The following is a 228,353-nucleotide window of genomic DNA, read 5'->3' on the forward strand; positions in this document are numbered from 1 at the left end:
CAGCGTGGCCTACATCCTTTTCACCCAAAAGATGTGCAATGTTTTGCCAGATATCATTGAGAGTCCGGAACCAATTTTGTGTGAGGTCTTGAAGGTTCGGTTCATGCGCAGCGTTGAGGGTGATCTCGCACCAGGCCAAGGTCACCGCCCTATGTCTGCCCAAGGCGTTGGACACCAGCTTCAGCGCAAACTCCCGAAAGCTCAAACGTTCGGATGTGGTGGCGTAGCGGCGTTCAAAACGTTGGAACGCATGAACATACTGATCCAGCAATTCCTGGGAAGCGTGCTTGATGATGTCGTTTTTCGTTTCATAATAATAGGTCGTCGCGGCGAGCGAGACGTGGGCCTGCTTCGCCACCCGCCGGTGAGTAAGAGCGGCAATGCCATGTTCGGAAATGGCGGAAATCGCGCCCAAAGCGATATTCTTCTGGCGAAGATATGAACGGGTTTGCTTGGTCTTTCTCCGTCGAATGCGGGCAGGCTGCATTTCCTGCAGGTCGTAGTGTCCGATCTCGCTCATAGGCTCTCATAGCCCCATGTTTGTCAGAACGGAAGTTGACGAGGGCCTTGCTGAGGCTTCCAAGAACAGGAATTCATCTGAGTCGATAGCGCTATAATCCATCATGTAATAGTGCCGATGCCGAGCTAAATCTGAAGAAATCGATCATCGCACGTAGCGGCGCGGACATGTGACGGCTCCCAGAATAATAAAGGTGAAAGCTTGAGCTAGGCTGGCACCATTCATCAAGCACTCGTACCAGACGGCCTGCAGCGATATGTTCCGCAACTACATCCTCAAGCATGTACGCGAAACCGGTTCCGTTCAGTGCAGCTCCAATGATGATATTCGTGTCATTAACTGTAATGGTGGACTCGACCCGAACCTCAAGAGCCTCGCCCGCGCGCTGGAACCGCCAACGATAGAGTGATCCATCATGCGTCCAGCGGTAGTTGATGCACCTGTGATCACGCAAATCGTGCGGTGTTTTAGGCGTGCCTCGCGCCGCCAGATAGGATGGGGAAGCGACTACTGCCACGCGCAGGTCTGGCGTCAACCGTACAGCTATCATGTCACCATGGACATGTGTGCCCGATCGGATTCCGGCGTCAAAGCCCTCCGCGATGATATCGGTCATGCTGTCATCAATCACCAGATCGAGCACAATGTCCGGGTAAAGGTGCGTAAACTGGCCTAATCTGGGAATAAGCACAGTCTCGGCCGCAAGCCGAGGCAAATTCAGACGCAATCGGCCGCGCGGGTGGTCGCTAAACGCCCCGACTTCTCTGACCGCATGCTCCATTTCCGTCATTGCGGGAACGAGTCGGCCGAGCAGCATGGTGCCTGCCTCTGTCGGCGCTACACTGCGCGTAGTCCTGTGCAGAAGTTTTGCCCCTAGGCGCTCCTCCAACGCTCGAATGATATGGCTGAGCGCGGATGGGGTAACACCTAGGCGAGCGGCTGCTTTGCGAAAGCTGCGCTCCTGCGCAACAGCGGCAAAGGCTCTCAATTCACCAAACTCAGATCCCCGCATCATTGCTGTGCTCTGCTCACTAGCCAGTAAAAATTATACTGCATTGTCTCAAGTAACGGCAAGAGCCAAGTGTGCTTGCTCGATAATCGCAGGAGGAATGAACGTGGCCGAAAATCAACTGAACGAAGCTGGATCGCTGGCAGGAAAAGTTGCATTGGTGACCGGCGGCGGTACAGGGATTGGGCGAGCAGCCGCGCTATCGTTTGCAAAGAAGGGTGCAACCGTTGTTGCTGCCGGAAGGCGACAGGCTGCACTCAATGCTGTTGTTGGAGAGATCGAAAGCGCAGGCGGCAAAGCGGCAGCGATAACTGCAGACATCTCGAAAGAAAATGAAGTGACGGCTCTGATAAAAGCTGTTGTTGAGCGGTTTGGCCGCCTTGATGCCGCTTTCAACAATGCCGCCACCACTGGCAATGGCCCAATTGAGACATTGACGACGGAGGTCTTTGACAGTGTGTTTGCCACTAATGTCCGCGGCGTCTGGATGCTGATCCAGCAAGAGATTATAGCGATGCGTACGCTTGGAAACGGAGGCGCAATCGTCAACACCTCTTCTATTGCAGCGACTGGCGGTAATGTCGGCCTATCCATCTACGGCGCGAGTAAGGGAGCGCTTGATGCGATGATCCGTCACATCGCGCTTGAGGTCGGGAGCGACGGCATCCGGATCAACAACGTCAGCCCCGGGCTTACCAGAACGCCAATGACCGCAGATTTCCCCGAAGAAGCATTCGCGGTCGTCGGCGGCCATGCGGCACTAAAGCGAGTAGCAGAAGCGGACGACGTAGGAGACGTCGCGGTTTGGCTATGCACAAACGAAGCCCGTTTCGTGACTGGCCAGAGTATACTCGCTGATGGCGGATACAATATCGCTGGTATGCGTTAATCCGCATCACATCAAAACGGCGCGGCGGCTGAGAATACTGCCGCGCCGACGACTGCCGATATTACAGGAAAAACCGCACAGTCCGATAGCGCGCTTGATCACAGCAGTTCGAATAAGCCAGTTGCCGCCATGCCACCACCGACACACATCATCACGACGACATATTCTGGGCCACGTCTCTTGCCATCGATATGAGCATAGCCGGTAATTTTCGCGCCAGACATGCCATGGGAACGGCAATCGAGATAGCTTGGGTGCCGGCCGAGGCAGGAGGCCAACTATGCGAACGCTTCGATCGGCATCTTTCGGACCAGGGTGCTATGCTGTGCCACGACCGAAAGCCAGCTTCGGGCTTGGGGCAAGTCGTTCTCGAAGAAATAGCGACATGCATGGTCAATCCCCATGTGAAATGGAGTTTCAGCCAGTTCAGCGGCAACCATTGCCTGATCGAGCCACAGCCAGGCAATCACGCCATGCCCGAACGCACGCAAGAACAAGGTTGCATCGTCGAATGTATTTGGCGCTTGCGCCTTCAATCCATCCAGAGTGTCAGCAACATTTTTCCAGAAGCTAAGCAACTCCCACGCGAATTTCTTGTAGCGACCAGCAGCTTGTGCGCGTTCAGACGTTTGCGTGATACGTGCTCTTAACAGTTCAATGGCTTTGCCGTCGGATAACAGCAGCTTGCGTCCAAGAAGATCGATGGCCTGAATACCCGTTGTTCCCTCGTGGATTGGGTTCAGGCGATTGTCACGCCACAACTGCTCCACATCGAAGTCGCGGGTGTAGCCATAGCCTCCGTGCACCTGAATAGCGAGATCGTTGGCAATTAGCCCGAACTCGGACGGCCAACTTTTCGCAACGGGCGTGAGCAGTGCAAGCAAAGCTTCAGCTTCATCGTCACTCTGGTCTACAAGGTTCGCACAATACAGGCAAAGCGCTAAGGCACCTTCGGCGTAAACCTTTTGCTGCAACAACATGCGGCGCACGTCTACATGTTCAATGATGGCAACCGGCGGACCAATCTTGTCACCTTGGGCGCGGCCCTGTGTCCGCTCCTGTGCGTAGCGGAGCGACTGTCGGTAGCCGCGATAGGCGAGTGCAGCAGCACCCATGCCAACAGAAATGCGTGCCTCGTTCATCATCGTGAACATTTGCCTCAGTCCCTGTCCCGGCTTGCCTATCAACCACCCGGTCGCACCTTCCTGCTCACCGAAGTTGAGGAGGCAGTTGGAAGTGCCGCGATTACCCATTTTGTGATTCAGCCCCGCCACCACTATGTCTGTTGATTGTCGCTGAGAGTTGACCCGGGAGGGTTATAAATTTCCACTGAGATTTGACCCATGTTGAACTCATCCCTGGCTTTGATGAGCGAGGGATCATGGAGTGTTGGACATGGCGTTATTGAGCATTATTCGGCGCTGGCATTTGCGCGATCATTTACCGATCCGGGAGATAGCGCGACGCACGGGACTATCCCGTAATACCATCCGTAAATATCTGCGTGCAGGGACTGTGGAGCCCCGGTTCAAGGTGCCGGAGCGGCCGAGCAAGCTGGATCCGTTTGCCGAACGATTATCGGCATGGCTGAAGCGGGAGATGGGACGCCCGCGCAAGCAGAAGCGCACGATGAAGCAGTTGCACGCCGATCTGGTCGCGCTGGGTTATGACGGTTCCTATGGCCGGGTTGCTGCCTTTGCACGAGCCTGGCGCGACGATTACCGGCAAGCGCAGCAGATGAGCGGTCGCGGCACCTATGTGCCGTTGGCGTTCGCGCCGGGAGAAGCGTTCCAGTTCGACTGGAGCGAGGACTGGGCGATCATCGACGGGGTACGCACCAAGTTGCAGGTGGCGCACTTCAAGCTCAGCCACAGCCGGGCCTTTCTGGTGCGGGCCTATTTGTTGCAGACGCACGAGATGCTCTTCGACGCCCATAATCACGCGTTCCGTGTGCTGGGTGGCGTTCCGCGCCGGGGCATTTACGACAATATGCGCACCGCCGTCGACAAGGTCGGGCGCGGCAAAGAGCGGACCGTCAATGCCCGCTTTCTGGCGATGGTCAGCCACTACCTGTTCGAGGCCGAGTTCTGCAACCCGGCAGCAGGATGGGAGAAAGGCCAGGTCGAGAAGAACGTTCAGGACGCCCGCCATCGCCTGTGGCAACCTGTCCCTCAGGCTGAGAGCCTTGATGCGCTCAACCTGTGGCTCGAACAGCGCTGCAGGGCCTTGTGGCAGGAGATACCGCACGGGATCGAGCCGGGTTCGGTCGCGGACGCGTGGGCCGACGAAGTGCAAAGCCTGATGCCGATGGGCAGGCTGTTCGATGGCTTTGTGGAACTGGGCAAGCGCGTCTCGCCGACCTGCCTCGTCCATCTGGACCGGAACCGCTACAGCGTACCGGCATCCTTCGCCAATCGGCCCGTGTCATTGCGGATTTACCCTGACCGTATTCTGGTCGCTGCCGAAGGTCAGGTGATATGCGAGCACCAGCGCATCATCGATCGGTCGCATCATCTGCCGGGCCATACTGTCTATGACTGGCGCCATTATCTCGCCGTCGTCCAGCGCAAGCCCGGAGCGTTGCGCAACGGTGCGCCGTTCCTCGAGATGCCCGATGCCTTCCGGCGGTTGCAGACGCATCTGCTGCGCACCCCTGGTGGCGACAGAGAGATGGTCGAGATCCTGTCACTGGTGCTCCATCATGACGAACAGGCCGTGCTGACTGCGGTCGAACGGGCACTGGAGGCTGGCGTCCCGACCAAGACCCATATCCTCAACCTGCTGCATCGGCTGCTCGACGGAAAGCCCACCGCTACGCCGCCGGTGACGGCACCGCAGGCATTGAGGCTGGTCAGTGAACCAATGGCCAATGTCGAACGCTATGATGCGCTGCGTCGGGAGACACGCCATGCGTCATGATCCTGCCAGTGGCGCTATCGTCGTGATGCTCCGAAGCCTTAAGATGCACGGTATGGCACAGGCCGTTACCGATCTCATGGCACAGGGATCGCCGGCGTTCGAAGCCGCCGTGCCCATGCTCTCACAGTTGCTCAAAGCCGAGACGGCCGAACGGGAGGTGCGCTCCGTCGCCTATCAACTCAAGGTCGCGCGGTTCCCGGCCTATCGCGATCTTGCCGGCTTCGACTTTGCCAGTAGCGAGATCAACGAGGCGCTGGTTCGTCAGCTCCATCGTTGCGATTTTATCGACGTTGCCGACAATGTCGTGCTGGTTGGCGGCCCGGGCACCGGAAAGACCCATGTCGCCACCGCGCTCGGTGTGCAGGCCATCGAACATCACAGGAAGCGGGTGCGGTTCTTCTCCACTGTCGAACTGGTCAACGCCCTCGAACAGGAAAAAGCGCAAGGCAGGGCCGGACAGATCGCTAATCGGCTCGTGCACTCCGATCTCGTGATCCTCGATGAGCTGGGCTATCTGCCGTTCAGTGCATCAGGCGGCGCATTGCTGTTCCACCTGCTCAGCAAACTCTATGAGCGCACCAGCGTCGTCATCACCACCAACCTCAGCTTCAGTGAATGGGCCAGCGTGTTCGGCGATGCCAAAATGACCACCGCTCTCCTCGATCGCCTCACCCATCACTGCCACATCCTCGAAACCGGAAACGACAGCTTCCGCTTCAAAAATAGCTCTGCCCAGCAGGCAAAACCAGAAAAGGAGAAAACATCATCTTGACCCACAGGACGTAACCGAAACATATATCCGAGACGGGTCACTTCTCAGTGAAAATCCCGGGTCAACTCTCAGCGACCATCAACAACCACTATGTCGTTTGGACGATCATCAGGAAGGCGCTTGGGGACTATGAAAAGGGAAATGCCTTTCGTCCCTTCGGGAAGGGTGCCGTCGTCCCTGACGATCTTGGCTAGCACAAGATGGACGATATTTTCGGTGGCGTTTTGGTCGCCGCCCGAAACCCACATTTTGTTGCCAGTCAGTCTATACCCAGCGCCGAGCGTATCTTCACCTTCCAGTATGGCCTTCGTGCGGATGTCGCCCAGACTCGAACCGGCCTGAGGTTCCGACAGGCACATAGTGCCGAGCCAGCGCCCCTCGATTTCGGGCAACGCGAACTGCCTGATCTGCTCCGATGTACCGAAGGTTGATATGAGCCGCGCATTGGCGGCCGTAAGCATCGCGTAATTGGCGGTCGCTATGTTTGCTGCTGAGAAGTTTGCTTGGATCGCGAGCGTTGCCGTGTAGGGAAGACCGAACCCGCCAAGTTCCTCGGGAAAGCTGCACCCGAACAACCCAAGCTCCGCGAAGCGTGCGAGTGCTTCTTTCACTGCGGGTAGGATGTGTACGCCGTCATCATGAAGTGCGGGTTCTTCAATATCGCTCTGTCGATAATGGGGAAGAAACGCATCAAGAGCGAGGCGTTGCGCGGTGGCGATAACCGCGAGCAAGGTCTCGCGTTCTTCTCCCCGGGCTATATTCAGCCAGTCGAAAAGATGGAATGCAAGTAAATCTGGTGAGGGCAGAATGTCGGAACCTATGCTCATGATGCTATTTCCGTATCTATGGAAGATCGGCGACAGACTTTGACGCACCGGGCTATAAACGCTGGTGGGTGGTCGGTGATCCACGCAGTCATATTGCTCGGGGCTGTTCTTGGACCACCACACATAGAATGTTGCTCCTGCTTTTTAGAGAAAAGGGATTAGGTGACTGCGTTCGAATAGGGGTGCGCTTGCTCGAACAATTTGTGGACTAGCAGATAGTGGGTGTCGCTTGGTATCGCTATGATTACCGGTCAGACACACCGCCCAAATATTGGGGGCCTTTTTTCTACAAATTCTGCAATCCCCTCGTGATGGTCGTCAGTGGCCATACAATGAATATGATGGTCGGCTTCCAGATTCATGCAATCTTCCAGCGGCGAAGTTACTGCGCGGTTCAGATTTTCCTTCATATACCCTAGCGCCGTCGCGGGACCCGCCGCCAGTCTGGCAGAGATGTCCGATGCCCGATCTGGTAGGTCTTCGGGCTCGCATGTCCAGTTGACCAAGCCAAGATCGAGTGCTTGGGCCGCCGGGATGCGATCCGACAAGAACATCAACTCGCGGGCCTTTGCGCTTCCGATCAGGCGTGTGAGAAAATAGGCAATCCCAAAATCTCCTGAGAGACCGACTGGCGCGAAGGCCGATAACAAGAAAGCGGAATTCACCATCAGTCGTAGATCGCAGGACAACGCCAGGGAAAGCCCGGCCCCGGCGGCGGGTCCGTTAACGACCGCCAATGTCGGTTTTGGCATTCGGTACAGGAGTCCAGCAGTATCCCGCTGCACGCGACACTGCCAACGGACACGCGTGTTGATGGCGTCCTCGTCGAGAGAAGCGCCCATCGCTTTCAAATCGCCGCCTGCACAAAACGCATTTTCCGCGCCCTGCAGAACGATGCATCGGACTTTGGAACTCGCCTCCGCGAAGCAAAGCTCGGCTTGTAGGGCTTCTGCCATCGCATCAGTTAACGCATTGCGCGCATGTGGCCGGTTCATCGTCAATATCAGAACCCCTTTATCGAGTTTGGAGGTTAGCTCAGCCGTTCCGGTGGACCGATAATCGTTCACATGCCCTGCCTTCAGATTCATTACTGGTACAATTAGTAGAAAATATTTGCGAGGTTTGTCAATTGTGCTAAGATGGTTGGCGGACGAGACAGGGCGGTGCAAAATGGGCAGAGCAGCAGGCATCGTTAAAATCGAAAAAGACCATGCGTCGGTTCAATCGAGCAATCTTTTTATGCGCAAAAGGACCACTGCAGTAAGGTCCTTGCCCTTCGGCTGGGCTGGCAAGTCTGCCGCCTTGGCTGCTGCCCGCGGCGCTCCCATTCTGGAACTGCTTAGGGCGGCGGGTGTTGGCGACTCCGAGCAATGCATTGCGGACGGAGACGCGCTGTCTGCCGCGCATTACATGTTGATGGGCGTTGGCACGATAAATCTGGTGGATGATGAGTTGCACGCGGTCTCACGCACCAAGATGCCGCGAGGTACCGTCTCCACAGGTCTCAGGATCATGGCGTCAGCACGAAGCCTGCGGACGGCAATAGAGTCCCTCACGAAATTTTATGCCTTGATCGGGCAGAACCAGAAGATCGAACTAGGCATATCCGGCTCAACGACACGGCTCGAACTCTCCGCAGATATATCTGACAGCCGGTACTCCGCCGCGATCGAAGAAATGATCATCATCTCCTTGCACTGCCAGTTCAGCTTCATTTTGGATCGTTTCCTGCCCGTGTGTGGAATCGTAACGCACGGCGATCACCCCGCCACCAATCTCACTCATCCCTATTTGGGATGCAAAGTCTTGCGCGGGCCGAAAACTGCTCTGATTTTTCCGACATCCTGTTTGGACCTTCAGCCTATCGCAAAGATAGGCGATACCCCCGTCACCGATGCTGTGCTGTACTGGCTCAAACAGATTGAGACACAAGGCTTCTCGCGCATTGGTTGTCAGACCTTGAAGCCCATCAGTGCCGCGGTATTCGAACGTTTGCGCGTGCGGGACGTATCCTACGGGGAATGTTGTCTAGAGCTTGGGTTCACCGGCGACGAATTGCGGCGAGCCCTGTGCGCGGAAGGAACCGGTTACCGGTCACTACGGCACAGTGCACTCCTGGAGCGACTGCGCCCGTATTTGGCGTCCAGAGCAAATATGGATGATGTCGCTCTGGATATGGGTTTTTCCGATGCTCGCAGTTTGCGCAGGAGCTTGCGGTCGGCATCAGGTATGTCACTGACAGAGCTGAAAGCGAGCATTGATTTGGTGACTTCCTGTCGCGATCCCTCCTTGATAGGCCATCTCAAGCATCAGCTGAATGCAATGGAATAAGGCCTGCTTGGACCGACAGAGCAGATCGCAGGATCGCGCATCGCCCGGGATTTGATTTTACCCCCAGAGCAAGAGTTTTATTTTGGAAAACCGCGCCGGTTGCTACCAGTTCTCTGAAAAGTGGGCTGAGCGCATTCCTGTCGCGGGTTGGCCATTTTCGTATGCGGCTTTAGGCAAAACCGTCCCCCCTCAAAAATAAACGGTCCTCGACTTGGATGTGAATGAACCTAAGCCAGTTCGCATCGTCGGACGCCGGCAAAGAGCGGCTAAATTGGAGGGGAGTTATGAAGCAGTTACCTATCGCGCTATCCGTATCGCGGTTCGCAATTAGTGCTGGCCTGATCGGGTCGTTGTTGGCAGCTGGCGCGCATGCGCAGACGGCAGGGAGCTCTACCCCGAAAGCGGTTGAGGATTCTGAGAACGGCATCGTCGATATTGTCGTGACGGCGACGCGTCGCGAAACTTCGCTGCAGAAGACGGGCCAAGCAATCTCTGTCGTTACAGGCCAGCAGCAACTGTTCACGGGCCGCCAAGGGTTGGACGACCTCCGGACATCGGTTCCGAACATAAACTTTGCGTCGACAAGCAATACCACGCAGCTTTTCGTTCGCGGCATCGGCAACACGTTCATCCAGGCGGGTGGCGATCCGGGTGTGGCGATCTATCAGGATTCGGCATATCTTTCGGATCAGACGACCTCGAGTGTCAGCTTCTTCGATGTTGAGCGGGTTGAGGTTCTGCGCGGGCCGCAGGGCGGTCTTTATGGCCGTAATGCTACGGGCGGCGCAATCAATGTCATCTCGGCCAAGCCCACGTCGAATACGACAGGGCGCATCTCTATGCTCGCTGGTAATTATGGTCGTCTGGAGAGTGAAGGCTTTGTGTCCGGACCGTTGGGATTTGCGAACACTGACTTCCGACTTTCTTATCAGATCCACCGCCTTGATGGATTTGTCCGCAATCTTTACAGGCCCAGCGTTGGTGATCCCGCGTACGGGGCGACTCCTGACCGCCTCGATGACATGAAATCCGATGCTGTTCGGTTCCAGACTGCGACGGAGCTTGGCTCCGGCGGCACGTTGCGCATCATCGTCAACCATTATCGCGAAGCGGACAATGGTCCCGCTCTCGCTGTCGTGCCGACACCCGGCTTTATCTATCCTGCCGAGGGGATCAATGGAGTTGTTCCGTCGAGCGATCCGCGGAATATCACCGTTGACGAGGGCAGCAACAAGATCCGCCTGACAAACGTCAATGTAAATCTTGACCAGCCGATTGCGGATGGCACGCTGACGGTTACCGGCAATTACCGTCGCTCGAAACAGGATTTCCTGAATGACTGCGATGGAACGGGCGTCAACAATTGCTCATTCCGGCGGGAAACATCGAGTAAGGACTATTTTGGTGATATTCACTTCGCCTCGTCGACCGCCGGCGCGTTCCGTTACCTCCTCGGCGCAACGTACACCAATCTGGACCAATATCAGCTGAGCAACGTGCATTGGGAGGTCCCAATGTTCTATCTTGGCGTTCCTGGAGATAACACTCCCTTTGATCTTCCGACGTTCGCCGGCGGTAAAATACGGTCGAAGTCCTGGGCGGTCTATGCCGATGTACGCTATGCCCTCTCCGACGTCTGGTCGCTGGTCGGTCAGGCCCGGTACACGAAGACCACTAAGAAGGCCGATGAGACTTTGCTCTTGCCGACCTTTGGACTTCTTTCTCCTCACTTTCCCAACGGTGTCAAAACCTCCGGTGTTCCTTTCAAGGTCGGCTTCGAAGGACAGCTGACGCCCGATATTTTGGTATATGGAAACTATTCAACCGGGTTGAAGGATGCCGCTATCAACCTCGGCGCCCAACAGGCGACGCCTGTCAAAAAAGAGCAGGTCAAGAGCTTCGAAGCCGGATTTAAATCAAGTTTTTTGGACCGGAAGCTGCAACTGAATGCTGCGGTCTTCAACAGTGATTACAAGAACCTTCAGATTTCCCAGCTAGTCGGTACTCTAATCGCGCTGACTAACGTTCCCAAATCTCGGATCAGGGGCGCCGAACTCGAGGTTGTCGCGCAGCCAATGTCGGGCCTGCGGTTTAATGCCAGTCTCGGTTATCTCGATGCCAAGCTCAAGCGTTTCTCTAACGCCCCGAACGTGCCCATCTATTTCCCTCCTTCGGTTTCCATTCCGCTGGCTGGCAAGCAACTGCCCTATGTTGCCAAATGGAACCTTACCTTGGGCGCAAGCTACCGTTTCGAGCCGACGGATAGCGTCGCGGTAGAACTGGGCGGCAACTATTATTATCAGAGCCGCATCTTCTTCAACGAGTTCAACACATCTGCCAACTCGCAAAAGGCGGTCGGCCGCGTTGACCTTACAGCCTCCATCGGCCCGTCGGACGACAAGTGGAAAGTCTATGGCTACATCCGCAACCTTACCAATGAGACGGTGCTGACGGGAACCACCATCTACGCAGGCCTTCTGGGAGCCGAGAAGGGCGTCAGCTATGCACCGCCGCGCAACTTCGGCGTCGGTTTCTCATACAATTTCTAGGTCGGATCCGGTGATGACTGCTGGAAGTGCGATACATATTCACGGTTTTTGCGATGATATTTTCAAGAATGTCCGTGAAGAATTTGCCGCAAACTTCGAGGAGCGCGGCGAACTTGGCGCAAGTCTGGCCATCTATCTCGATGGCAAACTGGTAGTCGATCTCTGGGGGGGCATCGCCGATACCTCCACAGGTTGCCCGTGGGAGGAGAGCACGATGGCCGTCGTGTTCTCCGCCACAAAGGGCATGGCTGCGATCTGCATGCATATGCTGGCGGACCAGGGGCTCCTCGAATTCGACAAGCCGGTCGCGGCCTACTGGCCGGAGTTCGCAGCCAACGGAAAAGAAAACATCACGGTCGCCATGGCGCTGAGCCATCAGGCCGGCGTCCCGGTCTGGCAGTTGCAGGATCTGCCGTCCGGTGCGTTTAATGACTTTGACTTCGTTTCGCGACTGCTGGCAGCCGAGACGCCGGTGTGGGAGCCGGGCACCGCGCACGGTTATCACGCCGTCTCCATCGGCGTGATCGAGGGCGAATTGGTCAAGCGCATTACCGGCCGCTCGATCGGTACCTTTCTGAGGGAGGAAGTGGCGCGTCCGCTCGGCGCGGATGTCTGGATCGGACTCCCGGAGGCAGAGGAGAGCCGGGTATCGACCAGCTATCTGAGTGATGGCAATCCGCAGTCACCGCTGACCCAAAAGTTGAACAGCGATCCAGGTTGGATTGGCTGGAAACTCATCACCAATGGCGGCGACGACCTCGCCTACACCAATTCGCGTGAGCGTCATGCAGCCGAGATACCTGCTTCTGGCGGGATCGCCTCCGCCAAGGGCCTCGCGCGCCTTTACGCCCCCCTGTCACTCGACGGATCAATCGATAACGTGCGGTTGGTGCAGCCCCAGTCGCTGCATGCGATGGGCGCCATCCGTTCGGCCTCGGATTGCGACCTGATCTTGCGAATCCCCACCACCTTCACGCTGGGTTTCTCCAAGTCATGGGGCGACAGACGGCTTGGCTCCGGCGAGTATATGATTCTCGGCCAAAATGCGTTCGGCACGCCAGGCATGGGCGGCAGCATGGGCTTTGCCGACACCGAAGCGCGTATGTCTTTCGGCTATGTGATGAACAAGCATGGCAGCGGTGTGGGGCTGAACGAGCGAGGCCAGAGTCTGATCGACGCAGCCTATCGAGCGCTGGGTTTCAGTTCGAGTGCACCGGGCTTCTGGGTTCGCTGATGCACGACACAAATTACAAGAGCTGCTGGGAAGGTAGATCGGTGAATGAGGCACAAAATGGTGTGCAGGGCATATGCGCGCCGGAATTCGCGCAAGTGGCCGCTGTCTTTGCCCGCAACTTCTCCGAGCATGGCGAGATCGGCGCGGCTGTCGCGATCCATGTGGATGGCAAGCCGGTCGTCGATCTCTGGGGCGGAATAGCGGATGCGGAAAGCGGGCGCCCCTGGAAGGAGGACACGATGGTCGTCGTGTTTTCCGCAACCAAAGGCATGGTCGCAACCTGCATGCATATGCTGGCGGAGCGCGGCCTGCTCGACTTCGACGAGGCAGTGGCCACTTACTGGCCCGAGTTCGCTGCCCATGGCAAGGAAAGCATTACGGTAGCCATGGCGCTCAGCCATCAGGCTGGCGTGCCCGTGTGGCGGAAACCCCTGCCGCCTTTCGCATTTCATGACTTCGATCTCCTTGCAGACCGACTCGTAGCTGAAACGCCGGCCTGGGAGCCAGGTACTGCCCAAGGTTATCACCCGGTCACACTCGGCGTAATCGAGGGTGAGCTGATCCGACGCATTACCGGGCGGACCGCCGGCACATTCCTGCGCGAGGAAGTGGCACGACCGTTGGGGGCCGATATCTGGATCGGCTTGCCGAAGGAGGAAGAGCCGCGGGTCGCGCCCCTTTATCTTGGGGAGCGTGATCCCAGCTCGCCAATGATGCAGAAGCTCTTAAGCGATCCGGATTGGTATGGCTGGAACTTCATCAACAATGTGGGCGGAGATCGCGAGAACGTCAATTCGAGGGAGCGTCGCGCCGCCGAGATACCTGCTGCGGGGGGTGTTGCGACGGCGCGAGGCCTTGCCCGGCTGTATGCCCCGCTCTCGCGGGATGGATCGGTCGACGATGTGCGGCTGGTGCGGCCCCAATCGCTGCACGCAATGCGCGCTATCCGCTCCGCCTCCGATTGTGATCACATGCTGCGCATTCCAACCACCTTCACACTCGGTTTTTCGAAGACGTGGGGCAGCCGACGGCTTGGCCCCGGCCAGTATGTAATCCTTGGACAGAACGCGTTTGGTACGCCGGGCATGGGCGGCAGTATCGGCTTCGCGGACACGGATGCACGCATGTCATTCGGTTATGTGATGAATCGTCATGGAAGCGGCGTAGGTTTGAATGAGCGGGGGCAGGGATTGATAGATGCCGCTTACAGATCACTGGGCTTCACCTCTGACCGGCCGGGTTTCTGGGTGCGCTGAGCGCCACCAGCTACAAATATCGACAGGGATGCGAATAAATGGATTTTTCCTTCACCGAGCGCGAAAGCCATTATCGGGACCGGGTCCGCGAATTCATGGACACCCAGGTGCGGCCGCAAAACCAAGCTCTTGAACAGGAGTTGGCCTCGGGAAATCGCTGGGAGCCGCTTCAGACCATTGAATCACTGAAGGTAAAGGCCAAGGCTGCGGGGCTTTGGAACCTCTTTATGCCGCCGACCAAAGATCATCAGGGAGCTGACGACGGCTTCGTTTTTACGGGTGAGCGGCTGAGCAATCTTGAATATGCGCTATGCGCCGAAGAGATGGGACGCCTTTATTGGGCACCGGAAGTGTTCAACTGCTCCGCTCCCGACACCGGCAACATGGAAGTGCTCTACCGCTATGGTACGCGCGCGCAAAAGGACGCCTGGCTGAAGCCGCTCATGGAGGGCGAAATTCGGTCAGCGTTTCTCATGACAGAACCGGACGTCGCGTCCTCCGACGCCACGAATATCCAGACGACGATCCGACGGGACGGCGATGAATATGTCATCAATGGCCGAAAGTGGTGGTCTTCGGGTGCTGGCGATCCACGCTGTCGGCTCGGTATCCTGATGGGCAAGACGGATCCTGGAGCGGACGTTCATCACCAGCAAGCCATGATCCTTGTCGATCTCAACACGCCCGGCGTCCAGATAAAGCGCCTCCTCTCGGTCTATGGATATGATCACGCGCCGCATGGTCATGCCGAGATAACATTGACCGATGTGCGCGTACCGGTCGAAAACCTCTTGCTCGGCGAAGGGCGCGGGTTCGAGATCGCGCAAGGGCGGCTCGGGCCGGGCCGAATCCATCATTGCATGCGCACCATCGGGGTCGCCGAGGAAGCGCTGGAGGCTATGACGAGGCGGCTCACCTCGCGCATGGCCTTCGGAAAACCGATCGGCGATCACTCGGTTTGGGAGGAACGGATTGCGCGTGCCCGCATCGATCTGGAAATGACGCGCCTCCTTTGTCTCAAGGCGGCCGATATGATGGACCGCGCAGGCAACAAGGCGGCTCGTGACGAAATCGCCATGATTAAGGTGCAGGCGCCCGAGATGGCTCTGCGAATTCTGGACGACGCGATACAGGCCCACGGCGGGGCAGGAGTGTCTGGCGATTTCCCCTTGGCAGCCGACTGGGCGGTAATCCGTACACTGCGCCTCGCCGACGGGCCGGATGAGGTTCACCGGCGCGCCATCGCTCGTGCCGAATTCAAACGGTATCGCAACGCTGGATCAAGGCAATGACCGCTGGCGACGCAGTTAGCGAACCAAATGGCCGGAACAATAGGGAATTTAGTGTTCAAGACCTCAACAGGTGGTTAGCCGACCATGCGCAGGGCGTCGCCCCCATAACGACTGTAACGAAGTTTGCGGGTGGTCAATCTAACCCGACCTATCGCGTCGATACGGAAGGTGCCACCGCCTATGTGCTACGCCGCAAGCCGTTCGGTGAGTTACTTCCATCCGCGCACGCGATCGAGCGCGAATATCGACTCATTGACGCGCTGCATCCCACCGGGTTCCCCGTCCCGCGCCCCCTTGCACTCTGTGAGGACAACAAGGTTATCGGCGCTGCGTTTTACCTCATGGAGATGGTCGAGGGGCGCACATTTTGGGATGGCACCTTGCCAGAGATAGCCTGCTCTGATCGCCGCCCGTTATACGAGGCGATGATCGATGCCCTGGCAGTGCTTCACAGCACCGATCATGTGGCCATCGGGCTGGAGGATTTCGCTGCTCCGGGAAACTATTTCGCGCGTCAGGTGGGGAGATGGACGAAGCAGTATCGCGCCGCACAGACGGACGATATCCCGGAGGTGGAACGACTGATTGAGTGGCTGCCGCGCAGCTTACCGGCCCAGGGACGTACCTCGATCATTCATGGTGACTATCGCATAGACAATCTGATTTACGCTTCCGACAGCCCGCGAATTGCCGCGGTGCTCGACTGGGAACTGGCGACCATCGGAGATCCTCTGGCAGATTTTGCTTACCTTGCCATGAACTGGATCATGCCTTGCGACGGACGTTCCGGACTTCTCGGCGTAGATTGTGAAAATGGGGGGCTTCCTACGCTTGATGATGCCGTCGCTCGTTACTGCACGGTGACAGATCGCGAAGGCTTACCGGACCTGCACTGGTATTTCGCCTATAATCTTTTTCGTCTGGTGGGGATCGTCCAGGGGATCAAGAGGCGGGTGGAAGCCGGCAACGCTTCCAGCGACCGAGCTGACGCAGCAGTGGCGGGTCTGATGCCTTTGGCGAAAGCCGCATGGAGCGAGGCTCGCAAGGCCGGGGCAACAGAATAAGGATACGCACTATGAAACTTTTCGAGCTGACCGGCAAGGTCGCGATTATCACCGGATCATCCAGAGGCATCGGTCGAGCCATCGCCGAGGTATATGCAGCTGCGGGCGCCAACATAGTGATCTCCAGCCGCAAGCAGCGCGCCTGCGAAGAAGTCGCTGCGGCTATCAATGCCCGTCATGGCGAAGGTCGGGCGGTGGCCATCGCTGCTTCTATATCGGACAAAAGCGCACTTGAAACGATGGTCGCCAAGACGCGCCAGACTTTCGGCAAGATCGATATCCTCGTCTGCAATGCCGCGTCCAATCCCTATTATGGACCCATGGCTGGTATCAGCGACGAACAATTCCGCAAGATCTTCGACAATAACGTGCTATCCAACCACTGGCTAATCACGATGGTGGCTCCGGAAATGATGGCGCGCAGAGATGGCGCCATCGTAGTTGTGTCATCGGTGGGTGGTCTGATCGGTTCGAACGTGATCGGAGCCTATCACATTTCCAAAGCAGCCGATCTTCAGCTCGTGCGCAATCTCGCAACCGAACTGGGACCGTTCAACGTGCGCGTCAATGCTATTGCGCCCGGCGTAATCCGGACGGACTTTGCCAAGGCGCTGTGGGGGGATGCAAAGGCGGAAGCCGAGCTTAGGCGCACCACGCCGCTAGGCCGCGTCGGCGAGCCGGTCGACATTGCGGGTCCCGCCCTGCTTCTCGCTTCGCAGGCTGGCGCATTCATCAATGGTCAAGCCATCGTTGTCGACGGGGGTAAAACCGTCAATGGCAATATATGATGGGCGCTTTCGAGAATAAGAGCATTCTTGTCACCGGAGCCGGATCCGGAATCGGCAGAGCTACGGCCCATCTCTTTGCGGCTGAAGGTGCTGGTGTATTGGCCGTCGACATTAGCTGCGACGTGGAAGAGACGGCTGCCGGTCACGAGAGGATCGTCGCCATGCGCGGCGACGCGGGCCATGAACCGGATGTCATTGCGATGATCGCCGCCACTGCCACGTTCAACGGCGGTGTTGATGTGATCTGTGCGAACGCTGGCGTGAGCGGGGGGCCAGAAGGTCTCTTCGACCAAGCCGCAGCAGATTGGGAAGCGCTGTTGCGGGTCAATCTCATTGGCCCTTTCCTCGCAATCAAACATGGTGCGAGAGCGATGATCGAGGCAGGCCGCATAGGGGCGATCGTCTGCACAGCATCGGTTGCTGGATTGCGCGCGGGAGCGGGCGGACCTGCCTATTCGGCATCCAAGGCAGGTGTTATCAATCTGGCGCAAACTGCGGCACAGCAGCTCGCAGGAACCGGAATACGCGTCAACGCAGTATGTCCTGGCCTGATCGAGACTGGCATGACCCAGCCGATATATGAGCGCGCCCGCGCCAAGCATCGCGAAGACCGGATCGGCCAACTCAACCCGCTGCGGCGCGGCGGTTCACCTGTGGAGATCGCCAGTGCCATCGCATTCCTTGCGTCCGATGCGGCCAGCTATGTCAATGGCCATGCCCTCGTAGTCGATGCTGGTCTTTCAACGTCTCACCCCTTCGCGAAGCCGCTAGACCGGAGTGAAACGACTTTCTGACAGGGACATTTTATGATCCAGACCAAGCTGCACGACGATGTCTTGGAGTTCGTCATTGCTCACCCCCCCTGTCAACGAAATAGGTAGCCAACAATCGCCGATGCACTTGAGACTGCGAGCAGCGACGATACCGTAAAGGCGATCGTCTTCCGGGGAGGCACCAGATTGTGCTCTGCCCTCACCTTGGCCACTCTGCGGCGAGACGATTGATCTATCTATCAGCCTATGCCCGGAAGGTCCGGTCACAATCGGCGGAAAACTCCTTCACCAATTTGCGCCGCACGATCTCGGCTCGGCTATACGGAGTGGTTCGGGCATTCTTGTGGATGTTCATCCGGTCGGTCCTCCAGTGCTGACGTCTCGCAGCCTCAGTCTGGTCCGGTCCGCCGGATGAACAACCTCCTGAAAGCTCACAGCTAGCCAAATTTACCCTAACCGGAGACCGGAGTTAGAACCGCAGTCACGCGGCGGTTCAAATCGACAGGTAAAGTGGGGGATAAAATCTGCTTAGCAGAGCCATGGAGCCGGAGGCGTGCGTAGCGCCGTTACTTCAAGGGGCTCCTATCAGCAGGTTCTGCCGAGAGCGCGCTGCGCTAAATCTGACGCAAGACGCGCGCTCTATCTTTTTGTTGTCGCATCCTTTTGGCGCAAAACCGGTTCCCACCCTTCGACAAGCTCAGGACAGGCTTTTGCGCACGATGCTTGTCTTATGACATTGTGGTCCGTTTGGGCCAGAATGATTTGCCCGATCCGGGGTGGCCACCCCGGATCGGGCGGAAGGGGACGGATCGCGCATCGATGCCGGTCAGCAGGACCGGGTTAGAGTTGGATCGCCCCTTTCTTTTCCATCAGGCCCGAACGGATACCGGGGCTTTCGGCCCGGATGACAAGCATGGGAGCGGAAAAGATGAACTCAGTTCTACCACAAAACATCGGCATCGACATCTCCAAAGCGAGCCTTGATTGCCATGCCCGCCCGGCTGGAATTGGCCGGCAGTTCGCCAATACGAAGAAGGGCTATGCTGCACTGATCAAATGGATCGCACAGTGGCACGTCGAACGCATCGCTTACGAGGCAACCGGCGTCTACCACCGTGCCTTCGAACAGGCTCTGGTGGGCTGTCCGCTCGTGCGGATCAACCCCGAACGCGCGCGGCGATTTGCTCAGGCAACAGGTACGCTTGCCAAGACCGACACGATCGACGCCGCCATGCTCGCGCTGATGGCCGAGGCACTCAAGCCCGCTCCCCGCCCAGAACGAGCACAAAACCTCAACCAGTTGGCCGAACTTGTGAACGCCCGTGATGGCTTGGTGCGCGATCGTACCGCGCTCAAGAACCGCGAAAAGAACCTCACCCTCCCCTTGTTGAAGCGTCAAGCCAAGCAAAGGCTCGAACAGATTGCCCGCCATATCGATGCAATCGATGCCATGGCTCAGAAAATCATCCAGGCCGATCCGGAACTCGTCCGCAAGCAGGAAATCATCGCCAGCATCAGCGGCGTCGGTATCCTCACTGCAGCGCAGCTCATCGCAACCATGCCCGAGCTCGGTAGCCTCGAAAACAAGCAGGCCGCATCGCTCGCCGGCCTCGCCCCCGTCGCAAGGCAGTCAGGGCAATGGAAAGGCAAGTGCTTCATCCGCGGAGGGCGCGCTAACGTCCGACAGGCGCTCTACATGCCGGCCCTCGTCGCCGCCCGCTTCAACCCAGACCTCAGCGCCAAATACAAACAGCTCATCGCCGCCGGAAAACCCGCAAAGGTCGCCATCACAACCGTCATGCGAAAACTCATCGTCACCGCTAACGCTCTCATCAAGGCAGACCGCGTATGGGTCAAATCCCTCCCTTGACCATCACGGATACTCTAGGGGCTGTTGAGATTCAGCGTGAGTTGATTACGGCTGAGCAGAGCTGGATCAGCGCGGAGAAGCTCTGATCGGTTTTACAGGCGCGCATGGCGATGCGCTTGAACTCTTTGAGCTTGCAGAAAAAGTTTTCGATGAGATGTCGCCACTTGTACATCTCCAGATCGATTTTAACGGGACTGGTCCGTTGCGGCATCTGTGAGATGACGACCTTCGCCCCGCGCTGGTTCAGTTCGTCGATGATCCAGTTGGAATCATAGGCCTTGTCACCAGCAGCGCGCCCAGTTCGATGCCTTCGATGAGTGGTGCGACGCCGTGAGTATCCCAGCGATTGCCGGGTAGCAGCACAAAGCGGACAAGGTTGCCAAGCGCATCGGTAAGCGCGACTATTTTGGTCGTCCAGCCGCCCTTCGACTTGCCTATAGCCTGGCTTTGAGTCCCCCTTTTGCGCCGTGGCCGTGCCGGTGAACCTTGACAATGGTGGCATCGACCATGGCGTATTCCATGTCGGGCTCCTCCGACAAGGCATCGAAAATCCGCTTGAAAACATCGGCTTCCCGCCAATCGCGAAACCGCCGGAACGCCGTGCTCCAGTTGCCGAACAGGGCTGGCAGGTCACGCCACGGACTACCCGTCCGGACAATCCATAGCACAGCCTCCATGAACAGCCGGTTGTCCCTTCCGCTACGCCCCGGGTCAGTCGGCTTGCCCAGACAGTGTGGTTCCATCTTTGCCCACTGGGCGTTGGTCAGTACAAAACGTTCCATCCGGAGTGTGAATCACATCTCACTCCAAATGGAAATCCTGAATCCCCACAAACCTTAGTGGGCAACAGCGGCTCAATCACGCGCCACTCGAAGTCGGTCAGGTTGTATCGACTCATGCCACTCCTGAATCAGAGTTTAGCGCGATGTCGAAGCTGCGATGGCATCACGTCATGGCAACATCAGCTTGAAAGTACGCCGCCGTCAGGATATCCGACACCTGCCGAAAATAGAGTGGCAGGTCGGTAGCTCCTGCGCCCGTCTCCCGGGTTCTTCTCAGCCGCGGCGTTTACCCAACTTGCGTGGGAAGACGCTGGCTGTGTTTTTCGCGTCTTCCCCGCTGATAGCGAGGCAAATACATGACGCTGCTACCAATCATCGCGCTGATCGCTGCTGCATTTTTTACCGGAGCAGCAGGATACATCACCTTCGTCGAACATCCCGCTCGGCTGCAGCTGGAAGATGGCCCGTTGCTCGCGCAGTGGCAGCCGAGTTACGCCAGAGCACTGCCGATCCAGTCGGGCCTAGCCATCGTTGGCGGCGTTTGCGGCCTGGGCGCATGGTATTTTTCACGCGATTGGCTCTGGATCGCGGGTAGCGTGGCGCTACTCGCCAATTGGCCGTTCACTGTGTTAGCGATCATGCCGACAAACAAACGGCTGAAAGCCATTCGACCTGACCAAACCGAACCGGAAATCCGGACATTGCTGCTCAGCTGGGGTAAGCTTCACAGCGTGCGAACCATGCTTGGGCTAGGATCGACATTACTGTTCGCATGGTGCTTCGCCGGGACAGCTTAATCCGCCTCAGGAGTTTTCCTCGATTCGGATTTGCGGCTCGTCGCGCTGACAATCGACGCCGATCCCTCAGGCGGGGGCGGACATTTTTTCCACGATGGAACGCAGGAAACTCAGGAGAGCGCGATTTACTGGCTGACCTGCCACGACCTGCCGGGTGATCGTATCGATGATCTCCAGCGCCCGCTCGACCTTTTCGCCATTGGCAGGGGAAACCGGAGCGGCTTCTTGCGCGGGCCGCGGAACATCCACAGCCAGCAGCTCTTCCGCGCGTTGCCTTCGAGAAATTTCGCGCTCCAGTTCGTTCTGCAGGTTGTCGATGGTCAAAACTCTGATCGCTTCCCGTTCGTCCGACGCCGTGCCGGCCTGGCGGATCTTCTTGCTGGCCTTCAGCCGGTTGAGCAACGAAGTGATACGGGCCTGCAGAATTTCGAAATCGATCGGCTTTGTGACGTAGTCGTCAGCACCGGCCTCCAGTGCCTCAACCTGCGCCGATGCCTCGGCACGGGCCGTCAGCATGATGACGGGCAACGTATCCATGTTCCAGTCACGCCGAAGAACGTGCAACACGTCGATACCGTTCATATTGGGCATCATATAATCCAGCAGCACGAGGTCTGTTGAATGTTCGCGGATATATTGCAGTGCGGCTTCGCCGGAGTCGGCCTGGTGTATCTCATATCCATGCTGCTCAAGCCTGCGGCAAACGACCGCGCGATTGCCCTCTACGTCATCGACGACAAGGATCCGCTTCCGGCTATTGGCATCGAGAGCAGCGCCGTTTTCAAAATTGGCCGGCTGTTCATGCACGGTCATGTTGTCTCTCCAGTAGGCCAGTAACGGTAGAGACGAGCTCGCGCGGAGTCAGGCCCGCCTTCAGGCACACCGCACTTGTGTTTTCTTTCAGAACGCGCTGTTCCGCCGTCGACAGGGCGCACCCTGTCACAACGACAATCCGGGGGCGGTCGGCAAAGGGGATCCGGGAAACCAGTTGGACCAAGGAAAAACCGTCGGACTTGGGCATCATCAGATCGGTGACGACAATACTGAATCGATCCTTCTCGAGCATGGCCGCTGCATCCTGACCGTCGCATGCCACATGTACCTCAAATCCCTTTTGACGCAGCCCATTGGCATAGAGGCGCACGGACGCCTCATCATCCTCGACCAGCAATATCTTGCCGCCCTGCTGCCTGTTGGCATAGAGCCCGAGGACGGCATCGAGATCATCCACATTGACCGGCTTTACGAAGTGATCGCTCGCGCCTTTCTTGATGGACAGTTCCTTGCGGTCGTCCACGCTGACGACCACGATCGGGATCGCGCTCAGCGCTTCCTCCTGTCCCAGCTTATCCATGACTTCCCAGCCATCAAGCTTGGGCAAGCCGATGTCGAGGAGAATGATGTCCGGCCTGTGCTGCCGGGCCATGGATATCCCTGTCTCCCCGTCGCTCGCTACCAGGATTTCGTAGCCGTTGCGATTGAGCATCCTGCGGAGCAGCTCTACGCTGCTCGGTTCGTCCTCTACAATAAGCGCCAGGGGTTTTTCGCCCGCAACGCGTTCCGGGGTGGAACCTTTAGGCTCCGGCAGGGCTTCGGCCGCGGCTTTGTTTGATGATACCGTTTCGTTCGGCAACAGGCTCAGGCGGATCGTGAAGACGGACCCCAACCCCGGCTCGCTGGTAACGGCAACGCTGCCGTCCAAAAGGGCGACGAAGCGATCCACCAGCGCCAGCCCGAGGCCGGTACCGCCAAAGCGCCTTGTGGTGGAAGAATCGCTCTGGACGAAGGGCTTGAATAGCCTGGAGATTTCCTCGGCGGTCATCCCGATGCCAGTGTCTGACACTTCGATGACCAGCTCTGTATCTTCTTTTCGAACGCCGATTTCAACGAAGCCATCATGCGTGAACTTGCAGGCATTGGCGCCCAGATTGAGGAGGCATTGCCGCAGTTTCGTGGAGTCGCTTTTGATCGTCCCTATTTCGGGGTCAATGGTCACGACAAGGGTATTGCGTTCCTTGGCCGCCAATGGCTGCAGCGTAGCTTCAACCTCGTGCAACAGCTTCCCGAGTTCGAACGCGTGGATATCCACAGTCATGCGGCCCGCTTCGATTTTCGAGAGATCGAGCAGGCTGTTGATCATCTCCAACAGCTGCTTCGACGAACTGTTTATCCAGCTCACGTCCTCGACGGACCGCTCAAGACCGGCCTGCTGAAGATCGCCCCGCAACACCTCCGCATATCCGATGATCGCATTCAACGGCGTACGCAACTCGTGGCTCATATTGGCCAGAAAGGCGCTCTTCGCGACATTCGCAGCCTCTGCCGCATCACGTGCAGTCGCCAGTTCGGCATTGCGGCCCTCAAGTTCGTCCAGCATCTTGTTATAGCTGCTGATCATCCCGTCGAAATCGGGATCGTTCGTCAAACTGACCCGGGCGTGCAGGTCGCCCGATGCTCGCACCTTCTGCATGGCGGAGGACAGCGTATCGAAAGGCCTGGACACCATTTTACGCAGAAAACCCGCAAGGGCTATTCCGATGGACATGCATACGACAAAGATGACAGTCGCGGTTGGGAGGATCTCCCAAAGGATCGTCGAGACGGAGCGATAGCCATAACCGATAGTCAGCCGCCCGACTTCGGTTTTCCCGCCAAATATCGGTGCTGATCGTGTGGCCTGGGTGACCAGCATCTGCTGCAGCCATCCGTCTTTTCCGGAATTGGCGGCTTTTCGCATAGTGTCGATCGACGCCTTGTCAACGTCGGGCGCCATATAGGTTGCGGCCACTTTGCCGTCCGACCTCCTGGCCTCGATCCATTGGATGTTTGGCACTGCGCGGGCCGAATCGAGGATGGCATTGGCCGCCGTCTGATCCTCAAAAACGATAGCAGCGCCAAGATTGCCGGCGAGGACGTCAACAAGCTGCGTATATTGCTGATCAGCGGCGTCGCGGTAATGGAAATACTGGACACCGATCAAGCCGAGTACCGAAAGAAAAACGGCGGTAGCGGTAGCCAATACGCCACCAAATGTCAGCTTTCTGCGGAAGGGCCATTTTTTCAATGCAGATCCAAAGCAGGTCAAATTTCTCATGAGATCACCTTCGCCGCGAGCTGCATCAACTGCGAACTGAACCGGACCCCGGAGCTTTGGGCTACCCGGGCGTTTATCGTGAACCTGACCTGGGGGCCGAAGCTTACCAGTCCGACGGTTCCGCCCTGATCAACGAAGGACGGATCCTCTCCAATCAGAATTTGTCCGCGTGCGGGCTTTTGAAGGGTCCGGGCGGAGGCGTAACCCACGTAAACGACATCGCATTCATTGGCCGCCTGATCGATCTTGTCATAGACCGCAACGGTAATCTTGCGGGTCGATACGGCACGACCCTCCAGGCTTTTCAGGCCTTCGACGAGCGAGTCCTGGCGCCGGGCGCATACAGTCAGCGTCGCGGTGTTGTTCGGGAAGGTGACAAACCTCAGAATATTATAGATGATCGCGACCTTGACGTCTCCCTTGCTCTGCGCGGCGGCATTGCCACCGGTCGCAGTCAGCATGAGCACGCCGCAAAGGACGGTCAGGCACCTCATTGTCTGGCTCTGTTGCGAACGACGATACAATGACTGTCTCCGTCAAAACCGTGTTCGTATTTCAAGCTGTCCGGTCCGCACCACATAGTTGGGAGGAAACGGAATGTTGAGCTGGTAATATTCAAGCCGCTTGTTCTTGAGCAGATTGCTTCCCGACAATGCAATCTGGATGTTGGGAGTGGCCTGGAACTCCGCGCGCAGCCCCAGATCGGTATAAGCGGGGCGCAGGCCGTCCAGCGACCGACTGACATAATGCAATGCACCGCTGACCTCGAACCGGTCGTCAAGGTCGACCGCAGTTTTCAACCGCAGCTGATGATGAGACGAAAGGCCACCGGTAATGACAGGCGAAGCCATGTTTTCGAAACCGGTCTTGGGCCGGATCTTGAGATCAAGATAGGAGTAGGACGCCTCCATCGACCAGTTGGGAGCGAGGTTGCCCGAAAGGAGAATCTCGGTTCCCCACGAACGTCCCTTTGCCTCATTTCCAAATGCCGCTGTTGTCTGAAGCCCGACGGGAAATGGAAAACCGGCAAGAAAAAGCGGGCTTATGGAAGACAGGTTAATGCTCGCCAGATCATCATAGCGATTATAAAACGCGGCGACGTCGAAGATCCATCCTCTGCCCAGCGAACTCCATAGCCCCGCCTCAATCGAATCAAGCACTTCGGGTTTCGACTCGGGGTTGCCTATCACGGTGGAAATTGCCGGAACCAAAGTGCCGGAACCGGGAAGCGGAAACGGTGTTTCAAGCGTCGCCTTCACTCCACGCTCCTGCAATAGAGGCGTGCGGACGGCACGAGAAATCGCAGCCCACATCGAAAGCTTGTCGTTGGCGCGATAAAAAATCCGGGCGTTGGGCTGGATATTGGAGCCGCTGAAATTGTTATGCTCGAACTTCGACCCGAGGGTGATCCTCAGTCGATCGGGAATAAGCGAGAACTCGTCTTCCAGATATCCGGTCGCGATGCGGTCGACATTGCTGTTGTTTTTCATGAGGGTGAAAAGATTGTTGCCACCAATACGGTCCCTCGAAATCCGGCCCGAGATGCCGAAGCCGATTTCATGCCGTGCACCGGCCTGCCAATGCCCTTCGAAGCTCGCATCATAGAGATCCCGCGCTACCAGCACGCCCAGCTCCTCCCGCTTCAGCTGGTTGAAATAGACCTGGCCGGCAAGAGTGAGTGACTGGGACGCGGTGTGCGACCAGCGGCTTAATATGTGCGTTGAGGAAAAATCGTTGTCGACATAGGAAATGGGAAAGGTCACTCCCGTGGGTCCCACGGCAAAGCCTTTGTACGGCTGCGTAAACCCGCCCCTGGAATATTCCGAGAGGAACACCACGCTGTCCTTGCTGGTCGGTGCATAGTCGAAACGGACCCCGCCCAGGCCACCTTCCCATGAAGCATGATCGTTGCTGCCGTCGCTGAACTTCATGCCTTGGGAACGGCGATACGTACCGTAGGCGCGGACGCCCAGCTCGTCCGAAAGACGCGTGCCATAGCCCAGTTCCGCCCTTGCGTCCCGCAGTCCGGCGAGCCCGGATGCCCTGAGGCCCTGCGTATCGACGCTCTGCTTGGTAATGACGTTGATGACGCCGTTGATCGAGTTGCTGCCCCACAGCGCTCCGCCCGGGCCACGAATGACCTCAATCCTTTCAATATCCTGGAGCGGCATGAGCGCCTGATCCCAGAACATTCCGGAAATGGAGGTGCTGTAAATGGCCGCCCCATCCACCATGACGAGCAGATTGGAGGCGAAACGCGACGAAAACCCTCGCGCTGACACCGACGTGCCGGAACTCGACAGGTCGAAAACCTCCAGCCCCGGCACCTGCCGCAGAAGGTCGGTCAGGGTCCGCGCAGCCGAACGCCGGATGTTGTCCTGATTTATGACGTAGATCGCGGAAGCGGAATCGCCGATCGGCCGCGCTTTTTTGGAAGCGGTTGTGACCTCCTGCGACAACAGGTCTTCGAGAGACATGTTAACCCGGCTTATTCATCGGGCTTGGTCAGAAGGGTTGGCGGGAGTGGTGTAAGCGATTGCTTTGATGTAGGAAAATGGGTGTCTAGACCAGTCCTGCAGCGAGGCAATTTATGCCACGGGCCACACCCGCCGGGAGCGATGATAGCGCGCCGGGATTTTCGTTTCCAGCGATCGGGCGCAAGAAGATCACAGCCGCGTTCGACGGAGGTCGGCTCACCTCGGATGGCGGTGTTCTGCTGCTGGCACAGGCCGAGCGCGCGATGGGGCTTTGCCGGCGGCTTGCGGCTTGCATTGCCGATCCGCGGGACCCTGTGCGGGTGATCCATCGCCTTGATGACATCCTGCGTGCCCGGGTGTTCGCGATCGCCTGCGGCTATGAAGACGCCGATGATCTCGACGCTCTGCGCGACGATCCGGGCTTCCGCCTGGCGCTGGGCAAGCTGCCGGGATCGGGCGCGGGGCTGGCCAGCCAACCGACGATGAGCCGGTGGGAAAATGCGCCGACCACACGCGAGCTGGCCAGGATGATGGCCGCGATGATCGACATCTACTGCACCAGCTACCCCGCCGCGCCGGCGGCGGTGACGCTGGATATCGATGACACCTGTGACGTTGTTCATGGCTATCAGCAGCTCTCCTTCTGGAACGGGCATCATGGCGAGCGCTGCTTCCTGCCGATCCATGTCTACGACACTGCCACCGGCCGACCGGTGGCGATGCTGCTGCGCACCGGCAAGACACCGTCGGGCGCCGAAGCTGCCGGCCACATCCGGCGCCTGGTGCGCCATCTGCGCCGGCACTGGCCCGAAACGCACATCACCATCCGCGGCGACGGGCACTATGGCCGGCCCGAGGTCATGGCCTTCTGCGAGGCGGCCGGCGTCGACTACGTGTTCGGCCTGCCGACCAACGCCGCGCTGCGTGCTGATCCCGAAATCGTCGCTGCCGCCGATGCCTGCGCGGTTAAGCGGGCTCAGCGCCAATATCCGGTCCTGCGCAACTATGCCGAGACCCGCTACGGCGCGAAGAGCTGGAAGTGCCAGCGCCGCGTCGTCGCCCGGATCGAGGCCAGCACGCTGGGCATGGACATCCGCTATGTCGTCACCTCGCTGGCCGAAGGTTCGGCTGAGCATATCTACGACACCCTCTACTGCGCGCGCGGCAACGCCGAGAACCTGATCAAGCGCCACAAGACCCAGCTTGCCAGCGATCGTACCTCGTGCCGCTCAGCCAATGCTAACCAGATGCGCCTCATCCTGCACACCGCCGCCTACTGGCTCGTGTGGCGCATCCAGCAGGAAATCCCGAAGGCTGCCGCGCTCGCCACCGCCGAGTTCGCAACGCTGCGCCTGCGGTTGCTCAAGGTCGCCGCCCGCATCATCGAAACCGCTACGCGCATCCGCGTCGCCTTCGCGTCAGCCTGTCCCGATGCCAGCCTGTTCAGAACCATTGCCACCGGCCTCCGGCCGGCACCCACATAACCAGCGCGGCAGTGCCGCCCAAAGCCCGAGCCCTCGTCCTTCAACCTCGAAAAGCCCATCGATCCTGACGCGGTGAAAAAACCGCCGGAGGAGCTTGCTCTGATCACCCGGCGACCGACAAACCATGCTCGCACGAACCCGGAGCGGAGGCCTCATGAATAGTGCGGGTTAAGCAGCTCGTCCTGCGCGGCGCCCTTTTGCTCGGCCGCGCCGTCCTCGGCCGGTTGCACCGATTCGCTCGCTGACCCCTGCGCCGTTTCAACCGATGTTGCGTGCGCTGGCACCACATCTATCGCAGCCATGCCAAAAATAACAGTCAACATCAATGGATTACGCATAAGGCGATGTTCCCTACATTTAGAACATCCCAAAGTATCGAGTTATAGTTAATATTTTGTTCGCTGACTTGTCATACTTGGTGACGACTGTCAGGTCCGCATGGGCAGACGATGCCATGTTCGCATCATCTGCTCAATCTGGCCGTCACAAGAGCGTGAATGAACTGGCTGGGAGACGTCAGAGTCACGCCCAACCCGATGCCAGTCGGGCGTGAGAGTCTGCGGAGTGCAATGCCAGATCGCGAATATAGGCGCCCTTACCGACAAAGGAGAGCATTTCCTGTTCCGGCAGCGGCCTTGAGAGGAAAAATCCCTGGATGAAATCACAACCGGCCTCGGCGAGCAGGTCGTACTGATCCCGCGTTTCGACTCCCTCGGCCACAACCAAAAAGCCCAACTCCTTGGCGAGGTTGATCATTCCGGACGCGATCACCCACTTTCTCTGATCCATGGAAATATCGTTGATCAGAGAGCGGTCCAGTTTCAGCCGGTCCATCGGCAACATCATCAGTTGCGAGATGTTCGAATATCCTGTCCCAAAGTCGTCCAGAGCGATCTTCACGCCATCCTTGCGCAAGCTTTCCAGCCGATCAAAAGAATGGCCTTCGTCGCGCATGATTGCCGCCTCGGTAATTTCGATCTCGATCTGCTCCGGGCTTACTCCATGGTAAGCGAGACTTGCCCGAATGAGGGGGATGAGTTCGACTCGCTGCAGCTGCTTGGGCGAAATATTGAGCGATATTTTGAAGTCGAAGCCCTGGTCCCGCCACCGCGCGGCGATCTTGGCTGCTTCGGTGATGACCCAGTCACCGATTTCGTCGATCAGACCGTGCGTCTCGGCGAAGCCAATGAAATCATTGGGCAGGACGAGTCCCTTTTCCGGATGGTTCCATCGGATCAGGGCTTCGACCGTGTCGATCCGCCCCGTGCGGAGATTGAGCTGCGGCTGGAAATATAGCTCGAACTCGTTCTTGGCTACCGCGCTCCGGATCTCGATCTCCTTTTCGAGAACGCGGTCCGCGTTACTCTTCATGTCTTCACTGAAGAATCTGTACGTGTTTCCGCCCACGCTCTTGGCGGCATACATTGCGCTGTCGGCGGCGGCCAGCAACCTGTCGAAACTATTGTCGTTGTCAGCGGCCGCCGCAATGCCGATGGAAACGCTGATGCGAAGGGTCTGGATGCCAACCGCGCAAGGCTCGTAAATGAGGCGCTGCAGCCGCTGGACGAATTTTTCGATCGCCGCGTGGCCGATGTCGCCGGGTACGAATACAACAAACTCGTCGCCTCCCAGGCGGGCGAGCTTCATGTCCAGAGCCTCACGGTCGCCGTCAGCCAGAACTTCCTGAAGCCTGCTTTCGGCGAACGTCATGGAAGCGATCCGCAGGCGATCAGCGATGGCGACCAGAACCTGATCTCCGGCGTGATGCCCCAGCGTGTCGTTTATCCGTTTGAAATGATTGACATCGAAATAGATCAGATACCCCCGCTGGGGCAGATCGGAACATGTTGTCAGCAGGTGTTCGGATTGCATCCGAAATGCGTTGGCATTCAACAGATTGGTCAGGCTGTCATGATCGGCCTGCCAGGCGAGTTGGCCGACCTTTTCCTCTATCGCCGGGCGGAGCTTATCGAGCGAGATCTTAACATCGTGCAGTTCCCGACCTTCCAGCTTGATATCCATTTCGTCGAAGTCGAGCGAACCGATCTTCTGTATCGCCGTGCAAATACGCTCACGGTCCCGCAGACGCTGATCACGACGGCGGATCGAGCGCTGCCGCCAGGACAAGAATGCCGCCGCGCCTATCATAGCTCCCAAAACTAATACTATTATCATTATCTTACCCTAAACCGCCCTCGAGATCCCGACGAAAATCGCAGTCACACGAACCGTTCTGGTATATTTCTAGCAGAAGACAGTAGATTTTTCCTTTTTGGTCATAGTTAACGCCGCTGGTGTTGGACGTGCATCAGCTGATCCCGATGATAGGCAACGATGCGCGATCCGATCCCTCCGCCCGGTTCGGGGCGGCCATCCCGAACCGGGCATCGCGTCACGACCCAGGGGACAGGTACATCTGAACGATAATGGCCTCGCGGACGGAGGCGGGGGAGGCGCTCCCGGCGGCTACAACACCGCCAAAAGCCGGTTTGACGAGGCGCCGGTGCGGCGCTCAGGACGTTATTGTCTCGGGCGGCTGTGGATAGTTGGGTGTGGAGATCGACTGCGGCACAATGTTAGGGCGGATCGACATTCAGCCCTGACGGCCTGCAAATATCGGTTCCCCGCGCTTCCGGTGCTCACGTACTTTTAAGTACGCTGCGCTCCGGGTCACGGAAAACCGACATTTTCGTCACGTCATCATCTGAATGTCGATCCGCCCCATTTCATTCTCAAAAACAATCAAGATCGAGCAACGTCAGCAGGGCGGAGCGCGCAGCCCTGATGTCTGCCCATAACACCGGGCTGTCGAGATCATGTGCCATGATCATTTGCGGCCAATGCCTGGCCACGATCGCTTCGATGCGGTCAAGCTTGTCCTCATCGACCATGAAGCGCGGATCGACAGTTGCGGGATCGGCCACCACGCGCAGGCGGAGGCACGCCGGTCCACCGCCATTCGCCATCGACTGGCGAACCTCGACCGGAACAAGCGAACGGATCGGCCCGTTGCGGGCCACCAGTTGCTCCAGCCATGACCACACGCGGGCATTTTGCCGAGCCTCTTCGGGCAGTATCAGCGCCATTCCACCGTCTGGCAGGCTAACAAGCTGAGCGTTGAACAGATAGGATGCTATGGCATCCTCCAGACTGACGGCGCTGGCTGGCACCTCAACGATCTCAATGTCCGGCAACAGCCTTTGCAGGCCCTCATAAAGTTTCGCGGGCTCGGCAAAAGCCAGCTCATGCGCGAACAGCACCATCTCATTCGCGACGGCGACTACATCATTATGAAAGGCGCCTGCGGCGATGGCTTCGGGAGACTGCTGGGCGAACAGCGTGCGAGCCGGGTCAAGGCCGTGCAGCCGGGCCACAGCCGCGCTGGCTTCCCGATGCTGGCGCGCGGGGAATGGACCACCACTCTCGCCATAGACGAACACCTCAATACCCTGTTCGCCATGGGCGCGGCAAAGACGCATATGATTGGCCGCGCCTTCATCGCCGAAGGGGGGAGGCACAGGTTCATGGATCACGAAATGGTTCGGGTCTGCAAAGGCCAGACGAAGCTGGGCGAGCGTTTGTGCCCACTCATGGCTGCGATGCGGCATGGTGACGAGATTGGCGACGGTGAGATGGCAGCGGCCGTCGGCAGTGTCGGGCGCAGGTGAGACCGTGGCGGCATTGGCCGCCCACATCGGCGAAGCAGAAAGCGCATTGGCGCGTAATGCCCTGTCTGCCCGCGCCATGTCCGTTCCGAGCTGGGCCAGCCAGCGGTCATCGGGCCTGTCATGCGGCAGGAAGATCCCTTGGGCCAGCCCCAGGCGGATATTGACGCGCATCTTGGCGAGGCCCTGCAGCGCGGCCTCGCGAGGGTAGGAGGTGGTGCCGGCATTGTGCGTGGCCGCGAGATTGCCGAAGCTCAGCCCGGCAAAATTGTGGCTCGGCCCAACGATCCCGTCAAAATTGATTTCCGTCAGCATATGCCCCTCACCGAGGTACGTGGGTCACGATATCGCCCACGTCACAGCCGATCAGCCGCGCGGTTGCCTCGTCGAGAATGATCCCTCCGGCCGCAGGCTCGGCATCGGCCAGCGTGACGCGGAACTGCGCCAGACGCCCATATGCGACAAGGCTTGAAACACCTCCCTGCGTGGGCCGGATGGCGACGACCCTGTCCACCCTGCTGTCGCGTATCGTCGCTATGGAATCGGTGTCTGCGGACATTGTCGGTCCGCCATCGAATATGTCGATGTAGTTGTCATAGACGAAGCCCTCTTTCTCCAGCATCCGCATCGCCGCCCGGCCGGACTCATGCGGTTTGCCTATCACGGCGAGGGCGCTCTCCGTGAGCATGGCGAGATAGAGTGGGTGCTTGGGCATCAAATCCGCGATGAACTGGTTGCCATGGATGGCGTTGAAATCATCGGCTTCGCGAAAACTCATGCCAAAAAAGCGTCCGGCCACGCCATCCCAAAAGGGTGAGCCGCCAGTGGTGTCATGCGCGCCGCGCAGTTCGGCAATCGTTCGGTCCGCGAAGCGGGGGCGATGCATTTGCATGAAAAGATACCGACTGCGCGCGAGCAGAGAGCCGGTCCCCGCAGATCTCTCGCCGGGGACCAGATAAAGCCCGCCAACCTCGCTCGCCCCTTCGAGGTCGGTCGTCAGCGTCAGCGTTTCGGCCCGGAAAGAGCGTCCGAGCTCTTTGCTATATTGGGTGAGCGCGCCGATGCGGTAACTATAGAAGGGCCAGCGGGCACCGATTTGGGAGAATATCTGGCATGTGCCGCAGATCTTGCCGGTCGCGCCGTCTTCCAGCATGAAAAAATAGAGATCGTCCTGTAGCTCATCCTCTTCCCGTGCAAAGCAGGAGGCCGCCCGTGCCAGCTTGGCCTTGAGTGTAGACCGGTCCGGCGGCAGATTGGTGAAGCCACCGCCGGTGCTTTTCGCAATCTGATAAACGCTGGCAAGATCGTCGGGCCGGGCGGGCCGCACAACATAACTCATGACAACGCCTCCAAAGCCTGCAAGCGATGCATCGTCAATGCCGTCAGCGCGGCACGCGGCACAAGCGAGTCGACCAGCAGATATTCGTCAGGAGAGTGAATGGCGCCGCCGAGCGCTCCCATCGTGTCGATGACCGGCACGTCGCAAGCCGCGATGTTGTTGCCGTCGCAGACACCGCCGGTGTCCTGCCAGTCCACCGGATGGCCGAGATCGCTCGCCGTTCGGGAAACCAGCTCAAACAGTCGCTGCGTAGCCGCAGAAATCGGCTTGGGCGGCCGACCGAAGCCGCCATGCAACGCGATTGAGACGTTATGCGCCACGGAAACTGCGGAGATGATTTCGTCCAGCTCGGTCTGCGCACTATGCATTGTCTCCGGCGTGTGCGGCCGCATGTTGAAATGGACTATGGCAAGGGCCGGGACGAGATTATTGGGGCCACCGCCCTCGATACGCGCGGGATTGACGCTCAATCCCGGCCGGGCGAGCGCCGCGAGGCGCTGGGCAAGGTCAGCCGCCGCAACGACTGCATTGCGCCCTTCCTCGGGGTTGCGCCCGGCATGGGCCGAACGGCCTGTCACCACCGCCGCAAAATTGCCGGACCCTGGCCGGGCGCGCGCGAAGTTTCCATTAGGAAGGGCGGGCTCATAGGTGAGCGCCGTGAACTTGTCTTGGGCCAGCTGTGCAATGAGCGCTCGGCTTGAGAGCGACCCGGTCTCTTCGTCGCTGTTGATCAGAATATCATAGCCCAGTGTCGGGCCGGATCGTTCGAAGGCGGTAAGGCCCGCCAGCATCAGCGCCAGCCCGCCCTTCATGTCCGCAGTGCCGGGGCCGTGCAGCGTCCGCTCGTCGATCCAGCCGCAGCTTTGGAAGCCGTGATCCGCCGCGTACACAGTGTCCATATGGCCCGTGAGCAGAACCCGGCGGTCGGCTTCGGGGCGCACGCGCACCACCAGGTGCCGCCCGCAGGCGACCTCTAGAACTTTTCCGTCCGCGCCGATTTTTTCGACCGGATCGGGCTCGACGAGGCTCAGCTCTCCGGGCAGCGCCGAAAATGCGTCCGCGAGCAGCCGCGCCATCCTGTCCAAACCGGCGAGGTTGGCGGTCCCGCTGTTGACCTCGGCCCATGCGATGGCCTGGTCAAGCATGGATTTTCCGTCCAGCCCTTCGATCAGCGACGCTTCGGGAGGAGAAAGCGGGCTCATGAGGTCAGCATCGCGGATATGGATTGCGCATTGCCGTCGGCGCTGGCGGCCTCGAAGCTCGCAACCGGGTAAGCGCAGTAATCGGCGGCGTAATAGGCGCTTGGGTGATGATTGCCCGATTCCCCGAGACCGCCAAAGGGCATCGAACCCGCCGCTCCGGTTGTCGGCCTGTTGCGGTTTACCACGCCCGCCCGGCTTTCCAGCAGAAAGCGCTGCCACAGCCTGTCGTCTTCGGTCACTAGGCCAGCAGACAAGCCATATCGGGTATCATTGGCTGCGGTGATGGCGGCATCGAAATTGGGGACGCGGATCACCTGCAGGATGGGCGCGAAGATCTCCTCATCCGGTGCGTCTATGCCGGTCATGTCGATCATGGCGGGCGCGACGAACGCGGGCGGGCGGCCTGCAACCGGCAGCAACGAGCGGATAACCCTGCCACCCATATCGGCAAGATGGCCGAAGCGCTTGCGCGCCGCTTCCGCCGCCGCATCCGAGATGAGCGGCCCCATGAACGGGGCGGGCTCATCGTTCCATGCGCCGATCCGCACCCTGTCTGCCAGCGCGGCTATAGCATCGATCATGGTCATGCCGCGCGCATCGTCCGGCACAATGAGCCGCCGCGCGCAGGAGCAGCGCTGGCCGGTCGTGATAAAGCCCGATTGCACGGCGATGGAGGCGGCTTCCGCTCCATCGCCATCCCACAGGATCAACGGATTGTTGCCGCCTAGCTCCAGCGCGGCAATGACATGCGGCCTGTCGGCAAGTACATGCCGAAAATGCGCGCCTGCCGCCGCGGAACCGGTGAACAGCAGCCCATCGATATCGGCTTCGACCAGTGCCGCACCGGTATCGCGCCCTCCCTGAATTACGGTGAAGACGTTTGGGGGTAGGCCAGCTTCCTTCCACAGCAGCGCCATCGCCTCGCCGACTGCAGGGGTGAGTTCGGACGGCTTGAAGACCACGGCATTGCCTGCGAGCAGGGCGGGCACGATATGGCCGTTGGGAAGGTGGCCGGGGAAATTATAGGGGCCGAGCACCGCCATCACCCCGTGCGGACGATGGCGCAGGACAGCCGCTCCAAAAGGCATCGCGCTGCGCTTCTCACCCGCTCTTTCCGCCTGCGCGGCGATGGAAATCTCGACCTTGCCGATCATCGAGGAAACTTCGGCAAGCCCCTCCCAGCGTGGCTTGCCGGTCTCGCGTGCGATGGTTTCGGCAAGGCTCTGCTTCGATGCCTCGAGCACCCGTTGGAAGGCGCGAACGTGGGCGATCCGGCTTTCGAGCGGCAAGCCCGCCCAGCCAGGCAACCCGGCCCTGCTGCGTGCTACCGCCGCACTCACTTCCTCCCTTGAGGCAGCTGCGCCTTCCCAAACTGTTTCGCCCGTTGCAGGATCGAGAGATCGGACAGCGGTCGTCATGCTAACCGCGTGACGGAAAAAATGCCGGTGGCGTTCCCGCTATCGAAGGTCAGGTCGAGTGCGCCTGTGGCGGGATCGATATCACGGCTGATAAATTCATGGAATGATCCGGGTACCTCTCGTTTTCCGATGGTGCCGTCAGCCAGCATGAACTCCCGCACGACCTTTGCCGCGAGGAACGCCGTCTGCCGCACTCTGCCATTAGCGGATATCTCAACACTGTCCTTGAGCGGCGCGCCCCGTGCTTTCAACGACGCCGCCAGCGCCTCGACATCGGTTACGCGCTCGGTTGCATGATTGAAGGCATTGCCTTCGGTTGCGATCCACGCGGCTTCGGCGGAATGGGCGAGCAGGGTTTCATAGTCCGCCAGGGAAGGCGTGTCATGACACCGCCCGAACGCGCGAACCAGCCCCGGCAGGCCGGCGAGCGCCAGCTCGGCTGGGCATTGCCCCGTCTTTCCCAGCGCATGGAGAAGCTCCCATTCGGCCTCCCCGATCGGATCGGTTGAATTGTCGAAAATTCGTTCCGCGGCCGCCTGAGCCGACACAGGCAGTTGATCGACATGCAGCTCGCTGACGAAGAACTGGGGTATATCCGAGGGCATATCCCGATAAACGAAGGCGCGGCCCGTCATGTGCAAGCGGGGCAGTGGATAAAGACCGCCGATTGTGTAACCAAGCGGCTCCAGTATCCGCGCGAATGCGGCATATCCGCGCGGCAGGGCGCCCGTGGGCCCGTCTATAGTGCGTAATGCGCCATGATCGAAGCACATCCGCTCGCCCTGCCTGACCAGATCCGCCACACGCTCACTGGCCGGGGGCACACGATCCAAAAGTTTCATGAACAGGACGATGTTGAGCGCCATCGCCAGCTGCGCCCTCGTAACCGAAATACTGCCCGCTAACAGCGCTTTGCTGATCCCGAGCGCGTTGCGGGCGAACTCGATCTGGCCGGGTGGCAAGGCGCTGGCTGCCAGACGGTAGATCATGTCATCATCTGCCATAGTCACTCGCCGGTCCACGGAGGAATGAGGACGGACCAGAATAGCGGAAGACGCCGCCTTCTTCCAGTGGGTGATCGAGCGCGACCCTGTCAACCGGAATGTCTTTGGCTGCATTGATGTGGCACCGCGTGTAATCACGGGAGCTCACAAGGCGATCGCGCTACGTTGAACAGGCCGGGCACAGTGACGCAAATACTTCGCTGTGCCTCCTCCTTAAGGCCCCCCGACTCAGATTTTACGCTCGACGCTCTGGCTTGATCAGGCCAGGCTCCGAGCGGCGCGATGCCCTTCTGCAATGGCCGTTTGCAGATCGCGAGGCGAAAGCGCGTCTCCCACGAGTATCGAGGATACGCCGCGCGCGCGCAGATCATCGTGCAACTGCCGCAAAGGAGCATTCTGCGTGACTAAGACGACTGTATCGGCCGGTATTGTCGTGGAACTATCGCCAACGGCATCGATCGGGCGGATGATGCAGGTGTCGCGACCGATCGCAACCAATTCGTGGCGCACCTTCAAGGCAAAGTCTCCGAGTGCGTGAAACCGCTCGAGCGCGGCAAGGTCGCGCCAGGAAAAGTGGGCGTGCGGGGTCATGCTCAATTCGCTCGTCACGAATGTAACAGAAAAGCCGCGCGTCATCAGATACTCCGTGACTGCCAGCGCCTGATATCTGCCGGTGGTATCGAACACCACTGCCGCCTTCCCGTGCGGCGCGGCATGTTCCGACAGCAAATCGACCGGTGAGAGAATATGAGACTGTCCCAGCCCATCCACACGCCTCGGCGGGTTCGCGTGCTGAAACCCGTCCATGCGGGGAACCGAACCAGTCGCTATAATGATCTCGTCGGCCCGCTCTGCGACAATGTCGTCGACTTCCATGTAACTGGAAAGGCGCACGTCCACCCCCAGGCGATACACTTCTTGTTCGAGCCAGAAGGCGATATCTCCGACTCCCTGCAGGTTGGGAGCCCTGCCGGCGATCGCCAGGGCTCCGCTCAGGCGTGGCTGGGCCTCGGCCAGAACGACGCTGTGGCCCATCATTGCGGTCACTCGCGCCGCCTCCAGCCCGGAGGGGCCGCCACCCACGATCAGCACCTTTTTCGGTACTGCGACAGGCGCGATCAATTCCTCGGCAAGGCTCGCTTCTCGACCTACGCTGGGGTTGACCGCACAACCCATCCGGTTAGCGCCAAACAGCCCGCCGACACACCCCTCATTGCAGCCGATGCATGGCCGCACCGCCTCTGCTCCGAGCTCGCGCGTCTTACGCACAAGGTCAGGGTCCGCAATCTGGGCCCTTACCATGGAAACGAGGTCGGCCTGTCCTTCGCGAATGACCTGATCCGCCTCCTGGAGCGTGCGAAATCGCCCGGCCACGATCCGCGGTACGCGAGCGGCCGACGCTATAGCGGCGGCCGTCGGCAGTTCATAGCCGGTCGGTTCATGCATGGCGCCAATCATCGTTCCGAACCGGTAATAATCTCCGGCCGATACATCGACGAAATCGATCAGCTTCTCCTCCTCGAGCTTGCGCACGATGTTACTGTTGGCCTCGACGTCGATGCCGTTGCCCATCTCGCTTACCCCGAGGCGCACGCCGACGGCGAAATCCTCATTTACCGCCGCCCGAATCTCACGCGCGACTTCAAACAAGAAGCGAGCCCTGTTCTCTGCGCTACCGCCATATTGGTCGCTGCGGTCGTTATAATAGGGGTTCAGAAACTGGTGAAAGATGTAGCCATGACAGGCATGGATCTCGACCCCGTCAAGCCCGCCGCTCTGGCATCGGAGCGCCGCGTCCACGAACGCCTGTTTCAGCTCGGCAATATCGTCGAGCGACATTGGCCGACCGACGAGGCCTGAAAATCCTGGCTTGTCCGACACGGCCCAAGGCGGACCGAGGTTCGTGTCGGGATAGATATTGCCCCCGTGCCAGAGCTGCTGGAACACCTTCATGCCATAAGGCCGGACCGCTTTCATGAGCGTCTCAAAGCCCGGCACGATGGAGTCGCGCCACAATGCGACATGGATTTGGCTTGAGGGATGTACGCTGGATGCTTCCAGGATACTGAGTCCACACCCGCCTTTGGCGCGCGCCAGATGATAGGCGATATAATCGTCAGAAATATCAAGATAGGCCAGACCGGTGTCATGAGCGGTACGCACGATGCGATTGGGTACTTCCACCCGTCCTATTTTGATTGGTTCGAACACCTTCAGCATCGCGCGCTCCTCCACTCTTTCCTCGCACCGATTGCGGTATGATTATCCAGTTGCCTGTGGGAATTTCTAATTCAGGTTAGTCTTTAGTTAATGCAACGGCAAGCGCCGGTTTCATGCGAAGGGTGAGGGTGATGCGCTTCTCCACCTCCGAAATGTGATCGATATTGAGTGGGGTCCGACGCGGAGGAGCGGGCCAATAATGCAAATCATCGAGGTTTCGAAGGTGGGGGGGCGGATTTGGCGATCTCCCCATTGTTCGTCATCCGGCTGGGCCAGGTACGATCATGGTCTTCGAAGCGTGGGACAGCGCAAAGTCCTATCATGACTGCATCGCCTGTCGGATGAGACGCGGCGAGATGGATGGAATGCATTCCATTCTGGTCGAACCGCGTCGGCTGGATTTCTGCCGGTTACTATTACCCTGGCCTGACAGCGGTCGACCCGAGTGCCTGTAACGCAATACAGGTGCCGGGATCTTTATCGCAAGAAACTAATTAGGTTCTAGACATATACGCCTGTCTTGGCTTAAGTTTCGCCTTCACCGCGGCAAGCTTTCCGGTCAAGTTCACACTTTGGCGCAAGAACCTGACCAACAAGGCCTATATGCCCAGCAACGTGATCTCCGTTCGGATCGATGACAGGCAGGTGACCCTAGGCCCGTGAGCATGAGCAAGACATAAAGGTTCAAAGGTTGGTAGGCGCCGCCTGAACCGCTCAATAGGCGATATCCCTATGGCAATATCGGGTACCCGTTACGTACCGTGCCAATCCATATGATTGACGTTACAAATGCCAGCGGAGCGAACAAGCCCGCCGCCATCAAGGGCAACTATGGTTCAGTGTCCTCGATGCAATGGCAGGGCCAGGCGCCAGTGAATCGCTGCTCCCCGAAGGGCAAAGCCAAAGATGAAGCCAATCGTTGATGGCCAAGGCGGTGCAAGATCTGCCGTTATCAGCATGACGAACAGGAAGGCTGAAAGTAAGGATGCAGTCACGTAGATCTCGTTCCTCATCAGGATCGAGGGTACGCCTGCGGTGATATCGCGGATCACGCCCCCGATGCAGCCGGTTATGACGCCTGCGGCGATAGCGGGGACCGGAGGCGCTCCATATTGCAGCGCCTTTCCGGCACCATACACCGAATAGGCTGCCAGCCCGGCGGCATCCATCCATTCAAGCGCGCGATCGGGCCACCAGCGCAGAGGTGCTATCCAAATGAGCGCGGCGACTATGACGCACAGGACTACAGGAGTGGAATCCTGCATCCAGAACACCGGTGCGCCGATCAGCAGATCGCGCAGCGTTCCGCCCCCCGTCGCCGTGATCAGAGCAAAAAACCAGGCCGCAATGAAATCCAGCCGTTTTCGTGCAGCAGCCAACGCTCCAGAAGCGGCAAACACGGACATCCCAGCTACATTGAGCCACGTGGCAATATTTTCGATCGGCATTTCCATGGCTCTTCTTATCCGTGTTACGGGATTGAGTCATATGTAGCATGCAATGGTCTGCCGATATGGAGTGAAAGCGGCCCGGCGGGGCCGTCACCAATGGTAATATAATGCCATAGCAGGTCCGGCGACGCGCTCAAATATGCACATGGATCGAAGAACGAGCGGTCAAAGCCCAATCGTTCTTCTGGTTGCCAACCTCTTGCTGTTGGCGGCGACGGCGGACTTGACCGGCTGGAGCGCCTCCGCGGGCAACAGGGCGAGCGTTGCCATGGCCGTCAAGGTTTTCTCCGTCGTTTCAAGCAGGTCAAAAAAGGTCACGGGCGTTCCGGTTTGCGCCTTATCCACGATCTTCCGCTGTTGATCGCTTGCAATCTCAAGATGCCGTCTGGCACGGTCCAATACGTGTGCAGACTGAGTGAAGGCGGCGCTCTTCTCCGACCACATCAGACCGATTTCCCGATAATCGGCCTGCATCGGGGAGAGAAACGCCTGCCATAGCGTCGGCATACGCGCGGCGATCACCTGCTGCGCGTCGGAGATCATCTCCAGCCAATCACCGCTGGTCCGCGCCTGCGTCCAGGGCCACATCATCAGCGTGTAGGCATTTGAAAAACTGTTCGGCATGAATGCGCCCTTTGATTGTATTGCCTCTAAGACCGGCCTGTCCGGCAGCTGTGCAGCATCCCCGAGTTCAGGGCAGCATCCGTACCTTAGGCTCCCGTGCCCAATATCGCTGCGCAGCGGCTTCGGCGAATTTGCTTGGGCTGACGATACCTTCGTCAGGTTCCACGCCTGCCTTGTCCAGCAAGGGTTTGGCGGCCTCGCTGTACCCAATCGCCTTCAAATGACCGAAAGCATCCATCACGAACTGGACAGCGGCCGCTTCTTTCATCAGCATCTGACATCCTTCGTCGGAAAGTAGCACAGCGACTGCATCGAACAGTACCGAGGGCGATCCCGCAAGCTGGCCATCCGCTTTGAGCTGTTTGCCGTTGGACAGGGTGACGCTGCCGATCTTGGGCGCAATGACGAGCGCGGAGCCACCCGCACTCTCGATAGCCGAGATGACGGCGTCCACTTCGTTCGCATCGGAACCGTCGGCTATCAGTACGCCGAATTTGCCGCCCTCGACTGTAGTGCGCTCGCGAGGGCCGCCGATGATACGGAGCGCCGGAGACGGCTCCATCTCCTGGACGTCGGCGGCTGTTTTCGATGCCTTGGGCAAATCCATCGCCAATCCATCGGCAACGCGCTTGGCAAGATCGGGATCGACATTGACGAGATTGGACAGCATCCGCTTGCGAATATGGTCAAGGGCCACCTTGGAAAGCTCGAACACCAGAGCCGAGGCGACGTGCGCCTGCTCCGCCGGATCGAGCGAGCGGAAGAAAAGCCGGGCCTGACTATAATGATCGGCAAAGCTATCCGGCCGAATGCGCAGCTTGTCGCCCTGTTCATCTTCAGCTGCGCGGCCGGGAGAGGTCGAGAAACCGGTCATCGGGCATTCGCGGGGGCCGCCTTCCTCACCTGCGTCGCTCAGGCTGTTGGGTTCATAGTTGGCGCGTCCCTTGGGCTGAAGCATCTGCATATGGCCGTCGCGCTGGAAATTCATCACCGGGCATTTGGGCGCGTTGATAGGGATCTGATGAAAGTTGGTCGAACCCAAGCGCTTCAACTGGGTGTCGAGATAGGAAAACAGCCGCCCCTGCAAGAGCGGGTCGTTGGAAAAGTCGATGCCCGGCACGATATTGGCCGGGCAATAAGCCACCTGCTCCGTCTCGGCGAAGAAATTGTCGGGATTGCGATCGAGCACCATGCGACCAATCATCCGTACCGGCAGCATCTCCTCCGGAATGATCTTGGTGGGATCGAGCACATCGAACGGCAGGCTGTCGGCGAATGTGTCATCGAATGCCTGGATGCCCAGTTCCCACTCCGGGAAGTCGCCGCGCTCAATCGCTTCGTAAAGATCGCGGCGCTGAAAATCAGGGTCGGCGCCCGCGATCTTCACCGTCTCGTCCCAGATCGTCGAGGCGAGGCCCTGCTTGGGCTTCCAGTGGAATTTGACAAAGGTCGATTTTCCTTGCCCGTTCACCAGCCGAAAGGTGTGGATGCCAAAACCCTCCATGGTGCGCAGGGTGCGCGGCAAGGTTCGGTCCGACATTGCCCACATGATCATGTGGGTCGATTCCGGCATCAGCGAGATGAAATCCCAGAATGTGTCGTGCGCGGTTGCCGCCTGCGGATAGCCGCGGTCCGCCTCCATCTTCGCCGCGTGGATGAGGTCGGGAAACTTGATCGCGTCCTGGATGAAGAACACCGGGATATTGTTGCCGACCAGATCCCAATTGCCTTCCTTGGTGTAGAATTTGACCGCGAAGCCGCGCACATCGCGTGGGGTATCGACGGAACCCGCGCCGCCCGCCACGGTGGAAAAGCGCGTGAACAAAGGCGTTTTCTCACCCGCGCGCTGGAAAATGTCCGCCTTGCTGATATCGGACAGGCTTTCATAGAGTTCGAAATAGCCATGCGCCGCCGATCCGCGCGCGTGGACGATCCGCTCCGGGATGCGCTCATGGTCGAAGTGAAAAATCTTTTCCCGCAGCACGAAATCTTCGAGGAGCACAGGACCGCGCGCGCCAGCCTTCAGCTGGTTCTGGTTGTCCGAAATCCTCACGCCCTGGTTGGTGGTCAGGTGGGCCTCGGCTTCTGTATGATCGCTCTGCTTGCTAACCTGCTGATGCGTTTCACCGCCGGTTCCTGTAAATGTATCGAATGGGTCGTTGGGCACCGGCTGTCTCCTGATATTGCTATCGGGATAACTCGGTGTTGGTCCGGAAGTTCAGCGCCGCTGGAATTAAGATTGCCGCTCATGAAGACCTGGATCAGAATTCTGTCGTTATTCCCTGGCGCCTTTGGCCCATAGTGGTGGACGGGCATCTGCTGGAGAACTGCCCGTGAAAGTGCAACGCGAACATCTCCGCACCGCTCTTCGCTGGATGTTGGCGATCGCTTTCGGTTTTGCGGGGATAGTCCACCTCCGGTCCCCCGAAAGCTTCCTTCCTATCATGCCCGATTGGGTGCCCTTTCCCAGGCAAACGATCCTGATAACGGGCGTATGTGAGATCGTAGGGTCAACTGCTCTGTTGACACGTCGACTGCGGAAGCTTGCCGGTGTCATGCTCGGCACGATGCTCTGGGTTTCACCCTCTGCGCCCCTCCGAGGCCATGGCCCCTCCGAGGCCATGGCTCAGAAGCGATAGCTGATGCTGGCACCCCCGGCGATGTCGGCGCTCTGGCTGTTGAGGCCGGTAATGCCATAAAGGGTGAGGCTGAGCTTCTTCGCGAGGCGCACATTAGGGGCTGTGGGGATTCAGTCCATATAGGCCTGCAAAGCGCTATTTTCTGCGCTTCGATGCTCACGTACCTTTAAGTACGCTGCGCTCCGATGCTCGAAAATCCCCCTTTTGCCCTGCGGTCGCCTGCGGCCCCGGCTCTATCTGAACTGAATCCCCACGGCCCCTAGCATTACAGTTGCATTTTTAATTTGATATGGGCGCGCCGTGCGGCAGCCTGATGCGCTCGTCTCCAGCATGACCAAGCGATGATGGTGGCGGGCTGGATACGACGCTGGGCCAGTTTGTTGGCGATCCGCCGGACTTCCTGGATCGACCAGCGGATCAGATCCTGATGGTTGGCATTCTCAGCCTTTTTGGGGGCGTCGTGTCGTTGGCGCGATACCGGATGACCGCCATCATGGCGAAGGCGAGCATCACGAGCGAGACGTGGCGATGCCAGCCATGCCATGATCGCGTTTCGTTGTGATCAAGGCCGAGTTCGTTCTTGGCGGTTTCGAAGCTGTCTTCGATCGCCCAGCGATGACCTTCGACGGAAACAAGCGTCTGGATGCCCGTCCCGGCCGGGCACCAGGTTGTGAAGAAAGCGAGATCGCCGTCGCTGATATTGCGGCGGATCAGAAGGCCCCGGGTCCAAAGCCCCGATTTCGTCTCATCATATTCATCAGCTTCGAGATCCGCGAGTTCGCAGTAAGCCCAGTCATGAAGCCGCGCGCCCTTGGTTCCCTCGCCAGCAGACAGACGCAGCCATGCATCGGGCGCAAGATCACGGGCGATTTCTTCCGCAGTGCCTGCAACCAGGGGCTTTCCTGCCCACGAGCCGAAATGGTGATCGGATTTAACCCCGAGAACATAGCCTTTGCAGGCTCGGCGCAGCGCGCCTTCAATGTCCCCAACACCGTACACCGCATCGGCCGCCACCCATGAAAAAGGCACATCCGCTGCCAGCGCGCGCCCTATCATATCGACCGCCAAAGCTGGCTTGGTGGCGAAGGCGACCGCCTCGGGAACATGCGCGGCAATCAGCCTTGCCGGGTCACCCGTCCAACTCTTGGGCAAATAGAGCGCCCGATCGATAAAGGCGTGACCCCGTGCCGACACATAGGCGGCGAACACACCAATCTGGCAGTTCGTGATCTTGCCAGCCGAACCGGTATATTGACGCGCAACACCGCAGGATGCCTTGCCTTGCTTGAGAAAACCGGTCTCATCGATGACCAGAACTGCATCTTGTGTGCCGAGGTTTTCGACAACATAATCCCGCACAATGTCGCGAAGCCCGCCCGCGTCCCAGCGCCCCCGGCCCAAAATGGCCTGCTGTCGCCAAGGACCCGGATCACCCGCCGCCTCAGCCCGCATCCAACCCGTCTTACGGCGCTCGTCGCCCAGCAAACCATCCAGAAAAAGGTTCGCTGACACTGCCACTCGTTCCTGCGTGAACAAGCCACGCATACGAGCCTTCACGTCGCGAAGCGACGATGCCCATAGCTCCAGCGTGGTCTCAATTGATGCGCCTGTCATCCACGGCCTCCTTACCATGGAGACCTATTGATTCAGAGTTTCAATCAATATGCAACTGTAATGCTAGTCCACCCGGTGATCTCGCTGCTCCCCTTCGTGCCGCGAAATGCCGACTGCTGCCAGTCATAATCCGCGCCGATATAGAACCCTTCAGCCGCTTTCAGGCTGGCGCCCGCACCCGCGCCCCATGTGGAGCGGATGGTGGACTCTGTGGACTTGCCAGCAAATTTGCGGCGGCCGTGTGCATATAGGCTGAAGTCGCCAATATCCTTCACCAAATCCGCCGACGCGGTGACATCGACCCTGCCAGTGCCCAGACGTTTTTTGCGGGAGGCCGTCGGGAGTTTCACTTTTACGCTTGGCTCAAGATAGAAATCACCGCCCAGGTCGACGTAGGTCATCGCGACGCTCACGTCGCCCAGCCCGCTGCGCTTGTCGTTGGTGAGCGCGGGTTGAGCGCTATTTATCACGTTGCTCCTGTCTTCAACCTGCGCGCTGCCGCTGCCTTCACCCTCACCGGCAACGCGCTGGCCAACACGATCACGGGTGGCGCGGGTAACGACACCATTTCCGGCCTTGATGGCAACGACATATTGATCGGTGGCCTCGGCAACGACCATCTCGATGGCGGCAACGGAAATGATCGGCTCGACGGCGGCGGCAGGGCTGACATTTTGACAGGCGGCGCGGGCAATGACATCTATTATGTCGACGATGCCGCTGACCAGGTGATAGAGCTGGCCGGCGGCGGCGCGGATACCGTGTTCACCACCTTGCTTGATTACACGCTGGCGGGAGAAGTCGAGAAGCTCACGTCGAGCGGGGTCGGAGATTTCACTCTCACCGGCAATGCTCTTGGCAACACCGTCACAGGCGGCGCTGGCAATGATGTGCTGACCGGCCTCGGCGGCAAGGATATCCTGATCGGTGGAGCGGGTGATGACGTCCTCAATGGCGGCGCGCTGGCCGATACGCTCACCGGAGGCACAGGGGCAGACAGCTTCGTGTTCGATACGCTGACGACCAGCGCGAACAAGGATACCATCAAGGATTTCGAGCTCGGTATCGATCATATCGCGCTTGATCGCGCGGCTTTCGGCGCATTTGCAGGCAATGCTACACGCGCCCTCATCGCAGCAGACCTGTTTTACGGAGCGGCCGCCACCGCCGCCAACCAACACTTCATCTACAACAGCACGACCGGCGCACTCTAGTATGACGCGGATGGTCTGGGTGGCGCCACGCAAGTGCAGATCGCCACTCTCACCAACCATGCGCTGATCCAGGGATCGGACATCGTACTGATATAGCTATATAATGACAGGCGCTCGTAGGGAGACTATCAGAGGCGAGCCCGAACCGGAAAACGTCTAACTCAAAGCCACTTGGTAGATGGAGAGGCAGCTTGCCTCCATTCTTCTCCATGACCTGGCGTTCCGGACTGTCTGGACAAATTGTCGTTTGCTCCGATCTGGCGTTCTTCCGCCGACCTCTCCGTATACACGGCGTATACACAGATTAGAGTCGGCAGGCCCCCACACCCATCCCACACCCCAAAAATGGCGTTTTTCCGCGGGTTTTGTGGTGGGCGATGACGGGCTCGAACCGCCGACATTCTCGGTGTAAACGAGACGCTCTACCAACTGAGCTAATCGCCCGCGCTTTCTTCCGCTGTGCGGGAGGCCGCTGCTATCTAGGGGAAAGAGCCGCTGGGTCAAGCCGTTTTCGCCCAGCAGGCACATAATCCTCCGGCGACGGCGCTCGATTGTCAGCCTTTGCTTCAGGTTCAGACACCCTTTCGGAACCCATCGTCTTCTCCCTCGCCGAGCGCCGTCAGCAGGAGCGCGCGGGTCTCGTGAAACCAGCGCACGACCGCATGCATGCCTGCGTCGGACAGGGTGATAAAAATCCGGCGGCCGTCGCTGGGGTCGGCCTGCCGCTCCAGCAGGCGGCGGTCCGTGAGCTGGCGGATCCAGCGCAAGGCAGTCGTGGGGGGTACGGCGGCGGCGATGCACAGGCTCGAAACGGAGACTTTTGTGTTTTCAAGCCGGGCCGCCAGCAGATCGAGCAGGATGTCCCATGCGGGGTCGGCGAACAGATCGGGCGCAACCAGATGATCGCGCAGGCGCCTGACGCGCAGGATCGCGCGGACCTGCTGCGCGCTGATCGGTTCCTGCCAACCCGGAGCCTCGAAAGGTCCGCCCCGATACACGCGCTTCGGCGACTTGAGGGCCATCTCCCCCGCCTCGCCCCAAGGGCGCAGATCAGCTTCCTCCGGCGCGCGATCCTGCACCAGAGCCTCGACCATCCGGTTGAGCCGGAGCAACTGATCGTTGAGACGCTGAAAATGATCCACTTCTGCTTCGGTCTCGGCCCCAACATCGTGCAGATAGTTGCCTGCCGCCTGATGTTGCACCAGCGCGGCGACGGCGGCGATCAGGTCTTCGCCGGATGGGTCGCACAGCAGAATAGGGCGGTCGCTGCCAAGATGGCCATGCACGATGTCCAGCCCGGCAAGTTTTGTAATGACGATAGCTGCGAGATGGCCAGCCTCCGCCTGTCGGCCGAGCTGGACGAGCAACTCGCCCACGCCCGCCTCCTCCCCCGTACAGCAGAGTATGAACGCATCGGGTGCCACCATATTCCTCAGCTGCTCGGCGGCGCTGGATATCGACACGGTGTCGAGTATGCGCAGCCCGGTGGCGCGGGCCAGCGCGGCAACGCGGCCCATTGCCTGGCCTGCCTCGCCTGCCATGCTGTCGCCCGTGCAGATCAGCACGGATGTTTGATGATCTGCCTTGGCAAAGCCAAAGCCCTCCATCGGATAATGCGGCGGTGTGGTCCACTGATGCTCGGCGGGTTCAATCGGCACGGTCGCTCCCATACAGTCCATTGTCAGCTCTCTTGGCTGGATGATGTCGTGCGAACCCGATTCTTTGCGCCATTATGGCGAGAAAACCGCATAATGCCCGGGCGTGTTGGTCCAGAATGAAGTGATATGCCCGACAGCGCCCTTCCTTGCCGCGCTGGCTCCCATCGTCTTTTCCCACTGCTTCTATGCTAAGCCCAAGATTTTCCTGCCACAGTCGAGAGAATATTCCCTCCGAAGCGGAGAGAATTGTGAGAAAGCATCCAGACGGAATTTCCTTTCCCGCTTCGCCGGGAAACCTTAAGGCGTGCCGCGATGCCGTCACCCCATTCTTCCAGCTCCGATCTCGAGTCTTCGCTCCGCCGGTTCGACGCGCAATTGCGCGCAAGCGACAGCGCCACACAGACGCTGGAGACCTGGCTGGCCACGCAGAGCGGCAATGCCGATGTGACGCTGTCCGCCCATGTGCGCGCCGTCGTTGCGCCCCGCGTCGACCTTGCCGTCCAGCGCCGCCTTGAGGTGGAGCGCTGGGCCGAGGTCAGCTACCGCCGCGTATGGCTCGTCTGGCAGGGGCGGGTGTTGTCTGTTGCCGAAAACTGGTTCGTGGCGGCGCGGCTAGGGGAAGGCATGGCGGCCGATCTGGCCGGCGGCGCCACGCCGTTCGGTGCGGTGATCGCGCCACTCGCGCCCACGCGCGAGACGCTGGCGGCCGAATGGCTGTGGGCGGGGAAGGGGGATCGTCTGCCTACCGCCCTGTTGAGCCACCACGCGCTGGTGCGCGCCAGTGATGGCGCGCCGCTGTGCGAGGTGCGCGAGGTCTATACCCGCAATATCCTCACCTAAACCCGCTTCACCGCGCGGGCGCAGACGATCAGCTCATAGTTCGGGTCGTTGTAATCGATCTGGTCCGGCCTGATCTCGCGCGCGCCCAGCCCATGCAGGTTGGCGACGCAGGAGAGCACGTTGCCATAAGTCTGCACCTTCAGGTTCTCGCGCCCGAACACGTCACCAAAGAGGCGTCGCTTGGATTGCGAGGTGAAATGCCAATATTCGCCCCAGTCGTCCACGCCCTCGCGCCGCGCCACGCGCGACATGCCGTGAGATGTGGCGAGCACCACGCCGCCCGGCTTCAAAATGCGATGCAGCTCCCTGATGCACTTCTCGATCTCGAAGATCATCTGCAGCGTCTGGGTGATGATGATGCAGTCGAACGTGTTGTCAGGGATGTGGGGCGCGTTGGTGAGGTCCGCGACGATGGTGGCCTTGGGGTTGCCCTCAACATAGTTCAGCACATCCGGCTGGGTCACGCGGTTCCCGCCGAACTTGATGGTGTAGGCGGGGTCGCCCATCTCCAGCGTGCGGCCTTTCACATCGGCGCTGTGTTCGCCCAGAAACTGCTCGATATAATAGCGCTCGATGGTCAGCAGATCGCGGTCCTTGCCGAAGATCGCACTGATCGGATCGAGCCGGTCGAGGCTGCCGAAATTGACGCTGCCCACCGGCACGGCCTGCAGCCCCAAGCGCCGCTGCTGTGCGCGGATCCAGTCCCGCGTGGAGGCGGGCAGCAGCGCCACCGCGACATCGCGCACCTTCTCACTGATTTTCGCTATGATCGGCACGTCAAAACCCCTTCACACCCAAATTTTTCACCGCCTCAACCCACCGCCGCCAGCCAGCACAGGCCCACCATCGCGCCATGCAGCCAGCTCACCCGGTCCTTGAGGGCAAACACCACCGGGTCGTCATGCAGTGCGCCTCGGTGCGCCTTCACCCACACGCGGATCAGCCATGACGCCAGCACCAGCGGTACGAAGAACAGCCGCTGCGGATGCTCGTACAGCCCTTTTGTCGCCACGTCGAACTGCATGTAGAACAGCATGACCAGCACCGACATTGCAGCGGTCGCGATGCCGAGCGAAACGGTGAGTGGCGTGTCTGTGGCGAGGTAGCCGCGCCCGGCCACCGTGCGCCCCTCCGCGCTTGCGCGGACCAGCTCCGCATGCCGCTTCGCAAGCGCCAGCGAGCCGAACAGGATCATCGCGAAGGATGTGAGCCACAGCGATTGCGGCTGATGTGCCAGCTCCACGCCCGCCTGAATGCGCAGCGTAAACAGCCCGCCGATCACCATCACATCGACCAGCGGCTGCGCCTTGAGCCACAGCGAATAGCCGAGCGTCAGCGCGAGATAAGAAAGCAGCACCAGCGCAAAGCCGGGATCGAGCGCGATGCTGCCCGCCAGCCCCGCGACCAGCATCGCCGCGCCGATACCTGCTCCCTTCAGAAGAGACAGCTTCCCGCTGGCGAGCGCGCGGTGGCGCTTGCCGAAATGCGCGCGGTCGGCGGAGAGGTCGTTCATGTCGTTGAACAAATAGGTGGCCGAGGCGACGAGACCGAAGCACAGAAAGCCCGCGATCACCCGCGCGATCATGGCGGGATCGTGAAACGCCTGCCCCAGCATCAGCGGCACGAACAGCATCAGGTTCTTCGACCACTGGTGCAGCCGCAACGCCTTCACCCAGTCGCGCAGCCGCATGGAGGGAGGCGTGAAGCTTTGGGCAGGGGCGATCCCCCGGCCCTTGAGCGCCCGCGCCACCGATGTGGAGCCGCCTGCGACATAGGCATGGCCCGCTTTCTCCCACACCGGCAGGTCGGCACGCGCATCGCCGATATAATCGAAGCCGTGCGGGAATCGCTCGGCAAGCGCGGCTGCCTTGTTCGCCCCCTTGAGGTTGTGCGCGCCATCGCTGGCGATAACGCCGTCGAACAGTGCGAGATGCTCGGCAACCCCGTGCGCGATGCGAGCATCGGCCGCCGTCACCAGCCACACCTGCCCGCCGCCCGCCTTGCGCTTTTCGATGAAGGCGAGGATATCCGCGTCATAGGGCAGGGTGGCGCAGTCGAGTTTCGCGGCGTCGGCCAGCGCCTGCTTGAACCCGGCACGGCCCTTCATCACGCGCGGCAACAGCGCGGCAAAGCGCAAAGGCGCGCGTGTCGCCACCCGCACCGCACACTCGACCAGCGTGTCGGTGCGCGCCAGCGTGCCGTCCAGATCGACGATGAGGGGAAGATGATGCGCGGTCATGGCGTGGACTCGCCTGTTGCCCGGGGCGCGATATGCCACACTGCCCTGCCCGGCAGGCGTGCGATGATCTCCGCATTCGCCGCCGGGCCGAGATCGCGCACGAAGACTGGGCCGGAGAGATCCGGCGTGTTGAGCGTGAAGGCGCTCCCGAACTCGCTCACATCATCGCTTTTCACGAAGATGAGCGCATTGTCCGTCGCGCCCGCCGCCGCCATCTCGCGATAGCCACTGTGGAAACCCCGGAATTCCCAATATTTTTCAACTGCGCGCCACGGCAGAAAGGCAAACAGGCCAAGCGCGCCCATCAGCGCCGCCACTACCGCCACGCGTTGCCTGCCCTCCGCCCACCCGGCGTGGTCCGTCATTGCCGCTGCCGTCTGCAATCCGCGCGCAGAGAGGTATAGCGCGGGCCATAAGGTCATGTACCAATAGCGCGGGCCGATATAGAAGCCGCCATTGAACCAGTAGAGGCTGTAGGCGAGGATGGTGGCGCCCATCACGGTGAGCATCGCCTTGTCCATGCGGTTGAGGCGTCCCCAGATCAGATGGACATAGACCAGCAGCAGCGAGCCCACCGCCCAGCCGAGCAGCTCCGTATTCATCGATTTTAGGTTGAACTGCTGCTCGATCAGCGCCTCCAGCGGGCCATGGCCGCGCCAGATGTCGACGCCGCCCCAGCTGTCCGGAGAGCCGATATCGGCGCCGAACCCCAGCCGGTTTGCGCCCTTGTGCCACAGATGGTCGAAATACTGGTCGATCGGCGTTGCCATCGCGTTGCCGGTCAGCATCCGGTTATAGGGGAAGACCAGCGCGCCGAGCGCAATGCATCCCGCGCCATAGGCGGCAACGCCGATCCAGCCGGATAGCGCCCGCAGGTCGGCCCGGCTCATCGCCCACAGGCCGGTCCCGGTGCCGATCAGCACACCTTCAAGCGGCCGGGTGAGGAACAGCGCGCCCATCAGCAACCCCGCCAGCAGCCATGCGGCCACGCTGAAGCGCCCCTCCACCAGCATCAGCCGCCATGCCCCCAGCACCAGCACGAGGGTGAGCGGATGGCTCATCAGCGAGGCGCCCATCGCCAGAAACCATGGCGAGATGCACAGCAATAGGGTCACCAGCGCCGCCAGCCGCGTCGAGGCGATACGCGCGACGAAACTGTGGCTCAGCAGAACGGCAAGCCCGGTCAACAGCGGATTGACGATGAAGGGCGCCCCCGCCGCTACGCCCAGCGCCAGCACGGCAGGCCAAGCGGGCGGGAAGATCGAGAACCACTTCCCGCTCTCGATGCTGATCCAGTCATAGGCGAGCGCGGCGTTGAGCGCGCCGCCCGGCGCGGCCAGATAGAGATGCCCCGCCGCATACATCTTGGCCTGAAACAGATAGGCCACCTCGTCGGGCAGGCGCGGCATACGGTCAAACGCGGTGAGGGCGAGCAACAGCGATACGCCAAACGCCCAGAGCGCCGCAACATAGGGCAGGCGCGGCGAAACTGCCACCCGCTCTCCCCATGCGCCCATCTGCCTCAGCACTTCCTCGGGCGCCATCATCGCCAGCGCGGCAAGGCAGACGCCGTGGATGGCGATCAGGTCCGCGCTCGCGAAAACCTGCTTGGCAAAGGTCGTATATTCATGCCGGAGCACGAACCCCATCGGCGAAACCGCGCAGATCAAGAGAAGTAGGCCGAGCAGGAGGATGCGCCTCATGCCGAGGCGTTGTGCTCCTTGCCACAACGCGGCCAGTCGCCCCCCGCTTAATAGCGCGATCCCGGCTGCGGCGGCCTCCAGCGCTATGAGCACATAGCAAAACTGGGCCAGCCCCTGCGGCTTCAGTTTCAACGCGCCAAACCAGAGCGGGTCCTCCAGCCCCAGATGTCCGGCATTGCCGGCGACAAACGCGGCCGCCAGCGCCCACATGCCCTCGCGCCTCAGCAACGCGATAAGGCCCAGCGCACCCGCCAGGCCCAGCATCGCCGCGAACCATAGTGGCACGCCAACCGCCATCATCTACGCCTTCCCCCCGGCGATGGCGCTTCAGGCCGCCGCGTCGTTCTTTCCGGAATCCGCCACCGGCGCGATTCCCATCGCCGCGCGCTGTTCGGCGATCACATCGTCGATGATCTGATCGAGCGAGGTGCGCGGGCGATAGCCGATGAACTTCTCCAGCTTGCGCACATCGGGAATGCGGCGCTGCATGTCTTCAAAGCCGAAGCCATAGACCTCGCTATAGGGCTTCTTGACGATCTCGGATTTCGAGCCGGTCTTCTTCTTGATCTTCTCGGCCAGCCCATAGATCGAGACTTCCTCGTCGTTGCCGACGTTGAAGACATGGCCGATCGCGTTGGGCGCGTTCAAGAGGCGGGTGAGCGACTCCACCGCGTCATAGACATGGCCGAAGCAGCGCGATTGGTCGCCGGTGCCGTGCACGGTGATCGGATCTCCCTTCAGTGCCTGGCTCACGAAATTGGGCAGCACCATGCCGTAATAGCCGGTCTGGCGGGGGCCGGTGGTGTTGAACAGGCGCACGATGATGCAGCGGATGCGCTTCTCGTAGGAGTAGGAAAGGGCGAGCGATTCATCCAGCATCTTGGCGACGGCGTAGGACCAGCGCAGGTTCGCGGTCGCGCCCAGCACCAGGTCGTCATCCTCGGAGAACGGCACCTTCTCGGCCTTGCCATATACTTCAGAGGTCGAGGCGATGATCACCAGCTTGTTGCCGTTGGCGGCGGCATGGAGAATATTCTCGGTGCCGTTGACATTGGTGTGGATCGAAAGGCTCGGCTTTTCGAGGATCAGCTTGACGCCGACGGCAGCGGCCAGATGGATCACCGCGTCGCATTTCTCGACCAGCTCCTGCACCAGCGCCTGATCGCGTACGGAGCCGATCACCATCTCGAAATTCTGGTGATCCTTCGAATTGGCGAGGTTCGCCATGTCGCCGGTGGAAAGGTTGTCGAGCACGACAACGCCATGTCCCATACTCAGCAGCCGCTCGGTCAGGTGCGATCCGATAAAGCCGGCGCCGCCAGTTACGAGGATTCTCATGCTCTATTCTCCAATACCGAAATGACGTGTTCGTTGCCCTTCGCGCGCGCAGCCTTACGCACGACATCCAAATATTCTGTTATGACGATGTCTTCTTTCCAATTTTTTTCATAGGCGATCCTCGCCTCGCGCGCCAGCGCGTCGCGCCGGGCGGGGTCGGTGCCCAGTTCCGCGATCGCCGCGCGCAGCTCCGCCTCGTTTTCGAACAGCAAACCGCCCCCCTTGGCGATGATCTCCGGAAAGGGGCCGAGGCGGCGCGCGATCACCGGCGTGCCGCCACGAAACGCCTCGATCAGGATGATGCCGAATGTCTCATAGCATAATGACGGTACGATGAGCGCACGGGCATTGCTGTACCAGGCGGGCAGCGCTTCGGGGTCGAGCCGCCCGGTGAAATGCACGCGGTCCATGCCTGCGCCTTGCGCGCGCAGCTCCGCCTCATAGTCGCCGCCACCCACAACCACGAGGTCGGGCCCGTCCGCCGCGCTGCCGGAAAAGGCGGGGATAATGTCCTGCACGCCCTTGATCTTTTCCAGCCGCCCGACGAACAGGAAATAGGGGCGCGGATGCGGCGCGGCCTGTCCCGTGATCGGCGGCATGTCCGGCAGGAAATAGGGCACCACCTCCATCTCCGGCGCAAAGCCGAAAGCGCGGTGTTTGTCGCGGCTGAACTGGCTCTTGGCGATGAAGGCGTCGATATGCCGCGCCTCGCGCCCCAGCTTGCCGGTCCAGCGCCACGGCTGCGGCGGGCGCCTGTAGCTCAGCTGGCAGCGCACGCACGCCCGCTGTTCGCAGACCTCGCGGTTTTCCTTCCACAGCACATGGGTGGGGCAGACGAGCCAATGCTCATGCGCCTCGTAAATCCGCACGGCATTCGGGTCGCCAAGGCCGAAGAGGCCCGGCCCGCCGACCAACGAGGCGTTGTGGTGCCAGATCACATCGAACCTGCCGGGGCCGAGCAGCTCCTCCAGCCGCGCCTTGTGGATGACCGGGCGGCCCAGCTGATGCACGAGCAGGTTGGAGAGCATGCCCATGCCGGAGGCGAGGCCGATCACCTCGATGCGCGGGTCCATCTCGATGCTCGCGGGTTCGCGTCCAGCCTGCGTGGTGTAGGCATCCCTGTCATGCACCACGGTGATGTGGTGCCCCCGGTCCGCCAGCGCGGTCGCCAGCCTGCGGATGCCGATGCCGTCCCCGCCGAAGTTATACGGCGGGTAGAAAGTCGTCAGCATGGCGATCTTCAGCGGAATAGTTAATGCTCCAGCCAGTGGGACAGGTCGCGGTCGACCATATCTTGCAACTGCGAAATGTCATCCCGCAATGCGTCCGTTAACCACGCTTTTGCTGAGGGAGAGAGCCGGTCGCGCGCAAGGTTGCGGCGCGATACCATATCGCGGATCGCCCGCCGCGCGCTCATCGGCACCACGAGGGCGGCGAGGCTCGCCACCGGGTTGGGCCGCATCACGAGGTTCTGCAGCCACGCGTGGCGCGGCTGGCCGCCCATGTTGGTCTCGTGGGTCACATCGGGCACGAAGGCGTGATCGACGCCGATAAATTCAAAAATCCGGGCGAGCATCGCCTTCGGATCGGTGCGATAATCCTCATAGAGGAAGATCTGCATCTGCTCGGGCGGAAACTCATCGCGAAAGCGGCGCAGCTGCTCGGCATAGCGCGGGAAGCTCGAATATTGGAACAATGGCTGCCAATGGTCGGCCAGCCGCTGCGGCTCGGCCTTCAGCGCCGCCTCGAAATCGTCCAATGGCTCGATCATCTGCGCGCGGGCATAGAGATAGTGTGAGAATGCCTGCTCGATGGGGTTCCTCAGCACCGCGATCAGCTTGACGTCCGGCAGGCGCGCCCTGATGCGCTTTGCCGCATCCGGCGCCCAGAGATAGAGCGGCGAGGCTTCCCCCCGCGCCGTGCCCTCGGGCGCATCGGCAAACAGGGCGGAATAGTCTTCCCAGCTATGCACGGAGTTATTCACGAACTCGTTGCCCGGCCCGCGCCAGTCCAGCGCCTCGCCCTCAAACGCGAAGTAATTCGGTTCCTTGATCGCGCTCATGAACACCTGGGGATGCTGGCGCACGAGATCATAGAGCGCGGTCGTGCCTGCGCGCGCCGCGCCGATAATCAGGAAGGTCGGCGTTTTAGCCATTGATCGAGATGCCCCTTTGATTAAGCCTTAACAACTAACAGCCTAAATATTCCGTTACAATTGCGGGGCAGGTATTTGAACGCGCAGGATATCATCGTCGGATCGGGGCCGAGCGGTTATGCGGCGGCGGTGGCCTTGACCGCGCGCGGGCGCGATGTGCTGGTCCTCGATGCAGGCGAAGTGATGGACGAGGCCGCGCAGGCCTTGCGCGCGCGCATGGGGTCCGCCGAGCCGGATCAATGGGCCGCCGAAGACCGCGACGCAATCGGCGCGCTGCGTCGCTCCGAAAAAAGCGACAGCATCCAGCCCTTCGGCTCCGATTTCCTGTTCCGCCTGCCCGCAGAAATGGCGGACTATGCCGAGGATAGCGGCGTCCACGGCCTAAAGCCCTCGTTCGCGCGCGGGGGCTTGTCCAACGGCTGGGGCGCGTCGGTGCTGCCCTATCACGCCAGCGATTTCGAGGGCTGGCCCATCGGGCTGGCGGACCTCGCCCCGCATTATGCCGCCATCGCTCCTCTCGTCGGGATGGCGGGGATGCGCGATGGGCTGGCCGACTTCTATGGCGGTGTGGCGATCGCCGAGGACCGCCCGCTGCCCCAGAGCACACAGGCACGCGCACTGCTGGATCGGATGGAGCACAAGCGAGATGCCCTCGCGCGCATGGGCGTGCATTTCGGCGCCTCGCGCCAAGCCATCTCCCCCGGCTGTCGCGCCTGCGCCATGTGCCTCTATGGCTGCCCCTATGGCCTCATCTTCAACGCGGGCGACGCGGTGGCGCGCTTGGCGCAAGAGCGCACGCTGCGCTATCAGGGCGGCGTGATCGTGCGCGGCTTTGCCGAGCATGCCGGCGGTGTCACGCTCCAGACCAGCGCGGGCAAGTTCGAGGCCGAGCGGCTGTTCGTCGCGGGCGGCGTGCTGCCCACCACAAAGCTGGTGCTCGGCGCGCTCGATCTGCATCATGAGGTGACAATCCTGGACAGCCAGCATTTCTATCTGCCAATGCTGCACCGCTGGAACGCAGGCGGTGACCCCGCCGCCGAGGCGCGGCACACGCTGGCGCAGGCGTTCTGGGCGATAGACGATCCCGCTGTCGAAAAACACGTCGTCCACGCCCAGCTCTACACCTATAACGACACCTATGCGCCGGATATGCGCGCGCGCTTCGGCCCGTTCGCCGATCTCGCACAGCCGCTGATCGAGGGGCTGAGCCGCCGCCTGATCGTGGCGCAGCCCTTCCTCCATTCGGACGCGTCGCCCGCCATCGGCGCGCGGATCGCGGGCGGCAGGCTGTTCACACGCCGCATCGACAATGCGCGCACCAAGGCCGCGATCCAGCGGGTGAAACGCAGGCTGGCGAAAGTCGCGTGGGCGGCGGGCCTCGTCCCGCTCACGCCGCTGCTGCGTCCCGGCAGCCTGGGCAGCAGCTTCCACTGCGGCGGTAGCTTGCCCATGCGGGATCGGCCGACCCACGGCGAAACGGACGCCCAAGGCCTGCTCCGCGGCCAGAAGCGCACCTACATCGTCGATGCGTCCGTGCTGCCCACCATCCCCGCGCCGACGATTACCTTCTCGGTGATGGCAAACGCCCATAGGATCGCAAGCGAGGCGTGATAATCTCATACACATCCTGATGTCATCCCCGCGAAAGCGGGGATCCAGGATGTCGAGGAGGCTGTGCTGTCAAACTGGATTCCCGCTTTCGCGGGAATGACAATGGTTGCTCCTAACGCACCCTTTTATATTTCTCGCTTAGCGCGGCGCAGGTACGCGCGATGCCCTCTTCCGCGCCCACCTGCGGCACGAAGAGGTGCGCGCGCATTGTGTCGGTGCGCGCCACCCCGGTGCCGAGGAACAGCTTCGGGTTCTCCGCCGCCGGGCGCCAGATGCGTGGGCCGGGCTTGCGCGCCATCGCCCAGCCGCGCAGCTTTTCCAGCCGCGCGGTGCCGATCAGGCTGGCGGCGATCGCGCTCGCCCGTTGCACCAGCGCGGAAAGAGCGGAGGGCTTTGCCGCCGGGCGCGGCACATAGGGCGCCGTCGGCTCATGGCGCACCGTCGCGCCGCATGCCTCCGCATAGGCGCCGAGCAGCCGGTTCCACGGGAAGGCTTCCGGCCCGGAGACGATGAACCGCTCCGCCCCGCCGTGTTTAAGCTCCGCCGCCGCGATGAATGCGCTCACCAGATCGTCGATATAGAGGCCGTTGCACAGGCCATCGTCACAATCGGGCAGGATCAGCGTGCCGCCAGTCATCTTCTCGGCCAGCGCATCCGCCCATTGCGGCGAGCCGGGGCCATAGACGATCGTGGGCTGCAAAATCACCGCGTCAAACTGCCCTTCGCCCACGCGGCGCGCAATGTCCCGCTCGATCGCGCGCTTGGCGTTCTTGTAATCATGCCCGGGCGCGTCGCACGGTGATGCCTCGGTCACGTCGCCAAGCGGCCAGTCGTCATAGACGGCGATGGAGCTGGCCTGCACCAGCATCGGTACTTGTGCCAAGGCGCATGCGTCGGCCGTCTTTACGTAAAGCGCGATGTTTTCTTCGGCCGAGCGGCGAAAATCATAAGCGAGGTTGAACAGCGCGCTCACGCCCGGCAGCGCTGCCGCCATATCCCGCGCGGCGATGTACCGTATCGCGCCACTGCCCTTGCCGATGCGGCTCTTGTCGCGCGTCGGCACGATCACCTGCGCGCCCAGCTCCGCCAGCCGGGCGGCAAGCGCCCCGCCGATAAATCCGGTGCCGCCGGTAATGCATACGCTGCGGCCCTGCCAGCTCATGTCCGGCCCAGCCGCTCAGCATAAAGCGCCTCGAACGCCGCCTGCACATGAGGCGGAGAGAAGCGCTCATCCTGCGAACGCTTGAGCGCCGCGTCGGACATGGCGGCTAAGCGTGCCGCGTCCGCCGTAAGCGTGATCAACTGTGCCACCATCGCGTCGACATCCCCCACCGGCACCACCGCGCCGACATCCGGGCTCACCAGCTCGGTCACGCCTGCCGTATCGGTGGCGAGCACTGGCGTCGCCTGCTGAAACGCCTCGACGATGGTGATTGGCAGCGATTCCCAGCGCGAGGGCAGGAAAAACAGGTCTGCCGCCGCCATATAGAGCGGCGCATTGTCGCTATGGCCGATGAAGCGCACGGCCTCGCCGACATCAGCCTCCGCCAGCCACGCCTGCGCCTGCTCGCGCTGCGGCCCGTCGCCCACCACCACGAAACGCAGCGCCGGGTTGATGCCAAGCGCCTTCTTGGCGGCGAGGATCAGATGATCGATCGCCTTCTGATGCGCCAACCGCGCGACGGTGACGATCAGTGTCTTTCCTTGCGCGCCCAGCAATTCCGCCTTGCGCGCAGCGACTTCCTCCACCGGCGGGCGCGGCTTTTGCTGCACGCCAAGGCCCATGACCCGCACCTTGTCCTCCGGCACGCCGCCTTGCGTCATCAGATCGCGCGCGCTGTTGTAGCTCGGCGTGATGATGAGGTCCGCGCACATCCGCGCGATACGGCCGAACTCCGCGATCCGCTCCGGCTCCGCGCCGTGAAAGGTCACGAATACGGGAATCCCAAGTCCCCGCGTCGCCACCCACGCCACCAGCGCGGGCGCGCTCTCATGCGCGTGGACCAGCTCGATCCCTTCGGCCTTCAGCACCTTGCGCAGCGCGAGCCCGCTTTTCAGCGCGGTCCACAGGCGGCGCGGGGTCGATCCGCCTTCGGCCGCGACATTATGCACATCGATGTGGCGAAAGCGCGCGTCCTTCTGCTCGTCCATCCACGCCCCGCGCGTGCCCGCGATCCACACCTGCTGCCCGCGCGCGCGCAGGCCCAGCGTCAGGTCGATCACATGACGCTGGATGCCGCCGGGCGGGAAGCGGGTGCAGAGCTGGAGGATGCGCAAATATTTACGCCTTCACAGCCTGCGCCGCGTTGATGCCCCGCTTGGCGAGCGCGTTGCGCGTATCGACGATCAGCTTCGCGTGGCTTGCCACCAGCGCATAATCGACCGCGGCATGGTCGGTCGAGATCAGCACCGCGTCATAGCCCGCGAGGCTCGCCGGATCGAGCGGGGCGGATGCCCGGCCCGCCAGCTCGGCATGTTCGCGCGTCATCGGCACGACGGGGATATGCGGATCATGGAAATCGACATGCGCGCCCTGCGCCTCGATCAGGTCGATCAGCGTGAGCGAGGGGCTTTCGCGCAGATCATCCACGTCAGACTTGTAGGCGAGGCCAAGGATCAGCACCTTCGCGCCCTTCAGGCCCTTGCCCGATTGCGCATTCAGCGCACGCGCCAGCTCGCCCACCACATAGCGCGGCATCGCGGTGTTGATCTGGCCGGCCAGCTCGATGAAGCGGCTCTCGATGCCGAATTCCCGTGCCTTCCAGGTGAGGTAGAACGGGTCGATCGGGATGCAGTGGCCGCCAAGGCCGGGGCCGGGATAGAATGCCTGATAGCCGAACGGCTTGGTCGCGGCGGCGGCGATCACTTCCCACACGTCGATGCCCATTTCGGCGTACACCAGCTTCAGCTCGTTCACGAGCGCGATGTTGACCGCGCGGAAGATGTTCTCGGTCAGCTTCGCCGCTTCCGCCACCGCCGCGCTGTTGACCGGCACGACCTTGGCGACCGTCTTGCCGTAGAATGTTTCGGCGAGCTTGCGCGATTGCGGGTCGTCCGCGCCGACCAGCTTGGGAATGGTCTTGGTGTTGAAGCTCTGGTTGCCGGGGTCTTCGCGCTCCGGAGAGAAGCCGAGGAAGAAGGTTTCACCCAAAATGCCGCCTGCCGCCTCCAGCACCGGCTGCACCACCTCGCGCGTGGTGCCGGGCCATGTGGTCGATTCGAGTACGACGAGCTGGCCGGGGCGCAGCGTCTTGGCGATCATCTCGGCCGTGTTGACGACATAGGAGAGGTCGGGGTCGCGGTTGCGCGTCAGCGGTGTCGGCACACAGATGGCGAGAGCGTCCGGCTCGCCCAGCCGGGCGAAATCCGCCGTCGCCTCAAACTTTCCTGCGGCCAGCGCCTCGCGCATCTCGGTCGGGTCCATGTACGAGATCACCTGCTCGCCCGCGTTGATAGCATCGACGCGGCCCTGGCTGATGTCGAAACCGATCACTCTGTATCCGGCCTTCACCCCCGCCAGCGCCAGCGGCAGGCCGACATAGCCCAGGCCGATGATGCCGATGGTGGCGGTGCCGTCCTCAAGGCGGGAGAGAGTTTGTTCGTAATGCGCAGAAGGCATGGAGGCTCCGTTCGGTTCAGTGCTGTGCGCCGTCGGGCGCGGGTTGATGGGGATGAGGGGCGGGGATGCGCGGCGCGTCGCCCTTGATGAGCTGGCGCACCTCGGCAATCAGGTGATGGTCGAAGGCAAAGGCGGCGGCGAGGAACAGGCCCATGCCGATGGAGGTCGCCGTCAAGGGATCGAGCGCCAGCTGCCGCGCGCCCAGCAGGATCAGACCGGCGGCGATCATCGCGGGCAGGGCAGGCAAGAACGGCACGTCATGGCCGCGCTTGTGCGTGTAATATTGCGATACGCCCCACACCACCGCGCAGGCGATGCTCATCGCCGCCGCCGCGCCGGTAGCGCCGAAGCCGAGCGGGCCGATTAGCAGATAAGCCATTGGAATCGCAGCGCAAACCCCCGCTATCTGCGAGACGAGCATGTCGTTCCCGCGCTTCGCCGCAATCAAGATCCACCGCGCATGCCCCGACAGCAGCGTCAGCGGAAAAGTCCATATCAACATGGAAAAAGGCATGGACGCCCGCTCGAATCCCGCGCCGAACAGCAGGCGCAACAGCGGCTCCGCCATCAGCGCCAGCGCCAGCGCCAGGCCAATCCCGCCCCACGCGCACGCGCGCACCGACATGCGGGTGAGGCCTGCCAGCGCCGCGCGGTCTCCCTCCACCCGGCGCGAGATGACGGGATAGAGGTTGAAGTGATAGAGCCAGCTGAAGGTGACGAGCGATACGCCGAGCCTGTGCGCCGCGCCGAAATAGGCGGTGTCGGTCATCCCCGCCATCGCCGCGAGGATCAGCAGCGGCGCGTATTGAAACAGCGCCCAGCATATCGCCCCCAGCCCGATCGCCGCGCCCTCGCGCAGCAGGTCGGCGAGCTTGTGCAGCGCGAACCGCAACCGCAGCGGCGCGACCTTCCGGTGCTGCACGCTCATGAGATAGCCGGTCGCCAGCAGCACGGAGAGTATCTCGGCAAAGCCCACGCGCACCACGTCCGCATCGCCCCGCACCAGCAGCACACAGCCCAGCATGAACGAGATCACCCGCACGCACTGCGCCAGCACCACCTGGCTCATCATCCCCTTGGCCTGAAACAGCCAGTCCTGCTTCCACGGCGGGATGAACAGGCTCAGCGCCACGAGGCAGGTGAGCTTCAGCGCATTCGCGTCCTCGGTGTAGAACCATGTGAACAGCACCATCGCCGGAGCGATGACGAGCGCGAGGCATAGTTGCGCGGCGGGGATCAGCGCCACCAGCTCGTCCGCGCTTTGATGCCCCTGCGTCAGCCGCCTTACGCCGACCGAGCCCAGCCCTCCGTCGATCGCCAGCGTGGCCAGTGTCGCCAGCCCCATCGCATATTCCACCGCGCCATATTCTTCAGGCAGCAGGCGCCGGGCCAGAATCGCAAATGCCAGAAAGGCGATGCCCTTGGTGCCGATCTGCCCGACCCAGAGCATGCCCAGGTCCCGCGCCAGCTTGAGGCGGGGATGCATCATTGCGCGGCCGATGAGGACGAAGCTGCGCGTCATGGCTTCGCCGCGCCCTTGTCGATCAGCGTCCAGACCTCGCCATCGCCCAGCGTGCCCTTGAAGGTGTCCATGTCGGTATAGTGGGCGACCAGCTCTGCCTTCACGTCAGGCCGCGCGTTCAGCGTCTGGTTCGGGAACGCGATCACCACCCACGAACGTCCCTTGGTGGCGCGGCGCAGGCGCTCCAGCTCCGCCCCGGTTTCCACCACCGTGAACTCCGGCGCATAATAATGGCCATAGGCATATCCCGCCAGGCCGATGGCGGCGATGCTGTCTCCCGGCTTGGCATAGCTGCGCAGGAAGTCGCGTGCGCCGGTGAAATCCTGCTTTGGGTGCAGGTAATTGGGTATCAGCAGGGCGATGGACACCAGCACCATCATCACCATGCCGAACCGCGCGATCCACGGCGCGTCGAACATGGACTTGCCCTGCCATCGCAGCCAGGGCGCGAGGATGCGGCTCCAGACATAGACGCCCTCGACAATCGCCATGAAGATGAAACCGATATCGACGAAGAAATAGCGCGGCCAGATGCGCACGCCGACGATATAGAGCAGCAGCATCGCAAGCGGCACATGCACGACATAGATGGTGACCAGCACCGGGCTGCGGCGATAAAGATCGATCACGCCCGCCGCCAGCACCAACAAAGCGCCGAGCACGATGACAGGCACCAGCGGCCCCGCGCTCGAGATCGAGCGCCCGATCTCCTGCACAGCGCGCAGGGGATTGCGCCATTCCGCCAGTGCCGCACCGCTGGGAGCGGCGGATGCCTTGGACACTTCGTTGATGGTGCTCAACGCCTGCTGGATTACCGGCGCATAGAGCGCGAGGGTTATGATGATGCTCAGCGTGATGCCGAATATCGGGCCCCAGCTCAGCAGCCCGGGCTCCCTATACTGCGCGCCCCGCCCGAGTAGCGCCCGCCCGGCCATCCATGCGTAGACCACACCGTGCGCCACGAAGAAAAAGCCTGCCGACATGTGCGTATACATCGCCGCCGCGACCAGCAGGCCATAGCTCGCCCAGATCCGCCAGCCCGGTTTCTCCAGCCCCTTGATGAACGCCAGAGTCGCCGCCGAGCAGAAAAACAATAGCCCGGTATACCCCCGCGCGTTCTGAGAGAACCACACATGATGATAGGATAGCGCGAGCAACAGCGCGACGACGAGGGCGCCCGGCGCCCCCATCATCCGCCGCGCGATCCGCCACTGCACAAAGATGCTCCCCACGCCGAACAGGATCGCGGGCAGCCGCAGCGCCGCCGGATTTTCTCCGAACAGGCCTACGCTGGCCTGCGCCAGCAGGCTGTAAAGCATATGATTGTTCAGCGAATCGAAGACGCCAATCAACTGCGAGGTCGGCAAGCGCACATAATTCACGACCGTGAATATCTCGTCGTACCAGAGCGAGGCGTCCGCCTTGAACAGCCGCAATGCCAGTGCAAGCGCGAGCACGAGCGCCAGCGCGCCCCACTCCCGCTTGCCGACATTCACCCCTTCGTTCATGCCCCTGCCCATGATGGAGCCTGCTCCCCGCTTCTGGTTGCGCTGCAACATGTATCGTTGAGCGGCGTCTTATGGCAATCGCGTAAAGGATGTTTTGCTAAAGCGCGCCAAAATCGCCAATAATTTATCTTCATTGAAGACAATTGCCGTATAAGAGGCGACCGGCGCACTATCTCGGGGGATCGGCCAAATGGTTTGGGGGGCAGGAAAAGCGGTGCCGACGGTCTCATTGAACCGTCTCTATCTGCTGCGGAGCATATTGCTCGCCTTGTTGCTGCTCTGGCCGCTGCTCATCTTCGGTCGCCCCGCCTATATGGATGACAGCGCAGCCTATCAGAATGGCGGCGAGCAGGCCGTCACTTTTGCGTTGCGCAAATTGCATATCACCGGGCCCGAGGCGAACAAGGCCTTGCCCGCCACTGGTGGCAAGACGCCCCCCCCCAAGGCGCAGCCCGGCGCGGACGGCGGCAAAAACACCAAGGTCGCGCGGTCGATCCCCTATAGCGTGCTGGGCTATGTTTTCGGCGGGCCGGGCATGACGATGACCTGGCTTGCGCTGTTCCAGGCGGGCACCACCGCGCTGGCGCTGGTTGCGCTGTTCGAGGCGGTTGCCGGGCCGGGTTGGCGCCCTTTTGCCGCAATGGCTGGATTTACGGCGTTCGCCAGCCCGCTCGCGCCGATCGTGACCTTCATCATGCCCGATTGCTATGCACCCGTCATTATCGCGGTGATGGCGATCCTGCCTTTTTACTCTAGGCGGTTCAGCGGGGTCATGCTGGTCCTGCTGCTCGGCATCGCGGCGCTGGGCGTGGCCCTGCACACCAGCCATCCGCCGATTGCCCTCGGCACTGCGCTTGCGATCAGTGCTCTGCTCGTCCTCTTCCGCCGTTCTGTACCGGTGGGTCTTGGGCAGGCACTTGCGATACTCTGGACTCCCGCGCTGCTCGGTGTGACTCTGGTCATGCTCTCCGGGCTGGTCGGCTTTGGAAAGGCCAGCATCTCGCCCAAACATTATCCGCTGGCGCTGGCTCGCGCGGTCGATAATGGCCCGGCGCGCTGGTATCTGGAGGAGGAATGCAAAAATCCGCGCCGCTACGCAATCTGCGAGATTTATGGCACGCGCATCCCCTTGACGGTCCAGGAAATGCTGTGGAGCAAGGACAGCCTTGTCACCCGCGCCACGCCGCAGCAGCTTGACAGGGTGCGCGCCGAAGAGCGCACCATCATCATCGAGACCACCAAGCGTTATCCGTTGCAGCAGCTCTACCTCGTCGCGCACGACGTGCCGGAGCAGCTGATCGTCTTCCGGCTCAACTATTTCCGTTACGATACAGAGATTGTGCGCAACGCGGCGGGCGATATCGTGCTGCACTCGCCGCCGGGGGACGCACCGCAACCCGCGCTTTACGATGGGCTCGAGCTTCTGAACAACACCCTTGTTGGGGCGGGCGTGATCGCGCTTCTTTGGCTGTGGCGCGGGCTGAACCGCGCCCAGCGCTGGATGGTGGTCATCATGCTCATGGGCTTGCTGGCGAACGCTGCGGTGTGCGCTATCTTCTCGGGCGTGGCGCCGCGCTATCAGGCGCGCGTCGTGTGGCTGATACCGTGGTTCGCGCTGGCACTGGGATGGGCGCGACATCGCTCAACCAAGGCAATGTGAAGCAAAAGGGGGGTATATGAATTTCTGGCGGCGCTGGCATCGCTGGCTTGGGATCGTGGCGGGCGTTTTGCTTATTCTCATGGCCGTTACCGGCGTCCTGCTTCAGGTCGATGAGGTAGGCGGCTTCAGCGAGAAGGCGCGGGAACAGGCGATTCAGCGTCGCGGAGCGGTGCAGCCGCTCGATCTGGTCACGGCCGCTCGTCAGGTCGAAACCCACTCTGGCGGGCGCGCTATCGAAATGCTGAAGCTCGAGGCGCGCAAAGGCGCGCCGGTTGCCATCGTCCGCTTTGCGGGAACAGACAGGCCGGTGCAGATCGACCTTCTCACCGGAGCGCAAAAGCCGGGCAGCGAAGCGCCCAGGCCGGGCGGCAGCATGGCCGAAAAGGTGCGCCTCCTGATCCTCAATCTGCACACGCTCGGTATCGTGGGCGGGGCGGGCCACATTGTGGGCGGCATTGCCGGGGTGGCGATGGCGGTGCTCGGCGGGAGCGGCCTGTGGATGTGGTGGGTCATGCGCCGGGAACGGGTTCGCCGCGGCAGTCGGCAGACCTGGTTCTGGAAATAATGCCATCCCAAGAGAAGGCGGGCCGGGCCAAAGGTTGCCGATCATGATAAACGAACTTGCGTCGGTGTTCATTTGCCCGATAGTTCAACCAGATGAAGTGATTCTCCACTTCGTCCGCATTTCAGATGTTTGGGCAAGCGTTAACCTTTCAACGATAGAAGGGCTGCGCCAAAATTGATCGCGGCTGGGCGTCAGGGCAAGTTGACAGGGGTGAAAGAGTGAAGATCATTGTCGCTGGCGGCGCGGGGTTTATTGGTTCGCATCTGTGCGACCGGCTGATCGCCGAAGGGCACCAGATCTGGTGCATAGACAATCTCCAGACCGGCGCGCTATCGAATCTGACTGATCTGTCTTCCCACCCGAATTTCCATTTTATTCAAGGCGATATCCGTGACGAGCTTCCGGATATCGAATGTGACCAATTCTATAACCTCGCCTGCCCGGCGGCGCCGATCCATTATCAGGCGGACCCGATCGGAACGCTGCGCACCTGCGTGATCGGCACGCTCAATGTGCTCGAATTCTGCCAGGCCAAGGGCGCGCGGATGCTTCAGGCGTCGACCAGCGAGGTCTATGGCGACCCCACCGTCCACCCTCAGCCGGAGAAATATGTCGGCGCGGTGAGCTGCACCGGCCCGCGCGCCTGCTATGACGAGGGAAAGCGCGCGGCCGAGACCGCCTGCTTCGATTTCAACCGCCAATATGGCGTCGAGATCCGCGTGGCGCGCATCTTCAACACCTACGGCCCGCGCATGAGCGTCGGCGACGGGCGCGTTGTCCCCAATTTCGTGACGCAGGCAATGACCGGCAAGGGCCTCACCGTCTACGGCTCCGGCTCGCAGACCCGTTCCTTCTGCTATGTCGATGATACCGTTGACGGCCTCATTCGCCTGATGAACTCCGAGGGTTCGGTCGTCGGACCGATCAACATCGGCAACGATGAGGAGTTTTCGGTACGCGAGCTGGCGGAAATCGTCACGACGATGACCAATTCCAAATCGCCCGTGGTGTACAAGGACCTGCCGCAGGACGATCCACATATCCGCCGGCCGGATATCAGCCGCGCGCGGGAAACGCTCAGTTGGGCGCCAACGCTCAAACTGCGTGAAGGGCTTGGCCCGACCATCGCCTGGTATCAGACACGCCTTGCGGCTACCTCGAAGGTGCGCACCAAGGACAGCACAGACGGCCGCCAGACGCTTGCCGTCATCGGCGGTGGTCCCGCCGGGCTATCCGCCGCCTACTGGATGCAAAAGCACAGCAACCTGCATCATGTCATCGTGGTGGAGGAAAGCGACAAGGTCGGCGGCATTTCGCGCACCGAGAACTACAAGAATTTCCGCTACGACATTGGCGGCCACCGTTTCGTAACCCGCGTCGCCCGCGTAGAGTCGCTGTGGAAAGAGGTGTTGCCAGAGCCGTTCCTGCGTCGCGCGCGCCAGACGCGCATCTTCTATCGCGGCAAATATTTCGATTATCCGCTGCGCCTGTTCAACGCGCTCAAGAATATGGGCCTGTACGAATCGGCGCTGATCCTTGCCAGCTATGCCAAATGGAACTTCATGCCTCACAAGGAGGAGGAGAATTTCCAGCAGTGGATCACCAACCGCTTCGGCGGGCGCCTGTTCTGGTATTTCTTCCGCCCCTATACCCAGAAGGTGTGGGGCAAGCAGTTCAAGGCGATCCGCGCGGACTGGGCGATCCAGCGCATCCGCAACATGTCGCTGCGCAAGGCGGTGGCGCGTTCGCTGTCCGGATCGCACGACACCGGCAACATCGTCGAGAATTTCGATTATCCGCGCCTCGGCCCCGGCATGATGTGGGAAGCCTTCCGTGACAGGATCGAGGAGAAGGGCGGGGAAATTTGGATGAAATCCACCGCCACGCGTATCCATCGCGAAGGCGACATGGTCACCGCGATCGAGGTGGAGAATGTGCAGGATGGCGAGACGGTGACGACCCGCCTCGAAGCCGATCATTTCATCTCGTCGATGCCGATATCGACCATGGTGCTCAACATGGTGCCGCCGGCCCCGCCCGCGATCCAGGCCGCGGCGAAGAAGCTGCGCTATCGGGCGTTCATCGTCGTCGCGCTGATTGTCGACGGGCCTGATCCGTTCCCGGATAACTGGATCTATATTCACGATCCCGAGGTGAAGGCAGCCCGCATCCAGAACTTCCGTTCCTGGTCGGCGGACCTTGTGCCCGATGCCGACAAAGCCAGCATCGGCATGGAATATTTCTGCGAAGAAGGCGACGAGATGTGGAACGCCGCAGACGCGGACCTCATCGCCCACGCCGCCAGGGAGATCGAGATGCTCGGCCTCGCAAAGGCCGCTGCGGTCAAGGACGGCACCGTCATTCGCCAGCACAAGGCCTATCCGGTCTATGACGACGAATATCGCGAGGCGCTGAACATGATTCGCGGCTGGCTGTCAGACATGCGCAACCTGCAGGTCGTCGGCCGCAACGGCATGCACAGCTATAACAACATGGATCATTCCGTGCTCACCGCCACGCTGGCGGTCGACAATATCCTCGGTGCGACGCATGACTTGTGGTCTGTCGATGTCGATCAGGACCACAATGAGGATGTCGAGGCTTCGGCCGAAATTGCGAGCGAGAGCAGCGCGCCTGACCCGGCCCGGATCCGCGAAGTCGCCTGATCGATCCTATGGCTGAAGCTTCGCGCCCGACCGTAGCCGTCATCATCCCCGCGTATAACGCGGTGGCAACGCTTCCCGGCTGTCTCGACGCGATCAACGCGATGAGCTGGAAGGCCGACGAGCTGATCCTGTTCAGCGATGGCTCCACCGACGAGACCGACGACATGGCCCGCGCCGCCGGTGCGCGCGTCATCCGCAACGATGGCAAGCCGAAAGGCCCCGGCCATGGCCGCAACGAGGCCGCCAAGGCCGCGACATCGGACCTGCTGCTGTTCGTCGACGCTGATGTGGTGATCTCTCCCACCGCGCTGGAGCAGCTGGTGGCAGACATGCAGGCCAATGGCGCGAAGGCGGCGTTCGGTTCCTATGACGACGCCCCATGGTCCCAGCGCGTGACCAGCCTTTATGCAAATTTGCGCCACCATTTCGTCCACCAGCAGGGCAAGCGCGAGGCCAAGACCTTCTGGTCCGGCCTTGGCCTGATCGACCGCAAGGTGTTCCTCGATGCGGGCGGCTTTGACGTGGAAATGTTCAAGCATCCCAGCATCGAGGATATCGAACTGGGCGCGCGCGTGGTCGCCGCCGGGCATCGCATCCGCCTCGTGCCGGAAGCCTTGTGCAAGCACTGGAAGGACTGGAGCCTGTGGCGCGTCTGGCATACCGATGTCGTGCGCCGCGCCCTGCCCTGGTCGCGCCTGATCGTCGATGGCAAGACCGGCGAGGCGGATTTGAACATCAGCCATGTCGAACGGTTCAAGTCCCTGCTCGCCCTGCTGATCGTGGCGGGCCTGTTCGGCATCGGGCTTGCGGCGCTAGTCGTGCCCGCGCTGGTGCAGCCGGTCGCAATCGCCTGCGCCCTGCTGGCGTTGCTCTATATGTGGCTCAACCGCGCGTTTTTCGGCTTTCTCGCCCGCCGTCTCGGCTTTTTCCGGTCGCTGGGCGCGATGGCGATGCACTTTTGCTACCATATCTACGCTCCGCTGACTTATGTCTGGGTGGTCGTTCAGACGCGGCTCGGTTTGCGGCGACCGGGATAAGGTCTTTTGACGCGCGCCCAAGACCTCGCTAGAGTTGGGGTGATGGGCCGGAGAGTGATACGATATTCTGTTCTTGCAGCCACTGTGCTTGCCCTATGCGGCTGCGACAGCCGCAAGCCCGCTAATGTCGGCCTTGTCCCCACAGAGACGTTCCAGACCATCGATGCCTGGGAAGCCAACGCTAAGATGTGGGAGTTCAACCGTCGTTCCAACCGCTTTGACGACAGCTGGATGCCCGCGCGTGACCGTATCCTGACGATGATGATCGCGGAGGGCGGCATCAACCGCCTGCGCGTCGAGCTGCGCAGCGGCGCGGAAAATCCGGTCGATTACTGGTCCCAATTCCGTAGTGGGGCGCTATCCTACACCGATTTCAAGCAACACGCCTACGAGAAGGTCAACGACAACGCCGACCCCAAGGTCGCGAACCCTAAAGGCTTCCAGTTTTCCGAGCTGGATTTCCGCATGGACAATTTCGTCGTTCCTTCCATGCGGATCGCCAAGGCGATGGGGCGGCCGATGCGGTTCTCGCTGGCCTATGTCGATTCGAAATGGAGCGATCAGCAAGGCCAGCTCTCGCATGCCGACAACCCGGAGGAATATGCCGAGCTGATCGCCGCTGCCTTCGCGCACCTCAAGCAGAAATACGGGCTGGTGCCCGACGCGCTGGAAATCGTGCTGGAGCCGGACAACAGCGATGGCTGGGCAGGCCGGCGCATCGGCTCGGCGATCGTTGCGGTGTCGCGGCGGCTGGAGGAACAGGGCGCTACGCCCCGCATCATAGCGCCGTCGACCTCGGTTGCCCGCCGCGCGCCACGCTATATGCAGGAGATCATGAGCATTCCCGGCGCGGCGGAGAAGGTCTCGGTGCTGGCTTACCACCGCTACGGCATCCAGCCGACGGAACAGGCTTACAGCCGCATCCGCGAAAGCGCGAAGGCGATCAAGGCGCAGACGGCGATGCTCGAATTCGGCCGCGCGGACGCGGGCATGCTGTTCGAAGAGCTGACTCAGGCGAACATCAGCAGCTTCCAGAAGCATGACATCGCCACGCCGGACCTCGGCCGTGTCGCCACCCTGCCGGGCAACATGCTGCGTGTGACCGAGCCGGGAACGGCGGAACCCGAGGTAGAGCCGCTGCCCGAGGCGACGGCGCTCGCCTCGCTGTTCCGCGTGGTTGACCCCGGCGCGGTGCGCATCGGCACGCGTAGCGACCGGCGCTGGCTCAGCGCGGTGGCATTTCGCAACCCGGATGGGCGGCTGGTGCTCGCCGTCAAGGCCGATCAGGGCCCGGTGATGAAGCTGCTGGACAAGGTGCACCGCCGCCTCAACACGCCGATGCCCCAGCCGCAGGGCGGCGCGTGGGCGCATGTCACTATGGGGCGGGCGGGTACCTATGTGGCCCAGCGGTCCAACACATTGGCCGGGCGCATTCAGCGGTGCGTGTTGAAGATAGAGTTTGCCAGTGGCCATGCGCGCGTATTGCTGCGCGGGGGCGACGTGGTGACGATCACGGAACAGCCCAAGGGCGCGGTGCCGCGCTATCCCGCCTGCCCGCGCGACGCTGCGGGCTGGGAATAGCCCTTATTCGATCACGATCAGGCGGGTCATCTGGGTGAGCAGGTCGACCCCGTCCCACAGGCTATCGAAATTGAGCGCGTGGCCCGGCTTGACAATGCGGGCAATGCCGCGCGGCTGATGCTGGCCAAGGAAGCCCGCCCAGTCCTCGCGCGTGATGCCGAAGCTGGTGACGGTCTGCCAGTTCTCCGCGATGTGGGGCAGCAGGTCGGCCAGCCCCTCGATGCGGTAATCCTCGAAAAACCCGGCCGAGGCCAAAGGCGCGCCGCCTAGTCTGCTCAGGGGCGGGCGGATGACGCGCACCTGATTGTCCGCCGATCCGCCGACAACTTCAGCGCCCACCTCGATCGCGGCTGTCTGTTCGGCGAGCAGTTTCGCCACCGCGTCCGCACCTTCGAGCGGGAAGTTCGCGGCCAGCGCCGCGCCGCGCACCTCGGCCCAGAAGCTCGCGCTTGCCGCATTCGCCGCGTCTTCGCCGCCGCGCCATATCACCGCGCGGGGAGAGGAGCATGCCGCCTGCCCGAACCACAGCGAGTCGTTGACGAAGTCCTTGGCCACCGCCGCCTTCTCGTCCGCGGCCAGCCATGCGGCGGCATCGAAGACCGATACGGAATATTTGTTGGGAAAAACCAGCTCTGTGCCAGTGGGCGCCAGCGGGCTTTGGCGGATGGTCGAAACGGTGGCGTCTCCGCCCCACACCACACGGATGTGGCAGCGCGCGCACAGCGCATCCGTCACCGCGCGGTCATGCGCATAGCGGATGATGGCGATGCGCGCCCGCACGCTGTCCTCCGCTTCCTCCAGCGCGCCGGAGAGGACGCGCATCAGCGCATCGGCCTGATCCCCGCCGCGCGAGGAGACGCGGATGATGTTGACGTTGCCCGCGAGCAGTGAAAGCAGCAACGAGTAGACGAAGATCGTGTCGACGTTGGACGGCGCGACATGAAAAGCGAGCCCGCGCGCCACGCGCACCGCCTCTGGATAGGCCTCGGCAAAGCGGACGTTGAGCCGCTTGATGCTCGCCGCCCGCGCCCAGAAACCCAGCGCCACCAGCTCCGGATATTGCCGCACCGCCGGGTCGCGCAGCAGGCGTCGGCTGAAGTTCTCCATAAAGCTCAGCGCATCGGGCGCGAAGGGCGGGGCGGGGGTGCGCGCGAACAGCTCGGCAAGGCTGGTGCCCTGGGGCAGGACAACGGAAACCGCGTCGAGCGGGCTGGCAGTAACGGCCTCGTGGTTCATGCGGCGGCGCCCTGCGGAATCGGCTGCGCAAAGGTATCGCTGCACCCGCGCACCTCGGCCTTGGGCAGGCGGCCCAGCACCTCGAACGTCTTGCCCATGCGCCCGCACGGGCAGTCATCCTCGCCCAACAGGCGGCCCCTGTCTTCGGTCAACAGTGAATGGCCGGGGTAGCTGCGCGGCAGCACCGAGAGCACCTGAATGACTCCGGCCTCGCCGATCGCGCACTCGCGCCAGTCCTGCGGGTCGCGGATGATGATGTCGGCAAACAGGGGCGCGTGCAGCCTGCCCGCCTCACACTCCATGAACACGGAGCCGGTCTGCTCGACCATGCCATAGAAATTGTGCACCCGCGCGAATCCGGCGACATCGCGCGCCACGCCCTTGAAAATGTCGTTCGAGACCTTCTCGGCCTCCAGCTTCTTCCAGCCGCCGCTGTGGATCAGGATCGCGTCGGCGAACGGCAGCTTGCGCCCCGCCGCCTTCAGCTGCTGGAGGAAATGCTGCCACACCATGAAGGTGAAGCCGAAGGCAAAGATCGGCGAGTCGGGATATTTCTGCACGAAATACTCGATCGACGCCCAGTCCAGCTCCATCGTCTCGTCTTTCAGCGCAAAACGATGGTCGCGCCCGAAGGTCATCAGACCCAAGATCCCTGCGCCGCGTGCGCTGAAGGTGCGGCGGTCCTTCACCACGCTGGGGTGGTCGATGATCAGCATTGGCAGGCGCTTCGGCCCGATGAAAGACGTGACGATGCGCGTGAGCGCGCGCGTTTGCAGCTGCGCGGTCTCTGCATCGAGGAAGATGCGCGAGGGCGCCTGCCCCGTGGTGCCGGAGGAGGTCATCGTCTTGAAGATCTGATCCTGCGGCACGGAGGACAGGCTGTGCATTTTGAACATGCTGACCGGCAGGAACGGCGCGACAGACCCGCCGGGCAGCGCATCGGGCGGATAGGCGGAGAGGATGCTGTGATAGGGCGCGCAGGCGGCGTCATGATGCCGCGTCAATTCGCCCAGTTCACTGCCCAGCAACGCCGCCTTCTCCGCCTTCGCGAGGCCATAAACCGGATGCTCGAAAAATTCCTCGATCATGCGGCGCTCCCTGCGGTGGCGGGTTGACCGGCAGCCTCCCACGCCTCATTCAGCGCGGTGGCCGTGATCTTGCCGGTGGCGGAGCGCGCAATGCCGGGGCAGCAGCGCACCTCAATGCCGCGCGGGGGGAGGGAGAACAGCTCCACCACCTTTTCGCGCACGCGCTGCGCGTCCGCCTCGCCCTCGATCAGGATGCGCAAACTATCGTCCGTACCGAAGGCGACGGCGCTGTGGCCAAGGTCGCCCAAACGGCGGTCGATCTCCTCCAGGTTGACGCGGAGGCCGTAAATCTTGAGCATCCGCGCAGCGCGCCCGGTGATGCGCAGCAGGCCGTCTTCGCCACGCTTGGCGAGGTCGCCGGTCTTGAGCACGCCGCCCAGATCATCACCACGCGCCAGATCCTCTGCCGCCAGCGCATAGCCCATCATCACCGAAGGCCCGCGCACGACCATCTCGCCCTCTTCGCCCGCGGCTACTGGCGCGCCGCTATCGTCGAGCAGGTCGATGGCTACGCCGTCAACCGGCACGCCGATCGCCTCGGGTGCGGCGGCGGCCTGGTCCGGCGGCAGATAGGCGATGCGCGGCCCGGCCTCGGTCTGGCCATACATGACGAAGAACCGGCGGCTCGTGCGCCCGGCCCAGTCCGCGAAGAAGCTGATGATCCTGGGGTCGAGCCTGCCGCCCGCCTGCGTCAGCGTCTTGAGGCTCGGGATGTCCAACCCCTTCTCGCCCAAGCGGCGGATCGCCATATAATGAAAAGGCACGCCCGCGATCGAGGTCGCCTCATGGCTGCGCAGTTCTTCCCAATAGCCCGGCTCCATCACGCTCTTTTGCGTGAGGCAGATGCTGGCGCCCGCCATCAGGTGCGAGTTGATGATCGACATGCCGTAGGAATAGCTCATCGGCAGGTGGAGCAGCGGGCGCTCGTTCGAGTCAAGGCCAAGATAGGCAGCAATCGCCAGCGCGTTTGCCGCCACGCCGCTGGTCTTCAGCCGCACCAGCTTGGGCGAGCCGGTGCTGCCCGACGTGGTGAGCAGCAGGCCGAGGTCGGAATGGAGCGCCACCGGCGCATCGGTGGAGACAGTGCGCTCGCCGCTCGCCGGATCGAGGATCACATCCGGCCGATACAGCTCCGCCAGCCCGTCGAGCAGCGGCTGCGCCAGCGCGCTTTCGAGCAACAGCGGCACATGCCCGTCCGCCAGCAGGGCCATATAGGCGGCGACCGAGGGGATGGTGAGCGAGCAGCGCAGCATGACGAGCGCACGCTCCCGCGGCAAGTCTCCGATAATTTCGCGCCCCAATTGAAGCGCCTCGGCATAGCTCAGGGTGCGGTCCCCATCGCGCAGGCAGGGGCGGCTGGCGTGGGCAGAAAAGGCGTCGGCGAAGCCTGTCAAATAACCAGGCCCCCGTCGACGCCGACCACCTGCCCCGTAACATAGCCCGCCATGTCGGAGGCGAGGAAGGTGATCAGCTTGGCCACATCCTCAGCGGTGCCGGGCCGGCCCATGCCTATGGCGGAGAGCAGCTTCTCGCGTTTTTCCTCGGGCAGATCGGCGATCATGTCCGTGTCGATCACGCCGGGCGCGACCGCGTTGACGCGGATCTGGCGTGCGGCCAGTTCCTTCGACAGCGAGAGCGTCGCGCCGATAACGCCTGCCTTGCTCGCGCCATAGACAGCCTGCCCGGTATTGCCGAACCGGCCGATATAGGACGCGACGTTGACGATGCTGCCACCGCCCGCCCGTGCCATCAATCGCGCGCCATATTGCGCGCACAACAGCACGCCGCGCAAATTGGTGCGCCAGATGTCGTCCATCAGCTCGACCGAGGCCATCTCGATCACCGCATCGCGCAGGATGCCTGCGTTGTTCACGAGGATGTCGAGCTTTTTGCATTCCTTCTGGATGGTGACGAAGCCCTCGCGCACGGCGGCGGGATCGGTCACATCGAAATAGACGGCACGTGCCCCGTTGCCGATCTCGGCGCAGGTCTGCTCCAGCGATCCTACCGTGCGGGCGTTGAGCCACACGGTCGCGCCCGCCTCGGCCAGCATCTTCGCGGTGGCAAGGCCGATGCCGCGTCCCGCCCCGGTAACGAGCGCGATGCGCCCTTCGAGTGCGTCAGGCCGCAGCATCATATTTGCTTAGGATTTCCCGGATTTTCGCGACCGAAGACATGCCGACGATATCGTCCGTCTCCAGCATGATGCCGTAGGCGTCTTCCAGCTCGGTCACCAGCGCCATATGGGCAACTGAATCCCACTCGGGGATCGAATTATACTTCAGGTCTTCCGTCACCTTGTCCGCCGGCAGCATCAGCGATTTGGCGATGAGGTCGATTAGCTTGTCCATTCTGGTCTCCGGTTAGTGCGCATGGCTGCGCGCCTCTTACTCAATATTCGGCAAACGTCCGGTTAACTCGCTGGTGCCGCTGGGGTTGCATCCGGCTCGGTCGATGCGCGTGATTTGATGATGCCCCATTTGCCGGTGACGATGCCGGTTTCCAGCACGCGCGCCGGATTGCCGAACACGATCACGCCCGGAGGTACATCGCGCAGCACCACGCTGCCCGCCGCGACCACGCTGCCGTCGCCGATCGTCACACCCGGCATGATGAGCGAATGCGCACCGATGTTGCACCGCTCGCCGATGCGGGTTTCCACATGTACGCCGCGCACGGTGTCGTGTGAGAGGATCGACGCGCCGAAAACCACCGCGCTGTCCTTGCCGATGACGATGCCCCTGGGGTTGGTCTTGTCCAGCTTGGCAGAGAAGGAGATGGCGCAGCCCTCGGCGATCTTCATGCCCCAGACCGTGTTGAAATAGACCCGTCGCACGTTCATCAGGGCATTACGCAGTTTGCGGCGAGCCACCGCCGCCATACCGAGCTGAACCATTTTTATTCCCTTGAGACGCTTTTCCCGTCGGATACGATGCAATAGGGTGCAGTGCAATATGAAACAGGCAAGTGAGGGCTGACCGGGGGTCACTCCCCGGCCCGCACCGGCACCGGCTGGGCGCTTATTTGATCGCGACAAAGCCCTCGAAGCAGATATATTTCATCACCGTGGTGACGTCCTTGAAGCCCGCGCGGGCGAACAGATCGAGGTTGCCCTGCGTCGAGAACGGCTCCAGCACGCCCTTGAGGCTGCGCGTCTTGGTGACGATTTCCTCGCAGTTGAAGCCCTGCGAGAGCTTGAACTCGTTGTACATGCCGACCGCCATGTCCTGAAAACGGGCGTCGGGCGCGCGCACCTTCTCGAACATGATGAGCGCGCCGCCCCAGTTGAGCGCGTTATAGAGCTTGTCGAACAGCTGCTGCCGGTCGCGCGGGGGGATGAACTGGATCGTGTAGTAAGAGATGATGAGGTCAGCCGGCTCAAAGTCGAAATGGCGGGCGTCGTCCTCGATGATGGTGACGGACGGCGTGTCTGCGCAATGCTGGCGCGCCTTCTCGACCATCGGCGCGACCGGATCGATACCCACGAAGCGCGCACCGTCGCGGTGGGCGTTGTGCCGCGCCACCTTGCGGATCAGCTCGCCGGTCGAGGTGCCGATCTCATAGACCGTGCTGGTCTTGTCGACGAAATAATCGGAAAGTTGGCAGACCAGATCGTGGCCTGCCTCGTAGAGAGGCACGGACTGGCGGACATGATCGACAAATGTGTCGGCCACCTTGCCGTCGAAGGTCCAGCCCGCATTTTGCGCTTCGATATTCTGGCCGACTTTGGCGAATTTCGTCATGAATAATTCCGATCAATCTCTAGGATTACAGCCGATTATGCGTATTCTGCACCGCACAATCAAGCGCGTTAAGCCATTAACCCTTTAACCCTTAACCACGCACGAGTGTACCCACCGAGCGCAGCAGCTTGCGCGCCCGGAAATACAGCCTTCCCCCTTCCAGAAAGTTACGCCAGGCAAGGGGTGAGCGAAAATAATGCATGTCTATGCGCGATATGTCGTGCCGGTCATCGGTGCGGCGCGCCTCGGCGAAGCGGGTGCCGAAGGCGATCGCGTAATGAGAGCCGATCTCGCGGATAACGTCGGCGTCCACTGCGCCATAGGGGGCGGCAAAGGAGGCCGGGGGCGTTCCCAGCCACGCGCCAAGATCCGCGCCGCTGCCCGCGATCTCATCCGTGCGCGCCTGGCCGGATACCGAGGGCAGGGGCACATGGGTGCGGCCATGCGCGCCGAATTCCATGCCTTGCGCGCTCAATGCCGTCAGCTGCTCGCGCGTCATCAGCGGCCGGTTGGTGGGCGGGGCGGTATACCAATCCTCCACCCCGCCGAGCTTGCGCGTCGGCACAAACATCAGCGCGCTGAGGCCATGCGAAGCAAGGATCGGCACGGCGGTCTCGGCAAAATCGGCGAATGCATCGTCAAAGGTGATGAGTACCTTGCGCGCCATGGTGCCCTTGCCCTGATGCCAGGCGAGAAATTCGTCCAGGCGGGCGCTCGTAAATCCGCACCGGCCCAGCATCTCCATCTGCATCGCGAAGGTGGCGGGCGCGATGTTGGTCGGCCCCGGCGCGTCCGAGATCGAGTGATAAGTGAGGACGAGTGCGCCTTCCGCCATCAGTCTTCCACGACGTGATGCTCGAATTCCTTGCGATGCTCGGCCCAGCGCGCGTGATCGAACCGACCCTGCGAGTCGATGCACTCGACTGCGGCGGCGGACATGGCGAGCGCATGGTGGGTGTTGTCATGCGCGAACAGGCCCTGCCGCCCGAAGGTCAGCAGCCCGTCGACAGAGCCGACATATTGGTCCAGCACCGCGAAGTGCGTCTCGAAATCGCGGTCATAGACCGGATAGGCGTGAGACAGGCGCCGCGTGAGCGAGGCCTTGAGCTTCGGCTTGGGCAGGCCAGTCGCCACCAGCCAGTCGCACAGCTTCTGGCCAAGCTGGTCGTCGCTCATCGCCCATAGGTCTTCGTGCGGATCGCACGGCAGCTCCGCGCACAGCACAGTCTGTCCCTTCGGCTCTGAGGATGCCGAATAGTTTTTGGGTTCCGACAGGCGCGAGATCGGCACATTCAATTCCGGGAAATAATGCGCGTCATATTCGGTGTACTGGTCCTGATCGAGCGTGATGTAGATCAGGATCATGCCGCGATAGCGCATCTTGTCCGCCGCAGAGAGAACATCGGCGGGCGCGGCCGGTTCCATCATGCGCACCAGCTGCGACAGCGGGATGGTCGACCAGACATGGTCGGTCTCGATCCGCTGCTCCCCTTGCGCAGTGGCATAGCGCACCGCGCGTACCTTGCCGTCCTCATGCTCGATCGCGCTCACGGAGGCGCCCATTTGCGCCTGCGCACCTTGTCTTTCCGCGCCAGCCTTCAGCGCCTCGCTGATCAGGCCGAAGCCGGTCTTGGGATAATAGAAAATGCCGGTCTGCGGCTTCTTGATGCCGGGGAGCTGGCCCAGAACCTTCTTGATGATCTTGGTGATGGAGCTGCCCGAAATGCGGCGGCGGGCGAGCGTCACCGCCAGCTGCTCCGGCGGCAAGGCCCACAGCTTCTTCATATAGGGATAGTAAAACCCCTCGCACATCGCGGGGCCGAGTTCCTTGTGCAGGATGGTGGCGAAGGTCTCCGCCTCCGGCGTCGCCGCGCCCTTGCGGAATGGCTTGGTCGCCATGTCCTTCAACAGCGAGAGCGCAAAGCCCTTGGGCATCTTCATCAGCAGGTCCGCAGGCTTCAGCGGAAAGTGAATCCAGCTCCCTTTGAGGCGGATGCGGCCGTGGCGTGGGCGGGTGAGCAGGTCATCGCCCAGCAGGCCACGGATCATGGCGAGGATTGCGGGGTCGCTCGCCGGGTGCAGGCGGTGGCTGCCATAATCGCAATGCACGCCGTCATGCAGAAAGCTGCCTGAATTGCCGCCTACGGTCGTGCCGCGCTCCAGAAGGATCGGCTTTGCCTTGCCGCTCTCGCTCAACATATAGGCCGCGCCGACGCCTGCCGGGCCGCCGCCCAAAATCGTCACGCGTGGGCCGGCGTCTGCGGGAAAGGAAGGGGAGGGAGCGGAGGTCATGAGGGATCAGCCTATATGGGGTTTGGGGTCTAACGGTGAGGTGCTCTTGCCCGGCAACGCGGCAAAACCCGCCTGCACGAGCAGGCCGAGGATGCCGCTGGCATAAAGGACGGTCTGCCAGATCAGGCCGATGGCGATCACCGCGCCCGTATTTACGCCGAAGGGCTGGAGCAGCGCCGCCATGCTCGCCTCGCGCAGGCCGAGGCCGCCGAGGCTGATGGGCAGGATCGCGATGATCTTCGCCCCCGCCCAGGCATAGAACCACGCGGCGGCGGGGATCATCACGCCCAGCGCCAGCGCGAACGCGATGTTGATCAACACGAACAGGCACTGCACGGCGAGCGAGAGGATAAAACAGCCGAGCAGCAGGCCCGGCTGGCGGCCCATCTCCGCGCTGGCGGCGATGATCTTGCCGAGAATGCGCCCTGCCTTGCCCTTGGTGCTGAGCCACGCGGCAAACGCGGCGATGCGTGCGGAAAGCAGGCGCAGCAGCGTCAGCTTTATAGCCACGACCACCACTATTCCGCCGACGACCAGCCCGGTCGTGCGCCCATCGGTGTTGAACGCGAACCACGCCCCCACCAGCGCCACCAGCGCCAGCGAGGCGGTGTCGATCAACCGGTCGACCAGCGAGCCGACCGCGAGGCGGCCCTTGTCCTTGGTCTCGCCCATCACAAGGGCGGCGCGCACCACGTCTCCACCCGCCACGCCGGGCAGCGCGAGGTTGGCACCCAGCCCTGCCAGATGCGCGCGAAAGGCGCGGGCAAAGCGCACCTCATGGCCGATCAGCATCCACCATTTCGCGGCGGTAAGCGCATGGCCGATCAGGAACAGCGCGAACCCCGCCAGCCAGAGCTGCGGAGACAGGCGCTTGGCCGCGCCCCATACCTGCGCCAGCGGAACGAAATGAAAGATGAAGGCCAGCAGCACCGCGCTGACCGCGATCTGCACCGCCCAGACAAGATATCGCTTGCGCGATGAGGCCATCAGCGCGTGCCGGGCGGGCGCAGCTGCATGCGCGCCATCATGTCGGCAATCAGCCCGAAGGACCAGATGACTATTGCGCCGAGCATGCCGAAGATCGCGGTCTCCGAAAGGTTGTCGATCCACACGTCATACACAGCCTTGCCGACCCCGATGAGAAACAGGAACGCGCCCAAGGGCATGAAGATGCGCAGCGGCTGGAAATAGACCGTCAGGCGGAACACCAGCATCATGAAGCGGAAGAAATCGACCGCCTTGATCTTCGATGTGCCCACGCGCTTGCCGTAGGTGATCGGCAGGTAGGACACGTTAAAGCCCGAGGCGAGCATGCACAGCGTGATCGTGGTGGTGAACGAAAAGGCGTTGGGCAGCAGGTGGATGAACCGCTCCAGCTCCGGCCGCTGGAACACGCGCAGGCCGGAATTCAGGTCGGTGATCTTGTGCCCGGCGAGATAGCTCGCAAGGTTGTTCAGCACCCATTTGGCGGGCTTGCGGATCATCGGCACGCCCTTCATCGCCGCGCCGCGGTCGCCCACCACCATCTGATTGTAGGCGGCCATCTCGATCATCTGGGGCAGCATTTCGGCGGGGTAGGTGCCATCCGCGTCGATGATCGCGACCAGCGGCGCCTTGGTGACGGCAATGCCAGCCTTCAATGCACGGCCATAACCGCCATTGTGCGGGAAATCGACAACATGCACGCCGGTCGATTTGGCGGCTGCGGCGGTGCCGTCCTTGGATCCGTCGTTAACGACCACCAGCTCGAACGGGATGCCGGCATCGTTCAATACCTCGCGTACCTTCTCGATTGTGGGGATGACGGCGTTTTCCTCATTATAGGCCGGTATCACCACCGATACCGCGGGCGCGGCCGATAATGCTCCCGTGCCGCTCGCCGTTGCCGGATCAACAGTCCGCATTCTACCCCCTGAAATGGATATGCCCAGTAAGTGCGCGCATGCCTTAACAGGCGCTTCTTAAAGGCCTATTACCGTTACCGGCCATTTCAACGCAACCGCGTTCACCTTTTTTGTTGCGGTTGCGAAACTCACGCCGCGCCCGAACTGGCCCGTAGCGGTCCGATTACCCCTATGCGCGCAGAAAAGGCAGCATGTGCGGGATATAGTCAGCCTTGCCGAGGTCTACCCCTTGGCTGCGTAAAATGGCGTAGGCCGACATGACATGAAAATAGAACTGCGCCAGTGCCCAGTCCCGCGCATATTGCTCCGCGCTCAGGTCGAATATCATGCCGTTGGGCAATGCATGAGCGATGGGCGCGCCATAGTCCATATCGAGCGCGTCTGGGGCAAGGTTGTTCAACAGCGCCAGGGTTTCGGCGATGCGCGCTTGTGCATCGCCGATTGAACCGGGCACTTCGCCGCCGTTGCGCCCCTCATCCAAAAGCGCCTGAATCGTGTCGGAAAAGGCCAGCCCCCGCAGGCGACAGCTTGCCTCATGGGGCTGAACGCAGGCAAAGCGAATTTGCGTGGATAGGGGAAACATGTCGGGCGCGAGCCGCGCCGACAGCAGCGCCTCCGCTTCCTGCCCCGCCATCTGTGCCTGTGCCTTGGCCAGCCAGCCTGACATCGCGCCGAGCATGTGCATGAAACTAGGAACGAGGAGGGATGTCAGCGACATGGGTGGTCTCGCTCTCTTGGGGGCGGAGTGATCAGTATCAATTCGGCTGACTGGTGACCGGATGCCGCACGGCTATCCCCGCCTCGCTGAGCGCCGCATGCGCCTCGGCAATCGTGTGCTGGCCGAAATGAAAGATCGACGCGGCCAGCACGGCGCTGGCATGGCCCTCGCGCACGCCCTCCACCAGATGATCGAGCGTACCCACCCCGCCGCTGGCGATGACGGGCACGGAAACCGCGTCGGCAATCGCGCGGGTCAGCGCAAGGTCATAGCCCTGTTTGGTGCCGTCGCCGTCCATCGAGGTGACCAGCAGCTCGCCCGCGCCCAGCTGCGCCAGCCGCGCCGCATGCTCGAGCGCGTCGATGCCGGTGGCGCGGCGGCCGCCGTGGGTGAAGATTTCCCAGCGCCCCTCTGCCACCCGCCGCGCGTCGACGCTGGCGACCACGCACTGGCTGCCGAAGCGGTCGGCAATGTCCGCCACCACTTCCGGCCGGGCGACGGCGGCGCTGTTCACCGCCACCTTGTCCGCGCCCGCGAGCAGCAGCGCGCGCGCATCCTCCGCGCTGCGCACCCCGCCGCCGACGGTGACGGGCATGAAGCACACCTCGGCGGTGCGCTTGACGATGTCGAGGATGGTGCCCCGATCCTCATGGCTCGCGGTAATGTCGAGAAAGCACAGCTCGTCCGCGCCCATGCTGTCATACAGCCGCGCCTGCTCTACCGGGTCGCCCGCATCGGCCAGATCGACAAAGTTCACGCCCTTGACCACGCGGCCATTGGCGACATCAAGGCAGGGGATGACGCGGACGCGGACGGTCATTGTTGGCCTCGCTCACGCTCGGTTACGGCACCAGCCCGCTCCCCCGCCCAACCACCCGATGTAATACCCTGTCGGGCGGTTGAGCGGGGGAGCGGGCCGGTGCTGCGCATTTCAATGCACATGACTCTCACTCCGCCGCCGCCACGGCCAGGGCGGCCTTCAAATCCAGCCGCCCGTCATAAAGCGCGCGGCCGGTTATGACGCCCTCGATCCCGTCCTGCGCGTGGAGCGCCAGCACGCGGATGTCGGCTATGCCCGCCACGCCGCCGCTGGCGATGACCGGGATCGAGCAGGCGCGTGCCAGATCGACCGTCGCCTGCACGTTACAGCCTTTCAGCATCCCGTCGCGGCCCACATCGGTGAACAGCAGGCTGGCCACCCCGGCGTCCTCGAACCGGCGGGCGAGGTCCAGCACCGGCATGTCGCTCTTTTCGGCCCACCCTTCGGTCGCGACAAAGCCATCACGCGCGTCCACCGCCACCACGATACCGCCGGGAAAGTCGCGCGCCGCCGCCTTCACGAACTCCGGATCCTTCAGCGCCGCCGTGCCGATGACGATGCGCGAGACGCCGAGGTCGAACCAGCGCTCCACCGCCTCCCGGTTGCGGATGCCGCCGCCCAGCTGCACATGGCCGGGGAAGGCGGAGACGATACTCTCCACCGCCGCGCCATTCACCGCGCGCCCGGCAAAGCTGCCGTCGAGGTCGACGACATGCAGATGCTGCGCCCCAGCCTGCGCAAACAACAGCGCCTGCGCGGCGGGATCGTCGCCATAGACGGTCGCGCGGTCCATATCGCCCTCGGCGAGGCGGACGACCTGCCCGCCTTTAAGGTCGATTGCGGGGAAAACGATAATGCTCACGGGCGCCATTCCAGAAAGCGGGAGAGGAAGGAAAGGCCATAGCTCTGGCTCTTTTCCGGGTGATACTGCACGCCAACAATCGTGTCGCGCCCCACGGCGGCGACGATCGGCCCGCCATGATCGGTGGTGGCGAGCACATGCGCGGGGTCAGTGGCGGCGAAATGATAGCTGTGCAGGAAATACGCCTCGCCCGGCACGATGAGCGGATGCGGCGTGGCGGGCGTCACATCGTTCCAGCCCATATGCGGCACCTTGATGTTCGCGTCGGCAGGCTCGATTCTGCAAACCGAGCCCGGCACCCAGCCCAGCCCGTCATGGCTGCCAAATTCTTCGCCTTCATCGGCCAGCAATTGCATGCCGACGCAGATGCCGAGGAATGGCACGCCGCGCGCCTGCACCGCTTCGCCCATCGCCTCCACAACGCCGGGCAGGGAATAGAGTCCATCCCGGCACGCGCGGAACGCCCCCACGCCGGGCAGCACGATGCGCTCCGCCCGGCGCACCACCTCGCCATCGGCGGCGAGCACAACATCCCGCGCCCCAGCCTTGATCAGCGCATTATGAACCGAATGAAGATTGCCCGCGCCGTAGTCGATCAGCGCAATGCTCATTCTGTCGAGGTTCCCTTGGCGCCCAGCGTCCCCTTGGTCGAGGGGATGGCGTCGCCCTTGCGCGGGTCGATCTCCACCGCGATGCGCAGCGCGCGCGCCAGCCCCTTGAACAGGCTCTCGATCACATGGTGGTTGTTCTCGCCATACAGGCACTCGGCATGCAGCGTTATGCCCGCCGCGCCCGCGAAGCTGTGGAACCAGTGCTGGAACAGCTCGGTATCCATCTCGCCCAGGCGCGGCGTCGTAAACTCCGCCTTCCACACGAGGTAGGGCCGCCCGGAGATATCCAGCGCCACGCGTGACAAAGTCTCGTCCATCGGCGAATAGGCGCTGCCATAGCGGGCGATGCCGCGCTTGTCGCCCAGAGCCTTTGCCACCGCCTCGCCGATGGCGATGCCCGTGTCCTCGGTAGTGTGATGCTGGTCGACATGCAGGTCGCCCTTGCATTCCACCTTCAGGTCGATCAGCGAATGGCGCGAGAGCTGCTCCAGCATATGGTCGAGAAAGCCGATGCCGGTCGAAACGGCATAGCTGCCCGTCCCGTCGAGGTTGACGGAGACGACAATCGCCGTTTCCGCCGTTGTCCTTTGTATTTCAGCCGTGCGCATGACGCCCCTATAGCGCCGTTTTGCGGGCGCGCAATGTTTTGCGGGCGTGTCGGTTCGGCTTGACCCGCCTTTCCCGCGCGTTAGGTAAGGGGCATGAGCGACGAACTGCCAGACAGCCTGATTCCCTATGACGAGATCGTGCAGGAGGCCCTGCGCGCCGTGGTCGGCCGGGTGCTGGGCCAGGTGGAAAGCTCGGGCGGCGATCTGCCCGGCACGCATCATTTCTACATCACGTTCAAGACGCAGGCGCCCGGCGTTTCGGTGCCCAAGCACCTGACCGAGCGCTTCCCGGACGAGATGACGATCGTGCTGCAGAACAAGTTCTGGGATCTCAAGGTGGAGCCGACCCTGTTCCGCGTCAGCCTCACCTTCAATCAGGTGCCGGCCCAGCTTGTCATCCCCTTCGGCGCGATCACCGCGTTCGTCGATCCGGCCGTGAACTTCGCGCTGCAGTTCCAGGCGCAAGAGGGCGATGAAGAGCCGGAGCCGCACGAGGAGGCGGAGAACGACGCCACGCCTTCGCCGGCCCCAGCGGGTGACGGATCGAACGTGGTTACGGTGGATTTCGGCAAGCGGAAATAGCGATCGGGACCGGCCCCGCCGGTGGAACCAAGCCGCGCACAGGAGGTTGGTATGGCGAAGTCGAAAAGGAGCCATATCAGAATGTTCGGAAAACTCTTGGGCGGCGTACTGGGCTCCAGCATCGCTGCGGAGTCCGGGAAATCGGGAACCATGGGCGCGGTTGCCGGCATGGTTGCCAGCACCGTCGTGCGCCGTTCGCCCTTTGCCGCGCTGATCATCGGCGGCGCATGGCTGGGTCACAAGCTCTACAAGCGCAACGAGGAGCGCAAGGAAGAACAGGCCGCCCTCGCCGCCAAGCCCGCGCGCGTTGCTCCGGTGGCGACAGCGCCTGTGGTGCCAGACAAGCCGGACGTGTAATAGCGCCTCAGACTTGACTGTGCGGCCCGCCCACGGCACTAGCGGGCATGGCCGAAGGCGACACGAACGACCCCTATAAATTCAAACGGCGCGGGCTGCTGTTCGTGCTTTCCTCCCCGTCAGGCGCGGGGAAATCGACCATCTCGCGCATGTTATTGGAAGCGGAGGACAATCTTCAGATGTCCGTCTCCGCCACCACGCGCCCGATCCGTCCGGGCGAGGTGGAAGGCAAGGACTATCACTTCGTCTCGCTCGATCAGTTTCGCGAGATGACGACGAAAAACGACTTCCTCGAATGGGCGCATGTGTTTGGCAACCGCTATGGCACGCCCAGGGCGCCGGTCGACGCGATGCTGGAGGCCGGGCGCGACGTGCTGTTCGATATCGACTGGCAGGGCGCGCAACAGCTGCATCAGATTGCGGGCGGGGATGTGGTCCGCGTGTTCATCCTGCCGCCCTCGATAGAGGAGCTGGAGCGCCGCCTGCGCGCGCGCGGCACGGATAGCAACGAGGTGATCGAAGGCCGCATGGCGCGCGCCGCCAACGAAATCGCGCACTGGGACGGCTATGACTATGTGCTGGTGAACGACGACGCCCAAAGCTGCTTCGAAAAAGTGCGCACAATCCTCCACGCCGAACGCCTGAAACGCAGCCGCCAGACCGGGCTGATCGGCTTTATCCGGGGGCTGGGGAAGCGGGGGGAGTAGGGGGCATAGGAGCTGAATGTCGCACTTGTCATGCTGAACTTGTTTCAGCATCCATTTAGCGGCAGTCTCACGGTCATCATGGACAAGCGGTCCGGCAGCTATTCCCTACCGCCGAGCTAACACAACGGCCGGAATGTTGGGGGAAGCGGACATGCCGACGGGTCTATTGCTCCTTTTCCGCTGTTGCTTTAGCAGCTTGCATGACGGTTAGAAGTGTTTGCGCTTCCGCTCGCTTGGCCTCCGAAACAGACCTAACTGCGACTTCCTGATACTGTATTGCTTCATTCAGGACCGTGACGTCGCCTCGTGGATGCGCTGACATCCAGCTGGTAAACAGCCATGTAGCTAAGTGGGCTGCAGCATCGACACGTCCGCCTCGGTAGGCTGCTTTCCAAAGCTCAGCCGCTTTACTTTGGTCGCGCGAAACTCCGTCGCCATTCCAGTAAATCTGACCAAGTACGAATGTAGCATTGGGCTGACCCTGAGCCGCCGCTAACTCGTACCAGTGGCGTGCCTGCACTATATCATGTGAGACGCCGACACCTTGAAGGTACAAATTCCCTAGATCAGTTTGCGCGTCAGGATCGCCTTTCTCCGCAGCTTGTCGGCAGAGCGCAGCCCCCTTTGCTTCGTCCTTCGGAACGCCACGACCCGCAACGTAGAGATTGCCGAGAGCGCACAGCGATTTGGGATAACCGCGTTCAGCGGCCTGCTGATAAAGTGCCGCAGCCCGCGCGAGATTGGGCGTCCCGTTTACCCCCTTTTCGGCACACAGGGCAGAATTATGCAGTGAGTCCGGACGGGAATAAGCTGCTGCTTTGGCAAACCACCCACATGCCGCAAGCTCATCGCGAAGCGCATGGGGACCGTTGGGTCCCATTAACTCCCCAAGCATTTCCTGGGCATCTAGTCGTCCCTCGGCTGCGAATGCCTCAAGCTCTGAGCGGCCTCCCAAATCACCTTTTATCCAACGACGCGCGGACGCAATCACATCATTTCCTACTTGCGTAGCCTTGTTAGGCTCCTCCGACGCTGAAGACGCTGGATCAGCAAGTCCTAAGGCAAAGCTAGGGGGCGAAGCGCAAATGAATGCCGCTGATGCCAAGAGTACTGCTGCACGATACATCATTTCACTGTTGTACCTGAACGAGCAATGTCCGCAATGTCGTCGTCAGTGATCCATCCACTTTGGCTCAATCGTTGGGGTTAGCGGACGTTAGGATGAGCCTTCGGTCCAGATACTGAACGTATCAACCTCAACTGTCTCGGTGCTTGCCAAGTGCACGATGGATCGAGCGTTCAATCCAAGCATCGTTACCAAGAACAAGTGTAGCTTCGGCATCCCAGTGCAGTCCGGTTGGATGCTGAGCGATGGATCGGCTTCCGAACATGCGACGATAACCCCCGCATCCGTGTTCACGATGAGCGGGGTCCTTTTAAGCGTGCGCTGATCGGTGAAAAACCGGTCGAAGATCGCAAACGTCTCAGCAGGGATTGGATCGGCCGCAAGCAGCTCGCTCGCGAGCCTAGCCTCCATAGCCGTGCCATCCGCCATCAGAGTGTTCGTGAAAACGGCGCGGAACTTGGCCGCATCGCGCTCCCACCACGCCTCGAAGAGCTTGCGAACCTGCTGGTTCGCCAACCCAGTCGAACGAGGAGACTTTAGCGCAACGCTGCACGCCTCGGCGGGTGTGGCAGCGATCGCGGGCAGTGAGGCGGCGAGCGCGAGCAAGGTTCGTCTATCCATCCTGAGAACATCGCCTGTCTGTCGAATGACCGCAAGGTTGTCGGGTCCGGAAAGGCGGCTTTTTTGCGAGAACTTTTGGCCGCCGCTCAGCGAACGTCTGCTCCCGGCGAAAAGACGTGGGCTTAAATCCCCCTGTCCTACACCCCACCCCCTCTGCTACCCCACACGCCAAGGCCCATATCCCCCGCCTCCGCGTGGTGAGCCCCATGCCGTTTCCCGCCGCCCGCGCCGTCCTGCGCAGGCCCGCCGTCGGCACGCTGGCTCCCCTCTCTGCTTGAGAGTTGCGCGCCGGGCACTGGCGATCCGGCCTGTGGTAAGCATTGCAAAGGCAATGCGACCATGAAGGCCCCTTTGCGGCGGGGCATGTGCCGCACAGAGGATTTTCGGGCGGCGGGAATGGCTGGCCCGGCCTTGATCGAATGTCGCGCGGAATGGCGAGTTGCACCGCCTGGCAGTCACGGAAAAGCATGGCGAACCGGCTCTTTTGACAGCGTGGAGAAACAGGCAGTGCCCATCCGGCGCACAGCCGAGGAAGTGCGCGATGCGCCCTTACAGGGCGTGACTTTCGTGACTTTTGGGATGACGCGCGGCTCGCTGGTTCAGCCCGCCGCCATCTCCGCAAAGCCTGCCGCCGTCATGAACGCCTCATGCCGCTGCGCGCGGCGGAGGAGGGCCTGATCGTCGTCGCCCCATTGCTCGGCCTGCCACAGCTCGTCCAGCTCCGCCGCCTGCCACAGCTGCGCGAGCGGGAAGGCGCGCTCCACCGCCGCCAGGCCGATGATGAGCGAGCCGCTCATGCTCACCAGCGTCGAGAGCGGCGCGAGCAGGAAGGGGTCGAGCGCGCGCACCGCCTCGCCTAGCCGTGTGAGCGTCTCCGGCGGCTGCGGCACATGGACGATGCCGCTCGTCACGCGGAAGCTGACCTCGTAGCGCGCCTGCGCCCAGTCGATCATCGGCTGCCACTGTTCCGCCTGTCGCGCCACCAGCGGCTCCGGCCCGTCGGCGCGATAGCAGGTCAGGTCGCTCTCCCCATAGGCGGCGATCGGCGCGGCGAAGGCGGCGGGGTTCGGCATCACATGGTCGATCGCGGCGTTGGCGATGCCGGTCAGGGTCATGGCGGCGGGGTCGATCTCCTCGCCCTGGCTCGCCCACTCCTGCGCCACCGCGTTGCCGAGCGCGGCGGTAGGCAGCACGAGCAATGCCCGCGCGGGCGTGCGCACCGGGCGGCCATCGAGCAGGATGCTCCATCCGCCGTCTGCCGCGACTGCCGTGGCTTCCTTGTAGAACCGCTTCATCGGGCCAAGGTCATTCCGGCGGCGTGCGCCATGCGCGGCCCAATATGCGCGGCACGATCAGCGCCTGAAACAGGCCGACCGTGGCGATGATCGCGCCCATGATCTTGGCCTTCTGCCCGGCAACGAACCCGAATTTCTGCGCCATGATCATGAAGCCGAACAGCACGATCGCCACGCCGGACAGGCGAAACATGTTGAGCGCGATGAAGCGGCCCTTGGCGGCGGCCTCGCGCGCGGCTTTCTGGTCTGCGGTCTCGGTCATGATGCGGTGATATGGCGCTCCAGCTCGGCCATGTCCACCGCCACGGCATGCGCGCCGGCTTGTCTGAGCTCGGATACGCTGTGATAGCCCCAGTTGACGCCCAGCGCGCGGATGCCCGCATTGTGCGCCATCTCCATGTCATAGCTTGTGTCGCCGATCATCACCGTGGTCTCCGGCGCCGCGCCCGCATCCGCCATCGCCTGCAGCGCCATCGACGGGTGCGGCTTGGAGGGGTGGCGGTCCGCCGTTTGCAGCGTGATGAAATGGTCGATGATGCCGTGAGTGGTGAGACAGAGGTTGAGGCCACGGTCGGACTTGCCGGTGGCGACGCCGAGCATCCAGCCAGCGTCTGCCAGCCTCCCGATCAAGTCCGCCACGCCGGGGTAGAGCGGCTCGGACACGCCATTGGTGCGGCGCATATGCTGGAAAGCGAGCTTGTATTGCTCCGCCAGATGATCGTGGAAATGCCTTTCCGCATCCGGCAACAGCCGCGCCATCGCCTGCGGCAAAGACAGGCCGATGACAGCGAGGGTCTGCAGCCGCGTCGGCGGGTCGAGCTTCGCCGCGTCGAAGCAGCGGTTCATCGCCTCGACGATATCGTGCTGGCTATCGACCAGCGTGCCATCGCAATCGAACAGGGCAAGGCGGTTGGCGGTGGTCATGGCTTGCGGGGGGATGCCTTGGGGCGGGGCTTTCGAGGGGCGGGCTTCTTTGCCTGCGTCTGCCCGCGTTCGCGCCGTTCGCCGCGCTTGTCCTTGCGCACCTGCTTGGCGTGCTGTTTTGCCACGCGCTTGAGGTCATCCTTGGTCGGGCCGGTGTCGATCTCGTCATCGAGCAGCAGCTCACCCTTTGCGAGGTCAAATCCCAGATCGTCGAGGCTCTCGGCGAAATGCGCGGGCAGCTCCGCTTTCACATCCACCCGCCCGCCATCGGGGCTGTCCACCCGGATGCGGCGCGCATGAAGGTGCATCTTGCGGCTGATCGTGCCGGAAAGGAAGGCATCCTTGCCGCCATATTTGCCGTCGCCCACGATCGGGAAGCCGATGGCGGCGAGGTGCACGCGGATCTGGTGGGTGCGGCCTGTATAGGGTTGCAGCTCCATCCAGCAGGCGCGGTTGCCCGCCCGCTCGATCACGCGATAGCGGGTGCGCGAGGGCAGGCCTTCCTCCTCGTCGACATGCATCTTCTCACCACCGGAGCCGGGCTGCTTGGCTATGGCCAAGTCGATCATGCCCTGCTCGATGCTGGGCACGCCGACGACGAGCGCCCAATAGACCTTGCGCGCGGTGCGGCTGGAGAAAGCCTTCGCGAAATAGGCGGCGGCTTTGGGCGTGCGCGCAAGCAGCAACGCGCCGGACGTATCCTTGTCGAGGCGGTGGACGAGCTTGGGCCGGTCATCCCGCTCAAACATCAGCGCGTCGAGCAGCCCATCGACATGGCTGTCCGTCTTTGTGCCGCCCTGCGTAGCGAGGCCGGGCGGCTTATTGATGACGATGGCGTGCTCGTCACGGTGGATGACGAGGCTCTGCGCGAACTCCGTCTCCTCCGGCGACAGGCGCGGACGGATTGGGCGGGAGGGGCGTGCGGGCTTGGCGGTTTTGGGCGCGGGGAGGGGAGGGATGCGCAGGGACTGGCCTTCCGCTACCCGGTCCCCCGGAGCAGCCCGCGCGCCATCGAGGCGAAGCTGCCCCGTGCGTGCCCACCGCGAGACGATGGCGAAGCTCACGTCCGGCATGTGTCGCTTGAACCAGCGGTCCAGCCGGATGCCGTCATCCTCCGCGCTGATAATAGCGGTGCGGGCGGTGCTGGTATCTGCGCCACTCTTGCTCATGCCAGCGCCCGCATCGTGAACAGGCCGCCAAACAGCGCACCGACGGATAGCAGTACGGACAATCCGGCATAGGCCGCAGCACCGCCCAACTGGCCGCGCTCGATCATCAACGCGGTTTCAAGGCTGAACGCGGAAAAGGTTGTGAAGCCGCCCAGCACGCCGACGCCAAGCAGCAACCGCGCCTGTTCCCCGCCACCGGAGCCGTGCCGCGCGAGCCAGCCCGCCAGCAGCCCCATTGCCAGTCCGCCGATGATGTTTACGCCCAGCGTCCCCCACGGCCAGCCGCTGCCCATCAGCCGCCCTGCCATATGGCCGAACTGATAGCGGGCTAGCGCACCCAGTGCGCCGCCGATCATGACAAGAAGGCTGTTCATAGGCTTCCCCCTATGCGGCAATGCGCGCAAGAGCAAGGGAATGGGCAGAATTGCGTGTGATCAGCGGCGCTGGCTGGCCACCAGATCAGCGTCGATGCCGCCACCCGGTGCTGAACGCAGTGCGAGATAGAAGGCTGCGCCATCCTTTGTGCGGGTACCTTTAAGGGCGTGGCCGCCGTCCTGCTCCACATGCTCGACCGAGAAGCCAGCGCGCCGCGCGAGTGTGTAGTAAAAGTCGAGCACCGGTCCAGCGTCCGTTCCAGTCGCGAAGGTCGCGGCGCGGATCGTACATTTCGGATCGTCCGCTCCTGCCGCATCTTTCAGAGCCGCGCCGGGATATAGCGGCAGGTGCGCGGGCAGGCGGTTGGCCCAGCCCATGTCATAATCGAGGCGCGGGTCTTCGCAGGCAGCGCTAAGGCCCTGCTCGCGCGCGATGCCGGCCAGGGTGATCGCACCGCCAGCTGTGGTGACAGTCTTTGTCGCTGGCGGCGTGGGGAGCAGCTTGCCCCCCGCCAGCCTGAGCGCGCGCGCCTGCGCATCGCGCAGCGACAGGCCGACAGGCACTGACCCGTCCAGCGGCTTGTCGGCGGGCCTCAAGCCGTCGCGGTTGCCCTCGCGTCGCAGGTCAGGGTCGGTCGCGATCGGTGTTTCCAGCGCATCGCGCAGTGCGGGGTCCACTGCATTGCGCGCAACCTTGGCTTCCAGCGAGGCGAGGTTTTGAGGCTCGTCCGCGCTGCCGCAGGCAGCCATCAGCATCAGCGGTGCGAGCGCTGCGAACCGGCGGCTATTCATTCACCGCTTCCTCGATCAGTGCGCGCATCTCTGCCCCCTCCCAATCCGGCGCGCCGATAATGCGCGCGATCTCGGTTCCTTGCGATGAGTATAGCACGCTCATCGGCAATACGCCGCCGCCATAGCCGAAGCCGAAGGCATTCTCCCGGTCAAGCCAGGTCTTCATGGTGCGAAACCCCTTGGCGTTGAAGAAGGCGACCACCTTCTCCGGCTCCATCGTGTCCTGCGAGATCGGGATGACCTGAAGCCCGCTTTTGGCGTAACTCGTGGCGATGCGATCCAGCTGCGGCATCTCCGCGACGCAGGGCGCACACCATGTTGCCCACAGGTTGACGAGGATCGGCTTGCCCTTGAAGCGCGCAAGCGTCAGTTCCTTGCCTGCAGCATCGAGGAAGGCGTGGTCTGGCAGTTCGCTGCCCGTCTTGCTGCGGTCAACCTGATAGCGCGCCGCCTTGTCCTGCGCGCTGCTGCCGCCCGTTACTTCGCCGGCGGTGACCGCATTGTCTTGCTCATGCGGCGCGGATTGCTTATCGCAGGCGCCGAGCGACACCCCGGTCAGGAACAAGGCAATCAGCGTGCGGGACGAAACAGACATGACGGCAGGCTCCAACAGCATGTGGGGCGGGCGCTTCGCCGAAGGGCCAGCCGCGGTCATGCGCGAGATAAACGCCTCGATACCGTTCGACAAGCGGCTGTGGAAGCAGGACATCGCCGGGTCGAAGGCGCATGTGGCCATGCTCGCGGTGCAGGGCATCGTTTCCGGCGAGGATGCACAGGCTATAACCGAGGGGCTGAGCCGGGTTGCTGCGGAATATGAGCGCGACGGCGTGCCGGTCAACATGGCGCTGGAAGACATCCATATGGTCACCGAGTCGCGCCTCGCAGAGCTGATTGGCCCGGCGGCCGGGCGGCTGCACACCGCGCGCAGCCGCAACGATCAGGTGGCAACCGACTTTCGCCTGTGGGTGCGCGACGCGATAGACGAGGTACTAGCGGGGCTGCAGGGCTTGCAGGCGGCGCTGGTGGCGCGGGCCGGGGAGCATGCCGACAGCGTCATGCCTGGCTTTACGCATCTGCAGAGCGCACAGCCGGTAACGATGGGCCATCACCTGATGGCCTATTACGAGATGCTGAAGCGGGATGTTTCGCGCTTTGCCGATGCGCGCGCGCGGCTCAACCAGTGCCCGCTCGGCGCCGCTGCGCTGGCGGGCACCGGCTTTGCGATAGACCGGCGCAACACAGCCGCTGCGCTGGGGTTCGATGCGCCCACGGATAACAGCCTCGACAGCGTGTCCGACAGGGACTTCGCGCTCGATTACCTGATGGCGGCGACGCAATGCGCGCTTCACCTCTCGCGTCTGGCCGAGGAGTTTATCATCTGGGCGAGTCAGCCCTTCGGCTTCGTCGCGCTGCCCGATGCCTATTCGACCGGCAGCTCGATCATGCCGCAAAAGCGCAACCCGGATGCTGCGGAGCTGGTTCGCGGCCATGCGGGGCGGATCATGGGTTGCATGACCGCCTTGTGCGTGACGATGAAGGGCCTGCCGCTCGCCTATTCCAAGGACATGCAGGACGACAAGCCGCCGGTGTTCGAGGCGCATGACCTGCTTGGCCTTAGCATTGCAGCGATGACCGGCATGGTGGAGACCGTGACCTTTCGCACCGACAGGATGCGCGCGCAGGCGCAGAGCGGCTTTGCCACAGCGACGGACCTTGCCGACTGGCTGGTGCGGGAGGCGGATATTCCGTTCCGCGAGGCGCACCACATCACGGGGCGGGCGGTAAAGCTGGCGGAGGAGAGGGCGATGCCGCTCGCCGAACTGTCGTTGGCCGATTTGCAGAGGATAGACGCGCGCATCGATGAGCGGGTCTACTCGGTGTTGACGGTCGATGCCTCGGTTGCGAGCAGGGTGAGTCATGGCGGCACCGCGCCTGTGCAGGTGCGTCTGCGGATCGCGCAGGCGAAAACAGAGCTGGCGGGGACAGGCATATGAGACGAGCGATCATCTTGGTGCTGCTCACCCTTTCGGCCTGCGGCGTGCGCAAGGAGCTGGAGCAGACGCCGGGTACGCCGCCCCCTCCGGTCGCGCGCGGGGCCGAACGGGCGGAGACGCCAGGCGAGATGACTCGCTTCGAAACGCAGGCACGACCGAACCGGAGCGGTGAGCCGCTCGATCGCTCCTACGAGCGGGGCGACGACTATTTCGATCTGCCGCCTTCCTGACATTATTTCATAAAGCAAAAGCCGATGGATCATTTCACATACAGGGACGGCGTCCTCCACGCCGAGGATGTTTCGCTCAGCATGATTGCCGAGGCGGTCGGCACGCCGGTCTATATCTATTCCCGCGCCACGCTCGAGCGGCATGCACAGGTGTTCAAGGCGGCGCTTGCCGCTCTGCCGCGCACCCACATCGCTTTCGCGATCAAGGCGAACCCCAATCTGGCGGTTCTCAACGTGCTGGCGCGTCAGGGCTTCGGTGCGGATGTGGTGTCCGGTGGCGAAATCTCGCGGGCGCTGGCGGCGGGGATGAAGGCGCAGGACATTGTTTTCTCGGGCGTCGGCAAGACGCGGGCGGAGCTGGCGCACGCGCTGGAAGCTGGCATTGGGCAGTTCAACATCGAACTAGAGGAAGAAGGCGCCGTGCTGGCGGCGATGGCCGCGCAGATGGGCAAGACGGCATCCGCCGTGCTGCGCGTAAACCCGGATGTGGATGCAGGCACCCACGCGAAAATCTCAACCGGCAAGTCCGAGAACAAGTTTGGCGTGCCGATCAGCGAGGCGATGGGGATCTTCGCGCGGCTATCCGGGCTTGCAGGCCTCAACCTGCGCGGGGTGGCGTGCCACATAGGCAGCCAGCTGTTCGATCTCGCGCCGCTCGAAGCCGCCTATGCCCGCGTCGGCGCGCTGGTAGCAGAGCTGCGCGCGGCAGGGCGTACGATCGACCGAGTCGATCTGGGCGGTGGCCTTGGCGTGCCTTACGAGCGGGACAAGGTTCCCCCCAGCCCGGCGGACTATGGCGCGATGGTTGCGCGCGTCACAAATGGCTGGGACGTGACCCTGATGTTCGAGCCGGGGCGCGTGATCGTCGGCAATGCGGGCGTGCTGCTTACGCGCGTCATATGGGTGAAGCCGGGTGTAGCGCGGCCCTATGTCATCGTCGACGCCGCTATGAACGATCTGGCGCGCCCGGCCATGTATGATGCCTTCCATGATTTCGAGGCGGTGCATCCTGGCGGCGAGCGCATTGTCGCCAATATTGCCGGGCCGGTGTGCGAAACAGGCGACACCTTCGCCATGGCGCGCGAGATTGATGCCGTGAAGTCGGGCGACCTTGCGATATTTCGCACGGCAGGCGCCTATGGCGCGACCATGGCGAGCACTTATAACAGCCGTGCGCTCGTGCCCGAGGTGATGGTAGACGGCGCGCGCTTTGCCGTGGTGGCGGAGCGGGTGCTGCCCGAAACGCTGATCGCTGCCGAGCATGTGCCGGGCTGGCTGCGGGATTGATGGAATATGCACAGCCTGCCCCTCTTCGTGAAGCTGGATGGGCGGCTGGTCATCCTGCTGGGTGAGGGCGAGGCGGCGGACGCGAAGCGCCGGTTGCTGGAGCGGGCGGGCGCGGATGTCCACACCGATGAAACGGCACAAGCGGCGCTGGCGATCGTGGCTATGGAGGACGACGCGCAGGCGCAGGCGGCGGTGGCGCGGCTGAGGGCGCGGGGCGTGCTGGTAAATGCGGTAGACCGCCCGGCTCTGTGCGATTTCACGCTGCCCGCGATTGTGGATCGTGATCCAGTGCTGATCGCCATCAGCACTGGCGGCGCATCGGCGGGACTTGCAAAAGCTCTGCGCCAACGGCTGGAGGCGCTCTTTCCTGCGTCGCTAGGTTCGCTGGCGAGGGCGCTGAGCAGCGCGCGAGCCGGGATGCGCTCCCGCTGGCCCGATGCTGCTGCCCGCCGCCGCGCCATTGACGATGCGCTGGCCGAGGGAGGGGTGCTCGATCCTCTTGCCGGCGCCAGAGAGGAAGCGGTGGTGCAGTGGTTGTCTCAAGCTGGTGGTGGTCACTCCGCTACCCGCCTCGAAACAATCCCTGTGGTCTCGGAAGACCCGGACGACCTTACCCTGCGCGCCGCGCGGCTGCTGGGGCAGGCGGATGCGGTGTATCACATGCCGGGCATCGCGCCCGCCATCCTCAACCGCGCTCGTGCTGATGCCGCCCGAATCGTCGCTCTTGATGTGCCGCAGTGGGAGGGGCCGGGCCTTGCGCTCTGGCTGTTTCGCGCCGAGGATCAAGCATGAGCCGCTTCTTCCTGCACAGCTCCGGCGGTACGCGCGAGATCGAGTTAAGCGCCTGCCTTGCGCATGACCCTGAGCACGAGTTCCTGTGGGTGCATCTCGATGGTAAGGTTGACGATGTCGACACGATACTCACCCGGTTCGCCCACATCCCGTCGCCTGCGGTTGCGGCCCTGAAGGCGCAGGAAACGCGCCCACGCTGTGCCCAGTTTGATGAGGGCGCGCTCGTTAACATGCGCGGGCTGGGTGCGCCTTCCGCTATCGATGGCGACCCGCTCGTCTCGATCCGCTTCTGGGCGCAGCGCGGCCTCGTGGTCAGCTTGTCCTACCGCGAGCTGGGCGTGCTTGACCGGCTGATCACGCGGATGCTGGCGGGGGAACTGAGGGACCCCGGAGACCTGATCGCCGCCACCGCGATAGAGATCACCGACGCGCTCGATCCCGAAATCGCCGACCTCGGTGATGCGCTCGACGCGATCGAAAGCAGCGTGCTGGAAGACGGCAGCACGATAGAGCGTCAGAAAGTAGCGCAACTGCGGGCGGAGGCGATCTCTTATCGCCGCTTCCTCGCTCCCCAACGGCAGGCGACTGAGCGGTTGATGACGATGCCCGCCGACTGGCTCGAGCCTGACGACCGCCTGCATCTCCAGGAAGCGGCGGACCGCTGTGCACGCATGGTCGAGGAACTGGAGTCGGTGCGCGAGCGTGCGGCGCTTACGCACGAGGCACTGACCGATCTGCGCGCCGAGCATATGAATAGGCAGGCGCTCGTACTCGCCATCGTTGCGCTTGTGTTCCTGCCGCTTACCTTCATCACCGGCCTGCTTGGCATGAATGTGGAGGGTATACCCTTCGCGCGTGAGCCATGGGCGTTTTGGGGGGTGGTGGCGTTCTGCGCATTCGGAGGTGGTGCGATGGCAATCTGGTTCAAGGCGACACGCTGGCTTCAGAAATAGTTCGGCAGCGAACGTTCGATTCGGTTCGGCGCAGAATCGACTCAGGTCGCCGTTCGTTCATTGCCGTTTCATGTGCCGGGCCGAATATGCCAAGACCGGGCGCAAAGGGTGAGGGCATGAATATCATGGCGCATTTCAGGAATTTTACGGCACGGATGGCGCAGGCGGCAGTAGGCGTGCTGATCGCATCCGGCCTGGCGCTCGCGCCTGCTCCGGCGCTGGCGCAGGTACAGACCGTTGATCCCAATCAGGCGATCGATGCAGATTTGGCACCTCCCGGCGGCACCGAAGCGCCGGTTCCGCCTCCGCCGCCGCCGGTTAATGCACCCGCTACCACCGCGGCGCCCGCCGCTGCGACAGTGCCGGCCGCACCCGATCCCAAGTCCTCCTATCAAAAGGACGATATCGTCAGCGCGGCCGAAGGCGTATTCGGCCGTGGCGCTGAAGGGCTTGCCAGCCTGTTGGAGAAGGTCCTTAAGGACAGGGGGCAGCCCAATGCATATATCGCCGGGCGAGAGGCATCGGGCGCGCTTGTGGTTGGTTTGCGCTATGGCTCGGGCACGATGAACCACAAGGTCGAGGGCGAGCGAAAGGTTTACTGGACCGGACCGTCGGTGGGCTTCGATGTCGGCGGCAATGCGTCCAAGGTTTTCGTGCTGGTCTATAACCTTTACGACAGCCAGGATCTGTTCAGGCGCTATCCGCAGGCGGAAGGGGCGCTGTATGTTGTGGGCGGGTTCACCGCCACCTATCTGCGGCGCGGCGATGTTGTGCTCATTCCCATCCGGCTCGGCGTCGGCTGGCGTGCAGGTATCAACGCAGGCTATATGAAGTTTACCGAGAAATCGCGCGTCATCCCGTTCTGACCGTCGACGGGTGGTTGCCTTGGCAACCAACGGCAGGTCGGAACGTTAATCTCCCGAAATTCCATCCGGGAGACGCATATGGCTCAGCAGCACGATATCTTCTCGACGCTTAAACAGGATCACGACAAGCACCGCGCGCTGCTCGCTCGGATTGACCGGACCCACAGCGAAGATGAGGAAAGGATCGAGCTCTTCAGCCAGTTCACCCTTGAGGCAAAGGCTCACGCTGCCGCCGAAGAACAGGCGCTTTACTCAACCGTGATGCGCAAGCCCAAGTTGACATCGGAAGTGCGCCATTCTGTTTCGGAGCATCACGAAGTCGAGGAAATGCTGAACGACCTCGCCTCGACCGATTCGGGCAGTGACGAATGGCTCACAAAATTCCGCGAAATGCAGCACCGGTACCTCCACCACATCGAGGAGGAAGAGGAAGAGCATTTCCCCGATTTCGCGGAGTGCCTTACGCCTGAGGATCAGGCATATATGGACAGCGTCTTTCAGAAGCGCAAACCGGTGGAGAAAGATAAGGCCGAAGTAACCCCGGAAAAAATGGAGGACGCGAAGGAATAGCCTGACGCGTCCAATCGCTTTTATTTGTTCTTAAGGGCTGCCAGCGCGGCAAAAGGACCAGCCTGATCCTCGCTAAGGACGCCTGCCTCCTGAAGGAATGTGTCTGCGTTTGGTGAGCGGGGGAATGGATTGACTGACAGCGCCAGCGTCTCCGCCACCGCCTCGCCGATGTCAATCCGCCCGTTGGTGTAAGGCACGACATCCAGCTCGCTGGCGTCAATCTCGACTTCGTCATCGGTTCGCGCTGGCAGGTCATTCTCCGCTGGCACGAAGCGGATCGAGAAAGCCTCCTGCACCTGTTCGGTAACCGGTTCCGATGTAGCAACGCAGGGCTGCGAGAGGCTCGCGCGGACCTCTCCGGTCGCAAGTATCCCCTGCCTGTCCGGGGTAAGGCTATAGTCGGCCTCCAGAGAGGTGATGTCGACAAAGCCGAACCGTCGCGACAGCGCCGTGCGCTCGGCCTCACTCGCCTCGATATGCGCGGGCCAGCGAGCGCGGCCGATGGCGTCCAGCCGCACGATGCGGGAGAATTCGGGCGCCGCCTCGCTCATGCGGGCAATTCTCCTGCCAGCAAACGCGCGGGTTCGATTGCCTCCAGCCCTGCGGCAAAGGCGCGCAGTCGAGCCTCGACATCGGCCACCGCATCGTCTGACACCGGATCACCGCGATAGAGGTTTCGGCGGAGCGCGGCGTTCATGTCTCCACCGTGAGCCAGCCCCTCCCGATAGGCAGAGAGGCGCCCGCCCAACGCACTCATCATCCGCCCGATATGCTTGCCGACGACGATATCGCCGATTCCGATCTGGCGGAGCTGCGCTTCCATGTCGTCGACGAACAACTCGGTCAGCCACACGCTCTCGTGCCGAAGGTCCGCTTGCTCCAGCCGCAGCAGCACCAGCGACAGGATTGCGGCGACCATGTCGAACCGCCCGTCCAGCGTGTCGGGTACGGCACCTTCGACATACCAGTGCACCGCCCGCCCGCGATGCACGATCGCCTGATAGAGCGGCTGCATCGTCAGGCGCGGGTCCGGCTGGCGGTTGAAAAGGCGGTCAAGCAAGGACATGGAAATAAACAACCTCTCTGGCGCACATGGCGCTTGGCGCCCGCCTCTCACTATGGCTTGTGCGGCGCGATGCAATCCCATATTGGAGGCAAGGCACCGGTTATGCAATGGTGCCTGGACGCGGGATGACCCGCAGGAGAGTATGATGCGTTTCAAGACAGTTGCCCTGACGATAGCGCTGGCCGGTGCCACGATCGCACTCTCCGGCTGTGCGCGGATGCGCACGCATCAGGGTTATCTGGTAGACAGCCTGCTGGTCGATTCGATTCAGCCCGGCGTCGATAATCGCCAGTCTGTCGAGGGCACGCTGGGTAGACCAAGCTTCGTCAGCCAGTTCGGCAATCAGGATTGGTATTATGTCGCGCGGGACATGAAGCAGCTCGCCTTCGCCAACCCCAAGCCAACGGATCAGACGGTCCTGCGCGTCCGGTTTGATGCGGCAGGCAATGTTGCGGGAGTAGACAAGGCGGGGCTGGACAAGGTGGCGGATATCTCGCCCAAGGGCGGCAAGACGCCTACGCTGGGCCGCGAGCGCAGCCTGTTCGAGGACATCTTCGGCAACATCGGCGCAGTCGGCGCGGGTGGCGTAGGCGGTGGCGGGGGCAGCGGCGACAATACCGGACCCAACGGCAGCTGAGCTATAGTCCTGGTTATTTCGAGGCGGAACGAGCCGAGGCGACTGCTTCTTTCAGCGCCTCGTAACCCACCGCGCCGCCCAGCACCCTTCCTCCCACCACGAAGGTTGGCGTGCCGCTGGCGCCAATTTCCTGCGCCATCTTGAGGTTGGCCTCGATCTCCGGATCATAACGATTGCTGGTGATCGCCGTTTCGGCGGCCTTTCGGTCGATGCCGACCTTGGCGGCGGCGGCGAGTATGCTGTCCCTGGAAACCCGCCCGCCCCCATATAGCGCCTTGTGGAAGGCGGTATATTTGCCCTGCTCTGCCGCCAGCAGAGACACGCGCGCGGCCAAGGTGCTTTCCTCGGAGAGGATCGGCAGTTCGCGATATACAACCTTCACCTTCGCGTCTTCGGCGATCAGCTTTGTGATATCGGGGAGCGAGGCTCGACAATAGCCGCAATTATAGTCGAAAAATTCGACAAGCGTGACATCGCCGTCTTTCGCGCCCTCCCATGCGCCCGCATACGGCGTTTCCAGCTCTTTGCGGTGGGTGTTTACCGCCTCGGCCATGCGCTTGTCCTTAAGGCGTTCCATCGCTTGCGGCAGGATCTCTGGGTGAGACAGGATGTAGTCGTGCACGATCTGCTCGATCCGTGCCCGCTCAGTCGGGTCTGTTGTCTGTGCGCCATCCGACGAGCCCACCGCCATCGCTGCAGTTGACGCGACTGCGGCGGCGGCAAAGAGTCCGAGCATCATCTGTATCGTCCTGTTGCTGAGTGCGGCGCGCAGGCCGGGAGGAGTGGAGGGGCTGGTCAAGAGGCGTTCTTTCCTTCGGGGGCGTCACCACCGCCCCCTTTGTCTTTCTTGCGGCCCTTGCGCGCGTTGTCCATCTCGCCGCGCGCTGCCATCGCGATGTCCTGTGCGCGCAGGAAATCCGGGCTGGCCTTGTCGATGCCCGCCATCGCCGTTTCCGCATTGCGCAGCGCCAGCGGGTTATTCCCCTCCAGTGCATAGCGTTCTGCCGTTGCAAGGGCCGCACGCGCATTGTCTCCCCGATGGTCGTACACCACGCCGAGCTGATACCACGCGAAGGGATTCTCCCTGTCTTTCGCCACAGCTGCGCGCAGCACCCGCTCTGCCTCGGCATAGTTCGTATCGTTTTCCGTTGCGATCAGGGCGTGGCCCAGCAACGTGGCAATCAAGGGTTGGCTGTTCGTGAGCCGCACGGCCTCGCGCAGCGGGGGGATAGCCTCTGCTGCCCGCCCACTTTCCAGCAGCACCTGCCCCTGCAATTCCAGGAAATAGGGGTCATGCGGCTGTGCCTTTGTCAGCGCCCGCGTTTCGGCCAGCGCCTTGTCCGGATAGGCGCTTTTGTGCCAGGCATAGGCTCGCGCGTAATGAGCGGGGAGCGACTGGTCACTCTCGGGATAGGTGCGTAGCGTCTGCGCCGGATCGTCGACGAACCCCGCCAGCTTTGCCTTGATGCGCTGGAAGCGCGCCTCTATCTCTGGCGATGTCTTCGCATTCCAGGCAGGGTCTTTCTGATAGACCTCGGTCAGGTAGGAAATGCGGTCGGTGGACAAGGGGTGAGTGGTGGCATAGCCATCATCCGCCTCCTCGCGCAGGCGATAGCGATATTCAAGGTTTTGCAGCTTCTTGAAGAAGGCGATGCTGCCTTGGCCGCTGATCCCAGCCTTGCTCAGATAGCGCGCGCCAGCAAGGTCGGCGCTGCTTTCCTGGGTGCGGGAGAAGGCGAGATATTTGCCGAGCGCGGCCTGCTGCCCTGCAGAGATAATACCCATGCCCGCCTCGGCCCCGCCTGCCGCCATTGCCGCCGCACCGAGCAGCAACGACAACAGCGTGATGCCAGTCGCCGCCTTCATGCCCTCGCCAGCGCGAATGATGTGGCCGCCCTCGATATGGCCCAGCTCGTGCGCGATGACGCCCTGGACCTGGTTGGCATTGTCCGCCGCCGTGATCAGGCCGGAATGTATCCATACGATCTGCCCGCCTGCCACAAAGGCGTTGATGTTGCGATCGTTGATCAGCAACACCTGCACATTGTTGGGGCTGAGACTAGCCGCCTCTATCAACGGTGCAGAGATCTCGCGCAGAAATGCTTCGGTCTCCGCATCGCGTAATATCTGCTGCGCACGCGCAGGCTGGGTCAGCAGAGCGAAGCTCAGCAGCAGGCAAAGCAGGGCACGCGGCAGCAGGGTGAAGCGAAACGAAAGGAGATTACGCATGCCGCCTTCCCTGCCCCCTTCATGCTGAACAGAAGATGACATGCTGGACGACACGGCGCGGGCAACGGGCCCGCGCCCGTGCCCGATGCCTCATGCGCCGAAGGTACGTTGCCACCAGCCGCGCCGCGGTTCGCCGGTCTCCTCGTCCGCGCTGGTCGAGGCCTCTGCGGCTACAGATGCCGGTTCCTCCACAGCTGCCTGCGCGGTCGGAGCCGAGGCCAGACTATCGGAGGAGCTCGAAGGCGCGGCTGCAGCCGACTCCTCCACAGGCTCGGCTACCGCATCCGCCTTCTTGCGGCGGGTGCGCTTGGGTTTGGGCGCGGGTGCTTCGGGTGCAGCGTCGCTGGCCGGTTCGGCGGCAGGTTCGGCCGTCGCTGGCTGTTCCTGAGCAGGCGCCGCCTCCGCTTGCTCTTCGGCCTTTGGCTTGCGCGCCCGGGTGCGGCGGGCTTTGGGCTTCGGCTCTTCCTCGGCCTCGGCTGCTACCGCGGGCTCGGTAGCCGCCTCGGCTGCAACTGCTTCGCTCTCGTCGGCCGAAGCCTCGGCTTCCGGCGTCGCGTCCTCGGCAGCCTCACCCTCTTCCTCGCCACGCCGACGGCGGCCGCCCCTGCGGCCACGGCGGCTGCGGCGCCGGTTTTCGTCGCCATCTTCGGCGCTGACAGGGGAGTTCTGTTCGTCCTCTCCCTCGGCAACCGCTTCTACTTCGGTCGATTCCTCTTGGGCCTCGTCGCCGGCTTCGCGCTCGGTCCCCTGAGCCTCGCCCTCCTCGCGACGGCCACCACGGCGGCGGCGACGCCTGCGGCGGCGGCGACCACCTTCGCGGTCTTCACGATCCTCCCGGTCTTCGCGCGCGTCGCGCTCGGCCCGCGTCTCGTTCTCGGGTATGTCTTCCTCGTCGTCCGCTTCATCGAGCACGAGGTCATCGTCCTCAACCTCGGCGATGGGAGCGTAGTTGACCTGGACCAGCGGCCTCGGCCCGCTCGCCTCGACGGACATGCGCGCGCCTTCCACCTCGCCATCGGGCAAGATGACGATCGTTACGCCGTAACGCTGCTCGATTTCGTCCAGCTCGCGCCGCTTGTTGTTGAGAACATAGAAGGCCGCTTCCTGGCTGGCGCGCAGCGTGATGAGGCTGCCCCGGCCGCGTGCGGCTTCTTCCTCAAGCATCCGCAGCGCGGAAAGTCCCGCGGAGGAAGCGGTTCGAACCAGGCCCGTACCCTCACAATGCGGACAGGCGCGGGTTGATGCCTCCAGCACGCCGGTGCGCAGGCGCTGGCGGCTCATTTCCATCAGGCCAAAGCCCGATATGCGGCCCACCTGAATGCGCGCGCGGTCGTCCTTCAGCGCCTCCTTCATCGCTTTCTCGACCTTGCGGACGTTGGAGCCGTGCTCCATGTCGATAAAGTCGATGACGACGAGGCCCGCCATGTCGCGCAGGCGGAGTTGGCGCGCGATTTCACGCGCAGCCTCAAGGTTGGTGTTGAGCGCGGTCTGCTCGATATTGTGCTCGCGCGTCGACCGGCCGGAGTTGATGTCGATCGAAACCAGAGCCTCGGTCGGGTTGATGACAAGATAGCCGCCGGATTTGAGCTGTACCACCGGATGATACATTGCGGCGAGCTGATCTTCCACGCCGTGGCGCTGGAACAGCGAGACCGGGTCGGCATATTGCTTCACCTTGCGCGCGTGGCTCGGCATCAGCAGCTTCATGAAATCCTTGGCGGCGCGATAACCCTCGTCGCCCTCGATTACCACCTCGTCGATGTCGCGGTTGTAGATGTCGCGGATCGCGCGTTTGATGAGATCGCTGTCATTGTGAATCAGCGCGGGGGCAGAGCTTTTTAGCGTCTTTTCCCGAATCTCGTCCCACAAGCGGGCGAGATAGTCGAAGTCGCGTCGGATTTCGGTGCGGGTGCGCTCCAGCCCGGCCGTGCGGACGATGCAGCCCATGGTTGCGGGCAGGTTCATCTCGGCGATGATCGACTTGAGGCGCTTGCGATCCGCAGAGTTGTTGATCTTGCGCGAAATGCCGCCGCCGTGGCTGGTGTTGGGCATCAGCACGCAATAACGCCCGGCAAGCGAGAGATAGGTGGTGAGCGCCGCGCCCTTGTTGCCGCGCTCTTCCTTTACGACCTGGATCAGAAGCACCTGGCGGCGCTTGATGACGTCCTGGATCTTGTAGCGGCGGCGCAGCGCCATGCGCTTGCGGCGCAGCTCGTCGTTGTGATCCTCGGCGTGTGCGCCCCTGCGGCGACGTGGCCGGGCTGCGCCATTCTCGCCCTCGTCATCGCCTTCCTCAGATGTAGGCTCGCCATGATCGTCGTCTTCCGCGCCCTCGGCCTCGCCCTGGGCCTCGGCTTCCGCGGTTTCGTCGTCATCCTCCTCGCGCAGCGCGGCTTCCTGGGCGGCGTGCTCTGCCTCCTCACGCAACAGCGCTTCACGATCCTCGCGCGGGATCTGGTAATAATCGGGATGGATCTCCGAAAAGGCGAGGAAGCCGTGCCGGTTGCCGCCATAATCGACGAACGCCGCCTGAAGCGAGGGTTCGACCCGCGTTACCTTGGCCAGATAGATATTGCCCTTGAGCTGTTTGTGCTCGGCGGATTCGAAGTCAAATTCCTCGATTCGGTTTCCCTTGACGACCGCGACACGGGTTTCTTCCCGGTGGCGCGCGTCGATCAGCATGCGCATGTTCATTCAGATTACTCCGGGCATGGGGCGGCCGGATCAGTCCTGTCCGGCGGGCCATGCGATTGATAGGGGGCGCGCCGCACAGCCATGCCCCAGCGGGCTGGCCGGGGCGTTCCCGGTTCTGGTGGATAGGTTTGTGTCTAAGTGCGAGATATGTGTCTGCTGCATGGGCATGGCCGGTCAGTGCGCCGGACCCCCAAACACCCGACCGCGCGTCAAGGCCAACTGTGTGGCCCTGAACGGAGTGGGGAAAATGCCTCATTGCAACGTCAACCTGTCTAGTATCGGGCGGATATGGGGAAATGCCCTCATCCACCCTGCAAGCGCGCCATGCGTCATGACTTCAGCCAGCCGACGGCATTGCGCGTATCATGAGCTAGCACCACTGATGACAGGGAGCAACAGCTCCCCAATTTTTTGTTGGCTGCTCGCGCCGATATTCGGCCCAACATGGTAAATATTATCTTAACGCGGCTGGACGACGCGCGGCTTAGCGGCGATTAGATGTCGCCATGAGCGCACACCTCCTGTTAGCTCCTCTGTTATTCGCGACGGTGGGCGGCGTGCATCCCGCCGAGCCGGTGTGGTATGCGCGCCCGCCGCGACACAGCCACAGCATAAGGGTGCGGATCCCGCCGCCTGCAAAGGGCGTGAAGCTGCCGCCGATCTACGGCCCAACTGACCCGTCTCGCCCGCTGGTGGTGATTGACGCCGGGCACGGCGGGCACGATCCCGGTGCGGCCAGCCGGGGCGGGGAGCGCCAGGAGAAGGAACTCACGCTGGCGCTGGCGCTGGCGCTACGCGACCGGTTGGTGCGCGGTGGCCGGATTCGCGTGGCGCTGACTCGCGGAGACGACCAGTTTCTGCTGTTGCAGGAACGCTATGACATCGCGCGCAGGCTGGGGGCGGACCTCTTCATCTCGATCCACGCCGACGCGGCCGAGAACGACACTGCTCAGGGGGCGACCATCTATACCCTTTCGGAAACGGCATCGGACCGCGAGGCCGCCCGCCTGGCCGCGCGGGAAAACCGGTCTGACATCATCAACGGCGTGGATATGGGCGCGCAGGGCGGGGTGGTGAATTCGATCCTGATAGACCTGTCGCAGCGCGAGGCGATGGCGCAATCGGTGGCATTTGCGGAACTGCTCTATCGCGAGGCGGCGGCGCACACGCCGTTCCGCAGCAACTGGCATCGCTTCGCGTCGCTCGTCGTGTTGAAGGCGCCGGACGTGCCCTCGATATTGTTTGAAGCGGGGTATATCACCAGCCCGCAGGATGTGGCGCGGCTGTCTTCGGCGCAGGGGCGGGCGCAGACGGCGGAAGGGGTGGCGCGGGCGATCGAGATCTATTTTGCGCGGCGGGTTAGTCCACGATGATTTCCACGGTGAAAGGCTGGTCAAGCGGTCCTACATCTCCTACAGGCGGGTGCCATGACTGAGCCTGGGGCCGGAACACAGAGCGAGGATCGCTTCAGCTATCGCGTGACCAGAGGGGTGAGCGACGCGCGGCTGATGCTGGCTAGCTGGTGGCAACGGCGCTGGTTCCGCCGCGCGACCGCCATTTTCGGCGCAATTCTGGTTCTTTTTGCGCTCTTTTGGGTCATTTTTGCGCGCGATTTGCCCAATGCCGAGGCGCTGGCGGACTATGAACCCTCGCTTCCCAGCGTGGTGCGCGACGTCAATGGCGAACCCGTTTACAGCTACGCGCGCGAGCGCCGGGTGCAACTGAGCTACAATGACTTTCCGCCGCTGCTGATCCGCGCCGTGCTCTCGGCCGAGGACAAGACCTTCTTTTCGCATCACGGCGTCGACATCACCGGCCTGGCGGGCGCGGTCGTCGATTATGTGTCCAAGATCGGCTCCGGCCAGCGCGCCAAGGGCGGCTCCACCATCACCCAGCAGGTGGCGAAGAACCTGCTGCTGGGCGATGAATATTCCCCCAGCCGCAAGATCCGCGAGATGATCCTCGCTTCGCGCATCGAGCGGGCGATGACCAAGCAGCAGATCCTCGAACTCTATCTCAACCAGATATTCCTCGGTCGCAACGCTTATGGCGTGCAGGCCGCCTCCCGCGCCTATTTCAACAAGGACGTAGGCGAGCTCAAACTGCACCAGTTCGCCTTCCTCGCCATCCTGCCCAAGGGGCCATCCAACTATCGCCCCGAAACAGCGAAGGGCTATGCCCGCGCGCTCGAACGGCGCAACTGGGCGCTGGGCGAGATGAAGCAGAATGGCTGGATCACCGACGCGCAATACCGCGACGCCACCTCCCGCCCGCTCGATACCGTGGCGCAGCTCGGCACCCTGTTCGACAGCAAGCGCGCGAGCGCGGGCGGCTATTACATGGAAGAGGTGCGCCGCCGCCTGATCGAGAAGTTCGGCGACAATGAGGAGAGCGGCCCCAATAGCGTCTATGCCGGGGGGCTGTGGATCCGCACGCCCTATGATGCCGCGATTCAGGGGCGTACGCGCGACGCGCTGCGCAACGGCCTGCTGCGCTATTCGGGCGGGCACGGCTGGTCCGGCCCGATCGCAACGATCGAGATGGACGACCAGTGGCGCAGCCGCTTCGCCAGCAGCTTCAAGAGCATCGACTATCAGGACTGGCGCGTCGCGGTGGTAGTGTCCAAAGACCGGGGCGGCGCGGAGCTGGGCCTTTCCGGCGGCAAGACCGGCATCCTGCCCGCCAGCCTCGCACAGACGCCTTATCGCAAGATTGGCGGCCCGGCATTCAACGCGCTGAAACCCGGCGACCTCATCGTCGTCAAGCCGATGGGCGGCAGCACCTATGCGCTGCGCAGCGTGCCTGAGGTGTCGGGCGGCATGATGGTGCAGGCGGTTCGCACCGGGCGTATCTACGCGATGCAGGGCGGGTTCGACTCCAGCCTTTCCTCCTACAACCGCGTGACGCAGGCGCAGCGCCAGCCGGGATCGACAATCAAGCCGTTCGTCTATGCCGCGGCACTGGACAATGGCATGACGCCCGCGACGATCATTGTCGATGGGCCGTTCTGCGTTTGGCAGTCCGCCTCGCTCGGCCAGAAATGCTTCAAGAATTTCGATGCGGGCGGCGGCGGGCCGCACACGATGCGCTGGGGCATCGAGCAATCGCGCAACCTGATGACGGTGCGCACCGCGTCGCAGACCGGCATGGACCGCGTGGTGCGGACAATCAAGGCGATGAACATCGGCGATTACCAGCCCTATCTTGCCTATGCGCTGGGCGCGGGCGAGACGACGGTCGAGAAGATGGTCAACGCCTATGCGGCGCTCGCCAACCATGGCCGCCTCAACAGCCCGCGCGTGATCGACTATGTGCAGGACCGGCACGGCAAGGTGATCTGGCCCGACAAATGGCGCGCGTGCACCGGGTGCAATGCGCGCGACTGGGATGGCAAGCCGATGCCCCGCTTCGGCCTTTCCGGCAAACAGGCGATGAACCCGATGACCGCCTATCAGATCGTGCATATCACCGAAGGCGTGATCCAGCGCGGCACCGCGACAGTGCTGGCGGACCTTGGCCGCCCACTGTTCGGCAAGACCGGCACGACCAACGGCCCGACCAATGTGTGGTTCGTCGGCGGATCGCCCGATCTCGTGGCCGGCGTCTATCTGGGCTATGACACGCCGCGCTCCCTCGGCGGCTATGCGCAGGGTGGCCGGATTTCCGCGCCGATCTGGAAAGAGGCGATGGCGCCGATTTTGAAGGACATGCCCAAGGAACCGTTCGTTGCGCCCGCGGGCATCCGCATGGTTCGCATCGACCGACGCTCTGGCAAGCGTGTCTATGGCGCATGGCCCACCAACGACCCCAAGCCCGCCGTGATCTGGGAAGCGTTCAAGCCCGAGACCGAACCGCGCCGCACCATCCGCAAGGAAGAACTGGACGCGCAGGCCAAGGCCGAAGCCGCGCGTGCCGCCCGCGCCAGTGCCAGCTCGTCACGCGACAGCGATTTCTTGCAACAGGAAGGCGGGATATATTAGGGGCTGAGGGCAGTTCAGACGGAGTAATGTCATCCCGGAAGCTGATTTTCTCCAAATTCGTCAGAATTTGGGCAGAAAATCACGCTATCCGGGATCCAGTGATCGAGGCGCAGCGCGTGAGACTCTGGATCCCGGATCAAGTCCGGGATGACGGAGTATCTTAAACTCATACAGAGTATCATACTGGAGAATTTCCATGCGCGCCGAAGCGCAAGCCTATTGTGATCGTATCGATGCCGCGCTGGAGCTGCTGCGCCGCTTTCTCGACTGGGACCGCGCGCTGCGCCGTCTGGATGAGTTGAACGCGCGCGTCGAAGACCCGACGCTGTGGGACGACCAGAAGAAGGCACAGGAGGTGATGCGCGAGCGCACACGGCTCGACGCTGCTATCTCCGCCACCCGCGCCATCGAAAAGGATAAGACCGACACAGTCGAGCTTATCGAGTTGGCCGAGGCGGAAGGGGACGACGCGCTCGTCGACGAGGCGATCGCCAGTCTTGCAGCGCTGGCCGACAAGGCGGACGAGGACAAGATCAAGGCGCTGCTTGCCGGTGAAGCGGACGCCTCCGACACCTATCTCGAAATTCACGCAGGCGCGGGCGGCACAGAGAGTCAGGACTGGGCGGAGATGCTTCAGCGCATGTATCAGCGCTGGGCGGAAAAGCGCGGTTATAAGGTCGAGCTGGTCGATTATCAGGCAGGCGAGCAGGCGGGCATCAAGTCCGCGACGCTGCTGATCAAGGGCGAGAACGCCTATGGCTATGCCAAGACCGAGAGCGGTGTGCACCGCCTGGTGCGCATCTCGCCCTATGACAGCTCAGCTCGGCGGCACACCTCGTTCAGCTCGGTGTGGGTCTATCCGGTGATCGACGACAATATCGACATCGAGATCAATCCGGCAGACCTCAAGATCGATACCTATCGCGCCTCCGGCGCGGGCGGGCAGCACGTCAACACCACCGACTCGGCGGTGCGCATCACCCACGTGCCCACCAACATCATCGTCGCCTGCCAGAACGACCGCAGCCAGCACAAGAACCGCGCCACTGCAATGAACATGCTGAAGGCCCGGCTTTATGAAAAGGAGCTGGCGGAGCGCGAGGCGGCGGCCAGCGGCGAATATGCCGCCAAGACCGAGATCGGCTGGGGCCACCAGATCCGCTCCTATGTGCTGCAACCCTATCAGATGGTGAAGGACCTGCGCACGGGCGTCGTTTCCTCCTCGCCCGATGATGTGCTCGATGGCGCGCTCGACCCCTATATGGCGGCGGCGCTGAGCCAGCGTGTCACCGGCGAGAAGGTGGACGTGGAGGACGTCGATTGATCCTCGCCCGGACGGCGCTGGCTGCGGCGCTGTGCGGCGCGCTGATGCTGGGCGGGTGTGACTGGCTGGGCGGAGAACCCGACGGGCGGCGCGAAAGCGCGCGGGATTTTCCGCAGGCGGACCGGCCCGTCTCGCCGATCATCTCGACCCGCTATTCCTCGGAGGAGGCGCGAGACCAGCTGGGCGAGGCCGAGGACATCATGGATCATGCGGGCGCGGCGCCGGGCATGACGGTGGCCGATATCGGCGCGGGCGAGGGCTATTACACAGTGCGGCTGGCGAAACGCGTGGGCAAGGACGGGCGCGTGCTGGCAGAAGACATCATGCCGGAGGCGATCGATGCGCTGGGACAGCGCATCACCCGCGAGAACTGGGCGAATGTTTCCGTGAAGCTCGGCACGCCCGACGACCCCAAGCTGCCGGAGCACAGCTTTGACCGCGTCTTCATGGTCCATATGTATCATGAGATCGAGGAGCCATATGCGTTTCTCTGGCATCTGCGGCCCGCGCTGAAACCGGATGGCGAGGTGATCGTCGTCGACTCGGACCGGCCGACGTCGGAGCATGGCACGCCGCCCAAATTGCTGGCGTGCGAGTTTTCCTCGGTGGGGTACCAGCTGGTGGAGATGAAGCCACGCCCGTCGAGCGGCGGCTATCTGGCCCGGTTCAGGACGGTAGGCGCGCGCCCCGAGCCGGACGAGATCCGGCCCTGCAAGCTCGTGAAGGAATAGCGGGCGCTCGAGGTTCGGCACCGGGGCGACTTGTCATACACGCAGGACCAGGCTGATCCGGTCTCCTTCCACCAGCCCCTCGGCCTTGCGCACCGCCGCCTTGACCGGCAGCACGAAGCCCGACACTTCCTTGTGCGGAAACAGCGAGGTTTCCCATGTGGTGCCGCCGATCGTCGCGCGCACCTTGACCGAGCCGAAGCCGCCGGTCCGCCCCATCGCCGCATAATGGATTTCGCCCACCACATCGCCTGACAGCACGACGAAGAACCAGCTTGCCTTTTCGCTGCTCCATCGCACGAGCGGGCCGTTGGCTTCTATGGTGTCGTTGAACATGGCCGTCCCCCCCGCGCCCCGTTATGGGCACGGGCCCGGGCGAGCGCAACGGGCGTTGTCAGAAGCTCTTGCTGATCGAGCAGGCCGCAGGGCCGAGGATGACGACGAACAGCGTCGGCAGGATGAAGAGAATCAGCGGCACGGTCATGATCGCGGGGAGGCGCGCGGCCTTCTCTTCGGCGCGCATCATGCGCTCGTGCCGGAACTCGGCCGACAGGACGCGCAACGCCGAGGCGAGAGGCGTGCCGTACTTCTCGGTCTGGATCATCGTGGTGACGACGCCCTTCAAGGCTTCGAGGTTGACGCGATTGGCCAGATTCTCGAAGGCCTGCCGTCGCTCGGTCAGGAAGGACAGCTCGATGGCGGTGAGCTGAAATTCGTCACCCAGTTCCGGGTAGGCGCGGCCCAGCTCCCTCGACACGCGGGCGAAGGCTGCGTCGACGGTTAGGCCCGCTTCGGCGCAGATAACGAGCAGATCAAGCGCGTCCGGCAGGCCCTTGCGGATCGCGGCGGAACGCTTGGTGATGAGGTTGGAAAGATAGATGTCCGGCGCCTTGTAGGCGGCGAGCAGGCAGGTGGCGAACGCCATGAAGCGCTTGAAATCGCTCCATTCCGGATATGCGCCAACCACATAGAGCATGAACGCCGCGAAGCCGCCTATGACGATGGGAAGCGCCATCCGCCCGAAGATGACGGCGACGGCAAGATCCTTGGAGCGAATGCCGGCCTGCGCCAGCTTCTTTTGCGCGACCTGGAGCTGATCGTCCTGCAATACCTGCAGCTTTTTCAGCAGCAGGCGCATGAAATCGGTGCTCTCGCGCTGGTGGACCAGCTTGGCGCGGCGCTTGGCGGTCGAGGCGGTGATGCCAGCCTTGAGCTGCTCGCGCCGCTCGTTGAGCGCCTTTACCCGCTTGGTCATCGGGTCGCGCACCGTGGTCGCCATATACATGGCGAACAGCACCGCGAGCGTCGCGACGGCGGCGAGCAGGGTCGCGACATCCGCGCCGGTCATGCCAAAAAGGGTGCTGCCGGACATCGCGTCAGATCTCGAAGTTTATCATCTGGGCCATGATGAACACGCCGATGCCCATCCAGCACATGCCGCCGATGCCGATCATCTGCATCAGGCTGAACCCGAACATGCCGTTGGGGTCCGGTGTGAAGAAGGGCGACATGTAGCTGTAGTTTATCGCGCTGATAAGGCCGAAGACGATGAACGGCAGCGAGCCGATAATCATGGCGGAGGCCTTGGATTCAGACGACATCGCGTTGATCTTGAGCTTCATCTGCGCGCGCTGGCGCAGCACGGTCGCGAGGTTTGACAGCGTTTCGGCAAGGTTGCCGCCCGTCTCGCGCTGAATGTTGAGGGTGATGCAGAAGAACTGGAATTCGGGCGTACCGAGGCGTTCGGCCGTCTCGATCAGCGCCTGATCCATGGTCTTGCCGATCTTGATCCGCTCCGTCACCAGCTTGAACTCCTCGCCCACGGGGGCGGGAACCTCGGTCGAGACTATCGTGAGCGTCTCGGCGATCGGCAGGCCGGAGCGCAGGCCGCGCACCATCAGTTCCAGCGCGTCCGGGAAGTTCTGCGTGAACTTCTTGATGCGCCGGGCGATGACCATGCTGACATATTTGTGCGGCAGGCCAAGCCCGACGGCGGTGCCGACGAACAGCGCCGTAAGCGGCGACCAGCCACGCGTCAGGCCAAGGCCAGCCACGCCGGCGGTGAGCGCCGCGCAGGTCATCATATAGCCGTTGAGCGTCCATTTCTTGCCGGTCATACGCAGGCGCTTCGCCAGCTTTTCCGGATCGGGGATCAGCGAAGTAAAGGCGTTGGTCTTTTGGGTCGATGCGGAGGCGATCGCCTTGCGCATCCGCGCCTCGACCTGATTTTCGGCAGCGGCGCTGTGGCGCACCAGCACGGCGGAGAGGCGGCGCGACTGTGCCTTGCTGACGGACGGGCCGGAAAAGGCGAGCGCCAGCAGCATGAGCGCGCCGCCCACCATCATCAGGAGAAGGATCAGTTTGGGATCCATGATGCTTTATCTGCGGCCCTCGTTTGCCATGGCCTGATTATGCTTCCGTTTTCGCCTTGCCGCCCTTCTTGGGCAGCAGGTCCTTGAGTTCATTGAGCTTGCCGATCAGCGAGCCACCCTTCTTGGGTTCGGCAACGGTGCCGTCCGCGCCGCCAAGCTCCAGCACCTGGGTGAGCATGGTGCCACAGGCGCTGCCGAGCTTGCTGGCCTTCGAAACTTCGGCCAGTGTTTTGCCAAGCTTTGCGGCCTGCGCGGCGAGGCGCATGTCGTAGGGCAGGCTGACGTCGATCTTGCGTTCGATCGACTGCTCGAAATCCTTGCGGGATATTTCCAGCGCGTTGGCCTGAACCTTGTTCGCGACGACCAGCACCTTCATCTGCGGTGCGTTGGCGCGCAGCCAGGACAGCAGACGGATCGTGTCACGCGCGCCGGCGAGCGTGATTTCCGTTACCACGATGCCGACATTATAGTCGCCCATCAGCTGCGGGAACTGGATCAACATGTGGCGCGGCATATCGATGACGCTGGCGGCGAAGACGGTGCGGAATTCCTCTTCCAGCTGGTGGAAGGCGCCGCCGTCGGTCAGCATCGGCTGGTGGATTGGCGCTTCGGCCGAGAGCAGGGCGAGCTTGTCCGAGGCTTTCACCATCGCGCGCTCGATGAACAGCCCATCGATGCGGCTGGGGTTTTCGATTGCGTCGATCAGGCCACGGCCCGGCTCAAGGTCCAGCGCCAGCGCACCTGTGCCGAAGTGCAGATCGAGGTCGAGCAGGGCAGTGGGTCGGTTCGCGGTTTCGGAGAGCATCCAGGCGAGCGAGGTCGCGACCGTGGACGCGCCGACGCCGCCACGGACACCGATGACGGCGGTGGCGATGTGGCTCTGTGTCTCGCCACCTTCAAGGCGCGGGGCAAGGAATGCCGCCTGCGCTGCCGAGAAGGCATCGCGCACATGCTCGGCATTCAGCGGCTTCAACAGATAGTCCTGGATGCCGCTGGCCAGCAGATCGCGATAGAGACGGACATCGTTCACCAGCCCGCAGGCGATGACGATGGTGCCGGGCTCGCAGACCTCGGCAAGTCCGTTGATGTCATTGAGCGGGTCGATCGATTCCGACATGTCGACCAACAGCACATGGGGGCTGGCACTGACCGAAAGCGATTGGACCGCGTTGCGCAGGCCGCCCTTGTAGACGCGCTCGGCATCCCAGCCCATTTCGACCGCCACGGAGCGGAGGATGGCGGCGGTGCTGTCGTCACACGCATAGGCCTGAAACATGTCGCGCCCGGCGCCCAGACCCATTTTGAAGGGAGCGTTCATGGATCAGTTTCCTCCGAGGCTGACGAGGCCGCCCGCACCGGTGGTCGGTTTGGCCTGCATATCCTTGATCGCGCGGTTGGCGGTAGCGGTGCGCAGGCCGTCATTGCTTTCGGTCTGGCCGCGCACGAGGTCTTCCGGGTTGGCGACCATCGCGGCAATGTTGCTGTTTATCGCGCAGCCGAAGTTGGAGCTGGTACCGCCGGACATCGAGTTTTCCTGCTTAGTGCTCCAGTCGGGGCAGCCGGGGACCGAGGCGGTCGCGCGGCGCACGACGAGGCGGACGGAGCCATATGGCGGCGTTCCTGCGGTAACTGCACTATCGTCCTTTATCAGCATACCGCGCTTGCCCAGCACATCGGCAATATCGGCACGGGCGGCAGACGATGCGCCATCAGCGATCATCACGCTGTCGCCATAGCCAACGCTGAGAGAATCGAGCCAGCCGTTGAGGCGCTCCTTCTCCGCGTTCGAGACGCCCGCGTCGCTGTCTGCGCGCAGGTCCATCACGAAGCTGGTGTAGCTGACGACGGGCTGATGCACGGATTCGACGGAGCGATTGCCTGTCGACTCGGCGTTGCAGGCCGCCAGCGGCAGCGCCGCCAGGGCGAGGAGGAGGAAGGGGCGTGAGTGGAGGTTACGCATGGCTGTGGTCCTTCCCGTCAGAATGTGAAGCCCGGCCCAACGGCCTCGGCAGAGGCGGTGCGGGCGGCCTTGCGCTTGGTTTCCGAAGGCGCGGGAGCTGGGGTGGCTGCTGCCTGCGGCGCGCCCGACGGGTTGGCGGGCTGCTGGCCGGAGGGGGCGACGGAAGGCATGGGCCGCTTGCCGCCACTCACGCCATCAGACCCTTTTTGCAGCAGCAGACCCTGCAGCTCGGTGGCGTTGCGGAAGCCGTCTGTCGGCAGGCGCACGTCGCTGGCGTTGATCGGCTTGACCAGATAGGGGGTGACGACGATCACGAGCTCAGTCTCGTCGCGCAGGAAGCGGCGCGATTTGAACAGGCTGCCGAGGATCGGCACATTGCCGATACCGGGTACCTTGTTGATGTTGTTCGAGGTGTCGTTGCTGAGCAGCCCAGCAATCATAAAGGACTGACCGGAGCCGAGTTCCACAGAAGTTTCCGCCGTGCGGGTCTTAAGGGCAGGGACACCGCTGGTGGCCACAGAGAAATCGAGCGAGGAAACGGTCGGCCGCACGCGCAGCGAGATGCGCCCGTCCGCCAGCACCACCGGTGTGAACGAGAGCTGCACGCCATACTGCTTGAACTCGTAGCTCGCACCATTGTTGTTGCCGTTAAATACTTGATACGGATATTCGCCGCCCGCGAGGAAGCTCGCCGTCTCTCCTGAAAGCGAGGTGAGGTTGGGCTGAGCGAGCGTGGTGGCCAGGCCGCTGACCTCTGCGAGATCGAGCGCGGCGAGAATATTTATGCCGAACAGCTTGGTGTCGGCGGCGATGGAGGTAGCCCCCGATAGCGGATTGACTGCGGAGCCGATTGCTTCTTTAGCCGTTCGAAATAAGCCGGTGTTGGGGTCTATGGCGTAACCCTGCGCTGGTTGCAGGCCATTGCCTACACCAAGCGGTCCGCCAGGCGCCCATTGGCCATTGATGAAACTGCGTCCCTGACCGACGCCGAATTTGAAGCCGCCGCTTGCGTCTGATGTGACAATGTTGTTGCCAATCTGGTGCAGCAGATTGCGGCTGACCTCGGCGATCTTGACCTGCAGATTGACCTGAAGCGGCGTCGCGGTGCGCAGGCGGCTCACCACTGTCACCGAAGGCGTGCCGCCCGCCGTGGGGGCGGAGAAGGCCTGAACGAGGCGCTCTGCCTCGGCGGCGTCTTCCGGTGCCTTCACCGTGCCGGTAAGCAGAATGAGGCCATTCATCTTGGAGACGGTGATGTCCGAATCCGGCATGGCGAGCTTCAGCATCTGGTCGATGCTGGTGAGGTTGTTGCCGACGCGGATCAGGCCGCTCCACAACACGCGGCCCCCCGCCGTCGTGGCGGAAATATTGGTTTCACCCGCACCCTTGGCGAGGATGTAGATCTGGTTCTGGGAGCGGACATGCACGTCTGCCACGGCCGGGTTGGCGACGACGACATCGGTCATCTGGCCGGGCAGGTTGATGACGCGGCTGGTGCCGACCGACATCAGTATGACGCCGCTGTCCGCCGATTTCGCGGCCTCGGGCGCGGCGCCAGCGATGCCGGCGGGCGCAATCAGGCTGGCGCTGGCCAGCAGCAGCGCGCTGGCGAGCGTGCCGGCCTTGCGCAAGGATGGGCGGGTATTGGTCATCTCAATTTCCCCTGATCTCTACCTGCTCGATCGAGCCGCCATGCGACACGCGAACGATGGCGCCCACTTGCGGCACTACCTTGCGCGGTGGCATCGAGCGCCGGGCGAAGCGCGAAACGTCGCCGCCCGTGGAATAGCCCGACGGGCCATCCTGTGGGCGGGATGCGATGGTGGTAAGGGCGCGCTTTTCGGCACCGGGATCGTTGCCGTTGGGCAGGTTGACGTTGCCATTGGCGATGGCGGCATCCAGATCCTGCTTGGTGTCTGCAAGCGCGCGCAGCGTGAGCGAAATCTGCCCGATCGTCTGCGACACAGCGATTTTCTCGGCGATGCGCGGCGTGACTTCCAGCGTAACGTTGGTGAAGGTGCGGACATCGGGCTTGCCCGCGTCGTCCATCGCGTTGGTGCGCTGGTCGGTGGCCAGCACGCGCAGGTTGCGCACGATCGTCTCGCTGACGCGCAGCGGGTTGTTGGCATCGTCGCCATTGACGGTCTGCGTCACGAGCACGTCGACGCGGTCACCGGGGAAGATGAAGCCAGCGACCGAGCTCTGCATGTTGACCGGCACCGTGACGGCGCGCATGCCCGGGCCGAGGGCGGCGGCGAGGAAGCCGCGCTCACCCGGCATGATCAGCGCGCCGCGCGTTGCGGGCTGACCGGCGGTCACGGTGTTGCGTACAACCGCGCCCTGCAGCGACTGCGGGTCTGCCTTGCCTTGCAGATAATAGGCTTCCTCAACGAGGTCCTTGGGCCAGGGCTGAAAACGGAAGCTCTCTGCATCGATGATCGTGCCGACGGGCAGCGCCTTGGTGGCGACCAGTACCTGCGGGCCATCGAGCGCCTGCTGCGGCACGGCGGCTGCCGTCGCCTGAGGGGCGGGCGCCTGCGTGTCGCTGAACATGGAGCGGGCCATCAGCGCCGCCGCCACCGCGATCACGAGCGCACCAACCAGCAGTGCAGCTTTTTTCATATCCATGACGAACCTCGTCCTCCAAGCCCGGAAAAGCCGGTTTTCCGTGCGCAGTTGTTACGCAAAATGGTAAATAATCCGTTCACCAACCAGCCACATCGCCGCGAACGATATGGCAACCCCGTAAGGGATCTCTGGTTGGCCGAGCCTGCGGTTCATGCGGTGATGGACCACAGTCACCAGCGTGACCACGCCGCCGACCACGGACATGAGCAGCAGAAGGAAGCCCAGCGCCTGCCACGGGAACCACAGCGCAACCGCCGCCAAGAGCTTAACATCGCCGCCGCCCATCATGCCAAGCGCGAACAGGGCAGCGAATATGCCGAACATGCCGATGCCCATGCCGACCTGGAGCGCCATGTCGGGCCAGGCAGGAATGCCGCTGGCCAGCCAATAGAGCGGCGCGAGCAATGCGATCGCGAGGTTCAGCCGGTTGGAGATGATGCGGGCGCGGATATCGGTGACAGCGGCGGCCACCAGCAATACCGCCAGTGCGCTCAGCAAGACTATCCTGATAATTTCCCCGCTCATGCTCGCAGGTCTAGACGCAATGCCTTACCAACTCGTAAACAGCGCGTTAATGCGACTGGCCATGCCGATAGATGACGCCATGATGGAGAGCTGGCCCGCGCCCGACGGATGGCCATTGCGGCGCGTGCGGTTGGCGGGGCAGGGGAAGCCACGCGGTTGTCTGCTGTTTCTCGGTGGGCGGGCCGATCACATCGAAAAATATGACGAGGCGCTGGCCGGCTGGGCAGAGCAGGGCTGGTCGGTGGAGAGTGTGGACTGGCGCGGGCAGGGCGGCTCCGGGCGGCTTATCGCGGGCAGTGCGCTGGGCCATGCGGAAGATTTTGCCGCCTGGCTGGAGGATATCGAAGCCTATGCGCGCGACTGGCGGGTGCGGACTGAGGGGCAGGGGCCGCATGTGATCGTCGCGCATTCGATGGGCGGACACCTTGTGCTGCGCGCGCTTGCCGAAGGGCGGATAGCGGCGGATGCGGTGGCGCTGGTCGCGCCGATGCTGGGCATCCATACCGGTGGGTTGCCGCATTGGCTCGCTGGAGGAATTGCGGCGGCGGCCTGCGCGCTCGGCCTGGGGAAGCGGGGTGTGGGGCGGGTGCGCTCTGCCCTGCGGGTGGACGAGGGCGCGACCTTGCCGACGATACTCACCCACGACCGGGAGCGCCTGTTGCGCGAGGCGCGGTTCGAAATGGAGCGGCCTGATATTGCGCTCGACACGCCGACCTGGGGATGGCTGCGCGCTGCGAGCCGCTCCATGCGGTTGCTGATGCGGCCCGGTGTGCTGGAGGTCGTGCGGGTGCCGTTGCTCATCCTGGCCAGCGAAGGGGACGCGGTGGTTTCTACCCCTGCGATCCTGCGCGCGGCGGCGCGGATACCGGGCGCGCAAACCCATGTCTATGGCGCTGACGTCGCGCATGAGATATTGCGCGAGGTGGATGCGGTGCGTGACGATGCGCTGGCCCGGATCGACGCCTTTTTCGCAGAGCATTGCCCCCGCCCATGACCCTGCCTGCCAACCGCTATGACGCCGTGATCATCGGCGCCGGGATGGCGGGCGCCAGCCTTGGGGCGGAGCTGGCGGGGCATATGTCTGTGCTGGTGGTCGAGGCCGAGGCACAGCCCGGCTATCATGCCACCGGGCGGTCTGTCGCCTTCTGGACGGAAAGCTATGGCGGGCCGCGCGTCCGCCCGCTTACCCGCGCGTCATACCCGCTGCTTGCCAGCCCGGACCCGGACTTTGCCGGGCACGGTTTCCTGACCCCGCGTGGCGCGTTGCATATCGGCCGGGTGGGGGACGCGGCGCTGCGCGATGCCATGATCGGCACCTTTGCCGACGATGCGTTGTTCGCGCGCGTGGATGGGGAGGCGCTGAAGGCAGGGGTGCCCGGCCTGCGCGCGGAGTGGACCGTTGGCCTTGCCGAACCGAATACGTGCGACATCGATGTCGCCGCGCTGCATGAGGCGTATTTACGGCGGCTGCGCCGGCTCGGCGGCGTGGTGACGTGTTCATCCCGGTTCGAGGGCGCGTGCGCGCTGCCCGGAGGTGGCTGGAGCGTGCGTCTCGCCAGCGGGGAGGAGGTGCGCGCGGGGCTGCTGATCAACGCTGCGGGGGCGTGGGCTGACGATGTTGCGAAGCGGAGCGGCGTGCGCGGGCTGGGCATCCGGCCTTTGCTGCGCACGGTGGTTCAGCTGCGGGTTGACCCGGCAGCGCCCGATCACCTGCCACTGGTGCTCGACCTTGCCGAAAGCTTTTATTTCAAGCCGATTGGCGGCGGGCGGCTGTGGCTTACCCCGCATGATGAGCAGCCCGCCGAGCCGGGCGATGTCGCGCCTGACGAGCTGGACGTTGCCATTGCGATCGATCGGCTAAGCCAGGTGGTGGACTGGCGCGTGGAGGCGGTGGAACGCAAATGGGCGGGCTTGCGCAGCTTCGCGCCGGATCGGCTGCCGGTTTACGGACGAGACGCGGATGTGCGCGGCTTCTTCTGGTTTGCGGGGCAGGGAGGCTTCGGCATACAGACCGCCCCCGCTGCGGCGCGGCTGGCAGCGGCGTTGATCCTGGGGGTGGAAGATTTGCTCATCGCCGGCATCGATACGAAGATTTACACTCCGGAGCGCTTTTCAGCTTGCGGGGCTTGAGCCGTGCGATAGGCTGCGCAGCGCAACACTTGCGGAGTTGGGATCATGGCGCACAAGTTTGTGATCGAGCAGAACAAGGCGGGCGAATATGTCGCCAAATTCAAATACAACGCCGAAGTCATCTTCTGGACCGAAGGCTACAAGAGCAAGGCTTCGGCGAAAAATGCCATCGAATCGATTCTCAAGAACGGGCCGGGCGCGCCGATCGAGGAATAAGCGAGGCCGGACTGCGTGACCCTGCTCGGCGCGATCATCGCGGGCGGGGAGGCGCGGCGTTTCGGCGCGGACAAGGCGGCGGCGCGGCTCAATGGCGTGGCGCTGATCGATCATGTCGCGCGCGCTCTCGCGCTGCAGACGGATGCGCTGGTCGTCGTCGGGCGAGAGTGGGGTGGGTTGCCCTCGGTCCTGGATCGACCGCGCGGCGGCGAGGGGCCCTTGGGTGGCCTCAACGCCGCGCTGCATTTCGCGCGCGAGCAGGGGCATGAAGTGGTGTTGTGCGCGGGGTGCGATACCCTGCCGGTGCCGCCAGATATGGCCGCGCGGCTTTCTCCCGGTCCTGCGGTGGTGGAAGAACACTGGCTGATGGGCTATTGGCCCGCGACACTGGCGGAGGAACTCGACCGCTGGCTTGCAATTCAGGACGACCGCTCGATCAGGGGCTGGATGCGCGCATGCGGTGCGCGCGTGGTGGCGGTGGACGCCCCCTTTTACAACATCAACACGCCGGAAGCGCTGGCGCAGGCCGAGGCTGCCCTGTCAAATGGCGCTCAGTCCAGATAGCCGAGCTGCGCGCGCATATCGACCGCGTCGATGATCTTGCCGCCGCCCATCATCACCGCCGTGCAGCAAGCGAGGAACAGCAGCTTGCCGCCTGTACCTGGATACTGCGCGAGGTAGAGGGCGCCACGATCCACCGCGCCCAATGCCAGCGCGTAGATCACGGCAAAGGCCTCGAACTTGGTCTTGATCGTGAAAAGGCGGCGAATCCTGGTTAACATTTCGTTAAATTAGCGGAGGCGCGCATATCCGCCAACGCCGTTAACCGCGAATATCGCGTTGATGATCAAACACGAAAAAGCCCCGGCGGGTGAGGCCGGGGCTGATTGCGTTTGCGGATGACCGGCTCAGAGTTTTTCAGTCAGCTCTGGCACGATTTTGAAGAGGTCACCGACGAGGCCGATGTCTGCGACCTGGAAGATGGGGGCGTCCTCGTCCTTGTTGATGGCGATGATGGTCTTTGAGTCCTTCATGCCGGCAAGGTGCTGGATGGCGCCGGAGATGCCGACCGCGACGTAGACTTCCGGAGCGACGATCTTGCCGGTCTGGCCGACCTGATAGTCATTGGGCACATAGCCCGCGTCGACGGCGGCGCGGGATGCGCCGACGGCTGCGCCGAGCTTGTCGGCGAGCGGGAAGATATTCGCCTCGAATGTTTCGCTGTCCTTGAGGGCCCGGCCGCCCGATACGATGATCTTGGCCGAGGTCAGTTCCGGACGTTCGAGCTTGGCGATCTCCGCGCCGACGAAGCTGCTCAAAGCCTTGTCGCCGGTGGAGGAGACGGCTTCGATGCTGCCCGCACCGCCCTCTTTCGCCGCCTTCTCGAACGCGGTGCCGCGCACGGTGATGACCAGCTTGGCGTCGGACGTCTTCACCGTCGCGATCGCGTTGCCCGCATAGGTCGGACGCGTGAAGGTGTCGGCGCTCTCGACGGAGAGGATGTCGGAAAGCTGCATCACGTCGAGCAGCGCAGCAACGCGCGGGGCGATGTTCTTGCCGTTGCTGGTCGCGGGCGCGACGAAGGCGTCGTGATGGCTCATGAGATCGACGATCAGCGGCGCGATGTTCTCGGCCAGCGCATGGTCGAACGCAGCATCGTCCGCGACATGGACCTTGCCCACGCCCGCGATCTTCGCGGCCTCGGCGGCCACACCGCCGACGCCGCTACCCGCAACGATGAGGTGTACTTCGCCCAGCTTCGATGCCGCGGTAACGGCAGCGAGCGTTGCGTCCTTGAGGGCGCCGCCCTCATGCTCAACCCATACCAGCGTCTTCATGCCGCTACTCCCAATGCTTTCAGCTTCGCGACCAGTTCGTCCACGTCGGCAACCTTGATGCCCGCCTGGCGGACCGGAGGCTCGGTGACCTTCAGCGTGGTGAGGCGCGGTGCGATATCGACGCCGTAATCCTCCGGCTTCTTCTGCGCCAAGGGCTTCGACTTCGCCTTCATGATGTTGGGGAGCGAGGCATAGCGCGGCTCGTTCAGGCGCAGGTCCGTGGTCACGATGGCCGGGAGCTTCAGGCTCACCGTCTCCAGACCGCCATCGACCTCGCGCGTCACGGCAACGCTATCGCCCGATACCTCAACCTTGCTCGCGAACGTGCCCTGGCCCCAGCCCAGCAGCGCGGCCAGCATCTGGCCGGTCTGGTTGCTGTCGTCGTCAATCGCCTGCTTGCCCAGAATCACAAGGCTCGGCCCTTCTTCCGCCGCAACCTTCGCCAGCAGCTTCGCAACAGCCAGCGGCTCCACCTCCGCGTCCGTCTCGATCAGGATCGCGCGGTCCGCGCCCATCGCCAAGGCAGTGCGCAAAGTCTCCTGCGCCTTCGCCGGGCCAACCGACACCGCAACCACTTCCGTCGCGACGCCCTTCTCCTTCAACCGCAGCGCTTCCTCAACCGCGATCTCGTCAAACGGGTTCATGCTCATCTTGACGTTCGCAAGATCAACACCACTCCCATCCGCCTTCACGCGCGGCTTTACGTTGTAATCTATCACCCGCTTCACGGGTACGAGAAGTTTCATAATCTCTTACCTCCAGTTCGCTTCCACCCCGGGGAGTGTCATCGCCGCGCTACATGCGCGCTTTGATTGATTGACGCAAGCGTAAGGCGATCAGCCTTGTATGCCGTAGCGTCAGGGCTGATGCTCGCTCCGGCGAATCAGGAAACCGCCTTCACCTGCGCCACGATCTTGCGCGCGGCATCACCCAGATCATCCGCCGAGACGATCGGCAGGCCCGACCCCGCGAGAATGTCCTTGCCCTGCTGCACGTTGGTACCCTCGAGCCGCACAACCAGCGGGACCGAGAGGTTTACTTCCTTTGCGGCGGCGACGATGCCGTCGGCGATGATGTCGCACTTCATGATGCCGCCGAAGATGTTGACGAGAATGCCCTTCACGGCCGGATCCGCGAGGATGATCTTGAACGCCGCCGTTACCTTCTCCTTGCTGGCGCCGCCGCCGACATCAAGGAAGTTCGCCGGGAACATGCCGTTGAGCTTGATGATGTCCATCGTCGCCATCGCGAGACCGGCGCCGTTGACCATGCAGCCGATGTCACCATCGAGCTTGATGTAGGCGAGGTCATATTTGCTGGCTTCCAGCTCGGCCGGGTCTTCCTCGGTCTCGTCGCGCAGCTCCATCAGATCCGGGTGGCGGAATAGCGCGTTGCCATCGAAGCCGACCTTGGCGTCCAGCACCAGCAGGTTGCCCTGCTCGGTCACGGCGAGGGGGTTAATCTCGATCTGGCTCGCATCGGTGCCGAGGAACGCAGCATAGAGCGAGGAGGCGACCTTGGCGGCCTGCTTGGCAAGATCGCCTGTCAGCTCCAGCGCGGCGGCGATGCGGCGGCCATGATGCGGCATGAAGCCGGTTGCCGGGTCAATGGCGATGGTGTGAATCTTCTCGGGCGTGCTGTGTGCGACTTCCTCGATGTCCATGCCGCCCTCGGTCGAGGCGACCATCGCGACGCGACCGCTGGCGCGATCGACGAGCAGCGCGAGGTAGAATTCCTTGGCGATGTCCGCGCCGTCGGTGATGTAGAGGCGGTTCACCTGCTTGCCGGCCGGCCCGGTCTGCACCGTGACGAGCGTATTGCCGAGCATGTCGGTCGCCGCCGCTTTCACTTCATCCAGCGTCTTAGCGAGGCGCACGCCGCCCTTGGCATCGGGGCCGAGCTCCTTGAACTTGCCCTTGCCGCGTCCGCCCGCGTGGATCTGGGCCTTCACGACGTAAAGCGGCCCCGGCAGCTTGCCCGCGGCGGCCACGGCTTCGTCTACGGTGAACGCCGCATGGCCGGCAGCGATCGGCGCGCCATATTTCGCCAGCAGTTCCTTGGCCTGATATTCATGGATGTTCATCGCGTGCTCCTGTTCGGGCGGATTTGTGATGGCGCCTGAAAGCACAGTATAGCCCGCGCGAAAAGCCGCATTTTGCAATTGAACTTTGCAAAGTTGCAAACTTGCCTCCAACCGCATGTTTGTTATGGTTTCCTGCCCGGACTGGGGAAGGAGGCAGACGTGCTTGTTGCGGTGACCCGGCTGAGGTTGCGCTCGGCTCTCTATCTCCCGGCGTTTTTCTTTCGCAGCCTCCGAATTCTGTCTCAGGTAAAGAAGGCCGAGGGGTTTCGGGGCGGCTCAGTCGTGCAGGACAAGGACAGGACGTTCTGGACGATGACTTTGTGGGATGACCCCGCGAGCATGCGCACCTTCATGCTTTCCGGCGCGCACAAACTAGCGATGCCGCGCCTGTCTGGCTGGTGCGACGAGGCCAGCGTCGTTTCGTGGGAGCAGGAGGGGGATAGGCTGCCCCAGTGGGAGGAGGCGGCCAGTGCCATGCGGGCCGCCGGGCAAGCTTCGCGACTGGGAAAACCCAGCGTGAACCACGCGAGTATGAGATATCGCGAGCCAGACTTTGGCAGGCGTGTAGTGCTCAAACCGGCATAATTCTCATCTGCCGTCCAGCTGCAACCATGAAACAAAAACCCGGACCGCTCCCCCTTGAGCGATCCGGGCTTGTGGCGCTGAGAGCGCCGTTCCCTTTGTGTTATCCATCCTCCCCATCGCGCCCCTGCAGTCGCTGTGAGGAGCACGGTATCCCTGAACCATGGCCATTTTCTGTGCCTATGTTCGAGGGCTACTGCTATGGCCAGAAGCGGCGCTTGTCATCATTCAAATTTGGTTGAGAATCATTTTTGCCGCGCTGATGTGTCAATTTGGCCACAGGGGTTTTGCGGCCGTCATGCTTGTCCTTCAGCGTATTGGGCCGTAGAGCAACGCAACGCGCGATCGAGGAGCCGCCCCGCATGATTCTGAGCCGTTTCGAACGGATGATCGCCAAGCGCTATCTGTTGCCCGGAAAGGGCGAGGGCTTCATCTTTCTGGTGGCCGGGATCAGCCTTGTCGCGGTGATGCTGGGGGTGGCCGCGCTGATCATCGTGATGAGCGTGATGAACGGATTTCGCGCGGAGCTTTTCGACAAGATCGTGGGGCTGAACGGTCATGCGGTCGTTCAAGGCTATGGCGGGCGCCTGCCGGACTGGCGGCGGATCATGGCGGAGGTGAAGGCGACGCCCGGCGTTGTACGCGCCACGCCGCTGATCGAGCAGCCGCTACTCGCCAACTTCAATGGCCGGGTGGAAGCCGTGCTGGTGCGCGGCATGACGATGGACGACATCGCCAGCAACGAGTCGCTCAAGGGCAAGGTGAAGGTGGGCAATATGGCCAACCTGGCGCCGGGGCGGAACGTGATCGCCATCGGCTCCGGCCTTGCGGACAATCTCGGCGTGACGGTGGGCAACACGATCTCGATCATCAACCCGGCCGGGCGCACGACGCCGTTCGGCACCGTGCCGCGCGAAATCGGCTATGAGGTCGGCGCGGTGTTCGAAGTGGGCATCTATGATTATGACAAGGCGTTCGTCATCATGCCGATGCAGAATGCGCAGCAGCTGCTGTTGCTGGGCGATGTGGTTGGCAATATCGAGGTGACGACGAGCGATCCCGACAAGGTGTCCGACATCCTTTCACCGCTGGCGGACAAGGTGGAGGGGCGCGCGGTCATCACCGACTGGCGGCAGATGAACGCCTCGCTGTTCGAGGCATTGCAGGTGGACCGGATCGTCAGCTTTGTCGTGCTCTCGCTCATCATCCTCGTGGCGGTGTTCAACATTCTCTCCTCGCTCATCATGCTGGTGCGCGCAAAGACGCGCGACATCGCGATCCTGCGGACGATGGGTGCGCGCCGGTCCTCGCTGCTCAAGATCTTCGTGACCGTGGGGGTGACGATCGGCTCGCTCGGCATGGCAGCGGGCGTGGTAATGGGGTTTGTTTTCCTGTTCTTCCGGGAGAAGGTGGTCGCGTTCATCCAGCTGGTGACCGGACAGAATATCTGGGACCCTTCGGTGCGGTTTCTGGCTGAGCTGCCCTCGCGGCCGGACCCGGTGGAGATCGTCGTCATTTGCCTGATGGCGGTAGGGTTCAGTTTCCTTGCCACGCTTTACCCGGCGTTCAAGGCCGCGAACACCGACCCGGTCCAGGTGTTGCGCTATGAGTGAGCCGGTGTTGGTCGTGCGCGACTTGAAGCGCGCCTTTACCCAGGGCGGGGTGACGATCGAGGTATTGCGCGGCGTGAACCTTTCGATCGCGCGCGGGGAGATCGTGGCGCTGCTGGGGCCCTCGGGTTCCGGCAAGTCGACATTGCTGCAGGCGGTCGGCCTGCTGGAGGGCGGGTTCGAGGGATCGATCCGTATCCTTGGCGAGGAAGCGGCGAAGCTGAACGGTGACGAGCGCACCCGCCTGCGCCGCGATGCGCTGGGGTTCGTCTATCAGTTTCACCACCTGCTGCCCGATTTCACGGCGGCGGAAAATGTGATGCTGCCGCAGATGGTGCGCGACGTGGCGGATGCGGTTGCGGCGCAGAGGGCGGCGGATCTGCTCGGCGCGCTTCGCCTCTCTCAGCGGATGGATCACAAGCCGAGCCAGCTCTCCGGCGGCGAGCAACAGCGTGTCGCGGTGGCGCGCGCGCTGGCGAACCGGCCCGCGCTGGTGCTGGCTGATGAGCCTACCGGCAATCTGGATGAACGCACGGCCGACGTGGTGATCGACGAGTTTCTGCGCCTTGTGAGAGACGAGGGCAGCTCCGCCCTCGTCGCCACGCATAACGAGCGGCTCGCAGCCCGGATGGACCGCGTGGTGCGGCTGCATGAGGGGTTGCTGGAGGAGAGTTAAATTAGCCGCGCGTCCGGCACTACCCGAACGTAAAGGCCGGGCGTTGTTCGTCATCATTGTCGCCGCGAATGTCGTAGGTGTCCAGCTTTGTGCCGGGATAGGGGAAGAACCGCCCGCTCGCCTCGTCGAAAAAGCCTGCGCCGATGCGCGCGCTGTGGCGCTGCGCCTCCTTGAGATCGGCATACCATTTGCCGAAGCGGGAGGGGGTAACAAAGCGGTATTTACGATGACAGTTCAACGGATTGGATAGTGGACGCATCGGGGTTACTCGGCTGTTTTTAGCTTTTGTGGAACAATGCTTCGCCGACGACGGAGTTCCCCTCACGGCTCACGGCTTGGCGCAACCGACCATGCCGGCGCGGTGGAGCGGGCGATGAAAAGCCGGGTCAGGGCCGGGCGGAATCGGTGAGTTCGCGCGTGGACCAGTTCTCGCCGTCGAACGTAAATTCCACATGATTGCCGCGCTGAAAGCTGGCGCCGTCCCACACCACGACCTGCAGCTCCACCTCATTGTGCCGACGCACATGCAGCCAGTTGAAGCTTTGGGGCTGATCGTTGCGCAGTCGGGTCGAGGTGGCGGTGCCGGCCTGGATGACGAGCGCCTGCCCCGCATCCTCCACCATCTTGCGCGCGGCCTGCGCGTATGTCTGGTGGAAATGGCCAGCGAGCGCGATATGGATCTTCGCTGCGGCGACCGCCTTGATCGCGCTGCGGCTGCGCCCCACGGCTTCGCTCAATTCCCCGCCGCTGGCGATCGGCATCGCAAACAGGGGGTGGTGCGTCACCAATATCCGCGTCTTGCCGGGCGCGACGGCATGGAATCGCTCCTCTATCATGCGCATCTGGTCCTCGTTGATGCGCCCATCCTTGATGGTAAGCGAGCGGGCGGTGTTGATGCCCAGCACCGCAACCTCGTCATCCTCGAACCACGGGCACAGATCGTTGCTGATGTAGCGCTTGTATCGCCCGAGCGGGGACGCGAAACGGCGGAACACATCATAGAGCGGGATGTCATGATTGCCCGGTATCAGCAGCACAGGAAAGCCCCGGGCACGCAGGCGGTTGACATAGGCGGAGGCGGCCCGAAACTGTGCAACGCGCGCGCGCTGGGTGAAGTCTCCGCTGATGATGACGAGATCCGGTTGCTGCTGCTCCAGCCACGCCTCGGTGGCTGAAACGGCCTTGGGGCAGATTGCGCCGAAGTGCAGATCGGAGAGATGTGCTATACGGGCCATCGCCTTGGGGAACGAGCAAGGCCGCAAAGGGTTTCTCCCACGCCATGATTTCCCTCTGTTCAGGATGCCCGGCGCGATGACGCCTGTCTCTCTTCCCCGCGAAGCCGCGCTCGTGGTCAACGCCCAGTCGCGCAAGGGGCAGGATCTTTTCGAAAGCGCGCGGGGCAAGCTGGAGCAAGCTGGCGTCCGCCTTGTCGCCGCCCATGCTGTGACGGACCCCGCGCAGCTTGATGACGTGGTGCGCCAGGTAGTGCGGGACGGCGCGCCGATGGTGATCGTCGGCGGCGGCGACGGGTCAATGTCCGGCACGGTGGACGAGCTGGTCGGCACGGGCTGCGTCTTCGCGGTGTTACCGCTGGGTACGGCCAACAGCTTTGCGCGCACGCTCGGCATCCCGCTCGATTTGGATGGTGCGGTTGATGTGATCGCCCATGGCCGGTGCCGCCGCATCGATCTGGGCATGATCAACGACGATTATTATGTGAACGGCGCTTCGCTGGGTCTTTCTCCGCTGATCGGAGAGAGTGTACCGCACAAGCTCAAGCGCTATCTGGGCAGACTCGGCTATCTAATTTGGGCGCTGCGGTGCGCTGTCAACTTCAAGCCTTTCAGGCTGATCATCGACGATGGAAGCCGGACGCACCGATTATGGTCCACAGAGGTACGCATTCTCAACGGCCCGTTCCACGGCGGAGTGGAACTATCCCCCAATGCGGGCGTGGATAGCGGGGAAATTGTGATTCAGGCGGTGGTGGGCAGGAGCCTCGTTCGGCTCGCGCTCGACTGGTATTCAAAGTTCTTCCGTTTCCGCGATAGCAATGCCCATACCCGCGAGTTCAGAGGTACGGAATTTCGGCTCGATACCCGCCCGCATTTGCGCATCTCCATCGACGGGGAGGTGCTGGCACGGACGCCCGTGCATGTGCGCGTTGCGAAGAAGGCGGTGCTGGTGGCGGTACCTGCACCGCCACCTTGATCCGCACGACCCATTAGAAGCGCAGGCTTGCTGTCACGCGTACATCCTGCGTGGTGAAACGTTCGCTGCTGCGCTTGAACACCGTCTGCCCGGAAGGCGTGATCACAAATGGATTGGTGGCTGAGGGCGGTGTGCCCTGACCCGCCACTACCCGATAGTCGTTTGGATTGAAGCGTGTGTACTTGTAAATCACGCCTATCGAGAAATTCTCGGAAACCTTCTGCTCGATGCCGCCACCGACGACCCACCCCCAGTCTCGCTCCTTCCGCTCCGTCTGAGTAAAGGTGTTGAAGCCGTTGGTGGTTGCAAAGGAATTCCTGAACTTGCCATAGGCGACACCGCCCGTGGCGTAGATCAGCGTGTTGGTGGGGAGGGCAAAGCCAGCGCGAAGGCGGGCGGCTGCGTCCCAGTCCAGGCGGCGGGTCATTGCATAGGCTGCGGGCGTGGAACTGAACCCGGTTACCGTGTTCGAGATGTTCTTGCGCCCGGCCTCCACCACCGCGCCGACCACGAAGCTGCCCATCTGGCGGTCGAAGCCAGCGTGGATCGACCAGCCGGCGCGTCCATCGCGATCACCTTTGCAGCCGCCAGCCGCGCTGTTGCCGTTCGGGCGGCCGCGGCAGAAGCCGGGCGCAAATGCATCGGTGCCGCCGATGGTGCTCACCGTGTCGCCGAACTGCCCGTCGCCGTTGGTGTCAAAAAGAATGCGTTCATTGCGTTCGGCATTGTCATTAGGCCCCCAGCCATAGCCGAATGATCCGCCCACATAAGGTCCGCTCCAGTCGCCTATGTCGCTGGAGCCATTTTGCGCATGCGCCGGAGCCGTGATCAACATGGCTGCCGAAGCGGCGATCAATGTTGTAAAACGAGCCGTCATGGTGTTTCCCTTTTTGCTAAGTGCTTGAGAAACGAACAGGCCGGGCGTCAAAAGGTTTCGACATTGCGCCGAGCCGATGCAGGCTGGCGATGACATGGGTTGTCACCGGGGTGAGTGACATGTGCCGCGTGCGCGCGCGTCGGGCTTGCTTTGGCATGAGGGCGCGCCCTATACCGCCTCCATGTCCGATGATCTGTTCGCGTCCGCCCCTTCCACATCCTCCGGCAATTACGACGCCTCCTCGATCGAGGTGCTGGAGGGGCTGGAGCCGGTGCGCCGCCGCCCGGGCATGTATATCGGCGGGACGGACGAGCGCGCGCTGCATCATCTGGCCTCCGAAGTGCTCGACAACGCGATGGACGAGGCGGTGGCGGGCCACGCCACGCGCATCGAGATCGTGCTGGAACCCGGCAACCGCCTGACGATAACCGATAATGGCCGTGGCATCCCGGTTGACCCGCATCCCAAGTTTCCGGACAAGTCGGCGCTGGAGGTGATCCTCACCACCCTGCATTCGGGCGGCAAGTTTTCCGACAAGGCCTATTCCACCTCCGGCGGGCTGCACGGCGTGGGCGTTTCGGTGGTGAACGCGCTGTCGGTGGAGACGGTGGTCGAGGTCGCGCGGAACAAGGAGCTGTTTCGCCAGCGCTTCAGTAAAGGCCATGTGCAGGGCGCTCTGGAGAAGGTGGGCGCGGCGCCCAACCGGCGCGGCACATCGGTGAGCTTCGTGCCCGACGCCGAGATCTTCGGCGCGCTGCATTTCAAGCCGACGCGGCTCTACAAGCTGGCCCGCTCCAAGGCTTATCTGTTCGCCGGGGTGGAGATACGCTGGCGGTGCGCGCCCGAGCTGCTGATCGACGAGACGCCCGCCGAGGCAGTGTTCCAGTTTCCCGGCGGGCTGGCCGATCATCTGGCCGAGCAGGTCGGCCAGCGCCAGTGCGCCACCAAGGACTTCTTCACTGGCACGCAGGAGTTTGCAGGGGCGGTCGGCCGCGCGGAATGGGCGATCGCCTGGCCGCTGTGGTCTGACGGCAGCTATAGCTGGTATTGCAACACCATTCCCACGCCTGATGGCGGCACGCACGAGGCGGGGCTGCGCGCGGCGCTGGTGAAGGGCATCCGCGCCTTTGGCGAGCTGGCGGGGGTCAAGAAGGCGAAGGACATCACGGCCGAAGATGTGATGACCGGGTGCGAGCTGATGCTCAGCGTCTTCATCCGCGATCCGCAGTTCCAGAGCCAAACCAAGGATCGCCTGACGTCGCCAGAGGCTTCCGGCCTCGTCGAAAAGGCGGTGCGCGACCATTTCGACCATTTCCTTGCCGACAACATGGACCGGGGCAAGGCGCTGCTCTCCTACGTCATCGACCGGATGGACGAGCGGCTTGCGCGGCGGGCCGAAAAGGAAATCAAGCGCAAGACAGCCACCTCGGGGCGCAAGCTGCGGCTGCCCGGCAAGCTGACCGATTGCTCGGCCGATGACCCGGCGGGCACCGAGATATTCATCGTCGAGGGCGACAGCGCGGGCGGCTCCGCCAAACAGGCGCGGGACCGTAAGACGCAGGCCATCCTGCCCATTCGCGGCAAGATCTTGAACGTCGCCTCCGCCACCGCGCAGAAGATCCTCGCCAACCAGGAGATTGCCGACCTCATCCAGGCGATCGGCTGTGGCACGCGGAAGGACTGCAACCCGGACAATCTGCGCTATGAGCGCATCGTCATCATGACCGACGCGGACGTGGACGGCGCGCATATCGCCACCTTGTTGATGACCTTCTTCTTTCAGGAGATGCCGGAGCTGGTGAAACGCGGGCACCTCTATCTCGCGCAGCCGCCGCTCTATCGGCTCACCACCGGCGGCAAGAGCGTCTACGCCAAGGACGATGCGCACAAGGATGCGCTGCTGGCAGGCGAGCTGAAAAACAAGAAGGTCGAGGTTTCGCGCTTCAAGGGGCTGGGCGAGATGAACCCGGCGCAGCTGCGCGAGACGACTATGGACCCCAAGACGCGCGGCATGATCCGCATCACGCTGCCTCAGGAATATGAGGAAGCGGCGGCGGTGCGCGATCTCGTCGACCGGCTGATGGGCACCAATCCTGCCCACCGTTTCGCGTTTATTCAGGACAATGCGGCCGCGCTGGACGACGAGATGATCGACGCCTGAGGGAACGTGGGCAGGCGAACCATGCCCTTGTGATGGAACAGAAGTTTGCGATGCGGGTTTCTCCTCGGCCAAGTGAGGAGATTGACCATGGCCGAGTATCGCAATGAACATCTGGAGCGCGAACGGCGGGGCGGTGCCGGGCGTGTCGTGCTTATCGTCGCTGTTATAGCCGCGGTTATAGTAGCCCTGTTATTCGCCAGCGGCTTCTGGACCGCCGACGTCAAGGAAGGCGCACTGCCGGATGTCGACGTGAGCGCCAAGGGCGGCGAGATGCCCGCCGTTGATGTGGATTCCAAGGAGGTCGTCGTCGGCACCAAGGAAGAAACGATCGACGTGCCGACAGTGGGCGTGAAGGACAATGGCGAGGAATAAGTCTTCATTTCCTCATCGTTGAAGTCTTGGGGGGTCTTTTGGCCCCCCATTTCTTTTGGGTGCGGCGGCTCAATCAACCTTGTGGCTCCAGCCCGGCATCGGTGAGCCAGCCGCGCCGCCGCGCGAGGCGGAAGACGGGATTGAGCACAGCGTTGCTCCAGCCGGAATTGGTGGCGAAATCGCGCCGCAAAGTATCGTGATGCAGCTGATGCGCCGCAGGGGTCATCAACAGACCGACTTTGCGCATCGCGTTGATTATCCACGGATTATCCGCGCGGTGGAGCGTGCCGTGGAAATATTGCGCGAAGGTGCCCCCGACAAGGAAGTTCAGCACGCCCGCCACGGCCCAGCCCGGCAGCGGCCAGACGAGGCACGCCGCATTGAGCAGCAGCGACACCGGGAGCGACCCCGCGACGATGGTCGAGCCGATCTGCCGCAGCGTCGTACGCCGGCCGAGCGCATCGGGCCGGGGGTGGTGGTTCTTGAAATCATAGACCAGCCGCTCGAACGGGTTGAGCCGCGCCATGCTCGCGCGGAACATCCCCTGATATTCGTCGCTCTCGCGCGAGCCGGGGTAGAAATAGAGCCGGTCCAGCCCCACGCCCAGTCGCGCCGGGTGATAATCCATCAGCATATGCACCATGCCGGACAGCATATCCGCCGCATACCACCCGGCGAGTAGAGCGGGGATCATCCACAGGCTCGGGTCCCGCGCGGCGAAGCCGAGGTTGGCGAGGCCGGACAGAATGAGCGCGAAGATGGCAAGCCGCATCAGCATGGCCGCGCTTGTACCAGCCGGGGCGGGCAGGGGGCAAGCGGGTTGGGGAGGGCGAACATCACGCCGGAAAGTCATGAAAGTCACGCCCTGTAAGGGGGATGCGCTTTGCCTGACCGTGCGCGCGGCTGGAGCATCAAAGACGTGGTAAGCCTGCGCGATCATCAATATGCACCCGATCCGGGCCAGCCACCCCGCCGCCCGATAGCCTGCGCTGGCGACCTTTCGGGCGCCGCCGGACCCATGAAGACCCGAGGCACGGCGCGCTCAAGGCGCATAAGGAAAGCAAGGGCCGCTTGGCGGGCCTGACCTTGTGGGGCAGGCGGCGGGATGCGGCGACGGCTCTCCGCGCGGAACGCGGCTTTGGGCCGGATCGACATTCAGCCCTGACGGCCTGCAAATATCGGTTCCCCGCGCTTCCGGTGCTCACGTACCTTTAAGTACGCTGCGCTCCGGGTCACGGAAAACCGACATTTTGTCCTGCGGTCGTCTACGACTCCGTCACGTCATCATCTGAATGTCGACCCGCCCCAGGGTCTTGGTGGGGTGTAGCAGGAGGGAGGGGGTGTAGGACAGGGGTGTTTTTCGTCATCCCCGCGAACGCGGGGATCCAGTTATCCCAGCGGCTCGAAACCTATGTCGATTGCCAGATCACGCCATTCGGGATTGCTCTGCTCGATCAGGTCGATCTTCCAGGCACGACGCCATTTCTTGATGCGCTTCTCGCGCAGGATTGCAGATTCCATTGTCGCGTGCTGCTCGAACCAGACCAGCATTTTGCAATCATATTCTGCGGTGAACCCACCCAGCATCTCCTGCCGATGCTGTGCAATTCGCTGCATGAGGTTAGATGTTACGCCTGCATACAGCGTGCCGTTACGACGGGACGCCAACAAATACACGACAGGATTGACTTCGCGCGTCATCCGGAGGTCGATACTGGATTCCCGCGTTCGCGGGAATGACGGAACGGGTGGAGATCAGTACCCCGGCCTCAATCCCCCACCCGCCTCAACATCGCCTTGGCCGTGAGCCTTTCCGGCTGGTCGCGCCAGATACCGCGGGTGTCGTAGACCGCTTTGCCGGTGCGCTCGTCAAGCGGCACGGATTTGAATACATCGTGATCCACCAGCACTATGAAGATGCCGCAGCTTTCGATTGCGGTGTCGATGTCGATCAGCTGCGCGTGCGTATCGGCAAACTCTATCGGTAGCGCGGAAGCATACGGCTCGACCAGCTTTACCCGGCGACCATAGCGGCGGGCGAGGCGGTGGGCGATTTCGAGCGCGGGGCTTTCGCGGAAGTCGTCGATATTGGGTTTGAAGGCGAGGCCCAGGCACGCGATGTCATCGTCCGGGAAGGTGTCTATGAGGTCGGACGCTTTCGCGAGCACATGGTCGGTCTTGGAGAGGTTCACCTCGCGCGCGGTGCGGATCAGCCGCGCGTTCTCCGGGTCGGCATGGACGATGAACCACGGATCGACCGCGATGCAGTGGCCGCCGACGCCGGGGCCGGGCTGGAGGATGTTGACGCGCGGGTGGCGGTTGGCGAGGCTGATGACCTCCCACACGTCGATGCCTGCCTTGTCTGCGATCAGGCTCAGCTCGTTGGCGAAGGCGATGTTGACATCGCGGAAGCTGTTTTCGACGAGCTTCACCATCTCCGCCGCCTTGGCCGACGTGGTGATGCACGCGCCGCGCACGAAGCCGCGATAGAAAGACAGCGCCTTGCGCGCGCAACGCGGCGTGATGCCGCCGATGCAGCGGTCATTGTCGATCAGCTCCACGAGGATGCGGCCGGGCAGCACGCGCTCCGGGCAATAGGCGATGGCGATGTCTGCCACGCCATTCCCAGCGTGCGGCATCTTGAGATCGGGGCGCAGCTCGGCCAGCAGATCGCGCATCGCCTCGGTGGTGCCGACGGGAGAGGTGGATTCGAGGATCACGACATTGCCCGCCGCGAGCACGGGCGCGATGGTGCGGGCGGCGTTCAAGGCATAGGAGATGTCCGGCGCGTTGTCCTCGCTCACCGGGGTCGGCACGGCGATGACGAACACATCCGACGCCTCGACCGCGAGCGAGGCGCGTAAGGAACCGCGCGCGACCACGCCCTGCACGAGGCCATCGAGATCGACCTCCTCGATATGCACCTTGCCCGAGTTGATCGTGTCCACCACATGCGCGGAGACATCGACGCCGAGCACCTTCGCCCCGCTGCGCGCGATCAGCGCCGCCGTGGGCAGGCCGATATAGCCGAGGCCGATGACGGCGACCTGTTGCTCAGTGCTGGTGGGCATCGGCGATGATCCTTGCAATCTGTTCCCCGGCCGTGCCGTCGCCAAACGGATTGTGCGCGCGCGACATGGCGGAATAGGCCTCGCTATCGTCCAAAAGCCTGAACATTTCGGTAACGATGCGGGCCCGATCGGTGCCGACGAGGCGCGCGGTGCCTGCCGCGACGCCTTCCGGGCGCTCGGTCGTCTCGCGCATTACCAGCACCGGCTTGCCAAGCGAGGGCGCTTCCTCCTGCACGCCGCCGCTGTCGGTCAGGACGAGGGTGCTCATATCGAGCAGGCGGACGAAGTGGGAATAGTCGAGCGGGTCGATCATCGCGACATTATCGAGGTTTGCCAGCGCGCTGTCCATCACCGCGCGGACATTGGGGTTGGGGTGGACGGGGAAGATGATCGCGACGTCCGGGCGGGCGGCAATGTCTTTGATCGCGCCGGCGATCGCCTCCATCCCGCCGCCGAAGTTCTCGCGCCGGTGCGAGGTGACGGCGATGATGCGCTTGGCGTGAAAGCGCGCGGCGAGGGCGTCCAAGCCTGAGGCGAGGGTGGGGTCGGCGTGGATGCGCTTGCGCGTGGCGAGCAGCGCGTCGATCACGGTGTTGCCGGTGATGTGGATGGACGCGGCGTCTCGGTTTTCTGCGCGCAGGGCGGCGGCGGCGGTTTGCGTGGGCGCGAAGTTCATGTCCGCGATGCAGGCGACAACGCGGCGGTTGACCTCTTCAGGCCACGGGTGGTGGATGTCGCCACTGCGGAGGCCCGCCTCGACATGGCCGACCGGGATCTTGCGGTAGTAGGCGGCGAGGCTGGCGACCATGGTGGTGAGCGTATCGCCATGGACGATCACCCGGGCGGGCTGCTCGGCATCAAGCGCCGCGCCGATGCTGGTGATGAGGCGCGCGGTCAGCGCATCGAGGCTTTGGTTTTCCTGCATCACGTCGAGGTCGATGTCCGGCTGTATTCCGGCGATCTCCAGCACCTGATCGAGCAGGCCGCGATGCTGGGCGGTGACGCAGACGCGCGTGTCGATGCCCGGCTGGGCGCGCAGCGCATGCACGACGGGGAAGAGCTTGATCGCTTCCGGACGGGTGCCGAAGATGAAAAGGATTTTCGCCATGTGCCCTGTTGATGAAGGTGTCGCACCCGCCTGTACCGCCAATAGGTAATCATCTGCTGAACGCGATTACAACAGGCCGATGGCCCATGCTGGTTTTTGCCGTGCGGCGGTGGATCGCCGGACGAGTGTGTAATCCGCTCCGAAAAGGCTATCAACCGGTTTGCCCCGTAAACTTTTGGCAACCATTGCCCGCTATATTTTTCCACTGGATCAATAGGATGCCAGGGAACCGCTGAGGGCGATGAATATATGAAAGTCGCAGGCGTCTGGTACAGAGCGTTGCGGTGGATCTCCGCCGTTGACGCGGATTCCACACCTGCCTTGCGCCAGATCGGCATGGAACAGGCGCGCGGTGCGAGCCGCGGGGTGGCGCGCACCGCGCTGCCGGTTATGGTGCTGGCCCTGACCATCGGCGCCAGCTTTGCCAACGAGGCGAACGCGGGTCTTCTCTGGGCCTTGACCGCGATACAGATGGGCATCGCGCTTGCCGCGCAGTTTCTGATGCCATTCACGCGGTTCAGCCGGGTCCAGTATCGCAGCGTGGCGGCCTGTTTCCGGGGTTTCACCATCTACACTTTCTGCATCTCGCTCGGCTGGGGGCTGCTGTTCGTCACCGCCAGCCATGGCAGCAGCGTCGAGCAGAAGATGGTTTTGCTTGCCACGCATGTCGGTGTGATCTGCGTCGGCGGATTGACCTTCGCGATGATCCCCCGCGCCTCGCTCGTCTACATCTTCAACCTGTGGCTGATGGCGGAGGTGCATATCTTCAGCGTCTCCCCAAGAGGGCTCATACTGCTCGCGGCGCTGGTGATGCTGTTCTCGATCATGCTGGCGCAGGCCTATCTGCAGATGGCGAGAGCGTTCGTCGGGCGGATGAAGGCCGACATGGAACGGCGCGAGACCGAGCGGCGCATGGCCGAGGCGGAGCGCCAGGAGATTGAGCGCAGTTCCGCCGCCGCGCTAGCCGCCCGCGCTCAGCGGGAGAGCGATCGCGAACGGGCGATGGCCGAGCGGCAGGCAGCGATGGTGACGCTGGCGACGCGCTATGAGGAATCGGTCGCGGCTTTGGCGGAGCATCTCGATGAGGCGATCAGCGCGCTGGCGCTGGCGACCGAGAATATCAGCCATCTCAATGCGAGCGCACGTGACAAGGCGCAGCATGTGCTCGATCTGGCGACGAGCACGACCGATGCGGTCGAATCGGTAGCCCATGCCACCGGCGCGCTCAACGAAGCGGCGGCGGAAATCGCGGCGGAGGCGGACGAGCAGGTGGCGATTGGCGCGGCGGCGCGGGCGGCGGGCGACAATGGGCTGATCAGCCTGGAGGCGCTGGCGCAGCAGACGGACAGTATCGGCGAGATCGTCCGCATGATCCAGGATCTGGCGGGCCAGACCGGCCTGCTCTCGCTCAACGCCACGATCGAGGCGGCGCGCGCAGGCGAAGCGGGGCGTGGCTTCGTCATCGTCGCCAACGAGGTGAAACAGCTCGCGACCCAGACCCACAATGCCGTCGCGCGCATAGACGACATCATCGAGGGGACGCGCGAAAAGATGGGCGTGGCGGACAGCGCCATGCGCTCCGTCGCGGAGACCATCGCCATGATGTCCGCGCGCGGCAGCCACATTGCCAGCGCCGTTACCGGCCAGCGCCAGACGACATCGGAGATCAGCGAGGCGGCCGGCCGCACCGCGTCCGCATCGCACCAGGTGCGGATGACGGCGGACGAGGTGGCGAAAAGCGCGCGCGAGGCGGATATGCTGGCGGAGGAAATCCGGGCGATCATGGCGTCATTGCGCGCCCGCTCCGAAGCGCTGCGCAGCACCAGCAATGATTTTCTGGCATCCCTGCGCGACGACCGCGCGGCTTAGGGGGACGTAGGGCGGGTCGGCCTGGGTGCGGGGCGCCCGGCCATCCGCATCGAGAGGCGCGCGGCTCCCTGCGGTGACATCGCGGCCATCAGCAGCGCGGCAGAGCGCTCGCGCATTTTCTTGGCGACCAGATATTGCACCTCAAGGTCCAGCTGCTCGAACACCGGCGCGGCCTTGGCGGGCTTCATCGCCTGATAGATGCGGGCGAGCGTGTCGAACTGATCGGGCTGGGGAGGGGCTGATGCGGCGCCGGGGGGCGGCGAGGCGGGCGGCGCCCCGGCTGTGGCAGGATCGCTCGTTTGCGCGCCTGATTTGAGCGCCGATTGCAGGCGCATGGCCGCCGCTTTGGCCGCCTGCTCCTGAAGGTCGATCGCGCGCGCCCTCGCCCGCGCTGCCGCGTCGCGTTTCGCCATATCATCGGCCACCATCGCGCCCATGCGGGTGGTGGGGGCGGGTTCGGCGGCGGGCGGGGCCTTTGCCTGTTCGGCAATCGCGGTCCCGGCTGAAACGAGTGTGCTGCCGCCGGTCATCAGCGCGGCGGTAGCCGTCATCCCGAGCAACAGTGGTGCGCGGCGGCGGGTCATGGCGCGGGCGCCTTGGCCTTGCGGGTGCGCTTGGGGGCAGGCGGAGGGGGCAGCATTTCCGGGGCGGGCGCCTCGGCCGACCCCGCGCCCGACAGCCGCTCCGCCATCGCGTCGGCAATGCCGATCATCATGCGCAATTCCTCGCTCAACTCGCGCGCAGCCATCACCTCGCGCGCCACCGCCGCGCCGTCTCCGCCCAGCGCCTGCCGCAAGCCGGAGAGCACGGTGCGCGCCTCGCGCGTGGCGGCATCCAGCGCGGTCACCGCCTCGCCCAGCTGCCCGTCCGCCACCATCCGCAACCGGCGCATCAGCCGCACCGTCTGCACGATGACGCCGCCGCACAGGATGGCGAGCAGCAACTGGCTCATGATGCCGACAGTCATAGGCGCTTTCCCTTGCTGATCGATGTGGCGAGGCTGACGGCGAGGTTGCCGCGCCGTTGGCCAGCGCGCACCTGCGCCAGATGCAAACGGCCGCACAGCACGCCCATCTGTTGCGATGGCTCGGCATGAAAATTGAGGTTCTGGCCGATCTCGAGCGCCTGCACCTGCTCCAGTGTCATGCTGATCTCGCCCAGCAGCACCGAAAGCTCGACCTGGGTGGCGAGCATCTGCTGGCGCATATGATCGGGCCAGATGTTCTCGCGCCCCGCCGTCTCGCCCATGAAACGCTGGGCCAGCTTGTCTCGCACCGGCTCCATCGTCGCCTGCGGGAACATCATCGAGAAACGCCCGCCGCGCCCGTCGATATCGACACGGAAGGTGCAGACCGCGCCGATGTTGCTTGGACGGGCGATAGCGGCAAAGCGCGGGTTCGTCTCGATCCGCTCCAGCTTGATCGTGACCGGTGCTATGGGGGCGAGCGCCGTGCTGAACTCGAGGATCGCGAGGCGCAGCACGCGCGCGACCAAAGCCGTCTCGATCGTGGTGAAATCGCGCCCGTCGATCATGATCTGGGTGCCGCGCTTGCCGCCGAGCAAAGCGTCCACGATGGCGTAGATGAGGCCGGAGTCGACGGTGATGATGCCGTAATTCTCCCAATCCTCGACCCGGACGACGGCGATCATGGCGGGCAGGGTGACCCGGTCCATGAAGTCACTGAAGCGCGCGGTGGTCACATCATCGAGGCTGATGTCGATGCTGTCCGAGGTGAGCGTGCGCATCGAGGTGGAAAGCGCGCGGACCATGCGTTCGCACACCACCTCCAGCATCGGCAGGCGCTCGTGGTTGATGATCTCCGATTCCAGTACCGCGCGTAAGCCCACGCGGTGGGTCTCGGCCGGACCGCCGCCGCCGAACAGCGCGTCGATGCTTGCCTGATCGAACGTTCCGCCTTCCGCGCCTCCGATCACAGGCGGATCGGGCAGCTTGAACTCGACAAATTCCTCGAAGTCTTCAGGCGCTTCCTCGGTCATTGCTGCACCAGATCCTGGATGAGCACGTCCTTCACCATGCCCTTGCCTGCGGCCTCGGTGGCACGGATCAGCATTTCCTCCTTGATGCGGAACACGGCGGCGGAACCGGAAATGTCCTCTGGTCGCAGCTCGCGCAGAAAGGGCTGGTAGGAATCGATGATGAGCGGCAGCTTGGCCTTGAGCTTCTCGGTCTTTTCCGCCGATTTCGCTTCCAGCATGAAGCGGATCTTGAGGTAGCGCGGTTCGCCATTGGTGGTGCGCAGGTTGACGATCATCGGCGGCACATCGACGAGCGGCAGCTCGCCATCCTTGCCTTCGCCTTCTCTCTCCGCGCCTTCCTCTTCCTCGGGCTCTTCTTCTGCCTCCTCGGCTTGCGCATGCGCGTCCTTCGCCTGCTCGCCATGCGCGGGTTTTTCCTCGCCGCCCGCCAGCATCATCGCCGCGCCGCCGCCGCCCGCCATCAGCAACAGCGCCGCCGCGCCGCCGATCATCACCTTCCTGTTCTTGAGGAAGGCGCGCTTGCCTGCCGGGGGAGGTGGGGCATCCGGGCCGATGTCGACAAGGCCGCTCGCTTCCTCCTCAGGGCTGGCGGGCGGGGGTGTGGCGTCTTCGGGTTTCTTGCGTGGAGCCATGCGGCGGTTCGTCCCTTGTCAAAAATCCGGCCGCCGCGCGCGGGCGGGCCATCGTCCCTCCTATTATAGAGGCGAGGGGCGGCAAAAATTTCCGCCTCCAACCCAAATCCAAGCAGTTTTTGCCGGGACATCGAGCGATGGACATTTCGACCTATGTTCTCCTGAGCCACGAGCAGGCGCTGCGCCGCAGGCTCGACATCGCCGCCAACAATATGGCGAACAGCGAGACGGCGGGCTTCAGGCGCGAGGCGCCGGTGTTTCACGAATATGTCGAGACAATGGAGGGGCCGCCGCCCCGCGAGGCGCCGCGCGATGCGCGCGCCACCCGCTTCGTGCAGGATTACCGCGCTACGCTCGATACCCGCAGTGGCGCGTTCCAACCGACCGGCAATCCGCTCGACATCATGATCGACGGGCCGGGCTGGCTCGCTGTGCAGGATGCGGCGGGAGAGACCGCCTATACGCGCGCGGGGTTCCTAAAGGTGAGTGAGGCGGGCGAGCTGGTGACGTCCGGCGGCATGAAAGTGCTGGACGAGGGCGGCCAGCCGATTGCCGTCCCGCCCGATGCGCTGCCGACGCTGGCAATGGCGCCGGACGGCACGCTTTCCGCGCAGACCGGGCCGCTGGGGCGCATCGGCGTGACGGTGTTCGATGACGACGGTGCGCTCAGCCAGCGTGGCGACGGCCTGATGGCGGGGAGCGGCGGGCGGCCGCTCGGCGCCAACGAGACGCGCATCAGGAGCGGGGGCGTCGAAGGCTCCAACGTGCAGCCGATCAGTGAAACGACCGAGCTGATCGACATATTGCGCAGCTATCAGTCCAGCATGGCGATCAGCAAGGCGATCGACGATCTGCGCCGCGACGCGATCGGGCGGCTGGGCAGGATTGGATGATTAGTTTGATCGGCTCACGCCGATGGGCGGCACCAGCCCCGTGGACGAGTCACGCGCCTCGGCCACGCCCCTCCCAACCGCCCATAAGATACCCTGTCGGATGGTTGGGAGGGGGAGAGGGCCGGAACCGGAACCTCCGAAGGAGAACAAAAATGCGTTCGTTATCTATCGCTTCGTCCGGCATGCTGGCGCAGCAGACCAATGTCGATGTGATCTCTCACAACATCGCCAACATGAACACCACCGGCTTCAAGCGCCAGCGGGCGGAGTTTCAGGATCTGCTCTATCAGCAGGAGACGCCGCCCGGCGCGGGCAATGACGGCGCGCGCGCGCCATCGGGCATCCAGATCGGCGCGGGAGTAAAAACCGGCGCGATCTATCGCATCGAGCAGCAGGGCGCGCTGCAGCAGACCGGCAACCGCTATGACATAGCGATCGAGGGGCGCGGCTATTTTCCGGTGACGCTGCCCTCGGGCGAAACGGCATATACGCGCGACGGGTCTTTCCAGCTTTCGGATCAGGGTGAGCTGGTGAGCGCGCAGGGCTATGCCGTGCAGCCGGGCATCACCATTCCGCAGGGGACGGTGGATGTGACCATCTCCAAGACCGGCGAGGTGCAGGTGCGCACCTCCGGCAGCCCGACGCCGCAGACCGTGGGGCAGATCCAGCTCGCGACCTTCATCAACGATGCGGGCTTGCAGGCGCAGGGTGACAATTTGTTTCTGGAGAGCGCGGCATCGGGGCAGGCGAGCCTCGCCAACCCCGGCGAGCCGGGCTTCGGCACGGTGCAACAAGGCTTTGTCGAAGGGTCGAACGTCAACCCGGTGGAGGAGATCACGGCGCTCATCTCCGCACAGCGCGCCTATGAGATGAACAGCCGCGTGGTGAAGACGGTGGACGAGATGCTCGCTGCATCGAGCCAGTTGCGGTGATTGCGGTGTTGCTCATGGCTGCTGCTGCCGCCGGGGTTACGGAGGTGGATGTGCTGGTGCGCCCGGTTGCGCGTGGGGAGGTGCTGGCGGCGGCGGACTTCGAGCGCGCGTCTGTGCCTGCCGCCACGGCCCGCTTTGCCCTGCGCGGGGCGGATGCGGCGGGGAAGGAGGCGCGGCGCGCGCTTGCTCTGGGCGCGACGGTGCGCGCGAGCGATATCGGCCCGCCGAATCTGGTGCGCCGGGGCGAAGGGGTGACGCTGGTCATGCGCTCGGGCCGGCTTACGATCACCGCGCCGGGCAGGGCGCTGGGCGATGGCGCGGCGGGCGGAGCTGTGCGCGTCGTCAACCTCGCGACCGACCGCACGCTGGAGGCGCGGGTTACGGGGCCGGGCGCGGCGGAAGTGGATGCGCCATGAAGGGATATATCGCGCTGGGGTTTTTCCTCGCTCTCTCTGCCTGCGGCACATGGGGGCGGCTGAAGGATGTCGGCCGCGCGCCCAAGCTGAGCGAGACGCAGGCGCCGCCCGCACCTGTCGCGGAGCCTTCACTCACCCAGCTTTCCACCGCGCAGCGCGGCGGGGAGGCGGCCGATCCGCCCGTTGCCGCCTCGGCCTCGCTATTCCGCAACGGCGCGGGTGCGCTGTTTCAGGATCAGCGCGCGTCCAAAGTGGGCGACATCCTGACCATCCGCATCGACATTTCCGACAAGGCCAGCCTTAGTAATGCTACCAGCCGCTCCCGCTCCGGCTCAGAGGCGGGCGGGGCGAGTGCGTTGTTCGGGCTGGAGAAGATCGTGAAGCGCGCGATTGGGGTGGACAGCAACAACCTCGTCGGCAGCAGCACGGAATCGAGCAACGACGGCAAGGGCAGCACCGCGCGCAGCGAGACGATCAGCATGACGATGGCGGCGATCGTCACCGCCGTGCTGCCCAACGGCAACCTTGTCATCAAGGGGCGGCAGGAAAGCCGTGTCAACTTCGAGCTGCGCGAGCTGCTGGTGAGCGGCATCGTCCGCCCGCAGGACGTGGCGCGCGACAACAGCATCCGCCACACCCAGATCGCCGAGGCGCGGATCAGCTATGGCGGCAAGGGGCAATTGACCGACGCGCAGCAGGCGCGCTGGGGGCAGCAATTGCTGGATGTGTTGAGCCCGTTTTGACGAATGACATTGCACCTCTTCTTGGCCGCACTTTCGAAAGAACAGCGGGACCCCGGATCAAGTCCGGGGTGACGGGACTGGTTACTTCCATCTTAACCACGAATATCGCCCCGCCCATTTTGGTGCGGCTTCATCCCTTCCCAGAATGAGCCTGTGCGCCGCAATGTCGCGGGGCATCGTGGGTCGGCGTTTCCGGCTCCGGGCCGCAGAAGCGGTTCCGCTTTTCCCAGAAGGGGATCATCATGGGTTTTTCCGTCAACACCAACCTGGGCGCAATGGCCGCCCTTCAGTCCCTCAATGAAACCAACCGCGGCTTGGCGCAGGTCCAGACCCGCATCAACACCGGCCTGTCCGTCTCGTCCACCAAGGATGACTCGGCTTCCTATGCCATCGCGCAGACGCTGCGCGGTGATCTGGGCGGCCTCAAGTCTGTCAGCAGCTCGCTGAGCCGCGCCAAGAGCGTGACCGACGTGGCGATTGCGGGGGCGGAGCAGATCTCCGACGTCATCAACCAGATGAAGGCCAAGGCCTATCAGTCCGCCGACGCGGGCATCGATGCCAACAGCCGCGCGGCGATCAACTCAGACTTTGTGGCCCTGCGTGACCAGATCACCACGATCGTCAACAGCTCTGACTTCAACGGCACCAACCTGCTGCTGGCCGGTGGCGGCACCGTGACGGCGCTGCAATCCGTGAAGGACGGCAATACAGGCACGGCGACCTACGATCCCGACTCGCTCTCCGTGGCGAACCAGGGTCTGGACCTCGGCGGCTCGGTCGTCACCGTTGCGGCGACGGGGCAGGTGAACACGCAGGCGGCGGCGCAGGCGATGATCGACACGCTGACGACCACGCAGTCTAACCTCGCCACCTCGCTCTCGACACTGGGCGCCGCCTCGCGCAAGATCGAGGCGCAACAGACCTTTACCGGCAAGCTTTCCGACGTGGTGGAGGCCGGCATCGGCAACCTCGTCGACGCCGATCTGGCGAAGGAATCGGCGAAGTTGCAGGCGTTGCAGGTCAAGCAGCAGCTGGGCGTGCAGGCACTGTCGATCGCCAATCAGGCGCCGTCGACGATCATCTCGCTGTTCCGGTAATAGAGGGTGGGCCGGGCGCGTGAAACAGCGCTCCCGGCTCCTCATTGCGGGAGGCCGCGATGTATGCACGTTTTTCACGCACGCGCGACATAGAGGACAGCAAGGGCGCGTGCCTGCGCGTCAGCATGTCCGCCCATGCCGACGGCGCGACCGTCACGCTCGAACGGCGGGATCAGCCGCATCGCCCTTCGGCACGGCTGAGCCTGTGCGGCACCGAGATATTGTCCGGCTTCATCATGTCCGCACGGCTTTCCGCCCCGCATGCGATGCCGGACGAGGCGACGGACCGTCCATTTCCTGCGCGCTTTCGCCTCGATTGCTCACGCGAAGCGCGTGTGGTGATCGAGCAGGACGAGGCATTCCCGGTCGCCATCGAGGCGCGGCTGTGGGATCGGCTCTATGCCGAGCTGTGCCTCGTCATCGCCCATGGCCGCGCGCAAAACGAAGCGGGTTCTAGGTACAATCCCGTAGGGGTTCTCCACTGATTGGCAATCCATGCGCGAAGCATCAATCTGCCGCGCATAGAACGCAGCCGGTCGAAAACCCTTCGGGCGCAACGGGATAGCAGGGGTTTGGTAACGGGGGGGAAGCGTTCCGATGAACATGGCAGATCATCCGGACCGGCGCGCAGCACGGCCGCTGGAGCATGAGGCCGATACGCCGCAATTCGATATCGTGATCCGTATCGCGGTTGACGATCCGGCGCTTTTGTGGCGACGGGCGGCGGCGCATCTGCTCACGTTCAATGGGCTGGATGCGGAAAGTCTGGAAGAGACGATCGGCTCGCCGGAGGACCCGGCGCTTGCGGACTGCCTCGCTGTCCTTCTCGCGCCCACGCAGAACGCGGGCCTGAACTGCGAAATGTTCACCATTAGCCATATCGAAAATGAACGGAATATGCCGCACGCTCTGTACGGCGGGTAACCCCCCCGCAGGGCGCCAGCGCAACCCCAATTCGCGCAAGCGCCTCGTCCCGGCTTTCTCCCGCCCACCCACTGGGGCGGGGGGAGCCGGGACTTTCTGGCGCAAAAAAAATTGGAGCCAGCGGGTGAGTGTGGGGGGGACAGGACCCGCTGGCTCCCTGACACGCGGTCTGAAACCTGTTCAGCGCGTGGGGAGCAGCATCCCGTTCGTGGGGACTGGACAGGCTGGAACGATGCTCCGTTCACTCATTATAGGATGAGAGGGCTATGGAGTGGCGTTCGCGCCGGTAAAAATGCGCACGGCCGAGAGCGGGATGGAGACCCCGTTTATCTCCAGCGTGATGTGATCCTCTGTACGGCTGACGGAATCGACGGCGCCTGCTGCGGCGATGCGGGGGGTGAGCGCCTTGCCGCTGGCGTCGCGCGCGTCGAGCGCGAGAGTATAGCTGCCCGCCGGGGCGGCGCCGCCGGAAGACAGCGCGCCATCCCATTGGAGGCCCAAGCTGTTGGGGTTGAGCGTGCGGCGCTCGACCTCGCGCCCGGCCGCGTCGCGTATGCTGGCGACGAGGCTGGCAGGAGCGCCGTCTGCCTCCCATGTCCACTGAGCGGGGGTGGAGGTGGTGAGGCCTGCCTGCGCGCCATCGTAGGCGGCCTGTTTGCCAATCAATGAGGACGCCTGCATCATGTCCTGGCTGCCAAGGCGCGCGAGAATGTCTTTCAGCGCGCCGGTCTGCTGGATGGACTGTTCCACCTGGCTATATTGCACCAGCTGCTGCGTATATTGGCTGCTGTCCATAGGCGAGAGCGGATCCTGATTCTGCATCTGGGTGGTGAGCAGGCGCAGGAACATCGTGTAGTCGCTGGAAAGCTTGGCGAGGCTGGTGTCCGGCTGGGCGGGGGCAGACGACGCGCCGATAGGGTTGGTGGCCATGGCGGGTTCCTTCAGGCGATGAGGTTCAGGCGGCCGCTGGTGTGCAGAGGGCGGTAGTCCGGAGCCGGCAGGGGAATTTCCTCTGGCGCCATCGCCCAGCTGTTCGGGGGCGTGGGCTGGGGAGGAAAGGACTGACCCTGCCTCTCACGGCCGCTGCCTTGGCTCTGCGCGCTGAAGCTGAAGGATTGCGCGTCGGTGCCGATACCGGCCTGCCCCAGCGCGCGGCCGAGGTCTGCGCTGTCTCGTCGCAGCAGGTCGAGCGTGGCGGGCTGGCTTGCGGCAACGACCGCGCGCAACGGGCCGCCGTCCTCGAAGCTCAGCGTCACCTCGATGCGGCCATGCTCGGGCGGGTCGAGCCGCAGGGAGAGCGTTTCCGCCGCGCCGCTCTCGCCCCGGCTGGCGTGGCGGGCGATGGCGATGCCCAACTCTTCACCGAAGCGGCCGGGGGCGGTCGAGATAATCTGCGTGGCCGCGCGGGCGGGCGCGGAGGGCGTGGCCGGCTGGTCGGGCAATGCCAGTGTCGGGGAAGGGGAGGGAGCGGCGCTGGTAGCGTCGTCCTGCTGCTCAGGAGAGGAAGACGTGTGACCCGGTTGGCTTGGTGTCCGGGGTTCCGTCATGTCTGACGGCGGTGGTGCGACGATGAGCGCTTCCTGCCGCCTGGGTCCGGACTGAAGGACGCGGGGGGGCGTTTCGGGATCGGTGGCAGGGAGATCTTCAGTCGGGGCAGTTGCGCGCGCTGGCTGATGCTGCGCAGGTGGGGGTGTGGGGGCAGCTATAGCTGGCTGTAGAGGAGGTGTGAGAAGGGCGACGGGTTCGTCAGCCTTCGAAGGGGTTTCGGTCTTCTCGGCGTCGGTGTCGGTTGGGGCTTCGAGCCTCGTTTCGGTCTTTATGGGAATATCCACTGCCACCGTTGCCAGTGGCAACGGGCTTTCTTGCGGCGGTAGGATGGGCGATGGCGAGGCTGGGCTCTCCGCCTCCACCGGCGGGGGCTTCGGGAGCGTTATTGTGGCGCGCGCTGCGCCCGGCACCTGCGGCGTCTGCTTGTTGCCGTCCCCCATGCCGCCGAGGATCTGGGCAAAACCGGGCATGACGCCGCCCTCAGCGACTACGGGCGCTGCCGGGGCGACCAATCCGGCTATGGTCACCGCAGGTGCGGGCGCACCGGGGGCGGGGGCAGGGGGCAATGCGGCATCGGTCATGGTCGCTCCTTCACTGTTTTCATTATAGGCGGGGCGGGCGCTCATCCGATCATCCCCAAGGTGCGGATGCGGGCGCGCGGGTGGACTTCGTTTTGAGAAAGCACGACTGTCGCCGGGCGCACGCGCTCTATGATCGAGCGCACGAACGGGCGGATCATCGGATTGGTGAGGATGCAGGGTATCTCGCCCTCGCCTGCCATGCGGTCATAGGCCTCGCGCACATTGGCGATGAAGCTTTGCAGCGAGGAGGGCGCCATCGCCAGTTGCCGCTCCTCGCCCTCGCCGACGATGCTCTCGGTAAACTCCTGGTCCCAGCGGCCGGACAGGGTGAGGATCGGGATCGCGCCGTCTCGCATGTGTGTGGTGCTGATCTGGCGGGCGAGGCGGGCGCGCACATGCTCGGTCATCTGCGTGAGGTTGTGGGTCAAGGGCGCGGCCTCGGCGATGCCTTCGAGGATCGTGGGCAAGTCGCGGATCGAGACGCCTTCAGACAGCAAATTCTGCAAAATGCGTTGGATGCCGGAGATGGAGATGCGGGCGGGCACGATATCCGCCACCAGTTTTTCCATGTCCTTGTGCAGCTCTGACAGCAGCTTGGCGGTCTCGGTGTAGCTCAACAGGTCGGCGATGTTGTCCTTGACGATTTCGGTCAGGTGTGTGGTGATGACTGTGCCGGGGTCCACCATGGTTAGGCCGCGAAAGCCCGCTTCCTCGCGCAGCTCCCGCCCGATCCATAAGGCCGGCAGGCCGAACACCGGCTCGCGCGTTTCCTCGCCCGAGAGGCCGAGGTCGCCGCCGTCCGGATTGATGACGAGCAGCCGGTCGATCCGCGCCTCGCCGCGCCCCATCTCGGCCTCGCGCAGGGTAATCACATAATCGTTCGCGCCGAGCGCCATATTGTCGAGGATGCGCACCGGCGGCAGCACGAAACCATAGTCGAGCGCCATCTGGCGGCGGAGCGCGCGCACCTGATCGTCGAGACGCTGCTCCGCCCCGCCCTCGTTGACGAGGGGGAGCAGCGCATAGCCGATCTCGACGCGCACGGGATCTATGGCGAGCGTTTCGGCGATCGGCTCCTCGGCAAGCGGCGGCGGCGCGGCGGCGGCGGCTTCCTCGGCGCGCTGTGCGATGATGCGCGCCTGCGCCCGCGTCCCCAGTTCGCGCGCGGCCCAGCCGGTTGCTCCGGCAAGCAGCGCGAAGGGCAGGAACGGCAGGCCGGGGAGCAGTGCCAGCGTGCCGAGAAGCACGGCCGTCATCCCGAAGGCCTTGGGGAAGCGGCCAAGCTGATCGGAAAGCGCAGCGCCGGTACGCCCGCTCATCCCGCCCTTCGAGACGAGCAGCCCGGCGGCGGTGGAGACGATCAGCGCGGGGATCTGGCTCACCAGCCCGTCGCCCACGGTGAGGATGGTATAGGTGTTGAACGCGGTGACGAAATCGACGCCGTGGATGGCGACGCCGATGATCAGGCCGACGACGATGTTGATCGCGGTGATCAAGAGGCCCGCCACCGCATCGCCCTTCACGAACTTGGAGGCGCCATCCATCGCGCCGAAGAAGCCGCTCTCGGCCTCAAGCTCGGTGCGGCGGGCGCGCGCTGTCGCCTCGTCGATCATTCCCGCATTGAGGTCCGCGTCTATCGCCATCTGCTTGCCGGGCATGGCGTCCAAGGAAAAGCGGGCAGCGACTTCCGCGATGCGCCCCGCGCCCTTGGTGATGACGATGAAGTTGATGACGATGAGGATGAGGAAGATGGTGAGGCCGATCACCGTCTGCCCGCCCATCAGGAATTGCCCGAACGCCGCGATGACGCCGCCCGCCGCGTGAACCCCCTCATGCCCATGGCCGAGGATCAGCCGCGTGGAGGCGAGGTTGAGGCCGAGGCGCAGCATGGTGGCGATCAGCAGGATCGTCGGGAAGGCGGACAGCTCCAGCGGCTTTTCGATGAACAGCGCCGTCATCAGGATCATCACGCTGAGCGTGATCGAGATGGTAAGCCCGATGTCGAGCAGGAAGGGCGGCATCGGCAATATGAGCATGCCGATGATCGTGATGACCGAGAGCGCCAACGCGAGGTCGCGCTCGCCGCCCATGCGCTGGAGCAGGGAGAGGAAGCGCTCGCGCATTGCCTAGCGCACCCGGAACCCTGCCGCCTCGAACTCGCGCAGCTTGTTGCGCATCGTCCGCACCGAAATGCCGAGAATGGCGGAGGCGGAGGTGCGGTTGCCGCGGCAGCTTTCGAGCGTCTTGAGGATCAAAGCGCGCTCGACGGCGGAGACGCTCTGGCCCACGAGCGCGTCGATGCCGCGCGGGTCGTGCCCGTCCCGCTCGTGCGTCGCCACCAGCATCAGCGCGGCGGCGATCAGCTCCCGGTCGGGCGGCAGCGGCACATAATCGCGTGCACCCGCGCGGATCGCGGCGACGGCCTGCTCGGCTGTTGCTTCCACCCCGCAGGCGACGACGGGCGTGCCGATGCTTTCCGCGCGCAGGTCGGCGATGAGGGCGGGCACGTCCAGTCGCACGTCGATCATGGCGAGGTCGGTCGCGCCCTCGCGCATGTGAGCGAGCGCGGCCTCGCGGCTGGCGGCCAATGCAACGCCCGCGCCCGCGCCCAGCGCCATCTCCGCCGCGCGGGAGAGTTCGCTCCCTGGCGCACCGGCCAGCAGCAGGCGGATGGCTCGGCTCATGCGTCGCTCTTCACGATTTCGGTGAGCGTCACGCCGAGCAGCCCGTCGATCATCACGATCTCGCCGCGTGCGATGATGCGATCATTCACCAATATGTCGATCGGCTCGCCCACGCGGCGGTCAAGCTCGAACACATGGCCGGGGTGCATCGAGACAAGCTCGGAAATGGGCATGCGCGCACGGCCCAGCACCGCCTGCACGCGCACCGGCACGTCATAGACGGCCTCCAGCGAGGGCGCTCCGTCTTCGTCCAGCTCCGGCGCGAAGGCGGAGCGAAGCGGCAGGTCCATGCCGGGCGGGTCGGGCAGGTCGTCGAACGCCAGCTCGGTGCCCATGTCGAACCCTGCCGTTTCCTCACCCTCGGGCGGGAGCACTTCTCCCTCGGTTGGGGGGAGGGGGGCGCCGCCCTCCGGCTCCTCCTCGGGCGGGATCTCGGGCGGATCGGCGGGATTGTCCATCATCGCGTCCTCATGCGTTCATCCACTGGCGGATCACCGAGGCGGACTCGGCGGGGTTGCTGGCGATCGTCTCGCCGATGCGCTTCAGCGAGCTGGCCTTGATGCCGCCCTCGACCTGCGCCAGCGCGATTTCCTGATCGAGCGCGGCCATGTGAGACGGGTTGGCGAGGCTGGGCGGCGCGGGGAGCGCGGGGTCACCCTCCAGCGCGGGGAGCAGCGTGTCGCCATTGGCGTCAGGCGCGATGCTGTCGGCTGCGCGTCGGCCGGAAAGCAGGGCGGCGGCACCCGAGGACGAGGCATCGCTGCTGCCTGAGCGCACCATTTTGAGCACCATCAGCCCCACGCCCGCCACCAGCAGCAGTTCGAGCATCGGCAATATCTGAGCGGTCGGGACATAGCGCATGATGTCCAGCCCCGCGCCTTCCTCTTCTGCGGGCAGCGTGAACGGCATCGCCTCCACCACCACGCTGTCGCCGCGCTCGGCATCATAACCCACAGCGTTCTCCACCAGCCGGGTGAGCTTCTGCATCTGGTCCGTAGGCAGGCTCTTCTTTGCGCCGGGGTCGATCGAGACGGCGACGGACAGCCGCTTGATCCCGCCCGGCCCGGTGGCGGTGACGGTGTCGGTGCGGCTGTTGTCGTAGGTCACGTCCTCCGATGTTTCATTGGCGCGGGACTGGGTTTGTGTGCCGCCTGATGCCGGGCCGGACGCGCCGCCGGTGGGGAGCTGGTTGCCGACGGTCACGCCGCCGTCGCCCGCCTGACTCTCCTGATTCTGGTTGCCGCTCTCGACGCTGATCTGGTGGGAGATGACCTGCGCGTCTGGATCGAACACGCGGGCTTCCTCGCGTTTTTGCGCGCGGTCGAGCTCGGCGGAAACCTCGGCGCGCACCTTGCCCGCGCCGACGATAGGCTCCAGCAGTTGCTCGATCTGGCCGCGCAGCCGCTCTTCCAAAGCTAGTTGCCGTTCGTCGATCTCTTGCCCTCCCACAGACCCCGCCTCGCCCGCGCGCGCCAGCAGCCGCCCCTGCGCATCGATGATCGACACGGCTTCGGGGCTGAGTTCGGGAACAGCAGCGGCCACAAGGCTACGGATCGCCTCGATATTCTCGCCCGAGAGGCGGCTGCGAGTCTTGAGCGTCACGGCGGCGCTCGCCTTGCGTTCCTCGCGCGCGAAAATCGCCTTGTCCGGCATCACGATATGCACGCGCGCGGCGCTCACCGCCTGAAGCGTGGAGATGGAGCGCGCCAGCTCGCCCTCGATCGCGCGCGTCTCGTTCATCTTCTCGCGCGCGGCGGACATGCCGAAGGGCTGTTCTGCATCCAGCACCTCATAGCCGATCTTGCCGCCGAGCTGCTCACCCGCCAGGCTCATGCGCAGCTCGGCCAGCCGGTCCTGCGGGGCGAGGATCGCGGTGCCGTCTGCCGAGAGCTGGAATTCGATGTTCTGTGCCTTGAGTTTTTCGGAAATCGCCTGCGCGGAGGAAGGGTCAAGATCGGTATAGAGATAGGCGAGGCCCGCCGAGGAGGGGCGCAGCGCCAGCATCACGAGGCCGATCACCAGCGCGAGGCCGACCGCGCCGATGGCCAGCGCGCGCCCGCGCCCCAGCTGGGCCAGCAATGTTGCCAAAAATTCCAAGTGCCGACCCGAAGTCCGTTTGCGTGCGCGGCCGGAGCCGCTTCCTCTTCATTATAGGAGGGGAAGGGGGCAGGATTTGCCGATGGAGGCAATTTTTGCCGGATCAGGCAAGACCCAGGGCGGCAAGCTCCGCGCGTATAGCGTGCGCCCGTTCCGCAGCGTCAAGCCGCATGCCGCCGCCTTCCCACCTCAGGTGGGCATCCCCCAAGGCGAGCGCGTCGTCATGCAGCACCACGAGGTTGAGCCTGCGCCGGTCGCCCGCCTGACGGGTGGCGATGCGTGCCTCGATATCGGGTGCGAGATCGGGGTGGACGCTGATCGTCACCTCCTGCCCGCGCGCGATTTCGCTCAAGACCCGCCCGATCGCCTGATCGATCGCCTCGCCCGGCGAGTCGGCCAGCGCGCGCGCCGCCAAAGCCTCGCCGATGCTGAGCGCGAGCGTGGTGGCCTCGCTGCGCAGCTGCTCGGTTATCGCATCGCGGCCATGCTCGAATTCTTCCCAAGCGGCGTGGAGCGCATCCCAGGCGGAGAGCAGCGCCTGCTCCCGCTCGGCGCGCATTGCGCCAAGCGCCTCCATATAGCCCTCGCTGCGGGCGCGGGCGACAGCCGCGCCATTGTCCGCGCGCAAGGCCTCCATCTCCGCGCGCAGGGCGGCGAGCGCCAGCGCGTTGTCGGTAATGGCGCGGTCTTCCGCCGGCGGAGGATCGGCGAACTGTGTGGCGAAGCGGAAGGGCTGTGCGCCGCGAGACTGTTCCAACTAGAGTGCCTCCTGACTCACACGCGATTCCAGCAGACCGGAATTTGGCTTAGGCGCGAGCGAAAATGGTGGATTTCGAGAACCGGAGCGTAGCGTACTTGCTTGTACGTGAGCACCGGAAGCGCAGAAAGACGCCATTTGCAGCCGCGCATAATCCAAATTCCTAGATGATCATCGTCTCGTCGTCCTTGGGATCGACGAGCACGATCTCGCCGCGGTCGGCCAGCAGCTTGGCCAGGCGCACCAGCCCGCTTTGCGCTTCCTCGCATTCGCGCGCGCGCACCGGCCCCATGCTGGCCATATCCTCGCGCAGCATCTTGGCCGCGCGCTCGGTCATCGCGGCGAGGAAGACCGCGCGCATCTCCTCGGGCGCGCCCTTCAGCGCCAGCGCCATCTGGCGCTTGTCGGCATTCTTGACCAGCGCGGCGATGGCGGCGGGCATGAGATTGGCGAGGTCGTCGAAGGTGAACATCAGCGCGCGGATGCGCTCCGCCGATTCGGGCGCGCGGGCGTCCAGCGCGCCCAGGATCGCCTCTTCGGTCGCACGGTCGAACGCGTTGAACACATCCGCCATCGACTCATGCGGATCCTTGCGCTGTGAACGGGAGAGGTTGGTCATGAACTCGTTTTTGAGCGTGTTCTCGATCTCCAGCACGATCTCGCGCTGAACCGGCTCCATCCGCAGCATGCGCTGGATCACGTCGATCGCGAAGTCACGCGGCAGGGCGGAGAGCACGCGCGCGCAATGCTCCGGCTTCAGCTTGGCGAGGATCACCGCCACGGTCTGGGGATATTCGTTCTTCAGGAAGGCGGCGAGAACGGTTTCGGACACGTTGGAGAGCTTGTCCCACATCGTGCGGCCGGATGGTCCGCGAATATCCTCCATCACTTCCTTGAGCTTGTCCTCCGGCAAAATGCCCTCGAGCAGTCGCTCCGTCGTCTCGAAGCTGCCGTGGAGCGAGGAGATGGTGCTGACCTCGCTGGAAAACAGCACGAGCAGATGCTCGACGATGTGCGCGGGCACGCGGCCAAGCTGCGCCATCGTGGTGGAGAGTTCCTTCACCTCGTCTATGCCGAGCTGTTGCCAGATCAGCGCGCCATTCTCCTTGCCCAGCGCCAGCATCAGCGCGGCGGCGCGCTGCATACCGGAGAATTTCTTGAGCTCGCTGGGTTCGATCATCTGCTGCATCAGCCGGATGTGCCTCATTAACCACGAATTTCCGCCATTCCGCACACGGGCGGCGGCTACTCCCCTATTATAGAAGAAAGACAGAGCATCGCGGATCGGAGCACAGACGAAGGCGTAACGGCGTGACGACGAGCATTTCGAACAGTCTGGTTGGCTTGAGCCTGCTTACGGGCGGGAACGGCTTTGCCGCGCTTGGCGGGGTGCAGAAGATCGAGTCCGCCGCCGTGCGCCTCGCCAAGGCGGGCTTTACCCTCGCGCCGACAACGCCGCCGTGGAAGGATGCGAAGGCTCCGCCGCCCGACAGTGCGCAGGTGGCCGCGATCAAGCGGCTCGGCTCGATCATCGACAAGGCGGACGCCAGCCTGCCCGCCGATGTGCAGACGAGCTTCACCGCCTACAAGGCGCTCGACCGGCTGCGCGTGCTCGCCCAGACCGCGTCTGCCGCCACCACCGGCAGCGGCGAGCGGGCGAAGCTCGACGCACTGTTCGCGCAAGGGCTGACGGATCTGCAGGCCTATCTGGGGCAGGGGCCTTCCGAGACGCTGGATCTGGCATTCGGCATTCCCACGCGCCGGGCGGAGAGCGTGAGCCTGCCCGTTCCCGCCGCGCTGGAGGTGAAGGGGCAGGGCGTGCTGCCCGCGCGCGATACGCCGATACCGGGGATGACGGGCAGCGAGCAGTTCACGCTGACCCTGACCAAGCCGGGGGGCGGCGCGCCGGATGTGGTGAGCGTGGATCTATCCTCTACGCCTCAGCCGCCGACACTCGACAGCGTGGCCAATGCGATCAACGCCGCGATCTCCGCCATTCCGCTGCGCAACCCGGACGGAAGTGTGTTCATCGACCCCGCGACCGGGCAGCCCAGCCCGCGCTGGCTGGTGCGCTTCGTGCCTGACAAGAGCACCAACACATGGGGCTTCGCGATCAAGAACCCGGCGCAGGAGCATGTGTCGATCGTGCAGGACAATGCGCCGGACGCGGTAATGGTCGCGGCGGGGCAGACAGCGCTCGATGCGCCTGAGCAGGTGCGGCTGTTGCGCTTTGACGACCCGGCCAATGGCGGTGCGCAGCACAGCTATGGCACGATCTCTGGCTATGATCGCCTCGGCACCGCGCTGGCACAGCTTTCTGCGCCCAAGACCACCGCGCCCAAGGGCGTCACCCTCTCGCAGCCGCAGGTCTTTGCGCCCACCAGCGCCGCCGCCATGGCCACCGCACCCGATGGCAGCAGCTATGTCGTCGGCACTACGGCGGGCGAGCTGGACGCGAACCGGCCGGCAGGTGCGCAGGACCTGATGCTCACCAAGATCGACAGCGAGGGGCGGGTGCTGTGGCAGCAGATGCTCGGCGCGGCCGATAGCGCATCCGGCGCGGCGGTGAGCATCGCGGCCAATGGCGACGTCGTGGTGGCAGGCACGGTCAGCGGCGCGTTCGACGGCGCGGCCAGCGATGGCGACATGCTGGTCGCGCGTTACACGCAAGACGGCGATGAACAGTTCGCTATGCTGGTGCGCGCCATCGGCGTCGATCAGGTGAGCGCGATTGCGACCGGCGCGGACGGCAGCATCTATGTCGGCGGTACGGCGAAGGGCGTCGGCGGTTTCGGCTCCGGCGAAGCGGTGATTGCCAAGCTCGATACCAATGGCCTGGTCACCGCGCGGCGAACGATAGACGCGGGCGGCGGCGAGAGCGTGCGCGCGCTCGGGATTGCGGCGGACGGTTCGTTGCTCGCGCTCACGAATGAAACCGGCCACGCCGTACTGAGGCAGATCGACAGTGCGACGCTCGCCACCGACACGGCCAGCATCGATCTTGGCGTGGCGGATGCGCGCACGCTGGCGGTGGCGGCGGATGGCAGCATCGCGGTCGGCGGCGCGACGGACGCGGCGCTGAGCGGCGCGCAGGTCAACGGCCTTTCGGGCGGACGCGATGGCTTTGTCACGCGCCTGTCCGCCAGCCTGACGGGCGCGCAGACCAGCTATGTCGGCAGCAGCGGCACCGATCAGGTGGATAGCGTCGCGTTCCTCAATGGGCGCCTCTATGCGGGCGGGCGGACGAGCGGCGCGCTGGCCGGCGCGAGCAAGACCGGGGCGACCGATGGGTTTGTCGTAACGCTTGATGCTGCCTCGGGCGGGCAGCTTTCCGCCAGCCAGTTCGGGCGGGTGGCCGAGCAGACCGGGCCGGTGCGGATTGCGGCTGCGCCCGGCGGGGCGAGCGTGCTCGGCGCGATGGGCCTTGCGCGTGGGGTGCTGACGCCGCAGGATTCGGGACTGCTCACCACGCATACATCCCTGCGCGCCGGGGACAGCTTTTCCGTGCGCCTCAACAGCGGCGCGGTGAAGAAGATCACGATAGCGGCGGACGACACGCTCGCCACCTTGTCTGCCCGAGTGAAGTTGGCGCTGTCCGGCAAGGCGGCGATCACCACGCCCACCGTCAATGGCGAGAGGCTGCTGCGGATCGAGGCGAAGGCGGGTGCGGATGTCGAGCTGATCGCAGGGCCGCAGGGCACCGACGCGCTTGCCAAGCTGGGCATGGAGCCTCAGCGTCTGACCGTCCCCGCTATTGCCGGGCCGAGGGAGCCCAAGGTCCGCCCCGGCGGCACATTTGGCCTCTCGCTCACCGAGGCCTTGTCGATTGGCACCGCGAAGGATGCCGCGATTGCGCTCAAGGTGGTGAAGGACGCGATTTCCGTCAGCCAGACGGCCTATCGCTCGCTCTATTGGGATGACAGCAAGGCCGCGCTTGCCGAGGCGGGCAGCGGGGGAGGGCGCGGGCCTTCGCCCTATCAGCAGGCGCAGCTCGCGCGCTATCAGGACGCGCTCACCCGCATCAGCGGCATTACGGGCATTTTATGAGTGCGCTGAACGATGTCATCGCGCAGGCGATGCGCCATTTGGGCGAGCGGCAGCGCGTAATCGCCCAGAACATCGCCAACAGCGACACGCCCGGCTATCGCGCGCAGGAGCTTGCCGAGCCGACGGCCAGCTTTGCCGCGATGGTCGATGGCCGCATCGCCACGCCGAGGCCGCAGGTGATCCTGAGCGAGGGGATGCGCCGCCTGGGCGCGCGGCAGGGACATGCCGTCTCGCTGGTCGATGATCCCCATGTCTCTGAGGTGAAGCCGGACGGCAACACGGTGACGCTGGAAGATCAGGTGCTCAAGATGGGACAGATCCAGGCAGACTATGCCGCGCTCACGGGCCTCTATCGCAAGCAGATGGCGCTGGTCCGTTCTGCGCTTGGCAAAGGCGGCTCCAGCTGAAATTCCTGCTGGCGCTTGGCGTGCCGATGCCATAGGCTCGGGGCCGTTGCTTTTGCGCCTCCCCCTCGCGTGAAAGGACATTATGGTCGGCATTTTACAAGGGTAATTTCATGGCAAAAGCGGAAGCATGGCGGATGGAGGCTGAGAATTATCCCGTCTCGATCGTCGTTCCGCCCCGATATGCGGACCTCGACACATTAGGCCATATCAACAATGTTGCGCTGGCGGCGATGTTTGAAACGGCCCGCGTCCATTTCCATCATCTTCTGGGGCATCATCCTTCTGATGCCGGGGTGCGCTGGCTGGTGGCGGCGGTTGACCTCAAATTCGTGACCGAAGCGCACTTCCCCTATGATGTCACCATCTACAGCGGCATCGGCCAGATCGGCAATTCAAGCTGGGTGCTCTATTCGGCCGCTTTTCAACAAGGGGAGTGTGTGGCGACCTGCGATACCGTGATGGTGCTGCATGGGCCGAAGGGGTCTCGCGTGATCGACGAGCAGGTACGCGCCGTGATGGCGGCGAACCTTGCCCGGCCGGCCCGGGTTGGCGCAGACTGAACCGGCTTGTCCAATAAAAAACCCGGCCGCTGCATGGGCCGGGTTGTTCGTCGCGAGGCGACAGGCTGGCTTGAGGCTCAGCCCTGACGCGCCTTGAAGCGGCGGTTGGTCTTGTTGATGACGTAGGTGCGGCCGCGGCGACGGATCACGCGGTTGTCCCGGTGGCGGTCTTTCAGCGACTTCAGCGAGTTGCGGATCTTCATGGCTTGGCCTTTTTACGTGATTCTGGTGTCTGGTAAAACGAAGCGCTGCCCCTATGGGGATCAGGCCGCAAAGTCAAGGCCGGGAGCTCAAGCTTTTTGCGAAGGGCGTGCTCGTTCAGCCTTGATGCAGCGAAAACGTGCGACCATCGTATAAACAGGATAAGGGTTGGGCGAAACAGGGAGAGTGCGATGCGCGGAATATATGACAAGGCCAGGCTGTTCCTTCCGCTAATGCTGCTGGGCGGCTGTGCGACGTCGGTGTCGCCGGTCGAGGTCACGCGCTTTCACGCGCCCGACCCGGTGGCGCGCTCTGGCGGGTTCCTGATCGAGCCGATGGTGCCGCAGGCGTCTGATTCGATCGAGTTCCGCACCTATGCCGCCGCCGTGAGCCAGGAAATGCAGCGCATCGGTTTCGTTGATGAGGCGGGCAAGCAGACCTTCGCGGCCAGCCAATATGTCGTGCGCGTTGATGCGCAGCGCAGCGTGCAATCGCCGCTCTCCAGCCGTTCACCCGTCAGTGTCGGAGTCGGGGGTTCCACCGGCAGCTATGGCAGCGGGGTGGGGCTGGGCATCGGGTTTGATCTCTCTGGCAAGCCCAAGAATATCGTGACCACCTCGCTGTCCGTGCAGATTCGCAAGCGGGCAGACAATAGCGCGATCTGGGAAGGCCGCGCGGTGACGCAGGCGAAGGAAGGTGCGCCCGCATCCCAGCCCGGCATGGCCGCTGCCAAGCTCGCGAGTGCGCTTTTTAGTGGCTATCCCGGAAAGTCCGGAGAGACTATCACCGTCAAATGACGGCATCATTCTCGATCAGCAGCAGCTTCGACGCAGGCAATATCCGCGTGACATCCACCGATTGCGCCGCTGCGCCATGGCGGGCGGAGCTGGAGATTGCGGCCGATCACCAGAGCGAGTTTTATCAGTGGTTTCACTTCCGCGTGTCGGGCGCGGCGGGGCAAGCGGTGCAGCTGGTGCTCACCAACTGCGCGGGCGCGGCCTATCCCGGCGGGTGGCCGGGCTATAAGGCGCGGGTGAGCGAGGACCGCGTGCACTGGCGCATGGCGGAGACGGACTATGCCGACGGCCGGCTTACGATCCGCGTTACCCCGCAGACCAACGCCCTGTGGGTCGCCTATTTCGCGCCCTATTCGATGGAGCGGCATCATGATCTTATCGCATGGGCGGCGGGGCAGCCGGGGGTGGCACACAAGGAGCTTGGCCTGACGCTCGATGGCCAGCCGCTCGACCTTATCAGCATGGGCGAGGGAGCCAAGCAGGTCTGGCTCTATGCGCGGCAGCATCCGGGCGAGACGATGGCCGAATGGTGGATGGAAGGCGCGCTGAGGCGGTTGTGCGACCCTGAGGACAGCGTGGCGCGGCTGTTGCGCGCGCGGGCGCGCATCCACTGCGTGCCGAACATGAACCCGGACGGCAGCCGGCGCGGGCATTTGCGCACCAATGCTGTGGGCGTGAACCTCAACCGCGAGTGGCATGATCCCTCGCTTGAGCGCAGCCCGGAGGTATTTCACGTGCGCGCGGAGATGGACAGCACCGGCGTCGATTTCGCGATCGATGTGCATGGCGACGAGGCGATCCCGCATGTGTTCATTGCCGGGTTCGAGGGCGTGCCGTCCCTGAAAGAGGACCGGCTTGCCCTCTATCACCGTTATCGTGAGGTGCTCGCCGCGCGCACGCCGGACTTCCAGACGAAGGTGGGGTATCCGGTTTCGTCACCGGGCCGGGCGAACCTCTCCATGTCCACCGCGCAGCTCGCCGAGCGCTATGGCGCCGTCAGCATGACGCTGGAAATGCCGTTCAAGGATCATGACGACCTGCCGGATGCGGACTATGGCTGGTCGCCCGCGCGCTCGATGCAGTTGGGGCGTGATTGCCTCGCCGTGCTGGCCGAGATGATTGACGATGTTTAGTAGGCGGTTGCGTCCGCGCCGTTGAGCCAGTGGGTGCAGCCGAGCGTGCGGCCATCGTCGGCTTCGGACAAGGCCGCCACTGTCCGCCAGCCTTCCGCCCGCAACGTGGCGGCGCGTTCGGCATCATGGCCGAGCGGCAGGAAGATGCGCCGTGCCTCCTCCGCGCCGAAGCCCGCGTCGATCAAGGGATCGGGATATAGCGAGAAGCCGATGGCGGGTTCGCTGTGCCCGTCCTTGTGGGCAATCGTATAGCTGCCGCCGCGCCCCAGCTCGCCGACGAAGCCCTCGGCAAAGATCGAGAAGCCGAACCATCGCTGATATTCGAAACCATGGCGCTCAGTCGGGTCCAGCGTCAGCGTGATGTCCCAGCCGATGGGCTTGGCGATGGCACGTAGCGCGGCGATCCGGCCCGCTAATGCCCCACCTGTCGCGGCGTCGATAGCCTCCAGCCGCTCCATCGCCGGGTGAAATGGCCCGGTCGCCTGGATGAGTGGCAGATAGGCCGCTGCCTGTGGCCCCAGCGCGACCAGGCCGCCTGCGTCCTTCGCGTCGAGCCGCGCGCGGACCGGCTCGATCAGATCGGGCGAGAGCGGCATCGGCCCTGCCGCCAGCGTGTCCACCAGATCGGGCAGGGTGAAGTCTATCGTGATCCCGTTGACGCCCGCCGCCTGGAGCGCAGCGATTGCTACGCCCACGATTTCCACGGCGGCGGCATCGCTGTCCGTGCCGATCAGCTCCGCGCCGAGCTGGGTCTCCTCGCGTTCCGGCCGCAGCTGATCCGCGCGCAGCTTGAGCACCTGGCCCGCGTAGCTGAGGCGCAATGGCCGCGCAGCCTTGCCCAGCCGGGTCGCTGCAATGCGGCTGATCTGGGCCGTGATATCCGGCCGCAGCGCCAGCATCCGCCCGGACGCGGGGTCGGTCGCGCGCATCAGATCCTGCGCGCTGGTGGACTGGAGCCGCACGAGCAGGCTGTCCTCAAACTCCGCCATCGGCGGCATGACCCGCGCATATCCGTATGACGCCACGCTATCGAGCACGTGCCGCACCAGCTGCGCCGATGCTTCCGCCTGCGGGGGCAGGCGGTCAGACAGGCCTTCGGGCAGTAGGCCCATGTCGGGGGGCGGGGATGCGCTCATGCCGGTCGCTTTAGGCGGCAATGCAGGGCGCGACAAGTCCCCCTTACATCAGCACATCCACGGTGTGGATCGCGACGCCGACCAGCCCGCCGACAAGCGTGCCGTTGATGCGGATATATTGCAGATCGCGGCCCACGGCGCTTTCCAGCCGTTCCGTCACGGTGCCCGCGTCCCAGCCGCGCACCGTCTCGCTCACCAGCCGGACGATGCTGTCGCCATAGCTGGCGGTGAGGCCGACGACGGCGCGGCGGACGAACCGGTTGATCACTGTCTTGAGCGCCGGATCGCCTTCGATGCTCATGCCGATCTGGCGCAGCGCCTCGCCGAATTTGCCTGCAACGACCGCCTCAGGGTCTCTTGCCACGCGCAGCAATGCGGCGCGGCCCTGCTCCCACAAGCCATCGATCCATTTCTGGAGGGCGGGATTGGCGATGACCTCGTCACGGATGCGCGCGACCTTCGCCTGCATTTCGGGGTCGTGCTGAAGCCGGTGGGCGAAGGTCTCCAGCCCTTCGAGCGCGCGCAGGCGGACGGGATGCTCGCGATCCTCCGCCATCTCGGCAAAGAGTTTCATCAGGCCATCAAGAATGGCGTTGGCCAGCGTCTCATCGAGGCCGGTGAGGCGCAACAGCTTGCCTGCGCGCTGGCTGACCATGGCGCGAATGAGGTCGGCCTGGCTTTCGAGCGTGCGCGCGGCCCAGCCGATGCCTGCATCGATCACGGCCTCATGCCGCCCCTCGCGCATCGCGGCCTCAAGCGCCTGCCCGATCAGCGGCGCAAGGTTGAGCGCGCCGAGGCGATGAACCAGTGCGCCCTTTGCCATGCGGCCGAGGCGCTCCTCATCCATCGCCTCCAATATGTCTGCCACCAGCCGGGAGGCGCCTTGCCGGAGCCGCCCGGCCATGCGTTCGGTCGGGCGCGCGAGGAAACGGCCGACTGCGCCTGCGACATCGAGGCGACCCATGCGCCGCGCGACCACATGCGGCACGAGGAAATTGTCGCGCAGGAAGGCGGCGAGCGCGTCGCCGATACGGTCCTTGTTGCGTGGGATGATCGCGGTGTGCGGAATCGGCAGGCGCAGCGGGTGACGGAACAGCGCCGTCACTGCAAACCAGTCCGCCAGCCCACCCACCATCGCCGCTTCCGCGAATGCCTGGACGAAGCCCACGGCGGGGTGGACGTCTGCCCACATGCGCGCCGCGATGAAGACGACCGCCATTGCCAACAGCAACCCCGTGGCTGCGCGCTGCATCGCCAGACGCGCGGCATCGGGCCGGTCTGTCGGTTCGGCTGGCCGCACCTTATTCCGCCGGCTGGGCCGCCGCGCCCTCGCCATGTTTGTCCGGGTCGTAGGTGAGCAGCGCCTTTCTCAGCTTCGGGCCAATCTTCTCTTCCAGGCCGATCGCGAGGCTGAATGCCGACGGGACGATCAGCAGCGTCAAAAAGGTTGACAGCAGAAGCCCGCCTATCACCGTTATGCCCATCGGTTGCCGCCAGGCCGCATCGCCTGAAAGCGAGATTGCGGTTGGCACCATGCCCCCCACCATCGCCACCGTGGTCATGATGATCGGCTGGGCGCGCTTATGTCCTGCGTCCATGATCGCGTCATATCGGGGGACGCCTTTCTCCATCTCTTCCAGCGCAAAGTCGACAAGCAGGATCGAGTTCTTGGCCACGATGCCGAGCAGCATCAGCAGCCCGATCAGCACCGGCATGGATACCGGGGTATTTACGAGGTGGAGCGCCAACGCGCCACCCAAGGGCGCCAGCGCGAGCGAACTCAAATTGACGAACGGCGGCATCACGCGCTTGTACAGCAGCACAAGCACGGCAAAGACCAGCAGGATGCCCGAGATAACGGCGATCACGAAATTGGTCATGAGTTCCTTCTGCCACTTTGCCTGGCCAACCTCGAGCTTTCGCACTCCATTGGGCAGATTGGTGAGGATCGGCAATGCGTCGATTTTGTCGGTGGCCTCGCTGCTGACCACGCCCGGAGCCATGTCAGCGCCGATCACGACGCGGCGCACCTGATTATAACGCCTGATTTCGGTCGGCCCGGCGCCGAAGCTGATATCCGCCACCAGTTTCAGCGGCACGGAGCCGCCATTGGCGGTCGGCACGGGCATGTTCTGGATGCTGGAAATGTCCTTCCGCGCATCCTCCTCCATCGAGACACGGATCGGCACCTGCCGGTCGGACAGCGAGAATTTGGCGCTGTTCTGGTCTATGTCACCCAGGGTCGCGATGCGCACGGCCTGGCTCAGTGCCACGGTCGTTACGCCCAGGTCCGCCGCCAGATCCATACGCGGGCGGATGATGATCTCCGGTCGCTTGATGTCGCCACTCACGCGCGGGGCGCGAATCTCGGGTATCTGCCCCATCTGCGCTACCAGCGTATTTGCCGTCTTCTCGAGCAGCGCGGTGTCGTCGCCTCCGAGCATGATCGTGATGTCACGTCCGCTCGTTGGCGCACCGCCCTGATCCTGCGCCTGGAAATAGACGCGCGCGTCCGCCACTTGAGCCAGCTTGTGCGCAGTTCTCCGCTCCCAGTCGACGCTGCTGATCGGGCGATCCTTGCGCAATGTGAGATAAATGTCGGCGGATGTGGGCTGAATGTCGCTGAACGCGGCGTCGACCACGTCCTTGTCTTCCATCAATATGTCAGACACCTGCTGGGTCACCCGGCGCGACTGTTCCAGGGTTGTGCCAGGAACAAGTTCGATTTTGACCTGACTATAGTCAACGTTCAGCGTGGGCTGAAAGGTGAAGGGGAGAGTATAGAACGCCAGCACCGTCGCAATCAGTGCCCCGCCGCCGCCAAGAAACACCACCTTATAGCGGTGCTCCAGCGACCATTTGAGCAGGCGCATGTAATTGTCCATCAACCAGCCTTCGCCGTGCGTGGCCTCGCCATGTGCCTTCAAAAAGTAGGCGGCGATCATTGGTGAGATCATCCGCGCCACTGCCAGGCTGAGCAGCACGGCGATGACCACGGTCATGCCGAACTGGATGAAAAACTGGCCGGAAATTCCGGGCATCAAGGCCACCGGCAGGAAGACGGCAACGATCGACATTGTGGTGGCGAGCACCGCGAGGCCGATCTCGTCCGCCGCGTCGATCGAGGCCTGATAGGCGGACTTGCCCATGCGCATATGGCGCACGATGTTCTCGATTTCGACGATCGCATCATCCACCAGCACACCCGCAACGAGGCTGAGCGCCAGCAGGGAGATGGTATTGAGCGTGAAGCCCATCATGTCCATGAACCAGAACGCAGGGATCGCCGAAAGCGGTATTGCCAGCGCGGAGATGAAGGTCGCGCGCCAATCCCGCAGGAAAACGAATACGATGATCACAGCCAGGATCGCGCCTTCTACCATCGAGGTCATGGCGCTCTTGTATTGGCTCTTGGTATAGTCGACGCTGGTGAACAGCTCTTTGAACCGGACCCCGGGGTGCTCCTTCGCTAACGCAGCCAGTTCCTTCTTCGCCTCGTCATATACGGTGACGTCGGACGAACCTTTGGCCTTTTCCATCGCGATGCTGGTCACCTGCTTGCCGTTCATCACCGAGAGTGAACGCTGCTCGGCGTACATATCCTTGACTTCGGCCAGCTCATCGAGACGCACCGAACGGCCATTGCCGATCTCTATCTGCGATTGGCCGAGAGCAAAGGCTGTGGCGGCATTGCCGAGTACGCGGACGGACTGCTCCGCCCCGGCGATCTCGGCCCGGCCGCCGGCAGCATTGATGTTCATCATGCGCAACTGCTGATTGATCTGGGCCGCGCTGATGCCATAGGCCTGCAAGCGATCCGGTTTCAGAATTACGCGTATCTCGCGGTCCACGCCACCTCCGCGCCGCACCGCCGCCATGCCCTCGATGCCGAGCAGCCGCTTCGCCACCGTGTTGTCGACGAACCATGAAAGCTGCTCCAGCGTCATGTCGGTCGCCTCGACGCTCCAGTAGGCGATAGGCCCGCCCTCAACATCAACCCGGAGAACCTGCGGCTCCAATATGCCGTCAGGCAAATCGCTGCGAATCTGCGACACCGCATTGCGCACGTCGTTGAGCGCGCGGTCGACCGGGGTGCCGATCATGAACTGCACCATCGTCATGCTGGTGCCTTCGCGGGCGTAGGATATGATCTCATCGACGCCGTTGATGCCCCGCACCGCAGCCTCGACACGCTGCGTCACCTGGGTCTCCAGCTCGGAAGGCGCGGCGCTTGGCTGCGAAACTTCCACGCGGACCACGGGGAAGCTGACATCGGGATTGTTATTGATGTCCATCCGCATGAAGGACACCACGCCGGCGAGCATCAGCCCGGCGAACAGCACGAGCGGCAGCACCGGGTTGCGGATGCACCAGCTCGAGATATTGCGGAAACTCATTGGGACCGTCCTGTCCTCGCAGATACGGCCTTGTCAGCTTTCGGCTGAACCTTTTGCCCTGGCGTGACGAAGCCGCCAGCCAGCGCCACGACGCGCTCCGAACCGCTCAGTCCGCTCATCACGGACACGCCGCTTGCGGATACCTGCCCTACCCTGACGTTGCGCCGCTCAACGACATCACTGGCGTTGACGATATAGACATAGCTGCCCTTGTCGTCGTTCTGGATCGCCGATTCCGGCAGCACTGGCGCCTGGGCCGTGCCGCTCACGATCCGCGCGGAGGCAAAGCCGCCGGGGCGGATGTCTTTGTGATAGGGAACGGCGATGCGAGCCATGCCGAGGCGCGTCTGCGGATCGATCACCGGTGAGATCTGCCAGACCGTCCCGACATAGGCCTGTTTACCGCCGACAGGAGTCACCTCGGCCTGATCGCCCACCGATAGCTGGGCAAGATCGGCCTCGCTGAGCCGCGCCATCAACTCCATCTCGCCGCCCTTGGCCATGCGAAACAGGACGCCGCTGCCCGCGCTGACCACCTGGCCGGGTTCCACCGCGCGAGTCAGGACGAGGCCCGCCGCAGGGGCGCGGATATCCAGCCGCCCGATGCGCGCACGCTGTTCGTTATACTGCGCTTCTGCCACGCGCACCCGCGCGAGTGCGGCATCACGTGTGGCCGTTCTGCGGTCTAAATCAGCCTTGCTCACAAACCCGTTGGCGACCAGGGCTGTGGCGCGATCAAGGTCATTCTGGGCAAGACGGGCGTCCGCGCGCGCGACCTGAATGGCGGCGGCAAGCGAAGCGCCCTGCTGGGCCTGTACCGAGCGCTCGACGCGGGCGAGCACCTGGCCTGCGCGCACCCAGTCACCCGGCTCGACCAGCACAGCGCTGACGGAGCCACCCTCGCCGACGACGCCAACGGGCATCTCGCGCCGCGCGGCCAGAGTGCCTGTTGCCGTGACAGTGGCTGAAACAGCGCTGCGGCCAGGCTGCACGACGGTGACGCGAGGCATGGCTCCATCGCCGCCGATGCCGGTGGTGTCTTCGGGAGCTTTGTGGGTCAATATGGCCAGCACGACAAGCGCAAGCACCACCAATCCGGCAATGATAATGAGCTTCCTGCGGCGCGCGAGCTCTGGATCGCCTGCTTCCAGCCTGTCGCCAGCAAACCCCGTTTCGAATTTCATTATCAGCCTTCCTGAAACGGGAGCGCACACGCGCCGCCGCTCACTATTTTCTCCCTGAACCTTCCCATCCGATTCCGGCACGGGGGATAGGCTACAGACAGGCGCAAGATGGTCGTGGACTGATGGTAAATCAAGTCTGAACAGAGCCTTTATGGCGCAATGCAAAACGAGTCATATGCCGAAAGAGGCATATGACTCGCCGATATTATCGCGTGGACCGCCTGGGCAGGTCGATCACGATTTTGCGTTAGCGCACCGAGCCGCGACGGACCAGATTGACGAGCGCAAGCAATATTACCGCGCCGACCAGCGAAACGAGGAAACTCGCCAACGAAATGCCATCATTGATGGTACCACCGCCGAAGATCAGTCCGCCCAGGAAGGCACCTACAATGCCAACGACGATGTTGAGCAGAATGCCCTGCTGCGCGTCTGTCCGCATCAGCAGACTTGCCAGCCAGCCAACCACGCCGCCTACGATAAGCCAGATAATCAGTCCCATATTCGCCTCCTCAAAACCATGCCCCTCGGCAGTTTTCACCTTGCCGAAGTAGAACGGTCCTGCGCGGTCTTGGTTCCAATCGGGGGCGAGAGGAGGCGGCCGAGGCCAAGCCTCGCCACAAAAATACCGCCTGCCGGTGAGGGCAGACGGTCAGTCGTCGCACAATAAAAATTTGCCTTAAATCCGAAGCGTTAGTGCACGCATGATGCAGCGCGGTTCGGTTTTGCCTTAACAAGCCTCAATAGCGCTGGTGGCGTTCGTAGAGGGACTTGTAGTGCTGGATGCGGGTGACGCGCAGGCCCGGCATGCCGGCGCGGTCGACCGCGCGCTGCCAGCCAGCGAATTCCTCCAGCGTCAGCGAATAGCGCTCGCATGCCTCGTCCACCGTGAGCAGGCCGCCGTTCACGGCCGCTACCACCTCCGCCTTGCGGCGCACGACCCAGCGGGTGGTGCCGGGGGCGGGGAGGGAGGCCAGCGTCAAGGGTTCGCCGAGGGGGCCGACTACCTGCGCGGGGCGTATTTTCTGATTCTCGATCATTCCAACCTCAATTAACGGCACGGGGCCTTTTTGTGCTCTCGATGGCGCCTTTATGCAGTCCAGCCTTCAACATCGGCTAAAGCGCGATAGTAAACGCGATCTTCACCTTCTTTTCCCCACCATCAATTGATGCGCGACAGCCGGATTGAAGCTGCCGCCCAGAACGACGGTTTCGATCAACCCGTCGCCTCCCGACATGATGGCGCATGCCAGAATATGAACAGTGTCCGGCGCGTGTTCCTGCCCCCGCAGGACGCCCTCGGCTATGGCGCGGCCACACAATGTCCGCCTCGCCAAAGCCGCTGCCCTGATATCCGCCATCGACACAGCCTCGAAAGACGAGCGTGCCGACCCGGCGGAACTCAGTGCAAAACTCATGTCCATTGGGCGATCCTAGCGAACAATGGATAAAGGCCGGTAAACCGGGAGGTGAGAAGCTGTTAGCATTCCCTAATGAACGGTTCGGCGTGCCGGTGATTTAACGGGTGCATCAATTTCCCTTCGCTTCTATATGCGCGGCCCATGGCGCAGCGTTCCGATCTCCCTGTCGATTTTCAGCTCGATGGCCCCATGGCAGGGCGCCGGATCGTCGTCGCGATGTCCGGCGGGGTGGATTCGAGCGTGGTGGCTGCTTTGGCCGCGCGCACTGGCGCTGAGGTAATCGGCGTGACGCTGCAGCTCTATGACCATGGCGCGGCGGTTAAGCGGGCGGGAAGCTGTTGCGCCGGGCAGGACATCCGCGATGCGCGCGCCGTGGCGGATCGAATCGGCATCGCCCATTATGTGTTCGACTATGAGTCGCGCTTTCGCGATTCGGTGATCGCCGACTTCGCGAACGAATATATGGCGGGGCGCACGCCCATACCCTGCGTCAAATGCAATATGGGCGTGAAGTTCACCGATCTGTTCGCACTGGCGCGGGATCTGGGGGCGGATTGCCTCGCGACCGGGCACTATGTGCGGCGGGTTATAGGCGCGGACGGGCGCGCGCAGCTGCATCGCGCTGCCGACCCGGCACGGGACCAGAGCTATTTCCTGTTCGCCACCACGCAGAATCAGCTTGAGTATCTGCGCTTTCCGCTGGGGGGAATGCCCAAGGGCCAGGTGCGCGAGATCGCCGCCGAGATCGGCCTACCTGTGGCGCTGAAGCCGGACAGCCAGGATATCTGCTTCGTGCCCGATGGCGACTATGCCAGCGTGGTGCGCAGGGTGCGGCCAGATGCCGATGCGGGCGGCGAAATCGTCGACATGGAAGACCGCGTGCTGGGGGAGCACAAAGGGCTGATCCACTACACTGTGGGTCAGCGCAAGGGGCTGGAGCTGGGCGGTTTGCCGGAACCGCTCTATGTCGTGAAGCTCGACGCGGCAACCCGGCGCGTGATCGTGGGGCCGAAGCGCGCACTGGCCGTGGGGGAGGCGGTGCTGACGGACATCAACTGGCTGGGCGGGGACTTTTCCGGGCCGTGCATGGCCAAGGTGCGCTCGCTCGCGAAGCCTGTGTCGGCACGGCTGGCCGGGGACCGCCTCGTGTTTGACAATCCGGAATATGGCGTCGCGCCGGGGCAGGCGGCGGTGCTTTATGATGGGGATCGGGTGCTTGGCGGCGGCTGGATACATGAAACCTTCAGCGCGCTTCCTGCTCCATCACACAGCCAAAGCCCGGCCTGAACGCGGCCCGCGCGCTTCCCAGAAGCGGCACCGAGGCGCGCACGGCTTTTTCCTCCGGCACCTCGGAGACAGACGCCATCCAGGCATCGTCGCGAATGTCGTGCGCACAGCTGTTGGCGTCGCGGCCGCCGATATAGCGGCAGGAGCAGGTGATTCGCGCCGCATAGGCCGCGCCGGTCGCGCCCGCGCGCTGCCATGTGCCCCAGTTCCACCACGCATAGACCAGCATGATCGCCAGCAGCGCGGTCAATATCCATCGCGCCCAACCCACATTGCCGCTTGTGCGAACCATGACTGCCCTTTTCGAAACGATGTGGTAAACGCCCACCGATGAATGGGCTGATGAACAGCAAAAAATGGCTCGCGGCAAGTGTGCTGCTGCTCCTCGCGCTGGCGGTGGGGGCGTTATGGCACAGGCATGCCGGTGCGCAGGGCGAAACGCCGCCCGCCGATCTCTCCCGCTATCGCACCTTGCAGGGCAGCGGCAGCATCGGCGCGCAGCAGATTGCGGATGCCGCCGAGGGGCTGTTCGACGAGGATGCTGCGGGCGCGACGCAGGCCTTTGTCATGATGCGTGACGGGCAAATCCTTGCCGAGCGCTATGGCGAGGGGATAGGGCCGCAGACGAAGCTCCTTTCCCGCTCGATCGCCAAGACGGTGACGGCGACACTGATCGGCCTGATGGTGTCGGACGGGCGGCTGGCGCTCGATAGCCCCGCGCCGGTGCCCGCATGGAGCCAGCCCGGCGATCCGCGCGGCGCGATTACGCTAAGCAACCTGTTGCAGATGACATCGGGGCTGGAGCACAGCGAAGACGGCCCGCCGCTCTATGAGGCGGATACGGTGCGCATGATCTTCACCGATGGCTCGGCCGACATGGCGGGCTTTGCCGAGGCCAAGCCGATCGCGCATCCGCCGGGTAGCCAGTTCACTTATTCCACCGCCGACACGATGATCCTCTCTGACCTGATGACGCGGATGCTGACCACCAGTGGCGAGGCGGATCAGCGGCGCGCGGCGATGATGGAGTTCATTGGCGGCCGCCTGACGACGCCGCTCGGCCTCGCCAGTCTGACGCCTGAGTTCGACAGGCGCGGCACCATGATCGGCGGGGCAATGATGTATATGACGGCGGGGGATTATGCGCGCTTCGGCGAATTTCTGCGTAACAAGGGGCGAGTGAAGGGGCATCAGGTGCTCTCGGCGCGCTGGGTGGAGTTCATGACCACTCCCTCGCCGCGTAACCCCGCCTATGGCGGGCATGTCTGGCTCAACCGCGAGGGGAAAGAGAACCCGCTGTTCCCCGGCAGAGGCTCCCGCCGCATTTTCGCCGCCGTCGGGCATCATGGGCAGTATTTGCTGGTCGATCCAACGCGGCGGTTGGTGATCGTTCGCATGGGAATCTCGAACGTCGTGCAACGAGAGGGCGTGCGCCGCTCGCTCGTGCGGCTCGTGGAGCTGTTTCCGCAGGGATAGGGTGCGCGGGTTCAGGCGGGTTTAGCCGCGCCATCCTCCTGCGCCAGCAGCCGCTCTGCTTCGATGCCGCGCAGCGGATCGTCCCCGCTCTCGACATGGCCGTCGGGATCCGGGTGGATCAATATGTCCACGCCGGGGAAATCCTTCATCAGCGCCGCCTCGATCTCGTCCATCACGTCATGCGCCTCCCGCACGGTCATGTTTGGATCGACCGAGGCATGAAACTGGACGAAGCGCAGCGCGCCGGAGGAACGCGTACGCATGTCGTGAATGCCATGGAGCTGGGGATGGCGCGAGGCGACTTCCAGGAAATGCTGGCGCTCCTCCACCGACCATTCCTTGTCCATCAAATGATCGAGCGCATCGGACGCGGCATGATATGCGTTCCACGCGAGCCAGCCTGCGATGCCGACTCCGAAGAGCGGATCCACGCCCGACACGTTGAGATACTGGTCCAGCACCAGCGCGACGATAACCGAGAGATTGAGGTAGAAATCGGACTGATAGTGGAGCTTGTCGGTGCCGATGGCGAGGCTGCCCGTCTTCGCGATCACGCGCTTTTGGTACAGCACCAGCCCGAGGCTGAGCAGAATGGCGATGAGCGAGACACCGATGCCTTCGCCCGCGCCTGTTGTTGCGTGTGCGCCCGAAATAAGCCGGTGCGCCGATTCCCAGGCCAGCCCGACCGCCGCGATCGTGATGAGCGTCACCTGAAACAGGCTGGCGAGCGCCTCCGCCTTGCCGTGGCCGAAGCGGTGTTCGATATCCGCCGGTTGCGCGGCCCAGTGGACTCCGAGCAACGTGACGATGCTGGCGACGAGATCGAGGCTGGTGTCGGCGAGCGAGCCTAGCACCGCAACCGAACCGGTACGCCACAGCGCCCAGGCCTTGAGCGCGAGCAGGATCGTCGCCACCGCCACGCTTGCGAGTGCGGCGTTGCGGGTAAGCTTGCCGCGCTGCGCGATGCTCGGCGGTGGGGTCGTGCTCATGGATAGAGCATGCCCCTGGACCAGCCGCCTTGGCCATCCGCGACATAGAGCCAGCGTTCGTGCAGCCTGTGCTCGCGGTCTTGCCAGAATTCGATTTGGCGCGGGGCGAGGCGGAAACCGGACCAGTGCGGCGGGCGGGGGACGTCCTGCCCCTCGAACTCCGCCTTCATTTCGGCGTACCGGTTCATGAACACCTCGCGGCTCTCAAGCGGGCGCGACTGTTCCGACGCCCAGGCGCCGAGCTGGCTGTCGCGGCTGCGCGTGGCGAAATAGGCGTCAGCGGTAGCGTCGTCGACACGGGAAACCGCGCCTTCGATGCGTACCTGGCGGCGCAGCGATTTCCAGTGAAACAGCAATGCGGCATTCGGGTTGGCCAACAGGTCTCCTGCCTTGCGTCCCTCGAAATTGGTGTAAAAGATGAAGCCCTCCGGCCCGTGCCCTTTCAGCAACACCATGCGCACGGAGGGACGTCCCTGCCCATCAACCGTCGCCAGCGCCATCGCGTTGCCGTCATTGATTTCGCTGTGCCGCGCTTCGGCAAACCATTCGTCAAACAGGGTGAAGGGGTCTTCCGTCATTGCGCTGTCCTAGCTCTTGTCACGGTGCGTTGTCGAGCGCACAGGCTCTTTTCGCTGCATTCTTGTCTTGAAGCAGGGCGCTCTCTACGCCACATGATGCAGATCAATGGAATGCGGGTTTTTTCAGGACGGGCATGGCGGATCCTTACAGCACATTGGGTGTGGCGCGCGGCGCGAGCGAGGCGGAGATAAAATCCGCCTATCGCAAGCTCGCGAAAGAGCTGCATCCCGATAGGAACAAGGACAATCCCAAGGCGGCAGATCGCTTTGCGCAGGCAACCAACGCCTATGATCTGCTGAGCGACAAGGACAAGCGCGCCCGCTTCGATCGGGGCGAGATTGACGGCGACGGCAATCCTACCAGTCCTTTCGGCTATGGCGGCGGCGGCTTTGGCGGGCGCGGCGGAAATGCCAACGCCTATGCGGCATATGGCTCGGGCGGGCAGGGCGGGCCGGAAGGGTTCGAGTTCGGCGGAGCGGGCGGCCCCGATCTCGGGGATCTGTTCGAAGGTCTGTTCGGCGGCGGCAAGCGCGGCGCATCCGGCTTTGGCGGCGATTTCGGCGGGCGTGGGCGCGGCCGCGCGCCGAAGGGCGCGACGGTCAATTACCGCCTCGCGGTCGATTTCACCGACGCCGCCACGCGCGCGACACAGCGCATCACGTTGCAGGACGGCAAGACTATCGACGTCAAGCTGCCGCTCGGTGTCGAGCATGGCACGCAGATGCGCCTTGCCGGCAAGGGCGAGCCGGGGCCGGGCGGCGCGGGCGATGCGATCATCACGATTGAGATCCGCCCGCATCCCTTTTTTCGCCAGGATGGGCACGATGTGCGCCTCGACCTGCCGATCACGCTCGATGAGGCGATGAACGGCGGCAAGGTGAAGGTGCCGACGGTGGACGGCCCGGTGATGCTGGCGGTGCCGCCGGGCAGCAGCTCAGGCAAGACGCTGCGCCTCAAGGGCAAGGGCTTTTCGACCAAGGACGGTTCGCGCGGCGATCAGCTCGTCACGCTGATGATCGACCTGCCCGCCGATGACCCGGAACTGCGCGAATTTCTTGCGCGTTGGAGTGATACGCGTCCGATACGGTCCGGACTGGCCGGATAGCTAAGCAGCGGCGCTGTTAGCGGGAGCTTCAATGCAAGACCATTCCCCTCTCGCGCCTGAGTCCCGTCGCAAGGATCGAAGCTATTCGATCCATCGCTGGAAAGACAGCCTGGGGCGGACGCGCCGCAGCGCCTATGCACTCGAGATCGTCAAGCGGGTGGCGGTGGGCGCTTATAATGACGGGTTCATCCACGCGGGCAACCTGGCCTACAACTCGTTGCTGGTGTTGTTTCCGTTCTTCATCGTCGCCGCATCGATCGCCAGCATGTTCGGGAAAACGGAGGACGGAGCCGCCGCCGTCAACGCCTTCTTCCTCGCCGTGCCGCCTGATGTGGCGGATGTGCTCCGCCGCCCGATCCACAATGTCATCAACGCGCGGACGGGATCGGGCATCGTCTGGCTCGGCCTCGCAGTCGCGATCTGGAGCAGCGGCAGCCTGATAGAGACGATTCGCGACATTTTGCGCCGCGCCTATGGCACGACGAGCACAACTCCGTTCTGGAAGCACCGCTTAAGCTCCATCGGCATCGTGATCGCCAGCGTGTTCGGAACGATGATCGCCTTTTCGGCCCAGGTCGCGGTGACCGGAGCTGACGAATTCATCCAGCGGGTACTCCCCTTTGCAGACAATGCGATGACTTTCATCAACGCCACCAAGCTGGTGCCGCTGGTGGTGCTGACCATCGCGCTCTACGGGCTGTTCTACTCGCTGACGCCCAAGAAATATCGCGGGCCGGAGTTTCCGAAATGGCCGGGCGCGCTGTTTACGGCTTTGTGGTGGTATGCGGTGGTGCTGATCCTGCCATGGGCGCTTTCGCACCTTGCCGATTATGACATGACCTATGGCAGCCTTGCCGGTGTGATGATCACCCTCATTTTTTTCTTCCTCGTCGGGCTTGGCGTGGTAATTGGCGCGGAACTGAATGCCGCGCTGGCGGAATTTCCGCCGCCGGATGGTGGGGATGAGCATAATAAGCAAGAGGTGGACCACGCATGACGGGTTTGATGGCAGGCAAGAGGGGGCTGATCATGGGCCTCGCCAACGACAAGTCGCTCGCCTGGGGAATTGCAAAGGCGCTGCACGCGCAGGGAGCGCAGATGGCGTTCTCCTATCAGGGCGAGGCGCTGGAGCGGCGCGTGCGACCGCTCGCGGCGGAGGTTGGTTCGGATTTCCTGATCCCGTGCGACGTGTCGGACATGGACAATCTCGACGCCGCGTTCGGCCTTTTGGCGGAGAAGTGGCCGACGATCGACTTCGTCGTTCACGCCATCGGCTTTTCGGACAAGAACGAGCTGCGCGGCCTTTATGTCGACACCAGCCTCGAGAATTTCCTGCTGACCATGAACATCTCTGCCTACAGCTTCGTAGCGGTCGCGAAGCGGGCGCGGGCGATGATGCCCGAGGGCGGCAGCCTGCTGACACTCAGCTATTATGGTGCGGAGAAGGTGATCCCGCATTATAACGTGATGGGCGTGGCGAAGGCTGCGCTAGAGACGTCGGTAAAATATCTCGCGATGGATCTGGGGCCGGAGAATATCCGCGTGAACGCCATTTCCGCCGGGCCGATCAAGACGCTGGCGGCAAGCGGCATCGGTGACTTTCGCTATATCCTCAAATGGAACGAGCTGAACTCGCCGCTGCGCCGCAATGTGACGATCGAGGATGTCGGCGGCGCGGGGCTGTATCTGCTCTCGGGCCTGGCAAGCGGCGTGACGGGTGAGATCCACCATGTCGATGCGGGCTATAACGTCATCGGCATGAAGGCCGAGGACGCGCCCGATATGGCATTGGACAAGGCCGAGTGAGTTTCAACACATTCGGCAGCGTCTTTCGCTTTACCACATGGGGGGAGAGCCACGGCCCCGCCATCGGCGCAGTGGTGGATGGCTGCCCGCCGGGATTGCCGCTGAGCGAGGCGGACATTCAGCCCTTTCTCGACAAGCGCCGGCCCGGCACCTCCAAATTCACGACGCAGCGGCAGGAGCCGGATCAGGTCCGCATCCTCTCGGGCGTATTTGAAGGCAAGACGACCGGCACGCCGATCAGCCTGATGATCGAGAATGTCGACCAGCGCTCGAAAGATTATGGCGATGTCGCCAAGGCCTATCGGCCGGGTCACGCCGACTATGCCTATGACGCGAAATACGGCTTTCGCGATTATCGTGGCGGCGGGCGCAGCAGTGCGCGCGAAACAGCCTCGCGCGTGGCGGCGGGCGCGGTCGCGCGGCTGGTGATACCGGAGGTGTCGATCCTCGGCTATGTCAGCGCGATTGGTGGAGACGCGATCGACCCCGCCAATTTCGATGCGGCCGAGATCGGCAATAATCCTTTCTTCTGCCCGGACGCAAAGGCCGCAGCGCGGTGGGAAAAGCTTGTCGATGCCGCGCGCAAGGACGGTTCCTCGCTCGGTGCGGTGGTCGAATGTGTGGCGACCGGCGTTCCTGCGGGATGGGGAGCGCCGCTCTATGCCAAGCTCGATGCGCAGCTTGCCAGTGCGTGCATGAGCATCAATGCGGTGAAGGGCGTCGAGATCGGCGACGGTTTTGCGGCCGCGGCGCTGCGCGGCGAGGAGAATGCCGACCCGATGCGGCCCGGCGAAAACGGATCGCCGCAGTTCCTTGCCAATCACGCGGGAGGTATTGCAGGTGGCATCTCCACCGGCCAGCCGATCCGGGTGCGGGTGGCGTTCAAGCCGACGAGTTCGATCCTGATCCCGGTCGAGACGATCACACGAGACGGCGATGCGTCCGAGATCATCACCAAGGGGCGGCATGACCCCTGCGTCGGTATTCGCGGCGTGCCGGTGGTCGAAGCGATGATGGCGCTGGTGCTGGCGGACCAGAAACTGCTCCACCGCGCGCAGTGCGGGTGACGCTCAACTCAAGATGAATATTTGTTGGAGCGCGCTGCGTTAAATCTGACGCAAGACGCGCGCTCCATCTTTTTGTTGTCGCATCGCTTTCGCCAAAAACCGGTTCCCACTTTTGGCGCGATGCTTTAATGTATTGTTTTTACCGTCTTATTTGGAGACGGTGAGGAACTCTCATCTTTGTCAGCGTGTTGTCTCTTTCGGCACAGTTATGTCGAGGAGAATATCATGTTGAAGGCAACTATATCCCTTATCGCGCTCACGCTGGCGATCCCTGCGGCGCAGGCCCAGCTGGGCGGTGTGACGGGCGGCGTCACTGGAGGTGTGACTGGCGGCTTGGGAAGCACGGCCGGTGGCGCGCTGAACGGCGCAGGATCGGTCACAGGTGGCGTCAATGCTGACACGACCCGCGTAGGCGACACGGTGTCTAACACGGCGCAGACGGCGAAAGACACCACCGAAGCCACCAAATCGACCGTAGACACCGCCGCCGACAAGACGGCTGACAAGGCCAGGGACACAGCGCATGCTGCGCACAAACGCGCGGCCAAAGCCAAGGATAAGGCCGCTGACGCCGCGACCGTCGCAAAGGAGAAAGCCACTGACGCGCTCACTTCCGACCACAGCGTGAGCGGAGACGCCAAGGTGGGCGGTTCGGCTTCGGCTTCGCCCAGCGGCGCCAGCGCCAGTGCGAGCGTGGGTGCGGGCGCTTCGGCCCGATAATCGAAATATATAGTGGAAATCAGGGGCGGGCCGCGAGGTTCGCCCCTTTTCGCGTCAGGCCGAGACGACGCGATCGCCGACAGATAACCGACCGGGCGTTAGTTCCGGCACGGCGTTCATGCCGAACAGCGCCCCCTGCGGGCCGAACTGGCCCAGCCGCCGCAGCGCCGTGGGCACGGCATTGCCTTCCTGTCGCTCGCCGGTATCTGGCTGCTGCGTGATGACGATGCAGCGGATGCAGGCTTTGGGGAGGCGGAGGCGCAGATTGCCGGCCTCCAGCGCGCTCCAGCCGCGTTCGGCCCAGGCTTTCTCGCTGCCCGATAGAACGATGTTGGGCCGGAAGCGCGCCATCTCGACCGGCGTCTCCAGCGTGGCGTTGAGCGCGGCGAGCGACGCCTCGGTGGCAATGAGGACAGGAAAGGCGTCGGCAAAGCTCACCGTATCGCCGGCGCGGGCATATGTGGGGTCGACGGGGCGGTTGGTTTCTTCGGGCAAATAGGCGAGGCGCAGCGTGCGGCCCGCGATCTGCGAAATCAGGCGGCTTGCGTCATTCTCCACCACATAGGCGGGCGCCGTGTCGCGCCACACGGTTACAGTCGCCAGTACGCCATCCGTCAAGGTTGCGGGCAGGAACGCGTTTCCGTCCTGCGCGTGGAGCCGGAAGCCGCCTTGGTCGAGACTCATCCCGATCCGGGCCAGCACCGGCAACTCGCGCCGGGTGACGAAGCGGCCCTGCGCATCGACGATCATCCAGCGCCGATCCCCCGCCAGCCCGCGCGGCGTGACCTCGGCCTCTTGAAGCGCGACCGGGCCGAGGCTCTTTACGGGATAGATGGCAAGCGCGCTGATCTGCATTATCACCCCATAACAAAAAGCCCGCCCGGAAGCGAACCTCCGGGCGGGCTGTAATTTCTGCTCAAGCGAGCGGTGAACTTATTCCACGTCTTCCGTCGTAAAGTCGTCACCCTGCACCTTGGCCAGCGGATCGTCGCCGATTGCGGCTTCCGGACCCTGCATCAGCTCATAAGCATGCTCTTCGGCCGCGGACTGCGGCGCGATGAGGTGCGCTTCGATGCTGCGCAGTGATGCGCGGAGGGCGGCGTCTCGGCTGTTCGCCGTCACGCGCAGGCGGTTCATGCCCGCGCCGGTACCCGCCGGGATGAGGCGGCCGACGATGACATTCTCCTTGAGGCCGACGAGCGTGTCCTTCTTGCCCTGAACGGCGGCTTCGGTGAGCACCCGCGTCGTTTCCTGGAAGGAAGCGGCGGAGATGAAGCTGCGCGTCTGGAGCGAGGCCTTGGTGATGCCCAGAAGAACAGGCTTGCCCTCGGCGGGCTGCTGACCCGGTTCGAGCTTGGCGTTGATCTCGTGCATCTCCTCGGCGTCGAGCTGCTCGCCCGGCAACAGGGTGGTGTCGCCGCCGTTGGTGATCTCAACCTTCTGCAGCATCTGGCGAACGATCACCTCGATGTGCTTGTCGTTGATCTTCACGCCCTGCAAGCGATAGACTTCCTGGATTTCGCTGACCAGATATTCGGCCAGCGGCTCGATGCCGAGCACTTCCAGAATGTCGTGCGGGTCGGGCGAGCCACCGATCAGGTTGTCACCGCGCTTCACATAGTCGCCTTCCTGAACGTCGATCACCTTGGACTTGGGGATCAGATATTCGATCGGCTCGCCGCCGTCCTCGGGCTGGATGGCGATCTTGCGCTTCGCCTTATAGTCCTTGAGGAACTGGACGCGGCCGGAGACCTTGGCGATGATCGCGTTGTCCTTGGGCTTGCGTGCCTCGAACAGCTCGGCCACGCGCGGCAGACCGCCGGTGATGTCGCGGGTCTTGGCGGCCTCGCGGCTGACACGGGCGAGCACGTCACCCGCCTGAACCGCCTGGCCATCCTCGACCGAGAGCATCGCGCCGATAGCGAGCATGTAGCGCGCGGACTCGCCGCTCGCGTCATCGAGCAGGGTGAGGCGGGGGCGCAGGTCTTCCTTGGTGCGCGACGAGGCCCGATGCTCGGTGACGACGCGCTGGGCGATGCCCGTCGCTTCGTCGACCTGCTCGGTCAGCGTCTTGCCGTCGATCAGATCCTGATACTTCACGACACCCGGCTTTTCGGTGATCACCGGCATGGTGTACGGATCCCACTCCGCGATCCGGTCACCCTTCTTGACCTTGGCGCCATCGGCAAAACTGATCACCGCACCATAAGGCAGGCGGTGCATCGCCCGCTCGCGACCCTCGTCGTCGATGATCGCCAGCTCGCCGTTGCGGGCGAGGCTGAGGCGGCGGCCACGGCTGTCGACGATGGTCGGCATGTCGCGCAGCTCGATGGTGCCATCCGAAACGGCTTCGAGGTTGGAGGTTTCGTTGAGCTGAGCCGCGCCGCCGATGTGGAAGGTTCGCATCGTCAGCTGGGTGCCGGGCTCACCGATCGACTGTGCGGCGATGACGCCGACAGCTTCGCCGATGTTGACAGGCGTACCACGTGCGAGGTCACGGCCATAGCACTTGCCGCACACGCCCATCTTGCTCTCGCAGATAAGCGGCGAGCGGATCTTGACCGCCTGAATGCCGATGGCCTCGATTTTAGCGACCAGCGCCTCGTCAAGCAGCGTGCCCTCGGCGACGAGGATGCTGCCGTCCTTGCTGTCGACGATGTCCTCTGCCGTGGTGCGGCCAAGGATGCGCTCGCCGAGCGAGGCAATGACGTTGCCGCCCTGCACGATGGCCTTCATTTCCAGCGCGCGGTCGGTGCCGCAATCTTCCTCGACGATGGTGCAGTCCTGGCTGACGTCTACCAGACGGCGGGTGAGATAGCCGGAATTCGCGGTTTTCAACGCCGTGTCCGCGAGGCCCTTGCGGGCGCCGTGGGTGGAGTTGAAATATTCGAGAACCGTGAGGCCTTCCTTGAAGTTCGAGATGATCGGCGTTTCGATGATCTCCCCGGACGGCTTGGCCATCAGGCCGCGCATGCCCGCAAGCTGCTTCATCTGCGCCTGAGAACCACGCGCACCGGAGTGCGCCATCATGTAGATGGAGTTGATCGGCGCCATGCGGCCGTTCTCGTCCTTCGGCTGGGCGCGGATCTCGTCCATCATCGCGTTTGCCACCTGATCGCCGCAGCGGGACCAGGCGTCGATCACCTTGTTGTACTTTTCCTGCTGGGTGATGAGGCCGTCCTGATATTGCTGTTCATAGTCAGCAACCTGCGCCTTGGTCTCATCGACCGTGGCTTCCTTCGAGGCCGGGATCACCATGTCGTCCTTGCCGAAGCTGATGCCGGCCTGGAACGCATGGCGGAAGCCAAGGCTCATGATCGCGTCGGCGAACAGCACCGTGTCCTTCTGGCCGGTGTGGCGATAGACCTGATCGATCACGTCGCCGATTTCCTTCTTGGTGAGAAGGCGGTTGACGATCGGGAACGGAACCTTGTGGCTCTTGGGCAGGCACTCGCCGAGCAGCATGCGGCCCGGCGTGGTTTCGAACCGCTTCATGATCTGCTCGCCGTTCTCGTCTGTCTGCGGCACGCGCGCGATGATCTTGCTGTGCAGCGTGACGGACTTGGTGAACAGCGCCTGATGCACCTCGGCCATGTCGGCGAACATCATGCCCTCGCCCGGCTCGCCTTCGCGCTCCATCGAGAGATAATAGATGCCCAGCACCATGTCCTGCGAGGGGACGATGATCGGCTTGCCGTTGGCGGGCGAAAGGATGTTGTTGGTGGACATCATCAGCACGCGCGCTTCCAGCTGCGCCTCAAGGCTCAGCGGAACGTGAACGGCCATCTGGTCACCGTCGAAGTCGGCATTGAACGCCGAGCAGACGAGCGGGTGCAGCTGGATCGCCTTGCCCTCGATCAGCACAGGCTCGAACGCCTGAATGCCGAGGCGGTGGAGCGTCGGCGCGCGGTTGAGCATCACCGGGTGTTCGCGGATCACCTCGTCGAGGATGTCCCAGACTTCCTTGCGCTCCTTCTCGACCCACTTCTTCGCCTGCTTCAGGGTCATGGACAGACCCTTGGCGTCGAGGCGGGCGTAGATGAACGGCTTGAACAGCTCCAGCGCCATCTTCTTGGGCAGGCCGCACTGGTGCAGCTTCAGCTCAGGCCCGGTCACGATCACCGAACGGCCGGAATAGTCGACGCGCTTGCCGAGCAGGTTCTGGCGGAAGCGGCCCTGCTTGCCCTTCAGCATGTCTGACAGCGACTTCAGCGGACGCTTGTTGGCGCCGGTGATGACGCGGCCACGGCGCCCGTTATCGAACAGGGCGTCTACCGCCTCCTGCAGCATGCGCTTTTCGTTGCGGACGATGATGTCCGGCGCGCGCAGCTCCATCAGGCGCTTCAGGCGATTGTTACGGTTGATGACGCGGCGATAGAGATCGTTGAGGTCGGACGTCGCGAAGCGGCCGCCGTCCAGCGGCACCAGCGGGCGCAGCTCCGGCGGGATTACCGGCACGACATCGAGGATCATCCACTCCGGGCGGTTGCCGGACTCGAGGAAGCTTTCGACGACCTTGAGACGCTTGATGATCTTCTTGGGCTTCAGCTCGCTCTTGGTGGTGGCGAGTTCCTCGAGCAGCGCCTGCTTCTCGCCCTCAAGGTCGAGGTTGATGAGCATCTGCTTGACCGCTTCGGCGCCGATGCCGGCGGTGAAGGCGTCCTCGCCATATTCGTCCTGCGCGTCGATCAGCTCATCCTCGGTGAGCAGCTGATAGCGGTCTAGCGGGGTCAGGCCCGGCTCGATGACGATGTAGCTCTCGAAGTAAAGCACGCGCTCCAGCTGCTTCAGCTGCATGTCGAGCAGCAGGCCGATGCGGCTGGGCAGGGACTTCAGGAACCAGATGTGCGCGACCGGGGCGGCGAGCTCGATATGGCCCATGCGCTCACGCCGGACCTTCGATACGGTAACCTCAACGCCGCACTTTTCGCAGACGATGCCCTTGTATTTCATGCGCTTGTACTTGCCGCACAGGCACTCATAATCCTTGATCGGGCCGAAAATGCGCGCGCAGAACAGGCCGTCTCGCTCCGGCTTGAACGTGCGGTAGTTGATGGTCTCCGGCTTCTTGATCTCGCCGAAGGACCAGCTGCGGATGCGCTCTGGCGAAGCAAGGCCGATCTGGATCTGGTCGAAGGTTTCCGGCTTCTGGATCGGGTTCGCGAAATTGGTCAGTTCGTTCATAATTCTTCCTTCCTCGAAACCCTCTCCCGTGTGCGGGAGAGGGAGGGACCCGCCGCCGTCAGGCGGTGGGAGGGTGAGGGCGCCGCTCTCTGCGCTCGCCCCTCACCCCGACCCTCTCCCGCGAACGGGAGAGGGAGGATTGGTTACTCCGCGGCTTCCGGCAGTTCGTCCGGTCCCTCGTCGCTGAGGTCTTCCAGCGCCGCCAGCTCGACATTGAGGCCGAGCGACCGCATTTCCTTGACCAGCACGTTGAAGCTCTCCGGAATGCCGGCCTCGAAGGTGTCGTCGCCCTTGACGATCGCCTCATAGACCTTGGTGCGGCCGACAACGTCGTCGGACTTGACCGTGAGCATTTCCTGCAAAGTGTAGGCAGCGCCGTAGGCCTGCAAGGCCCAGACCTCCATTTCACCGAAGCGCTGGCCGCCGAACTGCGCCTTGCCGCCCAGCGGCTGCTGGGTGACGAGCGAGTAGGGGCCGATCGAGCGGGCGTGGATCTTGTCGTCGACCAGGTGGTGCAGCTTGAGCATGTAGATGATGCCCACCGTCACCTTGCGGTCGAACTTGTCTCCGGTGCGGCCGTCATATAGGTCCGACTGGCCGCTCTCGTGCAGGCCAGCGAGCTTGAGCATGTCGGCAACGTCCGCTTCCTTCGCGCCGTCGAACACCGGGGTTGCCATCGGCACGCCGGTGACGAGGTTCGAAGCCAGCTCGACGATCTGATCATTGTCATAGCCGCGGATCTCGTCAGCATATTTGTCGCCATAGACGGTCAGCAGGCGCTCCTTCACCGCTTCCGGCGGCGCGGCGGCCTCCGGATTCGGATTGGCCTCGCGCCAGTCCTCAAGGGCAGCCTTGATCTGCTGGCCCAGACCGCGCGCGGCCCAGCCCAGATGCGTCTCGAAGATCTGCCCCACGTTCATGCGCGAGGGCACACCCAGCGGGTTCAGGACGATGTCGACCGGGGTGCCATCCTCAAGGAACGGCATGTCTTCCACCGGCAGGATGCGCGAGATGACGCCCTTGTTGCCGTGGCGGCCGGCCATCTTGTCGCCCGGCTGCAGCTTGCGCTTCACCGCGACGAACACCTTGACCATCTTGAGTACGCCCGGCGGCAGCTCGTCGCCGCGCTGGAGCTTGTCCACGCGGTCCTCGAACTTCTCGACGATCAGCTTCACGGCGTCGTCATACTGCGCCTTCACCGCCTCGAGGTTCGACTGAACGGCATCGTCCGCCACCGCGAACTTCCACCACTCATAGCGTTCGACGCTTTCGAGCAGCTCGTCGGTGATCTGCTCGCCCTTGCGCACGCCCTTCGGCGTGGCGGTGGCGACCTGACCGAGCAGCATCTCGCGCAGGCGGTTGAAGGTGGCGCGGTTGAGGATGCCGCGTTCGTCCTCACGGTCCTTGGCGAGACGGTCGATCTCCTCACGCTCAATCGCCATCGCGCGCTCGTCCTTGTCGATGCCGTGGCGGTTGAACACGCGCACCTCGACGATCGTGCCGGCAACGCCCGGCGGCAGGCGCAGCGAGGTGTCGCGCACGTCGCTTGCCTTCTCGCCGAAGATCGCGCGGAGCAGCTTTTCCTCCGGTGTCATCGGGCTTTCACCCTTAGGCGTGATCTTGCCGACGAGAATGTCGCCCGGCTCAACTTCGGCGCCGATGTAGACGATGCCCGCCTCGTCGAGGTTGCGCAGCGCTTCCTCGCCGACATTGGGTATGTCGCGCGTGATGTCTTCCGGCCCGAGCTTGGTGTCGCGGGCCATCACTTCGAACTCTTCGATGTGGACGGACGTGAACACGTCGTCCTTCACGATGCGCTCGGAGATGAGGATCGAGTCCTCATAGTTGTAGCCGTTCCACGGCATGAACGCGACGAGGCTGTTGCGGCCCAGTGCCAGCTCGCCCAGCTCGGTCGACGGGCCATCGGCAATCACGTCTCCGGCGCGGACCAGCTCACCCACCTTAACCAGCGGGCGCTGGTTGATGCAGGTGTCCTGGTTCGAGCGCTGAAACTTCATCAGCGTGTAGATGTCGACGCCGGACTTGCCCGGCTCCACATCTTCGGTGGCGCGGATAACGATACGGGTCGCATCGACCTGATCGACGACGCCGGTGCGGCGCGCGGCGATTGCGGCGCCGGAGTCATGCGCCACCGTCTCTTCCATGCCGGTGCCGACGAACGGCGCCTCGGCGCGCACCAGCGGCACGGCCTGACGCTGCATGTTCGATCCCATCAGCGCGCGGTTGGCGTCGTCATTCTCCAGGAACGGAATGAGCGATGCCGCGACCGAGACGAGCTGCTTGGGAGACACGTCCATCAGGGTGATATGGTCGCGCGGTGCCATCAGGAACTCGCCCGCCTCACGCGCGGAGATGAGATCCTCGGCGAAGCTGCCGTCCGGGTTCAGCTCGGCGTTCGCCTGCGCGATCGTGTGCTTCGCCTCTTCCATGGCGGAGAGATAGACGACATCGCCCGTCACCTTGCCATCCACGATGCGGCGGTAGGGCGTCTCGATGAAGCCATATTTGTTGACGCGGCTGAACGTGGCCAGCGAGTTGATCAGGCCGATGTTCGGGCCTTCCGGCGTCTCGATCGGGCAGATGCGGCCATAATGGGTCGGGTGCACGTCGCGCACTTCAAAACCTGCGCGCTCACGCGTCAAGCCACCCGGCCCGAGCGCCGAAACGCGGCGCTTGTGGGTGACTTCCGAAAGCGGGTTGGTCTGGTCCATGAACTGCGAGAGCTGGCTGGAACCGAAGAACTCGCGGACGGCGGCCACTGCGGGCTTGGCGTTGATGAGGTCGTTCGGCATCACGGTGGACACGTCCACGCTCGACATGCGCTCCTTCACCGCGCGCTCCATACGCAGCAGGCCGACGCGATACTGGTTTTCCAGAAGCTCGCCCACCGAGCGGACGCGGCGGTTGCCGAGATTGTCGATATCGTCGATCTCGCCCTTGCCGTCCTTCAGGTTCACCAGTTCCTTGACGACGGCAAGAATATCCTCGCGGCGCAGGGTGGTGATGGTGTCCTCAGCGTCGAGGCCAAGGCGCATGTTGAGCTTCACGCGGCCCACAGCCGAGAGATCGTAGCGCTCGGCGTCGAAGAACAGGCCGGCGAACAGCGCTTCGGCCGTTTCGCGGGTCGGCGGTTCGCCGGGGCGCATCACGCGATAGATATCTGCAAGCGCGTGGTCGCGGTCCTCGGACTTGTCGGCCTTCAGCGTGTTGCGGATCCACGGGCCGGTCGTCACATGGTCGATATCGAGCAGCTCGATGCGGTCGATGCCCGCCTTGTCGAGCTTTTCGAGATTCTCAGGCGATACCTCGTCGCCCGCCTCGATGTAGATTTCGCCCGTCGTCTCGTTGATGAGGTCATAGGCGGAATAGCGACCGAAGATTTCCTCGGTCGGAATCAACAGGGTCTCAAGGCCGTCCTTGCCCGCCTTGTTGGCGGCGCGGGGGCTGATCTTCTGCCCGGCGGGGAACACGACCTCGCCGGTCTTGGCGTCGATGATGTCGAACGCGGGCTTCTGGCCGCGCCATGCCTCGACCGTGAACGGGATCTGCCAGCCGCCTTCGCCGCGCAGGAACGTCACCTTGTTATAGAACTCGCCGAGGATTTCCTCGTTGTTGAGGCCGAGCGCGTGGAGCAGCGCCGTGACGGGCAGCTTGCGCTTGCGGTCGATGCGTACGTTGACGATGTCCTTCGCATCGAACTCGAAATCGAGCCAGCTGCCGCGATAGGGGATCACGCGGGCGGCGAAGAGATATTTGCCGGAAGAGTGCGTCTTGCCGCGGTCATGATCGAACAGCACGCCGGGCGAACGGTGCATCTGGCTGACGATCACGCGCTCGGTGCCGTTGATGAAGAAGGTGCCGTTCTCGGTCATGAGCGGCATGTCGCCCATGTACACATCCTGCTCCTTGATATCGAGCACGGAGCGGGTGTCGGTATCCTGATCCACTTCGAACACGATGAGGCGCAGGGTCACGCGCATCGGCGCTGCGAAAGTGATGCCCCGCTGGCGGCATTCCTCGACGTCGTATTTCGGGTCTTCCAGCTCGTAGTGGACGAAGTCCATCTCGGCGGTGCCGGCGAAATCGCGGATCGGGAAAACGCTGCGCAGCGTCTTTTCGAGGCCGGAGACATAACCGATCTTGGGATCGGAGCGCAGAAACTGCTCATAGCTTTCGCGCTGCACCTCTATGAGGTTCGGCATCTGCACCACTTCGTGGATGTTGCCGAAAACCTTGCGGATGCGCTTTTTTGCTGTCGAAGTGGGGGCAGCTTTGGTCGCCATAGTCTCGTTCGCCTTTTTGGACGGGTGCCAATCAAAAAAATCTTTCGCATCGCAGCGAAAATTCAGCCGATTCGGCGCGCGAGCGGAAGCCGCAACAACGCAAAAAAGTGCGGGCCGGGGCTGTCCGATCCGCACTGTCAGCGATTGGGAACCTCCCGTTTTTGCCCCATTCGTCGCGGTCTGATCGCCATTCAGACCGTGGCCCGGACAAGGAGAGGCGCGGTGCCCGGAGGCCCCGCGTTCCAACACCATATAGGGTGGCTGTTGGAAATTGGGAAGGGGAAAAGAGCGTATTTGTTGTTGCCGCTCCGGCCCTCTCCCCCTCCCAACCTCCCGACAGGGTATCTTATGGGAGGTTGGGAGGGGGAGAGGGCTGGTGCCGCTATCCGAAACGCTGCGCAGCAAGCGCGTTTCGGATCAGCTAACGCGCTGCGGCGCCTACTCGTACCACCAGCGCCTGGCTGACACCCGGGTCGGCCGCCTTCAGCGCCTTGTCGAGCGAGCGGACGAGGTGGGTGACGTCGACCGCGCTGAACGGGGAGGCGCGCAAGCGGGCGAAGTCCATCCCCGCCACCATTGCCACGGACCGCAGCTTCGCGATCGACGCGCCCAGCCTCGCCGCCGCCGCCGGATCGTGCGCGCGCAGCACCAGCGTGAAGCGCAAGATCCCCTCCATATGCGCGCCGTCGATGATCGGCACCGCGATCTCGTCCATCGGCACCAGCGTCGCGCTGCCGCTCTTGCCACCGCCTTCGGATGCTTCCGCCGGGCCGACGAGCAGCCCAGCGCCCGAAAGCGCGGCCATCATGCCGATGAACAGCGGGCGGCGGGGCAGGACGGAACGGCGGCGGAGAGCGGGCATCTTCCTATAATAGGAGGGAAATGCCTGCGCCCGCAGGCCGGCACGGAGGCAATGCGGATATGAGCCAGGACCAGAAGCCCAAGCCGGTAAGGGCGGTGACCATGGCGGGCAGCGGCGCGCCTGCCGATGGCAGCGAAGGAGGCGCGGTTGCGACCGATGATGTGGGCGATGATGCGGCAGAGCAGGGCGCGGCCGACCATGCGCCTCGGCGAGCCAGTACTTTCCCGCTCATTCCCGCCCTGCTGTTCCTGATCGGCTGCGCGCTCGGCGGCGCGGCGCTTACTGCACTGCCGCATCAGATGCCGGAACTGGCCGCTTCGCTCTATGGAAACAGGCCGTGAGGCGCGCGGGATTGCTGGCAGCCGCGCTGCCACTGATGCTTGGATCGACGGCGCCCGAGGCGGACCACTCGGTGCCTGTCGCCCCTCCGGCATTTGCGAGCCCGGCACCTGTAATCCCGCTCAGCAGCGCGCGCCTGCCCGGCTTTGCGGCGAAACTCGCCAACCGCCCGCTGCCGCGCGGGCCGGAACTGTGGGCGGGACCATTGCCCGAGGATGCGCTGGAACGGCTGGCGCTGGCTCCTACCTCAGAGCGGCAGGCGGCGCGGTGGGACTATGCGCTGGGCCAGATCGGCGCGCGGCGCGCGGCAGAAGCGCTCGGCGCGCTCGATACGATGTTGGCGGATGATGCCGACATGGCGCTGGTGCCCGGCTATCGGCTGGCGCGGGGCGTCGCGCTCGCCATGCTCACGCGCCCGGCAGAGGCACTGGCGATGCTGACCGACCCGATGTTGGCGCGCAACCCGGAGGCGTGCCTGTGGCGCTTACTGGCGCAGGTGCAGGCGCAGAGGGCAGGTGCGGCGATGGCGGAGCTGAAATGCTCGATTCCGGCGGTGAATGCGCGGCGGCTAGAGCGCGCGGGTACCTTCATCCGCGCGGCGGCGTGGGCGGCAATCCGCACCAACAATGCCCGCACCGCGCTCGACTGGCTGGCGCAACTGTCGGATCATGACGACGCGGCCAACATCCTGCGCGGTGAGGCGCTGATTGCGCTGGGAAACCTGCCGGAAGGGCGGCTGCGGTTGGACCGGGTGCGGCAGGGTGGCGGGCCGGAGCACCGGATCGAAGCGGAGCTGGCGCTGGTGGAGTCGCTCGTCGCCCGCCATCAGATGCCGGTTCCCGAGGCGCTGAAGCGAACCGAGCGCATCCTGTTCCTGTGGCGCGGCGGCGAAGTGGAGCAACGCGCGCTCACGCTGGGCTATGATCTGGCCGAACGAAAGCGGGATGCCTTAGCCGCATTGCGCTTTGGCGGCATGCTGCTGCGCTATGGCGAGCCGGGTGAGCGTGCGGTGGAGATATTGGCGGCGTGCCAGCAACGGATGTTCGCCATTCTCGACCCTGCGAGCAAGCTGAAACTGGCGGACGCGGCTGGGCTGTTCTGGGACAATCGCGACCTTGCGCCAACCGGGCCGCAGGGCGACCGGATGCTGGACCTGCTGGCCGGGCGGCTGGCGGGGGCGGGGCTTTATGAGCGCGCGGCGGATCTGCTGAGCTATCAGATGCGCGCGCGCGCCAAGGATGTGGAAAAAGGCCCCATTTCAGCGCAGGTAGCGCGGCTTTATCTGCTCGGCGGACTGCCGGGCAAGGCGATCCTCGCGCTGCGGGAGAGCGAGCAGCCGGCTTATCCGCCAGCGAGCCTCGCCGCGCGGCGGCATGTGCAGGCGGTGGCGCTCTATCAGCTGGGGCGGATCGGCGAGGCGTTGGCCCTGACCGAAGATCAGCCGGAGCTGGATGCCCTTCGCGCCGAGATGCTGTGGCGGCGGCGGGACTGGCGCGCACTGGCGGCGGGGGCGGGCGCGCTGCCCATGAAAGGCGCGTTGTCCGCTGTCGATCAGGCCTTGATCCTGCGGCGCGCGGTTGCGCTCGCAATGCTGGGGGACGAGCGGGGCGTGGCTGCGTTACGGGGGCGCTACGGGGCGGCGTTCGCGCGCCTGCCTTCCGGCCCCGCCTTTGCGCTGCTGACAGGCCCGGCCAGCGCGATGACGAGTGATGGCATAACCCGCGCCATGGCGGCGATTCCGGCTGTCTCAGTAGCGGGAGAGGATGACGCGCTGCTGGATGCATTGCCTCCCGCGCCCGCTCCACCCCCTCACAAATAATCGTTGAGGCTCAGTTTCGAGAGCTTGGCGAAGATCGAATAGCTTGCCTCGAGCACCATTTGCTGGCGCGTGAGGTCTATCGCCACCTGCGCGAGATCGGCGTCTTCATTCTTCGAGACGATGTCCTGCCACAGCAGGCTGCGGTCCTGCGCGCGCTGGGTGAGGGTGTCGATCTGCTGGAGGCGGAGGCCATTATCGGCCTGGGCGGTGCGGAGCTGCGTGAGGCCGCTGTCGAGATAGGTCAGCGCCTCGTTCATCTTGGCGCTCTGGGCTGCTGTCGGCGTGGTACCGAAAGTCCCTGCTTCGGCGAGCGAGCGAAACGCGAGATAGAGATCGTTCCCCACATCGCTCGCCAGCAGGCCGTATTGGATTTGCTGCCCCTCTGCGACTTCGGCGGTGGCCTTCACCTGATCGTTGGTGAAGACGCTGGCGGGCGTGGTGCCGACGAGGTTGGGGAGCTGATCGACCTTGAACGGGGTATCGAGCGTCTGCCCGCCGCCGAACAGCGCCACGCCGCGCTCGCTGGCGTTGAGGCTAGTGCGATAGCTGTGGAACGCGCCCTCGATTGCCGCCTGAAGGCCGGTCGTCTGGCCGGTGCCGATCGCCTGCATCAGCGTCTGGCGCAGCGAACCGGTGGCCGTATCGATCGTCGTCATGCTGGCGTCGTAGATCGAGAGCGTCGTCGAGACCTGATCGCCGGTGGCGGCGTGCGCGTCGGCGCGGGCGAGCATCGCATGGGCGGAGAGGATGCGCGGCGCGACCGAGCCGAGGTCCGCATAATCGAGCGCCTTCTTGCCGGTGGATATGCGCTGTTGCGTGACGGCGAGATCGGCCTGCGCGCGCTGGATCGCGCTCGCCATCGTGACTTGCAGCGGGATGGAGGCTACGCGGGTCATCGCATCATCTCGATCAGCGTGTCATACATCTGGCTGGCGGCGGTTATCACGCGGGCGGACGCGCCATAGCTGTTTTGCAGCACTACCATCTGCGAGAGTTCCTCATCGAGATTGACGCCGGAGAAACTGTCCCGCCTGTTGACGGCGTCGGCCTTGCGCGCGGCGGCGTCGGTCATGCGGTCCTGCGCCAGCGCCGCGGTGGAGCCGATGCCGCCCACCAGATCGCTGGTGTAGCGTTGCAGGCTCGCCATGCCATGGCCGGAGAAATCGCGCACTGCGTTGAGCGCATTGACGATGGAGAGCGCGCCGCTGACGTCCCCGCTGCCCAACGCCCGGCTACCGATGGCGATGCCGTGCTGGAGCGTGGCGAGCGGCAGGCGGCTGGGGTTGCCGACCAGCTCCTTGCGCACGGCGCCGCTTTCGATCCCCGCCCATGCGCCGGTGAGGCCCGAAAGCGTAGTGAAGGTGCGCCCGGTGCCTGCGCGATCGGTCGAGTCCGAGGGGATGGAGAGGCGCGCCCCCGCATAGCCGGGCTGGGGCGTGAAGACGAAGCGGCCCTTCGCATCCATGCTGAAGCTGCCATAGGCGGAGAGCGCGCCGGCGTTGAGGCTGGTGACGAGCGCGCCGAACGTGCCGCCCGTCTGCGGGCTGAGCGAGGCGCTGGCGAGTTCGCGCCCGGTGGCGTCGCGCAGCATCAGCTCGACAGTCTGGCCGGTGATGAAGCCATGCGGATCAGTAGGGACGAAGCCGGTGGGGGCAAGTGCGCTGTTTGCGCTCTGGATCACGTCATTCAGCCCGAAGAACTGCGAGAAGCCTATGCCCGCGCGGTCAGACGGCGGCGTGCTCTGCCCGATGGAAAGGCCGTTGCCGGGTGCGGTGGCTATGATGCTGAGCACGCCTTGCGCGTCTATGCTCGCGGTCGCAGCGCCGCCCAATCCGGTGTTGATCGCGGCGATGGCTGTGTTGACGGTCGCGCCCGCGCCCAGGGCGCCGAAATCGATCGTAGTGCTGGCGACAAGCGTGCCCTGCGCGTCCGTTACCGCGAACTGTGCCTGCCCCGAAAAGCCGAGCCTGTCCGTGCCGAGCAGCCCGGTAGGCCGCCCGCCGAGTGCGTTGGGCGGCGGCATGGCGGTAGCGGCGTTGGAGGCGCTGTTCACTGCTTCGGCCAGGCCGCCGAACAGCAGGCCGAGCTGGTCTGTGAAGCCGGGGACCACGCTGTCCCGCATGTTGACGAGGCCACCGATCGCGCCGCCGCTTGCCGCGCCGGAGAGCTGGTCGCCGGTCGATGCGCCGGGCGTGCCCACGTCATTGGCGAAGCGGATGGCGATGGGTGGATATTTGCCCTGCGCCACCCCGCCGCCGGGGATCGCGTAATCCAGCTGGCGCAGCTGCCGATCAAGCAGCACCTTGCCGTCCGCGCTGTCTATCGTGATGCGCCCGTCGGTCTGGTGGCGCACGCTGATGGAGATGAGGCCGGAGAGTTCTTCCACCGCCTGCATCCGCCTGTCTGCCGCGCCCGACGCGCTGCGCCCCAGCCCGTCCAGCCGCGCGACCTCGCCGTTCAGCTGATGGATGCGCAGTAGCAGGCTGTTGGCGCGCTCGACATCATAGCCGATCTCGGCCTCGACATCAGCCTGCACCTGATTGGCATCCTGCCCGAGTTGCTGAAGCGAGGCGATCGCGTCGCGCACCTGCGCCACGAAATTGCCGACTGTCTGCGGCGAGTTGGGCAGGCCGGTCATCGCCGTGGCGGCAGCGGAGAGCGCGTCTATCCGCGCAGGAATGCCGCCCTCCGCTCCCGGTTGGCCGAGCAGCGATTGCAGCCGGTCGAGATAGCCTGCCTCCGCCTCCGCCCGCCCGGCTTCGCCCGCGCGGCCATAGACGAGGTCTTCGAGGAACTGGTCGGCGATGCGGCTCGGCTCGCCGACATTGACGCCCGTCACGCGGCCCTGCACCACCGCCGTGGTGAGGCTCACCGCCTCGCGCGCATAGCCGGGCGTGCCGACATTGGCGATGTTCGTAGACACGGTTTTCAACGCGGATTGAGCGGCGGAAAGGCCGGATCGGGCAGAGCTGAAGATATCCGTCAGCGACATGAATCGACCCCACCCCTCGGTCCCCTCGCCTGAAGAGGAGGGGATGAGAATGTTGCGCGCTCAGTCGGGATCATGACCTATCCCTCATCGCTTGAGGTTGCTCACTTCCTGAAGCATGTCGTCCACCGTCGTAATGATGCGCGAAGCGGCGCTGTAGGCGCGCTGAAAGCGGATCATGTTGGTGAATTCCTCCGCCAGATCGACGGTCGACCCCTCGAGCGTGCCGGATGAAATCGCGCCCGCGCCCAACACGGTCGGTTCGTTCAGCGCAGGCGCGCCGGAACCGTCCGACATCGAAAAGCCATTGCCCGGCAGACGGGTAAGGCCGTCCGGGTTGGGGAAGGTCGCGAGGGGGAGCTGATACAGCTCGCGCGCGGTGCCGTCTTCAAAGATAGCGGAGAGGCGGCCCTGCTTGTCTACCTCGACCGAGGCGATGTTGCCGAGCAGGCCACCGTTGACGATCGAGCTGATCATCGCGCTGGTGCTGCCGAACTGAGTGAGGCCATCAAGCCCGTTCTGCGTGCCGAGTTCGAGCTGGATCGGGTCTGCCGCCGCGCTGTTGGTCCAGACCGGCGTGATGGTGCCGAACAAGGCGGGGCTGCTTGCCCCCACGTTGAGGCTGCCGTCAGGGTTGAAGGTGATCGTGCCGCTTACCAGCAGGCCGTTGGCGGCGGTGACGTCACTCGCGGGAGAAGCGTATATTTCCGCCTGCCAGACGTTGGGCGCAGTCTTGAGGAAGGAGAGGTTGAGGCGGTGCGGACCGCCCTGCGCATCGAACACGTCGAGCGAGCGGGAGAAGGCGGGCGTCACCGCACCCGTCGCCATGTTGCCCGCAGCATAGGCGCCGGTGAAGGCGCCTGTCGTCGATTGCAGGTTGGCGCGCATCTGAAGGCGGGTGGTCGCCGTGGCGGTGCCGGTCAGCTCGCCCACTCTAACAGGGCTAAGCGCGGATAGATTGCCGGTGTTGACATAATTACCGTTGTTGTCGAGCGCCCAGCCCTGGAGATAATAGCCCGCGCTGTTGCGCAGAAAGCCCTCCTCATCGGGCCGGAACGAGCCTGCGCGGGTGAACGCGATCTGGTCTGTCGGGTTGATGCCGCTGCGCGTTACGAAAAATCCCGCGCCGTCTATGCCGAGATCGGTGGTGCTGGAAGACGCCTGCAGCAGGCCCTGCTTGGAGATCATCGCGTGCGGCGCTGCGGCCACTCCGCCTGCGGAATAGGATGTGACGATAGTGCCGTCGGTAACGAGGCTGCGGAACTGCGCCTCCACGCCCTTATAGCCCACGGTGTTGATGTTGGTGATGTTGTCGGCCACCGTCGCCATCGCGCTCGATTGCGCCGAAAGGCCGGAAACGCCAGCGTAGAGCGCGGAATATAGGCTCACCTCAAACCCTCCTCAAAGGCGGCGAGCGCACCACACACTCCCGCTAGGCCATTATAGGAAGCCGCGCGGGTGCACCCAAAACCGGCAAGTCTTGCCGCGTTTTTCGCGACGCCCGGAAATTTTTGCCGCCCCGCCCTCCTATAATGGTTTCACGCACCGTTCGGGGATGGACATGCTGAAGATACGTCTGCGTCAGGGAGAGAAGATGGTGGTGAACGGCGCGGTGTTGCGCGCAGGCGCGCCGACCACGCTCTGGCTCGAAAATGACGCGGCGATATTGCGCGGGCGGGAGGTCATGCGGCCGGAGGAGGCCGATACTCCCGCCCGACGCCTCTATTTTTCGTGCATGATGGCCTATCTCGATCCCGCACGCAGGCAGCACCATCAGCACGACCTTGTCGCCCTGCTCGACGACCTGCTGCGTGCGCTCGAAAGCCCACATGCCAAGGCCGCCTGCGCGGCGCTCGCCTGCGATGCCGCGAACGGACATTATTACCGCGCGCTGGCGCACTGCCGCACGCTGATCGAGTATGAAGCCGCTCTGCTCGGGCTTGCGGCGGGCAGCGTGAAGCACTGATGCGCCCCTCTCTGGCCGATGCCGCGCGCATCATCGCGCAGATGCCTCCGACACGCGTCTATGGCCGGGTCGCGGCGGCGCATGGCTCGCTGATCGAGGTCGAGGGGCTGCTGCGCCATGCCAGCATCGGCGCGCATATCCGCATTGAGGCGGACGACGATCTGCTCGATGCCGAAATTACGGGGCTGGACCGCGATGTCGCCCATTGCCTGCCCTTTTGCGAGCCACGCGGGCTGGCGGTAGGGGCGCGCGCGCATTTGTGCGCGGGGCAGGAGACGATCCGCCCATCGCGCGCGTGGCTGGGGCGGATGGTCGATGGGCTGGGGCGGCCGGTGGACGGCAAGGGGCCGCTGCCGATGGGCGGTGCGGCACGGCCGATGCGGGCCGAGCCTCCGCCTGCTGCGGCAAGGGCGCGGGTCGGCGCGAGGGTCGATACCGGGGTCCGCGCGCTCGATCTGTTCGCGCCCTTGTGTGTGGGGCAAAGGCTCGGCCTCTTTGCCGGATCGGGCGTCGGCAAATCGGTGTTGCTTTCGATGCTGGCGCGCTGGACCGTCTGCGATGTCGCGGTGATCGGCCTTATCGGAGAACGCGGGCGCGAGGTGCAGGAGTTCATCGAGGACGATCTGGGGCAGGATGGTCTCGCCCGATCGGTGCTGGTGGTGGCGACGTCTGACGCGCCCGCGCTGATGCGCAGGCAGGCGGCGTGGACCACGCTGGCGGTCGCGGAATATTTTCGTGATGCCGGGCTGCATGTGCTGTGCCTGATGGATTCGGTGACGCGCTTTGCCATGGCGCAGCGCGAGATCGGGCTCGCCAATGGCGAACCGCCCGCCTCGCGCGGATATACGCCGTCGGTCTTTGCCGAGCTCCCCCGCCTGTTGGAGCGCGCCGGGCCGGGGCGCGAGGGGGAGGGCTCGATCACCGGGTTATTTACGGTGCTGGTCGATGGCGGGGATCATGACGAGCCGGTGGCGGATGCGGTGCGCGGTATATTGGATGGGCATGTCATCCTCTCGCGCCACATTGCCGAGCAGGGGCGCTATCCGGCCGTGGACCTGCTGAAATCGGTGTCGCGCACGCTGCCGCATTGCCTGTCGCCGGAACAGAACGCCCTGCGCACACAGGCGCGCGCCTTGCTTTCGCTGTATGGCGACATGGAGGAGATCGTGCGGCTGGGCGCCTATCAGGCGGGCAGCAATGGGGAGGTTGATCGCGCCATCGCGCTCGGTCCGCGCATCGAGGACATGCTGGGGCAGGGCAAGGACGAGCCAGGCAATGCGCAGGCTGCATTTGCTGCGCTGGCGGACATATTGGAAGCAGGAGAGCCATGTCATGAAGACGCCGTTTGACCCCGTGGTACGCATCGGCACGCGTGACGTAGAGCGGCTGCGCGATGCCTTGCGACAGGAGATGGTGCGGGTATCTGGACTCGTGCATGAGGCCGCCAAGCTGGCGCAGCATGTGCGGGAAGAGTGCCGCCTGGCCGAGCTGGATGTAACGCTGCGCACCGATGGCTGGGTGCGCGCGAGAAAGGCACAGGCAGAGCAGATCGCGCAGCAGCGTGCCGATGCGGAGGCCGGGCTGGTCCAGCTTCGCGAGCAGGCGCTGACCGCCTATGGCAAGTTGCGCGCGGCGGAGAAGGCCGCGAGCGCCTATATCGACAAGGCACAGGCAGAAGCGGAGCGCAAGGAGCAAGCCGAGGCGGATGATCTGGGTGCGGCGCGGCGTCTGCTGCAGCTGAAACGCTGGACGCGGGCGCGGGGCCCTTCAGAATCCCAAGAGCAGGTAGATGCGGCCTGACCTTGCGGCGCTCTCCGTCGGGGATCGGACGCGGGCGCTCGTCTCTGCCGCTCGGTCGGAAATGGACGGCAGGCTGTGGCGCGCCGCGCTGGGTGAAGCGGGAGGAGGAAGCGCAGCTACCGCTCCCGCGTCATACACTCCTCAAGCCGAGGGGTTGGATGCGCTGCTGCGCCAGACGGTGGGCACGCTGCCTGCCCTCAACGAACCCCCGCGTCAGATCGAGCGCGTCGACACGGCCCAGCCTCAGGCGGCCAGCACGGTATCGCTCGCTCCCGCCAATGCGCGCTATGGCGGGATGCTGGATGCTGCGGCGGCCCGCACTGGCATCGCCGCGTCCACGCTCTCCGCCATAATCGGTGCGGAGGCGGGCCGACGGGCGGATGGAGGGTGGAACCCGCTCTCGCGCAATCCCCGCTCCAGCGCCGCAGGGTTGGGGCAGTTCCTCTCGGGCACATGGCTCGGGCTGGCACGGCAGAAGGACAGCTGGCTCAACCATTATGCGCGGGAGCGCGGGTGGACCGATGCCGCCGGGCACGTTGTTCCGGGCGCCAAGCCTGCGCTGCTGGCGCTGCGCTATGAGCCGCAAGTCGCGATCGAGAGTGTGGCGGATTATGCTCGCGCCACCGTGGCGCGGTTGCGAGCGGCGGGCGTTGCGGTTGGCGAAGGCGCGGCTGAAGTGACCCGTGCCGCCTATATTGGCCACCATCTGGGTCCGGGCGATGCGCTGCGCTTCTACAGGGGCGAGCTGACTTCCGCCCGCGCCCGCTCGCTGCTTTCGGCGCAGATCGGCGCTGAACAGGCGGAGCTTCGCATCGCGCGGGCTGGCGATGCCGCTCAGGCCCATCGCGGCTGGCTGATGGAGTATATCGCCAGAAATATAGGATAAGTATTCCTACTTATAGGATAGTTCAGGATAAGTAGAAGCCCTATCAGCCATGGTGCTCCCCGGCGGCAAGAGCTGCCGATCGCATTGCTCAGGGGATAACCAATGTCGAAGTCTACCGAACTTCTCGAGGCAGCCGTGGCCGAAGTCATCGCCAACCGACCGGCCGAGGGCGAGCGCCAGACGGCACGCCAGCGCATCACCGCCGACCGCGCCTTCGCCACCGTGCTGCGTATCATTGCACCGCGCATCCGGCACTTCATCAAGCAATATGGCCTGACCGCCCATTGGGAGGATGCCGAGCAGGTCTGCGCCATCGGCGTGCACCGCGCGATCGAGGCTTACGACCCCGCCAAGGCGATGTTCACGACTTTCGTCAACTGGCAGCTGCGCGGCGAGCTGCAGGGCCTGCGCTTTCGCCTGATGGATGACCAACGCCCCTCGGCCAAGAAGGTTGAGGCGACGACCATATCGCTAAACGCGATGGAGCGCCGCGCGGATGGCGAGGACATGGCGCTCGAAAACATGATTGAAGACGAATTTGCCGAAGAGCGGACCGAGGCGGCGGCGGCCGATCATCTGGCGGAGCAGACCTGCGCCGCACTGATGGATGAATATGTACGCCACCTGCGCAGCGTCGGCATCGCGCAGCTGAAGCGCAAGGCGGCCAGCGCAAAGCCGCTCGCCACCCGGCGCGAACGGTCGAGCGCGCTGCCGGTCTATGTTCAGAGCCGTATGCCGAAGCTGGACCCCGAAGAGCTGCGCAAACTCGAAGAGCGCATCGCGCGCGATTGCGACATTGTGCGCCGCCACCTGTTCGGCCAGGGCGAAGGCGTTGCCGAGGAGCTGGAGCTGGGTTTGACGCGGGAGCGTATTCGCCAGATTACCCGCCGCGCCGCGCGCCTGATGAGCGAACTTGCCGCCACCAATCGCCGTTTCGATGGCGATGCCGCAGGAGGATCCGGTAGATTGCTCCCCGCAGCCAGCCTGTCTTCAGCCGACCCGGAATCGGTGAGGGTCACGGAGCCGGAGATGGAGCCGATTGACGCGCTGCCCACCGCCGGGCTGGCAACCTCGCCCGCCATAATCAGGCATTAAGCCCTCTTTCCTTTCCGTACCCACGGCACCCCTGCGCCCCTTCCTTCCCGGAGGGGGCGCTTTTTTTGTCCATAAGCGATACAATTTGGAGTGGGGTTATGTTTCTTATAAACTGGACATGCTAATGGCGAACCGGTGGGAGGAACTGCGCGAGAGTGCGGAGTCGAAAATAGGCATAAGTTATGGCCTCGAAGGTGGACGCGAAGCAGAAAGATTTTAAGCGGGCGGTGCACCGGAGCCGCGGTGCGCGAAGGCGTGCCACCATCGTTTCCGACCCGTATCGGACCATTTTGTTTCCCAATGCCGTGCGCGAGAGGCGGCTGGAGGCGGGCATCGCCTCGCAGATGGAGCTGTGCACCCGGTTACCCCAGCTCGCCTATATCCGCCTGTCCAAGATCGAGCGTGGAGAGGTGTTCGCCCGCGCGACGGAGCTTTGGGCCATCGCCGGCGCGCTGGGCCTTGACGATCCGGCGGACCTGCTGATCGATATCGATGCGCCGGGCTTTTCGATCGAGGCGTGGGCGGGCGAGCGTGTGGCGGCCAGCGCGTTGGCGCGCGAGACAGGGGAGCTGGCTATGCTGCTGGCGGCGGCGGTGCGGCGCTTGCGCGCTGGGCAGCCTGCGCTCACGCTGGCGCGACTGCTTGAAGAATATCGCCTGCCCGCCGTCACCATCTCTCGAATGGAGAATGCGATAAAGCCGTTTCACCGCTGGAACGCGGAGACGATCGGCGCACTCTGCGCGCTTTTTGGGGTGCCGGACAAGACCGGGTTGATCGCGTTGCTTTGGAGTGAGTTCGAGACCGGGACGCTGGAGGAGTGGCTGGCGCGCATACCCGGCGCAAGCGAGCGAGAGGCGCGGGCGCGGGAACGGATCGCCGCGCTGCGGACCGAACTCGCACGAATGAAGAAAGACGGGCGCACAGTCGGATCGCAGCTTCCTGATGCCGCTGCACCCTCTGTGCCGCGCGAAGGGCAAAGAACGTCTGGTCGCCACCTTCCGGTGCTGGGCGTGCCGTTAGGGGACGGGCTTATCGAGCCGTTTCCCAATCCGCAGCACATCGCACCGCCGCCGGGCACCGGGGTCGAAGCCTATGCCCTGCGCATGTGCCGTGCCTCGCTCGGTGCGGCAATCCCGGGTGGGGCGGTATTGATCGTAGATCCCGAACGCATACCTGCGTCGGTCGGCCTGGCTGTGCTCAGGGAGGGGGTGGGGCTGCGCGTACTCGCGCTCTCGACAGACCGGGAGGGGCGGCTGATCGGCCACAGCAGCAATCCGGAAAAGACGATCCTGCTCGATGCTGTCGCGCCCGCGGACCTCGCCATGGTTACGGCGGTGCTGTTCCCTTAGGACTATATCCCGCCGAGGACCGCTGGCCAGCCGCCCGCTTCCAGCGCGGCCGCCAGGTCTGCGGCGCAGGCATCCAGAACTTGCTGGCTGGTTGAGCGGATCACGAAGTTGCAACCCACCCGCCCTTCGCGAAAGAAGGGGTAGCTGCCGATCTGGCTCCCCTCATGCGCACGCTCGGCATTGATGAGCAGAGCCGCGATCTCGCTCTCCGCCACCCAGCAGCCGACCTGCGTGGAGAGGACCGGTTCGCCGCCCTCGAGCGTGCCGGTCAGCGCGTCGAGCATCCCGGCGGTGATTTGAGGGACGCCGGCCATGATCAACACGTTCCCGATGCGAATGCCCGGCGCGCCGGAATAGCGATTGGGGATGAGCTCTGCGCCCTCCGGCACCCGCGCCATCCGGAGGCGCCCTTCGTTGAGGCCGCCGCGCGTTTCGTAATATTTCTCCAGCACCGCGCGCGCGTCAGGGTGGACTACCACCGAGACCCCGAGTGCCTTCGCGAGTGCGTCGACCGTGATGTCGTCATGCGTCGGGCCGATGCCGCCGGTGGTGAAAAGATAGTCGTAGCGGGCGCGCAAGGCATTCGCCGCGAAGATAATGTCTTCCTCCACATCCGCGACGACGCGCACCTCGCGCAGGCGGATGCCCTGCACGTTGAGCCACGAGGCGATCTGCGTGACATTCTTGTCCTGCGTGCGGCCGGAAAGGATTTCGTCGCCAATGACGAGCAGCGCGGCGGTCCAGATGCGCGGGGTCATGCCGGGCGCGCCTTGGCCGCCAGCGCCTTCAACCGCGCGAACCGATCGGGCGGCAGCAGTTCGGCGGGATTATAATTTGCCTCAAAGGCAGGGATGCCGGGCGGCAGGGCGAGCCACTCCATTTTTTCGGCTGTATAGATCACCGCGTCGGGCCTGATGTCGGCCGGATTGTCCAGTGTTCCCACCCGCACGCCCGCTCCCAGCTCTCCAAGGCGCGGATAATGACTCCACAAGGCCGTGCCGCAAAGCGCGCAGCGCACGATCACATGATCTCCGCCGCTCCCCGCCTTAACGACATGGCGCGTGGTTTCGCCGGAAACCAAGGCGAGCTTTTCCATCTCGACAAACATGTTGAGCACCGAGGTCGAACCTGTTTGCTGCTGGCACTGCCGGCAATGGCAATTATTGACGAAAATCGGTTCGTCCTTGATCTCGTAACGCGCGGCGCCGCAAGCGCAGCCACCACTTCGAACCTCGCCAACCATTGCGCACTCCTTGTGTTGGCGCGGACCTTGCGCCGAACTGCCGGACCAATCAAGTCTCTCGTCTTCTTGACCATAGTCGGTTATGCTTGACACCATGACCGATTACATGACGATGACGGCGGATAGCCCGCCAACGCGCTCCACCGCAATCAAACTCTATGACGAGAGCGGCTTTGCCGGCATGCGCAAGGCGGGCCGCCTCGCTGCGGAAATACTCGACGCGCTTGTTCCCCATGTGGTGCCGGGCGTCACGACTGGCGAGCTGGACGACATCGTCCGCCGCATGAGCATCGATGGCGGCGGCGTGCCCGCGACCATGGGTTATCGCGGTTATCAGCACAGCTGCTGCACCTCGATCAACCATGTGATCTGCCACGGCATTCCTGGCGATCGCAAGCTGGTGGAGGGCGACATCGTCAACATCGACGTGACGCCGATGGTCGATGGCTGGCATGGCGACAGCAGCCGCATGTACATCGCCGGAGACGCGCCGATCAAGGCGAAGCGGCTGATCGAAGTCACATACGAATGCCTGATGCTGGGCATCGAGCAGGCCAAGCCGGGCAACCACCTGGGTGATATTGGCCACGCGATCCAGAAACATGCCGAAAAGCACCGCTATGGCGTGGTGCGTGATTTCTGCGGCCACGGGCTTGGCCGCGTGTTCCATGACAGCCCCGAGGTAGTGCATGTGGGCACGCCCGGCACGGGGCCGGAGCTGAAACCCGGTATGTTCTTCACCATCGAACCGATGATCAACATCGGCAAGCCGGGGGTTCGCATTCTGGAGGACGGGTGGACGGCGACAACGCGTGATCGCACGCTCTCCGCGCAGTTCGAACACAGCATCGGCATTACGGAAACAGGCTGCGAAATCTTCACCCTCAGCCCGAAAGGGCTTCATTGCCCGCCCTATGGCGGCTCATAAAAAAGGCGGGGTCAGCCCCGCCCTCTTTCTCAGCCCTTGAGGCGATCAGCCAGCGCCTGAAGCGTTATGTCCGGGAGGACGCCGATCGGGTCCTCCGCACGCACGATGGCGGCGAGCCAGTTGCTGCGCTGGCCCATCTCATCGAGCCGCTGGAGGTATTCCATGCAGCGCAACATCACTTCCTCGTCGAGGCAGAGCTGCACACCGATTTCTTCCAGATCCTCGCGGAGCTGGTCCAGCTCGTCGGCTATCTTGCCCCTCAGTCCAAGAGGAGCGATGATAGGCGCGGCGATATCGGGGTTGGGAGAGGGGATCGCTTCAGGCCGCAAGTTCCCGCTCCTCACAACGGGCGAGTATCACTTTGGCCAGATCCGGGATCGAAAGCTGCGCCTCGACCGCGCCCTTGGCGATTGCCGCAGCTGACGCCTCGAACACCATCGCGCTTTCCTTGTCCTGGCAAAGCGTAAGCCCGCCAAGCTGCTTGACCGCGCCCATGCCTGCCGCGCCGTCGGTGCCGGCGCCGGAGAGGATCACGCCCACGGCCTTGTCGCGCGCGGCTTTCGCTACGGTCGTCAGCAGCAGGTCGGCCGAGGGCCGCATGCCGTTTACCGGGTCGCGCGCCACGAGGCGAATCGCGCCCCCGGGCCAACGATCGATGAGGCCATGCTTGTCCGGCGCGGACAGCACATAGACATGTCCCGGCTGGAGCATGGTGCCGTCTTCGGCAAGCTTGACCTCAGGCGCGATCGCTTCATTCAGTCGTGCGGCGAACGGCGCAGCAAGCCCTTCTTCCAGCTGTTGCAGCACGATGGTGGGCGGGCAATTCACCGGCCATGCGGACAGCAGCTCTATCACAGCCGGTCCGCCGCCGGTCGACGCGCACAGCGCCACGACCGAGCCGTTCCACTTGTATGGCTTTGCCGCGTTGAGGGTGGACTGGTCCTCGGCCGCCTTCGCCGCCGCAGTCGCAGCTGCCTCCGGGTCATATTTCTTGACCTTGCTCTTGGCGGCAGTCGCCACCAGCTTGCAGAGCTTGCCGGAAATCTTGGCGAATTCATCGGGCGTGGCCTTGGTGGGCTTGGGGAAGCAGTCCACCGCGCCAAGCTCGAGCGCCTTCAGCGTCACCTCCGCGCCCTTTTGCGTCAAGGTCGAGAGCATGACGATCGGCATGGGCTTGGTCGTCATGATTTCGTGCAGGAAATCGATGCCGTTCATGCCGGGCATTTCGATGTCGAGCGTAACCACGTCGGGCTTCAGCTCCTCGATCATCTCGCGAGCTTCGTCCGCATTGGCGGCGGCGCCTACGACCATCAGATCGCTCGACTGTTCGAGCGCATTCGAGAACAGGGCGCGCATCGTGATTGAGTCATCGACGACCAGAACTTTTATTGCAGCCATTATGCCCTTACCTTCCCCACTTCTTCATGTCGTCAGCCTGGTGTGGTTTTTGTTATGTTGGTGATGAGGTCATGCCGCTTCGGGCAGATCCACATCGGTCGTGAGGCCCGGAAGATCGAGCACCATGACCATACGGTCTTCGAGCGCCACCAATCCTTCGAGGTAAGGAACGACCGCGTCGGTGCTGGTTGCGGGCGGCGGCTGGATGTCTTCATCCTGCGCCGTCACGATATCGCTCACCGCGTCGACGATCAGGCCGCGCAGTTGACCGCCGATCTGCGCCACGATGATGACGTGGCGGTCGGTAGGCGAGGTGGCTTCCCAGCCAAGACGCGCCGCGAGGTCAATGACCGGCAGTACCGTGCCGCGCAGGTTGACGACACCGGCGACATAATGCGGAACATGCGGCAGGCGTGTGGTAGGCGACCATGCGCGGATCTCGCGGATCGCCATGATGTCCAGGCCGAAGCTCTGGGTGCCGAGATGGAATGTGATGAGCTGACGTGCCATGTTACTTCTCCAGTCCCCCTGATGCCAAACTCAGTGTGTTACGCGGCGCAGCGCCGTATCCAGCTTGTCTGCGTCGAAGGGCTTGACGATCCAGCCGGTCGCGCCGGCAGAGCGGGCGCGGGCCTTCTTTTCGTCCGAACTTTCGGTGGACAGCACCAGGATCGGGCAGTCGCGAAAACGGGATTGTCCGCGCAGCGCCTCGATCAGGCCGAAACCGTCCATGCGGGGCATGTTGATGTCGGTCACGATCACGTCGATGTCGCTGCCGTTGTCGGCCAGCCATTCGAGCGCGGCCACACCATCTTCCGCCTGCGAGACCTGATAGCCACGCGACGATAGGGCAGAACGCAGTAACGCGCGCATGCTTGCGCTGTCGTCCACGGTCAGAACACGAATAGTCTCAGACATACACTAGGCCTCTTCTTACCTAAAACAGTTCCAGCTCGCCGCCACTCGTGGCTGGCTGACTTACGGGTTTTGACACTGGCGCCGCCACCTTCTCGACATGGCGGCACCGGGTGCGGCCGAGCACGGGGTCGAAATCGACCCGACGCGCCGTATCGCCGCCAATATCCTGGCGCATTACGGGTATTCCCTCGTCCGCGAGGAAGTTCTGCGCGAAACGCGCATTCGCATCCCCAATCCGGGTCATCCCCGCGTGCATGTTGCCTCCACCATAGATGTGCGCTTTCATGCGGGACTTTACACCGCCACGTGTCATCATCTGGTTAATAAGAAGCTCCATCAGAAAAATTCCGTAATTCTGATCGGCGACGGTGCCGCTGCCGGGTGTTGGCTCGGCCAGCAGAAAATGATTCATCCCCCCCACCCGGGCGATGGGATCGTACAGGCAGCACGCGATGCAGCTGCCGAGTACCGTCGTCAGTATTTCGGGCGCACCGGTGCCGACATACACCTGACCCTGCATCACCGTGATGCGGGTAGGGCTGCCGAGAGCAAGATCGGGATCGTGCCGCATTTACTGGAGGCCGGCAGCCGAAAGGGCGCGCTCCGCGATGCGAGGCAGCGGAAGTATGTTTTCGGCGGCGCCGAGGTCCGCGGCAGCGCGCGGCATGCCATAGACGGTGCTGGTCGCCTCATCCTGCGCGATGGTGCGACCGCCCGCACGGCGCATGGCGAGCAGGCCGCGCGCGCCGTCCTGGCCCATGCCGGTCAGCAAGATGCCGATCGCTGCGGGGCCAAGGCGCTGCGCGACCGATTCGAACATCGAGTCGATGCTGGGGCGATGGCCGGAGACCTTCTCGCCGTCCATCATCTTGGCGATGATGGAATCGCCAGCTCCGCCGATGATCGCGTGCTTCTCGTTTCCGGGGGCGATGTAGATATGTCCGGGCTTCAGGATCTCGCCCGATTCGATCAGCTTGACCGTGGCGTTGCACTGCCGGTCGAGGCGCTCGGCCATCGCAGGCGCGAACGCGGCACTGATATGCTGGACGATCACCGTGGGCGGGCAGGTCGTCGGGAAGGCGGGAAGCAGATGATGCAGCGCCTCCACGCCGCCGGTCGAGGCGCCGATGGCAATGAGCTTGGTGATAGCGTTGGCCGAACGCGAGGCGACGATGGTCTGTTGCGCAACGGGGCTGACCGGAGCGGAGGGCTTGCTGGCCACGCGGACGAAGCGCACGCGCGCGGCCTCGCGTACCATACTGGCCAGCGTGCCGCCGTCATTCTCCAACAGCGCGTTCACCGAGCCGTCCGGCTTGGCGTAGCAATCGACCGCACCAAGCTCCAGTGCGCGGATCGTCGTATCCGCCCCCTTGCGGGTAATGCCGGAGACTACCACCACCGGCATGGGGCGCAGCTGCATGATCTTTTCAAGGAAATCGAGGCCGTTCATGCCGGGCATTTCGATGTCCAGCGTCACGACATCGGGGTTCAGCTCGCGGATCATGCCGCGCGCTTCCATCGCGTCCTTGGCTGCGCCGATCACCTCGATATCCGGCTCACTGCCCAGCAGCCGCGACAGGATTGCACGCATGGTCGCAGAGTCGTCGACTATAAGAACCCGTGTATTCACATCCTGTCCTTTCGATAGATCGTGCTGCCCACCAGGGTGAGAACAACTTGTGCAGGGCCGGCCACCCTCTCGCTGTGGCCGATGTAGAGATGTCCGCCTGGCAGAAGCTGGTCGGCGAAGCGCGCGACGAGCCTGTCCTTGGTGGGCTGGTCGAAATAGATCATCACATTGCGGCAGAAGATGACGTCGAACTGCTTGTTCATTGGCCATTCGCCGAGCAGGTTCAGGCGCTTGACGTGAATCTTCGCGCACAGCTCCGGCGCGATCTTCGCCATGTCGCCCTCGCGCTTGACCCAGGTATTGGTGAGGGCGGATGGTACATCTTTCAGCGCTTCAACCGGATAAGTCGCCGCCTTCGCACCCGCGACCGCATGATCAGCAAGGTCAGTGGCGAGGATCGCGAGATTGCCATCGAGCAGCGCGCGGGCGTCCGCCTTGTCCGGCCCCATCAGGGTCATTGCCAGCGAATAGAGCTCTTCTCCCGTCGAGCATCCGGCTGACCAGATGCGCACCGGCTGGCGCGAGCGGATCTTATCCAGCAACATCGGCCGCACCTGGCTCGCCAGATGCTCGAAGTGATGGCTTTCGCGATAGAAGAAGGTGTGGTTGGTCGTCAGCGCATTGATGGTTTTGCGCCGTGCGGTGTCGTCCTTCTTTATGAAGTCGATATAGCGCGAAAAGGTCTGTTGTCCGCTGTCCCGCACCAGCGGTGCGAGGCGGGAATAGACGAGCGTGGCCTTGCCCGCAGGGAGCACGATGCCCGCGATCTCGTACACGATATCGCGCACCGCCTCGAAGTCAGCGCGCGAATAGACCTGCGCGCTGATCCCCGGAAATGGCGTGAAACTCTCCTGAGCGAGCTGATTCATGCGGCGAGCGCGCTCCCGTGATGCGCGAAATTGTCAGCCACCAGCGAGTCGACGTCGAGGATCAGCGCCACCTTGCCGTCACCCAATATGGTGGCACCCGCAACGCCGATCACCGGCTGGTAATGCGCCTCGAGGCTCTTGATGACGAACTGGCGCTGATCGACGATGCTGTCGACCATCAGCACGGCCTGGCCGTGGCTTTCAGTGTCGACGACGATCAGCACGGCATCCTGCGCGGTGTCAGCCGCGCCAAGCGCACCGACCGCGTGGTCAAGCCGCACGATGGGCAGGAACTTGCCGCGGTTGTTGAGGACCATCAGGTCCTTGCCGATGTGCTGCACCTCGGCCTGCTCAGGACGCAGGCTTTCGAGCACGTGGGTCAGCGGAATCACGACGGTCTGGTCACCCACGGTGACGATCATGCCGTCGGCGATCGCAAGCGTGAGCGGCAGGGCCAGTGTGAAGGTGCAGCCCTTGCCGGGATGCGATTCGATCGAGATGCGGCCGCCCAGATCCTTGACGTTCTGGCGCACCACATCCATGCCGACGCCGCGGCCGGAGATGTTCGACACCGTGGCGGCGGTAGAGAAGCCGGGCGCGAAGATCAGGTGATCGATTTCCTCATTGGACAGCTGTGTGCCGGGGGCAACGAGACCCTTCTCGATCGCCTTCTTCAGCACCACCTCGCGGTTGATGCCCGCGCCGTCGTCCGACAGCGAGATGACGATGCGGCCGGACCGCTGCTCGGCGGAGAGGTGCAGCTTGCCTTCGGCGGGTTTGCCATTGACGAGGCGGACGTCGGGCTTTTCGATGCCATGATCCACCGCGTTGCGGATAAGGTGGGTGAGGGGCTCGCCGAGGCGTTCCACCACCGTCTTGTCCAGCTCGGTCGCCTCGCCGCTCATGGTGAGCTGCACGCGCTTGCCGGTGTCGGCCTCCAGCTCGCGCACGATGCGCGGCACGCGCGAGAACACGGAGCCGATCGGCTGCGCGCGGATTGACATCGTGCTTTCCTGGATGTCGCGCGTCAGCAGGTCGAGCATGCCCATTTCGTCGATCGAATTGAGGCCGTGGCTGGCAAGGCGCTGCGCCATCATAGCCTGCGCGATCACAAGCTCGCCCACCGTGTCGATGAGCTTGTCGAGCTTGGCGAGGTCGACGCGGACGGTCTGGCCGACCGAATTGGCCGTGCGCGCGGCCGCCGGGGTGGCGGGAGCGACAGGCGTGTCCACGACTGCAGGCACGGCGGCAGGCGCGGCAGGCGTCGCGGCCGCAGCGGGAGCCTGCGGCGCGACTGCGTCGACTTCTGCTGGCAGTGCGGCCGGCTCGGCTTTCGGCTGGCCCTTGGCCTTGACGGGCGCGATCTTGGGCATGGAGATCTCCACGCCCTCGCGCGCGATCGGTGTGGACAGCGAGTCGATGGCCAGATCGCACTCATCGCCAATGAAATCAAAGACTTCCTCTATGGCGTCCTTGCTGACATGAGGCGGCGCGAAGAAGGTCCAGGAAAGATAGGCCTTTTCAACATCCAGCGCATCGAGCGCGGGGATATTGCTGGCGTCCGTGGCAATGCACACGGCGCCCATTTCCTCCAGCTCGCGCAGCATGAGCAGCGGCTCGCTGCCGTTGCCGAGCGCGCCATCGAGGAAGCGTACGGATACGCGCCAGCCATGATGCTCGCCGGTAGCGGCGGCCACGGGCGCGGTATCGCGGGCCTCGGCCTTGGCGGCGCGGGCGGCTTCCTGCTCTTCCATATTCCGCTCGACCTCGGCGGCGGCGGCTTCCATCGCTGCGGCTTCCGCCTCGTCGACGGCGAGATCGCCCATCATCGCATCGAGATCAAAATCGAGACCCAGGTCGTCCGCAGGCGCGGCGGCCTCCTCGGCGGTGGCAGAGGGCGCTTCCTCGGCCGCTTCCTCGGTGGCATTTGATGCGGCAGTCGGCGCATCAAACACAGGCAGGCCTGCGGCGGCCTTCTCGGCTACCTCTTCCAGCTGCGCGCTGATCGCGGCGTCGTCGGGCAGGTTGCCCTCGCCCCGCACGGCAGCGACATGGTCGGCCAATATGTCGAACGCGCGGAGCATCAGCGTGTTCAGCCCCTCGCTCAGGCCCAGCTCGCCATCCCGCACATAGGACAAGACGGTCTCGAACTTGTGGGTGAACGCCTGCAACAACGTGAAGCTGAATGCGCCTGCACCGCCCTTGATCGAGTGAACCGCGCGGAAAATTCCGTTTACGGTGTCGGCGTCCGCAGTGCCGGAGCGGCAGGCGAGCAGACCTTCCTCGGCCTGACCCAGCGCTTCCTCGCATTCGAGAAAGAAGATATTCTGGATTTCGTCATTGGTCATCGCTGTGTCCGATCCAGTTGAATGCGCTGGTGAGCCCGGCGATCTGCGCCGCGCCGAACATCGCCGGCGAGGCATGGACCGTCATGGAAACGCCGCGCGCCACGGCAGTCTGTTGTGCGCTGAGCATGAGTTGCAGGCCGGATTGGCCGATACGGCTCACGTCCCGCCCTTCGACGAGGACGTCCTGGCCGGGTTGCAAGGCCTGATCCATCTGGGAAATCAGGGCGCTTGCCGTTGTGCGATCAATCACTGCCGGAAGTATTATCATGCTTGTGCTCGTCTGTTTCCCTGTTGTGCGGATCAGAATTCCGACCAGTCGTCCGTGTCTGCCGACAGGGCCAGGTTGCCGCTGACGCGCGGGGCGGCAGGGCGCGGGGCCGAAGTGCTGGCAGCAGGCTTGCGCGCCGCAGCGGAAGAGGAACTGGCGCCACCAGCCAGCTTGAAGCGAGCGATGAGCTGGTTGAGGTCTTCCGCTTCAGTGGCGAGGCTGCGTGCGGCGGCGGTCGATTCCTCCACCATCGCTGCGTTCTGCTGCGTCATCTTGTCCATGTCGCTGACAGAAGAGTTGACCTGCTGGAGGCCGGCCGCCTGCGTTTCCGTCGATTCGGAGATGGATGAAATCAGCGCACTGATCTCGCCAACGCGCGTAACGATGCGGCCGAGCATCGTGCCCGCCTCACCGACGAGGTTGACGCCTTCGCCGACCTGCTGAGCGCTGGTGGTGATGAGATCCTTGATGTCGCGCGCGGCTTCGGCCGAGCGCTGCGCCAGCGCGCGCACCTCGTTGGCGACGACCGCGAAGCCCTTGCCCGCGTCACCCGCGCGCGCCGCCTCGACGCCCGCGTTGAGAGCGAGCAGGTTGGTCTGGAACGCGATGCCGTCGATCACGGTGATGATCTGGCTGATTTCCTGAGAGCTTTTCTCGATCGCGCCCATGGCGGTTACCGCCTTGTCTACGACGACACCGCCTTCGCTCGCTTCGCGATGGGCATCGCTGATCGCGGATGTCACCTGCGACGCGCTGTGCGCGGTTTCCTTCACCATGCCGGTGATCTCGTTCATCGCCGTAGCCGACTCGGCGAGCGAGGCCGCCTGCTGCTCGGTGCGCTGGGAAAGATCGTTGGTGGCAGAGCGGATTTCATTCGCCCCGGCATGAATGGCCCGCGAAGTCTGCGTTACCGAGCTCATGGCGTCGGCCAGGCTCTCCATGGCGCGATTGAAGTCCTTGCGCAGGCTTTCATATTCCTTGGGTACATGCTTGGTGATGCGATAGGCGAGGTCGCCCTCGGCAAGGTGAGCCAGGCCGTCGCCGATGGCTTCGACCACCTCATGCGATTGGTTGGAGCTTTGCGCGACAGAACGCGCATTTTCACGGAACGCGCCCATGGCGGCGACCATGCGGCCGACGCAGTCGGTGTGGTCCGAGTAGGCAATCGGGCTGTCGAGGTCTCCGGCTGCCAGGCCTTCCATGCGCACGACGGTGTCGACATAGGGATCGCAGATCAGCTTGCCAGCGAGGGTGATCGTGATCACGGCGCCTGCAAGCGCGACTGCAGCCAGCGCATAGCCCGCACCCGTCATGCCCATGGCGGCAAGGGCGGTAGCCGCCACGCCGCACATGCCCCACATCGCGTGAATAACCAGAAGTGCCTTGAATTTGACCCGAATCGGGGCCTGCGTCTTGAACCAATCAAACATGTTAGTTCTCCCCGGACTCTCTACGACATGAACCCCTCACGCCATCGGTCCCTGTAATTACCCTGATACTGCTATAAGAAATTGGTTAACGGAGCGTATCTGAGCCGTGATGGCCTTCAGAATTCGCTCCAGTCGTCCGCGTCCGTCGAAAGGGCCAGGTTGCCCGATACGGCACGCGGCGCGGCGCTGGCCGCCGGAGCTGCGCTCTTAGGTGCCTGGGCCGCGCCGGACGAGGCCTGGACCCCATCGAGCCGGAAGCGCGAAACGAGTTGGCGCAGGCCTTGCGCCTCGGTGGCGAGGCTGCGCGCTGCTGCGGTGGTCTGTTCCACCATAGCCGCGTTCTGCTGCGTCATCTTGTCCATCTCGTTCACTGTGCCGTTCACCTGCGCCATATTCTGCGCCTGCGTGTCGGTGGCCGCCGCCATGGTGGTGATGAGCTCGCTGACCTCGCTCACCTTGCCGACGATGCGACCGAGCATTTCGCCCGTCTGACCGACGAGACCAACGCCCTGCTCCACCTGATGGGTGCTCGTGGTGATGAGATCCTTGATATCGCGCGCGGCGTCGGCGCTGCGCTGGGCGAGCGCACGGACCTCGCTCGCCACGACAGCAAAGCCCTTGCCCGCATCTCCCGCGCGCGCCGCCTCGACGCCGGCGTTGAGGGCGAGCAGGTTGGTCTGAAACGCGATGCCGTCAATCACGGTGATGATCTGGCTGATCTGATGCGCCGACGATTCGATCTCGCCCATGGCATGAACTGCATTGTTCACGACCGACCCACCGCTGCGCGCCTCGCGATGTGCCTCGTCGATGGCTTCGCGCACGCTGTTGCGCGCCTTGACCGTTTCCTGCGTCATGACTGTCACGGTATTCATGGCCGCTGCGGTCTCCTCAAGCGAGGCGGCCTGGTGCTCGGTGCGCTGCGAGAGGTCATCGGCGGCGACGCGGATCTGCGTGGCGCCCGTGTCGACATTGGTCGCTGATGTGGTGACCTGAGACAATATGCCGCCAAGGTTCGCTATTGTCCGGTTGAAGCTTTCCCTCAGCGCCTCGTACTCGCTGGCGAATGGCTGGGCGATGCGGTGGGTCATATTTCCGGCCGCGAGCTGTTCCAGCCCCGCGCCGAGTTCTGCAACCACATGGCGTTGCTTGGCCTCGGCCTCGGCCTTGGCGATGCCTGCGGCGCGGAAGACCAGCATGGCTTGCGCCATGTCGCCGATCTCGTCGTCACGACCCTGCCCGGATATGGCAATGTCGTAATTCCCTTTCGCCATGGCGCGCATTTCCGATGCGGTTTCGTTGACGGGTTCGATGACGCGGCTGCTGATCTGGCGCGTGGCGAACAGCAGCGCGCCGATGATCATGCTGGCCGAAATCAGCAGCCCCCCAAGGGAAACATAAAGGAGTGACACACTGCGCTCGTCCAGTTTCGCCTTCTCCTGAGCGGCCATCTCCACGAGCTTGTTGATCTCCGCTCGGTGCGATGCGAACTCAGGGGTGATGCGTGTGTCGTGAATCAGCTTTGCGCCGACCCAGTCGCCTGCCTGCGCTGCGGCGACCAGCGCATCGGCATCTGTCCAGAACGCATCGGCGCTCTTGTTGGTCACCGCCAACTGCGCCTTGAGCTCATCCGAAATATCGGCATTTCGCCAGTAGGCTTTGCGCTCTTCATAGGATTTGCGGAGATTGGCCAAGGTATCGGTGTGGCCCTCGAGCGTCTGATCCTCGATAATGATCGTCGTTTCGAGGAAGGGTTCGATGGCATATTGCGGAGGTGGCAATATATCCGCCACCAGATCGCTATGGAGTTGGTTGGCGCGGAAGATCGGTCCGCCAAAGCCGATTTCTCTAATGGCGATGCCCGCGATTACGATACCCAAAACGACAAGTGCGACCAGCACGCCTGTGCCCCGGCGCGCATATTGTTTTATTGTCATCTGCTATTGCCCCACGACTTTTTGTCATTAACGGGCGCCAGCCTAACGAGACATGGTCAATAACTGGTAAATGAGATGTAAAATGACCGGCCGGTAAATTTACAATGCGCAGTTAGAGCGCGCTGCGTTAAATCTGGATCGGTCAGCGCGCTCTAAGTTTTTGTTTTACTGCATCGTTTTGGCGCAAAACCGGTTCCCACCCTTCGACAAGCTCAGGACAGGCTTTTGCGCACGATGCTTGTCTTATGACATTGTGGTCCGTTTGGGCCAGAATGATTTGCCCGATCCGGGGTGGCCACCCCGGATCGGGCGGAAGGGGACGGATCGCGCATCGATGCCGGTCAGCAGGACCGGGTTGGAGTTGGATCGCCCCTTTCTTTTCCATCAGGCCCGAACGGATACCGGGGCTTTCGGCCCGGATGACAAGCATGGGAGCGGAAAAGATGAACTCAGTTCTACCACAAAACATCGGCATCGACATCTCCAAAGCGAGCCTTGATTGCCATGCCCGCCCGGCTGGAATTGGCCGGCAGTTCGCCAATACGAAGAAGGGCTATGCTGCACTGATCAAATGGATCGCACAGTGGCACGTCGAACGCATCGCTTACGAGGCAACCGGCGTCTACCACCGTGCCTTCGAACAGGCTCTGGTGGGCTGCCCGCTCGTGCGGATCAACCCCGAACGCGCGCGACGATTTGCTCAGGCAACAGGTACGCTTGCCAAGACCGACACGATCGACGCCGCCATGCTCGCGCTGATGGCCGAGGCACTCAAGCCCGCTCCCCGCCCAGAACGAGCACAAAACCTCAACCAGTTGGCCGAACTTGTGAACGCCCGTGATGGCTTGGTGCGCGATCGTACCGCGCTCAAGAACCGCGAAAAGAACCTCACCCTCCCCCTGTTGAAGCGTCAAGCCAAGCAAAGGCTCGAACAGATTGCCCGCCATATCGATGCGATCGATGCCCTGGCTCAGAAAATCATCCAGGCCGATCCGGAACTCGTCCGCAAGCAGGAAATCATCGCCAGCATCAGCGGCGTCGGTATCCTCACTGCAGCGCAGCTCATCGCAACCATGCCCGAGCTCGGTAGCCTCGAAAACAAGCAGGCCGCATCGCTCGCCGGCCTCGCCCCCGTCGCAAGGCAGTCAGGGCAATGGAAAGGCAAGTGCTTCATCCGCGGAGGGCGCGCTAACGTCCGACAGGCGCTCTACATGCCGGCCCTCGTCGCCGCCCGCTTCAACCCAGACCTCAGCGCCAAATACAAACAGCTCATCGCCGCCGGAAAACCCGCAAAGGTCGCCATCACAACCGTCATGCGAAAACTCATCGTCACCGCTAACGCTCTCATCAAGGCAGACCGCGTATGGGTCAAATCCCTCCCTTGACCATCACGGATACTCTAGGAGCTGTGGGGATTCAGTCCATATAGGCCTGCAAAGCGCTATTTTCTGCGCTTCGGTGCTCACGTACCTTTAAGTACGCTGCGCTCCGATGCTCGAAAATCCCCCTTTTGCCCTGCGGTCGCCTGCGGCCCCGGCTCCATCTGAACTGAATCCCCACAGCCCCTAGTCGATCAGTATGGGTTCCTGCGAGGAAGACGCGTTGCTTGGCGGCTTGATGAGCAGCACAAACGGCATGGCGGCGATCGCCACCAGCATCATGAGATAAAAGTCGTCCAGGAAGGCGACCATCGTCGCCTGTCGGGTGACCTCGGCGTTGAGTGCGGCCAGGGCGACCTGCACGGCATCCACAGGCGCAGCGAACAGGCGGGGGTCGGCCCACAGGCTATATTCGGTCAGATGGCTCGCGAAATCCTCATGGCTCGTCGCGCTGTTGCGGGCGAGCAGCGCCATCACCAGGGAAATACCCGCCGAGGCGCCCACCGACCGGCAAAGATTGAGAATACCGGATGCATCGGTGCGATATTCAGGCGACAGAGTGGCAAAGGAAATTACCGAGATCGGCACGAACATCATGCCAAGCCCCAGACCCTGGATAAAGCCATTCAATGCCATCGCTCCCCAACTGATCTCCAGGGTCCAGCCTGTCATATCCCAAAAGGATAGCGACACTATGGCGAGAGCGGTGGCAAGCCAAAGTCTGAGATTGACCCGAGCCAGAACGCGCCCGGTAATCGCCATTGCCAGAAGGACCCCACCGCCGCGGGTCGCCAGCAGCCAACCGGCATCCATCACCGGATAGCTCATCAGCGCTTGGAGCATCACGGGGAGCAATGCCATGGCCGAAGTGAGCACAAAACCTAAAATAAACATAAGCACTGAGCCGACGAGAAGATTGCTGTCGCGCATCATCTCCACCGGATACAGTGGATTGCGGCTGGTGAGGCTGTGTACGGCAAACATCCATAGGGCGGAAATCGCCAACCCCAGCTCTGCCCAGATTTCGAGGCTGTTGAACCAGTCGACATGCTGGCCGCGATCCAGCATCAATTGCAGCGAAGCCAGCCCAATGGCCAGCATTGCCAGCCCCATCACATCTAGCGAGCGGGAAGGGCGCTTCACGTCCGGCAGGAACAGCAGCAGTCCCAAAAGGGCGGTCAGCCCGAGCGGCACGTTGACGAAGAAAACCCAGCGCCAGTCTAGATTTTCCGTGAGCCAGCCGCCCATCACTGGCCCGATGATCGGCCCGATGACGACGCCCATGCCATATAATACCATGGCCTGACCCCGCTTCTCCGGCGGCGTGCTGTCGAGCATGACGGTCTGCCCGAGCGGCGAGAGGAAGGCGCCCGCCAGCCCTTGCAGCACGCGGAAGATAACCATCGACTGGAGATTGGCGGCAAGGCCGCAAAGCACCGACGCAATGATGAACCCAGTCAAGGAAGCCAGATAGAGCCGCCGCCTTCCGATATGATCTGCGAGCCAGCCGGTTGCGGGCAGGGCGATGGCCGAGGCGACGATATAGCTGGTCAAAACCCAGCTCAGATTGTCCTGATTGGCGCCCAGCGCAGACTGCATGTGAGGCAGCGCTACATTGGCGATGGTCATGTCCAGCACCTGGACCAGCGTGGCCAGCATCGCCGCCGCCTTCAGCCATCCCGGATGCCGGGGGATCGGCAGGGCTGCGTCCGGCTTGGCCGATGCCGCCGCCGCGGGGATTTCAGTCGCCGACATGGATCGTCACTTCGCTACTCAACCCGGCGATCAGCGGGCGAGGCGAAGGTTCGTCTATGGCGATACGCACCGGCACGCGCTGGGTTACTTTCACCCAGTTGCCGTTGGCGTTCTGCGCGGGCAAGACCGAAAATTCGGAGCCGGTGCCGCCGCCGATGCTGGCGACGTGCCCTTTGAGTTTCAAGTTGCTGTAGGCATCGAACGAGACAACCGCCTTTTGGCCTGCCCGGATGCGGTCCAGCTGCGTTTCCTTGAAATTCGCCTCCACCCAGCTGCGATTGTTGGCGACGATGCTGACGGCGGGCAGGCCGGGCGCGAGCATCTGGCCAACCTGAAGCCGGTCGACATTGCTGATTTTACCGGAGACAGGCGCGCGGATCTCGGTGCGGCTGAGGTCGAGCGCGGCCTTGGCGCGTTGCGCGCGCGCGGCAGCGAGGCGTGGGTTGACGCCCGGCACCTGTCTGCCGGTCGCCAGCGCGCTACGCGCTTCGGCGGCGTCCGCACGCGCAGAGCCGAGGTCAGCCTCCGCCACCTCCAGCGTATGACGGGCCGCGTCGAGCCGTGCTTTCGTCGTAAAGCCGCTCGCGGCCAGTTCCCGCTGTCGTTCATATTCCTTTTGCGCGAAGCCGATGTCTGCCTGCGCCTTGTTTATGTCAGCCTGCGTGCCGTGATATTTCGAGGTCAACTCGCCGACATTCACCTGTGCCGCCGCGACCTGAGCATCCGCCTGGGCCAAGGCCACGCGATATGGTTCCTGATCGACGCGGAACAAAAGGTCTCCCGCTTTTACCTGTTGGTTTTCGCGCACCGCGACCTCGACGATGCGGCCCGACACGTCGGAGCTGACGGCGACAACATCCTGGCGAACATAGGCGTTGTCCGTGCTCACGGTGCCGCGCGTCATCAGCCAATAGCCCACGCCGACCGCAATAAGCAGCAACGGAACCGAAATCATCGCGAACAGGCGCGCGGAACTCCATTGGCGCTTGCTGCTCTCTTCTGTGGGCTGCAAGGGCGGAGCGTAGGGGGCGGAGGCGCTTCGTGACTGCTTAACGATGGGGTCGGCTTCAGCCATTGTGCGCCTCCAAATATCCGCTCGTGTCATCGGCGGTAGCAAATTTTTCACGTATTCTGGTCAGATAGCGGCCAAGCATCTCAACCTCCTCACGGGTGAGATCGGAGGTCATCCACTCAAGCACTTTGAGCCCATGGGCCTTAAGGTCATTGACGGCGGGGACGGCGGCGTCGGTCAGATACAGGGTCCAGGCGCGCCGATCATTGGGGTCGCGCCGCCGCTCAACCAGGTTGGCCTGTTCAAGGCGGTCCACCATCCGGCACGCGGTGATCGGCTCAACATCGAGATGCTCCGCCAGCATACCCTGATTGATGCCCGGATAACGCTGTACCACGAGTAGAGCGCGCCATTGCGTTCCAGTCGGGCCGGTCTGGCGGGCGAGCTCCCCGAACCGCTTGCGGAACAAGCGGCCGATATCATAGCACAAAAAGGCGAGATTCGATTCCATCAGCCACATATAATATCTATACTTATTATAATCAACCGTTAATGTGCAGTGCAGCATTCAGGGAAGGTCGCGAGCGCGGCATCGGCCTTTCATCCGGTGAAGTTGTGCGATAAGGCATGCAACCATGCTGACCCAGTCCCTGATTTCCGCCGCTGTCGCAACTGCAAGCTCTCCCTTGCGCTTTGAAGCTCTGGGACTGGATCCGGTTGCACTCGACCTCGGTTTTTTTACTCTGAAATGGTACAGCCTCGCCTATCTGTCCGGCATACTCATCGGCTATTGGTATCTGCTGAAGCTGATTGCCCAGCCCGGCGCGCCGATGGCCCGCCGCCATGCAGATGACATGATTTTCTATGCTACCCTCGGCATCATACTGGGTGGCCGCCTCGCTTATGTGATCTTTTACGACCCCGAAATCTGGGCAAACCCCATCGACGTGCTGAAGCTGTGGAACGGCGGCATGTCTTTTCATGGCGGGATGATCGGCGTTACCACCGCGCTTATTCTTATGGCGCGCAAGGAGGGGCTGAACTGGCTCAGGATCCACGACTATGTCGCCTGCTGCGTGCCGTTCGGCCTGTTTTTCGGCCGCCTCGCCAACTTCGTGAACGGAGAGCTTTGGGGCAAGGCGACGGACGTGCCGTGGGCGATCGTGTTTCCTACCGGCGGCGATATTCCGCGGCACCCCAGCCAGCTTTACGAGGCGGCGCTCGAGGGTGTGGTGCTGTTTCTCATTCTCTGGTTTGCCTTCTGGAAGACGAAGGCGCGCTATGAGCCGGGCAAGCTCGTGGGGCTGTTTTTGCTCGGATATGGCGTATTCCGCTTTGGCGTGGAATATGTGCGCGAGGCGGATGCGCAGTTTGAGGGTACCTTCCTGTACACCCACATTCACATGGGCCAGATCCTGACTCTGCCGATGATTGTCGGTGGGGTGTACCTGATCGCCACGGCCAAGCGGCGGCGCGTGCGCGTGGAGGCGACGGCGGGCACGGCCAGCGTTGCCTGAAGTTAGCCCCGCCAAGTCTTTCGGCCGCAAAGAGTTGAGCTTTGCCGAGCGGCTTGTGCGCAGCATCCATGCGGGCGGGCCGATCTCGCTGGCGAACTATATGGCGCAGGCGAACAGCCATTATTATGCCACGCGCAACCCGCTGGGAGCAGATGGGGATTTCATCACCGCGCCGGAAATCAGCCAGATGTTCGGTGAACTGATCGGCCTATGGCTGGCGGACATCTGGCACCGTGCCGGCCGGGCCGGCGCGCCTTATTATGTAGAGCTGGGGCCGGGGCGCGGCACGCTCGCCAAGGATGCGCTGCGCGCGATGCAGCAGGCTAGGCTAGCGCCCAAGGTCCATCTGGTCGAGACCAGCCCCGCCTTGCGCGCGCATCAGAGCGCCGCTGTCGCCCACGCGCAGTTTCACGACGACGTCGAGAGCCTGCCGACGGACGCGCCGCTGCTGATCGTCGCCAACGAGTTTTTCGATGCATTGCCCATCGCGCAGTCGGTGAAGGTGGCGGACGGCGGCTGGCGCGAGCTGATGGTCGGGCTGGGCGGCGGGGGCAGGGCGCTGGCGCCGGTGATCGGCGAGCGGCGGGTGGATGCGCGCGTGCCGGAGGCGCTGCGTGATGCGGAGGAAGGCGCGGTGCACGAAAGCTGTCCGGTCGGCGCGACGATCATGCTCACGCTCGCCCGGCGCATCGCGCGTCAGGGTGGAGCGATGATCATGATCGACTATGGTTATGAAGGCCCGGCGCTGGGTGATACATTGCAGGCGGTGCGCGCGCATGAATATGCCGACCCCTATGCCGATCCGGGCGAGAACGATCTGACCGCCCATGTCGATTTCACGCTGCTCGCCAACGCTGCGCGGCAGGAGGGGCTGCGGGTGCATGGCAGCGCGGGGCAGGGGGAGTTTCTTGAACGGCTGGGGCTGGGCGCGCGCGCGCGGATGCTGAGCGACGCCGCGCCGGACCGTGTGGGGGAGATCGAGCAGGCGCGCCGCCGCCTTTCCGCACCGGATCAGATGGGACGCTTGTTCCGGGTGCTGGGTGTGACCCACCCCGATTGGCCGACGCCGGAGGGGTTTGCATGAAATTGGCGGATAATGGCGTCGCGCTGTGGCAAAGCGATCTGCTTTCGGGTTCGCCGCACGGGTTTCTCGGGCGGATCGGGGGCGTATCGACGGGCCTTTATGCCGGGCTGAATGTAGGGCTGGGGTCTGATGACGACAGGGACGCGATAGCGGAAAATCGCCGCCGCGTTGTCGAGGCGGTGATGCCGGGTGCAAGCCTCGTGACGGTGCATCAGGTCCATTCGCCCGATGTGGTGAGCGTCTCCGCGCCCTTTGCGGATGACGCTTCCCGGCCCCCCGCCGATGCGCTGGTGACCGCGACGCCGGGCCTGCTGCTGGGCGTGTTGACGGCGGACTGCGTGCCGGTGTTGTTCGCGGACCAAGAGGCAGGTGTCGTCGGCGCGGCACATGCGGGGTGGAAGGGCGCCCTGTCGGGCGTGACCGACCGCACGATCGTGGCGATGGAGGCGCTGGGCGCGAAGGTCAGCCGGATCGCCTGCGCCATCGGCCCGTGCATCGCCCGCGCATCCTACGAGGTGGACACGGGCTTCGTCGAGCGGTTCACGGCAGCTGATCCCGCCAACGAACGCTTCTTCACCGATGGCCGCACCGGTCACGCGCAGTTCGACATAGAGGCCTATGTCGCAGCAAAACTGGCGAGCGCGGGCGTGGGCAAGGTCGAGCTGTTGGGGCAGGACACCTATGCGCAGCCGGAGCAGTTCTACAGCTATCGCCGCTCATGCCACAAAGGCGAGCCGGGATATGGGCGGCAGATTTCGGTGATTGGCGTGCCATAGGCCGCTGTAATTCTGGCTTCCCTGAGCGCCTCACTCTCCGTCGCATTATACCAAAGGTCGTTTTGATCTGGGTCCAAGACTGCGGTCAAAACCCGGCCTAGCCCCGCCGCACGCCGGGTCTCGCGACCAACACTGAGCTAGCACCTCCGGATCGGTGCTGGCGCGCGAGCGAGCGTCGGCGACGGAAGGAGATTGTGCAATGAAGTTCATATATCGTCCGGTTTTCGTCGGTGCTCTGGCCCTCGCGCTGTTGTGCGGAACCGCCTACGCCGAGCCGCATGCAACCGCCGCGGATGCGCGTGCGATGCTGCAAAGCGCAGTGGCCGAGATCAAGAGTGTGGGCCCCAAGGCCGCGTTCGCCGAATTCAACCAGCCCAACGGCAAGTTTCACAACGGCGAGCTCTATGTTTTCGTGTTCGACGAGAAGGGCGTATACGAAGCCTATGGCGCCAATCCGGCACTGGTGGGTGCCGATGTCAGCGATCTGACCGATGCGCAGGGCAAGCCGATCGTGCGCGACATGATCGAGATAGCCAAGGCATCCGGCAAGGGCAACATCAGCAATATCTGGCTCAACCGCGCGGACAATCACATCGAACGCAAGGTCTCACTGATAGAGCTGGTGGACGGCCATATCGTCGGGGTGGGCTATTATCCCAAATGAGGGTGGGGGAGGGCCTGGATGGCCTGTCTCACACCCAGTCCACCCGCTTCCACCCGCGCACCTGCGCCAGTATCGCCAGCGGCTTGTGTGGGTTTGCGGCATAGGGTTCGTCGGCGAATTCGAGCATCGGCGCGTCGGAGACATGGTCTGAATAGGCGCGGATGTGCGCTGCCTCGCGCGTGATGCCTTCGCCCGCCATCCAGTCGGCAATCATCCGCAGCTTGGCGGCGTCGTAGCAGTTCTCTCCGGCGATCTTCGCGCGCACATAGTCCAGATCCTGCCCCAGATGATCGGTCGCGATCACCGCGTCGAACCCCAACCGCTTTGCTATTGCATCCACATAGAGCCGGTAGGATGCGGTCGCGAGCACGAGGGTGTAGCCTTCCGCCTTGTCCTGCGCGATGCGGGCCAGCGCGCCAGCGCGGGTGTTCTTCGCCATCACCCCGTCAGCGTAACTCTCAATATGGGGGGCGAGGCGCGCGCGGCTAACGCGCCCGCCGATCATCAGGCGTTGGTTGAGTTCTTTCAACGTCTTACGTCGGATAAGTTTGGTCACATAGGCCAGCATGGCAAGCAAGACTATCGGCGCCAGGATCAGCCGCCACGGCGCCATTCGCGCGGCAACGTGGAGCAGGAAAGGCGTGTAGGTGCCGCGGATCGTGATGGTGCGATCCATGTCGTAGATCGCCAATTTGTGAACAGGCATGGACATATCGCACCGTTGGGGCGTTTCGGCTTGCCGTGCAACATTTTATGGATCAGTAATCGCGCCTGATGAGCGAGGCAGCATCATTCTCTATCGAGGACGCGAGCGAGGGCGCCGCGCCGGTGCTGCGTCTCTCCGGGCCGCTCACCATCGCCCGCCTCGGCGATATGCCGAACGCACTGGAAGCCGAAGCCGGTCCGTTCAGCGCGATAGACATCAGCGACGCAAAGCATATCGACACGATCGGCGCGTGGCTGATCAGCAGCCTGTCCGCCAAGTGGGGTTGCCCGATCAACGGCGCAGACGAGGACGCCGAACGGCTGCTGGAGGCGGTGAAGCCTGATGCCGATGCCGGCCCGGCACCCGCGCTCCATGCTGAAAAGGTCACGCCGGTGGTGCGCGTGCTCGACCAGATTGGCGCGTCGACGGTGGTGGCCTGGCAAACGCTGGGCGGCCTTGTCGGTTTTCTGGGCGCGGTGATGGTCGCGAGCTGGTCGTTGATCCGCAATCCCTCGCGCTTTCGCTGGAACGCGGTGGTGCAGCGGTTCGAGGTGGTGGGCGTATCGGCGCTCGGCATTATCGGGTTAATGAGCTTCCTCATCGGTATCGTTATCGCACAGCAGGGTGCGGTGCAGCTGCGCGCGTTCGGCATGGAAATTTTGACCGTCAACCTGGTGGGGCGCCTCACCCTGCGCGAGCTGGGCGTGCTGATGACCGCGATCATGGTGGCGGGCCGGTCCGGCTCGGCCTTCGCGGCGCAGCTCGGCATGATGAAGCTGACGGAAGAAATCGACGCGATGCGCACCATCGGGGTCTCCCCCATGGAGGCGCTGGTAATGCCGCGCATCATGGCAGCGGTAGTGATGATGCCGTTGCTAGGGTTCTATGCCTCGGTGCTGGCGATCATCGGCGGTGGCTTCATGTGCGCGATCTCGCTGGAAATCCCACCTGTGACATTCGTTCAGCGGTTGCGGGAGGTCGTGCCACTGCATGACCTGTGGATCGGGTTGATCAAGGCGCCGGTGTTTGGCCTGATCATCGGCATGAGCGGCTGTTTTCAGGGGCTGCTCGTCGAGTCCAATGCCGAGGAGGTGGGTATAAGAACCACGGCAGCGGTGGTGCAGGCGATTTTCATGGTGATCGTGCTCGATGCCTTCTTCGCGGTATTTTTCACCTGGGTGGGCTGGGTATGAGCGTGGCGGAGCAGAAAGAGCAAACGCACGATACGAAGGATGGGGATATCGCCATCCGCGTGCGCGGTCTGCGCACCAGCTTCGGTGATCAGGTCGTGCATGAGGGGCTCGATCTCGACGTGCGAAAGGGCGAGATTTTGGGCGTCGTGGGTGGGTCCGGCACCGGAAAATCCGTTTTGATGCGTGCCATCATCGGTCTTCAACCGGCTGACGAGGGCGAGATCAGCGTTTTCGGCGAGCCAACGCTCGACAGGGATGATGAGGACACGCTGGCGCTGCGGCGGCGGTGGGGCGTTCTGTTTCAGGGCGGCGCGCTGTTCTCTACCCTCACCGTGACCGAAAATATCGAAGTGCCATTGCGCGAATTCTATCCGCAGCTCTCGCCCAAGCTGCGGGATGACATAGCCGCATACAAGATCCGCATGACCGGCCTCCCGGCGGACGCCGGACCCAAGTTTCCCGCCGAACTTTCAGGTGGAATGAAGAAGCGCGCCGGCCTCGCCCGCGCACTGGCGATAGACCCGGATCTGCTTTTCCTCGATGAACCTACGGCCGGGCTCGACCCGATCGGCGCCGCCGCGTTTGACGAGCGCACGCGCCAGCTGCAACAAACGCTGGGGTTGACCGTTTTTCTCATCACGCATGATCTCGACACCCTCCATGCCATTTGCGACCGTATCGCCGTCCTGGCGGACAAGCGCGTGATCGCGGTCGGCACTATTGACGATCTGTTGGCGACCGATCATCCGTGGATACAGGAATATTTCAACGGACCGCGCGGGCGGGCGGCACATCCGCATAAAG

Annotated in this window: 214 protein-coding genes, 1 tRNA gene and 3 pseudogenes (2 of these 218 only partly in view); 84 read left to right on the forward strand and 134 right to left on the reverse strand. The window is 63.4% G+C overall.

Translation table 11 applies throughout. From position 1 onward, the window contains the following. From OOT33_RS11135 to OOT33_RS17900, 3 genes and pseudogenes are all read right to left on the reverse strand, one after another. Positions 1-520: the 5' end (the start) of a hypothetical protein gene (locus OOT33_RS11135; RefSeq protein ID WP_307750097.1), read on the reverse strand. It extends 767 nt beyond the left edge of the window; only the first 520 of its 1,287 coding nucleotides appear in the window; the start codon lies at positions 518-520; its stop codon lies beyond the left edge, outside the window. 91 nt (positions 521-611) lie between these two features. Beyond that, a complete protein-coding gene (locus tag OOT33_RS11140; RefSeq protein ID WP_307750098.1) occupies positions 612-1,337 on the reverse strand; it encodes a LysR substrate-binding domain-containing protein in 726 nt (241 codons plus the stop codon). Between the two features lie 15 nt (positions 1,338-1,352). After that, positions 1,353-1,535, reverse strand: a pseudogene (locus tag OOT33_RS17900) (LysR family transcriptional regulator); the annotation flags it as partial. Positions 1,536-1,629: 94 nt separating this feature from the next. Here OOT33_RS17900 and OOT33_RS11145 point away from each other — a divergent pair. Further along, on the forward strand, positions 1,630-2,418 hold the full coding sequence (locus OOT33_RS11145; protein WP_307750099.1) for an SDR family oxidoreductase: 789 nt from the start codon (positions 1,630-1,632) through the stop codon (positions 2,416-2,418). A 98-nt stretch (positions 2,419-2,516) separates the two neighbouring features. Here OOT33_RS11145 and OOT33_RS11150 read toward each other — a convergent pair. Both OOT33_RS11150 and OOT33_RS11155 read right to left on the reverse strand, forming a co-directional pair. After that, positions 2,517-2,648: pseudogene (locus OOT33_RS11150) on the reverse strand (acetyl-CoA C-acyltransferase); the annotation flags it as partial. 48 nt (positions 2,649-2,696) lie between these two features. After that, positions 2,697-3,692, reverse strand: coding sequence for an acyl-CoA dehydrogenase family protein (locus tag OOT33_RS11155; protein WP_307750100.1), 996 nt, complete (start codon positions 3,690-3,692; stop codon positions 2,697-2,699). A 121-nt stretch (positions 3,693-3,813) separates the two neighbouring features. Here OOT33_RS11155 and istA point away from each other — a divergent pair, with 121 nt between their 5' ends. Together istA and istB are read left to right on the forward strand one after the other, a co-directional pair. Then, the gene (gene istA / locus OOT33_RS11160) at positions 3,814-5,337 is read left to right on the forward strand and encodes an IS21 family transposase (RefSeq protein ID WP_307748224.1); all 1,524 of its coding nucleotides are present in this window, start codon (positions 3,814-3,816) and stop codon (positions 5,335-5,337) included. Further along, entirely contained in the window at positions 5,327-6,109 is a 783-nt protein-coding gene (gene istB / locus OOT33_RS11165; protein ID WP_307748225.1) for an IS21-like element helper ATPase IstB, read from the forward strand. The genes istA and istB overlap by 11 nt, the downstream gene beginning before the upstream one ends. A gap of 68 nt (positions 6,110-6,177) precedes the next feature. On the opposite strand, the gene OOT33_RS11170 is transcribed toward istB, so the two are convergent. Together OOT33_RS11170 and OOT33_RS11175 are read right to left on the reverse strand one after the other, a co-directional pair. After that, positions 6,178-6,936, reverse strand: coding sequence for an acyl-CoA dehydrogenase family protein (locus OOT33_RS11170; protein WP_307750101.1), 759 nt, complete (start codon positions 6,934-6,936; stop codon positions 6,178-6,180). Positions 6,937-7,187: 251 nt separating this feature from the next. Then, the gene (locus OOT33_RS11175) at positions 7,188-8,003 is read right to left on the reverse strand and encodes an enoyl-CoA hydratase-related protein (RefSeq protein ID WP_307750102.1); all 816 of its coding nucleotides are present in this window, start codon (positions 8,001-8,003) and stop codon (positions 7,188-7,190) included. A gap of 103 nt (positions 8,004-8,106) precedes the next feature. On the opposite strand from OOT33_RS11175, the gene OOT33_RS11180 reads away from it, so the two are divergent. The 9 genes from OOT33_RS11180 to OOT33_RS11220 all read left to right on the forward strand — a co-directional run bounded on the left by OOT33_RS11180 (position 8,107) and on the right by OOT33_RS11220 (position 20,093). Continuing rightward, on the forward strand, positions 8,107-9,267 hold the full coding sequence (locus OOT33_RS11180) for an AraC family transcriptional regulator ligand-binding domain-containing protein (RefSeq protein WP_307750103.1): 1,161 nt from the start codon (positions 8,107-8,109) through the stop codon (positions 9,265-9,267). 284 nt (positions 9,268-9,551) lie between these two features. Continuing rightward, entirely contained in the window at positions 9,552-11,816 is a 2,265-nt protein-coding gene (locus OOT33_RS11185) for a TonB-dependent receptor domain-containing protein (protein WP_307750104.1), read from the forward strand. Positions 11,817-11,829: 13 nt separating this feature from the next. After that, the gene (locus OOT33_RS11190) at positions 11,830-13,050 is read left to right on the forward strand and encodes a serine hydrolase (protein WP_307750105.1); all 1,221 of its coding nucleotides are present in this window, start codon (positions 11,830-11,832) and stop codon (positions 13,048-13,050) included. Continuing rightward, positions 13,050-14,306: a serine hydrolase gene (locus OOT33_RS11195; RefSeq protein WP_307750106.1), complete on the forward strand. Its 1,257-nt coding sequence runs from the start codon at positions 13,050-13,052 to the stop codon at positions 14,304-14,306. The genes OOT33_RS11190 and OOT33_RS11195 overlap by 1 nt, the downstream gene beginning before the upstream one ends. A 38-nt stretch (positions 14,307-14,344) precedes the next feature. Continuing rightward, positions 14,345-15,598, forward strand: coding sequence for an acyl-CoA dehydrogenase family protein (locus tag OOT33_RS11200; RefSeq protein ID WP_307750107.1), 1,254 nt, complete (start codon positions 14,345-14,347; stop codon positions 15,596-15,598). Beyond that, positions 15,595-16,662, forward strand: coding sequence for a phosphotransferase (locus tag OOT33_RS11205; RefSeq protein ID WP_307750108.1), 1,068 nt, complete (start codon positions 15,595-15,597; stop codon positions 16,660-16,662). The genes OOT33_RS11200 and OOT33_RS11205 overlap by 4 nt, the downstream gene beginning before the upstream one ends. A gap of 11 nt (positions 16,663-16,673) precedes the next feature. After that, a complete protein-coding gene (locus OOT33_RS11210; protein WP_307750109.1) occupies positions 16,674-17,450 on the forward strand; it encodes a glucose 1-dehydrogenase in 777 nt (258 codons plus the stop codon). Continuing rightward, positions 17,447-18,244, forward strand: a complete 798-nt coding sequence (locus OOT33_RS11215; protein ID WP_373690551.1) for an SDR family NAD(P)-dependent oxidoreductase — start codon at positions 17,447-17,449, stop codon at positions 18,242-18,244. Before OOT33_RS11210 ends, OOT33_RS11215 begins: the two co-directional genes overlap by 4 nt. 907 nt (positions 18,245-19,151) lie before the next feature. Further along, the gene (locus OOT33_RS11220; RefSeq protein ID WP_307748849.1) at positions 19,152-20,093 is read left to right on the forward strand and encodes an IS110 family transposase; all 942 of its coding nucleotides are present in this window, start codon (positions 19,152-19,154) and stop codon (positions 20,091-20,093) included. Between the two features lie 31 nt (positions 20,094-20,124). On the opposite strand, the pseudogene OOT33_RS11225 reads toward OOT33_RS11220, so the two are convergent. After that, a pseudogene (locus OOT33_RS11225) lies at positions 20,125-20,875 on the reverse strand (IS5 family transposase). Positions 20,876-21,231: 356 nt separating this feature from the next. Between OOT33_RS11225 and OOT33_RS11230 the strand changes: the two are divergent. Beyond that, positions 21,232-21,672 (forward strand): DUF1772 domain-containing protein, encoded by a 441-nt coding sequence (locus OOT33_RS11230; protein ID WP_307750111.1) that lies wholly within the window; start codon positions 21,232-21,234, stop codon positions 21,670-21,672. A 66-nt stretch (positions 21,673-21,738) separates the two neighbouring features. On the opposite strand, the gene OOT33_RS11235 is transcribed toward OOT33_RS11230, so the two are convergent. The 4 genes from OOT33_RS11235 to OOT33_RS11250 are packed head-to-tail and all read right to left on the reverse strand — an operon-like array spanning position 21,739 to position 27,243. Next, the gene (locus tag OOT33_RS11235) at positions 21,739-22,485 is read right to left on the reverse strand and encodes a response regulator (protein ID WP_307750112.1); all 747 of its coding nucleotides are present in this window, start codon (positions 22,483-22,485) and stop codon (positions 21,739-21,741) included. After that, entirely contained in the window at positions 22,472-24,766 is a 2,295-nt protein-coding gene (locus OOT33_RS11240) for a response regulator (protein ID WP_307750113.1), read from the reverse strand. Before OOT33_RS11240 ends, OOT33_RS11235 begins: the two co-directional genes overlap by 14 nt. Then, on the reverse strand, positions 24,763-25,260 hold the full coding sequence (locus OOT33_RS11245; RefSeq protein WP_307750114.1) for a YfiR/HmsC family protein: 498 nt from the start codon (positions 25,258-25,260) through the stop codon (positions 24,763-24,765). The genes OOT33_RS11240 and OOT33_RS11245 overlap by 4 nt, the downstream gene beginning before the upstream one ends. Before the next feature lie 42 nt (positions 25,261-25,302). Then, positions 25,303-27,243: a TonB-dependent receptor domain-containing protein gene (locus OOT33_RS11250; RefSeq protein ID WP_307750115.1), complete on the reverse strand. Its 1,941-nt coding sequence runs from the start codon at positions 27,241-27,243 to the stop codon at positions 25,303-25,305. A 113-nt stretch (positions 27,244-27,356) separates the two neighbouring features. Between OOT33_RS11250 and OOT33_RS11255 the strand changes: the two genes are divergently transcribed. After that, entirely contained in the window at positions 27,357-28,727 is a 1,371-nt protein-coding gene (locus OOT33_RS11255) for an IS1380 family transposase (RefSeq protein ID WP_307748129.1), read from the forward strand. A 152-nt stretch (positions 28,728-28,879) separates the two neighbouring features. Here the strand turns inward: OOT33_RS11255 and OOT33_RS11260 are convergent, their stop codons facing one another. The 11 genes from OOT33_RS11260 to OOT33_RS11310 all read right to left on the reverse strand — a co-directional run bounded on the left by OOT33_RS11260 (position 28,880) and on the right by OOT33_RS11310 (position 43,817). Further along, positions 28,880-29,029: a hypothetical protein gene (locus OOT33_RS11260; protein WP_307750116.1), complete on the reverse strand. Its 150-nt coding sequence runs from the start codon at positions 29,027-29,029 to the stop codon at positions 28,880-28,882. A gap of 220 nt (positions 29,030-29,249) precedes the next feature. Beyond that, positions 29,250-30,875 (reverse strand): EAL domain-containing protein, encoded by a 1,626-nt coding sequence (locus OOT33_RS11265; protein WP_307750117.1) that lies wholly within the window; start codon positions 30,873-30,875, stop codon positions 29,250-29,252. A 584-nt stretch (positions 30,876-31,459) separates the two neighbouring features. After that, positions 31,460-32,707: an N-succinylarginine dihydrolase gene (locus OOT33_RS11270; protein WP_307750118.1), complete on the reverse strand. Its 1,248-nt coding sequence runs from the start codon at positions 32,705-32,707 to the stop codon at positions 31,460-31,462. Positions 32,708-32,714: 7 nt separating this feature from the next. Next, positions 32,715-33,731 carry an arginine N-succinyltransferase gene (locus OOT33_RS11275; protein ID WP_307750119.1) on the reverse strand — a complete coding sequence of 339 codons (1,017 nt, stop codon included), beginning with the start codon at positions 33,729-33,731 and terminating at the stop codon, positions 32,715-32,717. Then, positions 33,728-34,933, reverse strand: coding sequence for a hydrolase (locus tag OOT33_RS11280; RefSeq protein WP_307750120.1), 1,206 nt, complete (start codon positions 34,931-34,933; stop codon positions 33,728-33,730). The genes OOT33_RS11275 and OOT33_RS11280 overlap by 4 nt, the downstream gene beginning before the upstream one ends. After that, on the reverse strand, positions 34,930-36,351 hold the full coding sequence (astD, locus tag OOT33_RS11285) for a succinylglutamate-semialdehyde dehydrogenase (protein WP_307750121.1): 1,422 nt from the start codon (positions 36,349-36,351) through the stop codon (positions 34,930-34,932). The genes OOT33_RS11280 and astD overlap by 4 nt, the downstream gene beginning before the upstream one ends. Beyond that, positions 36,348-37,361, reverse strand: a complete 1,014-nt coding sequence (locus OOT33_RS11290; protein WP_373690552.1) for a 2-oxoadipate dioxygenase/decarboxylase family protein — start codon at positions 37,359-37,361, stop codon at positions 36,348-36,350. The genes astD and OOT33_RS11290 overlap by 4 nt, the downstream gene beginning before the upstream one ends. A gap of 252 nt (positions 37,362-37,613) precedes the next feature. Continuing rightward, on the reverse strand, positions 37,614-39,575 hold the full coding sequence (locus OOT33_RS11295; RefSeq protein ID WP_307750123.1) for an FAD-dependent oxidoreductase: 1,962 nt from the start codon (positions 39,573-39,575) through the stop codon (positions 37,614-37,616). 836 nt (positions 39,576-40,411) lie between these two features. Then, positions 40,412-41,029 carry a TRIC cation channel family protein gene (locus OOT33_RS11300; RefSeq protein ID WP_307750124.1) on the reverse strand — a complete coding sequence of 206 codons (618 nt, stop codon included), beginning with the start codon at positions 41,027-41,029 and terminating at the stop codon, positions 40,412-40,414. A 162-nt stretch (positions 41,030-41,191) separates the two neighbouring features. Then, a complete protein-coding gene (locus OOT33_RS11305) occupies positions 41,192-41,650 on the reverse strand; it encodes a hypothetical protein (protein ID WP_307750126.1) in 459 nt (152 codons plus the stop codon). Between the two features lie 67 nt (positions 41,651-41,717). Then, positions 41,718-43,817: a catalase gene (locus OOT33_RS11310; protein ID WP_307750127.1), complete on the reverse strand. Its 2,100-nt coding sequence runs from the start codon at positions 43,815-43,817 to the stop codon at positions 41,718-41,720. Positions 43,818-44,025: 208 nt separating this feature from the next. Here OOT33_RS11310 and OOT33_RS11315 point away from each other — a divergent pair, with 208 nt between their 5' ends. Further along, positions 44,026-44,289, forward strand: a complete 264-nt coding sequence (locus OOT33_RS11315; protein ID WP_307750366.1) for a DoxX family protein — start codon at positions 44,026-44,028, stop codon at positions 44,287-44,289. 417 nt (positions 44,290-44,706) lie between these two features. On the opposite strand, the gene OOT33_RS11320 is transcribed toward OOT33_RS11315, so the two are convergent. Together OOT33_RS11320 and OOT33_RS11325 are read right to left on the reverse strand one after the other, a co-directional pair. Then, positions 44,707-45,921, reverse strand: coding sequence for an IS701 family transposase (locus OOT33_RS11320; protein ID WP_307750082.1), 1,215 nt, complete (start codon positions 45,919-45,921; stop codon positions 44,707-44,709). A 26-nt stretch (positions 45,922-45,947) separates the two neighbouring features. After that, positions 45,948-46,304 carry a hypothetical protein gene (locus tag OOT33_RS11325; RefSeq protein ID WP_307750128.1) on the reverse strand — a complete coding sequence of 119 codons (357 nt, stop codon included), beginning with the start codon at positions 46,302-46,304 and terminating at the stop codon, positions 45,948-45,950. Between the two features lie 51 nt (positions 46,305-46,355). Between OOT33_RS11325 and OOT33_RS11330 the strand changes: the two genes are divergently transcribed. Next, on the forward strand, positions 46,356-47,117 hold the full coding sequence (locus tag OOT33_RS11330) for a calcium-binding protein (RefSeq protein ID WP_307750129.1): 762 nt from the start codon (positions 46,356-46,358) through the stop codon (positions 47,115-47,117). A 368-nt stretch (positions 47,118-47,485) separates the two neighbouring features. On the opposite strand, the gene OOT33_RS11335 is transcribed toward OOT33_RS11330, so the two are convergent. Beyond that, a tRNA-Val gene (locus OOT33_RS11335) sits at positions 47,486-47,561 on the reverse strand. Between the two features lie 128 nt (positions 47,562-47,689). After that, complete coding sequence (locus tag OOT33_RS11340; protein WP_307750130.1) at positions 47,690-48,775, reverse strand: winged helix DNA-binding protein; 1,086 nt, start codon at positions 48,773-48,775, stop codon at positions 47,690-47,692. 312 nt (positions 48,776-49,087) lie between these two features. On the opposite strand from OOT33_RS11340, the gene OOT33_RS11345 reads away from it, so the two are divergent. After that, positions 49,088-49,615 carry a hypothetical protein gene (locus OOT33_RS11345; protein WP_307750131.1) on the forward strand — a complete coding sequence of 176 codons (528 nt, stop codon included), beginning with the start codon at positions 49,088-49,090 and terminating at the stop codon, positions 49,613-49,615. Here the strand turns inward: OOT33_RS11345 and OOT33_RS11350 are convergent. The 6 genes from OOT33_RS11350 to OOT33_RS11375 are packed head-to-tail and all read right to left on the reverse strand — an operon-like array spanning position 49,612 to position 57,050. Next, entirely contained in the window at positions 49,612-50,391 is a 780-nt protein-coding gene (locus OOT33_RS11350; RefSeq protein ID WP_307750132.1) for a methyltransferase domain-containing protein, read from the reverse strand. The two genes, OOT33_RS11345 and OOT33_RS11350, sit on opposite strands and share 4 nt — an antisense overlap. 35 nt (positions 50,392-50,426) lie before the next feature. Then, entirely contained in the window at positions 50,427-51,854 is a 1,428-nt protein-coding gene (locus tag OOT33_RS11355; protein ID WP_307750133.1) for a UbiA family prenyltransferase, read from the reverse strand. Beyond that, positions 51,851-53,842 carry a hypothetical protein gene (locus OOT33_RS11360; protein WP_307750134.1) on the reverse strand — a complete coding sequence of 664 codons (1,992 nt, stop codon included), beginning with the start codon at positions 53,840-53,842 and terminating at the stop codon, positions 51,851-51,853. The genes OOT33_RS11355 and OOT33_RS11360 overlap by 4 nt, the downstream gene beginning before the upstream one ends. A 42-nt stretch (positions 53,843-53,884) precedes the next feature. Beyond that, on the reverse strand, positions 53,885-54,895 hold the full coding sequence (locus tag OOT33_RS11365) for a GDP-mannose 4,6-dehydratase (protein ID WP_307750135.1): 1,011 nt from the start codon (positions 54,893-54,895) through the stop codon (positions 53,885-53,887). Then, positions 54,892-56,127, reverse strand: coding sequence for a glycosyltransferase (locus tag OOT33_RS11370; RefSeq protein WP_307750136.1), 1,236 nt, complete (start codon positions 56,125-56,127; stop codon positions 54,892-54,894). The genes OOT33_RS11365 and OOT33_RS11370 overlap by 4 nt, the downstream gene beginning before the upstream one ends. Positions 56,128-56,147: 20 nt before the next feature. Continuing rightward, on the reverse strand, positions 56,148-57,050 hold the full coding sequence (locus tag OOT33_RS11375) for a sulfotransferase (RefSeq protein WP_307750137.1): 903 nt from the start codon (positions 57,048-57,050) through the stop codon (positions 56,148-56,150). A gap of 75 nt (positions 57,051-57,125) precedes the next feature. On the opposite strand from OOT33_RS11375, the gene OOT33_RS11380 reads away from it, so the two are divergent. After that, complete coding sequence (locus tag OOT33_RS11380; RefSeq protein ID WP_307750138.1) at positions 57,126-58,661, forward strand: GMC oxidoreductase; 1,536 nt, start codon at positions 57,126-57,128, stop codon at positions 58,659-58,661. Between the two features lie 112 nt (positions 58,662-58,773). Here the strand turns inward: OOT33_RS11380 and OOT33_RS11385 are convergent, their stop codons facing one another. The 5 genes from OOT33_RS11385 to OOT33_RS11405 are packed head-to-tail and all read right to left on the reverse strand — an operon-like array spanning position 58,774 to position 65,361. Further along, positions 58,774-59,823: an NAD-dependent epimerase/dehydratase family protein gene (locus OOT33_RS11385; RefSeq protein WP_307750139.1), complete on the reverse strand. Its 1,050-nt coding sequence runs from the start codon at positions 59,821-59,823 to the stop codon at positions 58,774-58,776. Continuing rightward, positions 59,820-60,938 carry a glycosyltransferase gene (locus tag OOT33_RS11390; protein ID WP_307750140.1) on the reverse strand — a complete coding sequence of 373 codons (1,119 nt, stop codon included), beginning with the start codon at positions 60,936-60,938 and terminating at the stop codon, positions 59,820-59,822. The genes OOT33_RS11385 and OOT33_RS11390 overlap by 4 nt, the downstream gene beginning before the upstream one ends. Before the next feature lie 4 nt (positions 60,939-60,942). Further along, positions 60,943-62,280: a nucleotide sugar dehydrogenase gene (locus OOT33_RS11395; protein WP_307750141.1), complete on the reverse strand. Its 1,338-nt coding sequence runs from the start codon at positions 62,278-62,280 to the stop codon at positions 60,943-60,945. A 16-nt stretch (positions 62,281-62,296) separates the two neighbouring features. Beyond that, on the reverse strand, positions 62,297-63,802 hold the full coding sequence (locus OOT33_RS11400; protein ID WP_307750142.1) for an oligosaccharide flippase family protein: 1,506 nt from the start codon (positions 63,800-63,802) through the stop codon (positions 62,297-62,299). Next, positions 63,799-65,361, reverse strand: a complete 1,563-nt coding sequence (locus OOT33_RS11405; protein WP_307750143.1) for a glycosyltransferase family 39 protein — start codon at positions 65,359-65,361, stop codon at positions 63,799-63,801. The genes OOT33_RS11400 and OOT33_RS11405 overlap by 4 nt, the downstream gene beginning before the upstream one ends. Positions 65,362-65,524: 163 nt before the next feature. On the opposite strand from OOT33_RS11405, the gene OOT33_RS11410 reads away from it, so the two are divergent. The 5 genes from OOT33_RS11410 (at position 65,525) to OOT33_RS11430 (ending at position 72,819) form a co-directional block, all read left to right on the forward strand. Beyond that, a complete protein-coding gene (locus tag OOT33_RS11410) occupies positions 65,525-66,970 on the forward strand; it encodes a hypothetical protein (RefSeq protein WP_307750144.1) in 1,446 nt (481 codons plus the stop codon). A gap of 16 nt (positions 66,971-66,986) precedes the next feature. Further along, positions 66,987-67,535, forward strand: coding sequence for a PepSY domain-containing protein (locus OOT33_RS11415; RefSeq protein ID WP_307750145.1), 549 nt, complete (start codon positions 66,987-66,989; stop codon positions 67,533-67,535). A 218-nt stretch (positions 67,536-67,753) separates the two neighbouring features. Next, positions 67,754-70,201, forward strand: coding sequence for an NAD-dependent epimerase/dehydratase family protein (locus tag OOT33_RS11420; RefSeq protein ID WP_307750146.1), 2,448 nt, complete (start codon positions 67,754-67,756; stop codon positions 70,199-70,201). An 8-nt stretch (positions 70,202-70,209) separates the two neighbouring features. After that, positions 70,210-71,238 (forward strand): glycosyltransferase, encoded by a 1,029-nt coding sequence (locus tag OOT33_RS11425; protein ID WP_307750147.1) that lies wholly within the window; start codon positions 70,210-70,212, stop codon positions 71,236-71,238. 54 nt (positions 71,239-71,292) lie between these two features. After that, the gene (locus OOT33_RS11430; protein WP_307750148.1) at positions 71,293-72,819 is read left to right on the forward strand and encodes a glycoside hydrolase family 30 beta sandwich domain-containing protein; all 1,527 of its coding nucleotides are present in this window, start codon (positions 71,293-71,295) and stop codon (positions 72,817-72,819) included. A 3-nt stretch (positions 72,820-72,822) separates the two neighbouring features. On the opposite strand, the gene OOT33_RS11435 is transcribed toward OOT33_RS11430, so the two are convergent. The 16 genes from OOT33_RS11435 to hisB all read right to left on the reverse strand — a co-directional run bounded on the left by OOT33_RS11435 (position 72,823) and on the right by hisB (position 86,701). Next, positions 72,823-74,055 (reverse strand): acyl-CoA reductase, encoded by a 1,233-nt coding sequence (locus tag OOT33_RS11435; protein WP_307750149.1) that lies wholly within the window; start codon positions 74,053-74,055, stop codon positions 72,823-72,825. Continuing rightward, positions 74,052-75,143 (reverse strand): acyl-protein synthetase, encoded by a 1,092-nt coding sequence (locus tag OOT33_RS11440; RefSeq protein WP_307750150.1) that lies wholly within the window; start codon positions 75,141-75,143, stop codon positions 74,052-74,054. Before OOT33_RS11440 ends, OOT33_RS11435 begins: the two co-directional genes overlap by 4 nt. Further along, positions 75,140-76,537 carry an AMP-binding protein gene (locus OOT33_RS11445; protein ID WP_307750151.1) on the reverse strand — a complete coding sequence of 466 codons (1,398 nt, stop codon included), beginning with the start codon at positions 76,535-76,537 and terminating at the stop codon, positions 75,140-75,142. The genes OOT33_RS11440 and OOT33_RS11445 overlap by 4 nt, the downstream gene beginning before the upstream one ends. Next, positions 76,534-77,277, reverse strand: coding sequence for a glucose 1-dehydrogenase (locus tag OOT33_RS11450; RefSeq protein WP_307750152.1), 744 nt, complete (start codon positions 77,275-77,277; stop codon positions 76,534-76,536). The genes OOT33_RS11445 and OOT33_RS11450 overlap by 4 nt, the downstream gene beginning before the upstream one ends. After that, complete coding sequence (locus OOT33_RS11455; RefSeq protein WP_307750153.1) at positions 77,264-77,494, reverse strand: phosphopantetheine-binding protein; 231 nt, start codon at positions 77,492-77,494, stop codon at positions 77,264-77,266. Before OOT33_RS11455 ends, OOT33_RS11450 begins: the two co-directional genes overlap by 14 nt. Before the next feature lie 62 nt (positions 77,495-77,556). After that, the gene (locus OOT33_RS11460; protein WP_307750154.1) at positions 77,557-78,039 is read right to left on the reverse strand and encodes a DapH/DapD/GlmU-related protein; all 483 of its coding nucleotides are present in this window, start codon (positions 78,037-78,039) and stop codon (positions 77,557-77,559) included. A gap of 124 nt (positions 78,040-78,163) precedes the next feature. Next, on the reverse strand, positions 78,164-78,886 hold the full coding sequence (locus OOT33_RS11465; RefSeq protein ID WP_307750155.1) for a methyltransferase domain-containing protein: 723 nt from the start codon (positions 78,884-78,886) through the stop codon (positions 78,164-78,166). A 91-nt stretch (positions 78,887-78,977) separates the two neighbouring features. Continuing rightward, positions 78,978-79,721 (reverse strand): polysaccharide deacetylase family protein, encoded by a 744-nt coding sequence (locus OOT33_RS11470; protein ID WP_307750156.1) that lies wholly within the window; start codon positions 79,719-79,721, stop codon positions 78,978-78,980. Then, on the reverse strand, positions 79,721-81,178 hold the full coding sequence (locus OOT33_RS11475; RefSeq protein WP_307750157.1) for an FAD-dependent oxidoreductase: 1,458 nt from the start codon (positions 81,176-81,178) through the stop codon (positions 79,721-79,723). The genes OOT33_RS11470 and OOT33_RS11475 overlap by 1 nt, the downstream gene beginning before the upstream one ends. Before the next feature lie 6 nt (positions 81,179-81,184). Next, positions 81,185-82,165, reverse strand: coding sequence for a flippase-like domain-containing protein (locus OOT33_RS11480; protein ID WP_307750158.1), 981 nt, complete (start codon positions 82,163-82,165; stop codon positions 81,185-81,187). After that, entirely contained in the window at positions 82,165-83,082 is a 918-nt protein-coding gene (locus OOT33_RS11485) for a glycosyltransferase (RefSeq protein ID WP_307750159.1), read from the reverse strand. The genes OOT33_RS11480 and OOT33_RS11485 overlap by 1 nt, the downstream gene beginning before the upstream one ends. 169 nt (positions 83,083-83,251) lie before the next feature. After that, positions 83,252-83,800, reverse strand: coding sequence for a DUF1993 family protein (locus tag OOT33_RS11490; protein ID WP_307750160.1), 549 nt, complete (start codon positions 83,798-83,800; stop codon positions 83,252-83,254). Between the two features lie 37 nt (positions 83,801-83,837). Further along, positions 83,838-84,620, reverse strand: coding sequence for an imidazole glycerol phosphate synthase subunit HisF (gene hisF / locus OOT33_RS11495; RefSeq protein ID WP_307750161.1), 783 nt, complete (start codon positions 84,618-84,620; stop codon positions 83,838-83,840). 127 nt (positions 84,621-84,747) lie between these two features. After that, the gene (gene hisA, locus OOT33_RS11500) at positions 84,748-85,482 is read right to left on the reverse strand and encodes a 1-(5-phosphoribosyl)-5-[(5-phosphoribosylamino)methylideneamino]imidazole-4-carboxamide isomerase (RefSeq protein WP_307750162.1); all 735 of its coding nucleotides are present in this window, start codon (positions 85,480-85,482) and stop codon (positions 84,748-84,750) included. After that, the gene (gene hisH, locus OOT33_RS11505; RefSeq protein WP_307750163.1) at positions 85,479-86,093 is read right to left on the reverse strand and encodes an imidazole glycerol phosphate synthase subunit HisH; all 615 of its coding nucleotides are present in this window, start codon (positions 86,091-86,093) and stop codon (positions 85,479-85,481) included. Before hisH ends, hisA begins: the two co-directional genes overlap by 4 nt. Next, positions 86,090-86,701, reverse strand: a complete 612-nt coding sequence (gene hisB, locus OOT33_RS11510) for an imidazoleglycerol-phosphate dehydratase HisB (RefSeq protein ID WP_307750164.1) — start codon at positions 86,699-86,701, stop codon at positions 86,090-86,092. Before hisB ends, hisH begins: the two co-directional genes overlap by 4 nt. A gap of 93 nt (positions 86,702-86,794) precedes the next feature. Here hisB and OOT33_RS11515 point away from each other — a divergent pair, with 93 nt between their 5' ends. From OOT33_RS11515 to gmk, 3 genes are all read left to right on the forward strand, one after another. Beyond that, positions 86,795-87,283 carry a ClpXP protease specificity-enhancing factor SspB gene (locus OOT33_RS11515; RefSeq protein ID WP_307750165.1) on the forward strand — a complete coding sequence of 163 codons (489 nt, stop codon included), beginning with the start codon at positions 86,795-86,797 and terminating at the stop codon, positions 87,281-87,283. 81 nt (positions 87,284-87,364) lie between these two features. Continuing rightward, positions 87,365-87,640, forward strand: a complete 276-nt coding sequence (locus OOT33_RS11520; protein WP_307750166.1) for a hypothetical protein — start codon at positions 87,365-87,367, stop codon at positions 87,638-87,640. Positions 87,641-87,687: 47 nt separating this feature from the next. After that, positions 87,688-88,347 (forward strand): guanylate kinase, encoded by a 660-nt coding sequence (gmk, locus tag OOT33_RS11525; RefSeq protein WP_307750167.1) that lies wholly within the window; start codon positions 87,688-87,690, stop codon positions 88,345-88,347. A gap of 163 nt (positions 88,348-88,510) precedes the next feature. Here the strand turns inward: gmk and OOT33_RS11530 are convergent, their stop codons facing one another. From OOT33_RS11530 to OOT33_RS11570, 9 genes are all read right to left on the reverse strand, one after another. Beyond that, entirely contained in the window at positions 88,511-89,338 is an 828-nt protein-coding gene (locus OOT33_RS11530; RefSeq protein WP_307750168.1) for a tetratricopeptide repeat protein, read from the reverse strand. Between the two features lie 225 nt (positions 89,339-89,563). Beyond that, positions 89,564-90,079 (reverse strand): hypothetical protein, encoded by a 516-nt coding sequence (locus OOT33_RS11535; RefSeq protein WP_307750169.1) that lies wholly within the window; start codon positions 90,077-90,079, stop codon positions 89,564-89,566. Between the two features lie 614 nt (positions 90,080-90,693). Beyond that, on the reverse strand, positions 90,694-91,389 hold the full coding sequence (locus OOT33_RS11540; RefSeq protein WP_307750170.1) for an ATP12 family protein: 696 nt from the start codon (positions 91,387-91,389) through the stop codon (positions 90,694-90,696). Positions 91,390-91,399: 10 nt separating this feature from the next. Next, entirely contained in the window at positions 91,400-91,651 is a 252-nt protein-coding gene (locus OOT33_RS11545; protein WP_307750171.1) for a hypothetical protein, read from the reverse strand. Then, positions 91,648-92,313, reverse strand: coding sequence for an HAD-IA family hydrolase (locus tag OOT33_RS11550; protein WP_307750172.1), 666 nt, complete (start codon positions 92,311-92,313; stop codon positions 91,648-91,650). Before OOT33_RS11550 ends, OOT33_RS11545 begins: the two co-directional genes overlap by 4 nt. Then, on the reverse strand, positions 92,310-93,482 hold the full coding sequence (locus tag OOT33_RS11555; protein WP_307750173.1) for an RluA family pseudouridine synthase: 1,173 nt from the start codon (positions 93,480-93,482) through the stop codon (positions 92,310-92,312). Before OOT33_RS11555 ends, OOT33_RS11550 begins: the two co-directional genes overlap by 4 nt. Next, entirely contained in the window at positions 93,479-93,856 is a 378-nt protein-coding gene (gene crcB, locus OOT33_RS11560; RefSeq protein WP_307750174.1) for a fluoride efflux transporter CrcB, read from the reverse strand. Before crcB ends, OOT33_RS11555 begins: the two co-directional genes overlap by 4 nt. 60 nt (positions 93,857-93,916) lie before the next feature. Beyond that, the gene (locus OOT33_RS11565) at positions 93,917-94,648 is read right to left on the reverse strand and encodes a hypothetical protein (RefSeq protein ID WP_307750175.1); all 732 of its coding nucleotides are present in this window, start codon (positions 94,646-94,648) and stop codon (positions 93,917-93,919) included. After that, positions 94,641-95,243 carry a redoxin family protein gene (locus OOT33_RS11570; protein ID WP_307750176.1) on the reverse strand — a complete coding sequence of 201 codons (603 nt, stop codon included), beginning with the start codon at positions 95,241-95,243 and terminating at the stop codon, positions 94,641-94,643. The genes OOT33_RS11565 and OOT33_RS11570 overlap by 8 nt, the downstream gene beginning before the upstream one ends. A gap of 19 nt (positions 95,244-95,262) precedes the next feature. Here OOT33_RS11570 and argH point away from each other — a divergent pair, with 19 nt between their 5' ends. From argH to OOT33_RS11605, 7 genes are all read left to right on the forward strand, one after another. Then, positions 95,263-96,642 (forward strand): argininosuccinate lyase, encoded by a 1,380-nt coding sequence (argH, locus tag OOT33_RS11575; protein ID WP_307750367.1) that lies wholly within the window; start codon positions 95,263-95,265, stop codon positions 96,640-96,642. Continuing rightward, positions 96,639-96,872 (forward strand): hypothetical protein, encoded by a 234-nt coding sequence (locus tag OOT33_RS11580; protein WP_307750177.1) that lies wholly within the window; start codon positions 96,639-96,641, stop codon positions 96,870-96,872. Before argH ends, OOT33_RS11580 begins: the two co-directional genes overlap by 4 nt. 24 nt (positions 96,873-96,896) lie before the next feature. Continuing rightward, positions 96,897-98,159 (forward strand): diaminopimelate decarboxylase, encoded by a 1,263-nt coding sequence (lysA, locus tag OOT33_RS11585; protein WP_307750178.1) that lies wholly within the window; start codon positions 96,897-96,899, stop codon positions 98,157-98,159. Positions 98,160-98,165: 6 nt separating this feature from the next. Continuing rightward, the gene (locus OOT33_RS11590; protein WP_307750179.1) at positions 98,166-98,951 is read left to right on the forward strand and encodes an NAD(P)-dependent oxidoreductase; all 786 of its coding nucleotides are present in this window, start codon (positions 98,166-98,168) and stop codon (positions 98,949-98,951) included. Next, a complete protein-coding gene (locus OOT33_RS11595) occupies positions 98,948-99,904 on the forward strand; it encodes a CorA family divalent cation transporter (RefSeq protein ID WP_307750180.1) in 957 nt (318 codons plus the stop codon). Before OOT33_RS11590 ends, OOT33_RS11595 begins: the two co-directional genes overlap by 4 nt. Before the next feature lie 116 nt (positions 99,905-100,020). Continuing rightward, positions 100,021-100,770 carry a DUF1134 domain-containing protein gene (locus tag OOT33_RS11600; protein WP_373690555.1) on the forward strand — a complete coding sequence of 250 codons (750 nt, stop codon included), beginning with the start codon at positions 100,021-100,023 and terminating at the stop codon, positions 100,768-100,770. A 78-nt stretch (positions 100,771-100,848) separates the two neighbouring features. Continuing rightward, positions 100,849-101,340, forward strand: a complete 492-nt coding sequence (locus tag OOT33_RS11605) for a hemerythrin domain-containing protein (protein WP_307750181.1) — start codon at positions 100,849-100,851, stop codon at positions 101,338-101,340. Between the two features lie 20 nt (positions 101,341-101,360). Here the strand turns inward: OOT33_RS11605 and OOT33_RS11610 are convergent, their stop codons facing one another. Continuing rightward, on the reverse strand, positions 101,361-101,891 hold the full coding sequence (locus OOT33_RS11610) for a YceD family protein (protein ID WP_307750182.1): 531 nt from the start codon (positions 101,889-101,891) through the stop codon (positions 101,361-101,363). Next, positions 101,888-102,406 carry a ubiquinol-cytochrome C chaperone family protein gene (locus OOT33_RS11615; RefSeq protein WP_307750183.1) on the reverse strand — a complete coding sequence of 173 codons (519 nt, stop codon included), beginning with the start codon at positions 102,404-102,406 and terminating at the stop codon, positions 101,888-101,890. Before OOT33_RS11615 ends, OOT33_RS11610 begins: the two co-directional genes overlap by 4 nt. A 142-nt stretch (positions 102,407-102,548) precedes the next feature. On the opposite strand from OOT33_RS11615, the gene OOT33_RS11620 reads away from it, so the two are divergent. Continuing rightward, positions 102,549-103,043: an outer membrane protein assembly factor BamE gene (locus tag OOT33_RS11620; protein ID WP_373690556.1), complete on the forward strand. Its 495-nt coding sequence runs from the start codon at positions 102,549-102,551 to the stop codon at positions 103,041-103,043. A gap of 13 nt (positions 103,044-103,056) precedes the next feature. Here OOT33_RS11620 and OOT33_RS11625 read toward each other — a convergent pair whose 3' ends face one another. From OOT33_RS11625 to OOT33_RS11635, 3 genes are all read right to left on the reverse strand, one after another. Then, positions 103,057-103,782: a DsbA family protein gene (locus tag OOT33_RS11625; protein ID WP_307750369.1), complete on the reverse strand. Its 726-nt coding sequence runs from the start codon at positions 103,780-103,782 to the stop codon at positions 103,057-103,059. A 56-nt stretch (positions 103,783-103,838) separates the two neighbouring features. Beyond that, complete coding sequence (locus OOT33_RS11630; protein WP_307750185.1) at positions 103,839-105,272, reverse strand: M48 family metalloprotease; 1,434 nt, start codon at positions 105,270-105,272, stop codon at positions 103,839-103,841. Positions 105,273-105,362: 90 nt separating this feature from the next. Beyond that, positions 105,363-107,966, reverse strand: a complete 2,604-nt coding sequence (locus OOT33_RS11635) for an Rne/Rng family ribonuclease (protein ID WP_307750186.1) — start codon at positions 107,964-107,966, stop codon at positions 105,363-105,365. Between the two features lie 506 nt (positions 107,967-108,472). Here OOT33_RS11635 and OOT33_RS11640 point away from each other — a divergent pair. From OOT33_RS11640 to OOT33_RS11655, 4 genes are all read left to right on the forward strand, one after another. Beyond that, entirely contained in the window at positions 108,473-109,339 is an 867-nt protein-coding gene (locus OOT33_RS11640; protein ID WP_307750187.1) for an N-acetylmuramoyl-L-alanine amidase, read from the forward strand. A 54-nt stretch (positions 109,340-109,393) separates the two neighbouring features. Beyond that, entirely contained in the window at positions 109,394-111,946 is a 2,553-nt protein-coding gene (locus OOT33_RS11645; RefSeq protein WP_373690557.1) for a penicillin-binding protein 1A, read from the forward strand. Positions 111,947-112,142: 196 nt separating this feature from the next. After that, the gene (gene prfB / locus OOT33_RS11650; protein WP_307750188.1) at positions 112,143-113,270 is read left to right on the forward strand and encodes a peptide chain release factor 2; all 1,128 of its coding nucleotides are present in this window, start codon (positions 112,143-112,145) and stop codon (positions 113,268-113,270) included. 44 nt (positions 113,271-113,314) lie between these two features. Next, on the forward strand, positions 113,315-114,001 hold the full coding sequence (locus tag OOT33_RS11655; protein ID WP_307750371.1) for a methyltransferase domain-containing protein: 687 nt from the start codon (positions 113,315-113,317) through the stop codon (positions 113,999-114,001). 33 nt (positions 114,002-114,034) lie between these two features. Here OOT33_RS11655 and OOT33_RS11660 read toward each other — a convergent pair whose 3' ends face one another. From OOT33_RS11660 to OOT33_RS11695, 8 genes are read right to left on the reverse strand one after another with little or no spacing between them, the layout of a single operon-like run. Continuing rightward, a complete protein-coding gene (locus OOT33_RS11660) occupies positions 114,035-114,334 on the reverse strand; it encodes a DUF1905 domain-containing protein (RefSeq protein WP_307750189.1) in 300 nt (99 codons plus the stop codon). 58 nt (positions 114,335-114,392) lie between these two features. Continuing rightward, the gene (locus OOT33_RS11665; RefSeq protein ID WP_307750190.1) at positions 114,393-115,370 is read right to left on the reverse strand and encodes a type II secretion system F family protein; all 978 of its coding nucleotides are present in this window, start codon (positions 115,368-115,370) and stop codon (positions 114,393-114,395) included. A 4-nt stretch (positions 115,371-115,374) separates the two neighbouring features. Beyond that, a complete protein-coding gene (locus OOT33_RS11670) occupies positions 115,375-116,370 on the reverse strand; it encodes a type II secretion system F family protein (protein WP_307750191.1) in 996 nt (331 codons plus the stop codon). 37 nt (positions 116,371-116,407) lie between these two features. Next, the gene (locus tag OOT33_RS11675) at positions 116,408-117,688 is read right to left on the reverse strand and encodes a pilus assembly protein CpaE (protein ID WP_307750192.1); all 1,281 of its coding nucleotides are present in this window, start codon (positions 117,686-117,688) and stop codon (positions 116,408-116,410) included. A 3-nt stretch (positions 117,689-117,691) separates the two neighbouring features. Then, positions 117,692-118,330: a CpaD family pilus assembly lipoprotein gene (locus OOT33_RS11680; RefSeq protein ID WP_307750193.1), complete on the reverse strand. Its 639-nt coding sequence runs from the start codon at positions 118,328-118,330 to the stop codon at positions 117,692-117,694. Between the two features lie 17 nt (positions 118,331-118,347). Further along, positions 118,348-119,982, reverse strand: a complete 1,635-nt coding sequence (locus OOT33_RS11685; protein WP_307750194.1) for a pilus assembly protein N-terminal domain-containing protein — start codon at positions 119,980-119,982, stop codon at positions 118,348-118,350. 1 nt (position 119,983) lies between these two features. Further along, entirely contained in the window at positions 119,984-120,958 is a 975-nt protein-coding gene (cpaB, locus tag OOT33_RS11690) for a Flp pilus assembly protein CpaB (protein ID WP_307750196.1), read from the reverse strand. Positions 120,959-121,009: 51 nt separating this feature from the next. Then, entirely contained in the window at positions 121,010-121,483 is a 474-nt protein-coding gene (locus OOT33_RS11695; protein ID WP_307750197.1) for a prepilin peptidase, read from the reverse strand. 61 nt (positions 121,484-121,544) lie between these two features. Here OOT33_RS11695 and OOT33_RS11700 point away from each other — a divergent pair, with 61 nt between their 5' ends. The 4 genes from OOT33_RS11700 to OOT33_RS11715 are packed head-to-tail and all read left to right on the forward strand — an operon-like array spanning position 121,545 to position 124,393. Continuing rightward, positions 121,545-122,477 (forward strand): alpha/beta fold hydrolase, encoded by a 933-nt coding sequence (locus OOT33_RS11700; protein WP_307750198.1) that lies wholly within the window; start codon positions 121,545-121,547, stop codon positions 122,475-122,477. Continuing rightward, entirely contained in the window at positions 122,474-123,613 is a 1,140-nt protein-coding gene (locus tag OOT33_RS11705; protein ID WP_307750200.1) for an FAD-dependent oxidoreductase, read from the forward strand. Before OOT33_RS11700 ends, OOT33_RS11705 begins: the two co-directional genes overlap by 4 nt. A 45-nt stretch (positions 123,614-123,658) precedes the next feature. Then, a complete protein-coding gene (locus tag OOT33_RS11710; protein ID WP_129404922.1) occupies positions 123,659-123,829 on the forward strand; it encodes a DUF1508 domain-containing protein in 171 nt (56 codons plus the stop codon). A 15-nt stretch (positions 123,830-123,844) separates the two neighbouring features. Further along, entirely contained in the window at positions 123,845-124,393 is a 549-nt protein-coding gene (locus OOT33_RS11715; protein WP_307750201.1) for an NTP transferase domain-containing protein, read from the forward strand. On the opposite strand, the gene OOT33_RS11720 is transcribed toward OOT33_RS11715, so the two are convergent. The 4 genes from OOT33_RS11720 to sucC form a co-directional block, all read right to left on the reverse strand. Next, positions 124,381-124,611 (reverse strand): hypothetical protein, encoded by a 231-nt coding sequence (locus OOT33_RS11720; protein ID WP_307750202.1) that lies wholly within the window; start codon positions 124,609-124,611, stop codon positions 124,381-124,383. The two genes, OOT33_RS11715 and OOT33_RS11720, sit on opposite strands and share 13 nt — an antisense overlap. Before the next feature lie 126 nt (positions 124,612-124,737). Then, the gene (locus OOT33_RS11725; protein ID WP_307750203.1) at positions 124,738-125,667 is read right to left on the reverse strand and encodes an FAD-binding protein; all 930 of its coding nucleotides are present in this window, start codon (positions 125,665-125,667) and stop codon (positions 124,738-124,740) included. Beyond that, complete coding sequence (locus OOT33_RS11730; protein ID WP_307750204.1) at positions 125,664-126,413, reverse strand: electron transfer flavoprotein subunit beta/FixA family protein; 750 nt, start codon at positions 126,411-126,413, stop codon at positions 125,664-125,666. The genes OOT33_RS11725 and OOT33_RS11730 overlap by 4 nt, the downstream gene beginning before the upstream one ends. Positions 126,414-126,550: 137 nt before the next feature. After that, entirely contained in the window at positions 126,551-127,750 is a 1,200-nt protein-coding gene (gene sucC / locus OOT33_RS11735) for an ADP-forming succinate--CoA ligase subunit beta (RefSeq protein WP_307750205.1), read from the reverse strand. A 159-nt stretch (positions 127,751-127,909) separates the two neighbouring features. On the opposite strand from sucC, the gene OOT33_RS11740 reads away from it, so the two are divergent. The 3 genes from OOT33_RS11740 to OOT33_RS11750 all read left to right on the forward strand — a co-directional run bounded on the left by OOT33_RS11740 (position 127,910) and on the right by OOT33_RS11750 (position 130,618). After that, on the forward strand, positions 127,910-128,335 hold the full coding sequence (locus tag OOT33_RS11740) for a DUF3291 domain-containing protein (RefSeq protein ID WP_307750206.1): 426 nt from the start codon (positions 127,910-127,912) through the stop codon (positions 128,333-128,335). Between the two features lie 359 nt (positions 128,336-128,694). Beyond that, a complete protein-coding gene (locus tag OOT33_RS11745) occupies positions 128,695-129,945 on the forward strand; it encodes a lipoprotein-releasing ABC transporter permease subunit (protein ID WP_307750207.1) in 1,251 nt (416 codons plus the stop codon). Next, positions 129,938-130,618, forward strand: a complete 681-nt coding sequence (locus tag OOT33_RS11750) for an ATP-binding cassette domain-containing protein (protein ID WP_307750208.1) — start codon at positions 129,938-129,940, stop codon at positions 130,616-130,618. Before OOT33_RS11745 ends, OOT33_RS11750 begins: the two co-directional genes overlap by 8 nt. 19 nt (positions 130,619-130,637) lie before the next feature. Here the strand turns inward: OOT33_RS11750 and OOT33_RS11755 are convergent, their stop codons facing one another. Continuing rightward, positions 130,638-130,877: a hypothetical protein gene (locus tag OOT33_RS11755; RefSeq protein ID WP_307750209.1), complete on the reverse strand. Its 240-nt coding sequence runs from the start codon at positions 130,875-130,877 to the stop codon at positions 130,638-130,640. A 127-nt stretch (positions 130,878-131,004) separates the two neighbouring features. Further along, positions 131,005-131,853, reverse strand: coding sequence for a metallophosphoesterase (locus OOT33_RS11760; protein WP_307750210.1), 849 nt, complete (start codon positions 131,851-131,853; stop codon positions 131,005-131,007). A gap of 76 nt (positions 131,854-131,929) precedes the next feature. On the opposite strand from OOT33_RS11760, the gene OOT33_RS11765 reads away from it, so the two are divergent. Then, positions 131,930-132,829 (forward strand): YegS/Rv2252/BmrU family lipid kinase, encoded by a 900-nt coding sequence (locus tag OOT33_RS11765; protein WP_307750211.1) that lies wholly within the window; start codon positions 131,930-131,932, stop codon positions 132,827-132,829. A 13-nt stretch (positions 132,830-132,842) separates the two neighbouring features. Here the strand turns inward: OOT33_RS11765 and OOT33_RS11770 are convergent, their stop codons facing one another. Next, a complete protein-coding gene (locus OOT33_RS11770; RefSeq protein WP_307750212.1) occupies positions 132,843-133,757 on the reverse strand; it encodes an outer membrane beta-barrel protein in 915 nt (304 codons plus the stop codon). Positions 133,758-133,887: 130 nt separating this feature from the next. Between OOT33_RS11770 and parE the strand changes: the two genes are divergently transcribed. After that, positions 133,888-135,867, forward strand: coding sequence for a DNA topoisomerase IV subunit B (gene parE, locus OOT33_RS11775; protein WP_307750372.1), 1,980 nt, complete (start codon positions 133,888-133,890; stop codon positions 135,865-135,867). A gap of 87 nt (positions 135,868-135,954) precedes the next feature. Further along, entirely contained in the window at positions 135,955-136,239 is a 285-nt protein-coding gene (locus tag OOT33_RS11780) for a hypothetical protein (RefSeq protein WP_307750213.1), read from the forward strand. A gap of 73 nt (positions 136,240-136,312) precedes the next feature. Here OOT33_RS11780 and OOT33_RS11785 read toward each other — a convergent pair whose 3' ends face one another. The 4 genes from OOT33_RS11785 to wecB all read right to left on the reverse strand — a co-directional run bounded on the left by OOT33_RS11785 (position 136,313) and on the right by wecB (position 140,418). Continuing rightward, positions 136,313-137,092, reverse strand: a complete 780-nt coding sequence (locus tag OOT33_RS11785; protein WP_307750214.1) for a fatty acid desaturase CarF family protein — start codon at positions 137,090-137,092, stop codon at positions 136,313-136,315. A 536-nt stretch (positions 137,093-137,628) separates the two neighbouring features. Then, the gene (locus OOT33_RS11790; protein ID WP_307750215.1) at positions 137,629-137,940 is read right to left on the reverse strand and encodes a GIY-YIG nuclease family protein; all 312 of its coding nucleotides are present in this window, start codon (positions 137,938-137,940) and stop codon (positions 137,629-137,631) included. Positions 137,941-138,008: 68 nt separating this feature from the next. Then, a complete protein-coding gene (gene wecC, locus OOT33_RS11795) occupies positions 138,009-139,310 on the reverse strand; it encodes a UDP-N-acetyl-D-mannosamine dehydrogenase (RefSeq protein ID WP_307750216.1) in 1,302 nt (433 codons plus the stop codon). Beyond that, a complete protein-coding gene (wecB, locus tag OOT33_RS11800; RefSeq protein WP_307750217.1) occupies positions 139,294-140,418 on the reverse strand; it encodes a non-hydrolyzing UDP-N-acetylglucosamine 2-epimerase in 1,125 nt (374 codons plus the stop codon). Before wecB ends, wecC begins: the two co-directional genes overlap by 17 nt. Before the next feature lie 249 nt (positions 140,419-140,667). Here wecB and OOT33_RS11805 point away from each other — a divergent pair, with 249 nt between their 5' ends. Continuing rightward, the gene (locus tag OOT33_RS11805) at positions 140,668-142,287 is read left to right on the forward strand and encodes a methyl-accepting chemotaxis protein (RefSeq protein WP_307750218.1); all 1,620 of its coding nucleotides are present in this window, start codon (positions 140,668-140,670) and stop codon (positions 142,285-142,287) included. On the opposite strand, the gene OOT33_RS11810 is transcribed toward OOT33_RS11805, so the two are convergent. Genes OOT33_RS11810 through OOT33_RS11825 form a run of 4 tightly spaced genes read right to left on the reverse strand, consistent with a single transcriptional unit; the run spans position 142,284 to position 144,917 of the window. Next, positions 142,284-142,871, reverse strand: a complete 588-nt coding sequence (locus OOT33_RS11810) for a hypothetical protein (RefSeq protein WP_307750219.1) — start codon at positions 142,869-142,871, stop codon at positions 142,284-142,286. The genes OOT33_RS11805 and OOT33_RS11810 overlap by 4 nt on opposite strands. Further along, positions 142,868-143,254, reverse strand: a complete 387-nt coding sequence (locus OOT33_RS11815) for a DUF6468 domain-containing protein (RefSeq protein ID WP_307750220.1) — start codon at positions 143,252-143,254, stop codon at positions 142,868-142,870. Before OOT33_RS11815 ends, OOT33_RS11810 begins: the two co-directional genes overlap by 4 nt. Further along, a complete protein-coding gene (gene fliM / locus OOT33_RS11820; protein WP_307750221.1) occupies positions 143,251-144,285 on the reverse strand; it encodes a flagellar motor switch protein FliM in 1,035 nt (344 codons plus the stop codon). Before fliM ends, OOT33_RS11815 begins: the two co-directional genes overlap by 4 nt. Continuing rightward, positions 144,282-144,917 (reverse strand): flagellar basal body-associated FliL family protein, encoded by a 636-nt coding sequence (locus OOT33_RS11825; RefSeq protein WP_307750222.1) that lies wholly within the window; start codon positions 144,915-144,917, stop codon positions 144,282-144,284. The genes fliM and OOT33_RS11825 overlap by 4 nt, the downstream gene beginning before the upstream one ends. Before the next feature lie 137 nt (positions 144,918-145,054). On the opposite strand from OOT33_RS11825, the gene OOT33_RS11830 reads away from it, so the two are divergent. The 7 genes from OOT33_RS11830 (at position 145,055) to OOT33_RS11860 (ending at position 149,922) form a co-directional block, all read left to right on the forward strand. Beyond that, the gene (locus tag OOT33_RS11830) at positions 145,055-145,810 is read left to right on the forward strand and encodes a flagellar hook-basal body complex protein (RefSeq protein ID WP_307750223.1); all 756 of its coding nucleotides are present in this window, start codon (positions 145,055-145,057) and stop codon (positions 145,808-145,810) included. Positions 145,811-145,962: 152 nt separating this feature from the next. After that, complete coding sequence (gene flgG / locus OOT33_RS11835; RefSeq protein ID WP_129403741.1) at positions 145,963-146,742, forward strand: flagellar basal-body rod protein FlgG; 780 nt, start codon at positions 145,963-145,965, stop codon at positions 146,740-146,742. A gap of 14 nt (positions 146,743-146,756) precedes the next feature. Then, complete coding sequence (gene flgA, locus OOT33_RS11840; protein ID WP_307750224.1) at positions 146,757-147,158, forward strand: flagellar basal body P-ring formation chaperone FlgA; 402 nt, start codon at positions 146,757-146,759, stop codon at positions 147,156-147,158. After that, positions 147,155-147,901, forward strand: a complete 747-nt coding sequence (gene flgH / locus OOT33_RS11845; RefSeq protein WP_307750225.1) for a flagellar basal body L-ring protein FlgH — start codon at positions 147,155-147,157, stop codon at positions 147,899-147,901. Before flgA ends, flgH begins: the two co-directional genes overlap by 4 nt. 242 nt (positions 147,902-148,143) lie before the next feature. Further along, positions 148,144-148,998, forward strand: coding sequence for a flagellin (locus OOT33_RS11850; RefSeq protein WP_307750226.1), 855 nt, complete (start codon positions 148,144-148,146; stop codon positions 148,996-148,998). A gap of 59 nt (positions 148,999-149,057) precedes the next feature. Beyond that, positions 149,058-149,483 carry a hypothetical protein gene (locus OOT33_RS11855; protein ID WP_307750227.1) on the forward strand — a complete coding sequence of 142 codons (426 nt, stop codon included), beginning with the start codon at positions 149,058-149,060 and terminating at the stop codon, positions 149,481-149,483. A gap of 118 nt (positions 149,484-149,601) precedes the next feature. Next, positions 149,602-149,922: a hypothetical protein gene (locus OOT33_RS11860; RefSeq protein WP_307750228.1), complete on the forward strand. Its 321-nt coding sequence runs from the start codon at positions 149,602-149,604 to the stop codon at positions 149,920-149,922. 264 nt (positions 149,923-150,186) lie between these two features. On the opposite strand, the gene OOT33_RS11865 is transcribed toward OOT33_RS11860, so the two are convergent. From OOT33_RS11865 to OOT33_RS11900, 8 genes are all read right to left on the reverse strand, one after another. Next, positions 150,187-150,852, reverse strand: coding sequence for a flagellar hook capping FlgD N-terminal domain-containing protein (locus tag OOT33_RS11865; RefSeq protein ID WP_307750229.1), 666 nt, complete (start codon positions 150,850-150,852; stop codon positions 150,187-150,189). 11 nt (positions 150,853-150,863) lie between these two features. Continuing rightward, positions 150,864-152,051 carry a flagellar hook-length control protein FliK gene (locus OOT33_RS11870; protein WP_307750230.1) on the reverse strand — a complete coding sequence of 396 codons (1,188 nt, stop codon included), beginning with the start codon at positions 152,049-152,051 and terminating at the stop codon, positions 150,864-150,866. A 41-nt stretch (positions 152,052-152,092) separates the two neighbouring features. Continuing rightward, entirely contained in the window at positions 152,093-154,174 is a 2,082-nt protein-coding gene (gene flhA, locus OOT33_RS11875; protein WP_307750231.1) for a flagellar biosynthesis protein FlhA, read from the reverse strand. A 3-nt stretch (positions 154,175-154,177) separates the two neighbouring features. Next, on the reverse strand, positions 154,178-154,735 hold the full coding sequence (locus OOT33_RS11880) for a helix-turn-helix domain-containing protein (RefSeq protein ID WP_307750232.1): 558 nt from the start codon (positions 154,733-154,735) through the stop codon (positions 154,178-154,180). After that, a complete protein-coding gene (gene fliN / locus OOT33_RS11885) occupies positions 154,732-155,196 on the reverse strand; it encodes a flagellar motor switch protein FliN (RefSeq protein ID WP_307750233.1) in 465 nt (154 codons plus the stop codon). Before fliN ends, OOT33_RS11880 begins: the two co-directional genes overlap by 4 nt. A gap of 7 nt (positions 155,197-155,203) precedes the next feature. Further along, complete coding sequence (fliF, locus tag OOT33_RS11890; protein ID WP_307750234.1) at positions 155,204-156,832, reverse strand: flagellar basal-body MS-ring/collar protein FliF; 1,629 nt, start codon at positions 156,830-156,832, stop codon at positions 155,204-155,206. A gap of 103 nt (positions 156,833-156,935) precedes the next feature. Continuing rightward, entirely contained in the window at positions 156,936-157,589 is a 654-nt protein-coding gene (locus OOT33_RS11895) for a FliH/SctL family protein (RefSeq protein ID WP_307750235.1), read from the reverse strand. A gap of 163 nt (positions 157,590-157,752) precedes the next feature. Further along, on the reverse strand, positions 157,753-158,796 hold the full coding sequence (locus tag OOT33_RS11900) for a FliG C-terminal domain-containing protein (protein ID WP_307750236.1): 1,044 nt from the start codon (positions 158,794-158,796) through the stop codon (positions 157,753-157,755). Positions 158,797-158,900: 104 nt separating this feature from the next. On the opposite strand from OOT33_RS11900, the gene OOT33_RS11905 reads away from it, so the two are divergent. The 3 genes from OOT33_RS11905 (at position 158,901) to OOT33_RS11915 (ending at position 162,603) form a co-directional block, all read left to right on the forward strand. Continuing rightward, positions 158,901-161,636 (forward strand): hypothetical protein, encoded by a 2,736-nt coding sequence (locus OOT33_RS11905; RefSeq protein WP_307750237.1) that lies wholly within the window; start codon positions 158,901-158,903, stop codon positions 161,634-161,636. Then, positions 161,633-162,043: a flagellar basal body protein gene (locus OOT33_RS11910; RefSeq protein WP_307750238.1), complete on the forward strand. Its 411-nt coding sequence runs from the start codon at positions 161,633-161,635 to the stop codon at positions 162,041-162,043. Before OOT33_RS11905 ends, OOT33_RS11910 begins: the two co-directional genes overlap by 4 nt. Before the next feature lie 110 nt (positions 162,044-162,153). Beyond that, positions 162,154-162,603 (forward strand): thioesterase family protein, encoded by a 450-nt coding sequence (locus OOT33_RS11915; RefSeq protein WP_307750239.1) that lies wholly within the window; start codon positions 162,154-162,156, stop codon positions 162,601-162,603. Positions 162,604-162,680: 77 nt separating this feature from the next. On the opposite strand, the gene ykgO is transcribed toward OOT33_RS11915, so the two are convergent. After that, on the reverse strand, positions 162,681-162,806 hold the full coding sequence (gene ykgO / locus OOT33_RS11920; protein ID WP_003046794.1) for a type B 50S ribosomal protein L36: 126 nt from the start codon (positions 162,804-162,806) through the stop codon (positions 162,681-162,683). Positions 162,807-162,995: 189 nt separating this feature from the next. On the opposite strand from ykgO, the gene OOT33_RS11925 reads away from it, so the two are divergent. Next, positions 162,996-163,601 carry a DUF4136 domain-containing protein gene (locus tag OOT33_RS11925; RefSeq protein ID WP_307750240.1) on the forward strand — a complete coding sequence of 202 codons (606 nt, stop codon included), beginning with the start codon at positions 162,996-162,998 and terminating at the stop codon, positions 163,599-163,601. Beyond that, positions 163,598-164,734 carry a M14-type cytosolic carboxypeptidase gene (locus tag OOT33_RS11930; RefSeq protein WP_307750241.1) on the forward strand — a complete coding sequence of 379 codons (1,137 nt, stop codon included), beginning with the start codon at positions 163,598-163,600 and terminating at the stop codon, positions 164,732-164,734. Before OOT33_RS11925 ends, OOT33_RS11930 begins: the two co-directional genes overlap by 4 nt. Here the strand turns inward: OOT33_RS11930 and OOT33_RS11935 are convergent. From OOT33_RS11935 to OOT33_RS11965, 7 genes are all read right to left on the reverse strand, one after another. Then, a complete protein-coding gene (locus tag OOT33_RS11935; RefSeq protein WP_307750242.1) occupies positions 164,731-165,870 on the reverse strand; it encodes an ATP phosphoribosyltransferase regulatory subunit in 1,140 nt (379 codons plus the stop codon). The two genes, OOT33_RS11930 and OOT33_RS11935, sit on opposite strands and share 4 nt — an antisense overlap. Positions 165,871-165,913: 43 nt before the next feature. Further along, the gene (locus OOT33_RS11940) at positions 165,914-167,122 is read right to left on the reverse strand and encodes a DUF445 family protein (RefSeq protein WP_307750373.1); all 1,209 of its coding nucleotides are present in this window, start codon (positions 167,120-167,122) and stop codon (positions 165,914-165,916) included. A 49-nt stretch (positions 167,123-167,171) separates the two neighbouring features. Then, positions 167,172-170,267 (reverse strand): efflux RND transporter permease subunit, encoded by a 3,096-nt coding sequence (locus tag OOT33_RS11945; protein WP_307750243.1) that lies wholly within the window; start codon positions 170,265-170,267, stop codon positions 167,172-167,174. Further along, the gene (locus OOT33_RS11950; protein ID WP_307750244.1) at positions 170,264-171,451 is read right to left on the reverse strand and encodes an efflux RND transporter periplasmic adaptor subunit; all 1,188 of its coding nucleotides are present in this window, start codon (positions 171,449-171,451) and stop codon (positions 170,264-170,266) included. The genes OOT33_RS11945 and OOT33_RS11950 overlap by 4 nt, the downstream gene beginning before the upstream one ends. Before the next feature lie 247 nt (positions 171,452-171,698). Next, on the reverse strand, positions 171,699-171,953 hold the full coding sequence (locus OOT33_RS11955; protein ID WP_307750245.1) for a GlsB/YeaQ/YmgE family stress response membrane protein: 255 nt from the start codon (positions 171,951-171,953) through the stop codon (positions 171,699-171,701). A gap of 238 nt (positions 171,954-172,191) precedes the next feature. Next, a complete protein-coding gene (locus OOT33_RS11960; protein ID WP_307750374.1) occupies positions 172,192-172,491 on the reverse strand; it encodes a DUF1153 domain-containing protein in 300 nt (99 codons plus the stop codon). A 102-nt stretch (positions 172,492-172,593) separates the two neighbouring features. Further along, on the reverse strand, positions 172,594-172,812 hold the full coding sequence (locus OOT33_RS11965; RefSeq protein ID WP_307750246.1) for a hypothetical protein: 219 nt from the start codon (positions 172,810-172,812) through the stop codon (positions 172,594-172,596). 201 nt (positions 172,813-173,013) lie between these two features. Between OOT33_RS11965 and mnmA the strand changes: the two genes are divergently transcribed. Next, positions 173,014-174,159, forward strand: a complete 1,146-nt coding sequence (mnmA, locus tag OOT33_RS11970) for a tRNA 2-thiouridine(34) synthase MnmA (protein ID WP_307750247.1) — start codon at positions 173,014-173,016, stop codon at positions 174,157-174,159. Here mnmA and OOT33_RS11975 read toward each other — a convergent pair. Then, positions 174,116-174,451 (reverse strand): hypothetical protein, encoded by a 336-nt coding sequence (locus OOT33_RS11975; RefSeq protein ID WP_307750248.1) that lies wholly within the window; start codon positions 174,449-174,451, stop codon positions 174,116-174,118. The genes mnmA and OOT33_RS11975 overlap by 44 nt on opposite strands. A 50-nt stretch (positions 174,452-174,501) precedes the next feature. On the opposite strand from OOT33_RS11975, the gene OOT33_RS11980 reads away from it, so the two are divergent. Further along, positions 174,502-175,635, forward strand: coding sequence for a serine hydrolase (locus OOT33_RS11980; RefSeq protein WP_307750249.1), 1,134 nt, complete (start codon positions 174,502-174,504; stop codon positions 175,633-175,635). Between the two features lie 11 nt (positions 175,636-175,646). On the opposite strand, the gene OOT33_RS11985 is transcribed toward OOT33_RS11980, so the two are convergent. Further along, positions 175,647-176,624: a cation diffusion facilitator family transporter gene (locus OOT33_RS11985; RefSeq protein WP_307750250.1), complete on the reverse strand. Its 978-nt coding sequence runs from the start codon at positions 176,622-176,624 to the stop codon at positions 175,647-175,649. Next, a complete protein-coding gene (gene pdxH, locus OOT33_RS11990; protein ID WP_307750251.1) occupies positions 176,621-177,202 on the reverse strand; it encodes a pyridoxamine 5'-phosphate oxidase in 582 nt (193 codons plus the stop codon). Before pdxH ends, OOT33_RS11985 begins: the two co-directional genes overlap by 4 nt. A 134-nt stretch (positions 177,203-177,336) precedes the next feature. Here pdxH and OOT33_RS11995 point away from each other — a divergent pair, with 134 nt between their 5' ends. From OOT33_RS11995 to OOT33_RS12015, 5 genes are all read left to right on the forward strand, one after another. Further along, complete coding sequence (locus tag OOT33_RS11995; protein WP_307750252.1) at positions 177,337-178,308, forward strand: DnaJ C-terminal domain-containing protein; 972 nt, start codon at positions 177,337-177,339, stop codon at positions 178,306-178,308. 31 nt (positions 178,309-178,339) lie between these two features. Continuing rightward, entirely contained in the window at positions 178,340-179,305 is a 966-nt protein-coding gene (locus tag OOT33_RS12000) for a YhjD/YihY/BrkB family envelope integrity protein (protein ID WP_307750253.1), read from the forward strand. Continuing rightward, positions 179,302-180,114 (forward strand): enoyl-ACP reductase FabI, encoded by an 813-nt coding sequence (gene fabI / locus OOT33_RS12005; RefSeq protein ID WP_307750254.1) that lies wholly within the window; start codon positions 179,302-179,304, stop codon positions 180,112-180,114. The genes OOT33_RS12000 and fabI overlap by 4 nt, the downstream gene beginning before the upstream one ends. Further along, positions 180,111-181,181 carry a chorismate synthase gene (gene aroC, locus OOT33_RS12010; protein WP_307750255.1) on the forward strand — a complete coding sequence of 357 codons (1,071 nt, stop codon included), beginning with the start codon at positions 180,111-180,113 and terminating at the stop codon, positions 181,179-181,181. The genes fabI and aroC overlap by 4 nt, the downstream gene beginning before the upstream one ends. Positions 181,182-181,406: 225 nt before the next feature. Then, positions 181,407-181,901 carry a hypothetical protein gene (locus OOT33_RS12015; RefSeq protein ID WP_307750256.1) on the forward strand — a complete coding sequence of 165 codons (495 nt, stop codon included), beginning with the start codon at positions 181,407-181,409 and terminating at the stop codon, positions 181,899-181,901. Between the two features lie 54 nt (positions 181,902-181,955). Here the strand turns inward: OOT33_RS12015 and OOT33_RS12020 are convergent, their stop codons facing one another. From OOT33_RS12020 to OOT33_RS12035, 4 genes are all read right to left on the reverse strand, one after another. Beyond that, complete coding sequence (locus tag OOT33_RS12020) at positions 181,956-182,756, reverse strand: MOSC N-terminal beta barrel domain-containing protein (RefSeq protein WP_307750257.1); 801 nt, start codon at positions 182,754-182,756, stop codon at positions 181,956-181,958. Positions 182,757-182,834: 78 nt separating this feature from the next. Continuing rightward, complete coding sequence (gene rpoC / locus OOT33_RS12025) at positions 182,835-187,085, reverse strand: DNA-directed RNA polymerase subunit beta' (RefSeq protein WP_307750258.1); 4,251 nt, start codon at positions 187,083-187,085, stop codon at positions 182,835-182,837. Between the two features lie 143 nt (positions 187,086-187,228). Next, positions 187,229-191,389 (reverse strand): DNA-directed RNA polymerase subunit beta, encoded by a 4,161-nt coding sequence (gene rpoB, locus OOT33_RS12030; RefSeq protein ID WP_307750259.1) that lies wholly within the window; start codon positions 191,387-191,389, stop codon positions 187,229-187,231. Positions 191,390-191,810: 421 nt separating this feature from the next. Beyond that, positions 191,811-192,251, reverse strand: a complete 441-nt coding sequence (locus tag OOT33_RS12035; RefSeq protein ID WP_307750260.1) for a hypothetical protein — start codon at positions 192,249-192,251, stop codon at positions 191,811-191,813. Between the two features lie 59 nt (positions 192,252-192,310). Between OOT33_RS12035 and OOT33_RS12040 the strand changes: the two genes are divergently transcribed. Continuing rightward, positions 192,311-192,592: a hypothetical protein gene (locus OOT33_RS12040; RefSeq protein ID WP_307750261.1), complete on the forward strand. Its 282-nt coding sequence runs from the start codon at positions 192,311-192,313 to the stop codon at positions 192,590-192,592. Beyond that, the gene (locus tag OOT33_RS12045) at positions 192,589-194,409 is read left to right on the forward strand and encodes a hypothetical protein (RefSeq protein ID WP_307750262.1); all 1,821 of its coding nucleotides are present in this window, start codon (positions 192,589-192,591) and stop codon (positions 194,407-194,409) included. Before OOT33_RS12040 ends, OOT33_RS12045 begins: the two co-directional genes overlap by 4 nt. On the opposite strand, the gene OOT33_RS12050 is transcribed toward OOT33_RS12045, so the two are convergent. The 3 genes from OOT33_RS12050 to OOT33_RS12060 all read right to left on the reverse strand — a co-directional run bounded on the left by OOT33_RS12050 (position 194,400) and on the right by OOT33_RS12060 (position 198,787). Next, a complete protein-coding gene (locus tag OOT33_RS12050; protein ID WP_307750263.1) occupies positions 194,400-195,305 on the reverse strand; it encodes a flagellin in 906 nt (301 codons plus the stop codon). The genes OOT33_RS12045 and OOT33_RS12050 overlap by 10 nt on opposite strands. After that, positions 195,302-197,401 (reverse strand): flagellar basal body rod C-terminal domain-containing protein, encoded by a 2,100-nt coding sequence (locus OOT33_RS12055; protein ID WP_307750264.1) that lies wholly within the window; start codon positions 197,399-197,401, stop codon positions 195,302-195,304. Before OOT33_RS12055 ends, OOT33_RS12050 begins: the two co-directional genes overlap by 4 nt. A gap of 84 nt (positions 197,402-197,485) precedes the next feature. Continuing rightward, entirely contained in the window at positions 197,486-198,787 is a 1,302-nt protein-coding gene (locus OOT33_RS12060) for a flagellar hook-basal body complex protein (protein ID WP_307750265.1), read from the reverse strand. 172 nt (positions 198,788-198,959) lie between these two features. Here OOT33_RS12060 and OOT33_RS12065 point away from each other — a divergent pair, with 172 nt between their 5' ends. From OOT33_RS12065 to OOT33_RS12090, 6 genes are all read left to right on the forward strand, one after another. Next, positions 198,960-199,364, forward strand: a complete 405-nt coding sequence (locus OOT33_RS12065) for a flagellar biosynthesis repressor FlbT (protein ID WP_307750266.1) — start codon at positions 198,960-198,962, stop codon at positions 199,362-199,364. Beyond that, the gene (gene fliI / locus OOT33_RS12070) at positions 199,364-200,713 is read left to right on the forward strand and encodes a flagellar protein export ATPase FliI (protein WP_307750267.1); all 1,350 of its coding nucleotides are present in this window, start codon (positions 199,364-199,366) and stop codon (positions 200,711-200,713) included. Before OOT33_RS12065 ends, fliI begins: the two co-directional genes overlap by 1 nt. Beyond that, positions 200,697-201,164 carry a hypothetical protein gene (locus OOT33_RS12075; RefSeq protein ID WP_307750268.1) on the forward strand — a complete coding sequence of 156 codons (468 nt, stop codon included), beginning with the start codon at positions 200,697-200,699 and terminating at the stop codon, positions 201,162-201,164. Before fliI ends, OOT33_RS12075 begins: the two co-directional genes overlap by 17 nt. After that, positions 201,154-202,050 carry a peptidoglycan-binding protein gene (locus OOT33_RS12080; RefSeq protein ID WP_307750269.1) on the forward strand — a complete coding sequence of 299 codons (897 nt, stop codon included), beginning with the start codon at positions 201,154-201,156 and terminating at the stop codon, positions 202,048-202,050. Before OOT33_RS12075 ends, OOT33_RS12080 begins: the two co-directional genes overlap by 11 nt. A 102-nt stretch (positions 202,051-202,152) precedes the next feature. Further along, positions 202,153-203,145, forward strand: coding sequence for a sigma-70 family RNA polymerase sigma factor (locus tag OOT33_RS12085; RefSeq protein WP_307750270.1), 993 nt, complete (start codon positions 202,153-202,155; stop codon positions 203,143-203,145). A gap of 182 nt (positions 203,146-203,327) precedes the next feature. Beyond that, positions 203,328-204,494, forward strand: a complete 1,167-nt coding sequence (locus OOT33_RS12090) for a helix-turn-helix transcriptional regulator (RefSeq protein ID WP_307750271.1) — start codon at positions 203,328-203,330, stop codon at positions 204,492-204,494. 2 nt (positions 204,495-204,496) lie between these two features. Here the strand turns inward: OOT33_RS12090 and OOT33_RS12095 are convergent, their stop codons facing one another. Further along, entirely contained in the window at positions 204,497-205,252 is a 756-nt protein-coding gene (locus OOT33_RS12095) for a molybdopterin-binding protein (protein ID WP_307750272.1), read from the reverse strand. After that, positions 205,249-205,737, reverse strand: a complete 489-nt coding sequence (locus OOT33_RS12100; protein ID WP_307750273.1) for a GFA family protein — start codon at positions 205,735-205,737, stop codon at positions 205,249-205,251. The genes OOT33_RS12095 and OOT33_RS12100 overlap by 4 nt, the downstream gene beginning before the upstream one ends. 94 nt (positions 205,738-205,831) lie before the next feature. Between OOT33_RS12100 and map the strand changes: the two genes are divergently transcribed. Beyond that, a complete protein-coding gene (gene map, locus OOT33_RS12105) occupies positions 205,832-206,665 on the forward strand; it encodes a type I methionyl aminopeptidase (protein WP_307750274.1) in 834 nt (277 codons plus the stop codon). Positions 206,666-206,694: 29 nt separating this feature from the next. Here the strand turns inward: map and OOT33_RS12110 are convergent, their stop codons facing one another. The 11 genes from OOT33_RS12110 to OOT33_RS12160 form a co-directional block, all read right to left on the reverse strand. Further along, a complete protein-coding gene (locus OOT33_RS12110) occupies positions 206,695-206,994 on the reverse strand; it encodes a hypothetical protein (protein ID WP_307750275.1) in 300 nt (99 codons plus the stop codon). After that, complete coding sequence (gene cheB / locus OOT33_RS12115) at positions 206,984-208,063, reverse strand: chemotaxis-specific protein-glutamate methyltransferase CheB (RefSeq protein WP_307750276.1); 1,080 nt, start codon at positions 208,061-208,063, stop codon at positions 206,984-206,986. Before cheB ends, OOT33_RS12110 begins: the two co-directional genes overlap by 11 nt. A 69-nt stretch (positions 208,064-208,132) precedes the next feature. Then, a complete protein-coding gene (locus OOT33_RS12120; RefSeq protein ID WP_307750277.1) occupies positions 208,133-208,573 on the reverse strand; it encodes a chemotaxis protein CheW in 441 nt (146 codons plus the stop codon). A 30-nt stretch (positions 208,574-208,603) separates the two neighbouring features. Beyond that, complete coding sequence (locus tag OOT33_RS12125) at positions 208,604-208,981, reverse strand: response regulator (RefSeq protein ID WP_307750278.1); 378 nt, start codon at positions 208,979-208,981, stop codon at positions 208,604-208,606. Between the two features lie 19 nt (positions 208,982-209,000). Then, positions 209,001-209,552, reverse strand: coding sequence for a chemotaxis protein CheD (locus tag OOT33_RS12130; protein ID WP_307750279.1), 552 nt, complete (start codon positions 209,550-209,552; stop codon positions 209,001-209,003). Then, positions 209,553-210,611: a chemotaxis-specific protein-glutamate methyltransferase CheB gene (locus OOT33_RS12135; protein WP_307750280.1), complete on the reverse strand. Its 1,059-nt coding sequence runs from the start codon at positions 210,609-210,611 to the stop codon at positions 209,553-209,555. Then, positions 210,608-211,480, reverse strand: coding sequence for a CheR family methyltransferase (locus OOT33_RS12140; protein ID WP_307750281.1), 873 nt, complete (start codon positions 211,478-211,480; stop codon positions 210,608-210,610). The genes OOT33_RS12135 and OOT33_RS12140 overlap by 4 nt, the downstream gene beginning before the upstream one ends. Next, positions 211,477-213,828, reverse strand: a complete 2,352-nt coding sequence (locus OOT33_RS12145; RefSeq protein WP_307750282.1) for a chemotaxis protein CheW — start codon at positions 213,826-213,828, stop codon at positions 211,477-211,479. Before OOT33_RS12145 ends, OOT33_RS12140 begins: the two co-directional genes overlap by 4 nt. After that, positions 213,818-214,096 carry an STAS domain-containing protein gene (locus tag OOT33_RS12150; RefSeq protein ID WP_307750283.1) on the reverse strand — a complete coding sequence of 93 codons (279 nt, stop codon included), beginning with the start codon at positions 214,094-214,096 and terminating at the stop codon, positions 213,818-213,820. Before OOT33_RS12150 ends, OOT33_RS12145 begins: the two co-directional genes overlap by 11 nt. Before the next feature lie 32 nt (positions 214,097-214,128). Continuing rightward, complete coding sequence (locus tag OOT33_RS12155; RefSeq protein ID WP_307750284.1) at positions 214,129-215,526, reverse strand: methyl-accepting chemotaxis protein; 1,398 nt, start codon at positions 215,524-215,526, stop codon at positions 214,129-214,131. Between the two features lie 116 nt (positions 215,527-215,642). Next, complete coding sequence (locus tag OOT33_RS12160; RefSeq protein WP_307750285.1) at positions 215,643-217,463, reverse strand: methyl-accepting chemotaxis protein; 1,821 nt, start codon at positions 217,461-217,463, stop codon at positions 215,643-215,645. Between the two features lie 443 nt (positions 217,464-217,906). Between OOT33_RS12160 and OOT33_RS12165 the strand changes: the two genes are divergently transcribed. Continuing rightward, complete coding sequence (locus tag OOT33_RS12165; protein WP_307750286.1) at positions 217,907-218,848, forward strand: IS110 family transposase; 942 nt, start codon at positions 217,907-217,909, stop codon at positions 218,846-218,848. 180 nt (positions 218,849-219,028) lie between these two features. Here OOT33_RS12165 and OOT33_RS12170 read toward each other — a convergent pair whose 3' ends face one another. The 3 genes from OOT33_RS12170 to OOT33_RS12180 are packed head-to-tail and all read right to left on the reverse strand — an operon-like array spanning position 219,029 to position 222,129. Then, the gene (locus OOT33_RS12170; protein WP_307750287.1) at positions 219,029-220,597 is read right to left on the reverse strand and encodes a DHA2 family efflux MFS transporter permease subunit; all 1,569 of its coding nucleotides are present in this window, start codon (positions 220,595-220,597) and stop codon (positions 219,029-219,031) included. Beyond that, complete coding sequence (locus OOT33_RS12175) at positions 220,584-221,672, reverse strand: HlyD family efflux transporter periplasmic adaptor subunit (RefSeq protein WP_307750288.1); 1,089 nt, start codon at positions 221,670-221,672, stop codon at positions 220,584-220,586. The genes OOT33_RS12170 and OOT33_RS12175 overlap by 14 nt, the downstream gene beginning before the upstream one ends. Next, positions 221,665-222,129, reverse strand: coding sequence for a MarR family transcriptional regulator (locus tag OOT33_RS12180; RefSeq protein WP_307750289.1), 465 nt, complete (start codon positions 222,127-222,129; stop codon positions 221,665-221,667). The genes OOT33_RS12175 and OOT33_RS12180 overlap by 8 nt, the downstream gene beginning before the upstream one ends. Positions 222,130-222,244: 115 nt before the next feature. Between OOT33_RS12180 and lgt the strand changes: the two genes are divergently transcribed. The 4 genes from lgt to OOT33_RS12200 all read left to right on the forward strand — a co-directional run bounded on the left by lgt (position 222,245) and on the right by OOT33_RS12200 (position 225,650). Next, entirely contained in the window at positions 222,245-223,126 is an 882-nt protein-coding gene (lgt, locus tag OOT33_RS12185; protein ID WP_307750290.1) for a prolipoprotein diacylglyceryl transferase, read from the forward strand. Further along, positions 223,119-224,210 carry a class I SAM-dependent methyltransferase gene (locus OOT33_RS12190; RefSeq protein ID WP_373690559.1) on the forward strand — a complete coding sequence of 364 codons (1,092 nt, stop codon included), beginning with the start codon at positions 223,119-223,121 and terminating at the stop codon, positions 224,208-224,210. The genes lgt and OOT33_RS12190 overlap by 8 nt, the downstream gene beginning before the upstream one ends. Then, entirely contained in the window at positions 224,207-224,986 is a 780-nt protein-coding gene (pgeF, locus tag OOT33_RS12195; RefSeq protein WP_307750291.1) for a peptidoglycan editing factor PgeF, read from the forward strand. Before OOT33_RS12190 ends, pgeF begins: the two co-directional genes overlap by 4 nt. Positions 224,987-225,185: 199 nt before the next feature. Further along, on the forward strand, positions 225,186-225,650 hold the full coding sequence (locus OOT33_RS12200) for a cache domain-containing protein (protein WP_307750292.1): 465 nt from the start codon (positions 225,186-225,188) through the stop codon (positions 225,648-225,650). A 28-nt stretch (positions 225,651-225,678) separates the two neighbouring features. Here the strand turns inward: OOT33_RS12200 and OOT33_RS12205 are convergent, their stop codons facing one another. Further along, the gene (locus OOT33_RS12205) at positions 225,679-226,362 is read right to left on the reverse strand and encodes an HAD-IB family hydrolase (protein WP_307750293.1); all 684 of its coding nucleotides are present in this window, start codon (positions 226,360-226,362) and stop codon (positions 225,679-225,681) included. A 62-nt stretch (positions 226,363-226,424) separates the two neighbouring features. Between OOT33_RS12205 and OOT33_RS12210 the strand changes: the two genes are divergently transcribed. Together OOT33_RS12210 and OOT33_RS12215 are read left to right on the forward strand one after the other, a co-directional pair. Next, complete coding sequence (locus tag OOT33_RS12210) at positions 226,425-227,549, forward strand: MlaE family lipid ABC transporter permease subunit (RefSeq protein ID WP_307750294.1); 1,125 nt, start codon at positions 226,425-226,427, stop codon at positions 227,547-227,549. A gap of 2 nt (positions 227,550-227,551) precedes the next feature. Beyond that, on the forward strand, positions 227,552-228,353 hold the 5' portion of the coding sequence (locus OOT33_RS12215; RefSeq protein ID WP_373690560.1) for an ABC transporter ATP-binding protein. The gene runs 20 nt beyond the window's last position; 802 of the gene's 822 nt are visible here — the first part of the coding sequence; it begins with the start codon at positions 227,552-227,554; its stop codon lies off the right edge, out of view.

Source organism: Sphingobium sp. DEHP117, assembly GCF_030867385.1.
GTDB lineage: Bacteria > Pseudomonadota > Alphaproteobacteria > Sphingomonadales > Sphingomonadaceae > Sphingobium.

Coding starts and splice junctions, on each gene's coding strand:
- OOT33_RS11140 (WP_307750098.1), bottom strand. CDS start 1,337: ATGCTGCTCGGCCGACTCGTTCCCGCAATGACGGAAATGGAGCATGCG.
- OOT33_RS11145 (WP_307750099.1), top strand. CDS start 1,630: ATGAACGTGGCCGAAAATCAACTGAACGAAGCTGGATCGCTGGCAGGA.
- istA (WP_307748224.1), top strand. CDS start 3,814: ATGGCGTTATTGAGCATTATTCGGCGCTGGCATTTGCGCGATCATTTA.
- istB (WP_307748225.1), top strand. CDS start 5,327: ATGCGTCATGATCCTGCCAGTGGCGCTATCGTCGTGATGCTCCGAAGC.
- OOT33_RS11170 (WP_307750101.1), bottom strand. CDS start 6,936: ATGAGCATAGGTTCCGACATTCTGCCCTCACCAGATTTACTTGCATTC.
- OOT33_RS11180 (WP_307750103.1), top strand. CDS start 8,107: ATGGGCAGAGCAGCAGGCATCGTTAAAATCGAAAAAGACCATGCGTCG.
- OOT33_RS11185 (WP_307750104.1), top strand. CDS start 9,552: ATGAAGCAGTTACCTATCGCGCTATCCGTATCGCGGTTCGCAATTAGT.
- OOT33_RS11190 (WP_307750105.1), top strand. CDS start 11,830: ATGACTGCTGGAAGTGCGATACATATTCACGGTTTTTGCGATGATATT.
- OOT33_RS11195 (WP_307750106.1), top strand. CDS start 13,050: ATGCACGACACAAATTACAAGAGCTGCTGGGAAGGTAGATCGGTGAAT.
- OOT33_RS11200 (WP_307750107.1), top strand. CDS start 14,345: ATGGATTTTTCCTTCACCGAGCGCGAAAGCCATTATCGGGACCGGGTC.
- OOT33_RS11205 (WP_307750108.1), top strand. CDS start 15,595: ATGACCGCTGGCGACGCAGTTAGCGAACCAAATGGCCGGAACAATAGG.
- OOT33_RS11210 (WP_307750109.1), top strand. CDS start 16,674: ATGAAACTTTTCGAGCTGACCGGCAAGGTCGCGATTATCACCGGATCA.
- OOT33_RS11215 (WP_373690551.1), top strand. CDS start 17,447: ATGATGGGCGCTTTCGAGAATAAGAGCATTCTTGTCACCGGAGCCGGA.
- OOT33_RS11220 (WP_307748849.1), top strand. CDS start 19,152: ATGAACTCAGTTCTACCACAAAACATCGGCATCGACATCTCCAAAGCG.
- OOT33_RS11230 (WP_307750111.1), top strand. CDS start 21,232: ATGACGCTGCTACCAATCATCGCGCTGATCGCTGCTGCATTTTTTACC.
- OOT33_RS11235 (WP_307750112.1), bottom strand. CDS start 22,485: ATGACCGTGCATGAACAGCCGGCCAATTTTGAAAACGGCGCTGCTCTC.
- OOT33_RS11240 (WP_307750113.1), bottom strand. CDS start 24,766: ATGAGAAATTTGACCTGCTTTGGATCTGCATTGAAAAAATGGCCCTTC.
- OOT33_RS11245 (WP_307750114.1), bottom strand. CDS start 25,260: ATGAGGTGCCTGACCGTCCTTTGCGGCGTGCTCATGCTGACTGCGACC.
- OOT33_RS11250 (WP_307750115.1), bottom strand. CDS start 27,243: ATGTCTCTCGAAGACCTGTTGTCGCAGGAGGTCACAACCGCTTCCAAA.
- OOT33_RS11255 (WP_307748129.1), top strand. CDS start 27,357: ATGCCACGGGCCACACCCGCCGGGAGCGATGATAGCGCGCCGGGATTT.
- OOT33_RS11260 (WP_307750116.1), bottom strand. CDS start 29,029: ATGGCTGCGATAGATGTGGTGCCAGCGCACGCAACATCGGTTGAAACG.
- OOT33_RS11265 (WP_307750117.1), bottom strand. CDS start 30,875: ATGATAGGCGCGGCGGCATTCTTGTCCTGGCGGCAGCGCTCGATCCGC.
- OOT33_RS11270 (WP_307750118.1), bottom strand. CDS start 32,707: ATGCTGACGGAAATCAATTTTGACGGGATCGTTGGGCCGAGCCACAAT.
- OOT33_RS11275 (WP_307750119.1), bottom strand. CDS start 33,731: ATGAGTTATGTTGTGCGGCCCGCCCGGCCCGACGATCTTGCCAGCGTT.
- OOT33_RS11280 (WP_307750120.1), bottom strand. CDS start 34,933: ATGAGCCCGCTTTCTCCTCCCGAAGCGTCGCTGATCGAAGGGCTGGAC.
- astD (WP_307750121.1), bottom strand. CDS start 36,351: ATGACGACCGCTGTCCGATCTCTCGATCCTGCAACGGGCGAAACAGTT.
- OOT33_RS11295 (WP_307750123.1), bottom strand. CDS start 39,575: ATGCTGAAGGTGTTCGAACCAATCAAAATAGGACGGGTGGAAGTACCC.
- OOT33_RS11300 (WP_307750124.1), bottom strand. CDS start 41,029: ATGGAAATGCCGATCGAAAATATTGCCACGTGGCTCAATGTAGCTGGG.
- OOT33_RS11305 (WP_307750126.1), bottom strand. CDS start 41,650: ATGCCGAACAGTTTTTCAAATGCCTACACGCTGATGATGTGGCCCTGG.
- OOT33_RS11315 (WP_307750366.1), top strand. CDS start 44,026: ATGTTGGCGATCGCTTTCGGTTTTGCGGGGATAGTCCACCTCCGGTCC.
- OOT33_RS11320 (WP_307750082.1), bottom strand. CDS start 45,921: ATGGTAAGGAGGCCGTGGATGACAGGCGCATCAATTGAGACCACGCTG.
- OOT33_RS11325 (WP_307750128.1), bottom strand. CDS start 46,304: ATGACCTACGTCGACCTGGGCGGTGATTTCTATCTTGAGCCAAGCGTA.
- OOT33_RS11345 (WP_307750131.1), top strand. CDS start 49,088: ATGCCGTCACCCCATTCTTCCAGCTCCGATCTCGAGTCTTCGCTCCGC.
- OOT33_RS11355 (WP_307750133.1), bottom strand. CDS start 51,854: ATGACCGCGCATCATCTTCCCCTCATCGTCGATCTGGACGGCACGCTG.
- OOT33_RS11365 (WP_307750135.1), bottom strand. CDS start 54,895: ATGAGAATCCTCGTAACTGGCGGCGCCGGCTTTATCGGATCGCACCTG.
- OOT33_RS11370 (WP_307750136.1), bottom strand. CDS start 56,127: ATGCTGACGACTTTCTACCCGCCGTATAACTTCGGCGGGGACGGCATC.
- OOT33_RS11375 (WP_307750137.1), bottom strand. CDS start 57,050: ATGGCTAAAACGCCGACCTTCCTGATTATCGGCGCGGCGCGCGCAGGC.
- OOT33_RS11385 (WP_307750139.1), bottom strand. CDS start 59,823: ATGAGCTGGCAGGGCCGCAGCGTATGCATTACCGGCGGCACCGGATTT.
- OOT33_RS11395 (WP_307750141.1), bottom strand. CDS start 62,280: ATGCCTTCTGCGCATTACGAACAAACTCTCTCCCGCCTTGAGGACGGC.
- OOT33_RS11400 (WP_307750142.1), bottom strand. CDS start 63,802: ATGACGCGCAGCTTCGTCCTCATCGGCCGCGCAATGATGCATCCCCGC.
- OOT33_RS11405 (WP_307750143.1), bottom strand. CDS start 65,361: ATGTTGCAGCGCAACCAGAAGCGGGGAGCAGGCTCCATCATGGGCAGG.
- OOT33_RS11415 (WP_307750145.1), top strand. CDS start 66,987: ATGAATTTCTGGCGGCGCTGGCATCGCTGGCTTGGGATCGTGGCGGGC.
- OOT33_RS11425 (WP_307750147.1), top strand. CDS start 70,210: ATGGCTGAAGCTTCGCGCCCGACCGTAGCCGTCATCATCCCCGCGTAT.
- OOT33_RS11435 (WP_307750149.1), bottom strand. CDS start 74,055: ATGAACCACGAGGCCGTTACTGCCAGCCCGCTCGACGCGGTTTCCGTT.
- OOT33_RS11440 (WP_307750150.1), bottom strand. CDS start 75,143: ATGATCGAGGAATTTTTCGAGCATCCGGTTTATGGCCTCGCGAAGGCG.
- OOT33_RS11450 (WP_307750152.1), bottom strand. CDS start 77,277: ATGCTGCGGCCTGACGCACTCGAAGGGCGCATCGCGCTCGTTACCGGG.
- OOT33_RS11455 (WP_307750153.1), bottom strand. CDS start 77,494: ATGGACAAGCTAATCGACCTCATCGCCAAATCGCTGATGCTGCCGGCG.
- OOT33_RS11460 (WP_307750154.1), bottom strand. CDS start 78,039: ATGGTTCAGCTCGGTATGGCGGCGGTGGCTCGCCGCAAACTGCGTAAT.
- OOT33_RS11465 (WP_307750155.1), bottom strand. CDS start 78,886: ATGACGAAATTCGCCAAAGTCGGCCAGAATATCGAAGCGCAAAATGCG.
- OOT33_RS11470 (WP_307750156.1), bottom strand. CDS start 79,721: ATGGCGGAAGGCGCACTCGTCCTCACTTATCACTCGATCTCGGACGCG.
- OOT33_RS11475 (WP_307750157.1), bottom strand. CDS start 81,178: ATGACCTCCGCTCCCTCCCCTTCCTTTCCCGCAGACGCCGGCCCACGC.
- OOT33_RS11480 (WP_307750158.1), bottom strand. CDS start 82,165: ATGGCCTCATCGCGCAAGCGATATCTTGTCTGGGCGGTGCAGATCGCG.
- OOT33_RS11485 (WP_307750159.1), bottom strand. CDS start 83,082: ATGCGGACTGTTGATCCGGCAACGGCGAGCGGCACGGGAGCATTATCG.
- OOT33_RS11490 (WP_307750160.1), bottom strand. CDS start 83,800: ATGTCGCTGACATCCCTCCTCGTTCCTAGTTTCATGCACATGCTCGGC.
- hisF (WP_307750161.1), bottom strand. CDS start 84,620: ATGACCGTCCGCGTCCGCGTCATCCCCTGCCTTGATGTCGCCAATGGC.
- hisH (WP_307750163.1), bottom strand. CDS start 86,093: ATGAGCATTGCGCTGATCGACTACGGCGCGGGCAATCTTCATTCGGTT.
- hisB (WP_307750164.1), bottom strand. CDS start 86,701: ATGCGCACGGCTGAAATACAAAGGACAACGGCGGAAACGGCGATTGTC.
- OOT33_RS11515 (WP_307750165.1), top strand. CDS start 86,795: ATGAGCGACGAACTGCCAGACAGCCTGATTCCCTATGACGAGATCGTG.
- OOT33_RS11520 (WP_307750166.1), top strand. CDS start 87,365: ATGTTCGGAAAACTCTTGGGCGGCGTACTGGGCTCCAGCATCGCTGCG.
- gmk (WP_307750167.1), top strand. CDS start 87,688: ATGGCCGAAGGCGACACGAACGACCCCTATAAATTCAAACGGCGCGGG.
- OOT33_RS11540 (WP_307750170.1), bottom strand. CDS start 91,389: ATGAAGCGGTTCTACAAGGAAGCCACGGCAGTCGCGGCAGACGGCGGA.
- OOT33_RS11545 (WP_307750171.1), bottom strand. CDS start 91,651: ATGACCGAGACCGCAGACCAGAAAGCCGCGCGCGAGGCCGCCGCCAAG.
- OOT33_RS11550 (WP_307750172.1), bottom strand. CDS start 92,313: ATGACCACCGCCAACCGCCTTGCCCTGTTCGATTGCGATGGCACGCTG.
- OOT33_RS11555 (WP_307750173.1), bottom strand. CDS start 93,482: ATGAGCAAGAGTGGCGCAGATACCAGCACCGCCCGCACCGCTATTATC.
- crcB (WP_307750174.1), bottom strand. CDS start 93,856: ATGAACAGCCTTCTTGTCATGATCGGCGGCGCACTGGGTGCGCTAGCC.
- OOT33_RS11565 (WP_307750175.1), bottom strand. CDS start 94,648: ATGAATAGCCGCCGGTTCGCAGCGCTCGCACCGCTGATGCTGATGGCT.
- OOT33_RS11570 (WP_307750176.1), bottom strand. CDS start 95,243: ATGTCTGTTTCGTCCCGCACGCTGATTGCCTTGTTCCTGACCGGGGTG.
- argH (WP_307750367.1), top strand. CDS start 95,263: ATGTGGGGCGGGCGCTTCGCCGAAGGGCCAGCCGCGGTCATGCGCGAG.
- OOT33_RS11580 (WP_307750177.1), top strand. CDS start 96,639: ATGAGACGAGCGATCATCTTGGTGCTGCTCACCCTTTCGGCCTGCGGC.
- lysA (WP_307750178.1), top strand. CDS start 96,897: ATGGATCATTTCACATACAGGGACGGCGTCCTCCACGCCGAGGATGTT.
- OOT33_RS11590 (WP_307750179.1), top strand. CDS start 98,166: ATGCACAGCCTGCCCCTCTTCGTGAAGCTGGATGGGCGGCTGGTCATC.
- OOT33_RS11595 (WP_307750180.1), top strand. CDS start 98,948: ATGAGCCGCTTCTTCCTGCACAGCTCCGGCGGTACGCGCGAGATCGAG.
- OOT33_RS11600 (WP_373690555.1), top strand. CDS start 100,021: ATGAATATCATGGCGCATTTCAGGAATTTTACGGCACGGATGGCGCAG.
- OOT33_RS11605 (WP_307750181.1), top strand. CDS start 100,849: ATGGCTCAGCAGCACGATATCTTCTCGACGCTTAAACAGGATCACGAC.
- OOT33_RS11610 (WP_307750182.1), bottom strand. CDS start 101,891: ATGAGCGAGGCGGCGCCCGAATTCTCCCGCATCGTGCGGCTGGACGCC.
- OOT33_RS11615 (WP_307750183.1), bottom strand. CDS start 102,406: ATGTCCTTGCTTGACCGCCTTTTCAACCGCCAGCCGGACCCGCGCCTG.
- OOT33_RS11620 (WP_373690556.1), top strand. CDS start 102,549: ATGATGCGTTTCAAGACAGTTGCCCTGACGATAGCGCTGGCCGGTGCC.
- OOT33_RS11625 (WP_307750369.1), bottom strand. CDS start 103,782: ATGATGCTCGGACTCTTTGCCGCCGCCGCAGTCGCGTCAACTGCAGCG.
- OOT33_RS11630 (WP_307750185.1), bottom strand. CDS start 105,272: ATGCGTAATCTCCTTTCGTTTCGCTTCACCCTGCTGCCGCGTGCCCTG.
- OOT33_RS11635 (WP_307750186.1), bottom strand. CDS start 107,966: ATGAACATGCGCATGCTGATCGACGCGCGCCACCGGGAAGAAACCCGT.
- OOT33_RS11640 (WP_307750187.1), top strand. CDS start 108,473: ATGAGCGCACACCTCCTGTTAGCTCCTCTGTTATTCGCGACGGTGGGC.
- OOT33_RS11645 (WP_373690557.1), top strand. CDS start 109,394: ATGACTGAGCCTGGGGCCGGAACACAGAGCGAGGATCGCTTCAGCTAT.
- prfB (WP_307750188.1), top strand. CDS start 112,143: ATGCGCGCCGAAGCGCAAGCCTATTGTGATCGTATCGATGCCGCGCTG.
- OOT33_RS11655 (WP_307750371.1), top strand. CDS start 113,315: ATGCTGGGCGGGTGTGACTGGCTGGGCGGAGAACCCGACGGGCGGCGC.
- OOT33_RS11660 (WP_307750189.1), bottom strand. CDS start 114,334: ATGTTCAACGACACCATAGAAGCCAACGGCCCGCTCGTGCGATGGAGC.
- OOT33_RS11665 (WP_307750190.1), bottom strand. CDS start 115,370: ATGTCCGGCAGCACCCTTTTTGGCATGACCGGCGCGGATGTCGCGACC.
- OOT33_RS11670 (WP_307750191.1), bottom strand. CDS start 116,370: ATGGATCCCAAACTGATCCTTCTCCTGATGATGGTGGGCGGCGCGCTC.
- OOT33_RS11675 (WP_307750192.1), bottom strand. CDS start 117,688: ATGAACGCTCCCTTCAAAATGGGTCTGGGCGCCGGGCGCGACATGTTT.
- OOT33_RS11680 (WP_307750193.1), bottom strand. CDS start 118,330: ATGCGTAACCTCCACTCACGCCCCTTCCTCCTCCTCGCCCTGGCGGCG.
- OOT33_RS11685 (WP_307750194.1), bottom strand. CDS start 119,982: ATGACCAATACCCGCCCATCCTTGCGCAAGGCCGGCACGCTCGCCAGC.
- cpaB (WP_307750196.1), bottom strand. CDS start 120,958: ATGGATATGAAAAAAGCTGCACTGCTGGTTGGTGCGCTCGTGATCGCG.
- OOT33_RS11695 (WP_307750197.1), bottom strand. CDS start 121,483: ATGAGCGGGGAAATTATCAGGATAGTCTTGCTGAGCGCACTGGCGGTA.
- OOT33_RS11700 (WP_307750198.1), top strand. CDS start 121,545: ATGCCGATAGATGACGCCATGATGGAGAGCTGGCCCGCGCCCGACGGA.
- OOT33_RS11705 (WP_307750200.1), top strand. CDS start 122,474: ATGACCCTGCCTGCCAACCGCTATGACGCCGTGATCATCGGCGCCGGG.
- OOT33_RS11710 (WP_129404922.1), top strand. CDS start 123,659: ATGGCGCACAAGTTTGTGATCGAGCAGAACAAGGCGGGCGAATATGTC.
- OOT33_RS11720 (WP_307750202.1), bottom strand. CDS start 124,611: ATGTTAACCAGGATTCGCCGCCTTTTCACGATCAAGACCAAGTTCGAG.
- OOT33_RS11725 (WP_307750203.1), bottom strand. CDS start 125,667: ATGAAGACGCTGGTATGGGTTGAGCATGAGGGCGGCGCCCTCAAGGAC.
- OOT33_RS11730 (WP_307750204.1), bottom strand. CDS start 126,413: ATGAAACTTCTCGTACCCGTGAAGCGGGTGATAGATTACAACGTAAAG.
- sucC (WP_307750205.1), bottom strand. CDS start 127,750: ATGAACATCCATGAATATCAGGCCAAGGAACTGCTGGCGAAATATGGC.
- OOT33_RS11745 (WP_307750207.1), top strand. CDS start 128,695: ATGATTCTGAGCCGTTTCGAACGGATGATCGCCAAGCGCTATCTGTTG.
- OOT33_RS11750 (WP_307750208.1), top strand. CDS start 129,938: ATGAGTGAGCCGGTGTTGGTCGTGCGCGACTTGAAGCGCGCCTTTACC.
- OOT33_RS11755 (WP_307750209.1), bottom strand. CDS start 130,877: ATGCGTCCACTATCCAATCCGTTGAACTGTCATCGTAAATACCGCTTT.
- OOT33_RS11760 (WP_307750210.1), bottom strand. CDS start 131,853: ATGGCCCGTATAGCACATCTCTCCGATCTGCACTTCGGCGCAATCTGC.
- OOT33_RS11765 (WP_307750211.1), top strand. CDS start 131,930: ATGACGCCTGTCTCTCTTCCCCGCGAAGCCGCGCTCGTGGTCAACGCC.
- parE (WP_307750372.1), top strand. CDS start 133,888: ATGTCCGATGATCTGTTCGCGTCCGCCCCTTCCACATCCTCCGGCAAT.
- OOT33_RS11780 (WP_307750213.1), top strand. CDS start 135,955: ATGGCCGAGTATCGCAATGAACATCTGGAGCGCGAACGGCGGGGCGGT.
- OOT33_RS11785 (WP_307750214.1), bottom strand. CDS start 137,092: ATGACTTTCCGGCGTGATGTTCGCCCTCCCCAACCCGCTTGCCCCCTG.
- OOT33_RS11790 (WP_307750215.1), bottom strand. CDS start 137,940: ATGACGCGCGAAGTCAATCCTGTCGTGTATTTGTTGGCGTCCCGTCGT.
- wecC (WP_307750216.1), bottom strand. CDS start 139,310: ATGCCCACCAGCACTGAGCAACAGGTCGCCGTCATCGGCCTCGGCTAT.
- wecB (WP_307750217.1), bottom strand. CDS start 140,418: ATGGCGAAAATCCTTTTCATCTTCGGCACCCGTCCGGAAGCGATCAAG.
- OOT33_RS11805 (WP_307750218.1), top strand. CDS start 140,668: ATGAAAGTCGCAGGCGTCTGGTACAGAGCGTTGCGGTGGATCTCCGCC.
- OOT33_RS11810 (WP_307750219.1), bottom strand. CDS start 142,871: ATGACCCGCCGCCGCGCACCACTGTTGCTCGGGATGACGGCTACCGCC.
- OOT33_RS11815 (WP_307750220.1), bottom strand. CDS start 143,254: ATGACTGTCGGCATCATGAGCCAGTTGCTGCTCGCCATCCTGTGCGGC.
- fliM (WP_307750221.1), bottom strand. CDS start 144,285: ATGACCGAGGAAGCGCCTGAAGACTTCGAGGAATTTGTCGAGTTCAAG.
- OOT33_RS11825 (WP_307750222.1), bottom strand. CDS start 144,917: ATGGCTCCACGCAAGAAACCCGAAGACGCCACACCCCCGCCCGCCAGC.
- OOT33_RS11830 (WP_307750223.1), top strand. CDS start 145,055: ATGGACATTTCGACCTATGTTCTCCTGAGCCACGAGCAGGCGCTGCGC.
- flgG (WP_129403741.1), top strand. CDS start 145,963: ATGCGTTCGTTATCTATCGCTTCGTCCGGCATGCTGGCGCAGCAGACC.
- flgA (WP_307750224.1), top strand. CDS start 146,757: ATGGCTGCTGCTGCCGCCGGGGTTACGGAGGTGGATGTGCTGGTGCGC.
- flgH (WP_307750225.1), top strand. CDS start 147,155: ATGAAGGGATATATCGCGCTGGGGTTTTTCCTCGCTCTCTCTGCCTGC.
- OOT33_RS11850 (WP_307750226.1), top strand. CDS start 148,144: ATGGGTTTTTCCGTCAACACCAACCTGGGCGCAATGGCCGCCCTTCAG.
- OOT33_RS11855 (WP_307750227.1), top strand. CDS start 149,058: ATGTATGCACGTTTTTCACGCACGCGCGACATAGAGGACAGCAAGGGC.
- OOT33_RS11860 (WP_307750228.1), top strand. CDS start 149,602: ATGGCAGATCATCCGGACCGGCGCGCAGCACGGCCGCTGGAGCATGAG.
- OOT33_RS11865 (WP_307750229.1), bottom strand. CDS start 150,852: ATGGCCACCAACCCTATCGGCGCGTCGTCTGCCCCCGCCCAGCCGGAC.
- OOT33_RS11870 (WP_307750230.1), bottom strand. CDS start 152,051: ATGACCGATGCCGCATTGCCCCCTGCCCCCGCCCCCGGTGCGCCCGCA.
- flhA (WP_307750231.1), bottom strand. CDS start 154,174: ATGCGCGAGCGCTTCCTCTCCCTGCTCCAGCGCATGGGCGGCGAGCGC.
- OOT33_RS11880 (WP_307750232.1), bottom strand. CDS start 154,735: ATGAGCCGAGCCATCCGCCTGCTGCTGGCCGGTGCGCCAGGGAGCGAA.
- fliN (WP_307750233.1), bottom strand. CDS start 155,196: ATGATGGACAATCCCGCCGATCCGCCCGAGATCCCGCCCGAGGAGGAG.
- OOT33_RS11900 (WP_307750236.1), bottom strand. CDS start 158,796: ATGAGGCACATCCGGCTGATGCAGCAGATGATCGAACCCAGCGAGCTC.
- OOT33_RS11910 (WP_307750238.1), top strand. CDS start 161,633: ATGAGTGCGCTGAACGATGTCATCGCGCAGGCGATGCGCCATTTGGGC.
- OOT33_RS11915 (WP_307750239.1), top strand. CDS start 162,154: ATGGCAAAAGCGGAAGCATGGCGGATGGAGGCTGAGAATTATCCCGTC.
- ykgO (WP_003046794.1), bottom strand. CDS start 162,806: ATGAAGATCCGCAACTCGCTGAAGTCGCTGAAAGACCGCCACCGGGAC.
- OOT33_RS11925 (WP_307750240.1), top strand. CDS start 162,996: ATGCGCGGAATATATGACAAGGCCAGGCTGTTCCTTCCGCTAATGCTG.
- OOT33_RS11930 (WP_307750241.1), top strand. CDS start 163,598: ATGACGGCATCATTCTCGATCAGCAGCAGCTTCGACGCAGGCAATATC.
- OOT33_RS11935 (WP_307750242.1), bottom strand. CDS start 165,870: ATGAGCGCATCCCCGCCCCCCGACATGGGCCTACTGCCCGAAGGCCTG.
- OOT33_RS11940 (WP_307750373.1), bottom strand. CDS start 167,122: ATGCAGCGCGCAGCCACGGGGTTGCTGTTGGCAATGGCGGTCGTCTTC.
- OOT33_RS11945 (WP_307750243.1), bottom strand. CDS start 170,267: ATGAGTTTCCGCAATATCTCGAGCTGGTGCATCCGCAACCCGGTGCTG.
- OOT33_RS11950 (WP_307750244.1), bottom strand. CDS start 171,451: ATGAAATTCGAAACGGGGTTTGCTGGCGACAGGCTGGAAGCAGGCGAT.
- OOT33_RS11955 (WP_307750245.1), bottom strand. CDS start 171,953: ATGGGACTGATTATCTGGCTTATCGTAGGCGGCGTGGTTGGCTGGCTG.
- OOT33_RS11960 (WP_307750374.1), bottom strand. CDS start 172,491: ATGATCGAGAATCAGAAAATACGCCCCGCGCAGGTAGTCGGCCCCCTC.
- OOT33_RS11965 (WP_307750246.1), bottom strand. CDS start 172,812: ATGGCGGATATCAGGGCAGCGGCTTTGGCGAGGCGGACATTGTGTGGC.
- mnmA (WP_307750247.1), top strand. CDS start 173,014: ATGGCGCAGCGTTCCGATCTCCCTGTCGATTTTCAGCTCGATGGCCCC.
- OOT33_RS11975 (WP_307750248.1), bottom strand. CDS start 174,451: ATGGTTCGCACAAGCGGCAATGTGGGTTGGGCGCGATGGATATTGACC.
- OOT33_RS11980 (WP_307750249.1), top strand. CDS start 174,502: ATGAACAGCAAAAAATGGCTCGCGGCAAGTGTGCTGCTGCTCCTCGCG.
- OOT33_RS11985 (WP_307750250.1), bottom strand. CDS start 176,624: ATGAGCACGACCCCACCGCCGAGCATCGCGCAGCGCGGCAAGCTTACC.
- pdxH (WP_307750251.1), bottom strand. CDS start 177,202: ATGACGGAAGACCCCTTCACCCTGTTTGACGAATGGTTTGCCGAAGCG.
- OOT33_RS11995 (WP_307750252.1), top strand. CDS start 177,337: ATGGCGGATCCTTACAGCACATTGGGTGTGGCGCGCGGCGCGAGCGAG.
- OOT33_RS12000 (WP_307750253.1), top strand. CDS start 178,340: ATGCAAGACCATTCCCCTCTCGCGCCTGAGTCCCGTCGCAAGGATCGA.
- fabI (WP_307750254.1), top strand. CDS start 179,302: ATGACGGGTTTGATGGCAGGCAAGAGGGGGCTGATCATGGGCCTCGCC.
- OOT33_RS12015 (WP_307750256.1), top strand. CDS start 181,407: ATGTTGAAGGCAACTATATCCCTTATCGCGCTCACGCTGGCGATCCCT.
- OOT33_RS12020 (WP_307750257.1), bottom strand. CDS start 182,756: ATGCAGATCAGCGCGCTTGCCATCTATCCCGTAAAGAGCCTCGGCCCG.
- rpoC (WP_307750258.1), bottom strand. CDS start 187,085: ATGAACGAACTGACCAATTTCGCGAACCCGATCCAGAAGCCGGAAACC.
- rpoB (WP_307750259.1), bottom strand. CDS start 191,389: ATGGCGACCAAAGCTGCCCCCACTTCGACAGCAAAAAAGCGCATCCGC.
- OOT33_RS12035 (WP_307750260.1), bottom strand. CDS start 192,251: ATGCCCGCTCTCCGCCGCCGTTCCGTCCTGCCCCGCCGCCCGCTGTTC.
- OOT33_RS12040 (WP_307750261.1), top strand. CDS start 192,311: ATGAGCCAGGACCAGAAGCCCAAGCCGGTAAGGGCGGTGACCATGGCG.
- OOT33_RS12050 (WP_307750263.1), bottom strand. CDS start 195,305: ATGACCCGCGTAGCCTCCATCCCGCTGCAAGTCACGATGGCGAGCGCG.
- OOT33_RS12055 (WP_307750264.1), bottom strand. CDS start 197,401: ATGTCGCTGACGGATATCTTCAGCTCTGCCCGATCCGGCCTTTCCGCC.
- OOT33_RS12065 (WP_307750266.1), top strand. CDS start 198,960: ATGCTGAAGATACGTCTGCGTCAGGGAGAGAAGATGGTGGTGAACGGC.
- fliI (WP_307750267.1), top strand. CDS start 199,364: ATGCGCCCCTCTCTGGCCGATGCCGCGCGCATCATCGCGCAGATGCCT.
- OOT33_RS12075 (WP_307750268.1), top strand. CDS start 200,697: ATGAAGACGCCGTTTGACCCCGTGGTACGCATCGGCACGCGTGACGTA.
- OOT33_RS12080 (WP_307750269.1), top strand. CDS start 201,154: ATGCGGCCTGACCTTGCGGCGCTCTCCGTCGGGGATCGGACGCGGGCG.
- OOT33_RS12085 (WP_307750270.1), top strand. CDS start 202,153: ATGTCGAAGTCTACCGAACTTCTCGAGGCAGCCGTGGCCGAAGTCATC.
- OOT33_RS12090 (WP_307750271.1), top strand. CDS start 203,328: ATGGCCTCGAAGGTGGACGCGAAGCAGAAAGATTTTAAGCGGGCGGTG.
- OOT33_RS12095 (WP_307750272.1), bottom strand. CDS start 205,252: ATGACCCCGCGCATCTGGACCGCCGCGCTGCTCGTCATTGGCGACGAA.
- OOT33_RS12100 (WP_307750273.1), bottom strand. CDS start 205,737: ATGGTTGGCGAGGTTCGAAGTGGTGGCTGCGCTTGCGGCGCCGCGCGT.
- map (WP_307750274.1), top strand. CDS start 205,832: ATGACCGATTACATGACGATGACGGCGGATAGCCCGCCAACGCGCTCC.
- cheB (WP_307750276.1), bottom strand. CDS start 208,063: ATGGCTGCAATAAAAGTTCTGGTCGTCGATGACTCAATCACGATGCGC.
- OOT33_RS12120 (WP_307750277.1), bottom strand. CDS start 208,573: ATGGCACGTCAGCTCATCACATTCCATCTCGGCACCCAGAGCTTCGGC.
- OOT33_RS12125 (WP_307750278.1), bottom strand. CDS start 208,981: ATGTCTGAGACTATTCGTGTTCTGACCGTGGACGACAGCGCAAGCATG.
- OOT33_RS12130 (WP_307750279.1), bottom strand. CDS start 209,552: ATGCGGCACGATCCCGATCTTGCTCTCGGCAGCCCTACCCGCATCACG.
- OOT33_RS12140 (WP_307750281.1), bottom strand. CDS start 211,480: ATGAATCAGCTCGCTCAGGAGAGTTTCACGCCATTTCCGGGGATCAGC.
- OOT33_RS12145 (WP_307750282.1), bottom strand. CDS start 213,828: ATGACCAATGACGAAATCCAGAATATCTTCTTTCTCGAATGCGAGGAA.
- OOT33_RS12150 (WP_307750283.1), bottom strand. CDS start 214,096: ATGATAATACTTCCGGCAGTGATTGATCGCACAACGGCAAGCGCCCTG.
- OOT33_RS12155 (WP_307750284.1), bottom strand. CDS start 215,526: ATGTTTGATTGGTTCAAGACGCAGGCCCCGATTCGGGTCAAATTCAAG.
- OOT33_RS12160 (WP_307750285.1), bottom strand. CDS start 217,463: ATGACAATAAAACAATATGCGCGCCGGGGCACAGGCGTGCTGGTCGCA.
- OOT33_RS12165 (WP_307750286.1), top strand. CDS start 217,907: ATGAACTCAGTTCTACCACAAAACATCGGCATCGACATCTCCAAAGCG.
- OOT33_RS12170 (WP_307750287.1), bottom strand. CDS start 220,597: ATGTCGGCGACTGAAATCCCCGCGGCGGCGGCATCGGCCAAGCCGGAC.
- OOT33_RS12175 (WP_307750288.1), bottom strand. CDS start 221,672: ATGGCTGAAGCCGACCCCATCGTTAAGCAGTCACGAAGCGCCTCCGCC.
- OOT33_RS12180 (WP_307750289.1), bottom strand. CDS start 222,129: ATGTGGCTGATGGAATCGAATCTCGCCTTTTTGTGCTATGATATCGGC.
- lgt (WP_307750290.1), top strand. CDS start 222,245: ATGCTGACCCAGTCCCTGATTTCCGCCGCTGTCGCAACTGCAAGCTCT.
- pgeF (WP_307750291.1), top strand. CDS start 224,207: ATGAAATTGGCGGATAATGGCGTCGCGCTGTGGCAAAGCGATCTGCTT.
- OOT33_RS12200 (WP_307750292.1), top strand. CDS start 225,186: ATGAAGTTCATATATCGTCCGGTTTTCGTCGGTGCTCTGGCCCTCGCG.
- OOT33_RS12205 (WP_307750293.1), bottom strand. CDS start 226,362: ATGTCCATGCCTGTTCACAAATTGGCGATCTACGACATGGATCGCACC.
- OOT33_RS12210 (WP_307750294.1), top strand. CDS start 226,425: ATGAGCGAGGCAGCATCATTCTCTATCGAGGACGCGAGCGAGGGCGCC.